This is a genomic window from Treponema pectinovorum (genome assembly GCF_900497595.1).
In the GTDB taxonomy this organism is placed as follows: domain Bacteria; phylum Spirochaetota; class Spirochaetia; order Treponematales; family Treponemataceae; genus Treponema_D; species Treponema_D pectinovorum.
The window spans coordinates 1-230686 of sequence record NZ_UFQO01000004.1; the positions used below are offsets into that span (position 1 = coordinate 1).

Sequence of the window (230686 nt, forward strand, 5' to 3'; positions counted from 1 at the left end):
CACTGTTTAATTTGCTGGTGGCCATAGTGGAGAGGTAATACCCGTTCCCATTCCGAACACGGAAGTCAAGCTCTCTTACGCCGATGATACTGCTCTTCGCGGGAAAGTAGGTAGCTGCCAGCTTTTTCTTTTTAAATGCTTAGTGCAATAGATGATAGTTTTTACTTATACATTAAACACTTTACAAGGGCTTGTAGAAAACTTTCGTCCTTTGTTTTTTTTATAAGGAGTTTTCATTAAAGCCGTTTATGGTTTGTCTTGCAACTTGCACAAGCGATTGGAAGGGCGCGTAGCGGCCACCGCAGCACGGCTTGCGTGCGAGGAGGCTGGAGCGCAAGCGTAACCCTGCAAAGCGCGCTCTTGTGCCTGTGAGCAACGCGAATTGGCTCAAGATGTGCCCTGATTTTAATCTTTTTTAATTTTTCTATTCTGCACTGCAAATTTCATTATTTTCAAACTTCAAATAAAACTTCTTTTTCAATATTGAAACGAGTGGCTATTAAAAGTTAAAATAGGGCATCTATATTTTTAAGAGGAAATTAAATGACTAAACTTGTACTTGTACGCCACGGTGAAAGCGAATGGAATAAACTCAACTTGTTCACTGGCTGGATGGATGTTGAATTGAGCGAAAAAGGCCGCGAAGAGGCGACTGCTGCTGGTAAACTTTTAAAGGCTGAAGGCTATGATTTTGATGTATGCTACACATCTTATCTTAAACGTGCTGTTCACACTTTAAACGGCATCCTCGACGAAATGGACAGAAACTGGCTCCCTGTCATTAAAACCTGGAAATTAAACGAGCGCCACTATGGTGATCTTCAGGGGAAAAACAAAGCCGAAGCTGCAGAAAAATTCGGTGAAAATCAGGTTAAAATCTGGAGACGCTCTTTTGATGTAAAACCTCCAGTTCTCCCTGATGATGATGAGCGTTCTGCAAAAAAACAGGCAATGTATCGCGATGTTGACACTTCTTTCCTTCCTCAAAACGAATCTTTGGAAACTACGATTGCTCGCGTTATTCCTTACTATCTTGAAGAGATAAAGCCTGCGATGAAAGCTGGAAAGCGTGTTGTTGTTGCTGCTCACGGAAATTCTCTGCGTGCTCTCGTTTATTATCTGGATAAAATGTCGCCAGAAGAAATCCTTGGTGTTAACATTCCAACTGCAACTCCACTTGTTTACGAGTTTGACGACGACTTTAACGTTATTAAGCACTATTATTTGGGCGATCAGGATGCAATTTCTGCTAAGATGAACGCTGTTGCAAATCAAGGAAAAGCTGCAAAATAGTTAAAGAATTTGGGCGGCTTTTTGCTCCACTGCGTTCTGCAAAAAACACGCTTTGCGGGGTTGCGCTTACGCTCCATTGGCGTTCCGCCAACGCTATGCGCCCCTTCAATCGTTGCCGCACAGGAAGTGCGCTCCACAAGCAGTACTGAAAGTTTTGCAAAAAAAATAAGCACGGAACTTTGTTGTTTTTCAAAGTTGTCGTGCTTTTTTTTGCGTGTTAAATATTGTATATCGCATTTATTTTTTATCTTTTTGCTTATTGATGAATCAGCGTTCTTGTGTCTACGATTCTCTTCATGTCTGCTATGTTATTTACTATGATATAAGAATCCATAACATCAATTTTATGGGCGCTTATAAATCTGCTTATTTCATCCCTTGTCTGATCGTATGTAAGCCCTGCCCAATGCGCAACTTCTTGTATTGTAACATTGAATCTTCTGTGCCTATCGTTTGGATTTACTGGAGGCGTCATTTCGTCGAGCATACAAAATACGTCTGCTATTCTTGCCTGTAAATCTTGAATAACGAGAATTTTGAACCTTCTCTTTTGGTCATAAATTCGCTTGCAAAACAGTTTTAATATGTTCAACGCTATTTGTGGATTTCCAGTTATTAAAATTTCAAAATTTGCTCTATTGAATTCCAGACATTGAACTGCACTTTCTGCTAAACAAGTTGCTGAACGCGGAGAATTATCCAATATCGCCATCTCGCCAAAAAACTCGCCAGGCTTTAAGATGTCCAGATTTTTATTTTGACCGTTTACGCATTTTACTAATTGAACTGTTCCTGTCTGAATGAGATAAAAACTGTCTCCAGGTTCGAATTCTGTTATTATCACCTGACCTTTTTCGTATTTTTTTGCAAATCTGTTGAATGCTGGAAGTTCAAAAATTTTTAGAGCACTGTCTGTTGTTGTACTTGAAGTAGAGGTGTCTTCGTCTTGAGGTTTTGCCAATTTTTGCGCACGTGCATTTGCTGTGGTATACATCTTTGCAACAGCTTCTTTGTTTGCCGCTGTAGGATAGCGTTTTAAATAATTCAAGCAGACATCTGCGGCACTTCTCCAATTTTCGTCGTCGTAAAAGGCTTGTGCTACGCTTAGCATTCCTGACTGCTGATTTATCGTTAAATCCTTGTTTAAAATTTCTTCTGTTTTTTTGTGAATTTGGCGCAGTTGGTTTGAAAATACGCGTAGCATTTTCATTATCAAAGCTTTGTTTGAAGAAAAAATAGATTCAAATTCCTGTACTGTAAGCGAAAGGCAGGTGGAATCCGTTAAAACGGTTGCTGTTTCTTCGCGCGGAAAATGTCCCAAAGCCGATTTTACACCAAAAAACTCGCCTGTTTTTATCTGTTCTGTAACTGGAAGATTGGTTTCGATGTCTGTTGATGTGATTACGACACAACCTTTTTGCAGGATGAAAACTCTCTCATCCCTGTCACCAGCAAAGTAGATTATAGAACCTTTGGTGTATGACATCACTTTAGGCATTGTTGACCTCTTTCTATTTTAATCCAGCATTTTCTAATATACATAACGATACCATAAAATTTTCAAATATGCTATATTTTTGTTATGATTGATTTGCACAGCCACTCTACAGCATCTGACGGAATTCTTTCGCCTCGCGAATCTGCTTTATATGCTTTTGAAAAACACCTTACAACTTGGGCTTTAACCGATCACGATACGGTTGACGGTTTAAAAGAAGCGGCAAAAACCTGCCTTGAATGTGGAATCAATTTTATTCCAGGAATTGAAATCAACATCGCCTGGCCGACTGGCGAGTTTCATCTTTTGGGGCTTGGTTTAAGAACATACAGCGAAGATTTAAAAAACGTAATTGATTATTTGACCCAGGACCGACATCAGCGAAACCTTACAATCGTAGAAAAGATGAATGCAGACGGTTACAACTGGACTCTTGAAGAAATAGAATCCAATTTTGTTGCAAGCCAGATTGGTCGTCCGCATTTTGCAGATTTTTTGGTAAAAAAAGGAATTGTAAAGAACAGGCAGGATGCTTTTAATCGTTTTTTTGGAAGAGGTAAAAAATGGTATGCTTCTCATTGTGGAGAAGATTTAGAAACTGCGGTTCAGGCGATTAAAAGTTCTGGTGGAGTTCCTGTTTTGGCTCATCCTATGTCGCTGTATGTGAGTTGGGGTAAGATTGAAGGAGTTTTAAAGGATATTCGCGGTAAAGGTGTTGAGGGCCTTGAAGCGTTTCATCCCGGAGCGAGAAATTCTGAATGTTTTAGGCTTGAAGAATTGGCTAGAAAATTGGGATTTTTCGTTACTGCTGGTAGCGATTTTCATGGGAAAGGTGTGCGTGCAGATAGGCACCTTGGTAAAACTGCTGGTGGCAGAAAAATTGATAAAAGATTTTGGGAAGATGAATTAAACCCTGCTCTTGGCGGTGATTTTGATTTTAAACTTACTGACTGGGTTAATTGATTTTGACTTTTAAAATATACTCATTTTTTTGATGTTCTTACGCCAGATGCGAAGTGCGTAAGTTGCGTGCGTTTTTGTTTTTGGCACGCAATGAGCACTAGCGAACACGTAGCAGCTGGTTGATTGTAGGCTCTTCGTTCTAAAAAAATTAAAAATTATATTTTCTTTTTTGTTGGATTTTTGTTTTGAACTCAAATATAAAGTTGAGGTAACGAATGAAAATCTTTTCTTTTTCGCCTTTTGGTTATGAAGGTGCGCTTGTTGCTGTTGAGGTTGACCTGCGTCGTGGTATTCCTTGTGTTGATGTGGTGGGACTTGCTGACGGTGCGGTTAAGGAAAGTCGGGAGAGAATGCGTTCTGCGATAAGGAATTCTGGTTTTGAATTCCCGCTTGAGAGGGTTTTGATTAGTCTTTCGCCTGCTGATTTGAAAAAAGAAGGCGCTGGTTTTGATCTTGCACTCGCGCTTGCTGTCTTGGACGCTCAAAAAAAGGAACAAGGCTCTTATTCTGAGGATGAAAGAAAGGTTTTGGTCATGGGGGAACTTGAACTTTCGGGTTTGGTGAGACCTGTTAGGGGTGTGAATGCTGCCGCTTGTAGCGCTGTTGCACTGGGAATTTGTGAATGTATTGTCTGTTCGGAAAATGCCAGAGAAGCACAGGAAGTTGATGGAATGCGTGTCTTTGCTGCTGAAAATCTGGCTGAAGCGTTTGACTCTTTGTATAAGAGCGAATGTTTTACAAAATTTTGTAGGGCGGAAAATGATTTTGATTCTTTATGCGATTGTGTAGATGTTGACGGTATTATGTTTCCTAAGGTTTTAGATGAGCTTGAGTTTAAATATGTTAAGGGGCAAAAAAAATTACTTCGTGGTTTGCAGATTGCTGCCGCTGGTGGTCATAACCTTTTAGCATACGGGCCTCCTGGTTGTGGTAAGACTTTGGCCTTGCAGAGATTTTCTTCGTTACTTCCTCTTCTTTCGGTTGAAGAAGCTCAATCTGTTACTAGAATCCACTCGCTTGCGGGACTTTTGCCGTTTGAAACCGCTTTAATGCGAACCCCCGATTTTAGGATGCCACATCAGACTGCAAGCATTGAAGGCATTTGCGGTGGTGGAATAAATTGTCGCCCTGGTGAGATTTCTCTTGCACATAACGGTGTTTTGTTTTTGGACGAAGCGGCAGAATTTAAGAGCAGTGTACTTCAGATGTTGCGTGTTCCGCTTGAAAGTGGATGCATAACTTTGAGCAGGGCTGGAAGAAACACGGTTTATCCTGCCGATTTTCAGCTTTTAATGGCGTCTAATCCGTGCCCTTGCGGCAATTATGGTGTTCCTGGAAAAATTTGTCTTTGTAGCGCTCGTTCGATTGAAATGTATTGGAAGAAATTTAGCGGTCCTTTGCTTGACCGAATTGAACTTCGTGTTTTTGTTTGTGGTGAAGATGATAAAAATTATAAGGAAGAGGAAATTTCGACACAGTCGCTTAGAGTTGATATTGCGAAGGCCGTGAAAATTCAACGAAAGAGAGGAAAAAAGAATGCTAAACTTTTGCCAGAAGAGATGGATTTGTATTGCACATTGGGAGATGAAGAATCTGCTTATTTTGAAAATGAAGTTGGAATCAATGGATTTTCGAGAAGGGCTGGTGCTGCTTGCTTAAAACTTGCCAGAACTATATGTGATATGGAAGGTAGGGATAAAATTGCAATAAAAGATTTACAAGAGGCTTTTAGTTTTAGAAGTTTTTCTGAATCTTTGGAAGATTTTTCAGATTGATTTGTGGTGATATTTTGTTCTTTTATAGGTTTGTATTTTTATATTTGGTGCAGAGAAGTGTCTAGAATCGTTTTGTGAAGAAAAATTGAATTGTGCAAAAAAAAGGAACCTGCTTTAACAGATTCCTTAATACCGGAGAAGAGACTTGAACTCTTACACAGTTGCCTGCAAAAGATTTTGAGTCTTTCGTGTCTACCATTCCACCACTCCGGCGAACTTTGAACATATTAACAAAAAACACTGCTGTTGTGCAAGGGATTGAACGATTTTTTTATAGTGGGGTTTTAGTTTTAAGTGTCGAGGTTGAAAAATCAGTGGGGATGGAACGGAATATGTTTTTTTATTGACAGGAGTTTTCTATCAGAATATGTGAGAAGACAAGGGGTTGAAACAGAAACAGACTTTTCGTCTCATTTGCGGAGCGTTTTTTTTCACAGAGATGGAAAAATTCAGGCGGAAACTTCATTTTTTTAATGTCTCTATATTTTTATTTTCTTATGTTGAAAAATAGTTTTGCGATTCTCAGAATGCCGCTTTTCATCTGCCGCCATTCTTTCTTGCTTTAGAAGAGGAGTAGCCTTTTTCTTAAACGAGTGCTCATGTGGCTGTTATCGTTATTTTTTTGCTAAAAGTTGAAGAAAAACGAAAATAAACCTATCATTCAGTTTTGTATATGCTAAAAGATTACACTGGTGCAAAACCTGAAAAAGTGCTTAAAGAAGTTTTTGGCTATTCGTCCTTTAAGTTGCTTCAAAAGGAAATCATAAATAATGTTCTCAATAAAAAAGATACCCTCGCCATAATGCCAACTGGTGGCGGAAAATCATTATGCTATCAGATTCCTGCTTTAATTTTTGAGGGGCTTACAGTTGTGGTTTCTCCGCTTATTTCACTTATGCAGGATCAAGTTGATACTTTGCTTGGTGTCGGTTTTAATGCTGTTTTTTTGAACAGCAGTTTGGATTGGGAAAATTATCTTGAATCGATGAACGCAATCAGACGAGGTGAGATAAAGATTTTATATGTTTCGCCAGAAGGTTTGTCGTCTTCAAAGATACGAGAACTCTTGCACGAGGTAAAAGTAAGTTGCATTACGATTGATGAAGCACACTGCGTTTCTGAGTGGGGACATGATTTTCGCCCTGAATTTCTTGAAATAGCTTCTGTTCGACGTCAGTTTCCATCGGCTGTTTGCCTTGCGTTGACAGCAACCGCTACAGATGATGTTAGAAACGATATAATAAAAAATCTCGCTTTAAAAGAACCTTCTATCTTGATTTCCAGTTTTAACAGGGAAAATATATATCTGGAAGTTAAGCAAAAAAAGGATGGACTTGCACAATGCGTTGAGTGTATAAGGGAATTTCCCGGCGAAAGTGGAATTATCTATTGCTTTAGTCGAAAACAGGTTGATAATCTTACTGAAAATCTTTTAAAGCTTGGATATTCAGTTTTAAACTATCACGCGGGGCTTTCGGATGACGAGAGAAAAATGCATCAAAATATGTTTATTCGTGATCAGGTGCAAATTATGGTTGCAACCCTCGCTTTTGGAATGGGAATCGATAAGCCAAACGTAAGATTTGTAATTCATTATGATCTTCCAAAATCTCTTGAGCAGTACTATCAGGAAATTGGCAGGGCAGGACGAGATGGTCTAAAATCGAAAGCTCTGCTCTTATATTCTTCTTCGGATATTTTTAAGATTCGCCATTTTTTTGACGAAAGTACAGACTCTCAAAAATCTGAAAATCTTTTGAATTCTATGGTCAATTTTGCGACTTCAAGATTTTGCAGGAGAAAACTCTTGCTTTCATATTTTGGAGAACACTACGATAAAACGCGAAATATAGAAGATTCAACTTTTGGAGGAGATTTTTGTTGCGACGTGTGCAGTTTTGGAGATAAAGAGGATGTTGATATGACGATTCCGTGCCAAAAACTGATGAGCTGCATAATAAGGACAGATTCCCGTTTTGGCAGTGTTTACATTGTAGATGTTCTTTTGGGAAGCCGAAACAAGAGAATCTTAGAAAATTCGCACAATATGATTTCGACATGGGGAATCGGAACGGAATTGAATAAAGAAGGCTGGTTTGAGCTTATCTCTTTGTTGCTTCAGAAAAAATATATAGTAAAATCCGGCGAATATGGAGTTTTAAAACTCACGCGAGAAGGGTTTAATATTCTAAAAAACCGCGACAGGATTAAACTTCCTTTTGACTTAGAGAGTTTTAAAAATCGCAGCGACACTGTCCGAAAAGAAAAATCTAACGGAAGCGAAGAAAGTCAAAAATCTCTCTACGCAACCGAAAATTTTATTCCTAAAAAACGTGCGAGCGCCGGGGCAAATGGTTCAGTTTTGTTTCCGAAGCCCAGTCGCACATCAAAAAAAAGTTCTGTTAAAAAGATTGTTATGAATTTTAGCCTTTCGGATGAAGAAAAATCCTGCATAAATCTATTAAAAAAATGGCGGAAAAAGAAAGCCCAAGAGATGAATGTTCCACCTTATGTAATTTTTGGCGACAAAACTTTAAACGAGATTGTTACAAAACGACCAAAGACGATAGACGAGTTGATGGACTGCTATGGAATTGGCGAAAACAAAGCCCAGAATTTTGGTGCGCAAATTATTTCCGTTTTGGAAGAATCGTGAATTTTAAGATAGAAGACTAAAAAAGCCTGCGCGATTCTACATAAAATCTCTTTTCGCTTGCTTCGCCCATGCTAAACGATTTTCTTGGAAGAGGCCCGTTTTCGTTTATTGTTAAAAAGAAAGAATCTTTTTCTATTGGAGGCAAAAGGATTGCGATATTTTTGTCGATTTTTCCAAGGTTTACAGTTTCTTTTGTTCCGTGTATGTAGTCAATTTGAGTTTTGTCCGCACCTTTTTTTGTCATATATTCATCTAAAATTGGTTGCAATGCAGAAATCGCCAGCGCTTTTATCGAAGTTTGAAGCATTTTAAAAGATGTTTTATCATTTTTTGTGAATATAAAACCGTATCTTGCACCTTCTGTATTTTTTTCGGCAACAGAATCTTCGAGGCTCTGCTCATCTTGTTTTTCGATTATTTTTCCGTCTAACTTTTTTGCAATGTAATCCAAAACTTCATCACTTTCCAAATCAAAAAGGACGCGATGAATTGGCTCAAAAGTGAGTCCCGTGTCGTAGATGTTTACAACTTCAACGAGTGCATATCGAACTGGCGAATCTTTTGGAAGATTTTGTTTGTTTTCTTCCCAGACCGCTTTTGCAGTTGCAAGAGAGTGATTTCCGTCGCCCACTGCAAACAAAAATGTGTTTCCGTCTTTGTCGGTTCCGCTTTGTGCGAGCGAAGAGATTGCGTCTTCAAGCAGAGATTCTGCTTCTTTTCCTTTTAATGCCCAGCCTGTTATGCTTCCAGAGTCTTGCATCAGAGATCCGTCGTAAACTGGCGATGTTTTTTTTGCAAGTTTTTCCGCTCCGCCTATGAGCAAATCGTCTTTGTCGTTTGCAAGCAGCATTATGTGTGGTAGCTCAAGTGCCGCATTGTTTCTTATCTTCATTCTTGGGGGGATTCGCTCTGGGACGGTTGCTTCTGTCGCGCGAATAGGTGCTTTTGAAAAAGGTTTCCATTCGTATTTATCCAAATCCACGCAGAGTACAAGCCCACGCCTGGTGCGACCATAGGCAGTCTTGCGTTCAAGATATATGCATTCGCTCTGCTCTTCTTCAAAAACACCATCTTTTATGTAAGCATGCATTTTTTCTTTTATGTTTTTTATTCGCTCTTCGCCATCGCCAGATGAGAGATAAACTTCTGGAAAAATCAAATTCAAGGTTGAAGGCTTGCCCTTTGTTAGTTCTTCGGTCTTTTTCCAATAATCAAAATCTTGCGTGCACTGATCGCAGGCGATTACAGACCAAGTTTTTAAGTCGATATTTTTTGGTAAAAGGATTTTTGGAATTGAAATTCCGTATTTTTCAAGTGTTTTCATATTTTTATATTAGCGGAAAAAAAAACATCTGTATATCAAAATGATTGCATCGCAAAATTGAAAATTCAATATCAACTAATTTTTTTCATTTAAGGTATAATCAAAAATATGGCAAATGTTCCGACTTTTTCTCTTTTGCAAAGGACTTCTCAAAATCAATCTCAAAAACAACTTCAAAGTCAGAAATTGAGTCAAAAGCAGTTGATGGCATTAAAATTCCTTTCGCTTTCTTCTGTAGATTTACGGCGAGAAATTTATGATACCGTTGCAAAAAATCCTGCACTGATAATTACTAAAGATTTTAACGAAGAAGGTGTTAATGATGCTCGTGTTTCTTTTGCAGGCGACAATCTTAGAGTTTCTTCTGTAAGTAAAAGTGGAATCGAAGCAAGCGATAATTTTCAGTCTGCACTGGAGTCTTCCCCTGACGAAAGGCAAACCTTGAGCGAGCATCTTTTACACCAATTTTTGTCTGTAGAACACAGCCCTTCTCAAGAAAAATTGGGAGTTGCGTTGATTCACAATTTGGATAAAAACGGTTTTCATATTTTGGAGCCTCTCTCTCTGCTCGATAAAAACGATAAAAATCAAACTCCAAAACTTTTAGAAAAAACGATTGATTATATTCAAAGGCTCGATCCAGAAGGATGTTGCTGCCGCAATTTTGAAGAAAGTCTCTTTGTTCAGGCGAGTATAAGAGAGGATGCTCCGGAAGCTGCACTTTTTATTTTGAACGGGCATTTTGATTTGTTACAACCTCCACAGCCAGTAAAGATTTTAAAAAAGATAAGCGAATTAAAAAAAGATTTTCCAAATAAAACTGGCGATATTTCGTTTTCGCTTGAAGATATTGAAAACGCTCTTTCTTATATTAAAAAACTCGAGCCATTTCCTGCTTCTCAATTTTCGCCGTCGGATAATGCATATATTCAACCAGATGTTTATGTTGAAAAAAATGAACAAACAGGCGCTTATTCCGTGCGTGCAAATGATGAACTTCTGCCCGTTGTTGGACTTTCCCCTGATTTTTATGAACTTTCGCTCGAGCGTTCTAGAGTTACAAAATCTACAGAAAAATCAGAAAAAAAACGCTCTGAGCACAGATTTATAATGGAAAGCGTTCGTTCTGCAAAAGATTTTATGGAAAGCCTGCAATTCCGAAAAAAAACGCTTCTTCTAGCGTGTCAGCAAATTGTTATTGCTCAAAAGGATTTTTTTGAAAAAGGACCTTCATTCTTAAAGCCTCTGCGTCAAAAAGATATTGCCAGTTTGATTGGCGTTCACGAAGCGACGATAAGCCGAATGGCAAACGAAAAATATCTTCGCTGTGACAGAGGACTTTTTAGAATTGACTTCTTTTTTACAAATGCTGTTGGAACAAATGATAGCGGAACTGAGCAAAAGGAAACCTCTTCAAAAACCGCTGTTATGTATGAACTTGAGCAAATTCTAAAAGAGCACAAAGGCGATGAAAAACCTTTGAGCGACCAAAAAATCTCCGACTTGCTTTTGGAAAAAGGAATTAAAATTGCAAGGCGAACTGTTGCAAAATATCGTTCCCAGTTGAATATCGATTCTTCTTATACGAGGCTGTGATTTTTTAATTTGTTTTATCTGCTCATTCATATTATACTAATCACTGCTGGGGGATAAAATGATTTTATTCGCTTGCGTTTTTATACATCATAAGGGGGAATCAATATGACAAAAAATGTATCAGCAAGTTTTGAGCTTGAAAAAAAACAGTCGGAACTCATTGAAAAAAAACTTGAAAGAATAAAATATGCAGACGACTTAATCGTTGATCTTAGCGTTCGCGTAAAACGAGAAAAAGAGTATATATTTGAAGCAACTGCAAATTTTCGTTGGGGTGCACAGGCTCATGTTAGTGGCAAAGATTTTGATTTTGCAGCGGCACTCAACAAGATGATGGATGTTTTAGATGTAAAGATAAAAAAAGAAAAAGATAAAATTCAAGAAAAGTGATAGAGCACTTAGAACACAGCGCAAAATGCTGTGTTTTTTTTATTTTATCACTTGTTTTATGCCCTTATTTTCTGTATAGTGTATTTTATATGATAGCTAAACCTTTTACAGTTTTAACTCTCTTAGATATGGAGTTAAAGGGGCACAATTCTTTAAATCTTCATTGCATTGCGGGGCGCAAAGGCTTAACTCGGGTTATAACTGTTCCAAATATAAATCGTCCGGGATTGGAACTTTCTGGTTTTTTTGACGCTTTTACGAGTGAGTGCGTTCAAATTTTTGGTAGAGGCGAAACCGCTTTTATCGAAAAGCTATACAAAGAGAATAAAGTTGACACTGTTGAAAAATTGTTTTCTTACAAAATTCCCTGTGCTGTTTTTACACATAACCTTTTGCCAAATTCTCAATTTTTAGAAGTTGCAGAAAGAAGTGGTTGCGCGGTTTTACAAACAGATCTTGAATCTTCTGAATTTGCAATCAGGCTGTTAAGAGCTTTTTCTAATATGTTTGCTCCAAAAAAAACTCTTCACGGAGTTTTGGTTGAAGTCTATGGAATTGGTATCCTTTTGACAGGTCATTCTGGAATCGGTAAATCAGAATGTGCTTTGGAACTTATTGAAAGAGGGCATCGTCTTGTTGCTGACGATATTGTGGAAATCCGTTGTGTAAACGGAAATACAATTTTGGGGCAAGGTGCAAATAATTTTATAAGTCATCACATGGAAATTCGAGGACTTGGAATAATCAATGTAACTCAACTCTACGGTGTGGGCTCAATCAGAGAACAAAAAGAAGTGCAAATCATAATAAAACTTGAAGAATGGGACCAAAATAAAATCTACGACAGGGTTGGTACAAATCTTTCTACTACAGAATTTTTAGGTGTGAAAATTCCTACGATTGAAATTCCTGTTCGACCAGGAAGAAATCTTCCAATAATAATCGAGGCGGCTGCAATGAATGAAAGATTGAAGTACATGGGGTATAATTCCGCTCGAGATTTTAATCAAAATATTTTAAAATGGATTGAATCTACAGATGCCCAAAACTCATATTACGGTTTTGACGACTCTTATTAGAGATAAACATACTAGAATATACTGACAGAGAGGCTTTTATGACAGAAAAAATTTTGACAGTACGCAATAGAGCAGGAATCCATGCTCGCCCAGCGGCGCTAATAGCGCAGACTGCAAACAAATTTGAGTGTGAAGTTGTGCTTATAAAAGACGATGCGGAAGTCAATGCAAAGTCAATAATGGGCGTAATAACGATGGCGGCAGGTTACAACTCGAATATAATTTTGCATACAGACGGCGAAGACGAAGTTCAGTGTGCGGATGCCCTTGTTCAGTTGTTTGAAAGCCGATTTGAAGAAGAATAGGAAAATCTATGAAACAAATAACAGACAGGCAACAGGAAGTTTTGTCGTTTATTTCTGCCTTTACAAAAGATAATTCATTTCCTCCAACTGTGCGCGAAATAAGCGAGCATTTTTCCATTTCTCTTAGAGCGGTTCAAGATCACATTGCGGCACTGCAAAAAAAAGGTTTTATTTCCATTAAACCAAAAAGTTCTCGTTCGATAAGAGTTTTACAGGAAGATGAACCAGAAAGAGAAACTTTTGTAGGGCGAGTTCCTGTTTTGGGAACTGTTGCAGCAGGCAAGCCTCTTTTAAGCGAAGAAAATTTAGATGGATACATAAATTTGACAGAGCCTTTTGTTCGGCCAGGAAAAAATTATTTTGCGCTTAGAGTTCGTGGAACAAGCATGATAAATGCAGGAATTTTAGAAGGAGACCTTGCAATCGTTGAACAGTGTTCAACTGCTGTAGACGGACAGATTGTAGTTGCAGTTCTCGATGATGCAATCACTTTAAAACGATATTACAAAGAATCGGACAGGATAAGATTGCAACCAGAAAATCCTGATTTTCAGCCCATTTATTGCAGCGATTTGAGAGTTGTTGGAATCCTTTCTAACATAGTTCGTACTTATTAAAAAATGTCAGCACCTATATATCTTTACACTGGACCAGAACTCGGAGAAAAAAACGAGCAGATACTTTCTCTAAAAGATAACTTAAAGAAAAAATACGGTTCTAGTGATGATTTTGTGTACTATGGAATGGATTTGGATATGGGGGAAGTCCTGTCTCAGCTTATGACAGAATCACTTTTTACTCCAGCAACTTTTGTCACAATTCGAAATGCTGAACTTGTAAAAGATAAAAAAGATATAGAAATGCTTCAAAACTGGATTTTATCCGCATCTAAAAAAACAGAAGATTCTACGGTTTTGGTTTTGGTTTCTGATGAGATGAAAGTTGATTCAAAACTTGAAAAACTTGTTCCTTCAGAAAACAAAAAGATTTTTTGGGAGATGTTTGAAAATCGCAAGGAACAGTGGCTGCATTCATTTTTTAAGAAAAACGGTTATTCTCTAGAAAGCGAGGCTGCTCAATCGATTTTAGAAATGATAGAAAACAATACGGAAGCTCTAAAAACTGAATGCTCGCAATTTTTTTTCTGCTTTCCTGCTGGACACACCGTAACCAGTGCCGATGTTGAAAAAGTCCTTTCCCACAACAGAGAAGAATCTGCGTTTTCGCTTTTTGACGCTATGTCAGAAAATTTTCCTGCTCAAAAACGCTTGGAAAATTGCCTTTCTATCTTGCAAAAAATAAGGCTTTCTAAAAAAGACAGCACACCAGTTGTAATCACCGCAGGACTCTCTTATTGTTTTAGAAAACTTTCACTTTGGCAGTCGCTTCATTCGACGTCTTCTCCATCTGATTTGGATTTAAAGAAAAATGGTTTTAATTCAAAACAGGCTCAAAAACAATACGCCAGGGCTGGTTCTGTTTGGACGGCTGGTCAAGTTGCTGCAATACTTTCCCTCATCTCCAAAACTGATGTTGAAATCCGCAGCCTAGGTACTTCTTTTCAGGATACAAAGCTTTCTATGATGCTCTACGAAATAATAATAAAAAACGGTGCTTACTGCTGTGCGTACGAGAGCGATATTTTTTCATAATCATCGCGTAAATTTTTCTAAAAAAATCGCGAATCCTAAAAAACAGGATAAATCATTTTATTTCGATTTTGTTTAGGAGTTCTTTTAAAGCGATTACTTCCTGAGCAGTTAAAGAAATTCCTTTCCCCATTTTTTGGTGATCTGGAGCCCAAGGCCTTATATCGTATTTTTCAGGTCTTCCACCCCAGCTGACTTTATTCAATTCCGTAGTCCAGCCAGACTTCGAGGTTGAAAAAACACCTAATTTTTCGGTAATTTCATAAGAAAAATCATCTGCCATAAAATTTTCTCCTATTTTCTATTTATTTTATGTGGAGTAATTGAAGATATTATAACCTTGAAATTTAAAGGAATCATTAAAAATCCTATTTTTGTTTTTTGCCAGTTGCTCTATGCTATTTTCTTAATTATAATCATTATATATAAATCCATTAAAAATGGGGGATAACGTGAAAAAAATAATTTCTGCACTTTTGTGTGCAATGGCAGTTTTTTTTATTATTTCCTGTAAATCAACTCCTAAAGAAGAACCTCAGACGGAAACACAGGATGTTGTTACAGATGTAAAAGAAGAGGTTGCACAGACTGTTGACTATTCGGCTGCAAACCAATCTTTGTGGGCTTTGACAGAAGCTGCACGACAGGATGCAATCGCTTCTGGTGCAAAAAAGTATTATGCAGAAGGATTTGAAGCAACCGAGTCAATCTATTCAACCGTAAAAAATGATTTAGAATCATCGCCTAGCGTAGATCATTCTGAAAAGATTAAGGATTTGACTTCTCGCTATAAATCTTTGTCTGCGGCAAGTCAGGCTCGTGTTCTAAAAGAAAAAGCCGACACACTTTCTCTTTCTGGCGAAGATAAGGCTTCTTACGAGGCTGGAGAAAAAGCACTTGCCGAATATCTTGCATTGGGAACTTCTGCTTCTGGAGACGCTTTACTTGCAAAAGCAAACGAAGCTCTAAATGCTTATAACGATGTTGTAAATAAAGGTCTCAAAGCTAATGCCGCTCGCGAAAGGCAGGCTTCTCTTGAAGCAAAGAGAAAGGCAGACAGTGTAAAAGCAGGTGTTGCAAAGAAAGATGAATATTTAAAGGCCGCAGAAACGTTTAAAAAAGCAGATTCTTCATATGTTACAGGCGATATAGAAGGTGCTTTTAAAGGATATAGAAGTTCTAAAGAAGTATTCGTTTCTCTTTTTGAAACAATTCAAGAAAAAAGGATGGCTGCGCAGGCTTTGATTGATGCAGCAAAACAGAGAGTTTCTAATGCGGAAAATTATGCAGTAGAGGCGGATTCTATCGCTCCACTTTCTGGTGAAGTTGCAGGAATTGAAAAAGAAGACGCTGTTCTTTTGGAAGAAGACAAATTTGAAAATCCTGAAAAAGCAGTTATAGATGTTGAAGGCGGAGTTACAGCCAAGACTGCAGAAAAAGTTGCTGAAACTGCTATTTCTGCTGAAGAAAAGGCTGATTCTGTTAAGAACAATGCTGCAACTCAGATAAAAGATGCAACATCGGAGGCAAAATAATGAAAAAACTCATTCTTATCGTAATTTCTATTGTTTCGGCTTCTGTTTTGTTTGCTGTAAGTTATAAAAATAACACTTATCAGAAGCTTGCTAACGAGTATACAAAAAAAGCGCAGGTTGCACTTGACGCTGGCGATTATATGCTTGCAGAAGACTATGCAAATAAGGCGGCAGAAAATGCGGCTCTTTCAGAAGCATATATAAAGAAGATGCTTTTAAAGTCGGACGCAGATTCTTCAATGAAAGCGGCATCAAAGCGCCTTGATTATGCAAAATCTATCAATGCTGACAGAAACTTTCCAATGGCATTCTCTGCGGCTCAAAAATCTTATGCCAGTGCAGAAGACGCATATAAATCAGAAGATTTTACAACCGCTGTTGCGTATGCGAATCAGGTTTTGTCTGCACTTGCAGATATAAAGGAAATCACTCCACTTCCAAAGTTTTACATCGTTCGCCCTTGGGCAGAAACAAAAGACTGCTACTGGAATATTTCTGGTCGTTCTTATGTTTACAACAATCCGTTGCTTTGGGAAAATCTCTATCAGGCAAACAAATCGAATATGCCAAAACAGGATGACCCTAACTTGATTCTTCCAGGAATGAAGATGGAAATTCCAAGTTTGACAGGCGAATATCGCGAAGGAGTTTATTCACCGGCTAAAAAATACGATGGATATTCTGCAAATAAATAATCTTTATGATTAGTTTTATAAAAAGCTGGTTTTCATAATTTTTTGAAAACTGGCTTTTTTTTTATCCTTTTTTTCTTTTAAAATTTATTAAAATCTTCCGCTTGTTTATAAAGTAAAAGTGCAGTTGCCATCAAAGCGTGCGACATCTGTAGCGAACCAATTTCTTTATAAACATCGCCTTTTTTCATAGAAAAATAATTTAAGAATTCATCTTTGTCTAAATTTTGTACCCCTGTTTCTTGCAAATCAAAGGCCGCAAAAAAATGAACGTGGTTTGCCATAAATGCAGGATTTGGATTCATCTTTCCAAGGTAAACTAGTTTTTTAGATTCGCACCCCGTTTCTTCTTTTAATTCTCGTCTTGCACTTTCTGCTGGAGATTCTCCATCTTCTACAACTCCACCAGGGAATTCCACAGTTAAACATTTTTCTCCATGTCGCCACTGCTTTACCATTATGAAATTTTCATCTTTGACAGGAAGTACAATCACCCAATCCCTTGAGTCTATTGTTATGTAGCGATTCTCCAGACCTTCGCTTGATTTTGAAAGTGTTTGGCAAACCGTGGCAATCGGTGTTTTTAATAGAATTTCTTTTGATTCTTCATTCCATTCCATATCTTTGTCGCTAAATTGAGATTCCATTTATTCCTCCGTAAAAGTGGGTGGGACTTTCTGTTTTAATTTTTTGGCTTTTGACTTAGATTTGATTTCACTTTAATATTAGTATATAAAATTTTTATGAAATTTAAATGTCTTTAGTTTAGGTGGAGGAAGTTTTGCATGGCTATTGTTACTTTTTCAAGGCAATTAGCATCGTTTGGTGATGAAGTCAGCAGGATCGTCGCGGAAAAACTTGGATACGACTATGTTAGTCGCGATGATTTAGAAAGGAAAATAGTTGAATTAGGCTTCCCTTTTGAAAAACTCCACAAATATGACGAAAAGACTCCTGGATTTTTTGCTTCTCTTACAAAAGACCGGGACGAATATCTTGATTATCTGCAAACCGCAATTTTGGAAACTGCGAGCAAAAATAATTGCGTAATTGTGGGGCGTGGTTCTTCTGTAATTTTAAGCGACCTTGAAAACCATCTTTCGTTTAGAATAATCGCTTCTGAAAACGACAGGATAAGAAGAGCGATGGATTTTTTGCAAGCCGATGAAAAACAGGCTAAAAAACGACTTGCCGCTGCGGATAAACAAAAATTAGGTTTTTATAAGAGTTTTTTTGATGTTCAGATTGACGACCCATCGTTGCACCATGCGATACTTAACACCACATTGCTGGATTTTCATTCTGCTGCGGATATGATTTGTGCTGCCGTAAATTCTGTAATAACGGCAAAAAAAGAGGCATCTGCAAAGGTTAGAATAGAAGAGCTTTTGATATGCCAACGCATTGTGAATATGCTCATTTTGGAATACGGCTTAAATATCAATTTTTTAAGGGCAACTGCTCGAGGCGGAAAGGTAACATTGCACGGAGTCGCGGATTCTTCTGCGATTGTGGAAAGAGCGTTGATGATTACTCAGGCGGAACTTCCAGAATACAAAGTTGAGTCTGCGGTAAATGTTGTTCAAGATTTTAAGGCTTATCAGCAATGAAATTTTTCGCCACTTTAATTTTTTTTATTTTCTTTCTGACTTTTGGAGGAATTTTTGGTGTAATATTTTGCTTTTTAAAAGACTTTTTAATAAAGCGAAAATCTTTTAAATCGTATTTTTTTCTGCTGTGTATACTTTTGAGCGTTTTAATTGCCTTTGCGACAGTCGGCTTTATTTTTATAGATGATATATCTGCAAAACTTTCTTATATCGAACAAAATCCTGCTTTTTTTATTTTTGCTGCAATCTGTGGATTTTTGTGCACTTCATTTTGGAAAATATTTCTTCCATTAACTGTTCTATCTTACATTTTGATTTCGGTCTTTACAGGAAGTCACCTATATAAAAGATTTGGCGCAATGCCGAATTTTATTCCGATTACCGTAAATCAATCGAGCGTAAATTGTGATGGGTTTGATTTTTTTATCGATAGTCCGCAAAAAAAGAGTCTGGTTGTAGAGGTTTATACTTTGCCTTCAATATTGATAATTCCGCTTCCACGCCTTTGGTATTCTGTAATTGGCGTTGTCGATAGCGATTATGTCGATGACGGTAGCGATATAAGAGAAAAATCTGTATTTTCAGGAAAGGATTTGAATGCAGGCGAAGACAAAGCAATCAAAGTCTTTTCCTTTGCCAAAAAAAACTTTGACACATATTTCAAATGGATTTTTTCTAATCGTAAATACATTTTGGTTCCGCTTCCTAATGAAGAAAATTTGCCTTCAGTTTACAAGTTGAATTTTAAAGAAAGCGATGAAATTTTGTATTGCGGCCTTTCTAAAAGCCTTTAGATTTACCTCTTGCCTTGACTTTTTAGGGTTGAATTAAGATAATTTACAATCATGAAAGTTTCGAATAAGTTTACTTTTGCCCGACTTGTCTTTGCGCCAGTGTTTTTTGTTTTATATAATCTGCCAATTTGGATCAATAGTAAAACTTTGGCTTTTGTGTCAGGCTGCATAATGATTCCATTACTGGTTATTTTTGAACTTACGGATTATTGGGACGGTCATTATGCTAGAAAGTGTAACGAAGTAAGCGATTTGGGAAAACTTTTTGATCCTTTTGCAGACGTTATGCTCAACCTTACAGTTTTTGTCTGCGCAATGACTTCTTTTGATTCAAAAATGGGCTCTTATATGCCTTTCATCGTTTTTATCTTGATAATGTATAGAGAATTTTCCCAAAATTTTTTAAGAATGCTTGCTATAAGGCAGGGCGTTGCAATCGCTGCAAGAAAAGGCGGAAAAGTTAAGACAGTCTTTTACATTGTTTCAGGATTTTTTATGTTAACAGCAGAATCATTTATAAGGCTTGGCCTTGTGGAATTGGTAAACAGCAATTTTGGTGTTGATATAAAATCTTTTTATCCGCAAGCAAAAATCGTTATTCAATCTCTTTTTGTAATCTGCCTTGTTTTAAGTTATACGTCGTTTATAGATTACATTAAAAATTTCGGTTCTGTGTTCAAGGACATGTAAATTTCCAAAGATATGTAAAAATCGACGAGTTTTTAATTCATCTGTCCTGATTTTTAATTTTTATTCAATGCGCTCATTTTATATGAGCGTTTTTTTTATCTCTTTTATAGACATTATAAAATCAAAAAAGGGCGTACCCCTTTGCTTTTGCAAAGGGTCGGGCTTTCCGAGGTTCCGCTATCGCTGCATCGTCCTCGTCGCTTTGCTCCTGCGGTCGACGGCTCCGCCGCCCCTCCAATCCCTTACGCATTGTCGCACAGGAGGTGCGACCTGCAATCAATGTTGCCAGTTTTGAAAAAACTGGCGGTCAACTAAAAACACGGATGGTTTTAGTTGACAACAATCCCTTACGCTGTAAGCTCGCAGGCGAGTAGCGGGGCTACAAGTAGACCCTTACGCATTGTCGCACAGGAGGTGCGACCTGCAATCAATGTTGCTAGTTTTGAAAAAACTGGCAGTCAACTAAAAACACGGATGTTTTTTCAAACTTTTGCGAGCAAACTTTATAAGCCGATAAAAAAACTGGCTACCCGACTGGAGTTTTAATCCTTTGAATAGCCAGTTTTTTATTGTGTTAGTAAACTTTCGCTTTTTACATTACATAGAAGCGTGGCAAGTACGAGAAATTACATCGTCCTGCTGTTCTTTTGTAAGGTTGATAAAGCGAACTGCGTATCCAGAAACGCGAACTGTAAAGTTTGCATATTCTGGTTTTTCTGGATGAGCTTGACAGTCCTTGAGTTTTTCAACGCCAAACACGTTTACGTTCAAGTGATGAGCACCAGTGTGTCCAGAATCTGGTCCTATGTCAAAGTATCCGTCCAAAACTGTTACAAGGTTTTCAATGCGTTCATTTTCATTGTGACCAAGTGCACTTGGGTTGATTGTCTGAGTATTTGAAATACCGTCCAGTGCATATTCGTAAGGGAGTTTTGCAACAGAGTTCAAAGACTTGATAAGACCCTTTGTTTCTGCACCGTAAGAAGGGTTTGCTCCTGGTGAGAATGGTTCATGTGCTTTGCGTCCGTCTGGGAGAGCACCTGTAGCCTTTCCGTATACAACGTTTGAAGTAATTGTAAGGATTGAAGTTGTAGGTTCTGCATCGCGGTAAGTTTTGTGTCTTCTTATCATTGTCATGAAATTTTTAAGAAGAGTTACTGCGATTTCATCTGCTCTGTCATCATCCTGTCCATAGCGAGGGAAGTCGCCTTCTACGATAAAGTCTTTTGCCAAGTTTTTTACAACCTGTTTTACTTGACCAGTCTTTTTGTCTTTTATTTCTACGTCGCCACGAATAACTTTAACCTTTGCATATTTAATTGCAGAAAGCGAGTCTACAACATGGCTAAATCCTGCAATTCCTGTTGCAAATGTGCGTTTGATGTTTGTGTCTTCAAGCGCAAGTTCTGCTGCTTCATAGTAATATTTGTCGTGCATATAGTGGATAGCATTCAATGAGTTAACATAGATTCCTGCCAACCATTCAAGCATTGCATTGTACTTTCTTAATACTTCGTCGTAGTTTGAAGCGTCAAGAACATCTGCTGTTATAGGTGAATATTCTGGCCCAATCTGCTCTCCAGGTACGAGTCCGTCTGGTTCGTCTTTACCACCGTTAATTGCGTAAAGAAGTGCTTTTGCAAGGTTTGCACGAGCGCCAAAGAACTGCATTTCTTTTCCTGTCTGAGTTGCAGATACACAGCAACAAATTGAATAATCATCACCCCAAACTGGACGCATTACATCGTCGTTTTCGTACTGGATTGATGAAGTGTCGATAGAAATCTTTGCAGCATAGCGTCGGAAATTTTCTGGCAAGCGCTTTGAGTACAAAACTGTCATGTTTGGTTCTGGAGCAGGTCCCATGTTTTCCAAAGTATGGAGGAAGCGGAAGTCTGTCTTTGTTACCAATGAACGACCATCCTGTCCAAGACCTGCTACTTCGAGTGTTGCCCAAATTGGATCTCCAGAAAAGAGATTGTTGTATGCTTCAATACGAGCAAAGCGAACCATGCGTGCTTTCATTACAAAATGGTCAATTAACTCTTGTGCTTCTTTTTCTGTGATGAGTCCTGCTTCAAGGTCGCGGTTTATGTAAATGTCGAGGAATGTTGAAACACGTCCGATAGACATTGCAGCACCATTTTGAGTTTTGATAGCAGCCAAGTATCCAAAATAAAGCCACTGTACAGCTTCTTTTGCTGTTGTTGCAGGATTAGAAATATCAAAGCCGTACAAAGCAGCCATTTCTTTCATACCCTTGAGTGCTTTAATCTGCTCTGCAACTTCTTCTTTGTGGCGGATTACATCTTCTGTCATGGTTCCATCGCCGATGTTTTCTTTATCTGCCATCTTTGCTTTTACAAGAGCATCGATACCGTAAAGAGCAACTCTGCGGTAGTCTCCTACGATACGTCCGCGTCCGTAGGTGTCAGGCAATCCAGTAAGGATGTGCGATTTGCGTACTCTGCGAATCTCTGGTGTGTAAACATCAAATACAGCGTCTGAGTGTGTTTTGTGGTAAACTGTAAAAATCTTATGTAGTTCTGGATCTGGAGTGTATCCGTACTGTTTGCACGAATCTTCTGCCATTTTTATTCCACCAAATGGCATAAATGCTCTTTTAAGAGGTTTGTCTGTCTGCAAACCTACAACCTTTTCCAAATCTTTGAGAGAAGGGTCAATATATCCTGCTGGATGAGCAGTAAGACCTGTTACAACAGAAGTATCCATATCAAGAACACCAGATCTTACTTTTCCGTCTTCACCGGTTCTCTTGCTGTTGTATTCTGCCTTTTGGAGTTCCTGCAACTTAGCAAAGAGTTTGTTTGTTGCTTCTGTTGGTCCTTCTAGGAAGCTTTCGTTTCCATCATAAGACGTATAATTGTTTTGAATAAAGTCTCTAACGTTAACTTCTTCTTTCCAAAGTCGTCCTTTGAAACCGTTCCAAGCGTCTGCCATAAAAATCTCCTTGTGCTTTGCGAATAGGAGACCTGAAATTGATGCTTGAATACACCGAAATTAACCTACGGATATACAATATGAGAGGTGTGGTACGCCAGATATGACGAGATTGCCAAAACTGGCTTTAATTAAGTGTGTTTCCAAAACAGCAGTTTTTACAGGGCTCGTATTTATGCAAGCAATTTTGTATATACTTCGTTAGTTTGTTACGACTAACGACTGTTTCAGTGGCTTTATAATAATGCAAAAAACTTTTATGTGCAATAGTAATAGTGTTTTTTTTGCATTATTTTAACTTTTTACACAATATTTAGTGTACTTTGGGTAAAATTCTGCCAAAGCTCCATATAATTTCAAAAGAACTTTGTCGCTTTTGTTGTTAAAACCTTAAAAAACTAGCCATTGGGTAATTTAAGGACAGTTTATAAAAGCACAGAATTTTTATTCTTGCTTTTTTAGGCGGCTTTTTTGCTCCACTTCGTTTTGCAAAAAAACAGGCTTTTCAGGGTTCGCCGTCTTGCGCGGCTCATTCGACACAACTGCTAAACGCAGTTGCTTACGAACTGGCGCTCTTGCGCCAGCCCTTACAATCCTTGCCGCACTTGTCTATTTTTCTTGCAAGTGCGATATAAAGGTTTGCAAGATTTTTAGTTAAAAAAACACGGACTTTTAACTTGCTCGTGTCTTTATTTTATTTAAACATTGCTACAAGAGTTTCTTTTGGAACAAGTCCAACAGAAGTTTTTACCGCTTGTCCACCTTTAAAAAGGATTACAGTTGGAATGCTTACGATTCCATACTTGCTTGCAAGTTCTTCCTGTTCATCAACGTTTACTTTGCCAACTTTTACAACTCCCTGATTTTCTTCTGCAATCTGTGCAACGATAGGGCCAAGCATTTTGCAAGGTCCACACCAAGAAGCCCAAAAGTCTACTAAAACAGGCAAATCCGATTTTAGTACTTCATTTTCAAAGTTATCTTTTGTAACAGTTATTTCCATAGTTTACCTCCATATTTTTTTACAAGACCGCTAAGGAAATTTTCTGTATTCCGCAGCAGTTACTGTATGCTAATAAGATAGTTATAAAATCATGTAAAAGAAAATGAAAAAGCTGTTATGTGAGAAGTAATTTGGTTAAATTTGCAGATGTGTATTTTTTTATCTGCAACTAAAGTTTTGTAGAACTTTTATTTTTAATAAAAGTTTATTGCCGTTTTTTTACTTGAACTGCTTTACAACATATCGAAAAAACTTAGCCCGGGGTGTAAAGGCGGCAAAGCCGGCCACCGCAGCGAGCCAAAGCGAGCGAGGAGGCTGGAGCGCTAGCGAAACCTTGAAACACCGGTTAAACAAAAAAACACCTTCCGCTTGCGTGCAGAAAGTGTTCTCGCAGAAAAAAATCTTGCTTCTAAATCTTAATAAAAATATTTTAAGCAAAAATTGGACGAACTTTTATTACCGCCTGACAGTTTTCCAATGCGGTGAGAGTTTCGTCTTCGACTTTTCCGTCAACATCGATAAGCGCATAAGCTATGTCTCCACGGCTCTGGTCAACTATTCCTGCAATATTGAGTTTTGCATCGCCAAGGATTGTCGTAAATTTTGCTATCATTCCCGGCACATTTTTATGTGCTATGCAAAGCCTTGTTCCTTTTTCTGGGATTGGAGTCTCGATTGTCGCTCTTGGGAAATTTACAGAATTTACGATTGCACCTGTTTCCAAAAATGCCCTCAATTCTTTTACGGCCATTATTGCGCAGTTGTCTTCTGCTTCTGGAGTTGAAGCGCCCAAATGTGGCATACAGATTACTTTGTCGCACTTTATTAGTTCTTCGTCAGCAAAATCTGTTACATGAGAAGCAACCTTGCCCGATTCCAACGCTTTTAGCATATCTGCATTGTTTACAAGTCCGCCGCGTGCAAGGTTTATAATGCGCACTCCATTTTTCATCAGTTTTATAGAAGAAGAATTTATCATTCCTTTGGTTTCGTCCGTCTGCGGAACGTGAACCGTTATATAATCCGCTTTTTTGTAGAGGCTGTCCAAAGTTTCAGAAATTTTTACATTGTGGTCGAGCGAAAGTGCGGCCTTTACAGAAAGGAAGGGGTCGTATCCTACTACATTCATTCCAAGTGCAATTGCGATGTTTGCAACCTGAGCACCTATTGCGCCTAACCCGATAACGCCAAGAGTTTTGCCTTTTACTTCTGGTCCTACGAAATTTGATTTTCCCTTTTCTGCAAGGGCAGCAATTTCGTCTCCTTTACCTTTTAGTTCTGTGTTTACCCATCTGTTTGCCTGCACAACTGGACGGCTAGAAAGCAAAATAGAAAGGATAACGAGTTCTTTTACCGCGTTTGAATTTGCTCCTGGAGTATTGAATACAACAACTCCTTTTTCTGCTAATTCCTGGCATGGAATATTGTTAGTTCCAGCACCTGCCCTTGAAACTGCTTTTGTATTTGCAGAAAGGCTCATTTCGTGCATATCAGCAGAGCGGACAAGAATTGCGTCCGGGTTATTTATTTCTGTTGCAACTTCGTAACTGTCGCGAGGAAAGTCGTTTAAGCCAACTGAACTTATCTTATTTAGCGTTTGAATTTTAAACATTGTTTTCTCCTTGATAAAAAATCAAAATTTAATTAGAGGAGGGGAGAGCGCTCCCCTGCGGCCGCACTGCGTTGCGTCCTACCCCTTCACCTAAGGGCAAAGCCTTGTCTGTGCGCCCTTAAAAACCCGCAGTCTTTAGTTTTCTTCTGCAAATTTCTTCATAAAGGCTACTAAAGCCTTTACACCGTCCATCGTCATTGCGTTATAAATGGAAGCACGCATACCGCCGACCAATCTGTGTCCCTTTAAGTTTATAAGACCTTGTGCTTCCGCCTGTTTTACAAATTTAGAATTTATTTCTTTTTCTTTTGCAAGAGATGCTTCGTCTTGCGCTCCATTTGAGTATTTTGTAAGGAACGGAACGTTCATAAGAGAGCGGCTGCCTTTTTCTGCTGTCGCATGGTAAAAGTCGGAAGTGTCAAGAAAGTTGTAGAGATAGTCTGCTTTTTCCTTGTTCAATTTTAACATTCCTTGTGCGCCACCATTTTTTTCTATCCAATGCAAAACCTTGTTTAAAACGTAGATTATGTAGCAAGGAGGAGTGTTGTACATAGATTCATTTTCCGAATGTGTTTTGTAGCAAAGCATTGTTGGAGTTCCTGGCAGGCAGTTTTCTGGCTCTGGTATTAAATCTTCGCGGATTATAACAAGGGTAACTCCTGCTGGAGCAAGATTTTTTTGTGCGCCTGCAAAAACAAGCCCAAATTTTGAAACATCGAGTGGTTCAGAAAGAACACAAGAAGAAATATCTGCTACAAGAGGAATGTTTCCTGTTTCTGGAATATATTCGTAATGAGTTCCCATTATGGTGTTGTTAAAACAGATGTAAGCGTAGTCGTAGTTGCCTTCGATTTTTTCTACACGCGGAATGTACGAATAGTTTTTATCCTTTGAAGAAGCGATTATATCAACTTCGACTCCGAGTTTTTTTGCTTCCGCAGCGGCTTTTTTTGCCCAAACCCCAGTTTCAATGTAAGCGGCTTTTTTGTTTTTTATTCCAAGATTCTGTGCAACCATTGCAAATTGAGTTGAACCACCGCCCTGTAAAAAAAGAACTTTGTAGTTTGAAGGCACATTCATCAGTTTGCGAACCATCGCTTCTGCTTCTTGAATTATAGGCTCAAAAGCATTTGAACGGTGGCTCATTTCCATAACAGACTGACCTGTTCCCTTGTAATTGAGCATTTCTGCTGCACATTCTTTTAAAACTTCTTCTGGAAGGCATGAAGGTCCTGCGCTAAAGTTATACACTCTTTCCATATAAATTAACTCCTAGTGATAACGGTAAGTGTTCCGAATTTTTATTTTGCAAGTATAGGGAATTTAGACAGGGCAGGGCAAGGAAAAATCATATTTTTGCGGTTTTATTGTGAAAAAAATCACAAAGATGTATTTAAAGAAGATTTGAAGGGAAAAAAGATGAAATGATGAAAGTTAAAAATGGAAGTCTGAAAGAGATAAATGGCAAAACTCAAAATGCAATTTTAGAAAGCAATGCACTCGGCGAAGCGTTTGTAAGTTTTATGTTTTTTGGAAGAGAAAGAACTGTGTTCGTGTAATTTATTATCGCTTTTATGCCATAGTTTACGAGGCGCTCTGCCATAAACTGTGCTTTTTCATCGGCAACTGCAAGCAGAGCAAAGTTTATGTTTAACTGTCGAATTTTTGTTTCTAAATCCAAAGTTGGAAACAGAGGAATTTTCGTTTTTATCAGGTCGAGGCGGTTTTGATTCGTATCGAACCCTGCAACAAGGCTAAAGGGAGTTTTTTCAAAAAAAATCGGATTAAGCAGCGCCTGCCCAATTTCAGAAAGCCCTACGATGCAGACATTTTGCTTTATTAAAGGCAGGTTAAAACCTAGCGCAGAATCAATACCTTGTTTTAAAGATTTTACATCGTAGCCGTTACTCACTCCAAAGTGTAGCCCCAAAAGCGAGAGGTCTTTTCGTATTGTAGTGTCGCTCCAGCCTGTGAGTTCTGCGATTTTTAGCGAAGTGAGCCTCGTTTGAGTTTGCTGGCTTAAAAGGCGCGAGAGAATTAAAAGTCTTTTTTTTGAATTTTCTGATATTTCTTTCATGTTTTCAATTTTGCGTTTGTTTAGAGTTTTATCGTTCCGATTACGGTTGCATCATCTTCTGAGTAAGATTTATTTTTTTTCTTGGATTGAGTTTTGTTTCTTGGGGAATTTTCATCAATTTCTTTTAATCGATTTTCGCGTTCCTGTTCGCTTAAATTTTCTTTAGATTCGATTTTTTTTGTTGCTTTTGAAGAATGAACGAATGCAAATACAGAACCGCAAAGCCCGCCTATTATATGTGCAATGGTTGAAACATTTTGTTCAGATGGCGAAATCAGTTCCCTTGCAATGTAAACGCCGATTATCATTATAAAAGAAAACGGAATCGTGTGCTGTTTTAAAGTGCTCAAAGAAGCAAGTACAATCAGCATAAAGCCGATTCCGCTTGAACCTGCCAAAAAAGTGGTTAAAAATAAAGCATTTATAAGACCTGTTATAAAAGCTGTTAAAATCATCATAAAAGCGAGTCGTAAAGAACCGTATCGCTCTTCCATTAGAGGTCCGAGCAACAATATAAAAGAAAGATTCCCCAGAAGATGATTTATATCCGCGTGTCCAAAAACATGGATAAAGAGTTTTATATAGCAAAAGGTGTTTGTCCAGTCAAAAGGAACATGCGAATTTTTGTTTCCCGGAACTGCAAAGAACATGCGGACGATTTTTCCATGAGTAAGATACTGGTCTAATACGACGATGAAGATGCAACAAATCGAAAAAGTGAGCGTTACAGGCGCGTTGTACGAAAGTCTAAAACCTTTTTTCATAGAGATATTATCGGATAAAATTTTAGTGCAGTTGAGACGGGGCTTTTGAAAATGACGATTAGGATTGAATTGAAATTGAATATTGCATTAAAATACATAATTATGAACGCAATTATAACAGTCGTTGGAAAAGACAAAGTCGGAATAATAGCAAAAGTCAGTGCGATTCTTGCAGAACACGATGTTAATGTGGCAGATATAACGCAGACAATCCTTTCTGGTAATTTTGTAATGATGATGATGGTCAGCATGGAAGGAGCAAAATTGTCCGTCGACGGTTTGCGCACGGTTTTAAACGAAGCGAGTTCTAAAATGAATGTCGAAATAAATGTGATGGCGGAAAAAGTTTTTTCTTCGATGAATCGCATTTAATTTTTGCGACACAGTTTTTTTGCTCTTGAGATTTTTGCAAATTTAGTGAAAGAGATTTTTTGATTTTTTTGTAGTTTTCAAAGTTGTTTTGTCGAAATGTTGAATTTTGTGTAACGAAATTATTTTCGCTGGCGTGTCTTTGTTTATTTTTTTGCAACAATTACCATCGTTCGTGCTTTTTCATTGTAGGGGCTAAAGTCAAAATCGCCGTAAACTTCAACAGAAGTAAAACCTATTCCGCTTAAAATTCTTTTTAATTCAACAGCGGAATAAAGCCTCTGTACAAATTCGTGCTCAATTCGCTGTCCTGTTTCCTTGTCTATTAAAATCCATTTTGAGCGCAAACCTTCCCAAGCACCTTCAACTTTAAACTCTGTTAAGACTGTTTTTCCTGCCCTGTCGAACCATTCGCCTTCCGTAAAATAGAGGATTGCAGTTTCTCTGCTTGTGCATTCAAAGATGAACCAGCCGCCGTCTTTTATGCTGTCAAAAATGTTTTTAAGAATTTTTACATCTTCTTCTATGCTTTCGCAGTAGCCAAAAGAAGTGTAGAGATTTATTGCACAATCGAATTTTTTTTCGGAAACGAAGTTTCGTAAGTCTGCTTTTATAAGTTCAATTTTCAATTCCTCGTCGTCTGCGCTCTCTTTTGCTGCGTCCAATTCGCTTTGAATCAAATCCACACCAGTTACATCCATTCCAAGCCTTGCAAGTTCCAAACTTATTCTTCCAGGACCGCAACCTGCATCTAGGATTGAACTGCCTTTTTTTAGACCTGCAATTTTGCAGACATCTTCTGCGACAGCTGGCGCTTCTGCCCAATGTTGTACATCGAACATTATAGGACCGTAATTGTTCCAGAATGATTCTTCTTCAAACCACTGCTTCTTTGATTTTTTTGCCATTGAACTGCTTCGTCTCCTCATAACTTTTTGTTGTTGATAAGATTGTAGCACAGATTGGAGCTTTGTTAAGCGACTTAATTTTCTGCAACTTTTAAATCTAAGGCATCAAGAGCAAGCCTTGCTGCATAAGATGCATTTTTATCTTCGCTGTCTTGCGTTTTTTCTAGTTTTGTGTCTAAGACGAGTTTTTCGCTTTCTTTTCGTTTGCTGCGCTGATTTTCGAGGAGTTTTGCGCTTTCTAAAATTTCGTTTGCGTTTCCTTCATTTAAGTTCAGGATTTTAGAAAGTTCTTTTGCAGAAGATTTTGCCAGTTCTTCCAAAGTTGTAAATTTTTGGAGCAAAATTTTTTCTCTCTTTTCTGCAACATGCGGAAGTTCCAAAAAAATGCTCTTTGTGTTTTCTTTTGTACGCAGATTTTGATTTCTGCTTGTTGCAAAGCGGTGAGTTTCATCTCTAACTCGTTGTAAAAGCCGTAAAGCATCGCTTCGTTTCGGGAGGCAAATCGGTTTTGATGAATGTGGACGCCAGATTTCTTCATCGCGCTTTGCAAGACCCGCGATAGGAATTTCTAAATCTAGTGCTTTTAAAATTGAATCCACAGCATTTACCTGACCGATTCCTCCATCGATCAAAATCAAATCTGGAAAATCCTTTTCTTCATTCTTTAACCTTGAATAACGGCGGGTTGCGGCTTCTTTCATTGAAGCAAAATCATCTATGATGCCATTTGTTGTTTTGAGCCTAAAATATCTGTAATTTTTTTTGTCGGGATTTCCTTTCCAAAAACTTATTAAAGACGCAACCGGGAATTTTCCGCCGATGTGCGCAATGTCAAAGCCTTCAATTCTGTTTGGAATATTTGGGAGAGCGAGCAAAGTTTTTAATTCTTCAAGTGCAGGAGTGTCGCCTCGTTCTCTAAGCCGCCTTATTATGTCTTCGTGCGCATTTGTTTTTGCCATGTTTAAGGTTGCAGCGTGGCGGCGATTTTCTGGAGTCAGCCTTTTGTCGTCTTCTTTCGCACTTATCTTTATGATTTTCGTCGTCTGAGTTTTTTTGTTTTCATCGTTTTGGTTTAGCCACTCGCTTAAAAATTCCTTATTGTCTTCGTCTGTAACGTAAATTGTAGGTGGCAAATCTTTTTTGTCTGCATAATAGGCAACTGCAAATTCTTCGAGCAATTCTTCGTCTTCTGCAAGGCTTTCTACTCTAAAATTGTCGCGTCCTAAGAGCTTGCCGCCTCGAATTTTTAAAACTGTAAAACTTACCAGTTCGCCTTCTCGCCAATGTGCAATGTAATCGCGGTCTTCAAAGGTGTCGAATCCTTCTACCAGATTCTGATTCTGCATTATCGTAAGCGCCTTTATGCCATCTCTAAGCCTAGCCGCTTTTTCAAAATTCAGATTTGCGGCTGCTTCTTTCATCTGCGCCTTGAGTTTTACAAGTGTTTCATCGCCTTTTCCCTCAAGTAAGGACTTTATTTCTTCGATATATTCTGTATAGGACTCTCTGGTGATTTTTGAACAGCAGGGCGCTTTGCACCGTCCGATGTGATAATACATGCAGGGATTTGCTCTTTTTTTTAAGGTTCTGCAATGGCGCACTGGATACAACTTGTAAAGAGCTTCTATGAAAGTATCCAATGCGCCAGCGTCTGGGTAAGGCCCAAAATAAGTTGAACCGTCTTTTTTTAAAAGGCGGGTTTTGTAAAAGCGTGGAAATTCTTCGTTCGTTATTTTTAGCGATGGATAAGATTTTCCGTCTTTTAGTTGAATATTGTAGCGAGGTTCATATTTTTTTATGAGGTTGTTTTCCAAAAGAAACGCTTCGTATTCGTTGGACGTTGTTATGTATTCGATTGATTTTGCATTGGAAACCAGCATCTGCACTTTGATGTGGCGTTCTCCTGAAAAGTAGGATGAGAGTCTGCTTTTTAGATTTTTGGCTTTGCCTACATATATGACGGTTCCTTCGTTGTTCCGCCAAAGATATACACCGCTTGAGGAGGGCGCTTTTAGTGCGGTTTCGTGAAGTTTTTCATAAGCCGGATTGATGGTCGTATTCATTTTTATGAAGAAATTTTCTTTTGCTCGTATTCTAGCATATTTTGCACTCTGTTTTTCAACTACTTTTTTTGTCTATGCTCAGGAAAAAACAATAATTTTGGGCGGTCAAAATGGCTGGAAAAATATTTCATCGTTTTCTGGAGTTACAACAGGAAAGGGACAGTTTGGTTTTGAAAGTCTGCAACTCGAAAGTAAAATGGCTGGAATCGACGAAAATACAGATTTGCTTTTGAGTTTTGATTCTGGTGTTATAAAGGAAGATACAGGCCGCTACGATATACTCGAAAATCACCTTGTTTTAACTGACAAGTCTATAAAGGGTAAAGGAGCAGCTTTGAGCCGAGGTGTTTCTAAAGGGATAACCTTGCAAGGCAACAAAAATTCCGTTTTTGGTTCGGCAGGGCTTGCAAGCTCGTTCATTGTTGAATTCTACCTTGCGCCTTCTCTTTCTGAAAATGGCGAAAAAATATACTCGTGGCGGAGTTCTATGAATTATTCCAATTATTCAGAATTTCAGAACATCACGGCGGTTTTCAATAATAACAAACTTGAATGGAAATTTAAGAATGTGTTTCCTTCTTACAAGAAAAGCGAAGTTATTTTAAAAGGCTATAATGCGGTAGTTCCAGGCGAGTGGAAGAGGCACACTATAAGTTTTGACGAAGAAACAGGATGCCTTGAATATTTAGTCGACGGAAAAACAGAAGACATAAAATACATAACTTCAACAGGGCACGAAGGCGGTGCGGTTTGTATGCCAGTCCTGGGCGCACATTCAGTTTTAGAAATTTGTCCAGCCTACACAGGCCGCATAGACCACATAAGGATAGTTAGAAGTTCATACGAAAAAAACGGCGAGGATATTTTTGAAAATGGAAACGCGCATTTTAAAACTTCTGGCGGTCGTTTTGTAAGCGAACCACTTTTTCTTGAGCGCACTTCCACTTTAAAAAGCATAGATTCAATCATGAGTGTTCCTTCAGAAACTGATGTAAAATTCTATGTTCGCGCTGGCGATAACTGTTACTGTTGGACGGAAGATGAACCTAAGTGGCAGGAAGTTACTATTGGAGAAAAAATTGAAGGCGTAACAGGTTCGTATTTTCAAATTGCAGGCGAACTTTTCCCAGACGGCAACGGTTTAAAAACACCTTCCATCACAGAATTGACTTTAACTTACACTCAACTCGAATTACCGCTCCCACCTTTTTATGTAGATGCTCAAGCAGGCGACAGAAGTGTAACTTTAACTTGGAATTATTCGGTAGATGACAGCGCAGGCGGATATTATGTCTACTACGGAAACCGTCCAGGCGAATATTTGGGCAGAGTTGCCACACAAGGTTTATCTCCTATAAATGCAGGAAACACAACATCTTTAACTTTGACAGGACTTGAAAACGATAAAATCTATTATTTTGCAATCGTTTCGTATTCGCGTTTTGACGAACGTTTACGGGGCGAATTTTCAAAAGAAGTTTTTGCTAGGCCTTCAAAGCGGTAGGTGAAAATAAACAAAAATTTTACAACGGTAAATTTTGGGTATAAATTGATATAGGATAGGGTGTATGGCACAAGATCAACTTTTGCTTTCTAGGGCGCAGGCGACGGTTTTAGCCAGAGATTTTTCGATGGCGGTAAGGCTTTACAAACAACTTCTCAAAGACGATAAAGACAATGTTTTTCTTTTAGGACAACTTGGTAATCTCTATATGAAAAGTGGGCAAGACGAAAAAGCTCTTGAGGTTTTTAAGAGAATAGCAAAGTTAGGCGACGGAAAAAGTGAAGCGCTCATAACGATGGGTGGCATATACCGCCGTTTAAAAATGTACGAAAAATCTATTGAAGTTTTAGAGCAGGCACTCTCTTTGGACGGCAAAAATCCTCAAATCTCATACAATCTTGGGTTTACATATAAATACATGGGCAAGCTTGAAAATGCGATAAATTGTTTTGAAGATGCCATAGAGATGAATCCAAACGATGTTTTGGCGTACAATCATTTGGGTGCAATATATGCCTCTCGTGGCGAGCATGAAAAAGCCGTTCAATCATACAGAAAAGGACTGAACATAGATGCAAATCATCCCATTTTGCTTTTAAATATTGCAAAAAGTTACGAAGCGTTGGGCGAGTACGAAAAAGCCTGTTCTTCATATTCAGGAGCGCTGCGTTCGCGTCCTCTTTGGGTGGAAGCGATTGATTCTTACGCGAGGCTCTTGATTGCTTTGCAGCGAACAAACGAAGCCTACGAGCTTGTTCACAGTGCATTGAGCGTAAATCCAGAAGATGCAAATTTAAAAGAAGCGTTGGAAAATGTAAAAAAATACATGGACAAAGAGTCTCTTTTGAGCATAGAAAATGCAAATAAAAAAGATGAAATTCCTTCACTGTTTCCTTCCGTGCAGAAAATCGACGACGATGATATAGATCCTGTAAATACAGAAATTCCTTTAGATGAGGAGGAATTTTCTTCGGAAGATGAACAGATAACTGAAGAGGGAGAAAATTCTGCCGAACAAAAAAAAGACGAAGAACAAATTCCTTTTACAGGCGAAAATACAGACGAGAATGAAAATTCACTGCTGGGCGATGACGAAGAAAGTAAAAATCCTGCAAACGACGAGAATTCTCTTGAAGATGAAAAATCAACTGAAGATGAGAACGACGATTTTGATTTTGAATCTTTGGGCATGGACGATTTAGCAGACGATTCTATTGAGCCACTGTTGCTTGCAAATGATGATAAATCGCTTGAAAATCAAAAAGAGAATTTGGATAGCCTCATAAAAAATGATGAAATTCCTTTGGATAGTGGGGAAAAGTCGGATACTGCCAATGAAATATTTGACGGTTTTGAAGATGACCGCCTTTTTGAAAGCGATGAGCAAAAGGATGGAGTTGCAAAACCATTGGCAGACGGTTTTGAGCCTTTTAATAACAAAGATGAAAAATCTCCATATTCTGTGGATAAAAATCCTTCAAAAGAAAATCAGAAAAAAAATAGCAATCCGAGCGACAACAACATAAATCCTCAAGGCAATGCAAATAGCCTTGCACAAAAAGAATTGGAAGTTGCGCTTAAAACTTTAGAAAATGCGGAAAAAATCGAAGATTCCAGTCGCAAATTTTTAGGCGATGCTTCCAAAATTGCAGAAAACCTAAAGCCAAAATCGAGTTCAGCAAATGATGACGATAAAAACTCTGCGGCAGAAGATGAAGTTGGAAATGAGATTGAGCAAAACGAAGCGTTGCCTGCTCTTGAAGAAGCAGACGGAAGTTCCAACAATGAAATTGAAAAAAACGAGGAAGATTCAGATACAGAAGATTTGGAAGAGCTTTCGAATGATGTCAATCAATATGATGAAGATGAAGACGACGGTGAAGATATTTTTTCTTTTCCGAACGAAAATGATTGGAATGACGAAAATGCAGAAGACATAGAAGATGTTTTTTCTCTCCCGAATGAAAATAACGACAATATTGAAACTGTAGAAACAGAAGACTTTGCGGATGTCGTTCCCAAAAATGCTATCGATATAGACCCCAAAGCAGAAAGTTCAGAACTTGCTCTATTTTTAAAACTTAAAGACCTTCTCGCTTTTCTTCCGGATAACAAAAAACAAGAATTTGAAAGCAGCAGAAATAGAATTTTATTGGATTACATAATTTCTAAACTTTCTGGCAAAAAAGGCCTTTTTAAAAAAGCAGACCAACTTGCAAATGACGAACCCACAAAAGAACAAATGCAAGAACCTCAAACTCAGGAAAATATTCTTTTGGACGGAATATGCGTGATAAAATCGCTTTCAAAATATCTTCCCGATGAAAAATTAAAACTTGCAATAGAAGAAGAACTTTCGCGCATCTGCTAGCAAAAACAAAATTCTAAAAAATCTTGTAAAATCGGCACATTTGGCAGAAATTTGTCTATAATATCAAATCGCTATTTTTCTACGCTTTTATAAAGCATCATAAAAAATCAAAAAAAGGAGATAAAAGTGTCTTTAAATATCGTTTTATCGGTTTTGCTTGCACTTGCAATTATTGGAATCGTTTTTCAAATCGTTCTTTTATTAAAATTTAAAGGTTCAAATCAGAATGTGCTAAATGACAAACTTGTCGATTACGAAAAAAAACTCGAAGTTTACGAGCGCAATCTTAAAGATGAATTTGAACGAAACCGCAAAGAAACATCAGAAAGCGAGCGCAATTCAAGAAGAGAAAGCCAAGAAACGCTGATGAATTTTCAAAATTCGATAAATGCAAAACTCGACAACCTTACCAAAACTTCTACCGACACTTTGACTTTTAGCATAACAAAATTTATGGGAACGATAACGACAAGTTTCGATTCACTTTCAAAATCGACTCAAGATGCCTTGAACAATCAAAAGCAAACCGTGCAGTCAAGCCTAAAAGAAATGCAGGATAGCAACGAAAAAAAACTTGAACAAATGCGGCTCACCGTTGACGAAAAACTGCAAAGCACTCTAGAAAAACGTCTTAATTCATCTTTTGAGCTCGTGAGTAAACAACTCGAAGCAGTTCAAAAAGGGCTTGGCGAAATGCAAACCCTTGCAAGCGATGTTGGTGGTTTAAAAAGGGCGCTTACAAATGTAAAAAGTGCAGGAGGAATGGGCGAAGTTCAACTCGAAGCGCTTTTGAACGATTGCCTTTCTCCAGACCAGTTTGAAAAAAACGCGCATCCAAATCCGAACAATGCTCGCAGCGTTGTAGAATTTGCGGTAAAACTTCCATCAAAAAACACAGAAAGGGAATTTATCTATCTTCCTATCGATTCAAAATACCCTGCTACAGTTTGGGACAAGCTTACGCTTGCGTATGAGGCGGGCGATAAAGCAGAGATAGATTCTCAGAGGAAGGCTTTAATAAAAGATATTCGCGATTTTGCAAAAGATATAAAAGAAAAGTACATTCAAGAACCCTTTACAACAAATTTTGGACTTATGTTCTTGCCGTTTGAGGGACTTTATTCAGAAGTTACAAGGATTCCTGGGTTGTTTCAGGAATTGCAGGATGATTTTAAAGTTTCGGTTGCGGGTCCTACAACTCTAAACGCTTTCTTGAACAGTTTGCAGATGGGATTTAGAACTTTGGCTATCGAAAAAGAAACTTCAAAAGTTTGGGAACTGTTAGGTTCGGTAAAGACAGAATTCGGCAAATTTGGCGATGTGCTTGCAGCAACAAAGAAAAAATTGGAATCCGCAACGACAGAAATTGAAAAAGCAGAAACCAGAACAAGAGTTATCGAAAAAAAACTTGAAAAAGTGGAAACCCTGCCAGAAACCGCTTCCGATAATCTTCTTGAATATGACAGCGAATAGTAAACGATTGCGCTAGGATTAGAAATGCGAGAAAAAGGAGGGGAAAGCCTTCCCCTCGCTACCAAGTCCTCGTCGCTTTGCTCCTGTGGTCTTGTCCGCTACCCCTTCTGCGGGCTCAAACGCCGCCCGCAACGCCTGCTCTAGTTTTTTATTTTCCCAATTTACAGTTCTATTATCCTTGAGTGCGAAATTACTTCGTTTCCTGTTTCTGTTATCAATATATCGTTTTCTAGGCGAACTCCACCAACCTCGTTTTCGTAAAGGCCAGGTTCTAAGGTTACTATCATTCCTGGTTTAAAAACTAAATCATCGCTCTGCTTTGCGCTCACCCTTGGAAACTCGTGTATATAAAGTCCTATTCCGTGCCCCAGAGTGTGTGGCATCACTTTTTTTGCTTTTTTAAATACATCGTCTGCAACAATAGCCGCCATTTTTATCTTTTCGTCTGCTTTATAATAGGGCAGGGCTTTTTCTGCGGCGGTTTTTACAAGTTCTACGAGTTTTTTTTGTTCTTTTGTTGCGTTTTTTACGACTGTAAGCGTTGTGTCGCTCGTATAACCTTCAAACACAACTCCAAAATCAAGAATCGAAAGTCCGTCTCCTGGCCACGCTGTACCAGTGTAGTTAGGGAAGGCGTGTATCGCAAAGCTCCTCGAAGGTCCTGCTGCTAAGGTTTCAAAGCCAGTTTTTTCGCAGCCATTTAAGCGCAGTTCTGTTTCTATAAGCAGGGCAACCTCGGCTTCTGTTTTTATAGAATCTTCCCTTAATTTTTGTTCAATTTTATCTATTATTAAATCTCCAACCCTAGCCGCTTCTTTTGTGCATTCAATTTCGTATTCATCTTTTATTGCACGCAGTTCTTTTACAAAATCGTGAACTGAATTTTCTCTGCATAGAACATCCCAGCCAGCAAGGGCGTCTACATATTTTAAAAATTGCGGATACGGCGTTAGAGGCGAAAGTTCAACTTTTAGGCGTGGTTCTGCAATTTTAAAAGATTTTAAAACTTCCCTTACGCATTCCACGTTTTTTCTTTCGTATTTGTTGTACGGAATTATCTTTACATCAACAGCTTGTTTTTCTGCAAGATTTTCATCCCAAGGAATAAGTGCATTTTTGCCGTTGCAATCGCAAATCCAGAGTGCGTCCGAAGGATGCCCTGTAAAATATCTTACTGAGCTATCCCTCCTTTCTTCGCAATCTTCAAAAACTGCCGCTGTGATTTTATTTTTTTTCATATAATCAAAAAGTTTTTCGCGCCTTGCTTTATAAAAAGATTTTATCTGTGATTCTGTATATTTTTTCATCTTATTCCTCCATTAAATACCGTTCATAACAGTCAAACTTATGCGTTTTAAGTTTAGCGTTTTAATTTTTTCTTTATCATCTTTAATAGTGCGTCCAGCATTTTATCTTTTGTAAGCGCAAGTATCAAAATAAAACAAAGCCCAAAACACGAAGCTGTTATCACTAAAACTCCTCCAAAAGAAAGCAACCTTCCAAAATTTTCAAAAAAAGGAAGAATTAAGCGCCTTAAAAATAAAACAGGAATGCTTGCCACAAAAGAATATACTAAAATTTTTAGAGAATACAAAACTGTTCCGCGCACAACAGATTTCACATCAATATCGCTATTTTTTTTAAGAAAGATAAAAAGCAGAATTGAATTTGCAAGGCTTCCAAGGCTCAGTGCAAGTGCGATTCCTCCGCCACTCATCGCTTTTATAAGGGCAAGTGCAAAAATCATATTTATGACCAGCCCTAAAATTCCAGCCAAGGCCGGCGATTTTGTGTTTCCTTGTGCGTAGAATGCTGGCGAAACAACTCTGTTCATCGCTATAAAAAAAAGACCTGCAATGTGGAATTTAAATGCATTCATCGTAAGGCGAACGGAATTATCGTCAAAACTTTTGGATTTATAGACAATCGAGATTATCTCTTTTCCGCAGACCAAAGAATACAAGGTTACAGGAATAGAAATCAAAGCGATTATCTTTATCGCTTTTGAAAGTAACAGGTTAAATTCCTGCCATTTTTTAGAATTTGCAAGTGCGCTCAAATCCGGAAGAATAACAGTTCCTATCGAAACCGCAAAAATTCCCAGAATCAGTTCCTGCAACCTCAGCGAATATTGCAGAGAAGAAACTATTCCAACTCCAGCCTTGCCAGCCAGTGCGGTCGAAACAACATCGTTCAACTGGTAAGCCGCCATTCCAACGACCGTTGGTCCTATCAGTTTTAAAACTTTTTTTGTTCCCGGATTTTTAAATGCTTTTTTTAGCGTTGTAAAATGGCAAACCCAGCCAGTTTTTATTACAAACGGAAGTTGAAAAATCGCCTGAATAAAACCACCGCTCATAACGCCAATAGCCATTGCCCTTGCTGCCATTTGTGCTTTTTCCTGCGTATTGGAAATGTCCTTGGTCAATATTGGAGTCAAAATATATGTGCAGGCGATTACCACAGAATTAAAAAGCACAGGAGTAAACCCCGAGGGGCTAAAAATCTTTACCCCATTTAAAATTCCCTGGAAAAAAGCCGCAATCGAAATTACAAAAAGATACGGAAACATTATTCGCGTTAAAAGAGTCGCTTCTTTTAACAAAAACGAATCTTCGCTGTCCAAAAATAAAGGCACAATAAAAGGCGAGAGCGCGATTCCCAAAATAACAGTGCAGGTTGTAAAAAAACTTATCAAAGTTAAAGTCGCGTTCAAAAATTCCTTTGTTGAACTAACAGAATTTTCGCCTTCCAGATTATTTTGTTCAAGGTAGGCGCGAAAAGTTGGAATAAAGGCGACCGAAATTGAATTTTCTGCGAAAAGTCTGCGCAAAAGGTTTGGAATCATAAACGCAACGCCAAAAGCATCGGCAAATCTCGAAGTTCCCAAAAAAGCGGCTTTAGTCATTTCGCGTACAAGCCCTAAAATCCGTGAGCACAGCGTAAAAAACGAAAGCGAAAGTCCAGAAGCGAGCAGTGAAGTTTTTTTCGATGTTTTTTGTTGTGCGCTATTGCGTTCAAAATTTTCCATTTTGTAAGAATATATTTTTATCAACTCGTTTGCAATTAAATTGGCAATTAAGAAATCTTGCACTTTAAGAAGTCATAAAGTCGTAAAGTCGATTTTTATTTTTATGGGCGGCTTTTTGCTGCACTTGCGTTGTGCAAAAAACGGGCTTTGCGTGGTTCGCTAACGCTCATCGTCCTCGTCGCTTTGCTCCTGCGGTCGACGGCTGTACACACGGATGTGTACCTACAATCAATGTTGACAGTTTTCCTAAGAAAACTGTCCGTTTCAAAAAAATACGGAAGTTTTTTTGAAACGACAATCCCTGCCGCTGTAAGCTCGCAGGCGAGTAACGGGGCTACAAGTAGACCCTGCCGCATCGTCGCACCAAGTGCGGAAAAGTTAAAACAAACAATTATGCATTATTAAAGGTATTTTTTTGTTTTTTTTATAATTTAAATTAAATTCTTTATGGTGTATTTTCGAGCTTTTAAATCTCCAAAATATGCAAAAAAACTTTTTCAATCTTTTGCAAAAAGGATATAATGCTTGTTTTTCTTGACTTTTAAGAATTAACTCAAGATAAACTTTAGTTCTGCCGATACTGTAAGTGGAAAAGTTTATACATTTTGTTATAATAGGAGAAAACAGCTGTTTTTGGAATTGTATGAGCCTTATTTATAAGAATTTTAACTTTAAGAAAATCTCTACATTCTCTGTGCTTGCGGTTTTACTTGTTTGCCTTGTAATTTTTTTTGCTATTTGGAACAGCAAAACTAGGCTCAAAGTTTTATTTATCGACATTCCAGAGCCTGTTCAGAATTCTTTAACCGCTCAAGTTTCGCAATTATCAAAAAGAAAACCTGTTTTTAAAACTTTTAAAGGCGATTTAACCAGTTTAAAAAAGTCTGTAAAAAAATCGGATATAGTTTTTTCTTATAATGGGAATGCAGCAGAAGAAGTTGGCAATTTTGCAAAAGAGATTCCAGATTCAATTTTACAAACTGTGCCAGAAAACTTTTTAAACGGCAAAAGGAATTCGTATCCAATTCTTTTAGATCATTACGGGATTTTCTATTACGACAAGGTTCGGCAAGCGGCAGGTATTCAATATGCTACAGGTTTTAGCGAATTTGAATCTTATCTAAAAAAAGTAAAAACTTATGCAGAAATTCCGCTTTTTGTGCCAGGCGGAAGCGACTCAAATCTTTTGGCATTTGTTGGTGCGGTTATAGAAGGCGTGTTTGGCAGCGACTCTTATTTGACTTTTGTTGATTCTCTAAAAAATTACAAAAATATGGAAGATTTTTTAAAGATTGAACTTTCTTCTGGAAAAACTGTAAAGGACGCCTTTGATATAATTTTGGATTTTGAAAGGAAGGGCTATCTTCATTCGGCTTGGCTTGGAGCAATGCCAGAAGAATTAAAAAATTACACTTTGGATTCGAGGTTTGCAATCGCCTTTACTTCGTTATTGAATTTTCGCACTTTAGGTTCTGTTTTAGGACAAGGATTTTCTATGGATAGAATGCCAGTTCTTCATACAAATTTAAATCACGGACTTATAGCCCCTGCGATTCAAATATTTTGTACATCGGATAAAAAAATTGCTTGGCAGACAGTTTTTGCTTTTTCAGGAATTGATGTACAAAACAACATTTCGGACACGACTATGCTCGCTTTAGCATCTGCTTTTGCTGCAAGTTACGATAAACAGGCGGACGATGTAAGATTTCTTGCAGCGTCTTGTTCTGCAGGGCCTCTTTGTGAGCCTTTGGTTGCCGCTTTTGAGCTGGACGAAAAACGTGGCAAATCTTTTTGCAAAGACCTTAGGTCTTATTTTAAAAATTTTTATTAAAAAAAGTGAATAAAAAATTGTACCTTTAGTTTTCCATAGTTTATGGATTTTACTATTTTATTTGGGATACAAACTTGAATATGCTTTTATTTTTTTGGAGGCGTTATATGAAAAAGTTTTCTAGTTTTTTTGGGGGATTAACTTTTTTAATATTTGCGTTGATGACATTTTCTTGTGAGGTTGGACTTGGTTCTACTATAGATATAAATCCGCCAAAAGTTGAAATTTCTAGTCCAAAGGACAGTGCTGTAATAAGGGGTGCTTTTGCTTTATTTGGCACTTGGACTGACGACGGTCAACTCGGTAGGGTAGAAGTTCTTTTGCGTTCAACTTCTGATTCTTCTTTAACATACAGTTTTACAGGCGAATTTACAGGAAACTCCACGGTTGAACAAAAAACATGGGCATGCAAAATCAATCCGCTTGACTCTACAAAAACGATAAAAGATGGCGAATACAAGGCAACTGTTTCTGTGTTCGACAAAGCAGGGCGAGAAACAAAGGTTACAAAGACTTTTACAGTAGATAATACTCCTCCAGTAATCGTCTTGCAAAGACCAGGAACAAGATTTGATGATGCAAATGCCGATTCTTACGGACAAACTTTTACCCTTGAAGGACAGGGCGCAGATTCAAGTAATATAGATCATATCGATATTCGCATTTACGATGACCAAAATTGTATAAATCATCTTAAAACAGTTACTTTGAACAACGTTCCTCTAAACATAAAATTGGATGTTGCAACCTTTGGAAGCGATGCTTACACTGCAATTTACGGTAGTACAGAAAAAAATGGCGAAAAGAAACTTTACTGCAAAATTGACGCCTACGACAGTGCCCAAAAATATCCAGACGAAATAGGAAAAAATCAAAATGCAGAAGATACAATAGGAAACAAAACATCTATCTATTATCTGTACGACAATTTGCAGGACATCCTTTCTAAATATAACATTGCTCGTCTCTACGAGATGATGAACGGCACCTTTAAACTTTCTGAAAGCGACAGACAGCTTCATTCTGATTCTGCTGAAGAAATTATGGCAAATGTAAAAGCGGCTTTATCGAACAGAACCATAGGTGTTGGAAGTTTTTCGCTCAATCCAGAAAACAATCCAAAATTCTCTGTAAACGGCAAAGATGCGCTCCGCTCTGAAAATTTGAATATTGCAGACGAAAATCAAGGCTATCGCATTACAAATGGTAGTGATGTAACTATAGAAGTAACTCCAGGTCTCGATGGAACTTCTGTTTTAGATACAACAGCAAAACCGCTCAAAGTTTATGTAATTGAATGCAATGCACAGGGAAACATTTTGTCGGGAGCGAAAAAAATATATCCGAATGTCGTAAAAGCTGCTCAAAAATCAGGCTCCACACACAAACTTTTTATCAATTTAAACATAGAAAATTCAACTCCAACTGACCCTTCCTACACCTTAAGGGTCGGCGGAATGTATCGCTTTGGGGTTGAAGGCGAAGATGCAAATGGAAACGAAATAATCGCTTCCGCAAGTACAGGCTATGGTTTTTATCTTGAATCTTCTGGACGCGCACCAGAGTTAAAAATCACTTCTCCTACAGACGTAACTTCGTACTTAAAGGCAGGGCAAGGTTTTGATATAGCAGGTTACACAACAGCAAGCGAAGGTTTGCCTACCGTAAAAATTTTTGTGGGCGATTCAACAACTCCTGTTTGGCAAAAAACATTTACTAGCGCAGAGGGAACTACAGAAAACGGAAAACAAAAGTATACATTTACAGCAACAGTTCCAAGTACTGCGTTCGACCAGTCAAATGAAAAAGATTATTCTATCGATATTTCTGCAAGTATTGGCGATAAGGCTGCAACAGTTACAAAAACTGTATTCTATGATTTACACGAGCCAGAAATAGACTTTACAAACATTTCTCCTTTAATCGAAAATTACGAATTTGCAAATGTTGCAGATAAAACTGCCGCAAATGACAACATAAATGGAGATGGAACATTTAAGCGCCCCTTCATAAACGGTAAAATTCGTTTTAGAGGAATGGTGCAGGATTCTCTTACAAAGATTAAAACTGTCAAATGGATTGTTATTCAAGATGACAATACAATCGTTGGTCTTGGCGGAACTATTGGAACAAATTTCAATTTTGAATTCGACACAAGCGATGGAAGAATCCAAGACAATAAAAACATCACGATTTCTTTTATTGCAGAAGACTCTGCTGGCAACGAGAAAAAAACAAACCTTAATTACTTTGTTTGCCAAAATACAGATAAACCAACAGCAGAATCGAATATTCCAAATGCTTGGACGGCGGAAGCACAACAACCAAAACAAATTAAGGATGGAATTTTTGGAGCGCATACGAATAAACTTTCAGCAGGAAGTGCTATATATGCAAAGGTAAAAGATGACGACGGAATAAAACAAGTTGAATTTAACGTACAAAAACTCACATACGACTTAAATTATGAAAATAGTCAAGTCGATCCAGATCAGTCTTCAGTTCCTACAGATGTAAAGACGGAAATTCTTACAAACTTAGGTTCACCTGTAGAAACAATTGTAAGTCATGCAATGCCGAGCTTTAGTGGTTATTTTAAGGTTACAATTACTGTTAAGGACTTGAATGATGTTCCTAGCAGTCAGAGTTTTGTTATTCAGATGACAGGACTTGCACCAGATGTAACTGTTACTAATAAAACAGACTATATAAATATAAATAAGGGAGAAAAAGTTAAGCTCGAAGTTAAAATGGCTGGAGAAGCTCCATTTACTATTGTAATTTTACAAAACGATGGAACACCAAATTGGCATGAAAGTTCTCCTATAATAGAAAATGGCAATATTAAACTAATAGATGTAACTCCTATAACAAGTCCTCTTGATAGGAAGATAAAAGTTAAAGTAACAGACAATTCAAGTGGAGTTACTACAAAAGAAGTTGACTACAATGTAGATAATACCGTACCAGAATCTCCTCTAATTGAATCTCCTGCAGTTGGTGCAATAGGAAACAACTCTATTACTGGAGCATCGTTCATATTTAGCGGTAAGGCAAACGATGCATCTGCCCCATCCGGAGAAACTTCTTCTGGAATTAAAAAACTCTATTACGCTTTTATGACGACCGATACAACTCCTACTACTTGGAATTCTCAAACTGCAAGCAATGGAACATGGAACATAAACGCAACTTTACAAACTGGCACAGGAACTCCATCGGGTACTACTTTATATGAAGGTAAATATTGGCTTTATATAAAAAGCGAGGACGGTGCTGGAAACCAATCTTCTTTTGTAAAACGAGAATTTACTGTCGACCAGGCAGCTCCTGCAATTACAGAAGTAAAGCTCGACGGAACACACGCGCTTACGGCAGGAACTGTAAAATACTTTAATACAGCATCTGGAAATTTTACAATAAGCGGAAAAGTAAACGACTCTAATGGCACTCCAACTCTTACCGTAAATGGCAATAGTGTAACTCCTGGTGCCCCTGATATAAATGGCGATAGAAGTTGGTCTCACACAATAAACAGAGTAGAAAACGCTCTTGTAAATATTTCTGTAGTTGCAACAGATAATGCAGGAAGAACTACAACACTTACATATTCAATTTTCTGCGATACTGCAAAGCCAGTTTTGAGCATTACAAATCCTGACACAGATTTAATCGGCGAAACTTCTCTTTCTTCGTCAAAATACACCTTCCGTGGTTCTGTAAACGATTCGGGTTCTGGTGTTGATACATTCAAATATAGGATTTCGCAGACTGAATTGACTTCGGATACTGCGATTGAAAGTTCAGCACAAACAGGAACAGACTGGCAGACAGTTGCAGGCTCTTCATTCGGTATTGAAAAAGATTTGATAGAAGGAATAACACCTCAAGCTCAAAAAATCCATGAAGGAAAGTGGCATTTGTACCTTTATGCAAAAGATAGAACTGGAGCAACTTCTGTAAAAAAACGCATATTTTGGGTAGACAAAAAATCTCCAACGCTCACACTCCAAGACATTCCTTCTACGACAAACCAGAATATCGTTGTAAAGGGAACTACAAGCGATGCAAATGGAATTAGCAATGTATCTGTAAAAGTAACTCCAAAACCAAACACTTGGGCAACTGATACAGAAACTTTAGACGCGACTACTTTCTTCTCTACTGGTAAAACTCTAACTGTTGGCTCTACAAACAATTTACCAGACGGTACATATACAATTGAAGTTACAGCAACCGACAATGCAGGAAAAACTGCAACTCAAACGCGAACGGTCCTTGTGGACACTTTGGCTCCTAATGGTATTGTTTCTATAGATAGTTCAAATCCTCCTATCCAAATAAGTGGAAAAGATTGGGTTAAAAAGGATTCTTTAAAAATAAAATTCGTTCAACAGGTGCCTGATTTAGGTTCAGAAATTGAAGAAGTAAAAGCAAAATTTATAGAGGACGGTGGAACAGATTACTCTGGTTTGCAAGACCTTACTAGAAAAACAAGTGGCGGCAATGTTTGGTGGGAAGGCACTTTAACTACCATAGGTCAAGGAAAGAATTGCATTCATCTCGTTGTAAAGGATAAAGCAGGTAATGAGCGCACAAAAGATGCAGCACAAAATATTTTTGTATATGTAGACACAGAAGTGCCTGATGACTGCATTGTATATAATTATGTTAATGACAGCACAAACTATTCTGCCGAGACAGAGATTACAGGTTCTGTCACAATAAATGGAAAATTTGATAAAACTTTTGTAGTAAAAGCTCAAGATAACGATAACTCAGGCACTGGCACATATTCTGGAATGAAAACTGTTTACTACAAATATGGCACAAACGATTTTGATAAAATTACAGCGACAGTTTTAAGTGTGTCGGATAACACATTTAAAATTACGATTCCTGCGAATAACGCTTCTACGACATATCAAAAAACAGGAACTGTAAAATTCTCTCTTGAAGACAAAGTTGGAAATGTCAGCCAGTCGGCAACATTCAGTTTTGTACTTGATGATTCCGCTCCAACTGTACATGTTAATCCTGTTACGGACGCATGGACTCAAGAAAACGGAGATTCAACTTCAAATATAGACGTAAACGGAATTTTAAACCTTTCTGGAACAGCAATCGATGGCTATAAAGTTCAAAGTGTTTCTCTCAAATATTTTGTTGGAAACAGCGAACCTACAGACTGGACTTCAATAACAACAACTTCTACCGTAAATGGAACTACAAGCTGGACTTCTTCTATAAACACGACGACCTTGGATGACACGAAAAATCTCTACCTAAAAGCATTCGCAAAAGATGAAGCTGGAAACGTTGGCTCATCCACCACAATGAAGGTTTATATAAATCAAGATTCTGACCGCCCAGTAATAACATTCTCTAATCTCGACCTTTCTGAAACTACAGTTTGGCTCAAGGGAATTAAAAATGCATACGGTTCAATATTTGACGATGACGGAATAACTTCGCTTGAGTTCAAAAACGGCTCTGGTGGAACATATCAGAATATTGCTGTTACAAACGGTTCTTGGAATCAAGATATGCAGGATGGGCAAAATGAAATTTACTTTAGAGTAAAAGATTCCAAAAATAAGGTTTTTGAAACTTCAACTCTTGTTCAACCTAAGCTTAAGAGCATAAAAGCAGGTGTTTCAACGATTAAGGACGGAATTCTTACAATAAAAGTAGATACGACTTCTCCTAGATACACAAATCTTGAATTTGCTTCAAAAAAGACAGACGGAACAACTTCTTCATACACAACTACCATAACGGATCTTACTTTTGGTGGAGACTATGCAAAACTTCTTGCAAAACTTAAGGCTTCCGATGAAAATGGTGTTGCTTCTGTAGAATTAAGACTTGGAAGTCAAACTTATGCTGCAACTATTGAGGGTGCAAATCCTATAGTTCAAAATGCAAACAAAAACGATTCCAATCCTCATGAATGGGATTTTGGCGAAATAGCGATTCCTAATACCCTTACAGGTCCTACAACGATGCGTCTTGTAATTACCGACCAGGCAGGTACAACTCGCGAAGACAACATCAATTTTGAAATCGACAACACAAAACCTGTTTTAAGTTTTACAAGCCATAGCGATGGAGCAACAGTGTTTGCAACAGCGGATGTTACAGTGCGTGGAAGTGTAGATTCTAATGATTTGACAGAATGGTATTACGCACTTACAAACACCACCGCACAGCCTCCAGTGGGAAATGCAACATACAAGCCTCTCGCAAATGCTTCTACAAGTTTTACGCTTGTCTTTGACGATGGTGCGTCAACAACGACAGAAACCCATACACAAAGGCTTTTCAAGCAGATTTGCACTTTGGAAGGTATAGCAGAATCTGTATTACAAGGTAATGACACTATAAGAGATCTCTATATTCACATTTACGGTAAAGATAAAGCAGGAAATATCTCCGACATAAAAACTCTTCATATAAGGGCAATTCCAAACGGCGATAAACCTACTGTTTCATTCTCTTATCCTGCGGCAGTCGGAGCGTCACTTGGAGGAACAATACGTGTTACAGGTTCTTCTGAAATTCAGCAAAGCGAAGTAGATGCGGTTTATATTCAGATTGAACCAGATCCAAATCTTACATGGGAAAAATCTGCGAATGGAACTTATTATTTGAACGGCTCTGTTTACACAAAATATACAGGCAGTCGTTACAAACTGGAAAACAGTTCCTATATAGAAGTGCTAAACGGAGATTATGTTAAGATAGGTTCTGTTTACTCTCTTGCAGCAGATACTCTCTATCGTGTAAGCAATGCAACGTTTACAAGTAATTGGAGCGCAAACCTTGCAACTGCTGCTGGAAGCCACAATAACCAATATCCAAGGGTAACGGTAGGAAGTGAGCAGGCAATAAAAACTGGCGGAAGTGTTTCCAGTTGGAATATTACTTTAAATGCTTACGATGAACTCAATGCGTCTAAAGCGGTTGCACTTAAAGTGTTTGCAGTTAGCAAGACAGGAAAAAAGAGCGATACACAGACAATTTGGTTTAGAATGGATCCAGATGCTCCTCAAATTGGAAGCACGATTCCGCTTGAACTTGTTCAATATAAGGACGACGACATAACAAAACCGATTGTTGCTCGCCGAAGCTATGAGTCTAACATGTGGATTAAGGGTAAATGGTATCTTAAAGGTTCTGTTACCGACGACAGCGGAATTAAAAACATAAGATTAAAGGTTGGAAACACAGATCCTGTTGACCTTGTTACAATAACTGACCCTGTAAATAATATTGGTCAAATAACTACAGATTTAGTTTATAAAAATTATGTAAAAAAAGGTGATCAGAAAGGCGCGAACTTTAACTATGAATTAAATGTTCCTGTAGGTTCTACAGAAAGCGATAAATTTGGAGTTCTCTCTTATGAAATTTCTGCAACAGAAGGTGCTCCTCAAAGTCTTGGAACAAAACAGGCAATCTCGTTGAATTTTGACAACAAAGCTCCTCAATTTGCTGCAACTACATCAGAGGTTTTGAATAAGTCAACTTGGGCAGAAAAACTAACAACAGAATTGACTTCGAGCAACCTAATTCAAAATAGTGGTGGAACTTACGGATTCTATGGAATTGTAAACGAAGAAAGCGATGCTACAGGAAACCAAAGTGGCTTGAGCAGGGTTGCAATGTACTTTACAAGAGCAAGATCGGACGGCAACACATACGTAATCGATCCAATGCGTAAAGGTGGTGCGACCGGTCTTGCAAACTTCATAGAAAGTTCTGCAAATTTTGAGAACTATACATCTGTACAAAACCACGGCGACGGATTGTATTGGCTTAAAGAGCGCCAGTTTACAGTAACCGGAAACAATATTTTGACCGCTACAACTACAAATGCCTTGCATTCAAGTATTCGTAGGGGTGGACTCGTAAAAGTAAATGGTGCGATGTATGTAATTAACACTGTGGACACAACAAACAGGCAAATTACTATAAAAGGTTCAATGCAAAATGGAACTGTCAAAGCTTACTTTGCTGTGTGCCAAGTTGTAGACAATTTTACTCAAGAAAACGGCACAACAAAAGCTTACGATTGGTCAAATCCTCTTCTTCCAAGCACAAATGATGACGGCGATCAGATGATAGAAGGCATTATAGAAAGTGGAACAATGGCTACATGGAAAGCATTTATCGACTCAAAACTGATTTTGGACGGAGATGTGAAACTGCACTTTGTAGCATTCGATAAGGCAGGTAACGCAACAGAAAAAATATACGATGCAATCGTAAAGAATAATTCACCTCGACTTTACGGAGTTAAATATGGAACAGATGTAAACGGCAACGGAACTATTGAAGAAAACGAATACATAAAAACTTATCACGACAAATATTCAGTTCTTGTTGGAACTACAACCTATTATGGTTATAAAGGAAACCTTGATACGCCTGTTGCCAATATTACAGCGACAGAACGCCTTACTGTAAAGGATTCTTTAAGAGTTGTACCTCGCGTTGTTGGTGGAAACTTAGGGCTTGGCTACACATATACTTATAAGTCAAATCCAGCATTGACTACAACAAACACAACTGCTTTTTCTTCATACTCAGGAGTAGGGCATTACGATTCTGATACAACCGCTTTAAGACCAGACACTCTTGGAATAGAAATTTCACAGAGATTCTTTATTGGCAACATAAACGACGGTGACCAAGCAATAACATTCAACTTGTGGGATAAGACAGACGGTACAGTCGAAGGTTCTACAAGCAATAAGGCAGAGATAGTTATCCCTGTAAAAGTTGCAGTTCAAGATACAGACGCTCCAACAGCCACTCTAAAACCGTTCAAATGGATAAGTGCAAGCGACAACAGTTTGTATGCAAATTCAAAGAAAAACGGACATATAGAATTAGAAGCAGATTTACCTTCTTTATCATTTACAGAAGGAGGTTCAGGAGTTAACGACAGAGATCCAAAAATTTCTGGAATTGTAACATTTGAGGGAAGCGTAAAAGACAATGTTGTTGTAAAAGAAATCAAAATAAGAATTCCAAATTACAACAGCGGAAGTGAATTTACAATCGCAACAAGAAATGCTGCTGGAGAATTGATTTCTACAAATATGTTGACGCTCAGCAGCGTTGCGCCAATAAAAACTTACGCTGACTACAGTTTTGCAAGTAAAGACTGGTATTTTGAAAAGGTAAAAGATGAATACGCAGATGACGGTTCAAATACTGTAGAATTCAAATTCCATTTCAATACACAAAAGATAACTGGAGTCGCACAGACAAACGTTGGCATTGAACTTACAGCAAGCGACAGAGGAAAGGCGAGCCTTTCTGGTAGCAATATAGTTTATGCAGCAAATAATTCAATTCCAGGAACAGTGCAGACCACGTCGACAACTAACACAGGCTACTATAAGGTTGACGTTGTGCCGTATATTACGGGAGTAAAGACAGCGTTGAGCAAAGCATATTCTTCTGAGCCATCTGCATTTAATCGTTCTGCAACAGGAGCTTATTCTGTAAGACAGGGAGAAACAATACAAATAGAAGGCTTTAACCTTGGAACAAATTTTGCGAAAGTTACAATTCAAGGAATGTCAGCAAATACGACTCTTTCAAATGGTTCTGTTGGAGGAGTAACTGTTCCTAATACAATTACATTGGCGAATGCAAAATCTGGTGACTTAAGTTTGACTGCAAACGGTGTTGAAGCGCTAAATAATAGGAATGCAGAACCTACATTTGAGCTTAAAGATGACAAGTATTCTGTAAAGACGATTGAATACAATGCCGAAAGCAATAATTTGAACAATAATAAGCTTACAGACAACAGAAAACTTTTTGTATGGAAGTTTACAAATGTTGTAACAGATACTGGTGTAAGGTATCCTACAATGCGTGTTGGCAAAGATAGTGCACAGACAGTTGGTTTTGCTTATGACAGCGGAGCGCGAGCCTATAAGATGTATATTTCTCCGACACTTGCAACGGGAGTTGAATTTACTTCTGATTTTTCGTTTACACAGTGGTACGATACCGCGGTTGCTGTAGATAAAAACGGTAGGATTTATGGTACATCGCAAAACGGTGACTCAGGAGGAAGAGGGGAACAAATATCTCAGAATGGGAACTATTCAAATAGTTATTTTTATGCATGGAATACAGAAAGTTCTCCAGGCGACGTCCATATTTATAACGGTTATTCTTATAGTTGGAAAAGACCAACAGGGGAAGCTTATTCAGCTTATTCAACTGGTAGAAAGAAAAAAGCTATTGAGAATACACATAATGGGAGCGACTTTAACGGACAACGTGTAAGAAATCCTAAAATTGTAACAGGAGATAACGGTGATGCTTACCTTGTTTACTATGACAGTTCAAACGACCAGATACGCTTTAGGTATGGAAATGTTAGTGGTAACTCAAGTACTCCAAATTTTACAGGGGCGTTGATTAATCATAATGGTAGTAACTATGGTTCAGCAACGGACTATCAAGTTATAGCGGGGGGAACTTCTCTATCTTCTCCTACAGAACCAACTGGAAATTCGACTTCGCTTGGTGGTACTAATGCAACTCGCTCTGGAGAGTACAGTGCTGTTGGTTTAAGTACAAAAACAGGTGCAGGTTATGAATCGGGAACTGCTGTTGTAGCATGGTACGATGCATCTAACCAAAGACTTTTGTTTAGCTATAACACAGAACCTAAACTAACAACAAGTTCAAACCAGTGGGGACAAAACACGATATCTATTGATGAAGACTTTGCAGGTTGGTATGTGGATATGATAGTAGACGGAAATGGCGGTATACACATTGCTTATTACGGGGCTTCCTCAGGAGATTTAAAGTATGCATACCTTAGCGATTACAAAGATACCGAGCCGGACATCGTAACTGTAGATTCGTATCTTTCTGTAGGTTCAAATATCTCTATAGACGTTTTGGAAAACACTGTCGGGGCTGAAAAGAAATACATCCCTTATATTTCATACTTTATGAGTGCATTTACAAAGACCAGTTCTTCTGTAAGAGTGGCTTGGCTTAACACGTCAGATTATTCAAAATTGGACGGTGCAAAGAACGATCAATTTACAGGAGACTGGGAAATAATGACAGTTCCTACCAGTCAGGTACCGCTTGATTATACAATAGGTATAGGGATAAAGAAAAATAGTTCTAATAATAACTCCGCTTTGCTTGGTTATGGAACAAAGAAAGGTTTACAAACCGCTTCATTGGAATAAGTAAAAGTAAGAAAAATAAAATCATCGCCCTCATGCAAGTTCTGTATGGGGGTGTTTTTTTGTTATGTGTGACTGTGCGTAAGGGATTGATGTCAACTAAAAACGTCCGTGTTTTTAGTTGACTGACAGTTTTTTCAAAACTGTCGATATTTGGTTATAGGTCGCACATCCTTGTGCGACTGTGCGTAAGGGATTGTAGGGGCGGCACAGCCGTCGACCGCAGGAGCGCAAGTGACGAGGACGATGTAGCGAAAGCGGAACCCCGAAAAGCCCGACCCTTTGTGTAAGCAAAGGGGTACGCCCTGAATTTTATAATGTCTATAAATATGTACAAAATGCGTGATAATGTATATAATTATTGATGTTATGGGTAGAAATTCTGTTGTTTTGTTGCCAGCGGTTCAGAATGTGCTCGCGGAATTTGGTGAAAATATTAAGCTGGCGCGTTTAAGACGTGGGCTTTCCTGCGAACTTGTTGCGGAACGAGCGGGAATAAGCCGAGCGACTCTTGTAAATGTCGAAAAAGGTCTTCCGTCTGTCGCGATGGGGATATACATATCCGTTCTGAATGCTCTGGGTCTTGAAAAAGATATGCTTCTTGTTGCTAAGGATGATGAATTGGGTCGAAAACTTCAGGACTTGCAGCTTGTAACAAGAAAAAGGGCACCTAAGGGAAACTGAAATCTTGTTTCTGAAAAAGCTCTTGGGAAGCGGTAAATTGGGAGAGTGTTTTGATGTTCATCTTAGACGCTGATTTTTATAGGAAAATAAATGGGTAAAAATATTTTTGTTTATGCTGATTGGGAATCTTTTTCCACCCCAGCGCTTATTGGTGTTCTTAATGCAGATTTGCTTAGGGGAAAGGAAATATTTTCGTTTGAGTATGATTCTCAATGGCTTAAGAGTCAACGATTTTTTTTGGATCCTGATTTAATGTTTTATAAGGGGCGTCAATATACCCCACAGGATAAAAGCTTATTTGGAATATTTACCGATTCCTGCCCAGACAGATGGGGAAGACTTTTAATGACTCGTCGTGAAGCGATTTTGGCAAGGGAAGAAAAGCGTACTCCCAAAAAATTAGTTGAAAGCGATTTTTTACTTGGAATACAAGATTCAGCCAGAATGGGTGCGTTGAGATTTAAAACTGATTTGGATGCTGCTTTTTTAGCGGAAGGTTCAAAAGATTCGATTCCTGTCTGGACTTCGATTAGAGAACTTGAACAGGCATCTTATATTTTTGAAAAAGAAGATTCATCATTAGAAGATGAAAAAAAATGGTTAAAAATATTGTTACAGCCGGGTTCTTCTTTGGGTGGTGCGCGTCCGAAGGCAACTGTTCAGGATTTTGATGGCAATTTATGGATAGCAAAGTTTCCCTCAAAGCATGATGAATATGATATGGGTGCGTGGGAAATGGTTACCCATGAACTTGCTCTTATTTGTGGATTAAATGTCCCTGAAGCAAAGTGCGAAAGTTTTTCAAAAAATGGCAGTACCTTCCTTGTGAAGCGATTTGATCGCACCGTTGAAAAAAAACGCATTCATTTTGTCTCGGCGATGACTGTTCTTGGAAAAACTGACGGAAACGATGCCCAGGACGGGACAAGTTATCTTGATATTGCGCAGTGCATACAGCAGCAAGGCTCCAAGCCTAAAGAAGATTTAACGGAACTGTGGAAGAGAATTGTCTTCAGCATTGCCGTAACAAATACTGATGATCATTTAAGAAATCACGGTTTTTTATTTGACGGAAAAGGATTGCGATTGTCGCCGATGTATGATGTGAATCCGAACCCCGACGGCGTTGGACTTTCTTTAAATATTGATGAAATGAATAATTCTCTTGATTTCGAACTTGCGATCGAAGCGTCAAAATATTTTGGCATAAAAAAAGATGACGCTGCAAAAATCGCTACAAACATTCAAAATGAGATACGGCAATGGAAAAATATTGCGGAACACCTGAATCTTTCAAAGATGAGTATTCTGCGTATGGAAGGGTGTTTTAGGATATAGTGCGACTGTGCGTAAGGAGCTCTACTTGTAGCCCCGAAGCCCTCCTGCGAGCTTACAGCGTAAGGGATTGTAGGGGCGGCACAGCCGTCGACCGCAGGAGCGCACAGCGACGAGGACGATGTAGCGTTAGCGGAACCCCGAAAAGCCCGACCCTTTGTGTAAGCAAAGGGGTACGCCCTGCTTTTTTATATATATTCTGAAAATCTATTAAGGTTGGTTAAATGACTCAAGTGTTTTTTTTGTGTATAGTAATGGCATGGTAAAAGAAGAAATTACTGATAAAGAATTGCTTTCTCATTTGGATAAAATTCACAAAGACGAGATGACTATTTTTGTTATGGCGGACGGTCTTATTCGTGGAGCGTTTTTTAATGCGACTCATCTTGTTAATCAGATGAGGGCGAATCATCATCTTGGTATTCTTGAAACTCTTGTGCTTGGACAGGCTGAAATTTGCGCTGCATTGATGATTCCCACTATGAAAGGGCGGGAACATCTTACTTTTAGATACGAGTGCCAAGGTCCTGCGGTTGGTTTTTCTGTAGAAGCGGACAGCACTGGTTATGTTCGCGGTCATCTTTTGCAAAATCCGATTCCGCTTGAAAAACCTCTTGAAAACTGGGATTTGTCTTCTTTTTTTGGTGAGGGAACTGTAACTGTTACTCGCATGGGCGAAGGCATGAAAACTCCGCAAGTTGGAATTACTCCTATTGTTTACAAAAATATTGCTCAGGACTTGACTTATTATTTTGCTCAAAGCGAGCAGATTCATTCCGCTTTTAATACTAGCATTCAATTTGACGAAAAAGGCAGGGTTGTCGGTGCCGGCGGAATGTTTTTGCAGGTTATGCCAAAGGCTGGCGGTAAATCCGCTTTAAAAACTGAGCAGGTTGAAAACGATATTGAAAAAGAAAATGCGGAAAAAGAAAAACTTCTGGCACGTGTCGAAAATGCTTTTTCTGCAATGCCATCTATTGGTAAGTGGTTTGCCGAAGGCGGCGATATGGAAGACGTTATTTATGGTCTTTTTAGGGAATTTAATCCTTGTGCAGTTTTAAGCCGGGATATAATTTTTGATTGTCCTTGCAGCAAAGAATATTATGCAAAGCAAATTAAAAATCTTCCAAAATCGGAACTTGCGGATATAATAGCAAACGATTCTGAACCGCTTAAGATTATCTGCCACAACTGTGGTTCTACTTATGATATTATGAAGTCGGATTTGGTTTAATTTTTTGCATTTAACTTTTATTTTGCGGTTGGCGTTGCCACTTATGAATGTAAAGTTTTTTGCCGATATTTTATTATAAAAATGTTCTTGTCGTTTTGACAGGTTGACGAGGTTTTTATGTTTAAAGCTCAAAGACGTATTTTTCTTGTTGTGATTTATATTTTTGTCGCTTTGATTTTCCTTTCGCTCGCTGTTTATCTTGTTCCACAGATAAAGATTAATGACTACTCTGGTTATAAAAGTACGTTCCCAACCATTGTAACTGCGATTTTGTTTTGTATTTTGATTTTGGCTGCAAGTACTATCTATAAAATGTTACGAATCTATCTTGAAAATAAGGCTATGAGAACTGGAAGTACCGCATTTTTGACAGAATTCACAGAAAAATTGAAGATGTGCTATTCTTCTGAAGATTTCTACAATCTTATTGGAAAAATTCTAGAAGAAAAGGCGGATTGTTCTGTTATCTATGTGAACAAGGCTACAAACTACGTTCTATATAATTCACCAAACAGAATTTCTAGCAACCAAGAATTTATAGATCAGCTTGCAAGAAATTATCCTATAGAATGGGAAGATGGAATTTTTTTCCTTGGCGAAAATTTTGGTATTGTTTCTACGCATAAGGTTGCACGAGGTTTTTTTATGGCGTGCAATTCGCATCACTTTTATGTGTTTTGCCGCTATACAGAAAGGTTTGACTTTGAAATTTTCCCTAAACTTTTTGAAGAACTTCAAAGATTCCAACTGCGTTCACAAACTATCTCTTCACTCTCTGAAATTTCTGAACTTTCTAACGAATGGGAACAACTTGCAGAAACTCAACGTTCATTTTTGCCACATAAAATGCCAAACACAGACCGCCTCTCTATTGCAGCGTATTTTAGACCGCTCATAAATGTTTCTGGCGACTACTATTCTGTTCTAAAAATTGATGAGCATAAAACTCTCGTAATGCTGGGAGATGTTTCTGGTAAAGGTCTTGCCGCTGCGCTTGTCATGGGGTTGGTTATGAACACCGTAAAAATCAAGGAAAATAAAGAAGATTTGCCTAGCATGATTTATGCAATCGATAAATCCATTAAAGAAATGCATCTGCAAGATAAATATACGGTTCTTTTTTTAGGTATAATAGATACTCAAAAGATGACGATTCGCTATGTAAATGCTTCTATGTCCGACCCTATAATAGTAACTCGCTCTCCAGATGGCTACAGAATTAAAGCACTCACATCAAACTGTTCTATTTTAGGGATTATTCCTGTTGAAGATATACAAGTTAACGAGCAGAGACTCTTTTCTGGAGATTTGATAATGATGGCAAGCGATGGCGTTTCTGAAGTTATGGATGAAAACAAGATTGAACTTGGCGAAACGGAACTTTTTACAAACACTATAAAAAAGAGTGCTTCAAAATCTCCATCAGAATTCATTGACGATATTGTAAAACTTGTTTTTAGCTACAATAGTGATTCAAAACTTCACGACGACTTAACTATGCTTGTTGCAAAAATTCAAGGGTAGGGAGAAAAAGATGATTTACGTAGTTCTTAATCTTGTAATGGCAGTCTATGCTATAGGACTTGCCTTTTATGTAGACAGACAATCCAAGGAAAAAGTTGCAAATCCTCTTATAATTATGAGCGTATATCTTGCTATAACCTTTGCTTTTGTTGCTCTCACCTTGCTTGTAAATTCTTTTTTCCCAGACAGACTTCCATTAATGTTTTTTAGAGTATCTTTAATATGCTCTTCAATTTTTGAAATTGAGTTTTGCACATACTGTATCTTATTTCCATCTTATAGACGCTCTTCGGTTGTTAAGTTTATAAAATGGATCGCGATTCTTTTTGCAGTTTGGTTTTGCTTTACAAAAATTTCTGACTTGAACATAACTCAATTTCTTGGATTAAGCGTTGGTTCTACGCCTCTTTTTAAAGGAAAACTCACAAACTATTTTCCTGTAAGCTGGTACGATTTTTATAGAACTCTTATGAGGTTTATACTTCCTGCTTTAGCAGTTTTGATTATGATTTTGCGTGCAGAAAATCGTGAAGACAGATTGAATATGCAAAAAGCTATAATGAATACGATTGCATTAATTGCCGGCTGGTTTGGTATCTACGTTATAACGCAGGCACGTGCTCTTGTTCCTATGTTTGACACCCTTATTCTTGCAGGGCTCGGTGTAACTCACGTTATACTTTCTTATAGCTTTAATCAAAATTCGCTTTATGATTTTAAATATGTGATTGGAGGTATAATAACCTTTACTGTAAGTTATCTTTTACCAGCTTTTATAATAGGCTTTTTCTTTTCATTTTTGTGGCCAGTTTTTTTCAACTCGAAATTACTATTTTTTACTTATATTGCACTTGTCATAATAATTTGTATAACGATTTCTTATCAAGTTTCAAAGTTTTTGGAAAAAAAACAGTATTTCCGCTCGTTCTTGTATGCTCAAACTTTTGAAGATCAACTTTCAAAATTGGACTATTCGATAGAACCAGAAGAAATTGTACGCAACGTTAAAAATATATTCGTTCATAATCTTGGACTTTCAAAGATGACGATTTTAATTGAATCAGAAAACCTTTTAAAACCCGTATACGAAGAAGAACCTAGTGGAATCGTCTTGGATTTAAAAGATAGAATTATCGATTCCCTTTTAAATCAGGGAAGGACAATTATTTTAAAAAGTGATATTGAAAATTCGCATGTTTACCAAAGCGAAAAACAAGAAATCCTTGAGCTTTTTAATAAAACTTCATCGCAAGCTATAATCTTGCTTGCAGAAGGTAGACGTTTGATAGGTGCTTTGTGTCTTGGCGAAAAAGCAGGCGGTAACATTTACGCTACATACGACTTTAATACTTTTTCTAAATTGTATTCATATCTTTTTGTATTTGGATATTACTTAAAAAACATTGCAAACCAAGCGATTGTTGGAACTGTAAACCGTGAAATTAAGATGTCTAATCAGATAATTGCGTCCATCCAAGAGAATATGGATCACATCCAAAATTTGAAATTTGACACCGGCTACATAATGGAACACGCGCATAATATTGGAGGTGAATTTATCGACTTAATTCGCCTTTCGGAAAAACGACATATTTTTGTGTTGGGAGATTTGAGTGGAAAAGGAATTTCTGCATCAATGGGTATGGTAATCACAAAATCTATCATACGTACTTATCTTGAAGAAACAAGAGATTTTAAACTGCTCATAGAAAAGGTCAACAATTTTATTCACTCTAATCTACCAAAGGGAACTTTCTTTGAAGGAGTTTTTGGTCTCATAGATTTTGCAGATGACACAATGTACTATATCAACTGTGGAGTTCCAGCATTATTTTTGTACACCCAATCGTATAACAACGTAATTGAAATTCAGGGTGCAGGTCGCGTTCTTGGATTTGTAAAAGATATTGGTAAGTTCATAAAAGTAAAAAAAGTAACGCTTAATCCTGGTGATATTGTTGTAACTTGTACGGACGGTCTTATAGATTCAAAATCTTTGAGAGGCGAACAATACGGCAAAGAGCGAATTCAGAAGTCTATTACAGAAAGCACTGCTTTTTCTGCACATAGTATGGCTTATTCGATTTATCAGACAGCGACAGATTTTCTTTCTAAAGAATTGGACGATGACGTTTCAATCCTTGTTATAAAACGGCTCGAAAATATTTAGAGTTTTTGTATTGGTTTCTTTTAATTTTGTAGGAGATTTTTGATTTATGGATAGTTTAAAACTGACAGAAAAATTTGGTTCAAATTATATCCTTTATGAAGTTTCTGGTGTTATAAACTCTTATACTTTGGATGAGCTAAAGACAAAAATTTATTCAACTGTTGTTAGTTCAAATCTTGTTTTAGATCTTTCTATGACAGAAGCGATTGATTCGGCAGGAGTTGGTATTATAATGGCAGGATTTAACGATGCACAAGAGTTTTCTCATAAGCTTTATATAATGAACCCTTCACCAGCTGTTCGTAAAGCGTTAGATGACACAGGTTTTTCTGATACTTTTTATTTTATACACTCTGTAACAGATGTAACTGACTAAAATGAAAAAAATAATTTTTATTGTACCTTTAGTTTTTTATCTTTTTGGATGTACAAAACTTTTAACTGCGAATGGAATTAAAAATCAAAGTGGAACGATTCATTCATTTTTAGAAAAAAAATCTGAAAAAACTTCTGTCGACTTAAAAGAAAATTTAAAAAGCGATGCCCAGATAGAAAAATTGCGGCTTGTCCTTTCTAAAATGAGCGAGCGCTGTAAAAATGCAATTCCAAATGGAGACGCAAACGAATTTTTGGCAGATTTGGATGAAGTTTTAAAAAGCGAAGCGGAATTTAACAGCGATGATTTAAGTCCATTTTTCTTAATCGACAAACAGCATCTTGCTCCCGAAAATTACGAGCCAAAAAATCTCATTCATCTCGAAAAAAATCCAGTTTATAACATAAATAAAAATAATCTTTATCTTCGCCAGGAAGCCTTTAATGCACTAAAAGAGCTTGCGCAAGCTGCAAAAGAAGATGGAGTTATCTTAACGGTGAGCTCAACATATCGCTCATACGAGTATCAGGTAAATCTTTTTAATTATTGGGTAAAGGTTGACGGTTTAGAAGAGGCGGAGCGTTCGAGTTCTCGTGCAGGAACGAGCCAGCATCAACTTGGGCTTGTCATTGATTTTGCCCCAGTTTCTGATGCGTTTGACCAGACTCCAGCAGGGCAGTGGGTTTTTAAAAATGCTTCAAAGTATGGCTGGAGCCTCAGTTTTCCAAAAGGCTACGAAGATGTTACTGGCTATAAATGGGAAAGCTGGCATTTTAGATATGTAGGAAAAAAAGCTTGTAAATTTCAGCAAAAGTGGTTTTCTAACGTGCAGCAGTTTATGATTGAATTTTTAAGCGAATGGAAGAATTGCGACCCAGCTTAAAATATCGCGGATAGAATGAAATAAACATTTTATTGAAGATTAAAACTGCTATTGCTTTTAATTTTTAACATAAACAAAAAATCCTACAAAATAAAAAAATCCTGCAAATAAAAACACTTGCAGGATTTTTTATGCTTGTAAAACTATTTTACAACGATGTTCACGAGTTTTTCTGGAACAACGATTATCTTGACAATCGTTTTACCGTCGCAGAATTTTTTAAATCCTTCGGTCTGTTTTGCAAGTTTTTCAAGTTCGTCTTTTGACGCTCCCACTGCGACTTTAAATTTATCGCGGACTTTGCCATTTACGCTTACGACTATTTCTTTTGTATCTTCGACACAGAATTTTGAATCAAATTCTGGCCATTTTTCTTTGGATGTGCTTTGGTTGTGCCCCAATTTTTGCCACAATTCTTCACATAAGTGTGGTGCATAAGGAGAAAGTAAAAGGACAAAACCTTCCCACATAGCTTTTGGAAGCGAATCAAATTTTGACGCTTCATTTATAAAAATCATCATTTGACTTATTGCAACGTTAAAATCCAAATTAGCTGTATCATCTGTAACTTTTTGAACTGTCTTTGCATAAGTTTTTCTTAAATCGGCAAGGTTGTCGTCAAGTTTTCCTGTTATGTCGATTTGTGTCATTGGTTTTTCAGAAAGCGTCCAAATTTTATCCAGAAATCTGTTTATTCCGACCAAGCCCTGTGTGTTCCACGGTTTAGAAACTGTAAGCGGTCCCATAAACATCTCGTACATTCTTACGCTGTCTGCACCATAGTTTTTTATCATCTCGTCTGGATTTACGACATTTTTAAGCGATTTAGACATCTTTGCGATAACCCTTTCGAGTTCTTCACCATCGTCTTTCGCATAATACTTGCCATCTTTTTCTATAACAGCGTCAACAGCAACAAGCGACTTGGATTTTCTCTGGAATGCAAAAGATGTTATCATTCCTTGGTTTATGAGACGCTTAAAAGGTTCTTTTGTGGAAACCAATCCGCAGTCGTACAAAACCTTGTGCCAAAATCTTGCATACAAAAGATGAAGAACAGCGTGTTCTGCTCCACCAACATACAAGTCTACAGGCATCCAGTAAGATTCTTTTTTAGGATCGCAAAATGATTTTTCCTGATTTGGATCTATATAGCGAAGATAATACCAGCAGCTTCCAGCCCATTGTGGCATCGTATTAGTTTCGCGCTTTGCAGGCTTTTTACATTTCGGACAAGTGCAATTTACCCAAGAGTCAATTCCTGCAAGAGGAGACTCGCCGGTTCCCGTTGGCTGATACGTTTTTACGGCAGGCAATTCAAGCGGAAGTTCATCTTCTGGAACAGGAACAGTACCGCAGTTCTCGCAGTGAATCAGAGGAATTGGTTCGCCCCAATATCGCTGCCTGCTGAATACCCAGTCGCGCAATTTATAATTTATTGCTTTTTTGCCAATCTTTTTTTCTTCCAAAAAATCGAGCATTTTTTCGATTGCGTCTTTTTTATTCAATCCGTTTAAAAATTCAGAATTTACATGAATTCCGTCTTCTGTCCACGGCTGTTCTTGAACGTCAACTTCGCTTTTTAAAACTTCGATTATCGGAAGGTCAAATTTCTTTGCAAATTCCCAGTCGCGACTGTCGTGTGCAGGAACCGCCATAATTGCACCAGTTCCATAAGAGATTAAAACATAGTCAGCAACCCAAATTGGAATGAGTTTATTGTTTACAGGATTTATCGCATAAGTTCCAGAAAAAACACCAGTTTTGGTTTTTGCCAAATCAGTGCGTTCAAGGTCTGACTTTTTTGCCGCTTCTTCTATGTATGCTTCAACCTTTTCTTTTTGTTCAGAAGAAGTAAGTTTTTCAATCATGGGGTGCTCTGGAGAAATTACCATGTATGTAGCACCAAAGAGCGTGTCGCATCTCGTCGTGTATACGGTTAATTTGTCGCCAGTTGGTTTGCCATCTTTTCCTGCAACTGCAAAATCAACCTCTGCACCTGTAGATTTACCAATCCAGTTTCTCTGCATCGCTTTTACGCTTTCGGGCCAATCAAGTTCATCTAAATCTTCGAGCAGACGCTCAGCATAAGCGGTTATCTTTAAAATCCACTGCCTTATAACCTTGTGCGTAACTTGCGAGCCGCATCGATCGCAGTGACCTTCTTTTACTTCTTCGTTAGCAAGTCCTGTCATACAAGAAGGACACCAGTTTATAGGAGTCTGAGCTTCGTACGCCAAGCCTTTTTTATATAGTTGCAAAAATATCCACTGTGTCCATCTGTAGTAGTCTGGAGTACAGGTTTTAATTTCTCTGTCCCAGTCGTACGAAAAACCCAAAGCCTTAATCTGCTTAGAAAAATTTTCTATATTCTTAAAAGTGGTTTCCGCAGGGTGAGTTCCTGTTTTAATCGCATAATTTTCTGCTGGAAGCCCAAAAGCGTCGTACCCCATAGGATGCAAAACATTGTAGCCGTTCATCCTCAAAAATCTTGAATAGATGTCAGTCGCAGTGTAGCCTTCGGGGTGGCCAACATGCAGCCCCGCTCCGCTTGGATAAGGAAACATATCAAGAACATAGCGCCTTTTTTCTTTAGGAAACGCAGGGTCTTCAAAAGTTTTAAAAGTCTTGTTTTCTTCCCAGTATTTTTGCCATTTAGTTTCAATATTCTCAAACGGATACATGTAAAACACCTCTTTTAGCAGACTTTAAAATAAAAATCCGCAAGTAAAATAACAAAGCGATTGTACCATTTTCGCAAATTCTTGAAAATACGGGGCTTCCGGCGAGAACGCCGTCGTGCTGTCCGCAGTTCGCCGTCTTACGCGGCTCATCCCTCGCTTCGCTCGGGACTATGCTGCTACCATCACTAAGCCAAAGTCAATATAATGTTAAAAAGGATGAACTTTTCAAAAAAATATCACAAAATACTTTGCAAAGAATTTCCTGCTTGGCTCAATGAATATTTAAATCTTAAAATTTTACAGAGGTTAAAAGGCATTGGACTTTTGTGCGGAACCGACTGGACAAAACTTTATTCAAACTGCTTTTTTTACAGCCGTTTCGATCATAGCCTAGGAACTGCACTTATAACCTGGAATTTTACAAAGGACAAAGTTCAGACTTTAGCAAGCCTTTTTCACGACATAGCAACCGCGGCTTTTAGCCACGTAAACGATTTTAGAAACGGCGACGCATTAAAGCAGGAATTTAGCGAGGGTAAAACTCAACAAATACTCCAACAAGACATCGAGTTAAATCGCCTTCTGGAAAGAGATGGAATCCCTTTAGAAAAGATTGCAAATTATCATGACTATCCAGTCTGCGACAACGAAATTCCTCGCCTTTCGTCCGACCGTCTGGAATATATGTTTCCAAGCAATATGTCTCTTTCAAAACGAATAAAAGGAAAAGTTTGGACTTTAAAAGAAGCTAAAAAAATCTATTCTGCCATTTGCATTTTAAAAAACGAAGATGCACAGGATGAATTAGGTTTTACCGATATTCATCTGGCAGAACTTTACACAAAAGGCTTTTGCGATTGCGCTTTGATTCTTCAAAAAAACGAAAATAAAATCGCTCTAAACATGCTCGGCAAAATCGTAAACACTGCAATTCAAACTGGCGTTTTAAGCGAGGACGAGTGTTTTTATGAGACGGAAAAAATCTTGATAAAACGCCTGAATCTTTATGCAAAAAAAAATCCACAGACGGAACTTTCTGTCTTAATAAAAACCTGGCGCACGATGAAAAAAATTGAACGATTTAAAACCGCTCCATCAGATGATTTTTACTTTGTAAATTTGCAAGTAAAAAAACGCTACATCGATCCGCTCGTTATAGTTAAAGGTCAAAATGCCGTACGCCTTTCTTCAATAAGCAGAGTTGCACAGCATGAAATTCAAAAAGTTTTAACATATAACGACGCGCCGTTTGCTGGTGTAAAACTTTTGCGCAAAAATCAAAGTTAATTCTATTAAAAATAATTGCCGATAATAAAACTATGAAAAAATCAACAAAAATCTTAATGCTTTTTCTTATACATTTTTTTATCGCTTTTTCTTGTTTTGCAAAACCAAATATAAAATTTGGTATTGGCTCTGGCTATGTTTTTTATGGCGATAAAGATTTAAAGAGCAAACTCGACTCTTTTAACCGCTCTGCACAGATGATTCTCTGCTCAGACGCTGTTTTTTTTATTCCTCTTGCCCAAAATATTTCTTTAACTTTTGGGGCAGACACCGTAATCGATGCAAGATGGAAAGGAAGTAATCACATTTATCTTTGGGATTATTGCGGAACTTTTGGTTTTAGATTTTATCCTGGATTTGCAGGATTGAACGCAGATGTTCAGTATTGCCTTGGCAGGCGTACTGATTTTTTTGGACTTTCAGATCAAGATGAATACATACATTCGAGCGACTTTGGAAACGGTTTTGCATTTTCTTTAGCGTACGATTTTGGCTGGCAGAAAAAAGGCTTTGATCCAGAAATTTGTGCTTCTTGGCGGCACATGCCACGTGGCGGTTCTTCCGACAATATAATCGAAATAAAATTTAGATTTTAGTTCTATCCAAAATACTTAAATCATTCATTAAAATTCGCTTAAAATTTTTGCTCGTTTTAATTGCGCTCATTTGCAGATAAATAAAACATACAGTAAACTAAAAAACAGCGAGAGATTTCATTTTTTAGGATTTAAAAATGCGGATTCAAACCGATGGTCTTATACCAGAAATTCCTGAATCTTTGGATGAAGATGTTTCAACCCTTGCAGAAGTAGGAATCGCTGTTGACGTTGGAACTACAACTGTTGCGGTAAATGTCTGGTCGCTGGCAACCCGAAAACTTTTAGCAACTGTGGCAGAAAAAAATTCTCAAATGCGCTACGGTTTTGATGTCATAAAACGCATAACCTTTGCAACTCGCCCTCCGCTTACAGGCTCTTCTCGAGTTGTGGAATCCGGACCTTCAGCATTGCACTACGCAATAGTTGCACAATTAGAAAAAATGTTTTCTCAAGCTATGGTGCAGGCTTCAAAAAAAGCACCCCGGGGAATTCGTCTAGAAGTTTCTAAAATCGTGATAACAGGCAACACTACTATGTTAAGTTTTGTCTGTGCTTTTCCTGTAGATTCCCTTGCAGTTGCACCTTTTACACCTCCGTCGCATTTTGGCTTTGTTTCTAGTTGGCACGAAATAAGAACAGGGCAGGTAAACGAAAAATGCAGCCCTTTAGATTTGCCCACGCCAGAAATTTTACATCTATTTTCTTCTAGCGTAATAAATAAAAATACTTCGGTTTATTTTCCGCCGTGCATAGGCGCTTTTATTGGTGCGGATACCGTTTGCGCAATGCTTTCCGCAGGATTTTCTGCTTTAGATGGCGAAAAACACACCGCTTTTGAATATCCTTTAGATGTTCCTCTTTTGCTTACAGATATTGGAACAAATACAGAAATTGCTCTCTATATTCCTTCTACAGATTCTAAAAAGAGTAAAATTTTATGCACTTCGGCTGCGGCAGGTCCTGCATTTGAAGCGGCAAATATAAGTTGCGGAATGAGTTCTGTAGACGGTGCAATCGATAAAGTTTTTTACAATGGAAATTTGGAATGCAGTGTCATAGGTGGCGGTTGTGCAAAGGGAATTTGTGGCTCTGGTCTTATAAGTGCGGGCGCTGTTTTGTATAAGAACAATTTTATAGACAGTTCTGGAGTTATTCAAAAATCAATTTCAAAACTCGGCGACGGGACAAATTGCATTCAGCTCACTCCAGCAGTTTATCTTTCGCAATCGGACATAAGAAATATGCAGCTTGCAAAATCCGCAGTTTTTATAGGGCTTTCGTATATGATAGAACGCTCTCCATCGCTTCCTGTTTTGTGCTTGGCTGGAAGTTTTGGTTCTAATCTGGACATGCAAGAAGCGAGCGCTATCGGTTTGATTCCGTCTTCGCTTGAAAAACGCTGCGTAAGTTTAGGAAATGCTGCTCTGGCAGGTGCTTCGGTCTTGCTTTTTTCAAAAACTTTGCGAAATAAGGCACTCGCACTTGCAAAAAATTCTATTCAAATAAATCTTGCCGCAGTGCCAGATTTTCAGCACCGATATTTAAGTTCAATAGATTTTAAATCGCATTAAAAAAATATATTTATAAAAATTTAAGAGGAAAAATTCCATGAAAAATCAATTAAAACGGTCTTTTTTGCTCGCTATAATTGTTTTAATACTTACTGGCTGTTCAAAAAAACAGGTTTCAGTTCCAGAAATAAATTTAAAGGTTTGCGATATTCATTCGGAAGGGTATCCCACAGTTGTCGGTCTTCATGAATTTTCTCGCCTTGTAAAAGAAAGATCTCGTGGCCGCATAAATATAGAAGTCATTGCAGACGGCATAGAAGGTGGAGAAGAAGAAACCTTGGAAATGGTAAAATTCGGCAAAATCGATTTTACAAGAACATCGTGCGCGTTGCTTCCTGTAATAGAGCCAGATTTTGAACTTCTTTTTGTGCCAGGTCAGTACAGAGATGCGATTCACTTTTGGAAAGTCATAGATGGAGAAATCGGTTCAAGGATGTTAAAAAAGATGGAGCAGCATTCGCTTTATGGGCTTTGCTATTACGACTCAGGAGCGAGAAGTTTTTATTCAAACGACAAAATTTCAAGTTTTAGCGATTTAAAAGGTTTAAAAATAAGAACACAAGCTTCAGTTCCAATGCTGGAATTCATAAATGCACTGGAAGCAAAACCTGTTCCAATGGACTTGCGCGAAGTTGAATCCGCATTCCGTTCCCATAAAATCGATGCTGCAGAAAATAACATTCCTTCATACGAAGCCACAGGGCAGTATAAAGTTGCAAAGTACTATTTTAAAGATGAACATTCAAGAATTCCCGATATTTTGGTTGGCTCAAAAAAATCACTCGCTGCACTCACTCAAAGCGATATAAATTTGATTTTCGAGGCAGCGCAAGATTCTGGAGCGGTGCAAAAAATGGCCTGGCTTGAATACGAAAAAACTGCGCTCGAAAAAGTTGTTGCCGAAGGTTCAATTATAACAACTCCAAAATTGGACGACAGGCTAAAAACTCTCCAAAAAATTCGCCCTTTAATTTACAAGCATTTTACAGAACGCCAGTTAGAAATTTTAAACGAAATTCAAAATACAAATTAGCTTATGTGCGGCTTTTTGCTGCACTTGCGTTGTGCAAAAAACGGGCTTTGCGTGGTTCGCTAACGCTCATCGTCCTCGTCGCTTTGCTCCTGCGGTCGACGGCTTCGCCGCCACTTCAATCCCTGCCGCTTGTCGCACAGGAGGTGCGACCTGCAATATATGTTGACAGTTTTGCAAAAAACTGTCGCTTTAAGAAAAACACGGAAGTTTTTCTTAAAGCACAATCCCTTGCCGTTGGAAGCTCGCAGGCGGGTAGCGGGGCTACAAGTAGACCCTGCCGCTTGTCGCACACGGCGGTGCGACCAAGAATTAAATGCTGACAGTTTTGCAAAAAAAAACTTTACAAGCACAAACCCCTGTGCTAATAACATATTTTTTTTCGTTTGACATCAATAACTTCTTACTATAGAATATATTCGGTATTTTGGGGGCGGTTTTTTGAAAATCGACGCTTTGCGTTTTATTTTTGCAAAAATCCAACTCCTTAATAAATGCAAAGGAGAATATTGTGAATATTTTATTATTCGTAATTCTTCCTGTTGCTGGTATAGTTCTTGGATGGATTATTCGTTGGTTGTATGCCAAATTTCAATTATCTTCGGCGGAGCAGAAAGCTGAACGTGTTAAGCAGGACGCAATAAAAGAAGCGGAAGCCCAGAAAAAAGAATATTTGCTTGAAGTAAAAGATCAACTCCTCAAAGAACGTCAACAACAGGAACGTGAAAACCGTGAACGTCGTAAAGAAATTCAGGTTTATGAATCAAGGGTTGCAAAAAAAGAAGAACTTGTAGACAAACGCAGCAATGAACTCGATAAAAAAGAGCAGGATTTTGTTGAACGAGAATCTTCCATGCAAAAGCGTGAAAATCAAATTGCTGTTCAAGAAGAGACTTATCGTCGCGAGCTTGAAAGAATTTCTGGTCTTTCTGCGCAAGAAGCAAAAGATTTAATCATTAAAAATCTTGAAAACGAAGCTCGCCACGATGCACAGGCGCTTTTAAACAAGATTGAACAGGAATCGCAACTTACTGCCGACAAAAAAGCGCAGCAAATCTTAGTCGAAACTATACAGCGCCTTGCTACCGAAGTTACCAGCGATATAACAGTTGCAACTGTTTCTCTTCCTGGCGACGAGATGAAAGGTAGAATAATTGGTCGTGAAGGTCGCAATATTCGTGCTTTGGAAACTTTAACTGGCGTTGATATAATAATCGACGACACTCCAGAAGCGGTTGTAATAAGTTGTTTTGATCCTGTGCGCAAAGAAATTGCGAAGCAGTCTTTGGAGCGCCTTGTAACTGACGGGAGAATTCATCCTGCAAGGATTGAAGAAATCGTGCAGAAAGTTACCCGCGAAATTCAGCAAAAGATTTATGAGGAAGGCGAAAAAGTTCTGTTTGACCTCGGAATCCACAATATGAGTCAGGATGGGGTTCGTGCTTTGGGACGTCTTTACTTCCGCACAAGTTACGGTCAGAACGTTCTTACTCATTCTAAAGAAGTTGCAGAAATTGCAAGTTTAATCGCTTCGGAAATTGGCGCAAATAAGGAACTTGCAAAGCGTGCAGCCCTTTTGCACGACATTGGCAAGGGTGCAGAAAGCGACAGCGATAAAAACCACGCAGAAGTTGGTGCAGAAATGGCAAGAAAGATGGGAGAAGACCCTCGTGTAATAAATGCGATTGCGGCTCACCATCAGGATTGCGCGCCTACAACAATAGAAGCGGTTATCGTTCAGATTGCAGATGCTATTTCGGCTGCAAGACCTGGCGCAAGAAAAGAAACTGCTGACAATTATGTAAAGCGTCTTGAAAATCTTGAAGAAATTGCGGAAAAGTTTACCGGTGTAGAAAAAGCCTATGCGATTCAAGCGGGAAGAGAACTTAGAATTCTTGTTAATAACGAGAAAATTCCAGATGGAGAAGTTAAGGAACTTGCCCAAAAAATTGCAAAGCAGATTGAAACTGATTTGCGATACCCGGGGCGCATAAAACTGACTATGATTCGAGAAACAAGAATTGTAGAATACGCAAGATAAATTTTTTGAACCGCCTTTTTATAAGGCGGTTTTTTTATGGGGCGGGGTTTGGGGCAGAGCCCCAGGAGAAGGGGTAGGGAGCAACGAAGTGCGACCGCAGGGGAAGGCTTTCCCCTCATTAATTTATAAAGAATGATTTTACATACGGAAATTTTCGCCCAGGTAAATTTCACGGGCAAGCGGACTTTCGATTATATCCTTCTGATTTCCTTGAATTAAAATCTGCCCAGTCGAAATTATTATCGCACGGTCTGTTATTTCCAATGTGTCGCGAACATTGTGATCTGTTATTAGAATGCCGATTCCACGCTTAGCAAGGAGTTTAATCATCGTTTTTATGTCGGCAACAGCGATTGGGTCAATGCCAGCAAAGGGTTCGTCTAGCAGTAAAAACTTTGGCTCTATCGCAAGCGAGCGTGCAATTTCTGTTCTGCGCCGTTCACCACCAGAAAGCGTGAATGCCGGCTGTTTTCTTATGCGTCCGATTGAAAATTCTTCTATCAATTCTTCGAGGTGCTGCAATTTTTCCTGATGAGTGAGGTCCACGCGAGTTTCGAGAATTGACCAGATGTTTTCTTCGACGGTTAATTTTCTAAAAACAGAAGGCTCTTGTGGCAGGTACGAAATACCAAGCCTTGCACGCTTGTACATCGGGAGATCTGTTATCCGTAAATCGTCTAAAAAAATTTCTCCGTTTGTAGGCTTGTAAAAACCGACTATCATATAAAACGAGGTAGTTTTTCCTGCACCGTTTGGACCTAAAAGACCGAGCACTTCTCCTGTTTGCATCTGAAAATCAACGCCCTGAACAACTTTTTTTCTTCCAAAAGATTTGTAGAGCGAAGAAACCCGTAGCGTATGAGTTGTAGATTGGGATTGTTGTTCTTGAGAAGCGACTGGTTGTGGAGCGACTGGTAGCGGAGCGACCAGTTGTGAGTCGGAAGTCTGTAGCGATTGTGGAATGGCTTCTTGTTCGGGTTTGGGAGAGTCTGTTTGTGGAACGACTGGTTGTTCAACTTGAGAAGCATTTGAGAAGTTTGTGGAAGATTGTTCTTGTTGAAAAGTTGCTGGCTGTTCGGGTTTGGAAGCTCCAAATTGTGCAAATTGAGAAGATTGTTGCGGTTGTGAAGAGGGCGACTGCTCTACTGAATTTTGCAATTTTTGTGTTTTTTTTGTTGATGAGTTCGACAGCGCGAAGTCTTTTTGTGTGCCTGTTTTTTCTTGTGGGTCTTTTTTAATTTCGCTTTTCATCGTTTACCGCCTTCGTTTGACTTTTCACCCCTGTCATTTTGCTCTCTTGCTGTGGCCTTATCATTTTTTTCTGACTTATCAGTTCTTTCGGATTTTGTCGTTTCGTCTGCAACTATGTTTTTATTTTCTTCTGGTGGAATTCGTTCTTCTCGCTTTGAATCTGCTGAATTAGAATCTGCTATATCTGTTGAATCTTCACTTTCCGCCTGATTCTCTTGATTTTGCGTTGCAGCTTTTTTTTCTTCTTTTTTAGAATCTGTAACAGAGCCTTTTACGCGACCGTCCAAAGTGATTTCTTGAGTTTTTAGATTTAGCATAATTTCTTGCGCGCTAAAGGAATCTTGCCCCTGCACGATTTTTGGATTTCCGCTCATTTCTAAAAGCTGTTTTGCTTTTCTGTAAATTGCAAAGGCGGAAGTGCAGGTGTTATTTTTTTGTTTTAACGATATTGAAATTTGCATTATCGCAGTTTCTCGATTTTGGTCGTATTCTATAAATTGCGCGTCTGCCGTTACATCGTTTTCGTTGTCGACCAGATGCACAGAATCTTCTAGTTTTGCGATTTTTGTTTTTCTGTCGTACCTAAGTTTTCCGCAGGTAAAATCCATTTTGCTTTCGTAAATTGAACCTTCAACTTGGCCTTCTGCTGTTATATATCTAAAGTCGTCTCCAGAAAGTTCTATTGAATCTGCTTTTATTTGCATTGTAGAAGTTTTTACGAAAGCATTTCCCGATAAAATGGTTTTGTCTGTTTTGCTTCCTGCAATTCCAGACATGGAATCCGAAGAAAAATTGATTTCTTCACTTGCGGCAAAAAAAATTGACGCAAAAATAAAAGGAACAAAGAGAAATTTTTTCATCAATTTATTTCTCCGCCTTTGATTTTGCTATTTTCTTGTTCAGAGTGCAGATTGGAATTTTCGTTTGACGTGTCGTATACGATTCCCGATACATCGCTTAAAAATTTAAAATTCTTGCTTACGCCGCTTGCAGAAAAACCTTTTCCCTTTAGAACTGTACCTTTTCGTTTTATTTGAACAATTTGGTCAAGTCCGCCAGTAAGCTGTTCTGAATTTGCATCAAAATGAAGAGCTTGTGCGGTTATTGTAAGTTCTTCTGATTCCACATTTATTTTTATTTCATCAAAGAGGGAATATTTTTTGTCTGTTATGTTTAATGCAAGCAAAGAGCAACTTCCTTCTGTATCATGAGAGCCGTCTTCTTTAAAAGTTTTGAATTTTGCATTTTTTGCATAAGCTGAACCGTCGCTTTTGTACTGTTCAAGTTTTTGTACTTCTAAATCCATCCTCAATGAATTGTCTGCGTATCTTTTAAAAACTGCATCTTCGAAAGTAAATTCTGGAACAATGCTTTCAAAATCTTTTTCATTGCCATAGTTTAAAGAGCAGGCAACAAAAAAAAATGAAATTGACCAAAGCAAAAGGACTTTTTTCAATATGAACATTAAAACGATTTTCCAATAAACATCTTCATTTGTCAACGCAGAGTGAAAACCTTGTACTTAATGACTGCTAAGTTAAAATCACCTTGGAAACCTAACTTTCTGTTAAAAATATCAATTCGATTTACAATTCAAATTTCACGGATTATAATGATACAAATGACGGATTTACTTACTGATGCCGAATTTGAGATGTTTAGAAAGATTATCTATGATAAAAGTGGTATAACTTTTTCTGCCACCAATAGATCTATTCTTGACTCTCGTTTAAAGGAAATTTTGAGAGAAAAAAAACTCTCATCGATTACGGAATATTATAGTTTAATTACCTCGAATGAGTCAGAGATGAATTCTATGCTTGACTCTGTAACGACGAATTTGACGAGATTCTTCCGAAACCAACCACATTTTGATGCCTTTATCAATTATGTAATTCCACATGTCTTGGAGGAGAAGAAAAAAACTGGGGACAAGACGATAAAGATTTGGAGTGCTGGTTGTTCAACTGGAGAAGAACCTTATACGATTGCGATGATTTTAAAAGAGATTCTTCCACCTGGTTATAAGTTTATGATAACTGCTTCTGATATTTCTTTAAAATCGCTTATGGTAGGACAGCAAGGATTTTATCCTGAATCAAGGATTCAAGGTGTGCCAGAGAATTACCTTTCGAAATATTTTGAAAAGAGAGATGGCGGATATCAGGTTGTGCAAGATTTGGTTTCTTCAATAAAATTTGACTATCATAACCTTAGAAACGATTCTGGAATGCGAAATTTGGATGTTATATTTTGCCGCAACGTTTTGATTTATTTTGATGATGCTGCTCAAAAGGCCTGTATAGACAGGTTTTGGGATGCACTAGGAAATAAATCTTATCTTTTTATAGGACATTCTGAATCGCTTTTTGGAATGGATACAAAATTTGAATTTTTAAAAACAGATTGGGCTTGTATCTATCAAAAGAATATCTAATTTTTTGGTAGTTGGGAGTTTAAAGTAATTATGGACGATATTTCGGTTTTAGTTTGCGATGATTCTGCTTTGATGAGAAACGTAATTTCGAGGGTTATAGATAGCACCCCTGGAATGAAAGTTGTCGAAAAAGCGATGAACGGACAATTTCTTATAGAAAAATTAAAAATTACAAAGCCAGATGTAATCATCTTGGATATAGAAATGCCTGTGATGACGGGAATAGAATATTTGCGATACAGAAAGCAAAATGATGGCGATATTCCTGTTATAATTCTTTCTTCAATAGCAGAAAAAGGCGCTGCTGTTACTATGGAAGCGCTTGAACTTGGAGCGTCGGATTTTATAACTAAGCCAAATGGTTCTGTTTCATTGGATATAAATTCCGTTGCAGACAAACTTGTAGAGATGATAGCGTCTTATGGTGGTTCTTATGCTCGACGCCACGGAAAATCAATCTATCCTACAGATTATTATTCAAAACTTGCTTCTGAGCGTGCAATACAAAGAAAACTTTCTGAAACTTTAGGTTCAAAAGCTCCTGAAATTTCTACAAAAACGATGCCTCCTGTTTCAGAATTTGAATCTCCAAAAACAGCAAAAACACCTGCTACGATAACCGCAATAAGAGAACCTGGCAAAATTGAGGTGATTGCGATTGGTATTTCTACAGGTGGACCAAATGCTTTGAGAGAAGTTTTTAAAAATATATCTCCAGAAGTAAAACAGCCAATTCTCGTAGTTCAGCATATGCCTGCTGGTTTTACAAAGGAATTTGCTTCAAGTTTGGATAGAATTTGCCCTCTTTCTGTAAAAGAAGCTGAAGATAGAGATGTCCTTGAAGAAGGGAAGATTTATATTGCACCTGGCAATTATCACATAGTAGTTGAAAGAGCTGCAAACGGAAAATTCTGTATAAGAACAAATCAAGAGCCACAGAGAAATGGGCATAGACCTTCTGCCGATGTTCTATTTGAGTCTGTCGCAAAACTTTTTGGGAATAAAGCCTTGGGCGTTATAATGACTGGAATGGGAAAAGACGGAGCGGTTGAACTTGCAGAAATGCGAAAACAAGGTGCATGGACTTTGGGGCAAGATGAAAATTCTTCAATCGTTTACGGAATGCCAAAAGTTGCCTATGAATTGGGTGGAGTTCAAAAGCAGGTAAAGCTGGAAGATATGGCTGGCGAAATAAGTCGCCTTGCGCTTGAAAATTATTGATCTATAAAATTTGTGTAATTTCGGGCGAAACGAAGTCTATATTGACACGGCTAAAAAGGAAAACTAAAAGTTCTGCAAATAGTAAAAAAAAGGCGGAAAATGCAAATCTCAGCAATTCCGTCGTTTGCAAATTTATTATGTTATAAAAAATTGGACTTAAAAAATACCCAAGAATTGCAACTCCTATTGGGAAAAACAAGGCTGCAATTCCTGTTGAGATTTTAAAGAATAGAGGAAGTTCTATTTTTACAATATCGCCTTCTGATAGTTTTAGGTCTTTTTTGTTTGTCGCCTCTATAACTTTTAAATTTTTTGAGCATTTTAGAGTTGAAAGACAATTTATACATGCAGAAGAAAAGAGTGGCAAAACCGTTGCTGTTTTTGTTTCATCTTTTATTTTTATCACTCTTGCAAGGTTACGCATCTATCATTCCATCAGTTTTTATTGATTTCATCTGTTCGACGCATTGAGCATATCCTGTAGTATTTCCAAGTTCTTCGTAAGTGTCTCTTAGGTTGTAGAGCGCATCATAATAATACGGATTTATAGTTATCGCTTTTTCAAATGAAAAACACGCTCTTGTGTAGTTTTTATTATTGAAAAGTATTACGCCAAAGGTGTTCCAAAGGCGCGCATTTGCTTCGTTTTTTAATATTCCTTCTTCGCACAGTTCTAATGCCTCTTCTGTAAAACCTAAATTGTAGTTAAGCATTGCGAGCGATTCTATCACTTCGTCATCGTATTCTTCTATTTCGTACGCTTTTTCTAATGCTTCTTTTGCTCTTATTAAATCTCCTGCATCTCGGTATGTAACTCCCAAATTGAACCAAAGAAGATAGTTGTTTCTTTCGATAGAGAGCGCTTTTTGAAAACAGGCAATCGCTTCTTTAAAATCTCCTTTGGATGCAAATTCTATCGCTTGAGTGTTTAATTGTGATGCATTTTCTTTTGTTGCTGGCATATTGCCTCCATTAAAACTAATTGCAAAGCATAGAAGCAAACAATTCTAAAATCAACTCTCCATATTTTGTTTTTTGAGCAAAAAGGTTAGAAAGTTCTCTGGTTTTTTCTTGAACAAGAGCATTACCCTTTTTGCGTGCTTGTTCAATGGCTTCGCTTTTTGTTAAAAGTTCTATCGCTTTTTCTACAGCAGTTGATGAAATTCCTTCTTTTTTTGATTGAGCAAAATATTTGCAAAGAAGCTGTTTATCGGACGGATTTTTAGTTATGTGCATGAGGACAGGAAGCGATTTTTTACCTTCGACTATATCATCACCGCGTTTTTTTCCAGGATTTCCTGTTGTTAGATTTTTTACATCATCTATTATCTGGAATCCCACTCCAATGTCTTGTGCTATTGCTCCAGCTTTTTCAATTTCGTCTTCTGTTCCGCCACCTGCTAAAATACCAATTTTTACGGCAAGGCGAGCAAGCGTTCCTGTCTTATTCCTGACCATCGCAGTATATTCATCTATCGTAGGAATTAAATCTGGAGTTTTGTGCCATTTTATATCCATCGCCTGTCCCAAATGCAAAAGCCTCAATTCGTTCAAAAAAAGTTCATAAAGGCGAAGTTTTTCTTTTTCGTCTGTGTTGATTTTTTTTATTGCACAAGTGCTTTCAAAGTAGAGCCAGCTGGCTGCATTTATTGCAACATCTGTTCCGTATGTTATATACGAGCATGGAAATCCACGTCTTTCGTCTGCCCCGTCTTCTATGTCGTCATGGATAAGGCTTGCCGTATGTGCAAATTCAACCAGAGGCGTAAGCGAATATGCTTTTTCGATGTCGTTTTTTTTGTTTTTAACTTCTGCCGTCATCTGCGCACATAAAACGAGCAAAAGCGGTCGCCATCGTTTGCCACCAAGGTTTAGCAGCTGATTGCACGGTTTTAAAAGAGTTGATATGTGGCTGTCGTTTATGCAGGTGTCGATTTTTCCAAAAGAATCTTCTTGCCAGGTTTTATTTGTAGATTCTGGCAAGGAAGTTTTTAATGTATTTTCTATTTTTTCAAGAATGATTTTAAATTCGCTATTCATAATTTGCACCAATTATAAATAATTTTCTTGTGTAAGACAAACTTTATATACAAAATATTAAAAATTTGCTTAAATTCGACCGATAATCTTATATGGCATCGAATAGTTATGAAAAACCAGATTTTTGGTCTCAAAAAGCGTTTTCTGAAGGCTATCCCGCGCGTTCGGTTTATAAGCTAAAAGAAATAGATGAGAAATTTCATATTTTAAAAAAGAATTTTACAGTTCTCGATTTAGGTGCCGCACCTGGAAGTTGGACGACTTTTTTGCTTCGGTTTCTTGGCGAAACTGGAAAGGTTGTTTCGTGCGATTTGAATCTGCTTGCAAAAGATGTAAAAGCCGATAATCTTGTTTTTATTCAGGGAGATCTTACCGATAACGCAATTCGCGCTGCAATCAAAAATGAAGGTCCTTTTGACCTTGTAGTTTGCGATGCAGCACCAAAAACAACTGGCAACAGGATTGTCGACACTGCGCGTTCTCAGGCTCTTGTAAAAATGGCAATCTATTATGCTCAGACTATGTTAAAACCTGGTGGCAATTTTATTGTTAAGGTTTTTCAAAATGGCGACCAGCAAAGTCTTTTAAAATCTATGAAAGAGATTTTTGAAAGTGCAAGAGGATTTAAACCTGTAGCTTGCCGTGCCGAAAGTTTTGAAACTTACTTGATTGGATTAAACAAAAAAAATTAGATATATTTTTACGGTAAAAAAATGAAGATTAAAGACATCAAAAGTAAAATAAAGATTTCTTCAAGTTTTTTGATAAAAAAGTTCTTTAGTTTTAAGACGCTTGAATGCGTCTGTGTGTTTGCAGCGACATTAAGCGTTGTTCTTGCCTTTGGTCTGATTTTTCAAAATAAAAAAACTATCGAAAATGGGCAGGGAGGATTTGAAACTCCCGGTCTTCCTGCTGTTACAGAAAAAGATGTAAATGCCAGTGCAGAAGAAGATTTTGAAGTTTTAAATGAAATATCATATCAATCGTATCGTGTTAAAAAAGGTGATATGATTAGTGTAATTGCCGCAGATTTTGGAGTTACCGAGGACACTATAATTTCTGTAAACAATATTCGCTCTTCAAGGCTTTTGCAGATTGGCACCTATCTAAAAATCCCTTCAATACCTGGAATTTTATACACTGTTAGAAAAGATGGAGAAACTGTAGAGTCGATTTGCAAAAAATACAAGATAGAAAGTTCAAAATTTTGTGCTGTGAATGGAAATGGTTCGGATTCAATTTTTTCTGCCGGAAATATGCTTTTTCTTCCTGATGCAAAATTGGATTGGGTTACAAGGCAAGAAATAAACGGCGACCTTTTTAAAAAACCGATTCACAGCCGCTGGTATCTTTCATCTCCATTTGGCTGGCGCTCTTCTCCTTTTACAGGTGCAAGAACTTATCACAGTGGAGTAGATATGGCCTGCCCTCACGGAACTAGAATTTACGCCGCAATGAGCGGAGTTGTATCTTCAACAGGATTTAACAATACTTACGGAAATTATGTGATAATCGCTCACCATTCAGGATATAAAACTTTGTACGGACACATGAGTGCAATAAGAGCGGTTCGCGGACAAGCTGTTACTCAAGATAGCGTAATAGGTTATGTGGGAAGCACAGGCTTGAGCACAGGCTCACATCTTCATTTTACAGTTTTTAAAAACGGAAAGCAGGTAAATCCTCAAAACCTCTGGAATTAAAAAATTACGATTTTTAAACTTTACAAAAATTGATAATCGACAAAGTATAGTTTTTGAATTTTTTGCAGAACCAAAATCGAATTGATGCGCTTGAGCAATTCTTGATTTATTTTATCTTCGCCTTTTGCCGCTAGTTCATCTTTTGTAAACGAAGAAAAATATTCACTTATCAGATTTTTTATTTTAAAAATATTCTTATCCAATTCCTCGTAAAAATCTATGTCATCATCTTTATATTCAAGATAAGCATTCAAAACTATTACGGCTTTATTGCCAGACTTGTCAGGTTTTGAAGAAGCCCTTATTTGCCCCAAAGATGTGAGCGTATTTTTCGTTGTTGTCTTTGCAGGAAAAAATATCGCTTGGTCTTGCGTGGTGTTTTTCGTTTCACTTACAAGATTTTTGCCAGGTTCTGCCTGCTTTGAAATTATCAGATACGCAGTCAGAGAAAAAATAAAGATTAAAATTGCGATGAGTATTTTAAAAAGTATTCGATTCAGGCTCATTAAATTTAGTCTATCAGATACGGCTTTAAAAGGACAAGCAGACGGTTTGTTTTTTGTTTTTCATCTTCAAGCCCTAGGTGCGCTTTTATTTTGATTTTATCTTCCAGCCAGTCTTCACTTAAAATAACGCCGTTTTTTCTTATATCTTCTATGAGAAATCTTTTTTCTATAGGGAGTTCAAGTTGCCTTTCTCTGCCCAAAAGGCTGTCGCAAATTTTTTGTTTTAAATCTTCAAAACCAGTCTTCTTTAAGGCACTTATTCTTATGGCACTCTCAAATTCTGTATTGATTTTTATTGCATGCAAACTCGAAAAATCTACAGAATCAATTTTGTTTAACACTATAATTTGTTTTACATCATTTGCTCCAATTTGGGTGAGAACTTCTATTACGGTTTTATATTGTTCAAATATGTTTGGGTCGCTTGCATCCAAAACCAAAATCTGCAAATCCGCATCCGCTGCTTCTTCCAAAGTCGATTTAAATGCACTTACAAGCGAGTGCGGAAGGTTTGAAATAAAACCAACTGTGTCTGTTAAGAGAATTGAAGAACCTTCCTTTAAGTTCATTCGCCGTGTCGTAGGATCTAAAGTTGCAAAAAGTTTATCTTCCGCAAAAACATTACCCCTTGTAAGTGCATTGAGCAAGGTTGATTTTCCCGCATTTGTGTAACCGATTATTGCACAACTTGGACAGGGCGTTTTTTTTTCTTCGCTTTTTTTGAGTTTTTCTTTCGAGTGCAACTTGCTTTATTTCCTTTTTTAAAAAAGCGATTTTATTTCGGATTTGCCTTCTGTCAAGTTCAAGTTGAGTTTCGCCACTTCCTTTTGAACCGTAATTACCACCGCGTTGCCTTGAAAATTCACCATACATGTGTGCAAGTCTCGGAAGTGAATATTCAAGATTTGCGAGTTGAACTTGTAGATTGGCTTCTTTTGTCTTTGCCCGTTTAGAAAAAATTTTGAGGATAACTTCTTGCCTGTCAAAGACTAGAAGATTGCAAAGTTTTTCCCAGTTGCGCTGTTTTCTTGGTTCAAGGATAAAATCAAAGATGATGCAATCCGCTTGCAGTACTTTTGCAAGTTCGGCAAGCTCCTGTGCTTTTCCGCTTCCGATTCCGTATGTAGCAGATTGTTCAAATTTGGATAAGTTTAACGATTTTGCAACTTCAATTTCTAAAGTTTTGCAAAGCCCCTCTAATTCATAAAGGTCTACTTCAGGAAGCCCAACCAGGAGAGCTTTTTGTTTTTGATTTTCTTCTTTTTGGACTTCAATCATCTTTTATGTGGCTAAGGATAAATTATTTTTCAAAAAAAGTGAATTGTGAAAGTCAAAATGCCGAAAATCTATAGAACAGGGTGCATAATCTCTTAAAATTTTTTAATATTGATAAAAAATTAGAGATAAAAATTCATCCTCGATTTTTAATTTGTTTGGAGAAACCGTGACTTCAAGTCATAAATTTTCTTTAAGTCTTTTAATTTCTGTAATCGCCTTTGCAGTGTTTTCTGTTCTGGTGCTTTCTGGAAGATTTGGCTTTATTGAAGCAAAATTTTACCAGCCAGCCGTTATGCGCCCGATTGAACAGAGATTGAATGAACTTGGAGAACAGGAAAAACATTATAAAAGCATTCTCATTCAACGATTTTCGTCTTTTGTCGCAAAGGATAGCATTTTTTCGTTTACAAAAGCACAGGCTACAGACGAGCAGGTGCGTTCACGCGAAAGCGAATGTGCAAGGCTTTTTTCTAGTTGCCCATATTTGCTTGGAATCAGGATAATCGACTCTAACGGAAAACGCCTGCATTACAGCACTTTTGAATCGGATATAAAAAAACGCGATTTAAAAAAAGTGATTTACGAAGATTATTCAAATGTGGTAAATGACGCGGATGAAATTCCTTTTGATAAAATTTTTCCGACCGATATTCAAAAATATAAAATATTTAATGACACCTCTCGCAATCGCATCGTGTATTCATTTTCGCTGTTTGGGAAAGACAACCTTGAACTAAACACAGAACGCGCTGTTGCGGTTTTTTATTGCAATCCAGACGATTTTATTCGCTATCTTTTTTCTATGAACGCTTTGACTTTAAGCGAAAGGGAAAGTGCGGAATATATTTCGCTTGGCGAGAATTTTGCAGGATACATTTTTGGACTTCCCTATAGAAATTTTGCTCTTTCAAAATCTGGCCTTGATTTTTTAAAAGAAGAAGCAAAGAAAAAAATTTCTGATGCGATGAGCAAAAATCGAATTGAAAAAATCTCCGAAGAAAAAATTGTTTTTACAGGCGAATACTTTCTTTTGGATAAAACGAATTCTTCCTATCAAAATATCGACGAAATAGAAGAAAATAGCGAATATTCAACGGGAAATCAAAAAAATCTTCAGGAAAGGCTGGCCAGCAAATTTGATTTTACGCTCTTTACAAAAATTGCAGAGCCTTTAGAAGATAACTCAACTTTTGTTTGCCTTTTATACGATTCACAAATTTTTGAAATAAGCACAGGAATTCGAATTTTACTGCTTACGATTTTGTTCATCACTTTGTTTTTGATAATTTTCCTGGTTTTCAATTTAAAACAGGATGATATTTTTGTTATAAAAGAAAAAATAAATTCGTTCCAAAAAGAATTCTTAAAAGAATATGTAAATTCAAAACTTGATGACGAAAAAAAGATTGAAGATTTTTCATCACGGAAAAATGAACTAAATGATGAAATTATACGAAGTCTTGGGCGCAGAGGCAAAAAGCATAAAAAAGAAGTTGAATCCCTTTTGGAAAAAAACTGGACGCAAATAAATTTAGCGCTGGGGAGCACAATTCAGGCAACTTCCGAGACCAAAGCGATTGTTGATAGCGTCGAATTAAAAAATATACTCGAAGAAATTCTTGGCAGTGAAAAACTAAAACTTTCGTTGCAAGAAAAATCTGCTCCGCAAGAAAAGACCTTGCAGTCAATTCCTGAAAAATCGGAAAATGCAGACAGCACAAAATCTGTCGAAGAAATAGAAAATGTTGAAGATGCAGAACCAGTCGACGAAGTAGATGACATCGCAGATGCAGAACCCGTTGAAGAAATTGAAAGCATTGAAGAAATAGAGCCACTAGAAGAAGCCGAAAGCGTAGACGAAGCAGAGCCACTTGACGATGCAGAGAATATTGAAGAAGTAAAAAGTGTAGATGACGCCGAACCACTCGAAGAAGTCGAAAACGCAGACGATGTAGAAACACTAGAAGAACTTGAAGATACAGACACCGTTGAAGAAGTTGATAATGTCGAGCCACTTGAAGATATTGAACCAGTAGAAGAGATTGAAAATGTAGACGAAATTGAACCAGCAGACAAAGTAGAAAATGTAGACGATGTTGAACCACTTGACGAAATTGAAAGTGTAGAAGACGCAGAGCCACTTGATGACGCAGAGGATATTGAAGAAGTAGAAAGTGTAGATGACGCCGAACCGTTCGAAAAAGTTGAAGATACAGACGATGACGAGGCGCTCGAAGAAGTTGAAGATACAAAAACATCACAGCCACCTAAGGAAGTCCCTTCTGGCAAAAACTTTGAAGAAATTTCTCTTGATGACTTTGGCGATTTTACTGATGAAAAAAACAGTACGACAGAAGAAAAAACAAAAACTGCCAACGATACACTTCTTGAAAATAGAGTTTTACAAACTCAGGACGATGACTTTGCATATCATGAAGAAGTGGGATTCAGTTCCCCTTCTAATGTGAATGTTGAAAAAACAGAAAATGAAAATTTTGCCGACAATTTTAAAGTAAGTGCGATTGATTTTTCATTTTTGGATGAAGAAAAAAATCATAATGACGAAATTTTTACTCACGAATTTGAAGAACAACCAGCACATCCAAATGAGACAGAAAAATCAGAAAAAATAGAGCCGCCTGTAGAGTTGCAAAATCAGACAGCAAAAACAGAAACGCCTGCACTTGCAAAGCAAACAGAGCAGGAGTCAGTTCTTGAAGAATTAGAAACTTCAGAGATTGTAGAAAATCTTTCAAATCCAAATGAAGGTCGTCCTTTCTTGTTCACGCTATTTGCTGCAAAAAATAATCAGATAACAGATTTGCAGGAAGATAATCCTGATGTGATAGTTGAAAACCCAGACGGAACTTACAGCATCACAAAAAATTCTGAAAACTATAAAGAAAAACTCGATACAGATTTAAAAAAGCTTGTAGATTCAGTTTTGAAGTAAAAAAATCTTTAACAAATCTTTAAAAAATCTCTGTTGTGGACTTTTGTGATTTTTTAGTATAATCCTTTTTCAGATAAGGAAAATTATGGTTATAGAATTAAAAAATCTAAAAAAAACATACAAAAGCGAAGGCAATATAAAAGTTCGCGCAATTGACGACGTAAGCTTAAGAATTCCTTCAAACGAAATTTTTGGAATAATCGGAAAATCTGGAGCCGGAAAGTCAACTCTTGTTCGTCTCATAAGCCTTCTTGAAAAATGCGATTTTGGTGAAGTCTGGTACGATGGAGTTCGAGTTGATAATTTGGAAGGAAAAGAATTGATTGAACGCCGCAGAAAAATTGGAATGATTTTTCAGAATTTCAATCTTTTTTCGAGCCGAAATGCAGAGCAAAACATCGCTTATCCGCTTGAGATTTGTGGCGTTCCAAAAAATGAAATAAAAAAAAGAACGGCAGAGCTTTTGGAACTCGTAGGTTTAGCCGATAGGGCAAAATCTCCTGTAAGTCAACTTTCTGGTGGGCAAAAACAGCGTATCGCCATTGCTCGTGCGCTTGCAAACAATCCAGATATTCTTTTTTGCGATGAAGCGACCAGCGCTTTAGATCCAAAAACAACGCAATCGATTTTGAATTTAATCCGCGAAATTCAAAAGAAGATGAATTTGACCGTTGTCATGATAACTCACCAGATGGAAGTTGTTCGCGACGCCTGCTCTCAAGTTGCTGTTGTTAGCGAAGGTAAAATCGTTGAACTCGGCAAAGTCGAAGAGATTTTTCTTCATCCCAAAACAGAAATTACAAAGGATTTTTTGGCACACATTTCAAATATGGCTCAGCAAGAAAGCAAAAACGGTTTTGTGCGTTGGAGTGGAAACGGCGGAAAGTACACTCTTCATTTTAATAACGAAAAAACTGATGAGCCAATTTTAAGTCAGATGGCAAAGAAATTTGATATTGAATACAACGTTAGAGCAGGCGGAGTTCAATCTTTGCAAGGAAAAAAAGTTGGAACTATGCTCATAGATTTTATTGGTGACGAAAAAGAAATATCAAAAGCGATCGCTTTTTTAAATGAAAACGATGTAGAGGTTGAAAAAGATGGAAATGATAATTGAACTTGTTGGAGTTTCGGCGCTCCAAACTCTCCTGATGGTATTTTTTTCTACTGTTTTTGCAGTTTTAATCGGTTTCCCGCTTGGAATTCTTCTCTTTATAACAAGTCCAACAGGAATAACTTCAAAGCCTGTATTCAATACGGTTTTAAGTCGGATAATCGATGTTTTGCGCTCGTTTCCATTTGTAATTTTGATGATTGTTATGCTTCCTTTAACGAGACTTTTGCTTGGAACTGCGATTGGAACTACCGCAACGATAATTCCTTTGAGCGTTGCCGCTTCGCCTTTTGTGGCTCGCGTAATAGAATCTTCCATGTTGGAAATAGACCCAGGCGTTATAACAGCGGCTCGTGCTATGGGGTCTACAAATACGCAAATCGTGTACAAGGTTTTGATTCCAGAAGTTTTGCCTTCTGTTGTTAGCGGAATAACTTTAACGATAATAAATTTGATTTCTTATTCTGCAATGGCAGGAACTTTAGGTGGCGGTGGTTTAGGAGACCTTGCGATTCGCTATGGCTATCAAAGATTTAGAACAGATATAATGATTGCGTCTGTAATAGTCATAATAATTATGGTTGCTCTTATTCAATTTGCCGGAACAAAAATCGCTGAAAGAATTTTACGAAAACGATAAATCGAGGGTGAAATTCTTTCTGTAAAATTGAAAAAATGTGAATTTCTGATTTTCTGCTTGTTTAGCTATGCTAAAAATTCCTGCATAAGTTGGGCAAGCAGATACATTTTCTTATACACTTCTATTCCAAGTTCATCTATTGGGTGTTCTGCAAAACGCTCCAATTCTTTCCAGTTTGTAAGAATTTCTGGTTTTTGCTTTTTGTGGTCTTCTATCAAAACTTTTAGAGTCTTCGCAAAACCGATTATAGCTTTTGTGGTTTCCACCAAATATTCGCGTGCAAGCGAATTTGTATCTTTTAAAATGGTTTTTATTATGTTTCTAGCTTCTCTGTCGCGGTCAGCACGTGGCAAAAGCGTCTTTAATTTTGTGCCGACTTCTTTGTCCTCTGCAAGTTTGTCATCAAAAGCTGTTATTTTATCAGAAGCGTCAAACATCGCATGATAATTGTTGCTCATTTCTGCGGAAAGAGGAGCCATTGCCCATTTTCCACGGATTAAAACCAAATCCGCATATTCGCGCACATCACGCTTTACAAATTCGTTCAAAAACGCTTTTAAGTAGTTTAGAGGTTTTGCATAAGTAAAATCGCCCAAATCCTTTTTTTCAAAAGCCGCACTTCCACCTTCTGTGTAGTGGTGCAAAATCACTACGGAATTTGTGTTAAAAATCTGAGTAAGGATGCTGTCTATCTTTGAATTTTTTTGTTCTCGCTCCAATTTTTTTAGGGTATTTTCGGTTTGTTGGCGCATATTTTCTATATACGATTCAATTACCTGTTCCGATTTTGCTGTAACATCTGTTGCGTATGAAGGGTCTTTTGTTATCAGCTGTATCATCATGTCAAAAACGCGATTGTCTCGTAAAGAACGCAATCTTTGCACAATTTTGTTCCACTGATTAGGTTTTATCGGCTCGGAACCTCGTGAAGACTTGAACATATTCATAAGATCGCTCCAATCCTGATCAAGAGGAAGCGAATATAGAATTGACGCAAAATCTTTTAAATCTTCTGCGACATAAGCGCCTTCGATAGATTCCATTTTTGGCGAACGATTGAATTCGCCTTCTCTTATGGAAGAATCGAATTTTTTGAGCATAAAATAGTAATCGTAGGTACAAAAAGCTTTAAATGCGAGCAATTTTAAGTATAATCCGTCGATTTGCGCTATCTTTTCCATGTCGAATTCCGCTGCAAACGATTCAAAATCTTGTTTTAACTTTGCCTTTAATTTGTCAAAAGGCATATTTTTTGCAAGCGTTAAAATTGACTCTTCTGTAAGGTTTTCTGAAAGTTCGAGTTGATTTTTCGACAGCGAAAATTCAATCGCCATATTTTTGTAAAAATTCGGATTTGGATGTCCGTTAAAAAAAACTTGTGCTGGCGAAATCGCTTTATATACTTCATAAAAAAATTTACCAAAGGCTGGTAAAATTTGATCCGAACCTGCTTTATAAAATTTATAACCAGAGCGAGAAAGATCTTTTGCAATTTTTTTTAACATTCGTTTTTTATCTGCTTCTGGATCGTTCGAACCAAATAAAGAAGAAAAAAGTTTTTTAAAAATAGACATCTTTGGTGATTTTGCCATGATTTAAATATGAAGAATTAAAGCTTATCTGTCAAGTTAAGGCATTAGACGATTTTGTACTGCAACAAAAGAAGTCTGAGCATTTCCCGATTTTTTACTCCAAAAAATTTGTATAAATCTTGCATATCTTTTTTTACTGTGGATTCGCTGGTTACGAGTTTTTCTGCAATCATTTTGTAACTAAAAGATGTGTTAAGAGTGTAATGAATGCAAGAAATTTGCCTTTGTGTAAGCCCAAAGTTTTTTAAATTGAGATTTGAGCCTTTTTCTGGCAATTTTAAACTGGATTTTAAATCGGGAACTGCAATTTCCTTAAACAAAAAATTCAATTTATCGTAGAGCATGTAATATAGAATTGTGTAGCAGCTTATCATAAAAATTGCCATCGCAAGATAATAGAAAAAATCATAAAAACCTGAAGAATATATTATGTTTGAAAGCAGGAGTATTAGAATTCCGCCAAAAATGCTCGCTTTGATTTTAAAATGGCGTTTTGCATAACCAGAAGCGCTTAGAATCGCAAAAAAATTGATATAGATTATGATTCCAACCGTTTCAAATCCTGTGGACATAAGATGCACGGCTTCAATCATAAAAAGTGCAAAGATTATCCATATCTGCGACGGAAATAAAAGATACACAATAGCCATAACAAAGCAGAATATGTTTACGGCAGGAACTATAAAATTTGTATGCGGATAAAGTATGCTCGATGTAAAAGGTGCATGATCAACGCCGTCAAAAAAATTATTTATAATAGCGATTGCAAGGAATAAAGCACCTAGGATATCCAGTATCTTAAAAAGCCTTAATTCTTTTTTTGTGTGTTTTATCATACGGCGGCTCGCAATAAAAATCCAAAATCTCTAATTACAAATATATTTACATTAACTCCAGATAAAATTCTAGTATCTTTGGATAAATATCGGTTTATTTAGTTTTAAAAGTTGAAAATAAACTTAAATCGTGTATAATTTCAATCAGGAGATAGATTTATTAAATCTATTAAAAATTTCGGCAGGCATTGTCGGAAGAGAGTTTTAAGATTGGACTTTTCTTTTCATAGTTAATTCCAATCTGAAAGAAGGTTTCTGTTATGGAAACCTTCTTTTTTTTGCCTGTTTTATTAGAAGAAAATCTACAATTTGAATTTGCTGTTAATTTTTTTCAGGTTGATTTTTTTATATCTCTAATATCTCAAAATTATTTTTCATAAAACACAATTTTTTTGTTTTTCGCTTCTGTTCTGCTTTGCTCTTAACCTTTTTTGATATAAATGGGATATTATTAGCCATAAAAAATAATCACTGGGGGTTTTATTTAATGATGAAAAAAATAATTGTAGCGGCGGTCTTCTCTGTTTCTGCATATTTGTTTGCATATAATCCGCCGGCAGGAGGACAAAATTTGCTTAGGATATCCTCGCCAGAACTTTTGACAGAAGCGAGTTCTGCTGCGGGAGGAGCATTCTACAATGTAAGTTCCGAGTCTTCGGTCAACAATCCTGCGATTAGCGCTTATGGGCAAAGAATAGTTTTAAATCTTGCTGGAACCATGCTTTTTGATGGCAAAGATGATTCTGGAAAAAACTTGGGCAGCGCTTTTGAAGCCGGGCTTTTGCTTCCTTCAAGATGGTGCGTTTCTTCATTTTTGTTGCAAGGCGTTTTTGTTCCATTTTATGACATGCACTTAGGAAATTCTTTTACTTTTACAGCAAACGTCGCTAAGGATATTACGGATTTTCTTGCTGTTGGGCTTAGTGCGGATATGGGCGTTTTTTACGGATATAATTCTGACTGGACTGGTGGCATAAATCTTGGTGCGCTTTACAGATATGGCGATTTATATTTTATGAAGGATTTGCGTTTTGGAGCATCCGTTTTGAATCTCGGCAAAACTCTTAAAAATACAGATATTCTTGGAATAAAAAGCGATTCTTCTGTAAGTTACGCATCTGACTGGCCAGCTTTGGCAACTTTTAAGTTAGGTGCGGCAGCAACCATTTTTGATTCTTCAAATTTTGACATAGGCGCAAGTTTAGATTTTTCTTTTCCATCATTTAAGAATTTTGTGTTTGATGCAGGAATTCAATTTATGTTCTTTGATTTTGTAAGATTGAGTTCTTCCTGGGAATACGATGTTCAAGAATTTTCAAATGGAAAAAAGAATCTCATGCCTTCTTTTGGCTTGAGCTGTAAATTCATATTTAATTCAAAAGATGGCTCTGTGCTTGCAAACAAAGGCTGGGCTCAAAGCGAAATGACAGTTAGCACAGCATATAAGAATCTTTACAAAAATGTAAACGCCGTTAGTGCAGGTGCAAAACTTAACCTTGGATTAAAAGATACTCAGGCTCCTGAGATAATTCTTTGGGGAGAATAATGATGATGAAAAAAATATATTTTGTGCCAGCAATTTTTTTATTGGCGGCATCAATTTTTGCAGAAAAGGAAACCGTTTACATCTCTCCTAACAATGATGGAGTTAAAGATGTTTTAGAAGTTCCTATCAAGATAAAAGAAAGACGTTACGTAAGCGAATGGAGTTTCGTAGTAACTGATGAAAAAGGCGAAATTGTAAGAACTATTGGCAACAAAGAAAAGCGGCCAGAAAAAATCGGCTTAAAAAATTTCTTTAAACAACTGATAACTCCAAAAACAGGAGTTACTGTTCCAGAAACTGTTATCTGGAATGGAGTTATGGAAAACGGTATGACCGCTCCAGATGGAACCTATTATTATTATTTTAAGGCAACCGACGACAACGGGAATTCTGCTTCAACAAGTCCTCTTTCTGTAATAGTTGACAATACAGCACCAGAGATTGAATTGGTGCAACCTTCATCGGATGCTAAGATTTTTGGCGAGGGCGCAAAATCACTTCTTGCAATAAAACAATCTGGTTCGATAGAAGATTTGTGGACAGGAATATTTTCAGATTCTGTGGGCAACGCTGTTAGAACTTACAAGTGGACCCAAAGTGAACCATTAAAATTTGATTGGTCGGGAACAGACGACAACGGGAACTTCGTAAAGGACGGAATCTATTCATACAAAGTCAGTGCAACCGACAGAGCGGGCAATGTTTCAAATCCTGCTGTAATTTCTAACATAATCTATTCTGCCGAAAAACCTGCGACAAACATAACTCTAAACGGAAGCCGCTATTTTTCTCCAAATGGCGATGGCGTAAATGATACAGTTTTGTTTGATGTTAAAATTCCAGCTCCAGATAGGGCAAAAACTGGAAATGCTCTTGTTTTTTGGTCTGTAATGATAGAAGACAAAAATGGCTCTGCTGTTCGAACCTATTCTGGAAACGAAAATCCGCCTGCAAGCGTTGAATTTGACGGAAAAAATGATTCTGGAAAACTCGTTGCAGAAGGCAATTATTCGGCAAAGGTTGTTGCAAAATACTTAAATGGTTTTGAAACTTCCCCAATCAATTCTCCTGTATTTATGCTCGATGTAACGCCGCCTGTTGCAAGGGTTAATGCAGAAAATCAGACTTTTTCTCCAGATGGCGACGGAAATTTGGATTATCTTTCTATAACTCAAGTTACAACGGCGGATTCTGGAAGTCCTGTTGAAAATTGGAAAGGAACAATCTACGGTTCTGATGGAAAAATCGTAAAAGTTTTTGAGTTTGGCTCATTCCTTCCAGAAAAAATCACTTGGGACGGACTTGATTCTTCAAATGTGCTTGCAAAAGATGGTTTTTATACTTACGTTTTGGAAGCAAGCGATTTAGCTGGAAACTCTGCAAAAATTTCTTCTCAAAAAGTTGCGCTCGACACCAGCAAGACAGAACTTTTGCTTACAGTAAGCCCTGCAGCATTTAATCCTGCAAATTCGGCTATAAAATTTACACCTGTTGTAAAATCTGGTAGCACAGTTTCTAAATATTCCTTGAGCGTAAGGGATGAAAAAGGCACAGTTGTCTGGTCTGCTGCTGCTCAAAAAGCTTTGCCTGCTCAAATTTCTTGGAATGGACTTTCTTCTTCTGGAAGCAGACTTTCTGACGGACTTTACAGCGCAATTCTGGAAACGGAATCTACAAACGGTTCTAAGGCTTCGGCTGTAAGCCAGATTTTTGAAATGGATTCTGTTGCGCCTCAAATCAAAGTTTCTGTTCCATATACTTTATTTTCTCCTGATGGCGACGGAAACAAGGACACTTTGCCTGTAAAGGTGCAATCTTCTAACGAGGAAAAATGGACTGCAACTTTAGCAAATTCAAAAAACAAAATCGTAAAGACTTTTGCATGGAAAGGACAAATTCCTTCTTTTGAGTGGGACGGAACGGACGAAAGCGGGAACAAGGTTGCAGACGGAAGTTATAAACTTTCTTTTGCAAGCATCGATGCGGCGGGTAACAAGGCTTCAGCAGAAATTGATGAAATAAAAGTTGATAGCAGAGAAACAAAAGCGTATGTTACAACTGATTTGGATGCATTCTCTCCTAATGGGGATGGAAATTTTGATATTCAAAAATTTACAATCAGAACAAGTCTTGCAGAAGGCATTTCTGAATGGAAGTTCAGCATTGTAAGTGCAGAAGGCAAAGTTGTTCGCCAGTGGACAAATGCGGATTCAAAAGACCTACCTGCAATAATAAATTGGGACGGAACAGATTCTTCTGGAAAGATAAGCGAAGGTGCGTTTACAGGTAACCTTTCTTTGCAATACGAAAAAGGAAATACACTCGACGCGGTTTCTTCAGCATTCATCTGCACAGTTACTCCACCAATCGCAAGGGTAGACACTTATCCTCGCTATTTTTCTCCTGATAACGACGGCGAAGATGATGACCTTTATATAAAACTCACGGGAAACAGTGCAGTTCCGCTAAAAAATTGGTCATTCCAAATAAACGACCCTCAAAACGGAAAAACATTCTGGTCTGTAAGCGGCAAATCTACCATAACAGAGCGAATCGTTTGGGATGGACGCGGAAACAATGGCGAACTGGTTCAATCTGCAATGGACTATCCTTACGTATTTGTAGTTACAGACACACTTGGAATGACAAGCCGAGTTGAAGGTAAAATCGGCGTGGATGTTTTGGTGATTCGCTTGGGCGACATCTTAAAGATGGCAGTTCCGTCTATAATATTCCGTTCCGATGCAGCAGACTTTAAAACTGAAGGCGAAATTAAGGGCGGAATAACCGCAGCTCAGCGCGATAACAACGAAAGAGTTTTAAAGAGAATTGCAGAAGTCTTGAATAAATTTAAAAACTACACGGTTACAATCGAAGGACATGCAAACAATGTTTCTGGAACAGAAACCGAAGAAAATCAGGATACGACGCAGTACGGAAAAGCTCTAAAACCACTTTCGCAGGAAAGGGCGGATTTTGTAAAAAATGAGCTTAAAAAACACGGAGTTGATTCAAGCCGATTGACAGCTGTTGGGCGCGGAGGAAGTCAGCCTGTAGTTGCAAGGAGCGACAAAGACAACTGGTGGAAAAACCGACGCGTAGAGTTCATCTTAAATAAATAAGTCAAAAACAAAAATAAAAAATTGATTGCTCCATCAGCTTTGCTTTTGGGGCAGTTTTTTTGTTCGCATCTTTTTCTTTCATAATTTTCTCTCATATTTTCTCCTGCAATTTTCGCTTTTATCTGCTTGCCGTTTTTGCTAAAATCGCTCGTATGGAATTAAAAGAACGCTTGATTTTGCTTGCAGACAAATACGAAAATCCTGCATTTTTAGACAAAGACCCTTCAAAGTTTATGCACCGCTATCTTAAAAACTCTGGCGAAAATGAAGATGCACAAATCATTGCATTTATCGCTGCAAACCTTGCATTTGGCAGGCGAGAGCAGATTCTTTCTCATGTAGAAACAATTTTAGATATGATGAAAAAAGCCGAAAAAAAGCCTGTGCAGTGGATTTTAGACGGCGATTTTGAAATTCATTTTCCTAAAACAGCAAATTCTTTTTACAGAATGTACACCTTTAATGATATGAATGTGTTTTTTAAAAGCCTTCAAAAAATTCTAAGAGAAAATACGAATCTCGGTTCTTATTTTGAAAAAAAATGGCAAAAATCTTGTACTCAAAAAAATGAAACGATTTTTCTTCATCAAGTCTTAAGTGCAGAGTTTACAGAAAAATGTTCGCTCATAAGCGTTTCTAAAGGAGCGGCTGCAAAAAAATTGAACATGTTTTTGCGCTGGATGGTGCGGACTTCTTCTCCAGTGGATTTGGGACTTTGGACCTGGTACGATAAATCAAAACTTTTGCTCCCCTTAGACACACATGTGATGCAGGAAGCGGTAAGATTTGGATTTTTGCAGCAAACTCCTTCTGGAAAAATTCCTGGCGCAAATTTAAAAACTGCAATATCTCTTACCAATGTTATGGAAAAATATTTTCCAGGCGACCCTACACGAGCGGATTTTGCGCTTTTTGGTCTTGGCGTTGACGAAGAGCGTAACAAAACCGAGAATTAAAAATAATCCTCAATGTAAAATCCTCAACATATATGCAACAGCTCAAGGCTCTTATTTTCTTAAAAAATGATTTGTGCTACAATCCTACACATCATTGATTTTTACGGTAGGTAAATTATGGCTAAAGACGAAAAGGTTGCTGTTGACGTTCATGCATGCACATTGGACAAAATTATCTCACTTTGCAAAAGAAGAGGCTTTGTATATCAAGCTTCCGAGATTTACGGTGGACAAGCAGGTGCGTGGGATTACGGTCCATTGGGAGTCGATTTTAAAAGAAATATTCAAAACGCATGGTGGAAAGAAATGACTCAACTCCACGATGATGTTGTCGGTTTGGATTCTGCAATTTTTCAACATCACACAACATGGAAAGCGTCTGGACACGTCGACCATTTTTCAGACCCAATGGTAGACTGCCTTGAATGCAATGCTCGCCATCGTGCCGACAAATTGATTGAAGACTTTATCGCAGCAAATCCAGACAAGGCTACAGAAAAACCTGTGGACACAATGAGCCACGAAGAAATGAAGGCATTTATCGATGCAAATATCAACTGTCCAACCTGCGGTTCAAAAAATCGTAAATACACAGCAGTTCGCGAATTCAACTTGATGTTCAAAACATATCAAGGGCCAATTGCAGACGACTCTCATTTAATCTATCTTCGTCCAGAAACCTGTCAGGGAATTTTTACAGATTTTAAGAACATCGTCCAATCAAATAGGATGAAAATTCCTTTTGGAGTTGCACAAGTTGGAAAATCGTTCCGCAACGAAATCATATTTAAAAATTTCATCTTCCGCACCTGCGAATTTGAGCAGATGGAAATGGAATATTTTTGCAAGCCAGGAACAGAAGATGAAACTTTTGAACGCTGGAGAAACGACCGCTGGGCATTCTATTTAAAATACGGCATTGCAGAAGACCACTTAAAATGGCACAGGCACGACAAACTCGCCCACTATGCAAAAGACGCTTACGATGTAACATATAAATTTCCAATCGGCTTTGAAGAAGTCGAAGGAATTCATTCGCGCACGGATTTTGACCTTTCTCAACATCAAGAATATTCAAAAAAAGATATGTCGTATATCGACCAGGACGACGGAAACAAAAAATATATTCCTTATGTAATAGAAACTTCTGCTGGCTTAAACCGCAATTTCCTTATGTTCTTGTGCGAAGCATACGAAGAAGAAAATGTTGGCAAAGACGGACAGGAAGATTACAGAACCGTTTTGCATTTAGATCCACGCCTTGCGCCAGTTACAGTTGCAGTTCTCCCACTCATGAAAAAAGACGGACTTGCAGAAAAAGCAAAAGAGATTCAGCATCTTTTAAAAGAAGATTTTGTTACAGATTTTGATGTTTCAGGCACAGTTGGAAAACGCTATCGCAGACAGGACGAAATTGGAACACCATTTTGTGTAACCGTTGACTACGAAACAATCAACGAAAAAAATGATGACGGCTCAGAAAATCCAAATTACAACAGTGTAACCGTTCGCTTTAGAGATTCAATGGAGCAGGAACGGGTAAAACTTCAGGATTTGCATACTTTCCTTTTTAACGCAATAAAAAATTACAAGCCGGTTGTGCGCAAATAAAAAATTGAATTTTTAGAAAGGGGTGAGGGGGGAAGCCTTCCCCCTGGTTCGCACTTCGTTGCTCACACACCCCCTTCTCCTAGGGGCGCAGTAAAAGTCAGCTCGCCCCTAAAACCCCAAAGAGAAAATCGCTATGGATTATGTACTTTTAGGCAAGTCAAATCTTCTCGTAAGCCGCACGGCGCTTGGTGCAATGGCACTCGAAAATATTGCAGATGACGAGTCTGCAACAAAGATGATAGAGCAGGCTTATGAGGCGGGAATCAATTTTTTTGATACAGCGCGCATGAGCGAAGAAAGCGAGCGACGCCTTGGGAGCGCTTTGCACGGTTCAATAAGAAAAGACATCTATGTTGCAACAAAAACAAAATCGCTTACAGCACAAGCAATAGCAAAAGATGTAGAGTTAAGCCTTGCAGCGTTGAAGACAGATTATATCGACTTATATCAACTTGATGTTTCCAGCTGTTTACCAAAACAAGGCATAGATGATAAAGTTTTTGACTTGCTTCAAAAATTAAAAACCAACGGCATAATACATCATTTAGGGATTTGTACCGAAAATTTTGAAATTGCACGCGAACTTATAAACAGCGATGGTCCTTGGGAGACCTTGCAATATCCTTTTAATATGCTTTGCCCCGAAGAAGTTCAGGAACTGGTATTTGACTGTAAAGAACGAAATCTTGGTTTTATTGCTATGCAGCCCTTGTGTGGAGGCGTAATACAGGATATTCCGCTTGCACTGGGATTTTTTTGCCAGTTCGATTATGCAGTTCCCGTTTGGGGAGCCCACAGCAGCGAAGAATTGAGACAGATTCTGTACTTTGCAGAAAATCCTCCAAACATAGATTCCAAATTTTTGGAAGAAATAGAAAAAGCCAGAAACTTTTTTAATTAGTAAAGTTATTTTTTATTTTTAAGCCACACCTCCTGTGTGGCAGGGATTGGAGTGGCGGCAAAGCCGTTGGCGTAGCCAATGGAGCGGGAGCGAAACCACGCAAAGCCCGATTTTTGCTTTAGCAAAAAGCCACCCATAAAATATACAAAATCAATTTTTTTATTTAGCTATTTACTCAAATTGAACTGCTGCAGAATATCGGCCGATTCTTTTTTGTTTAAAACACGAACGATTTTGTTTGTGCCGTTGTCGCTTTGTACGGTTAGTGTTCTGCCGAAAGAATCGGATTCTCCCAATATCGAAACCAGCGGATTGCCCGGAGAGTTAGGATTTACATCTGTAACTTGACCGATTTTTCCGTTAGAAAGATAAACATATGCACCAATGGGAAAGAGAGAAAGAGAATAGAGAAGCGCTTTTATGACTGTGTCGTCAAATTGTTTGCCTTCGTTTTTAAGGATTTCTATCATTGCGTCGTAACTTGAACGAGCTTGTTTAAAATGTCGTGGGGCGGTAATCGCTTCGAATGAGCAGGCAACGCCGATAATTTTTGCAAAAATGTCTATCTGGTTGCCAGAGAGTTTTCTTGGATAACCAGTGCCGTTTTCCCTTTCGTGGTGCTCTAAAATTCCCATTTGGATTTGACCTGGAAAATTGTTTTCTTTTGCAATGTTAAAACCTAGAACTGCGTGCGTTGCAAGTTTTGCTTTTTCTGCTGGAGAAAGGATTCTGTCTGTCATGTAGAGTTGTGGAGGAAGTCTGATTTGCCCGATTTCGTGCAGGATGCAAGTTATTCCGAGGTCTACGAGTTTGGAAAGTGGCATAGAAAGTTGCAATCCAATTACAATCGCTATAACTGTTGAACGCATGCTGTGGCTTATAAGATAGTTTTTTGAAATTTTATCTTGAGTTGGACTTATTCTAAGAACATAGCGTCTGTTTTCTTTTATAAAAACGCAGAGCTCTTTTACGGTTTCGCATAAATCTTCATAGTTTAAGGTCTTATGCGTAGCATATTTTGTATAAACCGCTGTTATGTAGTTCATATATTCGTTATAGATGGTTTGGACTACAGCCATTCTGGATTTTTCATTATTCGCCAAAGCCGAGTGTGCTTTTTCTATAACTTTTTTTACAGAACTGCCCATTTCTTCAGTTTTATTTTCTTTTTCTTGTGGTCCAACGTTGTCAATATCCACATTTTCAAAATCTGTAGAAACTGGGGCAGATGTTGCTTGAATACCTTGCGAACCTTCTGAATATACGAGTTTAAAGTCCCATTCCAAAAGTGCTTTTCTTAAGGAATTTGTGAAAGGACAACTTGAGTTTAGAAGAATAAACTGGTTATCTAAGACTAAATCTTGTGAAAAAAAAGAATTATCCTGTAATGATGCTACTGAAAACGAGTTCATAAACCTCTCCACTTAGATTATCGTCCAAAATCTCCAATTTGTTAAGTTTAAATTAAAGATAAAAAAAGAGAAGAAAACTTACACTTTTCTTCTCTTCTTAACATGGAGAGCCGTTTTATGAATATGCGGCGATTTGTCTTTTTCAGGGCGACTGGATGTTTGGGTAAAAATTTACCCTACGCCCTGATTTTTCTAAAGACATTTAAATTATCGACAAGGCAGATTTTTTCTTTAGATGATTTTACAGATATTTTTGATATTCGCTTATCGATTTTTTTAAAAGTTCATAGATTATTTTTGACTGGAAAAATGCGGATTTTGTTTTTTCGCCAGGTTTATCGTTAGGAAATGTTTGTTTTTCTAAAATTTCGTTCAGTTTTTTTTCTGTTGGAAAGACTAAGCTTGCTACCTCTTTAAAAGTTGAATTCATAATTTTTGAATCGATTTTTTGCAGTTCTTTTTGCGCTTGAACTTGTTCGTTTTCTGTTACATTTTTCAAGGACAATACTTTTTCGCAAATTTCAATTCCTTTTTGAGCAAGGCTGTAAAGTTCTTTAAACCCATTTTTAAGAGAAGATAAAGTATTTTCAAACAGTTCTTTTTTTTGCGAGATTTTGTCGGTTATTTTTTCACAGTTAAAAAATTCTTTTTTTAAATCGAGTTTTTCTTCTTTTTTTAAAAGTTCATCAATCGTGCAAAACTTAAATCCTGGAATTTTTAGAGAATTTGAAGCAAGCGAATATGAATGAATTTCTGGATATTTTTGAGTTTGGCTTTCAAACCACCAGGCAAACATCTTCATTTTATCGTCTGTAAAAACTTCGTTTCCGTCGTAATCTTTTGCCGTTTGAGTGTTTGCAGCTAAAAGATATGAGCAAAGTTTTGTTTCTGCATTATTTAATCGCGTGCTTTTTTTGTGAGTTTCTTCTTCGAACAAAGAACCTTTTATATGCGTTTCAAGCTGAGGATAACTTAAATCGAGACCTGCACAGTATATGTTTTTTGCACCTATAAATCTTGCAAAATCCCAGGCACTTGTGGAAACTGAACCACCGGCTCCTAATTCTCCTTTTTTCCCCAATTTGCTTTCAAAATATTTTCCAAGTGGCAAAAGCGAAGAACAAAGGACTTTTTTTCTGCATAAAAATCTGTATGCAGGCGGATATGCTGCGGATTCAAGTATTAAGACGCTGGATGCGCTCTTTAAACCTGCTATGTGCCTGAATGCATAATATTGCGGGTCGATTAAAAGTATAAAATCTGGTTCTACGCCAGCATTTAGGCAAGCTCTTAATGCTGTATCAACAGCAATCAACAAAAATCGCTTTTTTAATTCTTTTAGATGAGGAAGCACTTTTGAAAGCGAAGGTCCTGCGCTTATGATTATCGCATCGAGCGATTTTGGACAGAGGTTTTCATATATGTTTATCCCTTCAAAAAGTGAAAAATCCTTTATGTTTTTACAACTATTTTTAAGCCATAGTTTTGAAAATTTTTCTAACGTTGAATTATTCAACTCAACTTTTTTTTTGTTTCTTTGGATTAAGTTTTTTAAGGCTGTAAAATAATCCTTTGCATGCAAAGATTGCGCAGTGTTTTCGATTATTGCTGTATGGGAAAAACCTTCTGTGTTTTCTATGATGGAATTTGCTTCTTCTATGCCTGCTTGAATCAAAAGTATGAGTTTTTTGTGTTTAAATAATTCTGTCAAGTCTGTGTATTTGAATGCTAAGAAAAAGTGTCTGGCGGAAGGTTCAACGATTATTATCGCATCCTCTGGAAAGTTTTTTGCCCATTCTAATGGCGAGTATCCCAGCCCCATCGAAAAAAAAGCAACTGCTCTTATATTTTCACTTTTTGCTTCGTTTACTACGCCTTGAGCTTCTCTTTGAGGATCGTAAAAAGAATGAAGGAGTTTTCCGTCCTCTTTTGCAGTTGGAATTCCTTTTTTTGAAGGTAAAATTTCTAAAAAACTGAAATAGTCGTCGTCTGGTTCGTTTTCGATTGAAAAGCGTTTTGCAAGGGCTGAAAATCTTTCAAAAAAAAATTCTATGTTTTTATTCCAAAAAGAGTTCAATTTCCATACCTTCAACAAACGGCTCTCCTGCCTGTGGCACCTGTGATTTTACCCAACCGTTTCCGCTTATCTTTACTTTTATATCATTCCTGTTTAAAAGTTGCAGCAAACTTCGTTTTGGAAGTCCTGTAAAATCTGGAATGGTTTTTCCGATTTTAATTTCTTTGTCATTTTCGATTTTTATAAGTCCCGAATGCAAAAGGCTTGTTGCTCCGCCTCTGCTTAAGCCAAGGTGGTCTATTATCACGCTTGCGGCTTCTGCAATAACAGGGGCAACGATTCTTCCTGCATAGGTTTCTCCCTTTGCTTTTTCAATTACGATGTAGAGAATTATTTCTGGGTTTTCTACTGGAAAAATCGCTATACAGTTTGAAATAAAATCCGTTTTTGAATAACCACCGTTTACGGTGTCAGCCATCTGTGCTGTTCCTGTTTTTACACCGATTGAAATATCTTTTAAATTTGCCCTTGAACCTGTTCCGCTTTCTGCAACGGTTTGCATGCAATCCAAAATATACCTTGCAGTTTTTTCGCTGAATACGCGCTCTTGTGGTGTAGAGGTATGAACATATTCTTCAACGCCTTCGGGACTAGTTATTTTTTTTATTAAGGTGAGTTGAACAGGATATCCACCGTTCGCGATTGCTGTTGAAGCGTGAACCATCTGCAAGGCGCTTACAGAAATTTCTTGTCCTATTGCAATCGTTGGCTTTGAACGCGCAGACCAAAATCTGTCGCTAGTGCTACGAACAGATCCTGCGGTTTCTCCGGGTAACTCTATTCCAGTTTTTGAGCCAAAACCCAATCGCCTTATGCGAGCCAAAAATTGTTCGCTTTCAATTTTTTCCGACATCTGTGCAAGTGCATCATTGCAGGAATATTTTAGGGCATCTCTTGCGTTTATATCGCCGTGGTGGCCAAGACAGGTTATACGTATTCGCTCGCCGCTTTGAGTTCTTCTTTCGTAAACACCATCGCAATGGAAAAGTTCATCTGCCCTTATAGCACCGCTGTCAAAAAACGATGCGATAGAAAATATTTTAAAAACAGAACCAGGTTCAAAACTTTCTGTCGCAGGTCTGTCCTTCATCTCTTGTGTGGTTGCGGTTGTGTATTCGTTTAGGTTTGCAGAAGGCAAAGATATGTATGAAAGAATTTCGCCAGTTTTTGCTTCTGCAGCTACAAGCATTAAACTCTGCGCTTGAGTTGTTTCCATCGCATTTTTTGCAATTTTTTCAAGTTTAAATTGAAGATTCGCATCGATAGTCAGGTAAACATTTTTTCCAGAAGTTACAGGTTTTGAATCCGCCTTTGCAGGTGGAGAAAGGAGATTTTGCTGTGTGTATTCAATTCCCGAAAGTCCAACTCCGTCGTTACCCATGTAACCAATCGCTTGACTTGCGAGACTGTTTTCTGGATATATTCGCCCTTGAATTTTATCAAAACGAACACTGGATATTAGAGAGTTTTTGTCGGTAATCTCTTTTAAAATTTCGTAAGTGCTTTGGTCAATTTTTTTCTTTATATAGATGAATTGAGAATTTTTTGAATTTGTAATGGTTGCAGCAAGTTCGTTTTTGTCAATCTGCAAAACTGGAGCAAAAAGGTCAACAAAAGAATTTAAATCTTTTATAGAAGCAGGCGTAAGACCTACGTGGTAGAAATTTGTTGGAACTGCAAGGGGCTTTCCATTTTTGTCTAAAATTGAGCCTCTTTGGACGCTTTGCGTGGAAGGGGCAATTTCTTTTGATTTTGAAAACGCCAAAACTGCATAGTTATAGAATACGTAAAGGACAAAAATCGCTAAGAGGATATAAAGTACAAAAATTCGTCTTTTTTTTAAATATCCGTTCATTTGCATAAAACTTTGCCCAGCACATTTTTTACTGAAACAAAACCGTAATCTCTTGAATCCATAGATTCTTCATAGTTGTCGCCAATCGCAAGCACATAGCCTTCTGGAACTTTTTGAATATCTTTGAATGTTTTGTATTGATTTTCTGTAAGTGGAACGATTTTTTCACCAGCTTTTAAAGTATATAATGGTTCATCTGAATATTCCAGTAATTGACCTTCTGTCGATAAAACTCTTTTTACAACTATTTTGTTGTTGTAAAGATAGATTACAACATCATCAACTTTTGGCTTTTTCCATTGAATAAGCAGATGATTTGACCACGGTTTTATTATTCCGTAAGACAATTTATTTACTACAAGCATTGAAGAATCGTGAATTGCAGGTTCCATAGATCTGCCAGAAACGCGAAAAAAATCTATTACAAAGAGTTTTAATATAAAACCAGCAAAAATACCACAACAGATTATAAAAATAGAAGATTTAGTTGAATTTGAAAGTTCTCTGCGTAACATCTTTTTCTAATATAACGAAATTTTCGCTCCGATAATAGAGTTATGCAGGTTATAAGTTATGTAGGTTCGCAAACTCGATATAGAAATTCATATAGACCAAAAAATCTCTTTTTAAAATTAAAATCGCAATCGTATTTTTCAAAATCATATTGTTTGGAAAATCGAACAAAGTTTTTTGGCGATTTGAACCTCAAAAAAATTTTATATCTTGTGTCCGCCGTGTCAATTTTATTTTTTGTTCCCATAACTTTATACAAGGTTATTTCTCATTTTAGGAATTTTACAGGTCCAGTAAAGATTGACACAAATTTTGAAACAGAAACAGAAAACTTAAAAATGGCGATGGCAAATTTTGCCGTAGAAGGAATTTTTGAAAACGTTGATGAAAACGGCAACCTGCTTAACGAAGATGGAAGTATACTCACTGTCGATTCACTTGGAATTATAAAGGCGGTTTCTTTTACAGACTACAAGATAAAATCTGGGGAAACTATAAGTTCTATCGCTGTAAAATTTGGACTTACAAATATTTCGACTTTGATTGCGGTTAACAATATAGAAAATGTACGTTCAATTCGCTCTGGACAAACGATAAAAATTCCAAATCAGGACGGTCTTAATCACATAGTAAAAAAAGGCGACAGCATAAATTCTATTTCTGTAAAATATCATGTAAGTGTAGAAGATATTTTGGATGCAAATGAGCTTTCTGATGAGAGGCTTTTTATTGGACAAAAAATTTTTATTCCTGGTGCAAGGCTTGATTCTTCATCTTTAAAAAAAGCTTTGGGGGAACTTTTTTCTAATCCTATAAAATCTCGCTATAAAATTTCAAGTTACTTTGGAAAGAGAGCAGATCCTTTTACAGGTGTTGCTTCGTTTCATACAGGAATTGATTTGGCTTGTCCTGCTGGAACTCCTGTAAATGCAACTATGGGCGGAAAAATTGTTTATGTTGGCTGGAGCAATATTTTTGGAAACTATGTTATAATCAATCACGGAAACGGCTATCAAAGTCTTTATGGGCACTTGCTCAAAGTCTTGTGCCGTTCTAACCAGAATGTAAGTCAGGGCGAAAAGATTGGTTTAGTAGGTTCTACAGGCTATTCTACAGGACCGCATCTGCATTTTACCGTCTATAAAAACGGAAAACTTGTTGACCCACTGACTTTGCTAAAAAAATAAGGGATAAAATGATGAATGTTTGCGTTTGTGGTGGTTGCGGTAGAACGATAGAAAAGGAATTTTTATATTGTCCTTGGTGCGGACAGGCTAAAATGCACAACGATAAAGATGCTTTGGAAGCGGTTTTTAGAAATCTTGAACAAAAACAGGCAGAAAATAGAGAAAAAAGGCTTAAAAAACTCGAAAAACAACTTGACGACCTTGAACAAGACCTTTCAATTTTGGCTTTGAGCGCGGAGATGGCAAAATGATTAAAGCTCATCCTTTTAAGTTCAGGGCGATTTTTGCATTTATTTTTTTTTATTCAGTTTGTTTTCTCCGTGCAGAAATTTCTTTTGAAAATCCGAGCGTAAATTCAAGCGATAAGATTTTATTTTCGGTAAAAAATTCTAATTCACATTCCTATTCTTATTCGACGGCGTTTATGGGCGATGCTAAATCCCTTTCCGACACAAAAATTTTAACCTGCTATCCTGAAAAAATGGATATGCTTTTAAAAGGCGAAGTGCTTCAAATTAGAAATCGTTGGGGACTTGCACGCTGGTCTGTTGCTGATAATAATCTTTCATGGCTTTTTAAACCTTCTTCTATTCCAGAAAATTCTCAACGTCAAGTAGAATATAGCACGAGTCCAGATGGAAGATGGTATTGCTACATAAAAAAAACTTCGTCTTCGCATGGTCAGTTGATTTTGAAAAATTCTTCAACTTTGCAGGAATTTGTCCTAAATGGAAAGACAGAATTGAGTTATGACAGCGTCCCAGTTTTGTGGAATCCTGATTCGACGAGTTTTTTGTACGAAAAAAATGGGAATGTATATTTTTGCGAGGCAAAAGCTTCTTTCCAAAAATTGCAAATTTCAGAAAATTTCAGAAAAATTGGAAGTGGAACCATAAACTGTTTTTTTTGGGCAGATTCAAAATCGCTTTATTATGTAGACAGAGATTTAATTTACAAGATAAACGCAAACGAACTTTACACGAGAGCGCTTTATTCTGATGTTGTTGGAACTGGAGTTGTTGTAGGAAGACTCCCTGTTATTTTTGATGAAAAAAGGGATTCGTTTTCTGTAGATAAGAGTTCGTCGTATTTTCTTTTGGTTCAAGGGAAAAAATCATTTTCGTTTTTCAAAATTGAAGGCGAAACTTTTGAATATCTTTCTCCAATTTATTCTAAAATTATGACTTCTCCTAAAGGCAACATAATCGGAATAAAAGAATTTTGGCTTACAAACGACAAATGCTTGCTGTGGACAGATTATCTTTCGTTTGAAGCGAGCGATTTTTTTTCAGAACTCTTTGTATTTTCGTTTTCAAATTCTTCGTTCAAATCTGTAAAAACCGTAAAAAATGCAGGAAAACCAATTTTAAGTCCAGATTCAACAAAATTGTGCTATTGCGAAGGCGAAAATCTCTATGTTTACAATCTTTCAGATTTAAAACTTTTAGATGTTTTACAAGGCGAAAAGATAATCTCTTATGTTTGGGGAAATAACGACACCATCTATGCTGGCGGCGAATCGACTGTAAGGCAATGGAAACTTAATAAAAACAAAGAAGTAGGGCAGGCAGCTTTAAACGATGAAAAATCTTCTGACTCAAAAGTTCTTTTTCTTTCTGCCTGCAAAAATGTATTTTGGTCATCGCAAACTGCAATCTGCGGTGAAGACGTTGTAAAAAAAGACGTTTTTTATGATTTTGATGAAGTGAACGGTTCTTGGGCAAAACGAGAACAGCCACACGTTCAAAACGAAGGTTCTATTCAAAATGGCAAATATCGTGTTTTTTTGGGCGAAACACTCAATAAAAAATATTCCAACAGCCTTTATGTAAGAACTGTTTCTGGCAAAGCGGTTACCAGAGCGTATTTCCCTGAAACTGCAATAAAGGGCGGAAATTCAAAACAAATTTCAATTTTAATAGATGCTTTGGACGATTCTTCTGGTTTGAGCGAGATAATTTTAATCTTAAAAAAATACGATATAAAGGCGACTTTTTTTATAAATGGCGAATTTATCCGTCGCTATCCAAAAGAAACATCTCAGATTGCAAAAAGCGGATACGACTGCGCTTCTATGTTTTTTACAAATGCGGATTTAACGGCTAAAGGCTTTGTAGTTGATGAAGACTTCATAAGGCGCGGACTTGCAAGAAATGAAGATGAATTTTTTGTTTCCACAGGAAGTGAATTAAACCTCTTATGGCATGCTCCTTTTTATAAATCAAACGAAAAGATAAAATTTGCTGGAAAAAAAAGTGGCTATAGATATGTGGAAGCCGGAAGATTTTGTTTAGACACAATCACTTTGGAAGAATCTTCATTAGGAAAATCTGGTTACCTAAGCGCAGCGGATTTGGTTGAGTTTTATGCGGAAAATGCGACAGAAGGGGCTGTAATTCCTGTAAGCACTGGAATTTCAAAAGGAAGCCGCACAGACTATCTTTACGAAAAGCTCGACCTTTTAATAGAAGCCTTGATTCAACAAGGCTTTGAAATAGTCGATTTAAAAAAGATTTAGTTTTTTAAAATCTTAAGGCGACGAGTTTTCCTAAAAGTTTTTTTAAAGCATTCGCCTTTGTTACAGAGCGATCTGCAACCAGAGGAACTGTCTCTAAAACGGTATCGCCAAGTTTATATGAAATCTGTCCAAATACTTGTCCAACTTGAACGTCTTTGTCTATGTATTTTGGAATTTGCACTTGGGCAACTATGGAAGCGGCATCTTCTTGTACGGTTTGTGCTTTTATATGCGGAACTGTTATGCTGTTGTTCCACGCTGGAAGCAGATTTATGAATTTTTCTTTTGAACCTAAGCAGGCAACTGTATATGTTTGTGCTGTGTTTTTTTGCGGAAAATAATCTGCAAAAGAGGAAAATGCCCATTCCATCAGTTTTGTGCCATCTTGAACTCTGTAAAAATTGCCTTCTATTGAGTTTGTTCCTGGTCCTCTCATCGTTACAGATAAGAATCTAGTTTCTTCTCTGCTTGCTGTAAGCGCCAAATTATAACCACTTTCGTAGATAAAACCAGTTTTTAAACCGTCGCAACCTTTCAATCGATTTAAAAGAGGATTTGTGTTTTTTTGAGTTATTGCAAGGCTGTCGCCTTTTTCTGTTTGCCATGATGGAAGATTTTTTTGCAGAGGATAGGATATTTCATTTAATGAATGAAAATCTTTTAAACTTTGGGGATAGCGATTTATGTATATCCTGCAAAATTCTGCAAGTTCGCGTGCAGTGGTCAAATTATTTTCTGAATATCCGCTTGGCTCCTCAAAATGAGTCTTTTCTAGTCCCAAAGCCTTTGCTTCGTAATTCATTCTCTTTATAAAATCTTTTGTGTTTCCGGATATTCTATAAGCAAGTGCGAGTGCGGCATCGTTTCCAGAAGCGACTGCCAGACCTTTTAAAAGTTCATTTACGCTAACTTTCTGCCCCTGTCCCAAGAACATGAGGCTTGAGTCTCTCGGCAAGTTTACAGCCCAACTTATTTCTGGAGGTTCAACCAATTCATCCAGAGAAAGATTTCCTGCTTCAATCTCTTTAAACGCTATGTACATTACAAAAAGTTTTGTGATGCTCGCCGGCGGGATTATTTGGTCAGCATTTTTTTCAAAAAGGATGCAACCGTTACTCGTGTCTATTAGGATTGCAGAACCGCTTGCAAGATTCATTTTTGCTTCGACAGTCGGGTAGGGAAGCGGTTTTAACCCTTGTCCGCGTTGTTCAGAATATGTGCGATTTAAAAACGAAGTTAAAGTTGCACTCTGTTCTAAAGAAAGCGGTTTTACATTTTTTGGATTTAGATAAGTTGAAGACCACAAAAAAAACGAAAGGAAAAGTATGCAGAATAAGGCAACAACGCTCGATATGGCTACAACTTTTTTTTGAGAGGGATTCAAGTTTTTAATTTTTTGTGGGAGTTGATTTTTCATTCTTTTTATCTTAATGAAAATTAAAAAAAAAAGCAGGCTCCAAAGAACCTGCTCAAGTATTTTAATATTTTTTATTTTGCAAGGCTATCGATAACTTTTTGCTCGTAGGAAGCCCAATATTTGTCGTAGCACTGCATTTTGCCATTCTGATCAACTGTGAACATCAATTTGCCGTCGTTATTTTCGCCCATTGCATTTTTTGGCGGAACTATGGAAGCTGCAAGTCCTGGAATGTTCTTTTTTATTTCTTTTGCAAATTCTCCTGCAACAATAAATCCTCCAAGTTTGTTGTTGTGTGTTGAATCTCCTGCAAACATCAATTCGCGCGCTTCTTTATTGCTACCGCAGTCTGCATATGCTTTTTCGTACAATGCTTTTGTAATTTCAAAACCATCGATTAAAAGGATTTTCTTTTCTTTTGCAAGTTGCCTTACCGCTTCTACATAAGCGTTTTTGTGAGATATCTGCGTTTTTGTCGAGGTTTCTTTTGAATCGTGATGAGGAGTTATTTTGCCTTTGCCATCAAAGTACATTCGACTTACAGGTGTTACGAGCACAGGGGTTGCTCCAGCTTCTAAGGCAACATTTACATATTGCATCAAATACCACTTGTAAGTGCCTCCGCTGTTGTATGAATAGAAAGTTGTTCCGTACCTGTCTACATAACTGTCTGGAGTGCGAACTTTTTTTCCTTCGCTTATAGGATAGATTCCTTCTTTATTTGGTTCGCCAAGTGGCACATAACGATCTTCAAGATAGCCAGAACCGTTTGAGCTGTCGTTGTGCCCAAATTGAATAAAAAGAAAGTCGCCCTTTGAAATTTGCTGTCTTATTTTTTCTAAAGAACCTTCGTTTATGAAGTTGCGGCTTGAACGCCCTCCGTTTGCATAATTTTGAACGCTCACCGCTCCATTAAAAAAGCACTGCAAAAATTCTCCCCAACCGCCTTCATTTCTTGTTTGTCCTGCACTCCACATTCCTAAAGCAGAATAATCTTTACACGTTGAATCCGAAGCTAAAAATACATTCACTTTGCCTTCCGCTCGTGGTCTAATAGAAGTTGCCTTTGATGGAATTGAATATCCTTCGTTTATCTTTTTGTCTAAACTTACGATTATAGGTTTTGCAGTTGCACCGCCGCGCGACATTGGACTTATAACCGCTTTGATGTAAAATCCTGAATCTTCTTTTGAAATGAGATAGGTTTTATTTGCGTAACCAGTGCTCTGTTTTACCAAAGTTTCATTTTTATCCTTAGTGCGATACCATTGAATTAAAGAAACATCGTCATCTTTTCCTAAATATTCGTAGTGTAGTGTTATTGTGTGCCCTGGATATGGCGTGTTGATGTCGTCGTCGGTTGTAAAGCTTGCTTTTTTTATCTTTACTTCGCCACCTTTTGGCTCGCTGTAATATACAGGAGTCCAGTCGGCAAAGTAGTTTTTTGGAGAATAAGCAGATGAATCTGCAATAAGTTTTCCTCCGTTGCGATTAGAAGTGTCAACAGTTTTTGAATTCCACATAGTGTTGTATTCAAAAAAGTTTGCGTTTTCAGCTTTGTTGCCACTCATTTCTGTCCAGCCAGCAGGACTTATTATTCCGTCATAACCGAGTATCGTGTTTACAAAGGCAACAGAGGCATTTGCACCCCACGGTCTTCCAAATACGCAAGGGGCTTGCATATTGTTGGTGTCGGCACTTACGGTGCAGTTGTAAAAAAGATAGCCTTTTAAATTTGCGGTTCGAGCGGCTGTTATGTATCCACCATTTTTTGAATCTGAATATCCTGCTATACAGATTTCAGAATTTTCAAAAACTACATCTCCATCACCAAAGATGAAATCCGTATTGCCTTCGATATAGCAGTTTTTAAAATATCCGCGGATTCCAGCTCCTGTGTACAAAGTATCTTGAGAGCCAAGGAATTTGCACTTTAAGAATTCGCTCCGGTCTGCTTCTACACAGATTGCTGCAGAGCGTTCTGTTGCTTTTTTAGACTGAACATCTGAATTCAATTTGCGTTTAAAGTTTATAGTCGCTCCATCGCATTCAACTCCGTCCTGTAGTTCTTCCGCAGTTACATATTTGTTAAAGGAAGTTTCAAAGGTAATCCCTTCTGCACGAAAGTACAAAGCATCTTTTTTTATGTAGGTTGCAACTCCCCATCTTGCAACGCTTTTTTTGTCAAATTTGTCGTATGCACGCTCTTCATCGTAATATCCGCTTAAATCCGCTGAATAATATGAATAGCCGATTCCGTAGTACCAGGTGAGTTTTACTTCCTTGTTTGGATTTGCATTTTTTAAAGTGATGTAAGGAGTGTCGATTATAAGTTGTGCCCTGTAAACTCCGGGAGCAATGATGATTGTAATTCTGTCTGCTTCGGATTTTGGAGCCATAGCGTGTGCTGCCTGGAGGGCAAGTTTTACAGAATCGTAGTCAGGCTTTTTTCCGCCTACATAGATTTCTTTTTTGAGCGGAATCTGTCGCACAGTCTTATCTTTAGTTGCCATTAAAATGTCTTTTGTAACATTTGCACCGTTTACGACGATGTGATTAGAAGTCTTTGCTACTGTTGTTTCACAGATTACTTCGTATTTCCCATCTCTAAGTTTTGCCTCATAGATTCCGTTTGCTATTGCACCGTTATATGTGTAGCCATCTTCAATATTTTTAAAAGAAATTGAAGAAGGTATTTCGCTTACATTCCCAAAGAATTTTCCATTTATGTCGTATACTTTTTTTGATTGAACATTTATGTTTTTTGTAAAGGCTTGTGTTCCCTCAAATGCGATTTCGCCACTGATTTGGTAGTCGTTTGCACCGCTCAACGAAGTGCTGTACAAAACGGCAGGTTCAAGTTCTGCTTTAAAAGAAACTTCGTCGTCTGTAAAAATCACATCTGCTTCAATATTTTGATACATAGAATTTTCCGGCGGTGCAAATACGATTTTTACAGGATTTGAAGGTTTAAAATCTTTTGCAAAGCCCAAAACTTTTCCGTCGGCTACAAAGGTTTTCATCTGCGCTACAGAAAGGTTTTTGTTAAAAGTTAAAGGATTTTCTTTTTCTATAGAAAATTGTTTAGTGTCGCTAGAAATTCCAAAGCCTTTTACACCCTGAAGTATTGCGGTAAAAGAAAAACCTGCTGGCAGAGTTACTGTATATGAAGAGCCAGAAATTTTTGCAGAAATTTCCTGTTTTGTCTGTCCAACCAGAAATTTAAGTTCGCCCTTTGAATTAAGACCTGCAATGTTGCCGCTCACTTTTACAGCAGGCGTTCGGCTTACGCGGTAGTAGACAGGTTTTGCAGAAGTTGCTTCTGTGTATATTTTGTATGAACCGCTAGTTGTTGCTATGTAAGAAAATCTCTTTGCAATTGCGTTTAACCATGCAGATTCATCTTGCGCACCAGTTTTTTCTCCGTTTTCGTTTACCGAAGCAAAGTGAATTAAATCTTCGCTTGAATTAGAAGCGCGTGCATAAAAAGTTACAACATCGCCAGCGTTTACATTTTTTAAAAGAATGTATCGTCGTTGCTCCCCAGCTTTTCCGTTGCAATAATACATTCCGTCAGAAATGTATCCGTCTTCAAATTTTGCAGTAGCATAGCCTTGGCTTCCGTAATTTTTAGCGCCATTGTAATAGGCTCTATCGTTGTTTTCCGCCTTTAAGGTAAGGTCACCAAAAACATATTCACCTGCACTAAATTTACCGTCAGCGGCAAGAGAATCCAGATTATCTATATCCGCAATCTTTATGTGATTGTTCGCGCCAGAATCTTCAACTCCGCCAAAATCCCAAATGTCTGCTTTTCGCTGTTGTGCAGAAACAGACATCACAGCAAGCAGAGCAAAAATTTTTGCAGCAAGCGTAAAAACTTTTTTCATACCAAAATCTCCCATAAAAATCAAAGAAAATAAAATTCTAAAATTTATTTCTAAGATTTAAAAATCGTTTGTGTTTTGAAAAATTATAACAGCGCCTTTATAATAAAACAGTGGAAGATTAGGGAATAAATTTGGACAGAATTGACAGAAGATTAGGGCGACTTTTTGCGAGCCTAGCGGCTTGCAAAAAACACGCTTTGCGGGGTTCCGCTAACGCTACATTGCGACAAGTCGCAACGCTATGCGCCCCTACAATCGTTGTCGCAGGACAGTTGTGTACGAGCGGCGCGACTTAAAAGGAGCATTGACAGTTTTGTAAAAATAAATCGCAAAGTGATATTGCTGTCATCGCTTCTATTACAGGAACAATCCTTGGACAAAGACAGACATCGTGCCTGCCTTCAATCTGCAAATCTGTGTCAAAAAAGTTTTTTTCGCTGTCAACACAAACTGTCTTCTGGCTTTGATATATCGACGGAACTGGTTTTATCGCTGCTCTAAAAAATATTTCGTTTCCGTTTGAAATTCCTCCCAAAACTCCACCAGAATTATTTGACTGGAACCTCACGGATTTTTTATCTTCACAAGCGCGCATTACGTCGTTATTTGTTTTTCCTGTAAAATCCACACACGCAAAACCTTCTCCAAATTCTATTCCTTTTACAGCACCAATGCTCATTATTGAGTGTGATAGAACTGCATCTAATTTATCAAACACAGGCTCGCCAATTCCTGCTGGAAATCCTCTTACGCAACAAGCAACTATTCCACCTGCGGAATCGCCATTTCTTCTGATTTCTTCAATCTTTTCGTTCATCTTTGCAGCGGCTTCGTTATCCGGAGCACGAAGTGGATTTTGTTCAATCTGGCTAAAATCCACTTTTGAAATTGAAATTCCTGCGGCGCGCTGGGTGTAGGCGGTTATCGTTAAATTGGGAATAAAATGTGTCAAAACCTGTCTTGCAATTTCGCCAGCAACAACGCGAGAGGCGGTTTCTCTGCCGCTGCTCCTGCCGCCACCTCTGTAATCTCTAAATCCGTATTTTAAAAAGTATGTTAAATCTGCGTGTCCAGGACGAAAAGTGTTTTCTAGGTTTTTGTAATCTTTTGAATGCTGGCTTTCGTTTTTGATTGTGTAACCGATTGAAGTTCCTTCGGATTTTCCTTCAAAAATTCCGCTTAAAATTTCTACAGAGTCGCTTTCGCTTCGTGCAGTTACGGAGGCGTTTTTCTTTTCTCCAATGCTCTGTCCTGGCCGTCTTCTATTCAATGCTCCCTGAATCTTTTGAATATCGATATTGATTCGGCTTGGAACTCCGTCTACAACACCGCCAAGAGAGTTTCCGTGGCTTTCGCCAAAGGTGGTAACTTTAAAAATTTTCCCAAATGTATTTCCGCTCATAAAAACTCCAATTATTTTTCTAGATCAGAAGATTAACACGAAAAGCAGTGGCGAGTAAATTAAGGGAATTTTGATATTACAGGGACTTGATGGAAAGAAGAGGGGATTAAAATTAAACTGATTAAATGGATAAATCGTCTAGTAAAACTATATTTGCAGCAGTAATTTTATATTTTCTTTTAATTGAAACATTGTATAGTCTTTTAAGTTCAAGATTTTATTTAACAGTCTGGTTTTATCGATTGTCGTTATTTGTGGTACAACAGCGATTGAATCTTTTGGAAAGAGAGTTTCATCTGTGCTTAGTTGCAGGTTTCCAGGAAATTCTGCTCTCACCTGTATGTTTGAATTCGTCAAATGCGTTTGGATTTTTTTTGAAAAATTTATATATGCGCTGTTCAACCTATATTGCATCTGAATTTGAATTGCATATTGAAATCAGATACCCCACATAATGTTCAACTTCTTTTTGTGCATTTTCTGGAAGCGAGCGAATTTGTTTTTCTAATATTTCGAATGACATATCGCCTCATTCAAAAATAAGAAATCTCAACCGTTAAATTATTTTATCAAACTATTTACTTTTGGACCAATTTCTTCTCTCCTTTGCATTCAACTTTACTTTCATTACAAAAATTTAGTCGTACTTTTCAATATTTGCTAAATTCTGTAAACTGTGCCTTGATTTTTTTCATTAAAAATCAATAGAGGTAAATTATGTTGAAATTACAGGGTGCGTTAACCGCTATGATTACGCCTATGAAAAGCGACGGTTCGGTTGACTATGAAGGTTTTAGGACGACTGTAAAATTCCAACTTGAACAGGGCATTGACGGTCTTGTTCCGCTTGGTACTACGGCAGAAACACCTACTCTAGACGAAACTCCGGGGCAGGAAGAAGATAAGATTATCTCCATAATAATGGAAGAAGTTAAGGCCTTCGAAAAATCAACTGGCAAACACATTCCTGTAATTCTTGGCGCTGGCAGCAACAACACTAAAGACGCTGTTTTATATTGCGAGCGCGCAAAAAGAGTTGGTGCGGACGCTGCCCTTGTTGTAACTCCTTATTACAACAAACCTTCACAGGAAGGCATTTACCGCCATTTTGAAATGGTAAGCAAGGTTGGCGTTCCAATCGTTGTATACAACATTGCAGGAAGAACTGGTGTAAACATTGCAACAGAAACTTTAGAGCGCATTGCATCTTTGCCGAATATTGTTGGCGTAAAAGAGGCCAGCGGTAATATAAATCAGATGATGGATGTGATACTTTCTATTAAAGAAAAAAATCCAGATTTTGCAGTTTTGAGTGGTGATGATGCTCTTACGCTTCCGCTTATGTGTATGGGAGGCGACGGCGTTGTATCTGTTGTTTCAAATTTGATTCCTAAGCAAATTGTTGAGTTGACTCACAAGGCATTAAATGGAGAATTCGCAGAAGCTCGAAAAATTCATTATAGGCTTTTGCCATTTTTTAAAGCGGCGTTTGTGGATGGCAATCCTTCTTCTATTAAGTATGCTATGAAGTTAAAAGGTTTGCCTTCTGGTTCTTGCAGGCTTCCACTTGTTGAAGTTTGCGATAGTGCAAAAAAGGTGATTGAAAAAGCGATAAAAGATTGCAATATCTAGTTTTTTATAAAAGGATGAAAGTGGCAAGGATAGTAGCGGCGGCGCAGCCGTTCATAAGCGAAGCGTTGAATGCAGGCGAAAGCCGGAACCGCGGATAGCCTGATTTTTGCGGATGCAAAAAGCCACCCAAATCGTTTATCGAAGATTTTACGGAGTAAATATATGGAAAAAATAAATGTTGGTGTTTTGGGCGCAACTGGAATGGTTGGGCAGCGTTATATAAAACTTTTGGAAGACCATCCTTGGTTTAAAGTTACTTTTGTTGCTGCTTCTCCTCGCTCTGCAGGCAAACTCTACAAAGAGGCTGTCGAAAATCGCTGGCTTATTGGAACTGATATTCCAGAAGATGTAAAAAATCTTACTGTTCAAGACGCAAACAAGCCTGAAGCCGCATTAGGAAAGTGCCGTTTTGTCTTTTCTGCACTTGAAATGAGCAAAGATGAAATTAAAGCGCTCGAAAGTGCGTATGCGGCAGAAGGAATTCCTGTTGTTTCTAACGCTTCTGCAAACCGGTGGACAGAAGATGTTCCAATGCTGATTCCAGAAATAAACTCTGCACACCTTGATGTAATTGCTGAACAAAAAAAACATCACGGTTGGGACAAGGGCTTTATCGCTGTAAAACCTAATTGTTCTCTACAAACATATATGATGCCGATTTTTGCCCTACAGCAGGCAGGCTATCCTATAAAGCGCATGGTTGTAACAACTTTGCAGGCGGTTTCCGGGGCGGGTTATCCTGGAGTTGCTTCGTTTGATATGATTGACAACATCGTTCCGTTTATTGGCGGTGAAGAAGAAAAAACTGAAAAGGAATGTCTGAAGATTTTGGGCAAAGTTAATGGTGACATTATAGAAAATGCTCAAAAACCTCTGGTTTCTGCAACCTGCACGAGAGTTCCTGTTATAGACGGACACACTGCATCTGTAAATCTGGAATTTGACCTTCCCGATGAAAAAAAACCGACTTTGGAAGAGATTCTAAGAGTTTGGGAGAATTTTAGTTCTGTTCCCCAAGAGTTGAAATTGCCTTCTGCGCCAGAAAAACCAATCGTTTACAGAACAGAAGAAAATCGCCCTCAGCCTTGTCGTGATAGGGAAACTCAAAAAGGTATGGCATGTGTTATTGGCAGGCTTAGAAAATGCAGCGTTTTTGACATAAAATTTGTCGCTTTGAGCCACAACACAAAACGTGGTGCTGCAATGGGTGGCATTTTAAATGCAGAACTTTTAAAAGCGAAAGGCTTTTTTGGCTGATACATTTCTTTGTGTGGTAAAAAAGTAAAAATATGAAAAAGACATTTCCATTAAACCATGAACAATTAAAATCTCTCGTAGAAAAATATCCGACTCCGTTTTACATCTATGATGAAAAAGCGATTCGCGAAAATATGAGGCGCTTTACAAAGGCATTTTCAATTTTCCCAAAATTTAGAGAGCACTTTGCGGTAAAAGCGTGTCCTAATCCATATCTTCTAAAGATATTGGCACAGGAAGGTTGCGGGGCAGATTGTTCAAGCTTGCCAGAACTCATGCTTTGCGAAATTGCTGGCATAAAGAAAGACAAGGTTATTTTTACTTCAAACGAAACTCCTGCGAACGAGTTTAAATATGCATATGCAAATTCAAATATAATAAATTTGGACGATTTTACTCATATCGATTTTTTGGAGAAAACTCTCGGTCACCTGCCAAAAACTTTGTGTTTTAGATACAATCCTGGTTCTGCAAAACATGGTTGTAATTCAATAATTGGTAAACCCGAAGAAGCAAAATACGGTCTTACCCGCGAGCAGATGATAGAAGCGTATAGAATTGCAAAAGAAAAAGGCGTAGAACATTTTGGTTTACACACGATGGTCGCTTCCAATGAGTTAAATGTAGATTTTTTTGTCGATACAGCAAAACTTGTATTTGAACTTGCGGTGGAAGTAAAAGAGAAGACTGGAGTTAGAATCGAATTTGCAGACTTGGGCGGAGGAATAGGGATTCCTTATAAGCCAGAGCAAAAAGCAGTTGATTACGAAGAGCTTGCAAAAAAGATAAGGGCAGAATACGACAAAATAATAGTTCCTGCAGGCTTAGACCCAATTGGTGTATATTGGGAGTGTGGAAGACCCATAACAGGTCCTTACGGCTGGCTTGTTTCAACGGCGATTCACGAAAAACATATCTACCGCGAATACATAGCGTTAGATAGCTGCATGGCAGACTTGATGAGGCCTGGAATGTACGGAGCGTATCACGAAATAACAGTTTCTGGAAAAGAAGACGCCGCAAAGGATAACGTTTACGATGTTGTAGGTTCGCTCTGCGAAAACTGCGACAAATTTGCAATACAAAGACAGCTTCCAAAAATTGATATGGGAGACCTTGTTATAATTCACGATGCTGGTGCACACGGAAGGGCGATGGGCTACAATTACAACGGCAAATTACGTTGCGGAGAACTCTTATTGCGCGAAGACGGAACAGTTGTAGAAATAAGGCGAAAAGAAACAATAAACGACTTGTTTTTAACCTTAGACTTAGACGGAGTCGAAAAGTTTAAGGCATAAAAAATCTGCATCTGGAAGCATTCTGTATAAAGCGTAGGATAAATCCGACAGCTGTATAAGGTGTCAGATTTTTACAAAACGGCAGTTTATCAAACCAATTTTGATTTTATCAAATCATAAGATTTTTCCAAAACGAATTTCTGGAATTTGCTAAAAACTGCGATTGCCAACAGTTTGTTAAAACGGTGCTTTGCTCACAAAATGCATTCTCTCGTTTGTTTTAGGATGAATAAAATTCAATTCGCTTGAATGCAGCATCAGTCGCTCTCCTTTTTTGCAAGAGCCATACAAGCTGTCGCCAATTATTGCAAGAGCAAAACCGTGGCTGTCTGCGCTCAAAAGCCTAAGCTGGTGCGTTCGCCCCGTAAGCGGAACAAAACAAATCCTAGTTACATTTTTACGCGTTCCGTCCGGGCAAGTATACCTTTCTACGCCCAAAACCTGCCATCGAGTTACAGCACTTTTTCCGTTTACGCTGTCCCAAATTTGATGCGGCCGATTTTCAACATCAAGCCTAAAAAAAAGCTCCATCTGCCCAGATTCCGCAAAACCTTTTTTTGCAAGAACGCCGTCCAGCAAAGCGATGTATTTTTTTTCAACCTGCTTTAATTCAAATTGCCTGTTCAAGTTTCTGTGTGCTTCTTTAGTAAAAGCCAAAACCATAAGCCCACTCGTTTCCATATCAAGCCTGTGCACCGCCGGCTGTTCAATGCAATCTGGAAAAAGCGCTCTAACCCTGCTCGTAACGCAGTCTTTTTTGTCCTCTGTGCGACCGGGAACGCTCAAAAGTCCGCTTTCTTTATTTATAACGATAATTTCGTCGTCTCTATAAACTATTTCCAGTCCAAGAATTTTTGGCAAAATCAAACCACATCGCAAATCGCAAGGATTTTCAAGTTTTAATTTATTTAGGGCGTTCGGTGCGTTATCCGCACCGTCGGGCTTTTCAGGGTTCCGCTTTCGCTCCATTGGCGTCAAGACGCCAACGGCTTCGCCGCCCTTACAATCCCTAACGCATTCATCTTTGATTTTAAAATTGATTTTTGTCTGTGCCATGCTCAACGGTATCAAATTATTTTTAAAAGCATAATTTAATAGTTTAGGCTCACAACAGTCGCCGGTTCCAGTTGGTGGAAGTTTTGTTTTTTCTCCCAAGGAAAAAGAATCGTTTATAATGTCTAAAAGTTTTCTTTTTTTGCCGTCTGCACAATAAAACTCGTATTGTTCAAATACTTTAAGCAAAGATTCATCGCAAAGTTTACTGCGAATATCTTTTAATTCCGCGAGATTTTTTTTTAAGTCTTTAAGAATTTCTTTGTCATTTTCGCTTTTGTTTTTAATGCGCGCTTCAATAAGATTTATCTCGTTTGTGAGCTCGTGAATCTCTTTGTCGTTTTTTTCTAAGGCAGTTTGAATTTCTTTTGCACTTACAATATTTTCAACAAAAACTCCAGGCAGAAAACCTTCGAGCTTAAAGCTTATCCCAGAAACTGTTATCAAATTTACAATTTTCGATGCATCATTTTTTTCTCTGCAAAGCATAGCGCCAAGCATTAACGAAGAAATTTTCCTCTCATCCGAAAGTCTGGCTTGTCTAATCAAACGCACTTTGCCTTCATTTAAAAGTTCAACCAAAGTAGAAAGCACTAAACAAGCCGCATTTTCGTCAAACGGAGGAAACATATTTTTTTACTTTTTTAACAGTGCTGCAAAAGGATTGTAAGTTTCGCCCTCATCTTCATTTTGGTGCGACATAAAATTTTCTGCTTGTTCATCCTGCTCTACAGAAGTTGCAGGAGAAAGTGAAATTCTCTTTTCCTTTGCGCCAATTTTTTGAACAACAACATCAAAATCCTGGCCAACTTTAAACTTTTTGCTCAAATTTGTGTTTGCACCAACATCTTTAAGTTCGCTTATGTGAACAAGTCCATCTATTCCTGGCAAAAGATTTACAAACAGTCCAAACGCTTGAATTCTTGCGATTTTTCCTGTAATTTTCTGCCCAATTTTTAAAGAGTCGCCGGCAGTTTGCCAAGGGTCTTTTTCCAAAGCCTTTATGCTCAGGCTTACTTTTGAGCGGTCAGGATGCGCTGTATTCCAGTCTGCGCTTATCACTTTCGCTTCAATTTCTTGTCCTACGCTTAAAAATTCGCTTACATCGTTTACACGAGTGTGGCTTATTTCGCTTACAGGTAAAAGCGCCTGGAAACCGTCCAAATCTACAAAGGCTCCATAAGACTGAATCGATTTTATCTTACCTTTTACGATTTTTCCTACAGTTAGTTTTCCAGAGAGCGAATTTACTTTTTCATTTTCTGCCTTTTCTTCAAGCTTTCGGTTGGAAACGATTATGTTTTTTCCTTCGTTTTTAAATTCTGTAATCAAAAATGGAATGCTTCGACCAATGTATTCTTCTGGTTCTAGTCTATTTTTATATCCCATCTGGCTAAAAGGGCAGAATGCACGCGTGTTGCCAATTTTTATTTCAAATCCGCCTTTTATCTGCTTTTCTACAAGCCCCTCCACTGGAATTTCGCCTTTAAATGCGCTTTCTAAAATTTCTGTTCCCGCGTTTTCGCCTTTGAGTTTTGTCGTAAAATGCAGTTCATCGCGTTTGTTGCCGGTAAAATATACTTTTATCTTGTCGCCTTCTTTTACAGTGCAATTTCCGTTTTCGTCAACAAACTCTGCTTTATCAACAAAACCTTCGCTTTTAAGCCCCAAATCTATAAAAACAGTATCTCCAGAAATTAAAACAACTGTGGTTTCAATTTCGTCGCCAGCGTTAAATTTGTTCATCATTTCTCCTGTAAAACTTTTGTCAGTTTTTTAACTTTTAACATAAATAAGTTTTAGCGTGAATTTTTATTTTCAGTTAAGATACAACAAATTCATTGTTTATAAAAGGAAGGCACAAAAAAATCGATTTTCGTTTGTAGGAGCAAGTGGATTTTGGTCAATTTTTTTTATCGTAATTTTTTAAAATATCGAATGAATAAGATTATATGCAACAGACCCTTCTGGCGGAGTTGGCGGCAAGTCTTGCAGGCTAAACCAGTTTGCGTCAGTTAGTTCTTCTTCTTGAATTTTTATTTCGCCGCTTTCCCATTCGCAGGTAAACGCTAACATAAGCTGGTCTGGATAAGGCCAAGCCTGACTTGCAACATAGCGGATATTTTTTACATTTAAGGAAGTTTCTTCTTTTACTTCCCTTGCAACTGTCTGCTCTATTGTTTCACCGATTTCCACAAAGCCTGCAATGCAAGTGTAAAAATTCGTCGCGCGATTTTTGTGCTTTGCAAGGAGAATTTTATCATCTTTTTTTACAAGTATTATTACAGCAGGTTCAATTTGAGGAAAATATTGCCTTCCGCATTGAACGCAAACTTTTGCTACAAAACATTCGTCGTCTTTTAAAGCTCCACCACAAAAACTACAGTAGCGATTGTCCCTTCTAAAATTTAAAAGTCCCTTTGCCCTTGCGGCTTTTTTTACGGAAAAAGGCTCATTTTTTGCATCCCAAAAGTATTTTCGTAAAGGAATTTCTTCGCAACCTGCTGGCGTTGGGCAGTTTTTTTCGAGTTCAACTGCAGAAAGATCGTATTCTTCGTCGTTAAACCAATCAGAAGCGACGTTCAAATCAAAACATCGTTTTAATGTTTTTTCTTCTGGGAGTTTTCCGTTTTGCAAGATTATGTTATTTCCGCAAAAGAGAAATTTATCTTTCATAAAGCGTTCAAGTTTTTTAGAAATAAGAGCCATATAAAAAGAATATCATGAAAAACTTTTGACGATGCTTAAAATATTGTTTTTGAAAATCTTTGCAGAATCAAATTTTTAAACTCTTTTTCTGTATGAAAGCGGAGTGCAGCCGTAGTTTTTAAAGAAGAGCCTGTTGAAGTAGCTTTGATCTGTAAAACCGCAATTCAAAGAAATTTCTGCAATGCTGTTCGTAGTTGAGCGCAAAAAATCGCAGCTTACTTCAAGCCTGTGTCTATTTAAAAAAGCTATTGGAGAAATTGAAGCATAATGTCTGAATAATTTTGTGCATTGACTTCTGCTTACGCATCCTGAACTTGCTATATTGTTCAAAGTTAAAGGCTTTGAATAATTTAAATATATGTATTCTGCCATTTTTTGTTGAGTTAAGGCATTGTTGTCAAAAACAAGATTTTGCGATGAACTTTTGTATGCAATGTAAAGGTGCTTGCAGATTTTATATATTTCCGACATCGCCTCAAATTCGTAGCCTATTTCCTTTTCTGCGAGCAATTTTTGAATGTGATTTATTGAGATTGTAAAATTTATCGCAGAAATCGTATCGCTATCAAATTTTGCATGCGAAAAAAGAGGGTCTTCCAAAATCTGCTGCATATGTTTTTCGTAGATAAAAGAATTTTGTGATATTAAACTTGTTCCCAAAATAAAAACTGTCTGCAAAGTATTTTTATCTTTTGTGTATATAAGATGAAGTTGCTTCCTGTTTATAAAGCAGACATCACCTTTTTTTAGAGTGAACTCAAGTCCAGAAGTCTTGCAGACAAGGCTTCCTTCTATAACGCAGACCATTTCTATATTTTCATGCCAATGCGACATTGCGCTGTGCTCGGTTTGTTTTTCAAAACTCTCTGTTTTGCAGTAAAGAGGAAATTGATTGTTTTCAAAGTGAAGTGTTTCCATAATCTTTAGTCCGATTGTAAATTAAAAATCAAAGAAAAACAATAAAAATCCAATTTATAGCCGATTATCCTAAAAATATATCATTTTATACTATATTTGTGAGTTTTTGTAGAATATTATCTAAATCGAAAGGCAGACAGATGATGTCTTATAAAATTAAGGAGGTTTTTTTATGGAAGAAACAAAAAACACAATGCCTTTGATTGGTGAATATGCACCAGCTTTTAAGGCTGTAACAACTCAGGGACCTATAAATTTTCCTGAAGATTATAAGGGAAAATGGGTAATTCTTTTTTCGCATCCGGCAGATTTTACGCCAGTTTGCACAACCGAATTTATGACTTTTGGTTCGATGATTGACGAGTTTAAATCTATGAACACAGAACTGATTGGTCTTTCTGTGGATTCTTTGTATTCTCATATCGCTTGGCTCAGAAAAATTCAGGAACTTGAGTGGAAAGATAAAAAGCACATCAACGTAACTTTCCCTCTTATAGAAGATATCCGAATGGAAGTTGCAAATAAGTACGGAATGATTCAGCCGGGAGCTTCAAATACTCAGGCTGTTAGGGCGGTTTTTATAATCGATCCAAAAGCAAAAATCCGAACGATTTTGTATTATCCTTTGAGCACTGGACGCAATTTTGACGAAATAAAACGCATAATACAGGCTTTGCAAAAAGCAGATTCAGAAAATTGTGCAACTCCTGCTGATTGGCGCCCTGGAGATGATGTTATTGTTCCAACTGCTGGAAGTTGTGGTACTGCTAAAGAGCGGATGGAAAGCAAAGACGACGACCAATATTGTCTTGACTGGTTTATGTGTTTTAGAAGAGAAAAAAAATAATTTCCATTAAGCATTGAATTTTTTAAGCACCTATAAAATTGTGGGTTTCCATTTTTTTTAAGGTGCTTTTTTTATTTTAAATCTTTATGGCTACAGTCTTGATTTTTCTGTAAGATATAACGCGAGGTGATTTTTATGAAAGTTGCAATTTTTTTTGGCTCAAAATCCGATTCTGAAGTTATGAAAAAGTCGGCAGATATTCTTAGTGAATTTGGTGTTGAGTACAAAGCTTTTATAATTTCTGCACACAGAGCAGGTGCTCTCTTGCACGAAACTGTAAAAAAAGTTGAGCGTGAAGGTTTTGAAGTTATTATTGCAGGCGCAGGTCTTGCGGCTGCTCTTCCTGGTGTTATTGCTGGCATTACAACTTTGCCTGTAATTGGAGTTCCGCTTGAATGTGTTACTCCGGGTAAGTCAAATGGGCTTGGGGGGATGGATGCACTTTTGTCCATTGTACAAATGCCTCCGCAAATTCCAGTTGCAACGGTTGGAATAAACTCTTCGAAAAATGCGGCTTATCTTGCTGTACAAATTCTTGCGATAAAATATCCAATTTTAAGAGAAAAACTTATTGATTTTAGAAAAAAACTTGCTGAAGAAGCAGCTAAATGTGGTCTTGAAGTAAGCCTATAATGACAGGCGAGACACAATTTTATATAATCTGAACAATATTTTTAGCCCGCATTGGAGCAATCAAGGCTTTGCCTTGAGTCCGAAAGGACCGAGGGCACCGAGTTGCGCAAAGGCGGTCGAGTAAAAAGACTCGCTTCTAAAATTTTTGGAGAAAAAAAATGGCAACGATTGATTACAAAGATTCTGGTGTTGATGTTGAAGAAGGATATAGATCCGTAAACGAATACAAAGTTCATGCTAAGCGCACTCGTATTCCAGGCTTGCTTACAGATTTGGGAAGTTTTAACGGTATGTTTGAAATTCCGCGCAAATTAAAACATCCTGTTGCAGTTTCTGGAACAGACGGCGTTGGAACAAAACTCGACATCGCTTTTTCTATGAAAAAATACGACACTGTAGGGATTGACTGCGTTGCTATGAGCGTTAACGATATTTTATGCTCTGGCGTTCAGACCTCTTTTTTCTTGGATTACGTTGCCTGTGGTAAACTCGACGCGGATGTTGCCGGCCAAATTGTAAAAGGTGTTGCCGACGGCTGTGTTGATGCTGGCTGTGCTTTGCTTGGTGGTGAAACTGCGGAAATGCCTGGATTTTACGATGAAGGAAAATACGACCTTGCAGGTTTTGGCGTTGGCTTTGGCGAAAAAAATGAACTTTTAACTGGCGAAAAAATTGAAGCAGGCGACGTTTTGATTGGGCTTTCTTCTACGGGTTGTCATTCAAATGGATATTCTTTGGTTCGTAAACTTGTTACCGATTTTAACGAAGATTTTAACGGTAAACCTATTGGCGAAACTTTATTAACTCCAACCAGAATCTATGTGCGTCCTGTTATGGATGTGCTTGCAAAATTTGGAAAATCTGTGCATGCAATGGTTCACATAACTGGCGGCGGTTTTTACGAGAATGTTCCTAGAATGTATCCAAAAGGCTCTAATCTTGTGAGCGTTATAAAAAAGGACAGTTGGGAAAAACCTGCAATCTTTGCAGAGCTTGAAAGACGAGGTGCTAATCCTGAAGGAATGTGGGGAACTTTTAATATGGGCATTGGTCTGATTCTTGCTGTTAGGGCAAAGGATGCAGATAAGATTGTTGAGCGATTTAACGAAAAGGCTGGCGATTTTGCAACTGATGTTCATAAAAAACTTGGAATCGACAACATGAAAGCGTATAAGATTGGCTATGTAAAAGCTGGAAATGTCAATTTTGAGGAAGATGTTAAAGGCAGCCACGAAGCGACTATTTTGGAATAGGGCAGAAAAATGAGCATTAAAATTGCTGTTTTGGTTTCTGGAGGCGGGACAAACCTTCAGGCCTTAATAGATTACGAAAAATCAAATCCAGCTTGTCCGTATCACATTCAGGCTGTAATTGCCGACACAAAAAAAGCTTATGCATTGCAACGTGCTGCGGCTGCTGGAATTAAAACTTTTGTAGTTTCGCCTTTTGCTGTTCTTGGAGAAGAAAAAGCAAAATCATCTTCCAAAGAAGAAAAAAGGCTTGCAGTTTCTGATGCGGCACTAAAAGTTGCTCTGGAAAAGGAATGCGATGCAATTGTTCTTGCAGGATGGCTCACTGTTTTATCTGGCGAAATAATAGAAAAGTATTCTGGAAAAATTGTAAATTTGCATCCCGCACTCTTACCAAAATTTGGTGGAGTGGGAATGTGGGGACATAATGTTCACAAAGCGGTAATTGACTCTGGAGAAAAAGAATCTGGTTGTACTGTGCATCTGGTCGACTCCGGCTGCGACACTGGGAAAATCTTGGTTCAAAAAAAAGTGCCTGTTTTGCCTTTAGACACTCCAGAATCTTTATACGAGAGAATTGCACCAGAAGAACACAAAGCGATTGTGGAAGGCGTGTGTCTCTTGGCAAAATCTCTTGGTGCTTAAACTCTTAAAAATTGCGATTTTTAATTTCTTTGTATTTTTTAGTTTCTTTGTATGCTTTAGTTTCTTTGTATGTAGGTTGCCTTTGGACGAGCGGTTATCACTACGCGGCGGTTTAGAGCTCTTCCTTCGTCTGTTGCATTGCTTGCAATAGGTTGTGTTCCACCGTAGCCTCTGTAACTGAACAGATTTTTGTCTAAGCCGTTTTTTACGAGTTCTCCGATTATCGTTTGTGTACGCTGAATGCTAAGCCTCATCTGTCCTTCTGGTTTTTGCACATCTGCAGTGTGCCCTTCAACTAAAATCGTGTATGCGTTATCTATATTTATCTTTTTTAGACTTTCTGCAAGCTTTTGCAATTTTGGCAGCTCGCTTTGCAGGAGTTCAGGGCTGTCTGCCACAAATTTTAACTCGTAGAGAATTTGAATTCCTCGGATTGTATCTTCGATTTGTGGTTCATCTTCTTCGTTTGTAAAAAGGTATTGCTTTAATTCTCTTATTGCAGCGTAATATTCTGCATTTTTTTCTGGTGCGGAAACCTTTGTTATGAGATTTTCTTTATCTAAAAGGATTACGACTTTGCCCTGTCTTAAAAGTTCAAGGTTTGCAGGAACGCTCAATATTTTTAAAGCGTCTTTTCTTGAAATTACAGGATCTGTTCTAAATCTGCCGTAAACTTTTCGCGCGCTTATGTGCAAGGGATCAATTCCAATCCTGTCTTTGTAGCGATTTTCGTCTTCCGACCAGTCGTAGTGAACAAAGCCCTGCTCAGATTCTATTTTTGGATCTCCCATGTTTCGCTCGTAGATTAAGTTCATATCTTCATCCCAAATTTCTGGGAAAAAACAAGGTTTTACGACATCTTTTGTAAATTCGCCGTGTACACTTAAAGAACCGCGAGCATCGATTATTATTCCTGTGTAAGGACGGCTCGGGACTGTTTCTATCGGTTTTGAATTTTTATATGGAGTTTTGTGTTTTATTAAAATTGAAGAAAGGCGCAGAGTGTCGAGGTTGTGTATCACCTGCAAAACGGAACTTGAGTTTATAAAAATTCCTGGAGTTTTTTTAGAAGTGTTTACGATTGTTCTTAAATCTTCAAGCGTTATATCGTCACAAAGAACCAAATCTGCAAGTTGTGTATTTGAATTTACATAAGTGGTAAGCAGAGGGTCTTTTATGAGCTGTGTCAGCTGAGTGTTTATTAAGTCCACCGCAGTCAACTTCCCAGAAGGCATTTGAATGTTTGCCTTGTCTAAATCTATTTTTACAGATGATGAGAATATATTTTTTGTCCAGTCGATTACACTTTCGCAAGTGATTGAACCGTCTTGGCAAAATATTTGTGCCAGTGTAAAAAGAGCAAAAAAGGAAATCAATAAATTTTTTTTCAAATTAGTCTCCGTTTTTATAATTTGATTGTGCGTTTTTTTTTAGCAGAGTCCTTTTTGATTTTCGGCGATTTTAGCTTTTGATATAAAGAATTTTTCCTATGCTTAAAACTTCGTTGTCTCTTATTTTATTTGCATCTTTTAATTCTTGCACGCTAACTCCGTACTTTTTTGAAATTGACCAAAGCGTTTCACCTTTTTGAACTGTATGCATTATAAATGCCTTTTGCGGTAAATGATTTGATTTTCCTGTTATCTCTTCTATTGCGATTTCTGCACTGCGTTTCATTCCGCTTGGTAAGCGCAAAGAATATATGCTCGCTGGCGGAGTAAAGCCTTTTAAAAGCGCGGAATTTAGATTTTGCAAAATTTCGCTTTCCATCTTTAATTCAGAGGCGAGCCTTTCGAGAGAAATTTTTTCTTTCGTCGTTATGTAGTCAAATTCCGCATATCGTGTCGATTTTGTTATTTCTGGAAGTTGTATTTCGTATTTTTTTCCGTCTGTAGCAAGTGCGCAGATTGCAAGCATTTTTGGAACATATTGTACGCTTTCATCTCTTAAAAGAGAATGTTCCGCCAAATACCAAAATGATTTTACCTTTGCGTTTTTTAACGCGCGTTTCATTGCACCTTTCCCGCAGTTATATGCTGCTATGGCAAGAGCCCAATCTTTAAATTCTGCGTAATTTTCTTGCAATTTTGAAAGCGCCGCATCTGTGCTTTTCCAAGGGTCGTAGCGATCGTCTACGTATTGGCTTTTTTTTAAAAATCCATCCAAAGAGTTGTCCATAAACTGCCAAAGTCCGCGAGCCCCACTTTTGCTTACCGCCATTGGTTTGTATTCGCTTTCTACAACAGGAAGATATTCGATTGCTGGTGGCATTCTGCGTTTTTTTAATTCTTGGCGCACATATAATCTGTAAATTTCAGCTCTGTCTAAAATTTCAAAAAGATTTTTTCGTGCAAAGGAAGTTGTGTATTTTTTTATATATGAATTGATTGAATTTTGTGAGTAAGGTGAAGGGGGGATTTTTATTCCGCCAATATCTTTTAAAATGTCAGGATTTGCAAAGGTGCTTGATTCAATTTTTTGTGTGGATTTTTTTTGAGAGGGTTCTCCATTTGAAGAAGCATTTTTTGTTTGAGTTAAAGCTGGAATGATGCAAAAAAAACAGGCAAAGAGGATAGCCCCTTTACATTTTTTCGCCATAGTAAATGCCTGCCCATTCCCAGCGACCGTGAATTTCTGGGTCTACAGGAAAGTTTACCTTTCTAAAGTAGAGATACCAGACCGGCATATAAGGGCTCCATCCAGTTGAGCGAAGATAGGCTTCGTTTGGATTTGAAGTTTCGTCGAGCTTCTCGTTGTAGCGAATTCTTTGCCCAACCATAAAACCTCGCATCGAAAAATTTTCCAAGGCGTTTGCATCGGTTTCATTAGACTTCCAACTCATTGCAAAAAAATTGACTTTAGAACGGTATTTGTCTAAAGACCGCCAGTCGTATTGCTTTATCGCTTTTTTTACAGAATCTTCAAGCGATGCAAGCGAGTCGAAAGTCCAGTCCTTTGAAGAATTTGAAAAATTGACCATTTTTTTTGCTGTGGAATACGCGTCTTGAATTCCCGCAATTTGAATTGTGGAAGCGTCTGGTTGATTTAAAAACATTGAATACGCTTTTAAAGCTTGATTGTATTCGCCTTCTTTTTCGTATTCCATCGCAAGTCGTACGTACATCTCTGTAATGCTTACAAGTGAAGGAAATCGGCTTACAAGCTGATTAAAATATGAAATTCTATTTGCAGAATTTTTGCTTATCTTTATAAGATTTTGAAGGCAAATAAAATGAACAGATTTTCCTTGAACCAATAAATCAGGGTAGTTTTTTAAAATGCGGTCAAAATAGTAGCCTGCTACCGGTTCGGCTCCGTTTTCTAGGTAATTTGACGCAACGAGCAAAAGCCAGTAAGCGTTATATATATCTTCTGGATGCTTTTCGACCCAATCGGTTAAAAACAAAGTCATTTCGCTTGAATTGTTTGATGTGTAAAGTGAATTTGCAATCCTGTTTATTACAGCGTATCTAGATTGTGCAGAAAGGCTTTCGTCTTTTAAAAGTGCTTGAAGCTGTGTCATAACATAAGAATTTTTTGAAGCACCGCAGGAAAAAAAACAAAGCAAACAAAAGCAAAAAACAATAAAAGTTTTTATCTTTAACTTCATATTTAAAGATTAACAAAGTGCTTTGTTATTGGCAAGGGGGCTATTCTTATTGTATTCTATACTTTGAATTCGCTTATAGTTTTAAAGGTTTAGGGAATGAAAAAATTAACGGCAGCTACTTTAAATATGGTTTTAGCATTGGGAGTTATCTGCATACTCACTGGAATTCTTTTTTTTGTGCGAGTGTCGTCAAAATTGAATGCACAAATAGAAACTTGGACTGTATTCGTAACTGTAATTGGAGCGTTTGTCTTTTACCTTTCACTCATAAAATTTAACTATGCTCTGGTATTTTTTTCTGGACTTTTTTCTGTCTTGGCGGGTTTTTTCTTTATGATATTGAGCTCTGGGGTTATTGGTGCTGGTGTTTCTAGCCTGTGGCCTTTTGTAATTGTTCTGGCAGGAATTTCTTTGATGTTCACAGGTATTGCAAAAGACAGGCGAATTCGCGTTTCTTATTTTTTCCCTTCGATGATGCTTGTTTTCTTGGGTTTGTTTTTCATGCTTTTTTCGCTTGATATAATCGATATGTCGTTTAGAAAATGGATTTCTATTTTTTGGCCACTTTTCCCATTCCTTTTGGGGCTCTCTTTGGTGGTGCTGTTTTTGATTCAGCAAAATCCAGCTTCTCATTTTCCTTATGACACGAGCGAAAGCGAAGACGAAATGGTTGCTAGGGAATGAGGCGTTTTTTAGACTTTATAAAAGTCGCTTCGCTTCCAATAATATTTTTCTCCTGCGCATCTTCTCCAAAAGCAGTTTTGCAACCAAAAGATCACATAGAATCGACTTACGAGGCAGATGCTTCAGAAGCCATCGCTCTGGCAGTTCCTCCTGCAAAAGAAAAAAATTTTTTTTCTGGAGTTTCAAAAGAAGCGGTGCAAGCGGTAGAAAACGGCTCTCCAGAATCGATAACCAAAGCTTATTCTCTTTTAAGAAAAGATTCTTCTTTGTATTCAAATAACGAAAAAATCCTTTTAAATGTGGCAACTTCGCTCATGAGCATACTTTGGAAAAGCGAAAATGTTTCGGTTGGGCTTTTTGATTCCTTACCACCGAATCCTTACAGCGGTGCGATAGATTCTGCAAGGCAAGGAATTTATGATGAAAGCACTGGAAATTCAGATTTTTTAACTTTGGTGTTGCCTTCTTTGGTTTTAGTAACCTCAGAAACTCGAAGCGATTATTATGAAAAATCCTTTGACTCTTTGACCGCTGCCTTAAAAATAAATGAAAATAGTGTTTTGGCAAATTATCTGATGGGTTCGCTTTTTAAACGCCAAAAAAAATACAAGGAAGCGTATCCGTACTTTCAAAAAGCAAGGGAATATTCCAAAACTTGTGTAGAAACAAATCTCGCCTTTGCAGACATAAATTATAGAATTTCAGACTACAATTCTGCGCTTTCAATTTCAAAATCGATATTGGAAGAAAATCCTGTTTACGTTCCGGCTTTAAAACTTTGCTCTTTATCCTGTTTCGATCTGGGAGATTTGGATGAAAGTGAACTTTATGTTGCAAAAGTTTTACAGCAGGAGCCAGAAAATTCTTCGTATCTGCTTTTTAGGGCCAAAATTCTCGTAGAAAAAAAAGATTATATCCGCGCTGCTTCGCTTTTGGATGTTTATGCAAGGGCGGATTCTAAAAACCGTGAATATTTGGTTTTGCGCACAAAAGTTCAGAAAGACTGGAATAAGAATATGAGTGCGGCTTCTGCAACTATAGAAAAAGCATTGCTTTTGTATCCTGATGATGAAGAAATAATACTGACCGCCGCTTTTTTGGCAGCAGAAACGGGAATGAAGATAAATCAAAAGAGTGCAGGAGAACTTGCTTCTTTAATACTTCAAAAAGATGAAAAAAATGTAGATGCCTTGCAGATAAAGATTGCTGATTTGATACAGCAAAAAAAGTGGGGCGAAGCGTATTCGGTTTCTTCTTCATTGATAAGATTAAAAAATTCTCCAAAGGATGCGATTTTTACGCATATTTCAATCTGTCTTTCTAGCGGTAAAAAAGATGAAGCTTGGAATTTAATTGCTTCATTATACGAGCACGACCCAAAAGACGAAGAAGTTCTTCAAACTTTTATAAAGGTTTTAATTTCGACCGACCGCAATGCTCGCGCTTTAAAGATTATTGAACAAACTCTTCCGTCTGCAAATTCAAGGCTAAAAAGTTTTTTGTATTATCAAAAGAGTTTTATTTCGACTACAGAAGATGCGATTCTCCTGGATTTGCGTTCAAGTCTTACAGCAAATCCTCGAAATAAAGATGCTTTGTTTAGGTTATATCAAATCTATTTCAACAAAAAAGAATACAGAAAAGCACAATATTATTTAAAGCAGGTTGTTTCTCTTTCACCAGCAGATGAAAGCCTTCTAAAATTAAATTCGGAACTTGAAATCTTTCTATCCAAGTAATCATCATCCTTCTTAACTTGACCACTCGACTATCAAAATGTTATCTTCTTATCGCTATAAATTTAAATTTAGTAAGGAAGGAAAAAATGTCTTTTGTACCTTTATTGATGGCCGCTCCACAGGCTGGCCAACCACAAAATCAGAGCATTCTTATGTCTATTTTGCCGTTTGCGCTAATTATCGCAATCTTCTATTTCTTTATAATTCGCCCTCAAAATAAGAAACAGAAAGAAACAGAAAAAATGTTGAGCGCTATAAAAAAGGGCGATAAAGTAGTAACTATCGGTGGAATTCACGGCGTTGTAAGTTCCACAAAAGAAAAAACTGTAGTTGTAAAAGTTGATACAGACACGACTTTAGAATTCAATCGCTCTGCAATCGCTACTGTTATATCAGATAAAGTTGCTGAAAAACCTGCAAAAAAATCAAAAAAAGACGAGAAAAAAGTTGAAGAAGTTTCTAAGGCTGAAGATTCTGCAAAGACAGAAGAAAAACCTGCTGAAAATTCTACAACTGATGTTGAGTCGGAAAGCAAATAGGTTTTTCGGGGTGGAATTAAAAAAATGAACAAACGAAGTCGTTTTATTCTAATTCTGGTTGTCTTGGCAGTTTGTGCTTTGTTTTTAAGACCGTCAATCTGCTGGTACTTTTGTACTCCAAACGATGTTCAAGCTATCGCGTTGAGCTCTTTGGAAAAAATCAAAGATGAATCAGAAAAAAAGGCGAGAGAAGAAGTTGCTTCTCTCAGGACAAAAGCAAACCAAAATTCTTCTGCAACTTTGGATAAATCTTATTCTTATGTTGTAAAAGCTGCAAAAAAAGCATATAAAGCTGCAAAAAAACAAGTTCCAGCACAGATGGATATTGCAGCAATTCTTTCTGCTTTTTCTAGCGCAGGTGAACTTCAGAATGTCTTTGAAGATTACTACAGAAATGAATATTTAAAAGCAAAGAATTTCTATACGAATTCTGTAAAACTCGGTCTTGATTTGAGCGGTGGTATGAACATCATCGTAAAGGCTGACTTAGACGCTGCTCTTGCAAAGCAGAGAGAAACTTCAGAAGTTGATAATCCTGACGCTTTTAAAACTCAAGCGATGACACAGGCCTTGGAAACTTTAACTGCCTCAATCGACAAATTCGGTCTTTCTTCTCCTGTTATACGTCAACAAGGCGAAGATAGAATCTATATCGAAATTCCAGGCTCTGCTGATGGAGAAAGCGTTAATTCAATCGTTCAGGGAAAAGGAATTTTGAACTTCCGCTTGGTAGATGAAAATGCGACAAATGCTTTTTCTGCTTATTATGCTTCTGTTGGACCTGACGCTTTTAACGAAGACGGCTCTTTGGCTAATCCTTCTATAATTCCTGAAGATACAGAAGTTTTTGGATATTACACAAAAGATGCTTACGGACTTGACCAGAGAATTGGTTATATCGCAGTAAAAAAAGAAGTTTCCCTCGACGGAAACCATGTAAAATCTGCACAGGTAAGCCGCGACCAGACAACTGGTCAAACAGAAGTAAACTTTTCGCTTGATTCTGAAGGTGCTACGATTTTTGCTGAATTTACAGGTGCACATGTAGGCGAACGCCTTGCAATCGTAAACGACAACAAAGTAAAGTCAGCTGCAACAATTCGTCAGGCAATTACTGGCGGAAACGTAAGCCTTTCTGGTGGTTTTTCTGTTGAAGAAGCGCAAAATATTCAAAAAGTTCTTCAAACTTCTTATTTGGAAGTTCCTCTAAAAGTTGAAAGCCAGCAAATTGTTGGTGCATCTTTAGGAAAAGAAGCGATTCATCAAGGTATGATGGCATTGGCTTTGGGTCTTGGACTTGTTTTGATATTCATGCTTGTATACTATCTTGGCGCAGGTTTTTATGCGGTTATCGCACAGATTTTGAACATGTACATAATGTTCTCTGTACTTTCGGCATTCAACTTGACGCTCACTCTCTCTTCTATTGCAGGTATGATTTTAACTGTAGGTATGTCTGTAGACGCAAACGTAATCATATTCGAGCGCATAAAAGAAGAACTTGCTGTTGGTAAAAGCCGTGCGGCTGCAATCGCTTCTGGTTTTGACAACGCATTTTGGGCGATTATGGACTCTAACATTACAACCTTTATTGCGGCTTTGTTCCTTTCTCAGCTTGGAACTGGCTCAATTCAGGGATTTGCGGTTTCGCTTGCAATAGGTGTTTGTTCATCTGTATTTACCGCTCTTGTTATTTCTCGATTGATGTTCGACTTTAACACAGATGTTATAGGACAAAAGAAAATCAGTATCGGCTGGGGAGTAAAACAATAATGAAAAAAACAATTCAATTTAGTAAATTTTCTCTTGTAGCCGTTGTATTAAGTTCAATCTTAATTATAGCAGGAATTGTAAGTCTTTTTGTTCGCGGTATGAATTGGGGACTTGAGTTTAAACCAGGACAGAACGTTCAAGTTGAAGTCGTTTATAACGATGTAAATGCCGACAAGATTACGCAGGTGCTTGCTGCACAGGGAATAAACGCTTCTGTAAAAGCGGCAGGAAATCAAAATACCTATCAGATAAGAACTGCTGCGGACGAAGGTGCAGAATCTGCAATCCGTTCGGTTCTTGTAAAAGAATATGGAAAGCAAAATGTTGTAGTAGAGCAGAGCCAAAGCATAAGCGCACAATTCTCTTCAAGTTTGATTCGAGGTTCAATACTTTTGGTTTTAGCAACCTTGGTATTGATTTTTGTTTACACTTTGATTCGCTTTAAGTGGGATTTTGCACTTGCTGCGGTTATTGCAGTAATACACGATGCTTTGATAATGATTTCTTTTCTATCTTTTTCTCAGCTTGAATTTACCACGACTTCAATCGCTGCGATTCTTACAATAATTGGTTATTCAATTAATGCGACCGTCGTAATCCTTGATCGCGTTCGTTCTGACGAAAAAATTGTAGAGGCAAAAACATTCAGTCAAATTATGGATAGCGCTCTTAATTCAACAATGAGCCGCTCTATAATTACAACTCTTACGACTTTATTCGCTGTTTTTGCTTTGGTTATCTATACTTCTGGCGACATAAAAAACTTTGCAATCGCTCTTGTTGTTGGCTTGATTTCAGGTTGTTATTCTTCAATCTTTATATCAGGTGCTTTCATCAATTTTGTAAGACGAAATTGGAAGCCGGGTGCGGTTTTGCCTAAAGCAAATGTTGTTCGTTTTGAAAGCGAGCAGTAATTAAAACTTTGTTTACTTTTTTAAGGGAGAAGAGAATTGTGAAAAACGCAGTTTTCTCTCCCTTATTTTTTTGTTAAAATCGCTCTATGAAGATTATCCGTGCGGAAAAGATGGGGTTTTGTGCTGGCGTTCGTCGTGCGGTTATGACTGCAAACAATGCGCTAAGCGAAAAAGGAAATGGCAAAGTTTATACTTTTGGTCCGTTGATTCACAATCCTGTTGCTTTAAAAAAGTTTGAAGAAAACGGTCTTGAAATTTTATCCGAAGAAAATATTTCGATATTAAAAAAAGGCGATACTGTTGTTATAAGGGCGCATGGAATCTCTCCAGAAATTCAAGATTTGCTTGAAAAAACAGGAGCAAAAATCTTAAATGGAACCTGTCCAATCGTTCAAAAAAATCAAAAAAAATGCTGCGAATACGCAAAAAACGGCTATGTGATTTTTTTTACCGGCGATAAAAATCATGGCGAAGTTGTTGGCATTGAAGGTGCTGCAAAAAAAGGCGCGTTTCAAAAAAAACTTCCACTAAATTTTATCCTGATAAAATCCGTAGAAGAAGCACTCGAAAAACTTGGCGAATTGGAGAAAAACTTTAAAATTGAAAAATCTGTTTTGATAAGCCAAACGACTTTCAGCGTAAAGGTTTTTGAAGAAATTGCCGCTTCTCTAAAAACTCATCTTTCTGATATAGAAATTGTAAAATCAATCTGCCCTGCAACTTACGACAGGCAGGACAGTTTAGACGAACTTTGCAGCAAAGTTGAAGGCGTTTTGGTAATCGGTGGAAAATCCAGCGCAAATACAAACAGGCTTTACGACAAAGCGTTAAAACTTTGCAATATGGCAGCATTGATAGAAGATGCCTCTGAAATTCCTGAAGTTTTTTTTAAACTTAAAGTTGTGGGACTTACAGCAGGTGCAAGCACTCCAGACGACGTTATAGACGAGGTTGAAAAAGCATTGCAGCATTAAGATAATCTTATGTTAAAACTTTCTGTAATATTTTACTTTTATTAGTTACCTCTGTATAATTTCGTTTAAGTTAGAATTAAGATATGGTCTTCGTTGTAGTGTTTGTTTTTTATAAGCATTTTTTTGTATTTATAGCGAATAGATGTCTTATATCTGCTCCTTCTCGGGATTTATATCTTTTATTTCTTAACAATTTTAAATTTTTTAATTATAGAAGTTTTTGCTTATAAAAACTGAGTGAAAATTCTTTGTAATTTTAAGTTTTAAAATTTGTTTTTAGGAGATAGTGATATGTCACAACCAAAAAAAATTTTTTCATTAAAATATAAAATTTTAATAATTTTAAATATTTTACTTTTGTCTTCGACAGGAATGTTCCTTTTCTTTGCTATACGGTTTAGTTCTAATTCTGTAAAAGAAAACGTTCGTACTCAAATTTTGGAAAAAGCTAAGGATACTTCTCTCTTAATTGATAGCAGAATTGAGTCCATTTGGAATTATTTGGATGGTATTGCAAGAAGTGATGAATTTAAAAATAATTCTCTTTCTCTTCTTCAGAAACTTCAACTTTTAAAAAAAGATTTAACTTTTAATTCCAATGTATTTTTTTTTGGAATTACAGATTTAAATGGTTTAAGGCATACAACAGGTCTTGAAGTAACACAGGTTGATGACAGAGACTGGTTTCAAGCTTCTAAAGGTGGCAAAAAATTTGTTGCACCACCACGCATAAGTCGCGTGACTGGCAAACTTACTATGGTATTCAGCGTGCCTATTTTAGATGATAGCGGAACAGTTGTTGCCGTTTTGGATGCAGGATTTGATGGTTATTGGCTTTCTATGCAAGTTGATGACATTATGGTTGGAAAAACTGGAAGTGCCTATATCATAGATGCAGAAGCAAATGTTGTAGGACATAAAAATAGAAAACTTGTTGAAACCTTGTTCAATTCTATCAAAGAAGCGGAATCTAATCCTGCCTATGAAGAAATTGCAGGTTTTACTAAACTCGCATTAAGTAGCAAAGAAGCAGGAACTGGAAGTTATTTTTGGGACGGAAAGGACAGACTGTCGGCACATTCAAAAATCAAGTACAACAATTGGCTTGTCTGTGTAAGTGCTCCTACAGATGAATTCCTTAAAGGAATTGTAACTTTGCGTCGCATTCTTTTGCTTAGTATTTTGTCGGTTGTCTTTGTTGTTGAAATTTTCTTTTTATTCTTGGTTACAAAATTTTTGCAGCCTATAAATAAAGTTGTAAGCGCATTAAAAGGAATTTCTGAAGGTGAAGGCGATTTAACAAAACGCATCCCACTTTCTGGTAATGATGAAATAACGGAACTTTCAAGATTCTTCAATAATACTATGGAAAAAATACGCGATTCTATAAATTCTGTTGGAGAAAATTCCGTTTCTATGAAAGAAACTGGAGATGAACTTGCCAATAATATGGCTCAATCTGCTAGTGCCTTAAACGAAATAAGTGCAAATATCGAAAGCATAAAAAAGCAGTCGCAAACTCAATCTTCAAGCGTTACAGAAACCACTGCAACTATAGAAGAAATAATAAGAACGATAGAAAATCTCAATGCAGGAATTGAACATCAAGTTGCTTCTGTCGCTCAATCTTCTGCCTCTGTAGAAGAAATGGTTTCTAATATAGATTCTATAACTCACTCTTTGGAAAAAACCGACTCTGCAGTAAAGGCTCTCGCTGCTGCTACTTCTGAAGGAAAAAGCACCTTGGTTGCATCTAATACCGTTACACAAAGAATTGCAGAAGAATCTGGCGGACTTATAGAAGCGAGCGATGTTATTCAAAATATTGCAAGCCAGACAAACCTTCTTGCAATGAACGCAGCAATAGAAGCGGCACACGCAGGCGAAGCTGGAAAAGGTTTTGCGGTTGTTGCCGATGAAATACGAAAATTGGCAGAAGAATCAAGCGTACAAGGAAAGTTGATTACAGAGACTCTCAATAATTTGAGTGAAGAAATCGAAAGCCTTTCTAAAAATGCGGAAATCGTAGAAGAAAAATTCAATGTGATATTCGAACTTTCCGAGAACGTTCAAAATATGAGTTCTGAAATAACAAATGCGATGCGCGAACAAAAAACAGGAAGCCATGAAGTTCTTTCTGCAATAAAAGTGATAAGCGATGTTACTTCCGAAGTAAAAAATGGTTCTGACGAAATGCTCATTGGTGGACGCGGTATGGCAGAGGAAATGGAAAAATTGGATGGAATAACCAAACTATTCTCAGAAGCGATAAAAGAGATGGCAATTGGAATTTCGCAGATAAATGTTTCTATGCAAGATATAAATAGTATTACACAGCAAAACAGAGAAAATATTGAAAACCTGCGAGACGAAGTGGGAAAATTCAAGGTCTAAAATGTTCATTTTATGGGCAAGAGAAATTTAATCTCTTGCCTTTTTTGTTTGAAATATCTGAAAATTCTTCGATAATTGCGATACAACTTCTATTGTGATATAATTGCTTCTCATGAGTACACATTGTTTTGCGATATGCAAAAGAAGTTCTAGTCTGAAAAGATAAGTCTTTGCTCTGTTTTTATCACCTTAAATAAGGTTTATAGAGGTCTAAAATGAAATTCAAGAAAGTTGGTGTCATCGGTGCAGGTGCGTGGGGTACGGGACTTGCCCAGGCGATTGCTCGTGGTGGACATAAGGTTCAAATGTGGGCTAGAGAACAGGATGTAGTTGACGGAATCAATAAAAATCACGAAAACAAACGCTATCTTCCTGGCTATCCGCTTTCAGAAAATATGAGTGCTTCTTCTGAAATAAAAGAAGTTGCAAGCGATAAAGATTTTTTGATTTTAGCTTCGCCATCTTTGTATCTTGCATCTTGCGCAAAACAACTTTTGGAAGTTGAAGATGTTGCAGAGGGAAAAACAACTATTGGCGTAATAACAAAGGGATTTATCACTTCTGTACAAGGCCCAAAACTCGTGCTGGAAACTTTAGAAGGAGTGCTCCCTGAATGTTATAAAAAATCTCTCGTTTACATTTCTGGCCCTTCTCATGCAGAAGAAGTTGCAATGGGAAAACTTACTGGACTTATCGCTGCATCTGAAAATCCAAAAAACTCAATACGCTTTAGAGAATTGATGACAGTTCCTGGTCTTATGGTTTACTCTTCTTTAGATGTGATTGGAGTTCAGATTTGTGCAGCGGCAAAAAACGTAATTGCAATCGTTTACGGCGCTTTGGACGCAATAGCAGAACATTCCGACAAATTTGGCGACAATGCAGAATCCTTGCTTTTGGCAGCAGGTCTTAACGAAATTCAAACGCTTGGAATGGCGATGGGCGCAACTCATCCAGAAACCTTTACTTCGATTGCAGGTGTTGGTGACCTTGAAGTTACTTGCCGTTCAAAATATGGGCGGAATCGTCGTTTTGGTCAGGATATGATAAGAACCGATATGCTTGATAAATTTTCAGATTTGGACGATTTAATTGAGCGCATTGGCGAAATCGGTTATCTTTCGGAAGGTGCGGTTGCCTGCAAATATGTTCACGAAATCGCACAAAAACTGGGAATAAAACTTTTGATTTGTGAAGGTCTTTACAGGATTTTAAACAAAGAAATAAAACCTACCGAGCTTATAAATCGTCTTTTGACTAGCGGAAAAATCGATTAAAAATATTAAATTCTCATAAAGGAAATTTGCTCTGTTTTAATTTTTATAAAGTTCAGGGCGGTGGAGCAAACAATGCTTGAAAAAATTACAAATACATTTGCCGGTATAGTACGCACGATTGGCGGAAAATCTACAATCACAGAAAAAAATATCGAGGAAACTGTTGAACAGATAAAGATGGCTCTTCTCGAAGCAGATGTTAATCTCAGAGTTGTTCGTCGCTTTGTCAATTCAACAATAGAAGAAGCCAAAGGCGAAAAAGTTCTTAAAGCGGTAGACCCTGGGCAGCAGTTTGTAAAAATTATCTACGATCGCCTTGTTAAAATGCTCGGCGATCAAAAAGTTGACCTTTCATTAAAAGGTCCAGACACTCAATCTGTAATCCTACTTTTAGGGCTTCAGGGTGCAGGAAAAACTACAGCTGCTCATAAACTTGCATTTAGACTTTTAAAAGAAAACAGAAAGCCTCTTTTGGTTGCCTGCGATTTGGTTAGGCCTGCCGCAGTAGAGCAGTTAAAGATTTTGGGCGAAAAGATAAATGTTCCTGTTTACTTTGAAGCCGGTGCAAGAGATGCTGTTAAAGTTTGCAAAAATGCTCTTACTTATGCAAAGAAAAACGCTCTTGATACTGTAATTGTGGATACTGCAGGGCGACTTCAAATTGATGAAGATATGATGGAAGAATTGATTGCTATAAAAAAAGCACTCAATCCACAGGAGACACTCCTCGTCGCAGATTCTATGACAGGCCAAAGCGCTGTTGATATTGCAAAAGCGTTCGATGAGCAGCTTTCTCTTTCTGGCGTTATCCTTACAAAATTCGATTCTGATGCAAGAGGTGGTGCAGCCCTTTCTCTAAAAACCATCACGGAAAAACCGATTTTGTTCATTGGTACGGGCGAAAAGACAGAGGATTTTGAGCCTTTCCATCCAGAGCGCATTGCCAGCAGAATTTTGGGCATGGGCGATATCGTAAGCCTTGTAGAAAAAGCTCAGCAGACAGTTGATGAAGAAGAAGCAAAAAAAATGCAGGAAAAGATGGCTCGCAACGAGTTCACCTTGGACGATATGCTTTTGCAGTTTGAAAGTGTAAATAAAATGGGCAGCGTTTCTTCAATTTTGGATATGATTCCAGGTTTGTCTGGACAGATAGACGAAAGTAAACTCGACCTTTCTGGAATGAAAAGACAAAAGGCGATAATTCAAGCGATGACCGCGAAGGAAAGACGCAATTATCTTATAATAGGTCCAAGCCGCAGAAAACGAATTGCAAAAGGAAGCGGAACCAGCGTTTCTGAAGTGAATAAACTTTTAAAACAGTTTGAAAAGACAAGACTCACAATGAAAAAATTGACAAAGAATAAAGGAATGCAGGCAAAACTCATGCAGGGAATGGCAGGTCTTTCTGGTGGTGGGATGGGCGGATTCCCTGGCAATTTTTCAGGTTTTGGACGATGATTTTTTTTGAGCAGGATTTATTTTCGTTTTAATTTACGGTAATCTTGCTCGCTATATTTCCATCTTTTGTATAGGCTTTTTCGGGATTAGTTTCGTCTATAAAACGCGTTAAACCTGTGTAATATGCGTAGTAGTAAGTTCCGCTTGGAAGAGGAAGCGTAATTTCGTAAGTTCCGGGTTGAACTTCCTGCATCTCATAAATCCAACTGTCCCAATTTGTAAAAGTTCCTGCAAGTCTAATTCTTTGACCAGAACTGCTTTTGCATACAAACTTTGTAAACCCCTCATTTACGGTTTGTGTTATCATTTCGTCAATTTTTGGAAGTTCAAGATACGAAAGCTGAATTCCATTTTGGCTGTCGTAAATTGTGTTTTTATTTGTGGGATCCGCTGTCCACAATCCGTCTATTATCAATTTGTAGGAAATCGATTCGATTTTTTTTGGCAATTCTAATATAAAAAAATACCACGAACGAGTTTCTTTTCCTTCGTAGTCGTAAATTTTTCTGAGTTTATATGAGTGAATTTTTGAATAATTTTCAAAATCAAAGGCTATGCCAACATTTCTTGCATTGTTTTCTGCCGTAAAAACCGCATATCCGTCTATTACCAACGGCTGTGTTACATCATTTATAGAGCGCACTATGCTGTCGTAGTCGTAAGTATCTTTTTTTTCTGCAACATTTTTTGCAAGAACAGGAGTTAACAAAAATGCAAAAAAAATTGATGCGATAAAAATGCTTTTCATAATCAAATTTTCGGAAAAAAAACAAAAAGGTTTAATATTTGATAAAGATATTTTACTTCTAAAGAGGTGTTTTAAATATACCGAAAATCCAAAGAGAAAGGACTAAAAATATAGTTGCTTGTTCCAATTTTGTATCTGGAGTAAAATTAAAGACAAATGCCGGGATTAAATCAGCTTAAAAAATTTACCAATGACATAAAAAAAGTCGGTGATGAAGAAAAAATTCGCGCACAGCGTGGAGAAAAACCGGCAATAGTTCCTCTCCCAGAAGGCATCTCCGAAGAAGACGACTCTAAAGATTTTATTCTTGGAATGCCAGAAGATTCAAATCAAAAACAAGAAGAAGTTTTGGAAGCGACGAGCGAACAGGATTTTCAAAGTGCAGATTCCGCTCAAGAAGAAAATGCTGATGCTCAAGAAAGCGGTGGTGCACCAGATTTACAAGCATTGTTGAATCCTGTTGGACTTACAGATTCGAGTGGAATTCCCGATTTAAGCGAATTTGAAGATGAAAAAGAGCCTGCAAAAGAAGAGATTCCTCTAGAAGATATGGATTTGACGAGTTTGCTCAATCCCCCTCAGCCAGAAGAACCTGCCAAAAACGAAATAAAAGACGATTTTCCTGCAAATGAGCAAAGTGAAGAGCCAGCACAAGAAAACGATGAACACGATTTTGGAATTGGCGGTCTTGACTTACTAAACGATGAAGATGATTTTGCGATAGGCGAACTAGATTCTTCAAATGGCGATGATGATTTTGCTTCAACTTCTGCTGCCTTGCAAAATGCTACAGAGGATTTGGCAAATGTTGCTAATCTAAAAAACACTCAAGCAGATTCCTCTAAAAATGTCGATGAAGTTTCAGCCGATAAAGTTGGTTTTTCTCAAAATGAAAATGAGACTCCACAAAGCGAGAATGATTTTTCGTTAGATTCTTTTGATTTACCAAAATTAGATGATGATTTTGATATAGATGGACTAGGTTCTCCAAAAACCGACGATGGTTTTGCAGCCACAGGGCTTGATTCTCCAAAAAACGAAGAGGATTTTGTAAGCACTCCAGTCGATAACGCAGCTTCAAAACAAACAGCGAATACGATTTCCGTCGATAAAAATGCTTCTGCTAAAAATGATGAAGACGATGATTTTGCATATTCGGGGGAAGAAATAAATTTAAATGATGACATCCCTGATGAAATTGCTTATGAAGATGGCGATATGCCAAAGGATTCTTCGTCAGAAAGCAAAACTCCATCAGAAAATGTAGACGATACTGGTGGGGATTCTGCGCAGAAAAAACCGAATGAATCTCAAATTTCAGTTGATTCACTCTCAGACGAAAATGACTTTGCGCAAATTGATTCATCCTCGCCTGACCAAGATTTACAAAACTCCACTGACGACAATTTAGATTTTGACTTGCCAGATTTTGATCTTGAATCTTCTTCTAATTTAGACACGCCTTCAACTCCTGATTCTGCGACTTCCACAGCTCCAGTGGCAAATCCTCTGGACGCAAGTTCTGATGAACCTTCTGCTACAGATTTTTCCAGCGAAGTTCCACCTTCAGAAGATTTTTCTAGTGCACTTGATGGAATGGCTGGGGCAGGCGATATAGACTTTGGCGGAGATTCAAAGCCTGCTCCGTCGCCTCTGGGAGCAGATGAATTTCCTGTTACAGTTCCAAAAGTTCCAGAAGATGACTTTTTATTTGACGAAAATAGTTTTGAAATTCCAGGTTTTTCAGATACGGATACTGTTGCTTTTGATAAAAAAGGTCGTCCTGCTGTTGATATTGCAGATTTTTCAAAATCTGGTGGAAAACCAAAAAATTCTTTGACCGATGAAGAATATAAAATTTTCAGAAAAAATTTTGCTGAATATCCTCTTAATCTTCGTCTTGCGATAGAAGATTTAGTCGTAAAAAATGAATTTACAGACGAAGCGGTTTTTGAGGTTTTAGAAAAAGTCTTAAAAAAAGTGCCTGCAAGACAACTTGCCACTCATCTCGAAAAAATGCTCGATATTACCATCGATGTTCCACGGGATTATGAGAGGCGTTCTTTTGCACAATATGAAGCATACAAGCAGTCGTTTCAGTATCAGCTTAAAAACAGGATAATCCCAGGTGGAATTTTTGCTACAGTTGTTGCGCTCCTTTGTTATCTGCTTTTTCAAGCTGGAGTTATGTTTATCTATAAACCAACGATGGCGCGTATTCTCTACAGTCAAGGCTACACCTTGCTCGAAAACAACGAATATAAGCAGTCGGAATCTGTCTTTGCGGATGCTGTAAAATATAAACCGATAAAAAAATGGTTTTTTAAATATGCAGAAGGATATAGAGACCATAATCAGTACGAAAGAGCGGCTCAAATGTACAAAAATATCCTGGGTATTTTTAATCATGACAAAAAAGCAGGTCTAGATTGGGCTCAGATGGAACTTTACGACAGGGCAAATTATGAAAAAGCGGAACAAATCGTACGCAGAGAAATTTTAGACTTTCATATAAATGATTCTTCGGCTCTTTTGTTGCTTGGCGATGTATTTTTGGAATGGGGCGAAGTTGAACCCTCAAAATATGAAGATGCGCGCTCGCAATATTCAGACTTGATTCAACTTTATGGAGCAAACGACCTCTATCTTTCTAGGATGCTTCGTTACTTTATTCGAACTGATAAATTAAAAAATGTGCTTGAGTTAAAAAATCGTTTTTATCCTAGAGAAAAATCTTTGGGAAAAGATGATTGGGTTGAACTTTCTGGCTACGCTCTTGAAAAACTCTATGGACCTCTTCCGCGTTCAGAAGAGTACCTGCGTTCAAAGATTGAAGATGTTCGGGCAATGCTCGAAATCGCTTTAAAAAAAGCGCCAGAAAATCCTACAGCACACTACAATATGGCAAAATATTTTAACGAAAATAGCAATTTTGACTTAGCAAAACGAGAATTGACTTTTTCTCTCGATTGTTTTGACGCCCTAAAAAAACGAACCAAGAAGAATGTTTACCAAGAAATTGATGCTTGCAGACTTTTGGGAAATCTCTATGCCGACACTCGCGAATATTTAAAAGCTCAAGAAATCTATGCCAGAGGAATAAATTTGTTCCAAAATGAGAATGAACGGACAGGTTTAGAAGGAGATAAAAACACAGGACTTTTGTATGCATCTATGGGCGACATCGAATATTTTGTATCTGGCGATATGAATGCTGCCTTAAATGATTATGAGCAGGCGATATTGAATAAAAACGATACAGCAAGCATAAATTTTAGAATTGGTGCGATAAGATACAATAACTATGAATACGATAAAGCACTAAATTCTTTTTTAAAGGCAAACGAAACAGAAGATGTTGATGTTAACCTCTTGCTTGCACTTGCAAATGTGCTTTCGCTCAGGGGCGATAATTTTGCCGCAGAAGGATATTATTCAAGGCTTTTAAGCCTTTTGAATACAGAAAAAAACAGACATCTGATGCTCTTTCCTCAAGATAAAGAAGACGATAATCGTCTCGTCGAAATGTTCTTAAAGGTCAACAACAATCTTGGAGTAACGCTTTATAAAATTGCAAAACAAACTGGCGACAGCAAAAAAAATGCAGAAAGCTTGGTAAGACTTTCTGATTCAATACGCGCGTGGGATGCTTTGACTAGAAATCCAAAAACTATGGTAAGGCTTGGTGGAAGCAATCTCGCCTTGCAGAATTCAAAATACATCACTAATTCGCGCTCTGATTATGAGCCTGCAATATATACGGATATTCCAAAGACTCTTACGGCAGAAAAAATCCTTGATTAGATTTTGATTTTTGAAGCTTGTGTGCTAGTTGAAGGTCAACTTTTATGCAAAAATTGTTTTTGATTTTCAAAAAGTATCTTTATAATAAGATGATTGTTTACTTCGAGGATAAACGATGATTTGCTCAAGAGTTGGAATCGACATAAAAAAACACATTATCTCACTCAAAAAAGAAGTCTTCAGAAAATCAATCCACGTCTGTACCGCTTTTGTTCCAGTTTTACTGCATTTTTATAGAATTCCTACAATAATTTTGCTTTCAGCTTTGCTTTTATTTTATATTGTAAGTGAATTTTTGCGATTAAAAGGAAAAAGCATCCCTCTTGTAAGTACAATAACAGAAGCCGCTGCAAGAAAAAGAGACGAAAATCATTTTGTATATGGCCCTGTAACCTTGGTTGTTGGAATAATTTTTTCCGCAGTTTTTTTTCAAGAAAAATTTGCTACAGTAGGAATTCTTTCCCTTGCATTTGGCGATGGGCTTGCAAGTTTGGCAGGAAAGACCTTTGGCAAGATAGAAGTTCCTTTAACTGGAGGGAAAACAGCAGCAGGTAGCCTTACTTGTTTTAATGCAATTTTTTTTACATCGTTTTTTATATTGAATGATACCCTTTTTAGTCTTTTACTTGCCTTTGTAGGAACAATAATAGAAGGTCTGCCTTTAAAAGACTTCGACAACATATTTATTCCTATAAGCATAAGTTTTTTGGCCCAAATTTTATCGCCACATATATAGAGAATGCAAAGTTCGTAAATATTTGTTGCTTCCCCAAACTATAAGAGGGAGTCCTAAGATGATAAAAAAATAGTTGTCTGCTGTTACTAAAAACGCATGACCCGTCAGCAAAATAAGCATATAGATTGATATTTTTTTGTATTCGGGGGCGTTTTGTCTTATAGCGATTACCCAAAAAGAAAAAAACGCTATCATCACAAAAACAATTCTAGAAATAAAAATGAGTTTTGGATATCCCCAAGTTACTGCTCCAGAAGAACTTATGCGAGCGGTGTTTATAGGGACAATCAGAGCAAAAACAACGCAGATTGTTATTAGAATCATTATGTTTCGTTCAATATCTTGCCTTTGTTCTACAGAACTTGCAATCGCTGCAAAAACGAAACTCAAAGGGCATAAAATTCTTCCAATAAATGTTATTCTTCCGCAAAAAAATAGCAAAGTTGAAAAAGTTGACCAAAGTCCAAATAGCGGAGTTAAAAAACGAACTCCTTCGCAAAGACAACCTGCCAAAAATCCGATAAAAAAAATCACTTCTGAACTTTGAGTGTTTTCAAAAAGTTTTACAACATGAAAAGTCATCAAAGGGGCAAAAATCGTTATCAAAGAAATAGCCACCATCGTTGCAACAAAGCTGTATTTTAAAAAAGGAATTTTCCCCAGAAAAAAAGGGATTCTTAAATTTGGTGGTGGAACTATCGCCTTGTAAAAAAGCGCTGCAAGAAAAAAACATAGAGCAACTGCCATGCAAAAAATTGATGTAAAAAAAAATAATTGCATAATGCGGTTACGAACTTTTAAGGTCATGGGAAGATATTAAAAGCAAAATAAAATTAAGTAAAGACTTTAATAGAAAAAACCGAAGATAGAATAAGACTAGAAATGGTCAGGGGGAAAAATGAAAAAGCAGCTTTTTATTTGTTTGACAATTTTTGTAGCAATTTCGTTGTCATTTGCAGGCGATGCTGCGGCTTTTGTTGATTTTGGATTATCTTCCGACGGGAAAACCTATGTTTTTGCAGAATACGGAAAGACTGATAAAACATTTCAAGGATATGCAGGAATTTATTGCGTTGATATCGAAAAAAATGACTGGATTTCTGGGGAAGTCTTTAGAACTACTCCATCGGTTGCAACTGCAAAAAAAAGTGGAAAACAAGTTTATGAAGAACTCCTAAAAAAAGCGGAATGGACTCTAAAAAAATACAATATAAAAAAATCTTCGCCAGATAATCTTCTTTTTACGAGGGAAAATTCTTCATCCAATGGCGAAATAGTATTTAAAGATTTTGAAGGCTCAACGGTAGAAAAAAGCGTATTCTATCACATAAAACTTGAAAAAAATGTTGAAGGAAAAGGTTCTTCTTGTCGCTCTTCATTTTTTATTGTGCTTGAAAAGCAGGATGAACTTGGCAATGTCATAAGCCGAAATATTGTCGGCAATCCTGATATAAGAAGAAAAGGCGTTACAAACTATACGATAAACCGAATTTTTTCCGACAAGAGCGGGCGAAATTTAGTTTTTGTAATTGAAAAACAGATTGAAGATGAAACAGGAACCTGCATTCGTTATATGGTCGAAACCATACGAATATAAAAGCGAATTGTTTTAATGCAAAGCGGAAGTCAAGGCAAAAATCTTGCTCCGCTTTTTTTATTTTTATTAAAAAAATGTCAAATTTGCACTTTCGACGCAATATATCTTGTGTCCAGTTTTTGCTGGAAGGAGGAAGTGTGAATATAAAAAAATATGTGCGTCTTTTTGCACTAACTTTTGGTTTAACTGCAACAGTTGTTTTTGCGGTTTCTTTTCCTGTAAGTTGCAGGCTTAGCGATGAAGGAATTGAAATTTTAAAAGACGATTTAACATCGCCCAAAATCGTTTCTTTTTCTGTTCAAGATAAATCTAACCTTGTTTTAGCCTGCTCAAAACAGATAATCGTTTCTGGTACAAAAGTAAAATCTTCGGAAGGAACTTGCATAGAAGAAGATTTAAAAACTACTTATAGCACAGATGGAACAAAAGTAAATTTTAATTTAAAAAATCCGACGGAAATTGGAAAATCTTATGAACTTAGCGGAACTATAAAAGATCAAGGCGGAAATACTTTGACTTTTAGCCTTCCGTTTGAGGGTTTTAACGAAAATCCTGCAAGGCTTTTGTTGAGCGAAGTAAGGTCAAAACACCTTGCAAGTTCTGGAGAAATAAAGAGGGCTGAATTTGTTGAACTTTATGTTTTAAAAGCTGGAAATCTGGCAGGTCTTGCATTAGAAAGCGGAAGCGACGGTGCAGAAAAAAAATATGAATTCCCATGTATTCAAGTAAAACAAGGTGAATATATAATTGTGCATTTTAGAACTGTAACAGGTGGTGATTGCATTGATGAAATGGGAGATGATTTGAGCCTTTCTACAGCAAGCGATAGCCACAACAGTGCCAGAGATTTATGGATAAAAAATACTGAAAGTCGAATAAGCGATAGCGATATCATAGTTTTAAGAAATTCCTGCAAATCTTCTATTGAAGATGCTGTTTTATTCAGTGGAAGCGGTAAAAATTCCTGGCACTATGAAAGCTCAAAAAAACTTGCCAAAGACGCTTCTGAAAGTGGGATTTGGACTTTTGGCGAAGAAATTGAAAATGCAGCATGTTCTGACGGAGTAACGGTTGCAAGAACACTTTGCAGGAACAATATCAAAGATTTAAATTCTAAATTTTCGAAAGGTGAATTAAATGATAAATCGTTGATAACTGCAACAAAAGACGATTGGTTTGTAGCAAAATCTTGTACACCTGGCGAAGAAAATTCATCTGTCGCGTATACAAAATAATTTACCCCAGGCATTAGGGGCGTAAGTCCTGCGCTTGTCGCAGGATGAGCGGATAGCGAACCCCGATTGACTGGCTAGACGATAATATGTGGTTCTGCTATTTGGAATCAACTGACAAACCTTGCTAAATTGTGCTAGTATTTAGCCATGTCAGAATTATTAGCACCGGCAGGTAATATTGAAGCGCTTGATGCCGCTATCGGCGAAGGGGCTGATGCCGTATATCTTGGGCTCAAGAGTTTTAATGCCAGACTGCGTTCGTCTAACTTTGCATGGAATCAATTTGAAGCAGCAGTTGAATCTTTGCACCGTCAGAATAAAAAAATTTATGTAACTGTTAATACCGTTAGCGAAGAAAGCGAAACAGAACGGCTTTACAGGTTTTTAAGTTATCTCAATAAGATTGGTCCAGATGGTCTTATAGTGCAGGACTATGGAGTTTTAAGGATGTGCAGGGAGTTTTTCCCGAACCTTGAACTTCATGGTTCTACACAAATTAACGTAGAAAGTGCTGCTGGAGTAAAGCTTTTGCAAAATGCTGGCTTAAAAAGAGTTGTTGTCGCCAGAGAACTTGGGCTTGAAGAAATAAGAAGCATAAAGCAATCGACAGACTGCGAAATAGAGATGTTTGTGCATGGAGCTCTTTGCGTGAGTGAAAGCGGCTTGTGTTTGTTTTCCAGTTTTTTGGGGGGGAAGTCTGCAAATAGAGGAATGTGTACTCAGGCGTGCCGAAGATTTTATACAGCAGATTGCGATTCTGGGCAAAAGCAGGGATATTATTTTAGTCCGAGCGATTTGCAATTAATTGAGCAGATCCCCGATTTGCTGGATATGGGAGTTGAGTCTTTTAAAATTGAAGGGCGCATGAAAAGTGCAGAATACGTAGGTGCAGTTACGGCAGCTTATCGTTACCTTATGGATCACTATAAAGAAGACAAAAAAGGTTCAATCGCTGCTGCAAAGAGAATGTTGAGTACTGATTTTGCGCGTTCCAAGACAACTTATTGGTATAATTTTAAAACAAATGACGATGGCGTGAATAATGCAGGGGAGGCAATTTTAAATCCTAATCAAGCAGGTGGAACGGGAATTTATCTTGGAAGGATTTTTAAAACAAAGCCTGCAACTCAAAAAGCCCTGGAAAATTCTAAACTTGCTTTGAGTTCAGGAGTGGATGAAAAAGATATTTCAATAGCGATGGCAACACTTTCTGGTGGAAGTTATGAGCCAGACCCGGGGGATTCAATTCGTTTGCACAGAAAAGATGATTCTGGGCGAGAAAGTTACAAAGTTCGCACTGTAGAGGTTGACGATGACGGAGTTAGATGGATTGATATTCCAAAATCGTTTACAAGAGATGATGAAGTTTATCTTTTGCAGACAAAATCTATGTCAAAACGCTATCCTCGCGTTCTTCCGCAGGATATTGGAAAATATCGCCAGCAGCCAGGAGATGAAATTCTTCCTGTAATGGATCTTACGCCTGTTGCCAGAAATGAACTTTCGTATTTTCCCGAAGGAATGTATGTGCAGGTTAGTACCATTGCAGATTTGTTCCAGATACAGTCGATGAATCCTGTTCGAGTGATTCTTGAATTGAATTTTGAAACAGAAGAAGACTTGGTCTTGCACAAGACAGTGCTTCCTTTTTCTAAAAAACAGGTGATAATTTCTCTTCCACCTTATGTTCCAGAGGCAACTAGTGATAAACTTGCAAAAATTCTTGAATTTCTTGTTGAAGACGGTTTTAAAACTTTTGTAGTTAATAATCTTGCAGAAGTTTACATGCTCAAAGATAAAAATGTTAATATGATTGCAGGTTCGTATCTTTATACTTTTAATCGCTGGGCCGTAAGCTGGCTTGAAAATCAAAATTTTGGTGCTTTTATAACACCTTTGGAAAATAATCGTCAAAACATTATCGAAACTTTTGATAAGGATGTTAGAGAGCGTCTGCTTGTTACAGTCTATGCATATCCTGCACTTTTTAGGATGCGATTTAGATTGCCAGAAAGTTACAATTTTATGTATTTTTGGGATAAAGAAGAAATTACTTTTAAAGTACTTTCAAATAAAGACGGCTCTGTTGTAATGCCTGAAAAACCATTTAGCATCACAGAAAAATATTCTCAACTTCAAAAAGATGGAATAAAAAGAATTTTGATTGATTTTAGTAGGACAAAAGTTACGCGTGCGGAAGTAAAGACTGTTCTAACAAGCCTTATAAAAGGGCAGGTTATTCCAGAGACAAGTCGCTTTAACTGGAAAGACGGTTTTTATAATCCTGAAAAAATGGAAGCGTACAAGGCCGCAGCAGAACGGAATATGGAGCGAAAAGCCGAATACGAGTCTTTAAAAGCTGGAAAAGGTGGTTCAAGAGGTAAAAATCGGCTTGAAAAAAAATTTTCAAATGATTTTGGAAACTCAAATAGAAACTCCCACTCAAAAGCAAAAGGAAGAGCATATAACAAAGATTCGTTTTCTAATTTCAACGGTAAGAAACAATAAGTTTTTTCAAAATGCGGATGGGAGGCTGGTTTTTCAAAGCAACCTCCCCCTTTTTACTAGAAGACAGTTTCTTCGTCCGCAAGACCTTGGGCTGCAACAGCAAGATTTTCTTCTTCTGCTATTTCTTCGCAGGTTTTAGAATTAAATTGCTGAGATTCCTTTTTCATCGGTTTGAATTCAACATGTTCGGCTACAATAAAAACTTTGGAGTGATTTTTACCATTTTCGTCTTTCCAACGACTTTGTTTTAAACGTCCAACGACTCTCACACCTCGACCTTGAAGAGCATATTTTGAAACGTGTTCAGTAAATTTTTCTCCCCAAGTTTCAACATCGTAAAAACCTACTTCGTCAACATCTTTCCCATTGTTATCTCTGTAAAAGTGATTAACAGCGATTGGAAGCACACTAACTTTTGTACCCTTTTGAGTTTCTTTTACAGTAGGTGTGCGCACGACGTTCCCTTCAATGATGATTTGATTCAATGCGTTCATAAGAAAAGTCTCCTTTATAAAAAGAGCGGATTGGCCAATCCAAATAAATTATGCCCTCTAACGAGGGCATCTTATATATTGCTCTGAGAAAACATTTCTACACATTTTTGTAAAAAGAAGTTTTGCCTTTCTTTGAAAGTTTTTATTTTTTCGTTTACATAGGAATATTTTTTACGAGTTTTATAATATAAAGTTGAATATACATAAAAAGTGCATCATTTTCGCCAATTTTTTGAAGAGCCGGCGTTTTTACTAGAGATTCTGCAAGGTTTTCAATCCTTTCTTTGCTGAAATTTTCAGATTTCATATAGCGAAGGACTTTTCTAAGATAATCTCGAATAAGTGAATTTACATCTTCTGTTAAATTGTTGTGAGTAACTTTTCCAATCAATTTATTCCATTGATGTTCATAAGAAGTGAGCTCTCTGTCCAAAGTTGAAGAAGAAGGCACTATTTCGTTTTCTAAATTCCTGGCCGCTTCTCTAAGTGCAACTTTTTTAGAAACTAATGGATTTCCTGTGATTGCCGCCTCTTCTTCATCGGCTTTGCTATTTTGAGTCTCTTTTTCGTGATATATCTGCGCTTGGGTTTTATGGGATTTTTCTTTTTTTGACTTAGGAGGGCGCATAATCATTTTTATAACCCAAGAAACAACAGGAATCGTATACCAAAATGGAAGCTTTATCTTTGCATCGCTTAACAATTCGGCGCGTTCCATAAAAAGAATTTCTGAATAAGGAATTAAATGGCCACTTTCAAAAAGATTTATTCTTCCTCCAGAAAGAGTTGAACCGTCTGGTGCTGTATTTACTTCATAATTTATGAGAGGAAGAAAAGATGAAATCAACAAGGCATATAAAATCGGCGACTGAATTGAAACTTCTTTTTCAAGACGACGTTCAAAACTCTTTTGTTCTTTCATCTCTGGTAAGTCATCAAAATTTTTAAGAATAGAAAACCAGTTCTTTTTTATAGTTTCTCGAATCGTAACCCTTGCATCTGAACAAAGCCTTAAAATCAGAGGCATAACTTTGCTTTTTAAAATAAAATAAGGTTGACTTGAAGAATCTGTTTTAAATACGAGAAGTTCTGGTAAATCGTTTGCAGAACTTTCTGTTGATTTTTTGTGAAGATAATTTTTTAGCTCGTCTTCGCTGTATTGTCCTAAAAGTGGCACACCGCTGTTGCTCGTAAATTTTGTTATTGCATCAAAGGTAAAATAATACGGCGGTTTTGCAAGTTGCTGTTCAAGGCTTTTAAATGCCGCTTCTTTTTTGCTGTTTTCTTGAGCGCGCATTTTGTAAAAATTGGCAACGATTTCCAATATGTAAACCGATTGCAGAACGCCAAGGTCTTCTTGTGTAAAGTCTTTTACTTTTTCGTAGTCTTGTTTTATAAAAAAAAGCAGTTGGGTCAAAAAATAAAATGAATCTTCAGGATTTTTAAACATTTGCACAGCGACATCTGCGGTTTGAACAAAGCGATTAAAAATATTTTTTGCAGTCATCTCTTTGCCTGGATTTGCAACGGTAAGCTTTTTCATAAAATAATCGTGATGTTCATCTTTTGTGAGCATCGTTCGTATTTTTAATACTGCACATTCAATTAGTGTTTGGACAGAAACGATTGAAGGCAGAAGAATTGTAGGAGAATCGTGAGGAAGTACAAGACCGTACAAAAATTTATCTGTAAGAGTTTCGGTTTTTAAAAGTTGCTCAATTAAATCTGAAGCTTGATGGCGAGTTAGAATTTCGCTTGGAATTTTTTTTGGCAGATAGCTTTCTTGAGGAAACGGCGTCTGCGGCGTTGCAAGAATTTCTTTGTATCTTTTGGCGAATTTTTCTACTAAGATGGGAATTACGATTATTGTTTTTTTATCGGTTCCAGATTCCTGCAAGAGAATATCGCGCGATTCGACTAAATCCGCCAATTCTTTGTTGACAATGCTAGCTGTATCTGAAAGATATGTTATGAGCGATGGCTGTTCTTCAAGGTGATGTTCAGAATAACGCTTTAAATAGTCGACGAATTCGTTAAAGTCGATAGTTGCGCTGTTTTGTTTGCCTGCAAAAAATTTTAGCAGGACTATGATTGAAGTTGTAATCGCCATATCAATATTTTATCAATAATCTTTTTATTGCTCAATCCAATTTTGATACTGTAGGTAGAATTGTAGGTCGCACGCCCTGTGTGATGATGTGGCAGGGGCTACTTGTAGTCTCGATGCCTGCGTGCGAGTTTCCTGTGGCAAGGGATTAGAGTTTCAAGAAAGCTTCCACGTATCCATGAAACGAACAGTTTTTTGCAAAACCGTCGATATTTTGTTGCAGGTACACATCCCTGTGTACAGCAATCTACCGTAGGAGCGTAGCGACAAGGATGATGCAGCGATAGCGGGACCCCACAAAGCCTGATTTTGCGGAACGCAGGTGGAGCAAAAAGCCACCCAGATGAATTTAAATTTTTTTGGAAAAATTGAACGGATTGCAACAAAAAGTCATTGTTTATAAAATCAATAAACAGTTTTTCTGGTTTGGAGTAAAAATTGATTTCGCAGAGAATGAAAAATCTTCACCCTTATGTTCCTGGTGAACAGCCAAAAGAAAGACCTTACATAAAGTTGAACGCGAACGAAAATCCGTATCCGCCAAGTCCGCTAGTTACAAAGGCTGTTGCCCGGCTTGCAAAAAAACAGGCACAAAAAATGGCTTTGTATCCCGACCCCGACTCGCTGGAATTAAAAAAAGCGATTGCGGATATGCTCAATAAGACTGGTGGCGTTCTTGCAAGGGCAAATTTAAAAGGTGGCAAAAAAAACGGCAGCGCTTCAAAAGTTTTTGCTTCTGATTCGGATAAAATTCCTTTTATTGTAACGCCTCAAATGATTTATGCAGGAAACGGCTCTGACGAAGTTTTGAGTTTTATTTTTTATGCTTTTTTTGACGGCGACCGTGAACTTGTTTTGCCTGAGCACACTTATTCATTTTATCCAGTTTATGCTGGTTTTTATGGAATTGAGATAGACAAGGTTCCGCTAAAAGATGACTGGACTTTGGACAAAGAAAAGATGATTTTAGATGCGAACAAAAGGGATTCTAGCATAATATTTGCAAATCCAAACGCACCAACTTCTTTGGGGATGACGAGGGAAGAGATTAAAGAGATGATAAAATCTACTCCAAAAAACAGGGTTTTTGTTGTAGACGAAGCCTATGTCGATTTTGGAGGCGAAAGTTGCATTCCTCTTTTGGCAGAGTTTGAAAATCTTTTGATAGTTCGTACTTTTTCAAAATCGCTTTGTGCTGCTGGAATGAGACTTGGATATGCGGTTGCAAATCCGACTCTTATAGAGCAGTTAACGACCGTAAAAAATTCTGTAAATCATTTTCCGATTGATTTTATTGCACAGCAAGCAGGAATTGCTGCTTGTAATGATGCAGGATATTACGCCGAATGCGCGCGAAGCGTCGCTTTTGAACGTGATGAGTTTATTGATTTTTTAAGAAATATCGGCTGGCAAGTTTTGGACAGCCAAACGAATTTTGTATTTTGCAAAAAAGACGGCAGGAGTGGGGAAGAAACTTACAAAAAAATCAAAGATGAAGGAATTCTCGTCCGCCATTTTAACACACCTGGAATAGAAGATTATTTGAGGATAACGATTGGCACAAAAGTTCAGATGGATAAATTAAAAACGGTGATGAAAAATCTTTAGTTTTTTTTAACGGACAGTTTCCTTACGAAAACTGTCAACATTTATTGTAGGTCGCACATCCGTGTGCGACGATGTGGCAGGGTCTACTTGTAGCCCCTGAACTTGCGTGCGAACTTCCTGTGGCAGGGATTGGAGTTTCAAGAAAACTTCCGTGTTTTCTTGAAACGGACAGTTTCCTTACAAAAACTGTCGACATTTATTGTAGGTCGCACATCCGTGTGCAACGATGTGGCAGGGATTGGAGTGGCGGCACAGCCGTTGGCGCAAGCCAATGTAGCGATAGCGGAACCACGCAAAGCCCGATTTTTGCGGAACTCAAGTGAAGCAAAAAGCCACCCATATTTTTTTACGCATTTTTTTTCACTCGTCTTGCAAAATCTGAATAATCCTGTATAATTTTGCTATGACGATTAACGAAAACAGATACTTTTTAAAAACATATTTTTCTGAGCTGGATGGAATTAAGACCGATGCCTCAAAGGCACTTGCAAAACCGCCTGCGGAAAAAGTTTTTACGACTGGAACAACAGCAATAAAACTTCCAAAACCGTGCAAAGATGTTTTAAAATCTGCAAACATTTTTGATGTTATTCAAAATCGCCGAAGTTTTAGAAGATATAGCGACAAAAAACTTTCGCTGGAAGAACTTTCTTACCTTTTGTGGGCTTCGTACGGAAGGTCGAACTTTGATGATGAAAAAGATTCAAAGAGGACTGTTCCGTCTGGTGGAGCGTGCTACACGATAGAAACTTATATAATCGCGATGAATGTGGAAAATCTTGAAGCAGGCATTTATCACTATAGCCCGAGCGAACACAGCATTTTGTTTATAAAAAGCATAGAAAGCATGCACGAAACTATAGAAAGTTTTATGCTCGACTCCAAACAGCCGTTTCTACCAGGATTTGCAGAAAAGTCGGGAGTGCTTTTTATCTGGTCGACTGTTCCTTATCGCGGCGAATATAAATTCAATGTACTGGCTCATAAAAAAGTGCTTATAGATGCAGGACATGTATGTCAAAACTTGTATCTTGCGTCACAATCCATAGATGCAGGTGCTTGTGCAATAGGAATTTACGATCAGGATAAAATCGACAGATTGCTGGATTTAGACGGAAAAGATGAGTTTGTAATTTATCTTGCTGCGGTAGGCAAAAAATAAGGGTATCTTTTGCTCCAATTCGTTTTGTCGCAGCACGCCTACATACCAGATTTTGCAGCATTGTAAACTTCTTTCCACGCATCAATCAATTTTTCAAGCGACCAGGCAGCATTTGCAGGGCTTGTCGAAGGCAAAAGTTTTGCTTCTATATTTAAAAGCATTTTTTGATATTTGTTAAAATAAGTCCAAGCGGTTTTACCGTTGCAAAAAATATGCGAAATTCTTGAATTTTGTACGAGCGGCAAAAGATTTGTAGGTTCCGCATTTTTTATGAGTGAATCGCTGGAGCCCACTATATCGCAACTGTAAATCGTGTCCCAAAGCGCCAGTCGGTTTTTCAAAATCAAATATTTTTTCGCTTCGATTGTAACTGGAACTTCCTCTCCAAAAATTGCAGAAATCACCTTCCAAAAACGATTTTGCGAATTGCCATAATAAAATTTTTTCTCCCTCGACTTTACCGAAGGCAAACTTCCCAAAATCAAAACTTGCGATGCTTCATCATAAACAGGCAAAAAAGGATGAATTACATGCTGATATTCCATATCGTAAAAAAGTCTCCTATAAAGCACATCTGTTTTTGAATATGGGCGTATCCCTTTGCTAACGCAAAGGGTCGCTACGTTACGAGCTTCGCTAAGCGCTCACCGTCCTCGCTTTGCTGCGGTCGGCTGCTTCGCAGGCTCTTCACATCGCTTACGCGGTTTTAGCTTACATCGTAAAAAGTTCAATGGGAATCGTTTCATCCTTATCGATTAAAACTTTATGCTTTTTAAAATTTCCTGGAACCGATTTTCCATTGTAATTGCTAAAGCCAAACGGTTCTTTTGGAATTCCCATAAAACCAGAATTTAAAACACCGTCGCTGTTCAAATCCTGGAACACACAAAAAGCGTATTCTCCGTCTGTCAATTCAACATCAGTTTCAATTTCGGTTGCACTCGGAATTAACTCCAGCTTCATAAAAGGATTTTTTGTTTTAAAACTTTCTTCACTGTTGTGAATGCTCACAACAATCTTGCCTTTTCCAACTACAACAGAACTTATTTTTAATTTTATATTGTGCGTAAACCCGAAAGACAAAATAAAAAACGACAAAAATAATATTGTAATTTTCTTTTTCATAAAATTCTCCCATAAAACTCCACATTTGTGGTAGTGCAGAAGGTTTTGTATTTTTTCAATAATTTTTAAAAAAGCACTGCTCAATCACTTGTTTACCGATAATCGTCAGAGCTTTTTGCGGACAAGAATTTACGCAGCGATAACAGATTGTACAGTTATTTCCAGTCAAAATCGCTTTGCCATTTACAATAGAAATCGACTGGGTTGGGCACTGTTTGGCGCACAAAGTGCAGCCTGTGCATTTTGTAATATCAACTTTTAAGCCTTTGCGATGTTTTTTTGCCTCATGTAAAAACCACAAACGCTGGCCAAAAAGACCTGCAATGTGATTATAAAAATGAAGTCCTTCGTGCGGATATTTTTTTGAATTTAATAAAGCAGAGAATCTTTTAATTTTTTTATCTGTCTTTTCTATTATATCTTTATTTTCTTGAGGTGTTTTTTTTAGCATTCCAACATCGCCAATAGCATCTGGCATTCTCAAATGTACTCCGCCCAAAATTTCAGCCCCATATTTTTTAAGAAGGCGAGCGGCGCATCCAGTTCCATCTCCGCTAAAAAGTCCCATAGTCGCAATAAGAAAAATCTTTTTTCCTCTAAAAATCTTAGAATTCCTTTTTATAAAATCGCTTACTATAAACGGAATATTGCTAAAATGCACAGGATATGCAAATCCAAACTCTTCGACTTTTGCCATCGCTTTTATAGCATTATCATCTTCAATCGAAAAAGCCTCGCCATTTCCTGTCCGTTTTGAAAATTCTTGAGCGCAGTGCTTTGTATTTCCATTGCCGCTAAAATAAATTATTTTCATTATTTTTCTCCATTTAACTCCTTGCATTCATAGAGCGCGATAAAATTGCAGATTTTTTCTTTCCAATCTTCGTCGTAAGTTATGTTTTTCATAGTTGCCAACGACGTTAAACCGTGGATATAAGCCCAAAGCGAAATGACAATATCGTTCTGCTTTTTTTTAGGGCATTGATTCTTATTTAATATTTTCAAAACGAGATTTCTAAATATTTCGTACGGTCTATAATTTTTTTCAGAAGCCGATTCTGCCCTTAAATCGAGAGAAATATTTGCGTGCCCAAAAAGAAAACTATAATAATTAGGATTGTCAACAAAAAAATTAAAATAAGTTTCGCCAAGTTTTCCTAAAAGGTTTTTAGAATCGCAATTTTCTTTGAGCGTTTTTTCAAGCGTGGCCGAAAACAATTCCGTAATATAGCTCTGCATCGCTTTTAAAAGCTCTTCCTTATTTTTAAAATGGCTGTAAGGCGCCCCATGCGAAACCTTGCATTCCGCTGCAACTTTTCGTAGCGAACAAGACTGAATTCCGTCGCGTGCAACCAGCGAAATTCCAGCTTCTAATAATTCACTTCTCAAATCTTCGTGATGATAATTGTCCATATAAAACTTGCTCCCAAATGTTTTAATCTTTACACTGTAAAGTTACACTTACAACTAGACATTGTCAAGTTTAAATTTTGTTTTTGAATATGGGCGTATCCCTTTGCTAACGCAAAGGGTCGCTACGTTACGAGCTTCGCTAAGCGCTCACCGTCCTCGCTTTGCTGCGGTCGGCTGCTTCGCAGGCTCTTCACATCGCTTACGCATTTTTGTTCTGTGGCAGTTTTTGCAAAATTGCTGTATCATAAAAAAAGTTAAGTCTTTGAGTTGGAGAAACTATGAAATTACTTTTATTGAGCGACATTCACGGCAATACAGAAAATCTCGAAAAACTTGCAACAGAATTTGCAAATGCTGATATAGTTCTTTTTGGTGGTGACTTCGCTAAGTTTTCTCATCCAGAAACTGCAAAACCTGTTCTTGAGGCGCTTACAAAAAGTCATGAATGCGTTTTTGCTGTTATTGGAAATTGCGACGAGTTAGATTTTTTGGCTCAGGTCGAAAAAGCAGATATAAGCGTCGAAGCGAGCATGGTTTTTCATGAAGGGCTTGTGATTGCCGGTAGCGGTGGTGGTTCAAAATTTTCTGGCGACACACCATTTGAGCGCACAGACGAAGAACTCGTTTCAGATTTCAATATCGTAGAAGATTCTATTTCTCAAATAGGCGACAAAGACGGTCATTGCAACAATTTGATTTTGATAATGCACAATCCTCCTAAAGATACTGCTTGCGATTTAATTCCTGGCAATATACATGTTGGAAGCGAAAAACTGCGTGCTTTTATCGAAAAAACTCAACCACTTTTGGTTTTAACAGGACATATTCACGAGAGTGCTGGAATCGACAAGGTTGGCGAATCTACAATAGTAAATCCTGGTGCACTTTTAGAAGGCAAATACGCTCGTGCAGAACTAGGATTTACAGACGGAAAGTGGTCTGTAGAAAAAATTGAACTTTGCACTCTGTAGTTTTTATTGCCTTGTCTGTGCAAATCTAAATCCAAAGTAATCGTAGACTTCGTTGGGGTCAAAACTGTAGCGGTCGCCTGCATAGCAAAATGGCGTGTAAACCGAAAAACTTCCGCCGCGGCTTACTCGTTGCTTTGCTATTTGTGGTCCTGTTGCTCTTGTGCCTGGTTCTACTGGTTTGTAATTAGCCATCCAGTCCCAAACAAACTCCAATACATTGCCGCTCATATCAAAAAGTCCTGCGCCGTTTGGATTTCCGCTGCAACTTTTTGGTGGAGCTTTTGGTTCAAAAGGAGTGCCTGCTGTTCCCACTGCATGAGTAAAATTTGTATTGTTTGCAGTCCAGCTCACTTCATCTTCTGGAATCGAAGAATCTGAATTTCCGTTTTCATCAACTTGTCCGCTCATCAAAGAGCCGTCTTGAAAGCCTGATTTTGTTTTTCTTGCAGCGTATTCCCATTCTTCTTCAGAAGGCAGTCTATAGCCGTCTGCGTTCCAATCGCAATTTGCAAGGTCTAGTTTTGCAGTTTCTGATGAATCTTTCAAAACTTCGCCGTTATACGTATAGCACGGTTTTAAAGATGAAATTTCAGAAAAAGCATTGCACCAGACTACCGTGTCGTACCAGCTTATCATTGTTACGGGCTGCTCGCTTGAATAGTGCAGTGGTTTTTCGCCTCGCTTTCCCATCGAGCCTTCCTGCCCGGGATTTACAAATTTGTAACCTAAGTTTTGTGCTTGCGTTAAAACTGAATACCAAAGCGTATATGGTGTTTCTGTGCGATTTATTGCGAATGGTGTTATCCAGCGTTTTTCTGTAAAGGACTGGCTTCCATCTCCTATTATATATACATCGTATTTTTGATCTTCTTTTGGACCGAGCAAAACTAAATCTGGAGAAGTCTGCGCAAAAAAAGGAAGTTGAACGCATGCAAAAAGAACAACAGATAAAGGTTTAAAAAAGGACTTTGCTATTTTTATGGGATTTAATTCTTTCATAGAGTTCTCCAGTTTTATTAAAAATTCATCTAAAAAAAATTATCGTAAAAGATTGCTGTAAAATTTTGTTCGAAAAATTTTATCGCTTTTTATTTTTTAGCTGTTTGAGTTTTTTTTGAATGTCGGTCATAAAAGTCATCAACAAAAATGAACCGATAGAAAGAACTGCACAGCTTATGCTTATTATTATAAAACCAGTCCAGCTCTGGTTATTTCCCCACGGCAGCCTTATATTCATTCCCCAAAAACTCGTTATAAACGAGATGAGCATTAACGCAATGGAAAATACTGTTAATTGCTTCATCACCATGTTCATATTGTTTGAAATTACAGATGCAAAGGCATCCATAGTTCCTGTAATCGTAAGAGAATAGGTGCTTGCCATTTCCATAGCCTGTCTGTTATCAACTTCAACGTCGTCAAGCCAATCCTGGTCTTCTGCATCAAATTTTATTATTCTGGTTTTGCGTATTTTTTCCAAAAGTAACTGATTGCTCTTTAGCGAACTCGTAAAATACATAAGCGATTTTTCTAAGTTGAAAAGCTGAATCAATTCGTGATTTTCAATCGTTTCCTGCAATTCCTGCTGAATGGAATTTGTTCTTCGGTTTATATCCTTTAGATAGCGCAAAAACATCGTGTCGGCACGGCTTAAAATCTGCGTTATAAATGCCGGAAAATCGTTTATATTCAAATCTTTTATTCTGTTTGCACTCATATCGTGCAAAACTTCGCAATCTGTCCAGCACAAAGTGATTATCGTATTTGGAAAAATCATCGCACCAAGAGGAACCGTGTTATATCGCACTTCTGAATTTGGAAAGTATACGGGAAGCCTCATTATTGTAAGCACATAGCCTTCGCCCTGTTCAATTCTGGAAAGTTCATCTGGGTCTAAAGAATCCAGCACATGGTCATGCTCAAGCGCATAGTCTTTTTCCAGAATTGAGATTTCTTTAGATGTTACATTGCGGGCATCAACCCAAAGCCGTTCTTTTGGATCTATTTCGTCTTTATTTTTTTTTACAAACAGCCCGTCTTCTTGCTGCCAATAGGTTATCATCGCTTTTAAACAAAGTTTAGCATGAAAAGCATTTTTGGAGCAACTTTGTATTTTTTTTATTTTTTGTCATAAAGCGATTATAAAAGCAATATTTTATATTGAGTTTTTTTGATGATAAAAGTTGCAAGTGCTATTAAATCATTTTTACAAGGAGGTAGGATGGAGCAGTTGATACGACCAGCGTGTATTGAAATTGCAGATTTGATTTTCCAGAGAGTTTATCAAAAAAATGGCAAAGTTTCGTATTTTTTATGGAAAGATAAATCCTGCATTTTTGGAATTGAAGATTGCTTGCCAGAAGAAATTGCTTTTGACAAAGCTTGCTCAATTTCGTGTTCTACGAGTTTTGCTTTTTTTTATCTGGGATTTGAGGTTGCAGACAAAAAAGTCGAAAATAATTTTTTTTCAGGCGAGACGAGCGAAGTTTATTCGAGTTTAACAAGAGCTTTTTTTGAATGTGGAAGTCGCATTGTGCATTCAGTTTTTGGAAGCGACTTGATTGAATTTAGAGTTTTTATTCCAAGCGAAAATTTTTGCCCTGCAATAAAAAACTGTTTAAAAATTTTAAATGAAAATTTTTGGCACGAAAATGAAGTTTGCATCAAAGTTACAGATACGGCAATTTTTGTTGCAATAAATTTTTCATCTGGTGCTTTATTTGGAGAGAGTGTTTTAGAAGAAATTTGTTCATATTCAACCTTGTTCGACATTAAAGAAAAATCTTGTGAAGGCAGTTTTTCTAAGAAAAAAATCTTATTTCCCAAGCGGCAAAATCATCTAGAAAATTTTATCTATTCAACAAAATAATTTTAAGAAATGAGGAGTTTTATGTTAAAGAAAATTTTATTTTTTTCAGTCATTGCTTTTTATTTTTTGATGCAGATTGAAGCGAAATCTCCATACGAAATAAAAAATTTTTCGCTAAAGAGTAGAATAGAAAAAATTAGTCAGAATTTTATTGAAATTGAACTTGAGAACACTTCAAAAAAAGATATTGCAGGATTTGAACTTGATTTTGAACTTGCCTTTTGCGATGAAGGAAGTGACTTTGAAGATGAAAATCATTTTTTGATAAAAGTTGATTGTTCTTTGCTTCCAAATTCATCAGAAATTTTTGCAGTGCAATTTGAAATACCTGCTTCTTTTGAAGATAAAACCGATTTTTTTGTAAAAAGTATATTTTTAAGGCAGGTTTTCTTTTCAGGCGGAACAAGATGGAAAGATTTTTTTGGAATGTATAGCCTGTAAAGTTATTGTAACAAGTAAACATTTATAACGATTGTACTTATCTTACTTTGATAGGTACAATCGCCTTTTAAAAGTCTGTTTGAAGTCTATAAAATTTATTATTTTAGACCAAATAATTTCAAATCATCCTCAACTGTTGTAATGCCTCCAATGCCAAATTTTTCTACAAGAAAATTTGCTATTGTTGGAGAAAGAAACGCTGGAAGAGTAGGCCCCAGATGAATATTTTTAACACCAAGAGACAAAAGTGCAAGCAAAACGATGACTGCTTTTTGCTCATACCAAGCAATATTGTAAACAATCGGGAGTTCATTTATATCCTTGAGATTAAAAACTTCTTTTAGTTTGAGAGCAATAAGAGCAAGGGAGTAGCTGTCGTTACATTGCCCTGCATCCAATACTCGAGGGATTCCTCCAATATCGCCAAGGTTTAGTTTGTTATATTTGTATTTTGCACATCCAGCGGTAAGAATTACAGTATCTTTGGGAAGAGCTTCTGCAAAATTCGTGTAATAATTACGAGCTGCCGCACGACCGTCGCAACCTCCCATTACGATGAAGCGCTTAATTGCTCCATTTTTTATTGCATCGATAATTTTATCTGCAAGCATAAACACTTGGTTGTGTGCAAATCCTCCAATTATAGAACCTGTTTCGATTTCTGTTGGTGACTGACACTGCTTTGCAAGTTCAATAATCTTGGAAAAATCCTTTTTTTCATTTTCATCTGCCTGAATGTGTACACAGCCTGGAAATCCAACATCATTTGTTGTAAAAACGCGATACTTGTATTCGTTTGTAGGCGGAATAAGACAATTTGTCGTAAGCAAAATAGGGCCATTAAAAGAAGCAAATTCTTTCTTTTGAAGCCACCATGCATTTCCATAATTACCTACAAAATTTTCGTATTTTTTGAAAGCAGGGTAGTAGTGAGCAGGTAACATTTCTCCATGTGTATAAACATCAACTCCAGTGCCTTGTGTCTGTTCCAACAACATTTCAAGATCTTTTAAGTCGTGCCCAGAAATAAGGATTGCAGGATTTTTTCTAACACCAATATTAACTGTTGTAATTTCAGGGTTTCCATAAGTTTGAGTATTTGCTTTGTCTAAGAGTGCCATTCCCTGTACACCGAAGTTTCCTGTTTCCAATGTAAGTGCAACATAATCATCAATGTTAAGGTTTTTGTCTAAAAGTTTAGCAAGCGCAATAAGCATAAAAGAATTGATTTTTTCATCTTTGTAACCAAGAACGTATGCATGCTTCAGATATGCTGCAAGACCTTTTAGTCCGTAAGTAATCAGTTCTCGTAAACTTCGTATATTTTCATCTTCTGTGGCAAGCACACCAGGTTTGATTTCTGAAAGAAAATTTTCCTCTCCTGTAAACTTGACTGTTAAAGCTTCTGTCTCTGCAATCGCCTCTTCAAGAACATCATTATCAAAGTTTGCATTTGTGATTGTCTTAAAAAGATTGTCTATTGCAAGGATGGATGCAATTTTTACATCTTCAGGATTCAATCCCCGTTGAATAACTGAAACTGCAAGTTTTTTTGTTGCAAGGATGAGTTTATCCTGAGCAAACGCCGTATCAGAAGTTTTTCCACAAACTCCGATTTTTGTACATCCTTTGCATCCTGCCGTTTCCTGACATTGATAGCAAAACATTTCCTGTTCCATAAAGTACCTCTTTTATTAGAATTTATGCGTAGTCTACTCATGAACAGAAAATTAAGGTGTTGCATAGGCAACATCTTCTAAAATAAATGTCAAATCTAACTGTACAGCCTGTAACGTTATTGTAACAAGTTGATTTAGAATTTATAGTGCACTCATAACTTTATTTTTTTTGAAAAAATAGAATTTTGTCGTTATAATTTTAAGCGTGTTTTAAAAAACTAAAGGAAGAGTTATGTGGCTCATTGCATTTTTAGGACTGGGAATTTTTCTGCTATCCATTTTTCTCATAAAAAAAGTCATAAAATTTTGCAATAAATATTCGCTTTACGATTCTGTAAGTGCAAGAAAAATCCATTCTGGAAATATTCCTCGGCTTGGGGGAATTGCAATCTTTGTTTCCTTTATATCTGGCTGTGTCGTTTATTTTTTGATAACAGATTCGGCAATTCTATTCACAAAAATTCCGCTTTTAATAAGCTGTTCTATAATCTTTGCAGTTGGCATTTTAGATGACCTTTTTGATTTAAAAGCATACACAAAACTTCTTGCACAATTAGTTGCAACAGGAATTGTCGTATTTTTTGGATACAGATTTCAGTCAATTTTTGGAGTTTCGCTAAATACTTCTATTTTTGGCAGGATTTTTTCCAGTATTTTCACGTATCTTTGGGTTGTCGGAATAATAAACTCCTACAACTTGATTGACGGATTGGATGGTCTCTGTTCAACTTTAGCTTTGTCTGTTCTTATAACTGTTGCACTCATTTATTCCCAGATAAACACGACAGAAGCGATACTATGCATATTCTTGTGTGCTGGCATTTTGGGATTTTTGGTATTCAATTTCCCTCCGGCAAAAATTTTTATGGGCGATAACGGAAGTCAGTTTCTTGGATTTATGATTGCAATCCTTCCGCTCTATGTAACTCAGGTTAAAAACACGAGTTTTGAATTCAATAAGGTTTTGGTCTGCATTGTTTTATCTGCAATTCCAATGACGGATACTATCGCTTCTATTTGGCGAAGAATACGAGATAAAAGACCGATAATGAGTCCAGACAAAGCGCATCTTCATCATAAACTTTTAAATATTGGACTTTCTAAAAATCAAGTTTTGCTGGTTGTTGACCTTGTGCAGATTGTGATATGCGTAACGGTGCTTTTTGCTGTTCGGTTGAATAGAAATTTTGCAACTATCGTTTTGGCTGTTTTGTATCTTATTTTGGCTTCGCTTTTTGCATTTATTCATTTTAAAAACAGAAGCGTTTTAAAATTTAAAAAACAAAGTTTAACTGATAATCAGTAAACTTCGCAGCTAAAAATTTTTATCATTTAACTTCTGCAATTTTTTTCGTATTTTCTCTCAGATATTTTTTTAGTAAAAAATAATTTGCAACTTAGTTGCAAAAATATTGACAGTTTTTTTTCTCTTCTGTATTATTCAAATCTCAAATTGCAACATGGTTGCATAAATATCGTTTTCCGTTTGGCCAACAAAATCACAGATTTTCGGAAAATTTTTGTATCTTTTGGAGAAAAAAAATGACTTATGTAAAAAAAATTTTTGCAGGATTTATGATTATCGCTTTTGCATCGATTTGTGTTTTTGCCGGGAGCAAATCTGCAAGGTTAAAAAAAGAAATAATCGTTGCAAGTTATGGCACTTCCTACAATCCAAGCAGAACAATCACCATTGGTGGAATTGAAAGCGCCTTTGCCGAGCGATTCCCAGATTATACGATTCAACGAGTTTTTACTTCTGATATGATAAGCGAGTCTTTGGAAAGGAGTGAAGGGATAAAAACTCTTAACATACAAGAAGCGTTGGAACAGGCGATTTATGATGGAATAAAAGAAGTTGTGATTCAGCCAACTTTTGTTCTTAACGGAAAAGAGCTTAGAGATTTTTTTAAAATTGCAAAATCTTACGAGAAAAAATTTAAAAAAATGACTTTTTCATCGCCTCTTATAAATGATGAAGACGATATGAAAAAAGTTGCGGATATTTTTGTTCAGAGAACGAAAGAATTTGACGACGGAAAAACTGCAATCTGCATTATGGGGCACGGCAATTCTTCTAAATCAAATAAGATGTACAAGCAGATGGAAGATTTTCTTCAGGATTCTGGAAAAAGCGCTTATTTTGTTGGAACCGTTCACGATGAACAAAGCACTCAAAGGATAATCAGCATTCTAAAGAAAAACGAAAAATATACAAACGTTGTTTTAATCCCAATGATGATTACCGCAGGCGAGCATATCATTGGCGATATGGCAGGCGACGGCGACGATTCCTGGAAGTCTATATTTTCAAAAGCAGGGTATGGCGTTACTTGTATCTTCGAAGGCATGGGACAGTATTATGAAATTCAACAGATGTTTATAGAACATGCAAAAGATGCAATCTTTTCTTCTGCTAGCGAAATTACATTGCAAATGTAATTAAAAGGATTAAAGCGATGAATAAAAAAATCTGCAGTATTATTTTTCTAATACTTTCCTTTTGTGCATTCAGCGGTTTTTCGCAACTCTACAGCCAGGAAGATGTGATTGTTGTAAGTGGTTCAAAAATTGAACAAAAAATAGAGTCCGCTTCTGAAAAAGTAAGCGTAGTTTCGGGCGAAGACCTTGAAAAACAAGGGGCAAAAACTGTTAGCGAAGCTTTATGCTCAATTCCTGGAGTTAGCGTAACAAGAGCGGCTTTAAAAAACGGTTCGGCTTCGGTTATGATGCAGGGTTTTGAAGGTCAGTATGTAAAAGTCTTAATCGACGGAGTTGCACTTTCTGGCGAAAAAGGTGGCTCAGTTTATCTTGAAAGGCTTCCACTTGAAAGCGTTGACCACATAGAAGTTGTGCAAGGCTCGTCGTCTGCTCTTTTTGGAAGCGATGCGATGGGCGGTGTCATAAACATAATCACAAAAAAGCAAAAAACTTCTGAAAAAAAACTCAAACTGGGCGGTCATTTATCTCAGGATTTTGCAAGTTCACTCCAAAGCAAAACAGGTCTTGGGTTTAATGTTGCAGCAGGAAATTTCTACGCTTGTGTAAATGGCTCTTTTGATTTTGCAAAAGGAAAAACTGAAAAAACTAAGGTCGGAAGTTTTGGCTATGTGGACGAAACAAAAACACCACGCTCCCATCTTGGATTTGCAGATTTTAGGCTTGGTTGGACAGACTCTACATGGAAAATTGCCTTTGACGGTTTTTTTAGCGACTACGAAAGAAAAACTACAATTACAGGCATTTCAAGAGGAAATGCATTTGCTTCAAATAACGATTATTCAGAACGAAGAATGCAGGGCACTTTGAGTGGCGAAAAAGATTTTTTTGATAGCCTTTCGATGAAAGGATTTTTTAGTGCAAAGCGCTATAATGCCAGTTTGGATGAAGAAAAAATCTTTAGTTCAACTCCTGCTTCAAATGCAAATACTTTAGCAAATGAATTTGAAAGTGAAATTCAGCTTTCATGGCTTACAAATTCATTTAATACTGCAATTTTAGGGGCATCTGGAAAATTTGAAACAGAAGAGAGCATTTCTTTTAAAGGAACTAAAATGCAGGCGTTACTTAGCGTTTTTGCGCAGGATTCATTTGATTTTTCTGCTGGAGATGAAAAATTAGTTTTTGTTGTTGGCGGACGCATTGACATTCAGCCAGCAATTAAAGATTCGAGTTCACTCTTTCAGTTTACGCCAAAGGCAAGCATAAAATTTTCGCCATTCGATTCAACTACGCTTAGATTTTCGTACGGAATGGGATACAAAATCCCGACTCTAAGTCAAAAATACTATGTAAAATATCATTCTCATGGAAGTTCGCATTTTTATATTTTTGGAAACAAAGATTTAAAGCCTGAAACTTCGCACGGTTTTAATATGACGCTTGATCAAAAAATCGGCTCTAATTTAAAGCTTAGCGCAGGGGGATTTTTCAATATTCACAAAGATATGATTGACACTCACAAGGTTGGAGCAAACTACACTTATGAAAATCTTGACAAGGCGATAACCTATGGTGGAACTTTCGCTTTTGCTGGAAAATTTGACAGGTTTGATTTTAACGCTGGTTATGCGTATACAAAAGCAAAAATTTGGGATTCGGATTCTTATAAAAATCTGGCACTTAGAACTCCGCATCGAATTTATTCAAATGCGTATTATTTAATTCCGTTTGTAGAAACGAGGTTTGGACTTGAAGGCGAGTGGAATGCCCCAGAGTTTACCTCGAATAAATCTGATGAATTATCTCCAGACTTGCTGATTTTAAATGCATCGGTTGCGAAATTTTTTAATGATAAAAAAATTGAACTTTATGTTCGTGCAGAAAACTTTTTGAACAACGCTCACTTTTTAAAAGGAAGCGATGGTAAAAATCAAAAAGAATACTACAAACTTCATGATGGTTTTGTATTAAGATTTGGGGCAAAGTTGATTTTTTAGCAATTTTCTATTTGTTGAATTTTATTAAAAAAAAGGCGGACATTTATTTTTTTGTCCGCCGTTTTTTGTTTATGTTTATGCCTTTTTTAGATGCATCTTACAGAGGAATATTTCCGTGTTTTTTGCAAACCCTGTCGGAAGTTGTTTTTCCTTCCAAAAGTGCAAGGCTTTCTACAATGCGCTTTCTTGTTTCATTAGGTTCAATAACCGCACTTATGTAGTCTCGCTGTGCTGCAATTTTTGGAGTCATAAAGGTTTGTCTGTATTCAAGCCCTTTTTGCTCTACCAAAGAGTTGTTTGCAGGATCTTTCATCTCTTTTGCGTACAAAATTCCGATTGCACCTTCTGCACCCATTACCGCAATTTCAGCCTTTGGCCAAGCATATACAAAATCTGCACCCAAATGTTTTGAACACATTGCGATGTATGCACCGCCGTATGCTTTTCTTGTAATTATTGTAACTTTAGGAACGCTTGCCTCTGAATATGCGTACAAAATTTTTGCTCCGTGGCGGATTATTCCCTTTTGTTCTTCTTGTGGACCTGGAATGAAGCCTGGAACATCAACAAAGTTTACAAGCGGAATATCGTATGCATCGCAATAACGAACATGACGAGCAATCTTATCCGAAGCGTCGCAGTTTAAAACCCCACCAAAATTGCTTGGATTATTTGCAATAATTCCAACTGTCTTGCCTTCTATTTTTGCAAAACCAACTACTGCGTTGCCTGCAAATTCCGCCATAGATTCAAAGAAACTTCCGTCATCTACAACTCTGTTTATAACTTCGCGGATATCGTATCCCTTTGTGTTTGATTCTGGAAGAATGGAAAGTAACTCATCTGATTTTTTTGCTGTGTATTTGAAATCAACTTTTGTACCAAATAAAGCTTTCTTTTCTTTTGAATAAAAAGGTGTAGAGTCTCCGTAGTGATGAGGAATGTAGTCGAGCAATTTTCTAACTTTTTCGATACAGTCGGCTTCTGTTTCACAACGGTAATGTGCAACTCCAGATTTTTGTGAGTGAATCGCTGCTCCTCCCAAATCTTCTGAAGTTATATCCATGAACATAACCTGTTTTACAACTTTTGGTCCTGTTATATACATTTCTGAAATTTTATCTACTGTAAAGATAAAATCTGTAAGTCCTGGTGAATAAACTGCACCGCCTGCACAAGGTCCTGCAATTACAGAAATTTGAGGAATCACACCACTTACTCTTACGTTCTGATAAAAGATGTCGCCGTATCCGCAAAGTGCATCAACACCTTCTTGAATTCTTGCTCCACCAGAATCGTTTAGACCGATTACAGGGCAACGAACTTCAATAGCCTTTGCTATGAGTTCTGCAATTTTTTGTCCGTGATCTTTACCCAAAGACCCGCCCTGTACAGTAAAATCTTGAGCATAAACCGCCACTTTTCTTCCGTTGATTTTTCCAAATCCTGTGATTACGCCATCGTAAGGAATAGTTTTTTTGTCCATTCCAAAATTTGTACACTGATGCTGAGCGTCCGCATAGATTTCCATAAAACTGTCTTTATCGCAAAGGAGATTTATTCTTTCGATTGCATGAAATTTTCCTTTTGCGTGTTGCTTTTCAATATTGTATTCAAAAGCCATCTTTTTGCCTCACTGATTTGTTTGTTGAGATTGAGAATAGGCATTTTATGGCAAAGTGTCAATATGACAAAAAACAAAAAAATGTCATTCAAAAAAATTATTCGTTTAAAAAATCCTTTGCGGCGCTGTTATTGTAATTTTTTATCATCGCTTGTGCGCCGCTTTTTAGTTCATCTTCACGAGGAACAAACGAATATTTGTCTTTTAATACAACTGTAGCTTTTTTTATGTTTCCACCGTTTTCTTCAAGCAGTTGGATATAATCTTCTTTGTATTTTTTTGCACTGTAAGAAAGATTTTTTGAACTTCCTTTTATAGAACGCACAATCCATCTATTTCCATTCCATTTTAGAGTTACATTTTCCACTGCCGAATTTACTGCTATAACCGCTTGTCCGTCGTTATGCACGAGATTGTATTCAACTTTATGTACGATTTCGTCGCCTTTTTTTAACAGTTTCCCATTTTCTTGTGTTATTGGAAGGGCTTTGTCCATTCTGCGTGGAGGATCAAAATTTGGAGTGTATTCTATTCCATCGATTTTTAAATCTGTAACACCATACTGCCAAAAATCTGTTTTTCCTTTAAAAAATAGCCACTCGGCAGGTGTTAAAGTTCCATCTTTTTCGTTCATAATAAGGCGCTGTCTGTTTGTAACAAAAAATCCTGCAACGTTTTGAATTAGGGATTTTGCCTCTTTTCCTTTTGCGATTTCCTTAATTATCGTAACATCTGCTTTATTGATTCCTGTAAAAAGGGTTTGCACAGTTTGAATCGAATTAAGCCCTGTGCTTGTTACTAGCATTCGGTTTGTTTTTGCAAAACTAAAAATTGCATACGAAGCGACCATTATTGCAATCGCCGTCGCTTTTATCTTCGTGGAATTTCGTGAATAAAATCGTTTTATACAAAGAGTGTTTTTTTGTTTTTTTAAGAACTTTTGTCGTAACAGCAAAAATTCTTTTTTTGGAATTTTATTTTTATCGCTTTGATTGTAAAAATAATCTTCGATTTTTTCTATGTCGAAATCTTGGGCGGCTTTTAAAAGCAAAGTTCTTTGTAATTCTTCTTTTTTGTTAATGAATCGCTTTTCACCTAGTGGGATTCGTCTTTTGTATTTTAAAGAAAGCGCTGCGTTTACAAAGGCTGCAATATTTTTGTCTATGCCGTTCGTTTCGTATTCCAGCGGAACAAAATTGCCGTCCGTAAAATCCGCCTGCCTTTTTTCTAGATTCTCTTGCGTAAATGGATATTTTCCAGAAATCGCCTTGTAAGCGATAACGCCTCGAGTAAAAAGTGCAGATTCAAAGTTTTCCAGCGCTTTGTTTTTAAAAATTCCTTGGAGTCGAGGATAATCAGAAGAAAATTGGGTGCATCTGTCAAAAAGATTTCCCGGGAGGACGAGTATTTTAAAACTTTTGTCGTTTTGTATTTTTGAAACAAAAATGCCAGCCGCTCCAGGAATATTTGTGTTTTTTTCTGGGGAAGCATCATCAAAAATCCCATTTTTTATCAGGTGCGATAAAACTTTTAGTACATTTACCAAAATATACGAAAAATCATCAGTCGAAAAATCAGCTTTTTTGTTTTCTAAAATATCCGATAAGGAAGTTGAAGCAAAACCATTTCCTTCAAAAAAAACAATTCCATTGTTAAAAACCTTTGTGCCGTCAAATTTCCAATCTTCATATTCTATGCTTGAATCGACATTTACGTTTGCGATTAAGCCTTTTTCGCTCATTATCCTTATGAAATCTGTTTTAGCGAATGAATTTTCATTTAAAAAACTGGAAAGAAAAATTTTCCCATCATTTATAACAGCATATCCGTTTTCCATTCCCATAATTTATTTACAAAAAAAAATAAAAACAAGAAAAATCATTGTATAATTTTAAGTTATGAAAGTTTTAACAAAGAAAATCCTTCAAAGTCTTGTTTTCAAAATCGTCTTTTTTGCCTTCGTTCTTTGCGCTTTAGGAAGCGGCTCATACATCTTAAAGAAAAAATTGACCGCAATTTCAATTCACAGCAATCGTTCATTGATTTCTGGCGAACTAAAAAATTGTCAGGAACTTTCTACTTTAAAATACGGGTATTCAGAAATCGTAAGCATAAAAAAGACTCGCATCGCAGGTCTTGCAAAATCGTTTAGCATAGTTCGTTATAGCGCAGTTATAAGGGTTGGAATAATAGATTTTGGCAAAGCGACTATAGAAGTTAGCGCTACAAAGAAAAAAGTTTATGTAAAGCTTCCCGTTTGCGAAATTTTAAGCAACGAAATTACAGATATGGAAGTTTTTGACGAAGCTAGGAGCGTCTTTGTTCCCATCGCAACTCAAGAAATATTTGACCTCATAAAAGAAAGCCAAGCAGAAAAACAGCAGTCTCTAATAGAAGCGGGGATAATAAAAGAAGCGCAGGAAAGGAGTGTAAACCTTACAAAAAGCATCCTCTCTGCGCTTGGTTTTTCAGATATTCGCGTTGAATGATATTTTATTTTGTTGAATTGTTTGCAAAATACTTTTCGTAAGCTTCTGCCATCTTTTGCTCTGTGTAAGCTGCAGAAGAAGTCCTATTAAAAGAATTTGCTTTTTTTGTAAGTTCTGTTACAAAAGTGCTCTTTGGAAGATACATCAAAACATAAATTGTCTTATCATTTGCTTTGAACATATCAACCTGTTCAGAACCGTTCAAAATCGCTTCTGTAGTTAAAGCCGCATTTTCAGAAAGTGCAGCAAGTGCCTGTCTGTCATCGTCTGCACCTTGGTCATCAATCAAAGTTTGAGTAATTCCCTTTACCTGAACTTCTACAGATTGTGCAAGTTCAAGGCGAGCCTGAGCTTTTGCCATTTTTTGCGAATTGATGTCGTTAGAAAGTTTTCCTGCGCCAACCGCATATATTCCAGTAGAATCTTTTTTTCCTTCGTAAACCCAAGTTGGAATTCCCTCTTTTTCTGCCTGAGTTGCAGCCGCAGTAGGTTTTGAACCGCAACTAAAAAATGCAAACAAGGCAAAAACAGAAAGCGTTGCCATTAAAATCTTTTTCATAAAATCCTCCGTACTAATTTCAGATTTATTTGTTGCGATTATAGCACTTGTGTAAATGTTTGTCAGATAAAAAGTTTTTGTTTCGTTTTTTACTTTTAAGAATTCGGGCGACTTTTGCTTACGCAAAACCAGGCTATCCGCACTTGCGCTTTCGCTCCATTCGACGCAACCGCTAAAGCGTCTGCTTACGAACGCCTGCGGCGGTGCTCCTATCCTTGTCGCTCGTCGCACAAGGATGTGCGACTTAAAAACAATGTTAGTATTTTTGAAAAAAATGTCCGTTTAATAAATACCCAGAGATTTTTATTAAAATCAATAATAACAAAAAATAATTTGTTATCTCTAATAAACCCACTTATACTCGAAATGGATACAAATCTTGGGTTTGCACCAAAAAAAGGAGGCTTTTTATGAAAAAAATACTCGGCATCGTAGGTTCGTTATTGATTCTTACAACGCTTTTTTCATGCAGCAAAAAAAATCAAAATGCTGGAGAGTTGGTTGTTTACGGTTCTTGCGAAGAAGAATATCTTGCAGCCGCTTGTGCAAAGTTTGAACAGCTCACAGGAGTAAAAACTTCTTATCAAAGGCTTTCCACTGGAGAAGTTTTAACCAAAATTGGCGAAGAAAACGGCAAACCTTCTGCAGACGTATGGTTTGGTGGAACTACAGACCCGTATAACGAAGCGGCAAGCAAAGGCTTATTTTTAAAGTATGCTGCAAAAAATGCAAAGCACCTTGTTGGCAGTCAATTCAAAGACCCAGACAATAACTGGTACGGAATATATCGTGGAATTTTGGGATTTTTCTGGAACAAAGAAGAAATGTCGCGTTTAAATCTTGAACCACCTCGCGACTGGGACGATTTAACAAATCCTAAATACAAGGGACTCATATCTTTTGCAAATCCTAATACTGCTGGAACTGGCAAACTTATTGTAAACACGATGGTTCAGATGAAAGGCGAAAAACCTGCTATGGAATATTTTGCAAAGGTTGATAAAAACATCGCTCAGTACACAAAATCAGGTTCAGGACCTTCTAAACTTGTTCCAAAGGGAGAAGTTGTAATTGGAATCGGATTTTTGCACGATGTTGTATACCAAATTGTAGACAACGGTTACAACAACATAGAGATGACCGCTCCTGCTTCTGGCACTTCTTACGAAATTGGAGCAACAGCAATCTTTAAAGGTGCAAAGAACGAAGAAAATGCAAAAAAATGGATTGAATTCGCTCTTTCTCCAGACTGTGTAGACTTGGCACAAGAAAACGGCTCTTATCAGTTTCTCGTAATAGACAATGCAAAACCTGTTGAAATTGCAGTAAAGGCTGGTTTAGATAAGATTGAAACTATAAATTACAACTTTACAGATGCAAAAACCAACGGTCCAAAATACTATGCAGAATTCTTTGAAGTTATTGCAAACGATGACCGCGTAAAAACAAAGTAAATTGTATTAAATAAATTTTGTGTCTGGCATTCATCATTGGTGAATGTCGGACATATCATTTTTCATCCTGAAGCGAACAAGGAAAGAGTTAGAAAATTTATGCTTCTTGGAGAATCCTAAATGACAAATCAGGGAAAATATTTAGATAGAAAAAAACTTTTGGCGGATCCAATAATGGTTGTGGCAATCGTAGGAATTTTTGTGTTCCTGATGTTGTTTATACTTTATCCGCTTGCAATTCTTTTAACCGACAGCGTAGTTGTAGAAGTTGAAAACGAAAAAGTTATTGGAATTGGAAATTTTATAAGAATTTTCAAGATGACGGCTTTTAGAAAGGCGATTTCCAACACGCTTTGGCTTGGACTTGTTTCTGGAATCGGTGCAACAACTATAGGATTTTTGTTTGCATACGTAGATTCTTACGTCAATACGGGCTCAAAACTCGTAACAAAACTCTTTAAAATAGTTTCAATTCTGCCTGTTGTTTCTCCGCCTTTTGTGCTTTCGCTTTCTGCAATTTTTTTGTTTGGAAGAACAGGTTTAGTAACCCGCAACATTTTAAATTTGAATGAAAGCCATCTTTACGGCTGGCGAGGAATTGCACTCGTTCAGATTTTGACCTTTTTTCCTGTCTGCTACCTCATGCTAAAAGGGCTTTTAAAAAATGTTGATCCGTCGCTGGAAGAAGCCGCTCGCAATATGGGCGCAAGCAGATTAAAGGTTTTTACGAGCGTAACTCTGCCGCTTTTGCTTCCGGGGCTTGGAAACGCATTTTTGGTTTCTTTTATTGAATCTGTTGCAGATTTTGCAAATCCTATGATTATAGGTGGAAACTTTGACACCTTAGCCACATCTATCTACCTTCAACTTACAGGTGCTTACGACAAATCTGGAGCAACCGCAATGGCAGTTGTTCTGCTTTTTATCTCGATGGGACTCTTTATTGTAGAAAAATATTGGCTCGAAAGAAAATCCGTTGCAACGCTAACAGGAAAAGCGAGCAGAGTCCGCGAATTGATGACAGACCGCAGCGTAAGGTTGCCACTTGTAACAATTTGTTCATTGATTGCAATTTTTGTTCTTATAATGTACGCGCTTGTTCCGCTTGGCTCTCTTTTTAAACTTTGGGGCAGAGACTACAGCCTTTCTTTAAAATGGTACGAATATGTATTTAAAAACCGTGGATATAGGGTTTTTACGGATTCCATGTTTTTGTCATTTATTGCATCTCCTATAACCGCTTTTCTTTCTATGATGATTGCATATCTTGTTGTAAAGCGAAAATTTGCAGGTAAAGCGATTATGGAATTTGTTGCGATGCTTGCAATGGCAGTTCCTGGAACTGTTTTGGGGGTCGGTTTTATACGCGGTTTTAATTCTGGACTTTTTCATACAGGGCTTATGCAAGGTCTTTATGGAACGGGAACAATTCTCGTAATCGTTTTTATCGTGCGTTCGCTACCGATTGGAACTCGCTCTGGAATTGCAGCGCTAAGGCAAATTGACCGCTCTATAGAAGAAGCCGCCTACGATATGGGGGCAGATTCTGCTAGAGTTTTTGCAACCGTAACATTGCCGCTCATAAAAGAATCTTTTATTTCTGGACTTGTAACAACTTTTGTGCGCTCCATTACTGCGATTTCTGCAATAATTTTATTGGTAACTCCAAGGTATCTTTTAATAACCGTGCGTATAAACGAATTTGCAGAAAAAGGCGGATACGGAGTTGCCTGTGCCTATGCGACAATTTTGATAATAATAACCTATGGTGCAATAACTATTATGAATTTTCTTCTATCGAGAGTTGCTGATAATAGAATGTCAAAAAAAGAAAACTAAAAAAGGAAATTTACTTATGGAAAACAAAAACTCAAAAGGCGTTCGCCTTCAAAACATAACAAAAATCTATCAGGATCCAAAAACAAAAAAGGATTTTAACGCTGTAGACGATGTAACTCTGGATATAAAACCAGGAAGTTTTGTAACTTTGCTTGGACCTTCTGGCTGCGGAAAGACCACCACTTTGCGCATGATAGCAGGTTTTGAAAGTCCAGACCGAGGCGAAATTTTCCTTGGAGAAAAATCTATAAATGCGCTTGCACCCAACAAACGCGATACAGCGATGGTTTTTCAAAGTTATGCGCTTTTGCCACATTACAACGTGTTTGACAACATTGCCTACGGCCTAAAAATAAGAAAACTTCCAAAGGACGAAATTAAAAAACGAGTTTCGGATATGATAAATCTAGTTGAATTGGAAGGCAAAGAAGAGAGAATGAGCAACCAGCTTTCTGGGGGACAACAGCAGAGAGTTGCCCTTGCACGTGCCTTGGTTATGCAGCCAGGTGTTTTGCTTTTTGACGAGCCGCTTTCCAACCTCGATGCAAAACTTAGAGTTATGATGCGAACCGAAATCCGAAAGATTCAGCAAAAATTGGGAATAACTGCAATCTATGTAACTCATGACCAAAGCGAAGCGATGAGCCTTTCCGACGAAATAATCCTTATGAATAAAGGAAAAATCGCACAAAAGGGAACGCCACAAGAAATATACTATAAGCCAGAAAGCCGTTTTGTTGCGGATTTTATTGGCGAAGTAAATTTTTTAACCTGCAAGGTTTTAAATTGTAAGGGCGAAGATGTAGATGTAGAAATTGCAGGCAAAACTTTAAAAGCTAGCAGCAACGGAAAACTTGCTGTAGGAAGCAACTGTAACATCGTTTTACGACCAGAAAACGCAAAACTTTGCGAAAGCGGGTTGTTTGAATGTCGCGTTGTGATGAGCGTTTTTATGGGAGCGTACCAGTATTATGAAGTTGAGTTTGAAGGCGAAATTTTAAAAATTCACGATTATAACCCACGAGGACACAAAATATTCAACGCTGGCGACAAGGCTTTTTTGGATTTTGAAGGTTCAAGCTTACACACATTGTAAGCGGTGCGGTAATACTCTTATTGACAAAAATGCTTAGCCCCGATCGCACGGAAAGACCGCAGCCACAATCTGTGGCGAGGACTTGCAGTAAGAGCGGGTGATGTGCGGTGTTGCGCTCCTGTTTTTTTTGTGAATTGAATATCGATTTTTTTTTCATTATAATATTCGCTCGTATTTAACTTGTATTTTGAGGAATAAAAATGAAAGCGATTGAACTTGAAAAGGCTTACAACCCTAAAGATTTTGAAGATAGAATTTACTCTGAATGGAATGAAAAGGGCTATTTTAAGCCAACTAGCGACGAAGATTCTCCTGTTCATTCAAGGAAGATGTTGAATATCAAGTATACGGTCGTTATTCCTCCTCCAAATGTTACTGGCGTTTTGCACATGGGGCACGGTCTTAACAATACTTTGCAAGATGTTGTTGTTCGCTACCACAGGATGAAGGGTGATGATACTCTTTGGGTTCCAGGAACGGATCACGCAGGAATTGCAACTCAAAATGTTGTTGAAAAACAGTTAAAAGCGGAAGGCAAATCCAGAAATGATTTGGGACGCGATGCATTTATTGAACGCACCTGGCAAGTAACACGCAATCACCACGATATCATCGTAAATCAGCAGAAAAAACTTGGAAACTCTGTTGACTGGAGTCGTGAACGCTTTACTTATGACGAAGGACTTTCTGAAGCGGTTAAAGATGTTTTTGTAACCTTGTATGAGCGCGGTCTTATGTACAAGGGGCAGTATCTTGTAAACTGGTGCCCTAGATGCGGAACTGCTCTGGCAGATGATGAAGTTGAACACGAAGATTCGCCTGGTGCTATGTATCATATTTTTTATGAATATGCAGATGGCTCTGGTAAGATTGAAGTTGCAACTACGCGCCCAGAAACTTTTTTTGGTGATACCGCAGTTGCCGTAAATCCAGAAGATGAGAGATACAAATCTTTAATTGGTAAAAAACTGAAGCTTCCTATAATCGAAAAAGAAATTCCTATCATTGCAGATTCTTATGTAGACAAAGAATTTGGAACCGGTATGGTAAAAATTACTCCAGCGCACGACCCTAACGACTGGGATGTAGGAAAACGGCACAACCTTGAAGTTATAAATCTTTTAAATCCTAACGGAACTCTAAACGAAAACGTGCCAGAAAAATATCGTGGACTTAAACCTGAACAAGCTCGAAAACTCGTTGTTGAAGATCTTATTCAGATTGGTGCTTTTAATGGCGAAGAAAAGATAACCCATTCCGTTGGGCATTGCTATCGCTGTAAGGCGATTGTCGAACCGTATCTTTCGTATCAGTGGTTTGTAAAGATGAAGCCTTTGGCAGAAAAAGCGTTAAAGGCTTGGCGAGACGGAGAAATTGTTTTCTTTCCTAAAAAATGGGAAAACACATATACGCACTGGCTTGAAAATATCCGCGACTGGTGTGTTAGCCGCCAAATTTGGTGGGGACACAGAATTCCAGTTTGGTATTGCGATTGTGGCGAAACTATTGTAAGCAGGACGACTCCTCAAAAATGCTCAAAATGTGGCTGCGATGCTTCGCATTTAAAACAAGACCCTGATGTTTTAGACACTTGGTTTTCTTCATGGCTTTGGCCGTTTTCTACTTTAGGCTGGCCAAAAGATACGCAGGATTTTAAGAGATTTTATCCTACAACCGCTTTGGTTACCGCTTACGATATAATATTTTTCTGGGTTTCTAGGATGATAATGGCAGGACTTGAGTTTACAGGCGAAGTTCCGTTCCATGACATTTACATTCACGGTCTGGTGCGCGACAAGCAGGGCAGAAAGATGTCCAAGTCGCTTGGCAACGGTATTGACCCTCTTGAAATTATAGACCAGTACGGTGCAGACGCTCTTAAATTTACTTTGACTTATCTTTGCGCACAAGGACAGGATATTTTAATCGACAGCGATTCTTTTAAATTTGGTTCAAAATTTTGCAACAAGGTTTGGAATGCAAGCCGATATATTCTTGGAAATTTGGAAGGAAGAAATTTGGTCAGCGTAAAGGACGAAGATTTATCTGAACTTGATTGCTGGATTTTTACAAGGTTAAACAATGCAACAAAAATCGTGCGCGAAGCTCTCGATTCCTACAGATATAACGATGCTGCAAGTGCGGTTTATGAATACTTTTGGAACAATTTCTGCGACTGGTATGTTGAAGCGACAAAACTCGTATTCTGGCACGGAAGCGATGAGGCAAAAGACAGACAGGTTTCTATAATGCTTTCTGTATTGGAAGAGTCATTAAGGCTCTTGCATCCTTTTATTCCGTTTGTTACAGAAGAGATTTATCAGAAACTTCCTCTTAACGAGATTGTAAAAAACAGGCAGGCAGCAGGAAATCAAAAAATCCTTTCAAATTCAGCATATTCTTCTATGCTCATAACCGCTCCGTATCTTGATTTTGTTGAAGAAAGGGAAAATTCAAAAATCTCTTTGCGCTTTGAAACTTTGCAGGATTTGATAAGAAATGTGCGTGGTCTTAGAAACGAATGTGGCGTAAATCCTGCGGACAAAATAAATCTTGCAATCTTAGTTGAAAAAGGAAGTTCCGCGGAAGTGTGCCGCGAAAAAGTTGAAGAAATCTGTCTTTTAGCTGGACTTTCTAAGGTTGAATTTATTGAAGAAAAACCACAAAAAGCGATTGGAACAGTTGGCAGTGGCTACGAGGCTTTTATCCTTTTGGATGAAAATATAAACAAGGAACAACTTTTAAAGCACTTTAACAAAGACTTGCAAAAGGAAAAAGCGGATGCTCAAAAAATTGAGTTTAAGTTGAACGGAAAGTTTGCTCAGCATGCACCTCAAGATGTTGTTCAATCAGAACGCGATAATTTAGAAGCGATAAAACGAAAAATAGAAAAACTTGCTTCTTATATTGCATCTTTAGATTAAAGCCGATAATAGAACAAGACTCTTTTAGGAGGGCAGAATATGGCAAGCAGATACGCGATGAAAACCGAAAAACCTGAAAAAATGGGCAATAAAGAGGCTCAGCAATTAAAAAATATCGTGCTGGCGCCTTATATGCAGTTGGCAACAGGTCTTATAGGAAAAGCTCGACATGCTGGCGGAAATATGTTTCGACACCAGATGGACACGCTTGCCATCTTGATTGACTACGGTTATATCGATTCTGTTCTTTTAAAAGCGAGCGTAGTACATGATACAGTAGAAGATATTCCCGACTTTGACAAAAATCTTATCATAAAAGCAGATGAAGAAGGAAATGAGGTTTTGACTTTGGTCTTAGAAGTTACAAGGCGCGAGGATGAAACAAAAAAGCAGTTTCTTCAGCGAATCTTAGATAACGGAAGTCAAAAGGCAAAAATTTTAAAATGTGCAGATAGAATTTCCAATATGATTTCGTTGGGATATGTTACAGATCCAAATTTTATAGAACGATATTGCGATGAAACTGAATTTTTTCTTTTGCCAATGGCCTTGGAAATCGATTTTAACATGTACCACGAGTTGATAAATCTTATAATGACACGACGCAGATACCTTGAAGACGGCGGATATTTTGACAATCGTCACAAGGCTACGAGCAGTCCAGACTCTACAAAATAACTTTTTCGGAAATTGGCATTCTTTAGCATTTAATAATTTTTTTTTGCTCTAGTTAATTTTTCATGTTAGAATTGGAAAATATTTTAAAGGAAAGTTTATGCCACATTACACTTTTGTTAATCTCCCAAAAAATTTACCGTTGTTGATAAAACTCCGGTCAGAAGAAGTTCCACAAATTACGTTGCAGGCGTCTAAAAATGCGGATGGAATTTTTGAATACTTTTCTTATTCTTCTGTCTATAGCGATGTTTTATCCCTTGCCTGGCAGTTTAAAAAACTCGGAATAAAAAAAGGTGAAAATGTTGCCTTCATATCCGACAACTGCCGTGAATGGCTTTTAACGGATTATGCACTTTTGAGTCTTGGTGCTGTAGATGTTCCACGAGGCTGCGATTCAATGGGAAATGAAATTCGCTTTATAATTTCGTTTGCCGATTGCAAATTTGGTGTTTTTGAAAACCAAGCACAAGTTGAAAAAGTATTGCAAAAAATCGAAGAAGTTCCTCTTTTAAAGACAGTAATCGTGTTTAGAAAGATGAATGAAAAAGTCGAAGAACTTGTAAAAGATGCAGGTTTAAAACTTATTTATTTTGATCAACTACTAGAGACAGCTCGCAACGAATTTAATGGCGAAAAAGAAAAAATCACAAAAGAAATAGAAGATGGAATGCAAAACATTCAAAGCGACGATAACGCGACAATAATCTTTACTTCCGGAACAACAGGAACGCCAAAAGGTGTTATGCTCACTCACGGTAATTATATGAGCCAGCTTTCTGTAATTCACAACTTTTTGCCTGCTCGTGCAGGAGATATGTGGCTTTCGGTTCTTCCTGTATGGCACAGTTTTGAGCGTCTTATTCAATATGTTGCACCTGTGCTAAAAAATGGACTTGCTTATTCAAAACCTGTTGGTCAGATTTTGCTTTCAGATATGGCAGTTATAAAACCTACTTGGATGTGCGGAGTTCCTAGACTTTGGGAAGCGCTTGCAAAAGGCGTAAAAAAAGCAGTTCAAAAAAAAGGTGGACTTTCTCTAAAACTGTTTAACTTTTTTGTTAAAATCGGCGGACTTTACGCAGATCAAAAAGACAAGGTTTTGGGACACGTTTGCAGGATAAAAAAACGCAATAAGGCTTTTGACTTTGTCTGCGGTCTTATTCCTTTTTGCCTTTTGTTTCCTCTAAAAAAACTTGGCGATGTTTTGGTATTTTCAAAACTCAGGCAGAAATTTGGAGGAAAACTTTCTGTCGCTATAAGCGGCGGCGGAGCTTTGCAAAAGGATATCGATGACTTTTATAGGGCTGTTGGCTTAAACCTCTTGGAAGGCTACGGTCTTACAGAAACTTGCCCTGTAATATCGTTTAGAAATCCAAAGGAGCCTCGTCCTGGCTGTGTTGGTGCGATATTTCCAACGATGGAAGTAAAAATTCTAAAAGAAGAGCACGGTGTTGTAATTGATGAAAAGCCACTTCTTCCTGGGGAGTGTGGATTGATTTTTGTCCGCTCAAAACAGGTGATGAAAGGTTATTACAAGCGACCTGATTTAACGGAAAAAGTGATAGATAAAAACGGTTGGTTTAACACAGGCGATTTGGGAATTCGCACTTGGGATGAAGAATTAAAGATAACTGGTAGAGCAAAGGATACGATTGTATTGCTCGATGGTGAAAATATTGAACCTGCCGTTATAGAAGCAGAGCTTTTGACCAGCGATTTTATTGAAAGCGTAATGGTTACGGGGCAGGATAAAAAGTATCTTGGTGCTTTAATCGTTCCTTATAAAGATGCAGTTGAAAATTTTGCAAAAGAAGAGAGGATAGAATGCCCATCTTATGAGGCTCTTCTAAAAAATCCTAAAATTACAAAACTGTTTGAAGAAATTGTCAGCAATTCTATAAGTCATTCGCGAGGTTTTAGAATTTGCGAGAAGATTTATAAGATTGCTCTTTTGCCAAAGAGTTTTGAAGTTGGAATTGAATTGAGCGCAAAACAGGAAATGATGCGCTACAAGATTGAAGAAATCTATGCTGATATAATAAAAGGGCTTTTTGAATAATATTTTTTTTATAGACTATTTATAAAAAACTCATTATTTTAATGGTAGTAATTTTTTATTTTATATAGGAGAAATAAAACATGGCAGTAAAAGTTGCTATTAACGGTTTTGGTCGCATCGGACGTCTTGCATTCCGTCAGATGTTTTCTGCAGATGGTTATGAAGTAGTTGCAATCAACGATTTGACAAAACCTTCTATGCTTGCTCACCTTCTTAAGTATGATACAGCACAGGGTGGATATGCAGGAAAATTTGGTGAAAATCTTCACACAGTTTCTGCTGATGATGAAAAAGGAACAATCACAGTTGATGGAAAAGTTCTTAAAATTTATGCAGAAAAAGATGCAGCAAATTGTCCTTGGAAAGAACTCAAAGTTGACGTTGTACTCGAATGTACTGGTTTTTATACTTCAAAAGAAAAGTCTCAGGCTCATATAAATGCTGGTGCTCGCAAAGTTGTAATTTCTGCACCTGCTGGAAATGACCTTCCAACTATCGTTTATAATGTAAACCACAAGACCCTTACAAAAAATGATAACATCATTTCTGCTGCTTCTTGTACAACAAACTGTCTTGCTCCTATGGCAAAAGCATTGAACGATTTTGCTCCAATTCAGAGTGGAATTATGTCTACAATCCATGCTTACACTGGCGACCAGATGATTTTGGACGGTCCACACCGTAAGGGAGATTTGCGCCGTGCTCGTGCAGGTGCTGCAAACATCGTTCCTAACTCAACAGGAGCTGCAAAGGCTATTGGTCTTGTAATTCCAGAATTGAACGGAAAACTTATTGGTTCTGCTCAGCGTGTCCCAACACCAACTGGCTCTACAACAATGTTGTTTGCTGTAATTAAGACAAACAAAGAAGTTACAAAAGATGCAATCAATGCAGCAATGAAAGCTCAGGTTACAGAATCTTTTGGATATACAGAAGATGAAATCGTTTCTTCTGATGTAATCGGAATGCGCTTTGGTTCTCTCTTTGACGCAACTCAGACAATGGTTTCTAAGATAGGCGATGACCTCTATCAAGTTGAAGTTGTTTCTTGGTACGACAATGAAAACTCATACACTTCGCAGATGGTACGCACTATAAAATACTTCTCTGAAAACTGCTAAGGTTAGTTTTAAGACAAAAGGCTTTCATCAATAAAGGTGAAAGCCTTTTTTTTATACGTTTTCATTTTATAAGTTGTATTTTGCACCTGCGTTTTTGATTAATATGATAGGGTATAGTTGTTTTAGAAAACTTTCGATGTCTTTTTATAAGTCGCACTTCCGTATGCGACAAGAAACAGGGTCTACTTGTAGCCCCGCATCTTGCCTGCGAGCTTACAGCGACAGGGATAGTGGTTAAAGAAAAACCTCCGTGTTTTTCTTTAACAGACAGTTTTTGCAAAACTGTCGACATTGCTTGTAGGTCGCACTTCCGTGTGCGACACGCGACAGGGATAGGAGAGGCGCGGAGCGTTGGCGTAGCCAATGGAGCGGTAGCGGAACCTCGGATAGCCCGGTTTTTGCAGAACGAAGTGGAGCAAAAAGTCGCCCTTATAAATCAGCAAAAATTATAAAGTTATTTTGTTTATACGCTTTCTTCTTTTTCGTTTAGCTGATACCAGTCGATTTTTCTTGTGATGAACATCAGCAACACTGTAACGATGAACAAACCTATGCTTCCGATTAAAAGCGCATAGTCTTCAGCCTGCAAGGTTCCGTACAAAAATATGTAAGACACTAATTGGATTCCGCTTAAGAGCGCGCCCCATTTGATGTTCTTGAAAATCGCACTTGCGTAAAATAAGGTTGCTAAGCACACGCTTACGGAGCAAATTAAATATGCAAGGTCGAAAAGTATGTGTTCGGAAATTGAAAGCAGCAAAAGATAGAATATGACATCCGCCAAACCGATTAAGCAATATTGCACTGGATGAATTTTTTTGTTTGAGAAAATTTCAGATATCAAGAGTGCTATAAATGGAATTATCAAAAACAAGAGCGAATATTTTACGCTCCGCTCTGTTTTTTTATACGCATCAACTGGCGTAATAAAAGAAACATTTATCGCTTCTGGGGAAAATTCTGTTTCTGACTTCCAACTTTTTGAATAGACTGTGCTTAAACCTGCAATATTCCACAAGGCAGAAAATCCGTTTTCCGAAAGTTGTCTTTGGTTTGGGAGCCACCCTCCAGAAAAGCTTGGAGAAGGCCAGTTAGATTTTATGTTTATCGTGTTATCGGAAGCGATTGGTGTGATTTTTAGATTTTCGCCACCTTGAAAATCTATTATACCTGTAAGATTTACTTTTGACGATAAAACATCTTCTGCAAGGTTGTAATAAACGGAATTTGTAAACGGAGAAATTGAATCGTATTTTATAGGCGAAATTTTCAATTCAGATTTTGCGATGTTCAATTTTGGCTGCGAAGTTAGGGTCTTTGTGTTTGATAATCCAAAAATCAAAACAGATTCGTTTTTTAGAATACTTTTTGCAGGGATATCAAAATACGAAAAGTCAAAATCTGCAAATTCTGCTTTAAGATTTAACTGTCCATTAAATACGGGAACTTTAAAAATTCCGCGCGTTAAATAATACGGATTAACTTGGATGTCGAGATTGTAAGTATCTGGCGCAAAGATGATGTATTTTGTTTCGCTTTCTGTGCGCTTAATTCCGTTTGAGTCTGTCGTTTCGTGATAACTTTTGTAAGGAACGGCAATGACAACGCCTTCAATCTGCGATTCGCCACCAAGAGGTTCTGTAATAGAGTCGACTGCTTCGTCTTGATAGGTTTTTCTGTCGTAAATTAAATTTTTGATGAGCGAAATTGGAACTAAAAATAGCAATACCAAAACAAAAATCAACATAATTTTGAGCGATGATTTTGAAACTTGTAATTTTTTCATTTTGTCTCCTAAAAAATTAAGTAAAAGAAGCGGACAATAAAAGGCGGTTCTTTTTACTGTGTTTTGTAACGCAGAAAAACAGCCTTACACAAGAAAGTTTGCAATAAAAAAGGCAAAATTTCAACTTGGATTTTGCATGGGGGATTGTTTGAAATTTTCAGTTGGCTTTAACATTTGTTTTGGATAGCAGGCAAACTGCAACGAGTAGGGGATAACAAAATCGTTTTTTTATTTTTATGATATGGGCGGCTTTTTGTTGCATTTCACTTCGTTTCATTTCACAAAAACCGTGCTTTCCGGAGTTGCGCTGTCGCTCCATTGGCTACGCCAACGCCTTTGGCGCTCCTGCAATCACTGCCGCAATGTTTGTAAGTCGCACGTCCATGTGCGACAAAAGCGACAAGGATTAGTTTCAAGAAAAACGTCCGTGTTTTTCTTGAATAGACAGTTTTTTGCAAAACTGTCTGCAATGGTTCTAGGTCGCACGTCCATGTACGACAACGATTGGAGGGGCGGCGAAGCCGTCGACCGCAGGAGCAACGCGACGAGGACGATGAGCGTTAGCGAACCCCGCAAAGCGTGTTTTTTGCACAACGCAAGTGGAGCAAAAAGTCGCCCTGATAAAAAAAATTAGTTTTTTTTATCAGTTGACATCTGTTTTTTTATATAGAAAATATTGGCGAGGTATGCATTAAAATGAGACGAAAAGAGCGCGAAGTTACTGATATCGCTGAGATTAAGGATGTCTTGGACAGGTGTTTTGCTGTTCATCTTGGTATTGTAGATGAGAAAAGAGTTTATGTTGTTCCCGTCAATTTTGGGTATGAAGAAATTGAAGGTAAGTATGTTTTTTATTTTCATGGAGCGAAGGCGGGGCGGAAATATGAACTTTTAAAAAATGGGGCGAATATCGGTTTTGAAAGCTGTGTTGATGAAAAACTTATGACGGCAGATTCTGCCTGTGGTTATTCCGCTTTTTATTCGAGCGTTATTGGCGAAGGTTATGCGAGTGAAATTTTGCAGACTGAAGAAAAAAAGAAAGCGCTGAATAAGATTATGTTTAAGTCTACTGGCAATGACGACTGGAACTTTCCTTCTATTATGCTTTTAAAAGTTGCGGTTTTTAAAATTGAGGTTTCGTCTCTTTCGTGTAAAAAGCACAGGCAATAAAAAATCCCAGCGTGGTAATTTTAACCGTGCTAGGATTTTTCATTCTGTTAAATTATAAAATGTAAAAAACGATAGAAAGGACTACAGTGCAAAACGATATGTTGCGCCCAAACTGAACATAAATACAGATTTATTCAATTTGAGTGAAGAATATTCTTCTTCAAAATATTTTGCGTACATTCCGCCAACTGTTATTTTTAAATCGTCGATAGGTGTAACTTCAACTCCTAAGCCTACGTTTACGCAGTTTAAAACTGGAGAGAAAGGATTGTTTGCTTTGTCGTTGTGTCCCTGTTTGCTGTACATAACGCCGGTAGAAGCGAGAACTGTTTTTGTGATTGTGTAATCTACGCCACCGCCCCATTCCCAAGTGTTGTTGTAGTCTGAATTTGTAGTTGAAAGTGCACTTCCAATGTTTGCCTGTTTATTAAAGTAATAGTTGAATGAAGTATTGATATACAAGGGTTTTGAAATTAGATAGCCAACGCCAGCGTTGATTTCTGCTGGCATGTCGCTGTCGAATTTCTTACCTTCTGTAATTCCAAGACCTGTAATCAAGTTTCCATCTGTGGAGTTAATCTTAACTTTCATCTTTGTTATTGTTTTATATTGAAGAGCAACATCTAGACCTTCGATTGGTTTTGCATGAACTCCAAATACTCCTCCAATTCCAAAACCAGAAGCTTTGTAGCCAGTTTCTCCAGAGGAGCCGTTTACAGTAGACCACGCTGCTGCCGAAGAAGAAAGCGACATTCTCTGGTTTGCCTGCAAAAGTCTTACTGCCGCAGAAAAAGCAAACATGTCGTTTAATTTGTAAGACGCACCAATGTTTTCTCCGTAAGTTACTGAGTAAACTTTAAGGTCATGAGCATTTGCAATTGATGCTGCTATTGCGTTTGCTGTTGCTGCCGGTTGACCTGCTGCAATCAATTTTGCTGAGATTCCGCTATAAAGCAAAGGTTTTGTTACTGCTGTTCCGTCTTTATATTCAAGGGACCCGCCACCGCCTGCAACTTGGAATGTTGCAAAAAAGCCGAATGGACCGTGTTTGTAAACTGCTTCCACATTTGGATAGAGAAATACATTTTCTTTGTCTTCAAATTTAGCACCGTTAGCAATAAGAGGAGTTGTACCACCGTTGTAATTATGCCAGTAATTTTTAAATACAAACTGGTTTCCAACTTCGAGGTAAAGTCCGTCTGTCATAAAACCAGTTCCTGCTATGTTGTAAAGTGCAGCTTCTGGTCTTACAGATTCTGTATTGCGGCTAGGATTTCTTAAATATCCTGAACTAAGGTTTGTTTTGCTGTCTATACCTCCAGCAAAAACAATTCCTGCAAAAACTGCAGAGAAAATTGCGGATGCAAAAATCTTTTTCATAATTTGTTCTCCTAACAAAGTTTGAAACTAAAACTTCCAAAATCGACGATGGTCTTTTTTTTTAAGTTCTTAATTTTTTATCAAACTTGTTTAAAATATTAAAATGACATTATTATAAAAAGTGTCATTTTGTAAAGCAATTTTATTGAATTTTTGCTCAGGTTGTCTAGTGTGGGAAAAATTTATAATTGATTATTTGTTGTTTTTTATTTTGATTGTAAATCGCACAAAAAATCGCAAAAGGTGCAGATGTCGTCGGTGCGTTTTTTGTCTGGCAAGAGAATTCCGTTTTTTTCGAATCGTTTTGCAGACTTTAATAAACCTTCGTCATAACAAAAGTGAATCATTCTATTTTCTTTTGATTTTTTCATTATGTCACAAAAACTGTCCGTTGCTATGTTTCCTATAAAAAGGGCTGGGTTTTCGTTTGCAAAACCGCAGCAGGGAGCAACGTTTCCGTCTGCATGAATGAATAAAATCTGTCCAGGTCCTTCGCAAAAGTCGTCGTGGAACCATTTTTTGCTCTGCCAACCGCGCAAATCTTTTCCTCTAAAAGATTGAGGAAGAATGTAAACTTCTGCACAAAAATCTTCTGCAAGGATATCGAGCTCTTTTTCAAGCTGTGCGGATTTTTCTTCTTTCAAAGTTGAATCTGCAACCGCCTGCACATTAAGCGATTCTTCTCCGAAAATCGAATTTACATGTTTTGCAAAAATTTTTATCCGTTCAAAATCTTGATTGTGAAACGAGTCGTAGCTCAAACCAATTTTTCCGTCGTAGCCAGAGTCGTATATTCGCTTTAATTTTGAATAGAGTTCTTCTTCTGTCTTCCACCAGTCGCCGTTCGTCATTATTTGGTCAAAGCAAAATTCCTCTTTAACTGCTTTTTGTATGAGTTTTAATAAAAAATCCTCATATAAAAATGGCTCTCCACCAGAAAAACCGATTTTATATATAGAAGTATTTTTGCAGGAATCCAAAAATTTGCTTGCAGTTTCTATATTCAATCTCTTGGGCGAGCGTTTTACAAAGCAGTGTGGGCAGTTGAGATTGCATTCTTGCGTTGTTGCAAAAATGATTTGCGTCGGTTCAAACATAAAAAGAATATAACATTAAACGACTTTTAATTCGAGATATGCGGGTTTTATCCAGAAGTTTACAAAGATGAACGATAAAAATCCGTCACAACTTTGCCTTCAAAAAATGAATCGTGCAAAACCAGACGATTGAATTTGTATTCATTTATTATTATGATTTTTAAAGTCTGTTGTGTTTGGCTATCAAAATGTCAAATCGACAGAACGGCTTAAAATCAATTTTTATATTGATTTTTCTATTAGACTTTTTTTATTGGAGAAAAAAATGATAAAGACAGTAAAAGATGTAGATTTAAAAGGTAAACGCATAATAATGCGCGTTGATTTTAACGTTCCTATGAAAGACGGCGTTGTTCAGGACGACACTCGCATAATGGCTGCTCTGCCAACAATAAAATACATCCTTGAACAAGAGCCTCGCTCGCTTGTTTTGATGAGCCACTTGGGCGACCCAAAAAAAGATGTAAAAAAAGCACAGGAAAAGGCAGAAAAGGCAGGAAAAACCTGGACAGATGCCGACACTCAAAAATTCATTGACGGCAAAAACCGCATGAAACCTGTTGTAGACTATTTTGCTTCAAAACTTGGAAAAGAAGTTGTATTTCTTAGCGACGCACTTGGCCAAAAACAGGCAATAGATTCACTTCCAAATGGAGCAGTTGCGATGCTCGAGAATGTGCGCTTTCACAAAGAAGAAACTTCTAAAGACGACAGCGAGCGCGAAGCAATGGCAAAAGAACTCGCTTCTTACGGCGACATCTTTGTAAACGACGCCTTTGGAACAGCACATCGCGATCAGGCTTCCACAGCAACAATCGCAAAGTTTATGAAAACTCAGCCTGTTGGTGGATTTTTAATGGAAAAAGAAGTTAAGTACATAGAGCCAATGGTAAAAAATCCTCCAAAACCACAAGTTGCAATAATCGGCGGTGCAAAGGTTTCTTCTAAAATTGCAGTCCTTGAATCCCTCTTAAAAAATGCTTCTGCTTTGATAATTGGCGGAGGAATGGCATACACATTCTTAAAAGCACAGGGGCATTCGGTTGGTAAATCTCTCGTAGAAGATGACTTTATCGATACTGCAAAAAAACTTCTTGCAGATGCAAAAGCAAAGGACGTAAAAATTGTCCTTCCAGTAGACCACGTTGCTGCTACAGAGTTCTCTCCAGATGCAAAACCTGTTGCCGTTGATTCAATCGATATACCAGCAGACCTTATGGCAATGGATGTTGGTCCAAAAACTGTTGAAGAATACAAGAAAGTTCTTTCCACTGCAAAATCAATCGTATGGAACGGACCTGTTGGCGTTTTTGAATTTGACGCATTCGCAAAGGGAACTCAAGAAGTTGCACAGCTCGTCGCAGAAGCAACTGGCAGAGGTGCAATGACCGTAGTAGGCGGAGGAGATTCTGTCGCTGCTGTAAACAAATTCAATCTTGCAGACAAAATGAGCCATGTTTCTACAGGTGGCGGTGCTTCACTTGAATTTTTGGAAGGCAAAACTCTTCCAGGAATCGCAATTCTCGCGACAAAATAATTCAAGCCTGCAAAAAATGCTCCTAAAAAAACGCAATTTTAGAAGCATAAAATTTAAAGCCTGATTTTTTATTTGGGCGGCTTTTTGCTTGCGCAAAAATCAGGCTTTGCAGGGTTCCGCTATCGCCGCACAGGACGTGCGACCTACAAAAGTTGCAGACAGTTTTGCAAAAAACTGTCTGTTAAAGAAAAACACGGAAGTTTTTCTTTAACCCAATCCTTGCCGCACAAGATGTGCGACCTACAAAAGTTGCAGACAGTTTTGTAAGAACTGTCCGTTCAAGAAAAACACGGAGGTTTTTCTTTAAACCCAATCCTTGCCGCTAAGGTCTGACGCAAGGTGCGATTTCCTTTCATAACATAACTCGCCAGTTTCAAAATTTACATTCAAAAGTTAAAACTTATGTGACTCAAAGCGTATACAATCGCTCGCTTTTTTTTGACATTACATCTTTTTAATATTAAAATTACGTACTTCTATCGTGTTATTGATTGAATTTTGGAGGAAAAAATGCGCTCAACTTATATCGCCGGCAACTGGAAAATGAACATGGAAAAGCAAAGTTCTATAAATCTCGTAAAGGAACTTGTTTCCAGTTTGGGCGATTGCAAAAATAAAGTTATGATTGCTCCTCCTTTTGTCTATTTAGATGCAATTTCTTCTTTAGTAAAAGGTACAAATATTTTACTTGGTGCTCAAAATTGTGCTGCAACAGATAATGGAGCGCACACAGGCGAAATCTCCGTAAACATGCTCAAAGATTTAGGCGTTCAGGTTGTAATCCTTGGGCATTCAGAGCGCAGATATGAATTTGGCGAATGTGATGAACTTATAAATATGAAAGTTTTGCGAGCGTTGGCTTCTGGCTTAGACGTTATAATCTGCATTGGAGAGTTGCTTGCACAAAGGGAAGTCGGCAGGGCGGAAAAAGTCTGCGAGCGTCAGTTAAATTCTGCCTTGCTCGGTGTTTCTAAAGAACAGCTTTCTCATGTTACAATCGCATACGAGCCAGTATGGGCTATTGGAACAGGAAAAACTGCAACTCCAAACGATGCACAGCAGATTCACAATTATGCACGCAAAGTTATTGCAAAAATGTATGATAAAGAAGCAAGCGAAAACATAATCATTCAATATGGCGGTTCAATGAATGTAAAAAATTACAAAGATTTGCTTGCTCAAGAAGATGTTGACGGTGGATTGATAGGTGGAGCAGCGTTAAAAGCCGAAACTTTTATTCCAATCTGCAACGGCTGAGTTTTCATTTTTCTAATCGTATTGATTAAATCATTTTAAAAGAATAAAATACTTTCCATTCTGCATTGGTGTTTTTATGCCCTGTGGATAATTTTCTCATCAATTTTAGGACTTGCTAGCAAGCCCTTGGAGGATAAAGTGGTCAAAATAAGACTCAAGAAATTCGGTACAAAAAAGCGTCCAGCGTACCGCATCGTAGTGCAGGATTCACGCAAACCTCGTGACGGCACAACAATAGAAGAGATTGGAACTTACGATCCAATTTCTGCTGGCGAACAGTTTACTGTAAATGAAGAACGCGCAAAGTACTGGGTTAGCGTAGGAGCTCAACCTACTGACATGGTTCGCAAACTTTTCAGTACAAAAGGTCTTAACAAATAATCAAACGGGAGTAACGAGGAATGGAAAAAGACCTGATTGAATACATTGCAAAATCATTGGTCGATGATCCTAGTGCAGTCTCGGTAACAGAAACCGAGGGTGAACGTGGTTCTGTATTGGAACTCCGTGTTGCCCAGGGCGATATTGGTAAGGTGATTGGCAAATACGGTCGTATTGCAAAAGCATTGAGGACTGTTTTAAGCGCTTCTTCTTCAAAAGATGGAAGACGCTGTAGTCTGGAAATTTTGGATTAGTTTTCATGACAGAACAGTTTATTGTTGGTTTTATTCGTGGCTCGCATGGAGTTTCGGGTAATATGAAAATTGAAAGTGCTTCTGGCGAATATGAGCATTTCTATTCAATGAAAGAAGTTACTTTGAGGGACGGCAAAACAGGAGATTCAAAGGTTTTTAAAGTTGAATCTTTAAAGGTCGGTGCTGACACCTTGTATTTAAAACTTGTAGGTATAGATTCCTCCGAAGATGTTCGTAAGCTCAACGGATGGCAGATTGTTGTACCTCGAAAATATGCCAAAAAACTCGGCAAAAACGAGTGGTATGTTGAAGACCTAAAAAATTGTGCCTTGGATTTTTATCCTGAACAGGCAAAAGACGGATTGGCAGTTTGGACTGCGCCTGCTGTCGGTAAGGCTGTAACAGTGGGAACAATCACAGACGTAATAGAAGGCGGTTCTGGAAATCTCTTAGAGATTTTGCTGGCCGAGAATTGTGATTTGCTTGAAAAAAGCGTTGAATCTTCTACAAAAAAAGGAAAGAGGCGAACGGTTTATGTTCCGTTTAATCCAAACTTTGTAAGAAATGTCGATGTAAAAAACAAGCACATTCAGTTGATGCACCTCTGGATTCTAGAGTAATTCTATGAAATTTACCGTGCTGACCTTATTTCCTGAGATTCCGCGCGCTTTTTTTGAAACCTCAATCATGGCGAAGGCGGTTGAAAAGGGACTCATTGCTTACGATTTAGTGAATATCAGGGATTTTGCCTTTGATAAGCACAAGACTTGTGATGACAAACCGTACGGAGGCGGAGCTGGACAGTTGATGCTGGCAGAACCTCTTGGGCGCGCTTTAGACAGCGTAAAGGCTTATAAGAAACACGTAATTTATGTTACACCATCTGGAAAGTCTTTTACACAGGCAAAGGCGCAAGAATTGAGCCAAAAGGACGAAATTGTCCTTATATGCGGAAGATACGAAGGTATTGACCAGCGTATAATAGACGAGTACGTTGATGACGAAATTTCGATTGGAGATTACGTTATGTCCAGCGGTGAAGTTGCAACAACCGTTATAATCGATTCTGTTTACAGATTGGTTGACGGAGTTATAACACACGAATCGCTGGAAGAGGAAAGTTATTCTGGCGGACTTTTAGAATATCCTCAGTACACTCGCCCAAAAGTGTATAAAGGCATGGAAGTTCCAGATATTTTAACTGGAGGAAACCATGAACATATTCGAAAGTGGCGTTTGCAAAAGCAACTCCAAAAGACCCTTGCAAATAGACCAGATTTGGTTGCACAGGCAAGGTTAAAAGGACAGCTCACTGCAGAAGCCGAAAAAATGATTGAGGAACTGATGGGAATGCAGTTAAAAAAGCATGAACACAGAAAGCACCGTGGCAGAAAGTCAACGGTTAATCAGGAGAATGACAATGGATCTTATTAAGACTATTGAAGAACGACAGAAAAAAGAAAATACCTTGCTTTATAAAGTTGGCGATACAGTTGTTGTACACTTTGAAATCATCGAAGGTAAAGTAAAGCGTATTCAGAAATATGAAGGCATTGTAATTTCTATAAAGGGTTCAGGTGTTCGAAAGACATTTACAGTGCGCAAGAATTCTTACGGAGTAGGCGTAGAGCGCGTATTCCCTGTAAACAGTCCTCGCGTAATAAAAGTTGAACTTGTAAAAACAGGCAAAGTTAGGCAGTCAAAACTTTACTATTTGCGCGATAAAATCGGTAAAGATGCAAGAATTAAAGAATTGCTTGGACCAAAAGCAAATGCTCGCATTGCAGCTTCTCGTGCTGCAAACAAAGCTGCTGATGTTGCAGAAGAAGCAATCAATGCAGAAGCAAAGGCAGCAAATGCAACTTCTGAACCTGCTAAATAATATCGTTTAATCGGTTAGTTAGAACCTGGAACATGATATAATGTTTCAGGTTTTTTTTATGTCTTCCAATGTTCGCATAGTAAATGAGAGCCTTTCATCTCTACAAAAATCCAATTCTCATTTGGTAAATGGTAGCATTGTAAATGGACGTGTTATTTCTGCAAAGGGAGATGATTCTTACGTACTAAGCCTTTGTGGAAAAAAAATTGAAGTTCAGTCAAATATTTTATTAAAGGAAGGAACGCCTTTTCGAGCTCGCCTTGAAGTAAGACAAAACACAGTTTTTATAAAATTGATTTCGGATTTTAAAGATAAAAATTCGCAGTCCGCTCAAATTCTTAAATTCAATTCAAACGAAAAAAATTATTCGTCGCTTTTGCAAGATTTGGGACTTCCTCTCGTGCCAGAAAGTTTTAAACTCGTTCAATTTGCGCTTTCTATGGGAATAAAACTGGAAAGTCCAAAATTAAGAAAAGCACTGCTTGCAGGAGATGACGGAAACGAAAAATCTTTAGAAAAATCTCAAACTGCACTTTTGCTTACTGAAAAAGGAATCGATTTTTCGGACAAAACGGTGGAAAAAATTCAGCAAAGTTTTTATGGACAGAAAAAAGATGATGAAAAAGACCAGAAGACTCTCGAAAATAAAAAAACAAAAATCAAAAAAACAGGAAAGGAGGACATAAAAAATTATTTAGAGCAGGCAGATGATGCTTCAAAAAATGCTCAAATTGGACTTTTAACGCTTTTTAATTCGATAAAAGCAAAGGATACAGACAAACTGCACTGGATTGTTTTGCCTTTTGAGTGGGACTATAGAAAATTTAGTGGAGTAATTAGAGTTTTATATTCGGAAGATGAAAAAAATTTTAAAAAACTAGTTGTAAATTGTGACAATTCCGTTAAATTCTATTCTTTTGTGTTATATTTTGAAAAAGGAAGGGTAAGTCGCGTAAAAGTTGCAGCAAAAGATGACTTTTCGCAAACTTCCAAAGAATTCTTACATGCAAAATTTGAAGAACTTTTTGGGGAAGCAGATTTTGAAGTTGTAGAATTTGAAAAACTTGAAGGGTTTACAACTGACGAGAATATTTTTACCTTTTTTAGAGGAGAAGCCTAGTGTTCAAAGATAAAAAGGCTGTTTCCTTACGATATCCGTCGACTGCTCAAGCACCTTTCATAACTGCTACAGGAAAGAATCTTGTTGCAGAAAAAATACTCAAAATTGCAAAAGAAAATGGCATCGCTATTGTAGAAAACAAAGAATTAACCGATGTGCTTTTTTTGGAATCTCCTGGAAACCTAATTCCAGAAAGTGTCTACGAAGCGGTTGCAAAGGTTTTCTGTTTTATACAAGCGATTGAAGAAAAGGAGCAAAACTATGATTAACACATTGTCAAAAACTCAAAAAAGCTTCACTAAAATAAATTCTTCTGACGTAGTTCTTGGAAGGCGATATTCTGCTCCTGTTTTTTTTGATGACGGTTCAAATATGTTTTTGGCAGAAGGTAAAACTGTAAAAAAATATCATCTCGATGCGTTAAAGCGATGGTCAATTCCTTTTCTTTTGACTTATGGACACGTAATAGCCGATGAAGACATCGTTGTGAATAACGATTATATTGAAGAATTGGAAGAAGTAGAAGAACTTGAAGAATTAGAAGAAATCGTTTGATAAAGCCAGTTAATAAATGAATTATCCCGATGAAAGACTTTCGAAAAAAAATATTGGGGACAAAGGCGAAGAAAAAGCTGTAAATTTTTTGATTTTAAATGGTTATGATGTAATCGCGCGAAATTGGCGGACAAGGCGTGGCGAAATTGATATAATAGCCAAAAAAGATGATATTATCGTTTTTGTCGAAGTAAAAACTCTGCCTAGCGGTGGATTAGAAACTTTATGTCATGAGTTAAATCTTAGAAAGCAAAAAAGAATTATCGAAACTGCTAAATTCTTTCTTGAAAAATATCGACAATATAATAACAGCCGAATCCGTTTTGACGTACTCGTCATAGATATGCCAGGATTTGAAGCTGTTTATCATATTCCTAATGCTTTCTCGGAGTGATAGTATGACAGCAATTTCTACAACATCTAAAAAAATGTATTCTGACAGTCGTGTGCTGGAGTTAAAGCGAAAAATTCACGATTCAGAATATTTGGACTATGCTGTTCAAAGGATTGCTCAGGTTTTGAGTCAAAAACTGGTTGAAGACAACGAACGACTATACACTGGGAGAAGACATGAGCAGAGATAATTTTAGGCGTGGAAATAAAAATCGCAATAATTGGAATTCTAAAAACAGCCACAGCGGTAAAAATTTTCAAAACAAACAAGCAAAAAATAATGAAAATCCTCAATCTTCTCTAAATTCATCTTTTAAATCTTCAAATTTTCAAAATAAAAAATCTATAACGCCAGAAATGCAAAAGCAGATTGAAGAAAATGAAAACGCAATCAAAGAATTTAAATCGAATGTGGTTTTGTGCGAACTTTGCGGAGAGCCTGTTTTGGAACTTGCAAGTGCGTTAAAGAATAAAACGACAGGAAATCCTGTCCATTTTGACTGCGTTCTTAAAAAAATTGCCGAAAAAGAGAATTTGTCGCCACAAGAAAAAGTAACCTACATTGGAAACGGAAAATTTGCAATTCTTCATTTCGAAAACGTTCACGATATGCGACATTTCTCTATTGTAAAAGAAATTGAATGGGAAGAAAGGGATTCCAAGCGTGGAGAATGGAGAGATGAAATGTCCACTCTTTTCAGCCAGATAAAATAAAACCTGTCACCGTAATAATCTTAAATATAAAAAAGTTCACAGATTAAAGAGAGTTTTTATATTTTGCTCAACGGTTTGGCTTAAAACTTTTGCGTCTGTATTTCTCGCTTGTGCAATAAAATCATAACAGTAGTCTATTAAAAGTGGAGTATTTGTTTGCCCTCTAAACGGCACCGGAGCAAGATACGGCGAATCCGTTTCTAGTAAGATTCTGTCATCCGGAACATACTGCAAAAGTTTTTTCATATCGTCGATCTTTGATTTTTTTGTGTATGTTGTTCCGCCACCAAACGCAAGATACCAGCCTAAATCCAAAAATGCTTTTGCCTGTTCAAGATTGTAACTAAAGCAGTGGATAATTCCCTTGTGCCAGCCGACATTTTTTATGCATTCCAAAGTAGCTTCAAAAGCGTCTCGTGAATGAACAATCGTTGGAAGATTCATTTCTTTTGATAAAAGCAGTTGGCTTTCAAAAAGTTCCCGCTCGCCATCGTATATTTTAATGTCAAATTCTTCTTTATTCCTTGAGTCTGTGCCGGAAGGATTCCAGTGATGGTCAATTCCTCCTTCTCCTATTGCTATGAGTTTTTTCGGCGAAATTTCATTAAACGATAAAATCTCTTCTTTTAATGTTTTCATCACTTCTGTTCTATTTTTTATCGACTCGACATCTGGCCATATTCCTGCACTGTAAAAAAACATATCTTTTGCTTTTGAGCGAATTTCCAATGGCAATTTTTCAAGCGATTTTTCTACTATTTCGCGCCGTTTTAATAAATCGTCGCAGCGAGTTCCTATATCTAATACGAAGGAAGTATTTTTTTCGACAAGTTTTTCCAAAAGAACAGAGCCGTCAACCGAACATTCTGTAACGAGATTATAAAGATGAAAATGAGTATCGCTGAACATATTTATGATTTTATCAGAATAAAAAATATAACATCAATCTAGTTTAAGCCTAAATTAACGTTTATAAAAAAATGTTTGATAAAAAGCTAAGGTTTGACCATGAAATATTTAGACAATAAAATCGGTTTCGAGGTAAAAATATGAAAATTAAAAATAAGAAAAAAAGCTTGGTGTCAAAAATCCTTTCGAGCATATTTATTTCAATATTGCTCTTTAATGTCGTCCAAATTTTTTTGATTGGAAAAATTACAGCAGATGCACAGAAAAAAGACGATACTTTTGACTACGACCAGATGGTTGAAGCGTATTCGCGCGCTATAGAAAGCAAATTTGAGTCGTATTTTAAGGCTCTGGATTTTTATGTAAAAAGTGATGTTGTAAGGTTTGGAACCGAAGCACAAATTGCATCTTGGCTAAAGAGCACAAGCGAGTTTCGGGATGAAATTTTTAACTATGTCCTTTTTTGCAATAAAGACGGACTTTGTTATACAGATTTAGGCACGACAGAAATTGCTTCGCGTTCATATTATAAAGCGATTTTTAATGAAAGAAAAATACAGTATGCAAGCGATCCCTCTCTTTCGACTTCTACAAAAAGACCTGTAATTCAAATAGCAAAACCCGTAATCGTCGATTCTGAGATAATAGGTTTAATCTGCGGCAGCATCGATATTGAAGATGTAATAGAACTTATAAACAGGATAAAAATCGGCAAAACAGGTTATGCGTGGCTTTTAAGCAGTACAGGACTTGTAATCGCTCATCCTATGGAAGAGTTTGTGATGAAGAAAAGTTTTATAACAGGCCTTTCCGAAGATTATAAAGATTTGAGCGCAGTTGCATCGGAAATTTCTAAAGGATATGTTGGCTCTGCTTGGGCAAAGGGATTTAACGGTGGCAAGGATTATATAACATATCACGGAATTATAGGCTCTCCATGGGGACTTGCAATTTCTGTTCCTCAACAAGAGATTTACGATGTTGTAAGTCTTGTTATGAAGCAAATGCTAGTTTCTTCATCCGTAATAGTTGTATTTTTGCTTTTGATTTCTGGATTTTTCTTATACAAAAACATAAAACCTTTAAAAGATGTAGAAAAAGCGATAACAAACATCGCTTCTGGAAATGCAGATCTTACAAAACGGATAGAATTTAATTCCAACAACGAAATTGGCAATGTTGTAAAAGGCTTTAATGCTTTTGCAGGCAAATTGCAGTCGATAATAGGCGATATAAAAAATTTAAAAGAAGAACTTTCGATTCACGGCGAAGATCTTTCGTGTAGAGCAAGAGATACTGCAAATGCAATATCACAGATAATAGCAAATATCAATGGAATTCGTTTGCAGATTGAAAACCAAAGCAAGAGCGTACAAGGAACTGCCGGGGCTGTAAATCAGATAGCGTCAAATATCGAATCTTTGGATAAAATGATAGAAAATCAGTTTGCTGGCGTTGAACAAGCGTCTGCGGCTGTTGAACAGATGATGGGAAATATTTCTTCTATAAATATTTCTGTTGATAAAATGGCTTCATCATTTAAAACTTTGCAAACAGACTCTCAAGAAGGTTTTTCAAAACAGGAGCTTGTAAATGAGAAAATTGAGCAGATAGAAAAGCAATCTGCGATGTTGCAGGAAGCAAATGAGGTCATATCTTCTATCGCATCGCAAACAAACCTTTTGGCAATGAACGCTGCAATAGAAGCCGCACACGCAGGGGATGCTGGAAAGGGATTTTCTGTAGTTGCAGACGAAATTCGTAAGCTTTCGGAAACTTCAACAATTCAATCAAAAACAATAGGCGACCAGCTCGAACTTATTCAAACTTCAATCGAATCAGTTGTTAAATCTTCTACACAATCAAGCGAGTCCTTTAGGAGCGTTTCTAAACAGCTAACAATTACGGATCAACTTGTAATGCAGATAAAAGCTGCCCTTGAAGAGCAAAACGAAGGTTCTCAGCAGATAAAAGAAGCGTTGCATGCAGTAAACGAAAGTTCAAGCGAAGTAAAAAATTCTTCTTCTGAAATGTCTGCTGGAAACAAAGCGATTTTGGATGAAATAAAAACTCTTCAGGATGTAACTTTTTCTATGAAAGAAAGCATGGAAAATATGTCGAATGGCGCTAAAAAGATAAACGAAACTGGGGGTTCTTTGAATACGATTTCTTCAAAAGTAAAATCTACTATAGATAAGGTGGGAGAACAGGTTGATAAGTTTACTGTTTAAACTATAACAAGACTCTAATAAATTATTTTTTGACTTATAAAACTAAGTCGTTTATGATTTAAAATAGATTATTAAAAATAAGTCATAAGGAGGCTTTTAAAAAATGAAAAAAATTCTTGTTGTTGCCCTTTCGATCGTAGTTGCACTTGGAATTACAAGTTGTGGAAAAGGTAAAAAAGCAGATTATCCAAAAAAGGGTGTTACAATGATTTGCCCTTGGGGTGCTGGTGGTGGAACGGATGCTATTCTTAGAGCAGTTTGTTCTTCTGCAGAAAAATATTTAGGAACTACAATCACCGTAGAAAATAAGACAGGTGGTGCAGGTTCAATCGGTTACCGCGCTATAAAAGATGCTAAGCCAGATGGATACACAATAGGAATGATAACATTCGAATTGAGTTCAAATCCTTGGCAGGGCTTGCAGGATTTTACATACGAAGCATACGATCCACTTTTAATGGTTAATACAGATGCTGCTACAATCACTGTAAAGGGCGATGCTCCTTACAATACTCTTGCAGAATTTGTTGACTACTGCAAAAAAAATCCAGGGAAAGTAAACATCGGAAACTCTGCTCCAGGTTCAGTATGGCACATTGCTGCAGGTCTTTTTGCTTCACAGGCTGGAATTGATGTAAAACACGTTCCTTTTGAAGGTGCTGCTGGTGCTGTAACTGCTGTTGCAGGTGGACACATCGAAGCAGTTTCAGTTTCTCTTGCAGAAGTAAAATCTCAACTTGATGCTGGAAACGTAAAAGTTCTCGCTATAATGGATTCAAAGCGCCCTGTAGCATATCCTAACATCCCTACAATGAAAGAATTGGGATACGATATTGAATATGGAACTTGGCGTGGAATTGGACTTCCTAAAGGAATTTCAAAAGACATAAAAGATAAACTTTTTGACGTATTTACAAAGGCTATGAATGATCCTGACTTTATTGCGGCAGCAAAGAAGTTGAATCAGAACATTACTTACATGGATAGCGAAGTATTTGCAGCCTTCTTAAAGACCAATTATGAAGGTACAGGTGCAACAATGAAAAAACTCGGTCTTGTAAAATAAGTTATTTAAATACATGCAGAACCAGTTCAAATACGGACTGGTTCATTTTTTTAGTTCAAAATATAGGAAGTAATATGAAAATAGCCAATATAGTTTCTGCAATAATAGGAATGCTTTATTCTTTGACTGCATTTCTAATGACCTTTACATTTAAAGAATTTACAAATGTCCCTGTTGGCCCAGAATTTTTCCCAAGAATTTTGGCAGTGGCGCTTTTTGTATGTTGTTTTATATTATTAGTTTCGACTCTGTTAAAAAAAGATGACGGACAAAAAGCCCCTACGATAAGCCCTTTAAATAAAGACATGCAAAAATGTCTTCTTGCTCTCTTAGTTATCATAGTTTATGCAATTTTATGGGAAATTGTAGGTTTTATAATTGCAACTCCTCTTGCACTTTTTGTGATGATGTTGATATTAGGGCAGAGAAAGTATCTTTTTATGGCAGGGATTTCTGTTGCTGCGACCACTGTAATCTTTTTAGCGTTCAAATTCCTCTTGCAGATAGAAATGCCTATGGGATTCTTAGAAGATTTGTTCTAAGCATATCAAAAGTTACTTTTACAAAATTTTAATTGGAGATTTTATACATGGATTTTTCTTTGATTGCATCTAGTTTTGGACAGGTTTTTTCTTTAACTACTTTGCTTTATACATTTTTAGGTGCAGTGGGCGGAATTTTGATAGGCTCTATTCCAGGCTTAACAGCAACTATGGGAATTGCACTGTTAGTTCCGTTTACTTATGGATTGGATTTCGTTTCTGGGGTTGCAATGCTCTTGGGAATTTTCTGCGGCGGTATGTATGGTGGTTCAATATCTGCCATATTGATACATACTCCTGGAACTCCTGCGGCAGCAGCAACGGTTTTGGAAGGCTACCCAATGGGGCAACGAGGCGAAGCAGGAAGAGCGCTCACAATTTCGCTTTTTTCATCGTTTGTCGGTGGAATAATTGGTGCTTTGATAATGACCTTCCTTTCGCCATATATTTCCAACATGGCACTCAAATTTGGACCTGCAGAGTTCTTTGCACTGGCAATTTTTGGCTTGAGCGTAATTGTTTCTATCTCTGGTAAATCTATAATTAAGGGATTGATAAGCGCCTGCTTTGGACTTTTAATTGGTTGTGTTGGAATAGACAAAACCTGCGGATACATAAGATTTTTTACCTTCCCAGGCTTTTATGACGGAATTCCTTTTATTCCTGCATTGATTGGACTTTTTGCGGTGAGCGAAGTTCTTGCAAATTTTGAACATTTGCTTGAAGGAACAGTTCCAGAAAAAGTTCAAAGGACATATAAAACAGGAAATGCGATTGGAAATTATTTAAAATCTGTTGTAAAAAATGTTATTCCAAGCCTTGCGGATTTTAAAGTCATCTGGCCTCACATGATAAAAGGTGGATTGATAGGAACATTCATCGGTGCAATACCAGGAGCTGGTGGCGATATAGCAGCCTTTGTTTCTTATAGCGAAGCAAAACGAACTTCTAAACATCCAGAAAAATTTGGGCACGGCGCACCAGAAGGAGTTGCAGCAGCAGAATCTGCAAACAACGGTTGTTCAGGTGGAGCGATGATTCCTCTTCTTGCGTTGGGAGTTCCGGGAGATTCTAATACTGCGGTTTTGATGGGCGCATTCATAATGCACGGTTTCCAGCCAGGACCTATGATGTATGTGGAACATTTGAACATAGTTTATGCAGTTTTTGGAGCACTTCTTGCGGCAAATCTTGCATTCTTGGTAGTTGGAATGTTGGGTGTAAACCTGTTTTCAAAAGTTATAAATATTCAACGGTACATCTTAATTCCTTGTATTTTGGTTCTTTCTTTGGTGGGTTCTTATGCAATAAACCAAAGCATGTTCGATGTATTTTTTGCAATAGTCATGGGCGTTGTAGGCTATCTATTGCAGAAGTACGGATTCAGCCTTTCACCAATCTTGCTTTCCCTTATTTTAGGACCAATGTCAGAATCAAATCTCAGACGCTATATGCAGATAGTAGACGGTAATTTCTTCAAGATTTTCTCAAGACCAATCTGTCTCTTGTTCTTTACACTTGCGATTCTTTCGCTCATAACTGCTGTATTGAACCAGCGCAAGATTGAAAGGAATGAAAGGCAGGAACTTGAATCTAATAACAAAGTTTGATATACTTTGCGAGTTATCTTGAGAAATCAAGATAATGATGCCGGGATGGTGGAATAGGTAGACACAAGGGACTTAAAATCCCTCGGCAATTCAAACGGCCGTGCCGGTTCGATTCCGGTTTCCGGCAGCATCAAAGACAGGTTTCCATTTGGGAGCCTGTTTTTTTTATTTTAAATGAGCTAAGGGCGACTTTTTGCTTCACCTCGCTCCGCAAAAAACACGCTTTGCGGGGTTCGCTAACGCTCATCCTCCTCGTCGCTTTGCTCCTGCGGTGGACGCTTACGCGCCCCTCCAATCGTTGTCGCACGGGACGTGCGATCTACAATTTTTCTGCATAGATTTTTATTAAATGTGTTAAAAAGTTTTCGGCAACAAAAAATATATAACTTTTTTCTTTACAAAAACATTTTTTCAGGTTTAAGATAATTTTAATGCCAGAAGACTTATTTAAATTGGCTTAAAATCTATCATAGATTTTTTAATTTAAAAATAAATATAAAGAGGTTTTAATTAAATGAAAAAACGTTTTTCAATGCGCAACAAATTGTTGCTTGTTTTTGGGCTATTAATAGCATTTGCTACAACTACAGAAGGATTTCTTGCTATACGAACAGCAAGAAAGGCGGTAATAGAAAAAATCGAAACACACCTTATAGACAAGGCAACCGACACTGCAGAAATTATAGATGGTAGGATTGACGCTTTTTGGAAAGTTTTGGAAGGCATCGCTCGAACTCCAACTATGCGCGATGCAAAAGTGTCAAATTTTGAAAAAGCTAGATTTCTCGAAAAAGAAGCAAGCATAAATTCTCAAATTCTCGATTTGTATTTTACAGATACGCAAGGGGCTATATATCTTTCAGACGGCACAACTTCAGATACTTCAAAAGACCCGTATTTTAAAGCGAGCATTGCTGGCAAAAATTTTTTGAGCGAACCTTACGTAGGAAGCATAAGCAAAAAATTCGTCATGGATGTTTCTGTTCCAGTTCGTGATGAATCAAGTAAAATAATAGGAGTTGTAATTGCAACTGTTGATGGTTTAATCCTGTCAGAGCAGATAAAAGATATTGTAGTAGGGCAAACAGGCTATTGTTATGTTCTTGGCTTGACTGGCAATATTGTTGGTCATAAAAACTCCGAATTGGTAAAAAATAAGTGGAACTCAGTGGAAGAATCAAAAAAGGATTCAAGTTTTTTGGATAATGCAAAATTTGAAAAGCACGCAATGGCTACAGACGAAAGTTCTGTTTGGTATTATCATTATTATCAAGTGGACAAGATTGCTTCTTATGCGACGTTGAAATCTACAGATTGGACTCTTATTATTGCTGCCCCCGTAGAAGAATTTATGGGAACTGTTAATGTATTAACTCGAAGCATGTGGGTAACAGGAATTGCAATTCTATTGATAGCACTTGTTATAGTCTTTTTTATTGCCAGAAAAATTCTAAAACCGATAAGTATAGTTGTTGCCGCACTAAAAGATATTGCTCATGGTGAAGGAGATTTAACAGTCAGTTTGCCAGTTACTGGTAACGATGAAATAGCAGATTTATCAACTTATTTTAACGAAATGATAGAAAAGCTTAGAAATTCAGTTAAGCAGGTTGGCGCAAGTTCAATTGATATGCAGGATATTGGCAATGAGCTTGCAAGCAATATGACAGAAACTGCGAGCGCAGTACACGAAATAAGTTCAAATATTGAAGGCATAAAAAAACAGGCAGATATACAGGCAAACAGTGTAAAAGATACCGCTTCTACAATGGAAGAAATCATCCGCACTATTACTCAACTAAACAACAGCATAGAAAATCAAGCAGCTAGCGTTGCACAATCTTCTTCGGCAGTCGAGCAAATGGTTGCAAATATCGCTTCTATAACACAAACCCTTGATAAAACAAATGACTTAATAAAAACATTGGCAGCATCCACCGCAGACGGAAATAAAAGCATCACAGGTGCTACGGTAGTAACTCAAAAAATTGCAGAAGAATCTGGCAGTTTAATTGAAGCAAGCAATGTTATTCAGCATATTGCAAGTCAGACTAATCTTTTGGCAATGAATGCTGCAATAGAAGCCGCCCATGCAGGTGAAGCTGGCAAAGGATTTGCAGTTGTAGCAGATGAAATTAGAAAACTTGCAGAAGAATCGAGCGCGCAGGGTAGAACAATTACAGAAACTCTTAAAACCCTTTCAGGCGAAATTGAAGAACTTTCGAATTCTTCACAAACGGCAGGAGAAAAATTCAATGCCATCTTTAGCCTTTCCGAGCAGGTAAAAGATATGAGTAATAAGCTTATGGGAGCAATGCGCGAACAAGAAAACGGTAGCAAAGAAGTTCTTGAAGCGATAAAAACAATCAACACTGTAACAATGGAAGTAAAAACTGGTTCTGCAGAAATGTTGCGTGGTGGAGAAGGAGTTGCAGAAGAAATGCGCAAACTTGATGATTTAACTTCTGTAATAGTTGGCAGTATGGACGAAATGGCAACAGGAGCCGTTCAAATTAGCAATGCAGTGCAAGATGTAAACGAAATTACTCAAAAAAATAAAGAAAGTATAGGAAATCTTGCGCGAGAGGTGCAAAGGTTCAAGGTATAAATTGATTATATATAATATTTACAATTGGAAAAAAATTTTGTAAAGAAATCGAACTTCTCTAATTAATTTTTATCTACATTTATAAATCCAACAGAGTTTTTCTTTGTTGGATTTTTTGCAAAAAGTTTAAACGCAGGTTAAAATAAAAAAGCCTAAACTTTGAGGTTTATTTCTAATAAAACTTTAATCGTTTTTTATTTGGAATTCGATTTTTATAATTTTTTTAATTTAGGCGGCTTTTTGCTTCGCAAAAACCGTGCTTTTCGGAGTTGCGCTATCGCTCCATTGGCTACGCCAACGCCTTTGGCGCTCCTACAATCACTGCCGCTTTTTAATCGAAATTCATTTTATATAAAACTTATAAGGAGAATATCATGGTAATTCAACGCAGCGAATTAAAGTCCCTTGCAAAAGCACAAATAAAAGGCAATATTGCAACTTTTTTTGGAATAATTGTTATTTATTCTGTTATTTTTGCAGTTGCAGCCTTTATTCCAGTTGCACCAGTAGTATTGCAAGGTCCAATCTATCTTGGTGCTGCCTTATTTATGATGGAAGTTGTTAGAACAAAAAAAGGTCAATTTAACACTGCTTTTTTAGGTTTTAAACAATTTGGAACTTCTTTTGTCGCAAGCCTGCTCATGGATATTTTTACTTTTTTATGGACGCTTCTATTCATAATTCCGGGATTTGTAGCCTGCCTAAAATATTCTATGACTTATTACATAATTGCAGACAATCCTAAACTTTCTGCAATGGAAGCGATTAAAAAATCCAAGATGATGATGCAAGGCCATAAAACTGAACTGTTTGTGCTTCTGTTAAGCTTTTTCTGGTGGTATGTTCTTTGCTTTATAACCTTTGGTATTGCAGGAATTTATGTTGCGCCGTATGTAAATGCAACTGTCGTAAATTTTTACGAAAAATTAAAAGTGGAAGAAAATACTGTGATTTTGAATTAAAAGAATCGACATTTATTTGTAAGTTGCACATCCTGTGCCTGTTAAAGAAAAACGTCCTTGTTTTTCTTTAACGGACAGTTTTTTGCAAAACTGTCGACATTTATTTGTAAGTCGCACATCCTGTGCAACAAAAGCGTTAGGGATTGGAAGGGCGGCGTAGCCGTTGGCGTAAGCCAATGGAGCGTTAGCGGAACCCTGCAAAGCCCGCCGCCACAACATTTGTTGTGGCGAACGCCATATAAAAAGTGCCCTGCTTTAATAACAGGGCATTTAATTTTTTTTATAAATTCATTAGTTCTGCGTAGGCTTTTAGTGCGTCTTTACTCTGCCCAGACAGCACTTTTTTTGCCAGAGTTTTTCCCAATTGTACGCCTTCTTGATCAAAACTGTTTATATTCCACAAAAATCCTTGAAACATCACCTTATTTTCGTAATGCGAAAGGAGTGCACCCAAAGTTTTTGGATTTAATTGCTCACCGTATATCAGCGAGGACGGTTTCTCGCCTGCAAAATTCTTATTTTTGTCGTTATCATCTTTTCCCAGAGCAAAAGCCGCAATCTGTGCTACGACATTTGCATTCAGTTTGCTTTGGCTTGTTGAACCTTCTATTGTAATGTCGGCCTTGCACTGATTTTTCTTAAAGGCGATAAACTGAAGTGGAATCGTGTCTGTTCCCTGATGGAGCAACTGGTAAAACGAATGCTGACCGTTTGTTCCAGGTTCGCCAAAAATGGCAGGTCCTGTTTGATAGTCAATAGGTTCGCCAAATCTGTTTACGCTTTTTCCGTTTGACTCCATATCAAGTTGCTGCAAATGCGCAGGGAATCGGCTGAGTGCTTGACTGTAAGGTAAAATGGCTGTTGCAGGATAGCCTTGAATGTTGCGCTCATAAATTCCAATAAGTGCGTCGAGCAGGGAAGGGTTTTTTAATATGTCTTTATTTTTTGCAAGTTTGTCTTCTTCAGCGGCACCCTGTAAAAAATCGTCAAAAACCTTTGGACCGAATGCGAGCGAAAGCACTGCGCCCCCAACTCCGGAAGTTGAAGAATAGCGGCCACCTATAAAGTCGTCCATGTAGAACGAAGTAAGATATTCAGGATTGTTTGCGAGTGGAGAAGTTTGAGAAGTTACTGCAAGCAAGTGGTTTTTTGGGTTTAATCCTGCATCGGCAAGTGCTTTTTTTACAAAGGATTCGTTTGTAAGCGTTTCCAGCGTTGTGCCAGATTTTGAAACCAAAATAAAAAGCGAGTGTTCAAGGTCTGTTTCCCTTAAAACTGCCTGTGCATCGTCTGGGTCAACATTCGAGATAAACTTTGCCTGCATTTTAAAGCACGAATTTGCCTTTGCCCAGTTTTCCAGCGCAAGATACATCGCTCTAGGGCCTAAATCGCTACCGCCAATTCCAATCTGAACAACTGTCGTAAAGCGTTCGCCCTTTGCGTTCGTGATTTTTCCTTCATGAACTTTTTGTGCAAATTCTGCAATTCTTTTTTGTTCGCTTTTGTAAAAATCCCTCTTGTTAATATTGTCCGCAATCACATCGTTGCCGAGCTGTCCTCGCGTCAAATGATGAAGCACCATTCGATTTTCGCCAGTGTTTACGATTTGCCCATTGTATGTCGCTTCAAATTTTTCAATCAATTCTGCTTCGCTGGCAAGTTCGGCGAGCAGTTTTAAGATTTTTTCATCAACCTGCTTTGCAGCATAGTTAAAGTTAAGCTTTGCACCCATAGGAACACAGCATTCTTTAACCCGTTTTGCACCTTTTTCGCCTTCGAGCACTTTTTTAAGGCTTACAGCACCTTTTAGCGCCTGCAATTTTTTGTAAGCGTCGTTTGTATCAAGATTTTCCCAAGAAATCATCAAAAACCCCTTTAAAATTCTAATGCAATGATTATACCACAGATTTTCTTATAGAAGCACATCTTTACACTCGACCGCGCTTTCGCAGTTGCGTAAACTCCAGTCCGGCGGACCGCCTTTGGCGCTGCTACAGTGCGGGCTAAGTTTTTTTGTTTTAAAAGAAATTTATGTTCTCGCTTTTTAACGCTTGCAATTTTCGTGCTGTACAGAAGCGCTTGCCTTTAATTCCTGTGTTTTTGCAGGTGTCAAAAGCATTTCGTGGAGCGTTCTCCATCCTAACTGTGCACATTTTACCCGGCTTGGCATTTTTGATATGTCTGCAAGAGATGCGGCTTCGTCTAACTGTTCAATATCTTTTTCGTCTGCTGTTCCCAGTATCATCGCCATGAAAATTTCGTAGAGTTTTTTTGCTTGTTCAACGGTTTTCCCAATCACCAAGTCGAGCATCATATCAACGCTTGCCTGGCTTATAGCACACCCTGAACCTGAAAAAGAGCCGTCTGTAATTTTTCCATCAACGGTTTTTAAATATAGAACGATATTATCGCCGCAACTTGGATTTACTCCGTGCAAAGTTAAGGTTGCTTCCTGCATAGTTTTTTTATGTGCGGGATTTACGTTATGTTCGTTCAATATTTCTCTATATAATTCTTTTGTATCCATAAATATTCCTTTTTATTCAGCAATAGTTTTATTTAACCATTATAAAAACATAACTCTTATTGTACAAATGGCGATTCAAAACTTATCACGCAGTTTACATCGCTGTATTGTTTTTTGAGCAGGTCTTTTATTTTTTCATTTAAAATTTTATTTGGAATTTCGCAATTAAAAGGTTTTACGACTTCAAATATCAAATTTGAATGTGTTTTTCCAGGAACTAAGCGCACATCGTGAATATTCAATCCTGAATCGATTTTTGAAATATTTAAAAGCAGAAAATTTTTTATCTCTTTCAGGCGTTTGTTATGTGTGTCGATAGGATCCATGTGTATTACTGCCTGACAGTTAAACTTTTTGTTCAAATCGTTTTCTGTGTTGTCAATTACATCGTGCAGTTCAAAGATGTTTACATCGCCTGGAACTTCTGCATGCAAACTTATTATAAGCCTGCCTGGCCCGTAATTGTGTACTATAAGGTCGTGCATGGAATAAATCGGTTTGTGCTTTAAAACTTCTTCTTCAATCTGTTTTACAAATTCTTTTGTTGGAGGAGTTCCCAAAAGTGGCTGTGCTGTTTCTTTTGCACTTTTGAATCCCTCATAAATTATAAAGAAAGAAACTATAAAACCTGCAATAGAATCCAAAGGAAAATCGGTGAACCTTCCGAAAATTCCAGAAATTATTACTATTGCTGTTGAGAGGCAGTCGCTAAGGCTGTCTTTTGCGGCAGCTTCTAAGGTTAGAGAATCTATTTTTTTTGCTATTCGGTGATTATAAAAATACATGTAAAATTTTACAAATATGGAAGACATTAAAATAAAAAAACTCAAAATTGAAAAATCGATTTTTGCGGGCTTAAAAAAAGATATGACGGAAGATTCTAAAAGTTTAAAACCCATCAAAAGGATAAGAAAACTTATTATCAAGCCAGAAATGTATTCTATCCTTCCGTGTCCAAAAGGATGTTCTTTATCTGCCTTTTTTAAAGAAAGTTTAAATCCTAAAACCTGAACAAAAGAACTTGCCGCATCAGAAAGATTGTTAAAAGCGTCGGCCGTTATCGCAATGCTCTTAGAAAAAATCCCTATCATAATTTTTACAAAGAAAAGCAGGATGTTAAAACCGATTCCTGCGATGCCAGTTAAAATTCCATAAGAATGGCGCACTTTTTTATCTGAATAGTTTTTCCAATCTTTTATAAATAATCTTGAAAGCAAATAAATCATGCTTTAATTTTAATTTATTTGCACGAGATTGAAAAAGGTAATCTTTGCTAGCCTAGTGCAACTAAACGAGTTTGCACCTAAAATAGTTTGCGCCTAAGCTTAATCTTTATAGCCTGACCACTTCCGCAGCATCGAAACTTTCTGAATAAAAAAATCGACTTCTTCTTCTGTGTTGTAAAAGTACAAAGAAGCACGAGCGGTAGAAGGAACTCCAAGATACTCGCCGAGTGGCTGCGCGCAATGGTGGCCTGCTCTTATCGCAATGTTTTCGTCAGAAAGCAGGGTCGCAATGTCGTGAGGATGAACGCCTTCAACTGTAAAGGTTACAATTCCGCATCTTTTTGAACCGTCCTGACTTCCGATTATGTTTACATGCGGAATCTTTTTTAAGCCTTCTACAAGTCGGCAGGCTAGTTTGCTGTCGTGTTCTGCAATTTTTTCAAATCCAATGCTTTGTATATATTTTATGGCGGCGGCCATTCCAACTGCATCGGCAGCGCTGACTGTTCCCGCTTCAAATTTGTGTGGAACTTCTGCCCAAGTCGCAGAAGTTTGACTTACGTATTCAATCATCTCGCCTCCTCGTAAAAAAGGTGGCATTTTTTCTAGCAAATCTAATTTTCCGTAAAGGCAGCCGATTCCCATAGGACCACAGAGTTTATGTGCGCTAAAAGCAAAAAAATCTGCATCCATATCCTGAACGTCAACTTTTATGTGCGCTGCGGATTGTGCGCCGTCTACAACAATAATCGCACCGTTTTCATGAGCAATTTTTGAAATCTCTTTTATAGGATTTTCTGTTCCAAGTACATTAGAAACCTGCGTTATCGCAACAATCTTTGTCTTTGCCGTTATTTTTTGATATTCACTTTCTGGAATTTTGCCAGTTTGCTTGTCGATATCCATGTATTTTAAGGTTGCACCCTTTGTCTGACATACAAACTGCCATGGAAGAATATTCGAGTGGTGTTCCATTATAGAAATGACAATTTCGTCTCCAGGATTTACATTTGCTATTGCGTAAGTGTTTGCAACTAAGTTTAGACTTTCTGTTGCGTTTCTTGTAAAGATGATTTGGCGAGAGTCGCCTGCATTTATAAAATTTGCGGCTGTGCTTCTGGCGTCTTCGTATGCTTTTGTCGCACGCTCGCTTAATGAATAAAGCCCACGCAAAGGATTTGCATTTTGTGTTGAATAAAAATGTTCCATCGCTTCAAGAACTGCATAAGGTCTTTGTGCGGTTGCGGCAGTGTCTAAATAGACGAGGGCAGAATTGTCTTTTGATTTTTTTTCATCAATCGCTTTTAATAAAGGAAAATCCTTTCTGTATTTATTTATCATCGTGTACCTGACTTATCTTTAAATTGAATTTTTATTCTTCGCCAATATATTCAGATATTTTTTGTACGAGATTTTCATCTGGAATGTTTTGTGCAAAAGCCATAACCTTTGCCCGCGTCAGAATAGACTTTGCTTCGCTTTCTGAAATTCCTCTCGAGTTAAAATAAAAAAGTTCCTCGCTTCCAAGCCTGCCCAAAGTAGAGCCATGTGTTCCTGAAATTTCTTCTTCGCCGCACAGTATCATAGGAATCGAGCGATTTGTTGCGTTAGGAGAAAGCAAAAGTGTTTCTTCTTGCTCATCTCCAGTAGAAGAGATGCAGCCTGTTCTAAAATCTATTGTTCCGCGGTAAGTTTTGCTGGCGTTATCCGCAAGGCTTCCTTTTACGTCCATCTTTGTGTCGGTTTTTTTGCCAGTGTGAACGGTGCAATAGTTAAAGTCGAATTCCTGCTCGTTTTTTGCGATATATGCGGTTTCACTTTTAAAATTTGCTGCAAAACCTTCCAGATTTGAAGTTACATTTACAAATGCTTTTTTACTTCCAAGTTCAATCTGTGTTATTTTTATGCTCGCATTTTCTTCTGCAAGAGATTGAGTGTCGTCCAAATGTATTGCGTTTTCGCCCAGTAGTTGAACTTTTATCAAGTGGATTTTTGAGTTTTGTTTTGCGTAGATTTTTGTTTGCAAGGCAAAAAATCCATCTGCGTCTTTGTTTGAAGTGTAGTCAAAAATAATCGTTATGTTCGCATTTTCTTCTGCAACGATGCTCTGCTTTGCACAATATGTTTTTCCGTCTTTTAAATCGAAATTTATGATTAGAGGTGCTTCGCATTCGCCTTGTGCGAGAATTCCCATCTTTTTAGCAGCAAACGAATTTATGATTTTTGTCGTATCTTCGCTAGACTTGTGCTCCATAGTTTTTGGAAGGCAGGATTCAATTTCGTTTAATTTTGAATCTCCATCATAGAAAATTTTAGTGCCCTTTGGAACGTTTTTTACTCTTGCACAATCTGTAATTTCTTCTTCGACTTTTGCTTGCAAACTTGCACGATTTATCTTAATCCAATTCCAAGTAAGGTATGGGATTTCGTTTATGTTGTGATATGAAAGATTTTTTTTCATTTTACATATTTCCTTTCATTTCGAGGCGGATGAGATTATTCATCTCCACAGCGTATTCCAGCGGAAGTTCTTTAGAAACAGGATTTGCAAATCCAGAAACAATCATCGTGCGCGCTTCGTCTTCCGAAAGTCCACGGCTCATAAGATAAAAGATTGCATCGTTAGAAATTCTTCCGATTTTTGCTTCGTGCCCCACATCGCAGTCGTCCGTGTGAATTTCCATTGCTGGCACGGTGTCCGAGCGGCTCTTGCTGTCTAACATCAAACTTTCGCAGCTTACGCTTGCTTTAGCTCCCTTTGCCTCTTTTGCTATATAGATTGCACTGCGGTATATCGAAACTCCGCCGCCTTTGGAAAGCGATTTTGTAGTAATCAAAGATGTTGTATTTGGCGCAAGGTGAATCATCTTTGCACCTGTGTCCAACTGTTGTCCTTCTCCTGCAAAAGTTACACCAGTGAACTCTGCTCTGGCACCTTTTCCAACCAAATCGCTTTCCGGGTAAAGATATGAAATGTGGCTTCCAAAAGATCCCGAAATCCATTCTACAGCGGCACCTTCTTCAACTCTTGCACGCTTGGTGTTCAAGTTGTACATATTTTTTGACCAGTTTTCAACGGTAGAGTAGCGCAGATGAGCGCCTTTTTTTATGTAGAGTTCAACACAGCCTGCGTGCAGATTTGCAACATTGTATTTAGGAGCAGAACAGCCTTCAATAAAGTGAACGTCCGCCCCTTCTTCAACAATTATCAAAGTATGCTCAAATTGGCCAGCACCCTTTGCATTCAGTCTAAAATAACTCTGTAATGGAACTTCGACCTTTACTCCTTTTGGCACATAAACAAAACTGCCACCAGACCAAACCGCTCCGTGCAGAGCTGCAAATTTATGGTCCGTTGGTTTTACTAGTTGCATAAAGTATTCTTTAACCATTTCGGCATATTCGCCTTTTAAAGAACTTTCAAAATCCGTATATATAACGCCCTGCTTTTTTACTTCTTCCTGCAAATTGTGGTAGACAAGTTCAGAATCGTATTGAGCGCCAACGCCAGCAAGAGAGGTTCTTTCTGCCTCAGGAATTCCAAGTTTTTCAAAGGTGTTTTTTATATCTTCTGGAACATCTTCCCACTTAGCCTGCATTTTAGTGTTAGGTCTAACATAGGTTGCAATTTCTTCCATATTCAAGTCAGAAATATCAGGCCCCCATTCAGGCTCTTTTAAACTGTTGTATACTTCAAGCGATTTTAGACGAAATTCTTTCATCCAAAGAGGGTCATCTTTATCTTCAGAAAGTTTTTCAACAATCTCTTTGGTAAGACCTTTTTTATTTCTGTAAAAACCTTTTTCTTCGTATCTAAAGTCATAAGGCGACTGTGAAATTTCCAATATATCTAAATCTTCCGATGTATTATTTTTATTTTGTGTATCCATTTTTAGTCCATAGGGAACGGAAACTTATCCTTCAAAATTATTTTTTTTCAAATGAAGAAAATGCTTCAAAGCCTTTTTCATTTATCTGCTTAACTAAATTTGCATCGCTGTCCTTTACAATTTTACCTTTTACAAGGACATGAGTTCTGTCAACTTTTAAACTTTCCAGAATTTTAGTCGAATGCGTTATTATCAAAAGCGAGCCGTTTTGCGATCTTTTGTATTCCTCAATTCCGTTAGAAACAGTGCGCACTGCGTCAACATCAAGACCAGAATCCGTTTCATCTAAAATTGCAAACTTAGGTTTTAACATCAAAAGTTGAAGAATTTCACTCTTCTTTCTTTCGCCGCCAGAAAAACCAACATTCAAATCGCGCTTTGCATAACTTTCGTCCATGTTCAAAAGAGCCATCTTTTCTTTTAATTCCTTCTGGAACTGAAAAATTTTAACCCTTTGCCCAGTTTGTGCCTGCAATGCATTGCGGATAAAACTTTCTAAAGAAATTCCTGGAACTTCAAGCGGAGTTTGGAAACTCAAAAATATTCCTTTTGCCGCTCTTTTATCTGGAGAAAGAGAAGTTATGTCTTCGCCTTCAAATAAAATGCTTCCACTTGTAACCGAATAAAGCGGATTTCCCAAAATTGCATATCCCAAAGTGGATTTTCCAGCACCATTGGGACCCATAAGAACATGAGTTTCGCCTGCACCAATTTCCAGGTTTACTCCGTTCAAAACTTGATTTTTATCTATTTTTACCGACAAATCTTTAATTTGTAATAAGCTGTTCATAAAAAAAGTATATAAGATTTCTTTTTTTTAGTGAATAAATACAAGAAAAAATGTGCTGTATCAAAAGCTTCGAAAAAAAACAAAGTTTTAGAATTCCGGCGGTCCGGCACTTTGTGCCGTCGTGCTTTTCAGGGTTCGCCGTCTTGCGCGGCTCATTCGACGCTCGCTCTGCTCGCTTACGAACGCTTCGCGCCCTTACAATCACTACCGCAAAATCTCTCTTTAAAAATTTTACTTCTTGTAAATAAACCCATTCGTTTCTATAATATTGCTTCATCATGGGAAAAATATGACTCAATCAAAAACATCACTAAAAGGAATTTTAATACTTCTTCTTACAGCGCTAATCTGGGGCAGTGCATTTATTGCTCAAAGCGAAGGTGCCTCTCATGTGAAGCCTTTTACTTTTAATAGCATAAGAACACTAATTGGGGCTTTTTCACTCCTTCCAGTTATTTTTCTAAAAGAAAGATTTACTTTTGGTTCAAAGACAAAAGAGGCAAGGGAGCAACGCCGCTTAGACGACAAAAAAATCTTTGTGTATGGCACTTTTATGGGGCTTGCGCTTTGTTTTGCGTCTAATTTTCAGCAGTTTGCCTTTGTTGATCCAAATCATTCTTCTGGAAAAATCGCCTTTATAACTGCGGCCTATATGTTTTTGGTTCCAATAATCGGAATTTTCTTAAAAAAAAGGGTTTCTATAGTAACTTGGGTTTGCGTCTTCATAGGTTTTTTGGGGCTTTATTTTTTGTGCATAGACGAAAGAGGACTTGGTTCAATAACACAAAGCGACATACTTGCTTTTATCTGTGCATTTTTTTTCGCAATTCAAATACTCTTAATAGAACGCTTTGCTCCAGGTTTGGATGGCGTAAAATTGAGTTGTGTTCAATTTTTTGTTTCTGGCTTAATAACTTTTGTTTTAATGTTTATCTTCGAAAAGCCAAACTTAACATCTATAAAATCCGCAGGACTTTCAATTTTGTATGCTGGAATTATGAGTTCTGGAGTTGCCTATACATTGCAGGTTATAGGACAGCAATTTTGCGAAGCTACTCTTGCTTCTTTAATAATGTGCATGGAAAGCGTATTTGCGGTTTTAATGGAAGCAGCCTTTGCTGTTTGGTTTTTAGCAGGCGGAAAAATTCTTTCTTTAAGAGAAATTATGGGCTGTTCTATAATGTTCTTTGCGATAATTTTAAGTCAGCTCGCACAGATTTTTGTACAGAAAAAGGCTAGAAATTTTTGAGAGCGAATTTTTTCTTTGCTATAAAAAAATCGTTGAAGCTTTTGGATGTAATTTTTTTTATCATCATCTTTTTTACAGCGTCGTATTTTACGCTTTTAATTTTTAAGGGCAAGCACACTGATTCTGTTTTAATAAAAACTCAGTCAAAAACTTACGAAATTCCACTCACTAAAGAACAAAGAATATACAAAGTACAAGGCGCGTTGGGAATTACAGAAATTCAAATAAAAGATTACAAAGTCAAAGTTTTATCGTCTGCCTGCCCAAACAAAAACTGCATACGAGCAGGCAAAAGCGATTTGATAATCTGTGCTCCAAACAAAGTTATGATTCAAGTTTTAAAAGATAACTCAAAAAAAATAATTCACCGCACAAAAAAGACAAAGGAGCACTTTGATGCCGTTACTCAATAACGAAAAAAGGTCTCTGCTTGCTTTTTTAACTTCAAAAGCATTGGCACTTTCTTATAAAGAACAATTTTTTCCACAGATTTTTCCGTTTTTTAAGATTGGACTTTCAAATGCTGTTATCTTAAAATCCTTTGATTTTTCCTATTCTGTTTTTTTTGCCCTGTGCGTTTTAAAATCTTTTGCTGCCTGCACGATAAGCGGAACTTTGTTTTCTCCTTTTTTTATTGTAAGTTTTGTGCAATCTGTTTTTTCAGGAAGCCTTATGTATGCGGTCAATAAGTTGCATCTCAATTCTGTGTTTGGGCTTTCGGCTTTGGGTGCAGCGTTTAGCGCGGTTGTTCAAATTCTTTTCTGTTCTTTTTATATGAAGCAGGATTTGTCTGTTTTTTTAGGACCAATGCTTTTTTTTAGCCTTTTTAGTTCGGTTTTAAGTGCGAGTGTTGCTTTAAAGTTAAAATTTGATTTTTCATCGATTGATGATTCTGGAGATTCTTCTTGTAAAAAATCTGTAGGAAGCGAACAAAAATCTATTCAAGAAAAGCAGATGAGTAAAACTAAATTTTACATTTTAATCTTTTGCATAACAGGTTTTTCTGTTGCAATTTTTTTTATAAAAAATCTTATACTTTTAACGATTTTTTTAGCAGTGTGCTTGTGCCTTCAATTTTTTGCAAAAAGAAAATTTCGTCTTTTGAATCATCTTTTTTTGTGGGCTTTTATAATTTTAGTTCCTTTTTTATTGAATCAAAACTCCGCTGAACTTTTATTGGATAATGTTCGCCGTGCGCTTAGGCTTTCTTCTTCTATCGCTTTGTCGCAAGCGTGCACAAAGATAAAATTTCCAAAAAATTCTATGATTGCACTCACCTTAAAAAACTTTAACGAAGAAGTGTAAAATCATTTTTTAATCCCTGCGAGCAAAATACACTTCCATCTTTAAAAACGATTAAATATTCAAAATCGCGATGAGCCTTCCAGTAGTTTTCGGCATCGTTTTTTCCTAAAACGAACAAGGCTGTGCTGAGCGAATCCGCATACAAACCGCTTTGAGCAACAACCGTAACGCTTGCAATGTCGTTTTCAACTGGTTTTGCAGTTTTTGAATCAAAAATATGGATAAAGGTGTTTCCTTCGTCATCTGTAAAAAATCTTTCGTATCCTCCACTTGTCACAATCGCTTTATCGTTTGCCGTTATAAAGCCTATCGCAAGATTTTCGTTTTTTTGCGGAAAGAAAGGATTTTTTATCCCGACTTTCCAGTCTTCAATTTTGCCACCTGTTTTTTTTGCACCTAAAAGATTGATGTTTCCTCCTAAATCTATAACCGCAGATTCTATTCCATTCTCTTTTAAAATCTGCTTTGCTCTGTCAGAAGCGTAACCTTTTCCAACAGCACCCAAGTCGCACTGCATTCCGCTTTGCATTGTCAAAAAATGTCCGCTTTCGTGCTTTTGGAGTTTTACTTTTGGAAAATCTATAAATTTTAAGACGGAATCGATTTCATTTTGGGAAGGAACTTTAAAATTTCCCGTTGTAAAGCCCCAGAGTTTAGTTGCAGGATACAAAAACGGATTCAGTGCACCTCCAGTTTGCCGTGCAATTCGTAACGCAAAATCGATTAAAAAATAAGTTTCGCCATCTAATTTGTGCGGAAAATCTTTTGCGTCGTTTAAAAGTTTTATTGTGGAATTTTCTTTTGTTACAGAAATTAAATTTTCAATCCGCTCTATCTCTTCTTTCGCTTTTTGATTTGCCGCTTTTGCGTTTTTTCCATTTGATTTTATCGTTATGAGCGTGTCCATCGCATCAAAAGTCAAAGTGTCGTTCTTTTGTGTGCAGGAAAAAAATGAAAAACAAATCAATGCGAGTGCAATAAATAAAAACTCATTAAATTTCATCTTTGAAAAATCCATATCATAAAAACTCTACTTCAAAAAGTTGTTGTGTGCTAGAATTAAAAAATGAAATTATCCAGAAAATCGGGAATTCTTGTTCATCCCACTTCTTTGCCAAATTCTTATGCAATCGGCACTTTCGGAAAAGCAGCCTTTGATTTTATTGACTATCTTTCACGCTCAAAAATTGGTCTTTGGCAGGTTTTGCCGCTGGGTCCTACGGGCTATGGTGACTCTCCTTATCAGGCATTTTCGGCCTTTGCGTTAAATCCTCTCCTTATAGATTTTGAAAATTTAGTGGAACGGCTTTGGGCAACTCAAGATGAGGTTGAGATTCCGCCACACATAAAAAAAGATGGAAATATAGATTTTGGCTCGACTGTGATTTGGAAAACCGAAGTTCTAAAAAAAATTGCCTTTCGCATTCAAAAAAAAGGATTTTCTGCTGCAAAAGAATTTGAGCAGTTCTGCAAAGAAAACGATTTTTGGCTTAAGGATTACGCTGCTTTTATGAGCATAAAATCGCATTTTGAAGACAAGGGAATTTGGAACAAGGCTTGGTGCGAAGATTTGCGCCATCACGAAAAAAATGCAATAAGGGAGTGGGAAAAATCTCATGCTGAAGAAATTTTTTGCATAAAACTCACTCAATTTTTTGCTTTTACTCAATGGAATGAACTTCACGAATATGCAAAATTGAAAGATGTAGAAATAATAGGCGATATGCCGATTTTCGTGAGTGCGGACAGCGCGGATGTTTGGGCAAATCAAAAGTTTTTTCAACTCGACGAAAATTCGCTTCCAAAATTTGTGGCTGGCGTTCCTCCAGATTATTTTAGTCCTACTGGGCAACTTTGGGGAAATCCTCTTTATAACTGGAAGGCACTCGCACAAGACGGCTATAGTTGGTGGATTTTGCGATTTAAAAAGATGTGCGAACTTTTTGACTACGTGCGGATAGATCATTTTAGAGGCTTTGACTCTTATTGGGCTGTAAAATACGGACAAAAGACCGCGGAAAAAGGACGCTGGTTAAAAGGTCCGGGCTTTGCTTTTTTTGAAAGCGTAAAAAAATCGCTTGGAGATTTACCGCTTTTGGCAGAAGACTTGGGCGAAATAAATGACAGCGTTCGCAATTTGCTTAAAAAGACGAATTTTCCAGGGATGAAAGTTTTGCAGTTTGGCTTTGATACAGCAGAAGCACAAAAAGGAGCTTTAATAAATTCATTTTTGCCGCATACATATACAAATCCAAATTCTGTTGCCTATACAGGAACTCACGATAACGACACGACTCAAGGGAGTCTTAACGCTATGAGCGAAGAATGTTTGTGCCTTGTTGCAAGTTATGTCGAAGGTCGCGAGGTTTTTAAAGAAGAAGCAATTTCAATGCGAAACAGTGGAGAGTTGTGCAGAAAACTGGTTTCGCTCTGTTTTGCTAGTACAGCGGTGTTTGCTATAGTTCCTCTTCAAGACCTTTATAATTTTGGCTCTGATTGCAGAATGAACACTCCAGGAACTAGCTCTCAAAACTGGACTTGGCGAATGAGAAGCGACATGCTCTACGGAGAAATTGCAGAAGAAAAATCTCAATGGTTAAGAACGCTGAATATGCTTTATGCGCGCTGTGCCATAAAAACGGACAAGTAAAAAAAGAAAAAAACGCTTGTAACAAAAGCAGCTTTTGCATTATAAAATTTGGATAAATCTTTTATCTTTTTGAGTTTATGTTTTAAATCAAAAATGAAGACGCATTCGTTAAAAATAGGAAATATTTTATGGAGAAAAAAATCAACATCCTTTGGCAACTTTTTTGTTTGCTTTTTAAAGTTGGGCTTTTTACCTTTGGTGGCGGAATCGCAATGCTTCCAATTCTCGAGAGGGAACTTGTAGAAAAGCGCGGGTGGACAACTTCCAACGAACTTTTGGACTGGTTTGCAATAGGTCAGTCAACTCCGGGAATCATCGCTGTAAATGTTTCTACTTTTATAGGATATAAAAAGGCAGGCGTAGTCGGTGCCTGCGTTGCGACTTTTGCGATGGTTTTGCCTTCGATAATAATAATCACTATTATCGCAATTTTTATAAACAACTTTGCAGAACTCCTGTGGGTTCAAAAAGCGCTTCGCGGAATAAACGTTGCCGTTGCTGCAATATTGACCAATGCTGTATATAAATTTGCAAAAAAATCGGTAAAAGACGCCTTTGGTTTTTTTCTTTTGGTTTTAGCTTTTGTTTTAATCTTTGTGTTTAAAATTCCTACAGTCTGTGTAATTTTTGGAAGTTGTGTTCCAGGACTTGTGATTTTACTTTTTAAAGAAAAAGTTCTAAATCGTAAAGGAAAAAATGAATAAAACTCAAGTTATTTTCTATTTATAAGACTTATTTTTGGAGAAATTATGAGTGAATTTTTAATGAATGAAATACAAAGTCAAACGATTCCGGGGCTTTTTTGTCTTGCAGGGCTATTTTTTTACATTGGACTAATAACTATAGGCGGAGGGCAGGTTGGAATAACGATAATGCAGCAGATGCTTGTTGATAATTTTCCACTTTTGAGCGAAGAAAAATTTTTTAATATGGTTGCAATCTCTGAATCAACACCAGGGCCAATAGGCATAAATATGGCAACCTATGTGGGAACAGAATTGTACGGTGTTTTTGGAGGTGTAATTACAACTTTTGGTCAGGTTTTGCCTTCTCTCATAACTATAATTTTGATTGTGCGTTTTTTCGGTAAATTTTCAGAGAAAAAAGGTGTGCAGGCAGCATTTTCGACCTTGCGTCCAGCGGTTTCTGGAGTTATAGCGGTTGCAGCTGCAAGAGTTTTGATTTTAGCGATGGTTACAATTCTTCCTTCTTTTAATGCTTTTATGATTTCAACCTGGCAAGGCGGAATAACATTAAGCGCTTTAAATGTGGTTTTCTATCTTTTGTGCCTTGTTCTTCTCTTTAAGACAGAATTTCATCCTGTTTTTATAGTTTTAGCAGGCGCGATATACGGAGTTTTCTTTTGTTAAAATTAAAAAAACTTTGATACCTGTGCTACAATAAAACCATGAGTACACATATAAATGCACCACAAGGCGCGATTGCAAAAAATATACTTCTTCCAGGGGATCCTTTAAGGGCAAAGTTTATAGCAGAAAATTTTCTTGAAAATCCAAAACTTTACAATGAAGTTCGTGGAATGTTAGGTTTTACTGGAACATACAAAGGTGTTCCAATAAGCGTGCAGGGAACAGGAATGGGGCAGCCTTCACTTTCTATCTATGTAACAGAGCTTTTTAAAGATTATGGAGTTGAAAACGCTATAAGGGTTGGGACTTGTGGAGCGATTCAGGAAGATCTGGAACTGCGTGATACGATAATAGTAAATTCCGCATGCTCGGATTCTTCCTTGTTAAATCAGAGATTTGAAAATCTTCATTTTGCACCAACTGCAGATTTTTCGCTTGTAAAAACGGCAGACCGAATTGCTCAATATATGAAGATAAGATATTCGGTTGGCTCTGTCGCATCTTCAGACTTTTTTTATGATATAAATTCCAACTGGAAAACCTGGGCAAAATACGGCGTTAAAGGAATCGAGATGGAAAGCGCAGAGCTTTTTACGCTCGCAGCCCAATACAAAAGGCGAGCAATGGCAATAATGACCGTAAGCGATCACATTCTAAAAGGAACTCAAACCACAGCACAAGAAAGGCAAACTTCTTTTACGAACATGATGAGCCTTGCACTCCAGACAATAGTGGAAATAAATCGATAAATTAAATTGATTTTGATGACTGATGTGGCGTTTTTTTATAACAATGTGATTTTGATTATATCGGACACTTTGTTTCATTATTTAATGATTTATCTTTTATTGCTACGGAAAATGATGTCTTTAAGTTCCATGCTGAAGACTTTAAACAGCTTTTCGGTTAAAAACAATGTTATACACAGTCCCAATAATTTGATTAAAAAAAAAGGAGATATAAAAATTTGAAAGAGATTCCCGATTATCAAACATTAATGCTTCCTGTTTTAAAATGTGTTGCAGATGGAAATGAACATAAAATAAAAGATATAATTGAAAAACTTGCTGAAGAATTTTCACTGACGGAAGACGAGTTGGGAATTATGATTCCCAGTGGTACTCAAAGCGTTTTTTATAATCGTGTCGGATGGGCAAGAACATACTTAAAAAAAGCGAATCTTATAAATTCAGAAACAAAAGGTTCTATAAAAATTACTGAAAGAGGAAAACAAATTTTAAAAGAAAATCCTCAAAAGATTGACAATAAATTCCTAAAACAATTTGATGAATTCGTAGAGTTTAGAAACAAAGTAAATCCCAAAAAAGAAAAAATAGACTTTGAAACTGAATATATAAATCAAACTCCAGAAGAATTAATTGATGGTGCATTTCAAGATTTTCAAAAATCATTAGCAGAAGAGTTGCTTGAAAAAATCAGAAAAGTAAATCCATCTTTTTTTGAACGATTAGTTGTCGCTTTACTTGTAAAAATGGGATATGGCGGTTCAATAAAAGATGCGGGAAGAGCAGTTGGAAAATCGGGAGATGAAGGAATAGACGGTATAATAAAAGAAGATAAATTAGGTTTGGATGTAATTTATATCCAGGCAAAAAGATGGAAAGAAAATAATATAATAGGACGTCCCGAAATTCAAAAATTTGTCGGTGCATTGGCTGGGCAAGGTGCGAAGAAAGGAATTTTTATAACAGCTTCATCGTTTTCAAAAGAAGCACAGGAATATAAACCGATGAATGATACGAAAGTCATTTTAATAGATGGAATTGAACTTGCAAATTTAATGATAGAATATAATTTAGGTGTTGCTCCTTTACATAGTTACGAGTTAAAAAGGATCGATAGTGATTATTTTGAGGAAGAATAAATCATGATTCCAGTAAATTTTATGATTCAAAATTATATAAAGAATTAGAAAAAAAAGAACAAATTATTTCTGATATTGAAAATCCTTTTCCGAAAGAATTACTTGATTCAATTATATTAGGCTCGTGTGAAAATATGAATAAAATACCCGATAATTCTTTGCATTTAATGATAACATCTCCTCCCCACAATGTATAAAAAGAATATGATGATGATTTATCATTGGAAGAATATTTGAAACTTCTTGAGAATGCTTTTTCCGAAACATACCGGGTGCTTGTAAATGGAGGGAGGGCATGTATAAATATTGCAAATTTAGGACGCAAACCGTATATTCCATTATCAGATTATCTTTCAAAAATGATTATAGATATAGGTTTTAATATGCGAGGAGAAATTATCTGGAATAAGGCGGCAAGTGCCAGTCCTTCAACAGCATGGGGCAGTTGGCAAAGCGCATCAAACCCTACATTAAGAGATATTATTAGTTTTTTCAAAAGAAAATTATAAACGCCAACAGTTACAAAAAGAAAACATCATACAGCGTGAAGAGTTTATGGAATGGACAAAGTCAATTTGGACAATGAATGCTGAAAGTGCAAAGAGGGTCGGACATCCGGCTCCTTTTCCGATCGAATTACCTTATAGATTGATTCAATTATATTCTTTTAAAAATGATATAGTTTTGGACCCTTTTATGGGCAGCGGAACAACTGCTATAGGAGCTTTAAAATCTCAACGGCATTATATAGGATATGAAATAAATAATGATTATATAAATTTAGCAAATGAAAGGATTTATCCATATAAAATTGATAATTAGTTGTTTGCATAGATTGTAATTACTTTCTTTTCGCCTAACCTTCGCTTAAACCTGACATTGCCTTTACGCAAATCCAGGTTAAGCAAGTGTTAGACGGACGGTTTGCGTGAGGAAATATGATAATTAAGAAAAAAGCATTTTATTCATCTTTACGTTTATACAACGAAATAAAAAACTACAATGTAACTGAATTACAAAATATTACAAGTCATCTGTGTGATTTAGTAATTTATAAATATATAAGTTCAGTATTACTGAACAAAGAACATTGCTCAATGGCAAACTTACGAATGAATCAGTTATTTATTGATTTCTGTCAGTTTGAAAAGGACTATCCATTTTGTAAATCTGTTAAAACAGAAATTGTGGAACATGAAATGAATCTTAACGATTCCGCTGTTTTATCATTTCCATGGAAAAAGGGCAGTGTTCTTTGGATGTTGCAAGAAATCCCAAACTCTGACTTTGTATGGAAAGAAGAGGTTTATCATAGTATAACATTGGTAAAACCTTTTAATTTCTATTTTGTAAATAGTGGTAATCATTCTATAGCAGGTGGTCGAATAGCAAGAAAGGGAACCATAACATGTAATGACGCAATAGATTATACAAACATAATCAGGACTTATGATTATGATGGCAAGTATTTTTATAATGAAATAAATAAACGATTAAATAAACCTTTCCTAAATGAATTTGGAGAACTATTTATTATTGGAAAAGTTTTACTTGAGAAAACCACCTAACACCCGCTTCAACCTGACATTGCGGACTAGCCGCAAATGCAGGTTAAGCGAATGTTATGTGGACACCCCACAGGGGTGCTGTTTTTGTGTTTATATAGAAATTTTAAAAGAAATATTGTATTATGTGCACTATGAATCAGCCAACGCTTTTTGACATAAAAGAAAACCACACTGCAGAAAGTATATCAAATCCAAAAACTTATAAAGGTATTTATGCTTTTCATAAGTATTGGGGTAAGAAACCTATTGAAAGTTTGAATTACTGCATAGAAAATTGTACGAATAAAAATGATATTGTTTTTGATCCGTTTTTAGGCTCCGGATTAATTTCTAAAGAAGCTCATAATTTAGGCAGGCGTTTTTTAGGGATAGATATAAATCCTTTCTCGATTGAGCATACATTATTTTTACTGTCATTGCCAAAAGCAGAAGATTATAAAAAAGCAATAAATTTAATAAAGAAAACTGTATTGCCACAGATTTCAAAAAGTTATTCGTTGGAAAATAATGATGTTGCAACGCATTTTTTATGGTACAAAGATACATTGCAAGAAGTATGGACTAAAAATAATACTTCTCGAAAAAAAATACAGTTAAAACCTACAAAGTTTGATTTAAGTAAAATCAAGAAATTTGAAAGCTATTCTATCAGGAATATTCGAAAAGGAACTTTTTTTGAAAACTCAAGGATAAATTCCTTGGAAAATATGACCGTATACGATTTATTTACAAAACGGGCATTGTATAATATTGATTTAATTCTCGATGAGATTAACAAGTTTTCTGGAGACTTAAAAAGAGCTTTGCAATTAACATTAACATCATCATCTGGACAAATGTCAAACATGGTGTTTGCTATTACAGGTCGCGGAAAAACTAAAAATCAACAATCAGAAAAAATCGAAGTTGGTAGTTGGGTTATTGGATTGTGGAGACCTGACTTACATTTTGAAATAAATGTCTGGAATTCTTTTGAAAACAGGGCTAACAAATTATATAAAGCATTGTTAGAGCAGGAGGCTTCTCCTGTATCATATAAAAATACAGTTTCTGACTTTTATACAAAAAAAGCCGCGATAGGAATTATTCAAGGAAACTCAAAGAATGAATTGAAGAAAATACCATCTGAGTCTATAAAACTTATTATTACAGACCCGCCACATAGTGACAGAATTCCTTATTTGGAGTTATGTGAAATGTGGAACTGCTTGTTGAATAAACAGTCTGATTTTTCAGAAGAGATTGTTGTTTCAAATGCGAAAACTCGTAACAAAAATAAAGATGAATACTTGAATGACATGCGTGAAATTTTAACTGAATCATCGCGTATCCTAGCAAAAGATGGTTATTTATTATTGTATTTTAATGCAAAAGATAAGAATGGCTGGAGCTTTTTTGATAGCATTGAAAAACAAAATTCTCTGGTTTATCTAGGTTCTTTTCCGATGGAATATTCTGCGAACTCTGTTGTGCAAGACAATAGAAAAGGAGCGATGAAATCCGATTATGTATTAGTTTTTAATCATTTAAAAACGGAAAAAACGCTTGGCATATTCAATAAAATAAATGGTTGGACAAGTGATAAACCATTTAAGGATGTGAAAAATGCTTAATAATTTTAACAAATGGAAGTCTGTTTATGATGTGGGAGAGTTGCTTCCCTTTACAGATAACAAAGAAGCACTGCTATGGCTAAAAGTTAAATCTATAGTACGAAAAGAAATTATCAATGAATTTTGTTCTGAAAATCAGATTTTTTTAGAAACAACTTCTTTAATAAAACAGTTTGAAGAACTCTTCAATTTGCTTACCACTAATGTAGATGAATCACATAAGAAACTTGATTCATACATTCTTTTTAAGAATGTACAAATCTTGAAGGAATTGGATCAAGAAAAGCTAGTTTCAGAACTTTATAAATTACAAAATTTTGAATGGGGTGGAGATTATCAGAATTCACTAGACAAATACTTGGTTAGTCATTATGTAAAAATCATTCAATCATTCGATGAATTAACTTCAAAATTTGATAAAGAAATAAAACACGCTGTTCAGGGATATGTTTTAAACAGTTGGTATAATCACTGGTCAAGCATTTTAATTGAACATATTTTCAAATCTCATAAAATTGTATTGCCAACTGTAGGACAAATAAAAAGTGTAGATTTTTTTGTAAATCAAATACCTTTTGATTTGAAAGTCACTTACTTTCCTGCTGAATTCCTGAAAGCTCAAAGGAAATTAAAAGGTTATCCCGTAGAATTAACTTACTTAAAGTCTAAGGCAAAAGAGCTTGGAATTACTTATGATAAGGATGCAAAGATAAATGAAATTCATTATGAAATTTCAGAAAAACTCAAGGATAGAAATTCAAAAGAAAGTTTAGAGGTCTTAAGCACACTTAAACAAGAAAATCTTGGTATTGTAAAAGAATGTATAAAAAATCCTAAATTACTTGCTAAATGGTTATATGAGAATCAAGGAGAAATGAGGTTTGGTTCTGAGAATCGTTTATTTTTGGTTTTAATAGATACAGATGATTTTTCTGCTTCTTGGAAATTAAAAAGAAATTTAGATTTATTAAAGCCGTCAATTTATAATTATTTGAATAATTTTGACAAAAAATCTTTGAATGATATGAAAATTGATTTCACCTTTCAAGGTAAATCTAAAATTTATACAACTTATGCAGATGTAATTTTTGTATTGAAGTAAAAAACACATAACCCCCGCTTCAGCCTGCCATTGCCTTTACGGCAATGCAGGTTAAGCGGTAGTTAAATTACCCCACCTAAAAGCGGGCAAGAGAAAATATTTATTCAGATAATATGCATATTGATGTAATCAAAATTATAAGTATTAGTTTGTAAATATTGTTATTATATCGAGAGGAGTAAAAATATGAACAATGAAGAACAATATCATTTATTAATCAAAGCGAGAAATTTTCATTATGATAATTTCAATAAATGGATGACTTTTTTTTATGTTGCAGTTGGGGCGATTTTTGTTGGATACTACAGCATTGTAGAAAAAACAGAATTAAATTTCGAAAAAATAATAATTCTATCTATCGGATTGCTTGTGTCTATATTCTGGCATTGGTCATGTAAAGGATATTACTATTGGATTACCAATTTCATACAATTAATTCAATTATATGAGGAAAAGATGCCTCCGATGAATCGTGTGTATTTTTGTATGGTAAATAAAGCGAGTAACAATAACTATTGTAACCCAGTATCAGGGGCAAATATTTCAACATCGAAAATAACATTATTATTTTCTTTTATTGTGACATTTTCATGGAGCTTATTATTAACTAATAAAATAATACACATTAATAAACTAAATATAATCTGGGGTAAAATTAGCATTCTATTTTATTGTATTTCTTTTGTTATAACCTATATAATATTAGTATTAATACCTTACTTGTTCTTGCAAAGTGATATATCAAATTATCCAGAATTAAAAAACAGATAACCTAACACCTGCTTCAACCTGACATTGCTATGGAAATTGCTTATGGCGCCTCGCCACTTGCGCAGCTCCGCTTTTTTATGCAAATTTCGCGACAACTTTGCCGCCGGTATGCACGTCGACAAAACCACAAATACAGGTTAAGTGCCTCGTTAGGTTGACAACCAACGCCATTTATAAACAATTATCAAAAGACCTATCTATGGGAATTTGATATTTCAAGCATTCTATTGATTGAAAATGATTCCATAAATAAGTTTCAATATAAAAAATAATATACGGAGAAAAATTCTACTCGTTTTTTCCTTTTTACATTTTATTTAATTCGGCGATATAATTTAACCCGAAAATCTCAATCTCGTCTAATACTTTTTGAAACTGAGTTCCCAATTTACTCAAAGAGTATTCAACATGAGGCGGGACTTCGGCAAAGACTTTGCGGTCG

Annotated in this window: 187 protein-coding genes, 2 tRNA genes, 1 rRNA gene and 1 pseudogene (1 of these 191 cut by a window edge); 122 read left to right on the top strand and 69 right to left on the bottom strand. The window is 37.3% G+C overall.

Annotation, left to right across the window (positions count from 1 at the left end):
• Positions 1–13 precede the first annotated feature (13 nt).
• Both rrf and gpmA read left to right on the top strand, forming a co-directional pair.
• Positions 14–123 (top strand): 5S ribosomal RNA (gene rrf, locus FXX65_RS06825).
• Between the two features lie 420 nt (positions 124–543).
• Positions 544–1293, top strand: coding sequence for a 2,3-diphosphoglycerate-dependent phosphoglycerate mutase (gpmA, locus tag FXX65_RS06830; RefSeq protein ID WP_147615650.1), 750 nt, complete (start codon positions 544–546; stop codon positions 1291–1293).
• A gap of 256 nt (positions 1294–1549) precedes the next feature.
• Here the strand turns inward: gpmA and FXX65_RS06835 are convergent, their stop codons facing one another.
• Entirely contained in the window at positions 1550–2791 is a 1242-nt protein-coding gene (locus FXX65_RS06835) for a Crp/Fnr family transcriptional regulator (protein WP_147615651.1), read from the bottom strand.
• Between the two features lie 84 nt (positions 2792–2875).
• Here FXX65_RS06835 and FXX65_RS06840 point away from each other — a divergent pair, with 84 nt between their 5' ends.
• The gene (locus tag FXX65_RS06840; protein WP_147615652.1) at positions 2876–3754 is read left to right on the top strand and encodes a PHP domain-containing protein; all 879 of its coding nucleotides are present in this window, start codon (positions 2876–2878) and stop codon (positions 3752–3754) included.
• Between the two features lie 215 nt (positions 3755–3969).
• Positions 3970–5529 (top strand): YifB family Mg chelatase-like AAA ATPase, encoded by a 1560-nt coding sequence (locus FXX65_RS06845; protein WP_147615653.1) that lies wholly within the window; start codon positions 3970–3972, stop codon positions 5527–5529.
• A gap of 130 nt (positions 5530–5659) precedes the next feature.
• Here the strand turns inward: FXX65_RS06845 and FXX65_RS06850 are convergent.
• A tRNA-Leu gene (locus FXX65_RS06850) sits at positions 5660–5742 on the bottom strand.
• Positions 5743–6202: 460 nt separating this feature from the next.
• Here FXX65_RS06850 and FXX65_RS06855 point away from each other — a divergent pair.
• Complete coding sequence (locus FXX65_RS06855) at positions 6203–8185, top strand: RecQ family ATP-dependent DNA helicase (RefSeq protein ID WP_147615654.1); 1983 nt, start codon at positions 6203–6205, stop codon at positions 8183–8185.
• A 16-nt stretch (positions 8186–8201) separates the two neighbouring features.
• Here the strand turns inward: FXX65_RS06855 and FXX65_RS06860 are convergent, their stop codons facing one another.
• Positions 8202–9509, bottom strand: coding sequence for a DUF1015 domain-containing protein (locus FXX65_RS06860; RefSeq protein WP_147615655.1), 1308 nt, complete (start codon positions 9507–9509; stop codon positions 8202–8204).
• 108 nt (positions 9510–9617) lie between these two features.
• Between FXX65_RS06860 and rpoN the strand changes: the two genes are divergently transcribed.
• The 6 genes from rpoN to holA all read left to right on the top strand — a co-directional run bounded on the left by rpoN (position 9618) and on the right by holA (position 14531).
• Entirely contained in the window at positions 9618–11105 is a 1488-nt protein-coding gene (gene rpoN / locus FXX65_RS06865) for an RNA polymerase factor sigma-54 (protein ID WP_147615656.1), read from the top strand.
• 105 nt (positions 11106–11210) lie between these two features.
• On the top strand, positions 11211–11495 hold the full coding sequence (locus FXX65_RS06870; protein ID WP_147615657.1) for an HPF/RaiA family ribosome-associated protein: 285 nt from the start codon (positions 11211–11213) through the stop codon (positions 11493–11495).
• Between the two features lie 89 nt (positions 11496–11584).
• Positions 11585–12574: an HPr(Ser) kinase/phosphatase gene (gene hprK / locus FXX65_RS06875; protein ID WP_147613738.1), complete on the top strand. Its 990-nt coding sequence runs from the start codon at positions 11585–11587 to the stop codon at positions 12572–12574.
• Positions 12575–12612: 38 nt separating this feature from the next.
• Positions 12613–12879, top strand: a complete 267-nt coding sequence (locus FXX65_RS06880; protein WP_147613739.1) for an HPr family phosphocarrier protein — start codon at positions 12613–12615, stop codon at positions 12877–12879.
• 8 nt (positions 12880–12887) lie between these two features.
• Positions 12888–13496 (top strand): transcriptional repressor LexA, encoded by a 609-nt coding sequence (lexA, locus tag FXX65_RS06885; protein ID WP_147613740.1) that lies wholly within the window; start codon positions 12888–12890, stop codon positions 13494–13496.
• Between the two features lie 3 nt (positions 13497–13499).
• Positions 13500–14531, top strand: a complete 1032-nt coding sequence (holA, locus tag FXX65_RS06890; RefSeq protein ID WP_147615658.1) for a DNA polymerase III subunit delta — start codon at positions 13500–13502, stop codon at positions 14529–14531.
• A gap of 52 nt (positions 14532–14583) precedes the next feature.
• Here holA and FXX65_RS06895 read toward each other — a convergent pair whose 3' ends face one another.
• Complete coding sequence (locus tag FXX65_RS06895; RefSeq protein WP_147613742.1) at positions 14584–14811, bottom strand: YdbC family protein; 228 nt, start codon at positions 14809–14811, stop codon at positions 14584–14586.
• A 169-nt stretch (positions 14812–14980) separates the two neighbouring features.
• Here FXX65_RS06895 and FXX65_RS06900 point away from each other — a divergent pair, with 169 nt between their 5' ends.
• Positions 14981–16063, top strand: coding sequence for a hypothetical protein (locus FXX65_RS06900; RefSeq protein WP_147615659.1), 1083 nt, complete (start codon positions 14981–14983; stop codon positions 16061–16063).
• Positions 16063–16758 carry a LysM peptidoglycan-binding domain-containing protein gene (locus tag FXX65_RS06905; protein WP_147615660.1) on the top strand — a complete coding sequence of 232 codons (696 nt, stop codon included), beginning with the start codon at positions 16063–16065 and terminating at the stop codon, positions 16756–16758. The genes FXX65_RS06900 and FXX65_RS06905 overlap by 1 nt, the downstream gene beginning before the upstream one ends.
• 77 nt (positions 16759–16835) lie before the next feature.
• On the opposite strand, the gene FXX65_RS06910 is transcribed toward FXX65_RS06905, so the two are convergent.
• Positions 16836–17402, bottom strand: a complete 567-nt coding sequence (locus FXX65_RS06910) for an NUDIX hydrolase (RefSeq protein WP_147613745.1) — start codon at positions 17400–17402, stop codon at positions 16836–16838.
• A gap of 138 nt (positions 17403–17540) precedes the next feature.
• Between FXX65_RS06910 and FXX65_RS06915 the strand changes: the two genes are divergently transcribed.
• The 3 genes from FXX65_RS06915 to FXX65_RS06925 all read left to right on the top strand — a co-directional run bounded on the left by FXX65_RS06915 (position 17541) and on the right by FXX65_RS06925 (position 19849).
• Positions 17541–18365 (top strand): cytidylate kinase-like family protein, encoded by an 825-nt coding sequence (locus FXX65_RS06915; protein WP_147615661.1) that lies wholly within the window; start codon positions 17541–17543, stop codon positions 18363–18365.
• Positions 18366–18502: 137 nt separating this feature from the next.
• On the top strand, positions 18503–19159 hold the full coding sequence (locus FXX65_RS06920) for a hypothetical protein (protein WP_147615662.1): 657 nt from the start codon (positions 18503–18505) through the stop codon (positions 19157–19159).
• Positions 19160–19210: 51 nt separating this feature from the next.
• Entirely contained in the window at positions 19211–19849 is a 639-nt protein-coding gene (locus FXX65_RS06925; RefSeq protein WP_147615663.1) for a CDP-alcohol phosphatidyltransferase family protein, read from the top strand.
• A 597-nt stretch (positions 19850–20446) separates the two neighbouring features.
• On the opposite strand, the gene pflB is transcribed toward FXX65_RS06925, so the two are convergent.
• The 6 genes from pflB to FXX65_RS06955 all read right to left on the bottom strand — a co-directional run bounded on the left by pflB (position 20447) and on the right by FXX65_RS06955 (position 28266).
• Positions 20447–22810, bottom strand: a complete 2364-nt coding sequence (pflB, locus tag FXX65_RS06930) for a formate C-acetyltransferase (protein ID WP_147613749.1) — start codon at positions 22808–22810, stop codon at positions 20447–20449.
• 694 nt (positions 22811–23504) lie between these two features.
• On the bottom strand, positions 23505–23813 hold the full coding sequence (gene trxA, locus FXX65_RS06935; RefSeq protein WP_147615664.1) for a thioredoxin: 309 nt from the start codon (positions 23811–23813) through the stop codon (positions 23505–23507).
• Between the two features lie 430 nt (positions 23814–24243).
• Entirely contained in the window at positions 24244–25425 is a 1182-nt protein-coding gene (locus FXX65_RS06940) for a phosphoglycerate dehydrogenase (RefSeq protein ID WP_147613751.1), read from the bottom strand.
• A gap of 135 nt (positions 25426–25560) precedes the next feature.
• Positions 25561–26685, bottom strand: a complete 1125-nt coding sequence (gene serC, locus FXX65_RS06945; RefSeq protein ID WP_147613752.1) for a 3-phosphoserine/phosphohydroxythreonine transaminase — start codon at positions 26683–26685, stop codon at positions 25561–25563.
• A 211-nt stretch (positions 26686–26896) separates the two neighbouring features.
• The gene (locus tag FXX65_RS06950) at positions 26897–27502 is read right to left on the bottom strand and encodes a redox-sensing transcriptional repressor Rex (protein ID WP_147615665.1); all 606 of its coding nucleotides are present in this window, start codon (positions 27500–27502) and stop codon (positions 26897–26899) included.
• A 20-nt stretch (positions 27503–27522) separates the two neighbouring features.
• A complete protein-coding gene (locus FXX65_RS06955) occupies positions 27523–28266 on the bottom strand; it encodes a rhomboid family intramembrane serine protease (RefSeq protein ID WP_147615666.1) in 744 nt (247 codons plus the stop codon).
• Positions 28267–28368: 102 nt separating this feature from the next.
• Between FXX65_RS06955 and FXX65_RS06960 the strand changes: the two genes are divergently transcribed.
• Positions 28369–28638 carry an ACT domain-containing protein gene (locus FXX65_RS06960; protein WP_147615823.1) on the top strand — a complete coding sequence of 90 codons (270 nt, stop codon included), beginning with the start codon at positions 28369–28371 and terminating at the stop codon, positions 28636–28638.
• 143 nt (positions 28639–28781) lie between these two features.
• On the opposite strand, the gene FXX65_RS06965 is transcribed toward FXX65_RS06960, so the two are convergent.
• Both FXX65_RS06965 and uvrC read right to left on the bottom strand, forming a co-directional pair.
• Complete coding sequence (locus FXX65_RS06965) at positions 28782–29543, bottom strand: class I SAM-dependent methyltransferase (protein WP_147615667.1); 762 nt, start codon at positions 29541–29543, stop codon at positions 28782–28784.
• A gap of 74 nt (positions 29544–29617) precedes the next feature.
• Positions 29618–31606: an excinuclease ABC subunit UvrC gene (uvrC, locus tag FXX65_RS06970; RefSeq protein WP_147615668.1), complete on the bottom strand. Its 1989-nt coding sequence runs from the start codon at positions 31604–31606 to the stop codon at positions 29618–29620.
• A 4-nt stretch (positions 31607–31610) separates the two neighbouring features.
• Between uvrC and FXX65_RS06975 the strand changes: the two genes are divergently transcribed.
• The 3 genes from FXX65_RS06975 to FXX65_RS06985 all read left to right on the top strand — a co-directional run bounded on the left by FXX65_RS06975 (position 31611) and on the right by FXX65_RS06985 (position 36954).
• Entirely contained in the window at positions 31611–33110 is a 1500-nt protein-coding gene (locus FXX65_RS06975) for a fibronectin type III domain-containing protein (RefSeq protein ID WP_246104349.1), read from the top strand.
• A 64-nt stretch (positions 33111–33174) separates the two neighbouring features.
• A complete protein-coding gene (locus FXX65_RS06980) occupies positions 33175–35481 on the top strand; it encodes a tetratricopeptide repeat protein (protein WP_147615670.1) in 2307 nt (768 codons plus the stop codon).
• A gap of 126 nt (positions 35482–35607) precedes the next feature.
• Positions 35608–36954: a DNA recombination protein RmuC gene (locus FXX65_RS06985; protein WP_147615671.1), complete on the top strand. Its 1347-nt coding sequence runs from the start codon at positions 35608–35610 to the stop codon at positions 36952–36954.
• A 161-nt stretch (positions 36955–37115) separates the two neighbouring features.
• On the opposite strand, the gene FXX65_RS06990 is transcribed toward FXX65_RS06985, so the two are convergent.
• Together FXX65_RS06990 and murJ are read right to left on the bottom strand one after the other, a co-directional pair.
• Complete coding sequence (locus FXX65_RS06990; RefSeq protein ID WP_147615672.1) at positions 37116–38261, bottom strand: M24 family metallopeptidase; 1146 nt, start codon at positions 38259–38261, stop codon at positions 37116–37118.
• Between the two features lie 53 nt (positions 38262–38314).
• Positions 38315–39985, bottom strand: coding sequence for a murein biosynthesis integral membrane protein MurJ (gene murJ / locus FXX65_RS06995; protein WP_147615673.1), 1671 nt, complete (start codon positions 39983–39985; stop codon positions 38315–38317).
• Positions 39986–40628: 643 nt separating this feature from the next.
• On the opposite strand from murJ, the gene FXX65_RS07000 reads away from it, so the two are divergent.
• From FXX65_RS07000 to FXX65_RS07040, 9 genes are all read left to right on the top strand, one after another.
• The gene (locus FXX65_RS07000) at positions 40629–41819 is read left to right on the top strand and encodes a hypothetical protein (RefSeq protein ID WP_147615674.1); all 1191 of its coding nucleotides are present in this window, start codon (positions 40629–40631) and stop codon (positions 41817–41819) included.
• Between the two features lie 107 nt (positions 41820–41926).
• Positions 41927–53065, top strand: a complete 11139-nt coding sequence (locus tag FXX65_RS07005) for a hypothetical protein (protein WP_147615675.1) — start codon at positions 41927–41929, stop codon at positions 53063–53065.
• Between the two features lie 345 nt (positions 53066–53410).
• Positions 53411–53746, top strand: a complete 336-nt coding sequence (locus FXX65_RS07010; RefSeq protein ID WP_246104350.1) for a helix-turn-helix domain-containing protein — start codon at positions 53411–53413, stop codon at positions 53744–53746.
• Positions 53747–53836: 90 nt separating this feature from the next.
• The gene (locus FXX65_RS07015) at positions 53837–55084 is read left to right on the top strand and encodes a type II toxin-antitoxin system HipA family toxin (protein WP_147615676.1); all 1248 of its coding nucleotides are present in this window, start codon (positions 53837–53839) and stop codon (positions 55082–55084) included.
• A gap of 256 nt (positions 55085–55340) precedes the next feature.
• Complete coding sequence (locus FXX65_RS07020) at positions 55341–56315, top strand: Hsp33 family molecular chaperone HslO (protein WP_147615677.1); 975 nt, start codon at positions 55341–55343, stop codon at positions 56313–56315.
• A 117-nt stretch (positions 56316–56432) separates the two neighbouring features.
• The gene (locus tag FXX65_RS07025; RefSeq protein WP_147613765.1) at positions 56433–57839 is read left to right on the top strand and encodes a PP2C family protein-serine/threonine phosphatase; all 1407 of its coding nucleotides are present in this window, start codon (positions 56433–56435) and stop codon (positions 57837–57839) included.
• Between the two features lie 10 nt (positions 57840–57849).
• Entirely contained in the window at positions 57850–60009 is a 2160-nt protein-coding gene (locus FXX65_RS07030; RefSeq protein WP_147615678.1) for a PP2C family protein-serine/threonine phosphatase, read from the top strand.
• A gap of 46 nt (positions 60010–60055) precedes the next feature.
• The gene (locus FXX65_RS07035) at positions 60056–60385 is read left to right on the top strand and encodes an STAS domain-containing protein (RefSeq protein ID WP_147615679.1); all 330 of its coding nucleotides are present in this window, start codon (positions 60056–60058) and stop codon (positions 60383–60385) included.
• 1 nt (position 60386) lies between these two features.
• Positions 60387–61268 (top strand): M15 family metallopeptidase, encoded by an 882-nt coding sequence (locus tag FXX65_RS07040; protein ID WP_147615680.1) that lies wholly within the window; start codon positions 60387–60389, stop codon positions 61266–61268.
• Between the two features lie 143 nt (positions 61269–61411).
• Here the strand turns inward: FXX65_RS07040 and leuS are convergent, their stop codons facing one another.
• On the bottom strand, positions 61412–63952 hold the full coding sequence (leuS, locus tag FXX65_RS07045; protein ID WP_147615681.1) for a leucine--tRNA ligase: 2541 nt from the start codon (positions 63950–63952) through the stop codon (positions 61412–61414).
• Between the two features lie 216 nt (positions 63953–64168).
• Here leuS and FXX65_RS07050 point away from each other — a divergent pair, with 216 nt between their 5' ends.
• The 5 genes from FXX65_RS07050 (at position 64169) to rny (ending at position 70480) form a co-directional block, all read left to right on the top strand.
• On the top strand, positions 64169–65239 hold the full coding sequence (locus tag FXX65_RS07050) for an HD domain-containing protein (RefSeq protein WP_147615682.1): 1071 nt from the start codon (positions 64169–64171) through the stop codon (positions 65237–65239).
• A gap of 32 nt (positions 65240–65271) precedes the next feature.
• Positions 65272–65835: a hypothetical protein gene (locus FXX65_RS07055; protein WP_147613771.1), complete on the top strand. Its 564-nt coding sequence runs from the start codon at positions 65272–65274 to the stop codon at positions 65833–65835.
• A gap of 137 nt (positions 65836–65972) precedes the next feature.
• Positions 65973–67409, top strand: coding sequence for an ASKHA domain-containing protein (locus tag FXX65_RS07060; RefSeq protein WP_147615683.1), 1437 nt, complete (start codon positions 65973–65975; stop codon positions 67407–67409).
• Positions 67410–67446: 37 nt separating this feature from the next.
• On the top strand, positions 67447–68442 hold the full coding sequence (dctP, locus tag FXX65_RS07065) for a TRAP transporter substrate-binding protein DctP (RefSeq protein ID WP_147615684.1): 996 nt from the start codon (positions 67447–67449) through the stop codon (positions 68440–68442).
• A gap of 508 nt (positions 68443–68950) precedes the next feature.
• Positions 68951–70480, top strand: a complete 1530-nt coding sequence (gene rny / locus FXX65_RS07070) for a ribonuclease Y (RefSeq protein ID WP_147615685.1) — start codon at positions 68951–68953, stop codon at positions 70478–70480.
• 138 nt (positions 70481–70618) lie between these two features.
• Here rny and lptB read toward each other — a convergent pair whose 3' ends face one another.
• From lptB to lptC, 3 genes are all read right to left on the bottom strand, one after another.
• Positions 70619–71410, bottom strand: a complete 792-nt coding sequence (lptB, locus tag FXX65_RS07075) for an LPS export ABC transporter ATP-binding protein (RefSeq protein ID WP_147615825.1) — start codon at positions 71408–71410, stop codon at positions 70619–70621.
• A gap of 317 nt (positions 71411–71727) precedes the next feature.
• Positions 71728–72591, bottom strand: coding sequence for an LptA/OstA family protein (locus FXX65_RS07080; protein ID WP_147615686.1), 864 nt, complete (start codon positions 72589–72591; stop codon positions 71728–71730).
• Positions 72591–73196, bottom strand: coding sequence for an LPS export ABC transporter periplasmic protein LptC (gene lptC, locus FXX65_RS07085; RefSeq protein ID WP_147615687.1), 606 nt, complete (start codon positions 73194–73196; stop codon positions 72591–72593). Before lptC ends, FXX65_RS07080 begins: the two co-directional genes overlap by 1 nt.
• 156 nt (positions 73197–73352) lie before the next feature.
• Between lptC and FXX65_RS07090 the strand changes: the two genes are divergently transcribed.
• Complete coding sequence (locus tag FXX65_RS07090) at positions 73353–74168, top strand: CheR family methyltransferase (protein WP_147615688.1); 816 nt, start codon at positions 73353–73355, stop codon at positions 74166–74168.
• Between the two features lie 30 nt (positions 74169–74198).
• Positions 74199–75389: a protein-glutamate methylesterase/protein-glutamine glutaminase gene (locus FXX65_RS07095; RefSeq protein WP_147615689.1), complete on the top strand. Its 1191-nt coding sequence runs from the start codon at positions 74199–74201 to the stop codon at positions 75387–75389.
• Between the two features lies 1 nt (position 75390).
• On the opposite strand, the gene FXX65_RS07100 is transcribed toward FXX65_RS07095, so the two are convergent.
• The 3 genes from FXX65_RS07100 to FXX65_RS07110 are packed head-to-tail and all read right to left on the bottom strand — an operon-like array spanning position 75391 to position 77429.
• Complete coding sequence (locus tag FXX65_RS07100; RefSeq protein WP_147615690.1) at positions 75391–75813, bottom strand: SoxR reducing system RseC family protein; 423 nt, start codon at positions 75811–75813, stop codon at positions 75391–75393.
• Positions 75806–76351 carry a tetratricopeptide repeat protein gene (locus FXX65_RS07105; RefSeq protein ID WP_147615691.1) on the bottom strand — a complete coding sequence of 182 codons (546 nt, stop codon included), beginning with the start codon at positions 76349–76351 and terminating at the stop codon, positions 75806–75808. Before FXX65_RS07105 ends, FXX65_RS07100 begins: the two co-directional genes overlap by 8 nt.
• 16 nt (positions 76352–76367) lie before the next feature.
• Entirely contained in the window at positions 76368–77429 is a 1062-nt protein-coding gene (locus FXX65_RS07110) for an FPP/GGPP synthase family protein (protein WP_147615692.1), read from the bottom strand.
• 92 nt (positions 77430–77521) lie between these two features.
• Between FXX65_RS07110 and FXX65_RS07115 the strand changes: the two genes are divergently transcribed.
• Both FXX65_RS07115 and FXX65_RS07120 read left to right on the top strand, forming a co-directional pair.
• Positions 77522–78121, top strand: coding sequence for an SAM-dependent methyltransferase (locus FXX65_RS07115; RefSeq protein ID WP_147615693.1), 600 nt, complete (start codon positions 77522–77524; stop codon positions 78119–78121).
• A gap of 21 nt (positions 78122–78142) precedes the next feature.
• Positions 78143–79132 (top strand): M23 family metallopeptidase, encoded by a 990-nt coding sequence (locus FXX65_RS07120; RefSeq protein ID WP_147615694.1) that lies wholly within the window; start codon positions 78143–78145, stop codon positions 79130–79132.
• 20 nt (positions 79133–79152) lie between these two features.
• Here the strand turns inward: FXX65_RS07120 and FXX65_RS07125 are convergent, their stop codons facing one another.
• From FXX65_RS07125 to FXX65_RS09765, 3 genes are read right to left on the bottom strand one after another with little or no spacing between them, the layout of a single operon-like run.
• Entirely contained in the window at positions 79153–79638 is a 486-nt protein-coding gene (locus FXX65_RS07125) for a flagellar basal body-associated FliL family protein (RefSeq protein WP_147615695.1), read from the bottom strand.
• A 5-nt stretch (positions 79639–79643) separates the two neighbouring features.
• Positions 79644–80285, bottom strand: coding sequence for a GTPase (locus tag FXX65_RS09760; RefSeq protein WP_246104363.1), 642 nt, complete (start codon positions 80283–80285; stop codon positions 79644–79646).
• Entirely contained in the window at positions 80260–80916 is a 657-nt protein-coding gene (locus FXX65_RS09765; RefSeq protein ID WP_246104351.1) for an HflX-like GTP-binding protein, read from the bottom strand. Before FXX65_RS09765 ends, FXX65_RS09760 begins: the two co-directional genes overlap by 26 nt.
• Before the next feature lie 166 nt (positions 80917–81082).
• Here FXX65_RS09765 and FXX65_RS07135 point away from each other — a divergent pair, with 166 nt between their 5' ends.
• From FXX65_RS07135 to FXX65_RS07145, 3 genes are all read left to right on the top strand, one after another.
• Entirely contained in the window at positions 81083–83869 is a 2787-nt protein-coding gene (locus tag FXX65_RS07135) for a DUF4573 domain-containing protein (protein WP_147615696.1), read from the top strand.
• A gap of 85 nt (positions 83870–83954) precedes the next feature.
• Positions 83955–84986, top strand: coding sequence for a methionine ABC transporter ATP-binding protein (locus tag FXX65_RS07140; protein WP_147615697.1), 1032 nt, complete (start codon positions 83955–83957; stop codon positions 84984–84986).
• Positions 84970–85623 (top strand): methionine ABC transporter permease, encoded by a 654-nt coding sequence (locus tag FXX65_RS07145; RefSeq protein WP_147615698.1) that lies wholly within the window; start codon positions 84970–84972, stop codon positions 85621–85623. The genes FXX65_RS07140 and FXX65_RS07145 overlap by 17 nt, the downstream gene beginning before the upstream one ends.
• Before the next feature lie 65 nt (positions 85624–85688).
• On the opposite strand, the gene FXX65_RS07150 is transcribed toward FXX65_RS07145, so the two are convergent.
• A complete protein-coding gene (locus tag FXX65_RS07150; RefSeq protein WP_147615699.1) occupies positions 85689–87215 on the bottom strand; it encodes a DUF5312 family protein in 1527 nt (508 codons plus the stop codon).
• A gap of 44 nt (positions 87216–87259) precedes the next feature.
• A complete protein-coding gene (locus FXX65_RS07155; RefSeq protein ID WP_147613790.1) occupies positions 87260–88051 on the bottom strand; it encodes a helix-turn-helix transcriptional regulator in 792 nt (263 codons plus the stop codon).
• 490 nt (positions 88052–88541) lie between these two features.
• Between FXX65_RS07155 and FXX65_RS07160 the strand changes: the two genes are divergently transcribed.
• From FXX65_RS07160 to FXX65_RS07180, 5 genes are all read left to right on the top strand, one after another.
• On the top strand, positions 88542–89597 hold the full coding sequence (locus FXX65_RS07160) for a hypothetical protein (RefSeq protein WP_147615700.1): 1056 nt from the start codon (positions 88542–88544) through the stop codon (positions 89595–89597).
• A gap of 2 nt (positions 89598–89599) precedes the next feature.
• On the top strand, positions 89600–92719 hold the full coding sequence (locus tag FXX65_RS07165) for a FlgD immunoglobulin-like domain containing protein (RefSeq protein ID WP_246104352.1): 3120 nt from the start codon (positions 89600–89602) through the stop codon (positions 92717–92719).
• A gap of 152 nt (positions 92720–92871) precedes the next feature.
• Complete coding sequence (locus FXX65_RS07170; RefSeq protein WP_147615701.1) at positions 92872–93675, top strand: TIGR02757 family protein; 804 nt, start codon at positions 92872–92874, stop codon at positions 93673–93675.
• 117 nt (positions 93676–93792) lie between these two features.
• On the top strand, positions 93793–95286 hold the full coding sequence (locus FXX65_RS07175) for a glycine--tRNA ligase (RefSeq protein WP_147615702.1): 1494 nt from the start codon (positions 93793–93795) through the stop codon (positions 95284–95286).
• A 133-nt stretch (positions 95287–95419) separates the two neighbouring features.
• Positions 95420–96187, top strand: coding sequence for an aldo/keto reductase (locus tag FXX65_RS07180; protein ID WP_147615703.1), 768 nt, complete (start codon positions 95420–95422; stop codon positions 96185–96187).
• A gap of 167 nt (positions 96188–96354) precedes the next feature.
• Here the strand turns inward: FXX65_RS07180 and FXX65_RS07185 are convergent, their stop codons facing one another.
• The 4 genes from FXX65_RS07185 to lepB all read right to left on the bottom strand — a co-directional run bounded on the left by FXX65_RS07185 (position 96355) and on the right by lepB (position 102046).
• Positions 96355–97599 carry an HD-GYP domain-containing protein gene (locus FXX65_RS07185; protein ID WP_147615704.1) on the bottom strand — a complete coding sequence of 415 codons (1245 nt, stop codon included), beginning with the start codon at positions 97597–97599 and terminating at the stop codon, positions 96355–96357.
• A gap of 241 nt (positions 97600–97840) precedes the next feature.
• The gene (locus FXX65_RS07190; RefSeq protein WP_147615705.1) at positions 97841–99694 is read right to left on the bottom strand and encodes a motility associated factor glycosyltransferase family protein; all 1854 of its coding nucleotides are present in this window, start codon (positions 99692–99694) and stop codon (positions 97841–97843) included.
• Positions 99657–101531, bottom strand: a complete 1875-nt coding sequence (locus FXX65_RS07195) for a penicillin-binding protein (RefSeq protein ID WP_147615706.1) — start codon at positions 101529–101531, stop codon at positions 99657–99659. The genes FXX65_RS07190 and FXX65_RS07195 overlap by 38 nt, the downstream gene beginning before the upstream one ends.
• Positions 101528–102046, bottom strand: a complete 519-nt coding sequence (gene lepB / locus FXX65_RS07200; RefSeq protein WP_147615707.1) for a signal peptidase I — start codon at positions 102044–102046, stop codon at positions 101528–101530. The genes FXX65_RS07195 and lepB overlap by 4 nt, the downstream gene beginning before the upstream one ends.
• A gap of 42 nt (positions 102047–102088) precedes the next feature.
• On the opposite strand from lepB, the gene FXX65_RS07205 reads away from it, so the two are divergent.
• The 3 genes from FXX65_RS07205 to FXX65_RS07215 are packed head-to-tail and all read left to right on the top strand — an operon-like array spanning position 102089 to position 105749.
• Entirely contained in the window at positions 102089–103231 is a 1143-nt protein-coding gene (locus FXX65_RS07205) for a peptidoglycan DD-metalloendopeptidase family protein (protein ID WP_147615708.1), read from the top strand.
• A gap of 8 nt (positions 103232–103239) precedes the next feature.
• On the top strand, positions 103240–103482 hold the full coding sequence (locus FXX65_RS07210) for a zinc ribbon domain-containing protein (RefSeq protein WP_147613801.1): 243 nt from the start codon (positions 103240–103242) through the stop codon (positions 103480–103482).
• Positions 103479–105749, top strand: coding sequence for a polysaccharide deacetylase family protein (locus FXX65_RS07215; protein ID WP_147615709.1), 2271 nt, complete (start codon positions 103479–103481; stop codon positions 105747–105749). The genes FXX65_RS07210 and FXX65_RS07215 overlap by 4 nt, the downstream gene beginning before the upstream one ends.
• Positions 105750–105753: 4 nt before the next feature.
• Here the strand turns inward: FXX65_RS07215 and FXX65_RS07220 are convergent, their stop codons facing one another.
• The 4 genes from FXX65_RS07220 to FXX65_RS07235 all read right to left on the bottom strand — a co-directional run bounded on the left by FXX65_RS07220 (position 105754) and on the right by FXX65_RS07235 (position 112815).
• Complete coding sequence (locus FXX65_RS07220) at positions 105754–107166, bottom strand: D-alanyl-D-alanine carboxypeptidase family protein (protein WP_147615710.1); 1413 nt, start codon at positions 107164–107166, stop codon at positions 105754–105756.
• 71 nt (positions 107167–107237) lie between these two features.
• Positions 107238–111056 (bottom strand): pectinesterase family protein, encoded by a 3819-nt coding sequence (locus FXX65_RS07225; RefSeq protein ID WP_187116241.1) that lies wholly within the window; start codon positions 111054–111056, stop codon positions 107238–107240.
• Positions 111057–111348: 292 nt separating this feature from the next.
• Complete coding sequence (aroC, locus tag FXX65_RS07230; protein WP_147615712.1) at positions 111349–112458, bottom strand: chorismate synthase; 1110 nt, start codon at positions 112456–112458, stop codon at positions 111349–111351.
• 147 nt (positions 112459–112605) lie between these two features.
• Positions 112606–112815 carry a type II toxin-antitoxin system PemK/MazF family toxin gene (locus tag FXX65_RS07235; protein WP_187116242.1) on the bottom strand — a complete coding sequence of 70 codons (210 nt, stop codon included), beginning with the start codon at positions 112813–112815 and terminating at the stop codon, positions 112606–112608.
• A gap of 360 nt (positions 112816–113175) precedes the next feature.
• On the opposite strand from FXX65_RS07235, the gene dapA reads away from it, so the two are divergent.
• From dapA to lysA, 3 genes are all read left to right on the top strand, one after another.
• Complete coding sequence (gene dapA, locus FXX65_RS07245; RefSeq protein ID WP_147615714.1) at positions 113176–114090, top strand: 4-hydroxy-tetrahydrodipicolinate synthase; 915 nt, start codon at positions 113176–113178, stop codon at positions 114088–114090.
• Positions 114091–114252: 162 nt separating this feature from the next.
• The gene (gene asd / locus FXX65_RS07250; protein ID WP_147615715.1) at positions 114253–115347 is read left to right on the top strand and encodes an aspartate-semialdehyde dehydrogenase; all 1095 of its coding nucleotides are present in this window, start codon (positions 114253–114255) and stop codon (positions 115345–115347) included.
• 32 nt (positions 115348–115379) lie between these two features.
• The gene (gene lysA / locus FXX65_RS07255) at positions 115380–116648 is read left to right on the top strand and encodes a diaminopimelate decarboxylase (RefSeq protein ID WP_147615716.1); all 1269 of its coding nucleotides are present in this window, start codon (positions 115380–115382) and stop codon (positions 116646–116648) included.
• A 177-nt stretch (positions 116649–116825) separates the two neighbouring features.
• Here the strand turns inward: lysA and FXX65_RS09770 are convergent, their stop codons facing one another.
• The 4 genes from FXX65_RS09770 to FXX65_RS07275 all read right to left on the bottom strand — a co-directional run bounded on the left by FXX65_RS09770 (position 116826) and on the right by FXX65_RS07275 (position 121328).
• Positions 116826–118331: an RluA family pseudouridine synthase gene (locus FXX65_RS09770; RefSeq protein ID WP_246104353.1), complete on the bottom strand. Its 1506-nt coding sequence runs from the start codon at positions 118329–118331 to the stop codon at positions 116826–116828.
• A gap of 6 nt (positions 118332–118337) precedes the next feature.
• Positions 118338–119447 (bottom strand): 30S ribosomal protein S1, encoded by a 1110-nt coding sequence (locus FXX65_RS07265; protein ID WP_246104354.1) that lies wholly within the window; start codon positions 119445–119447, stop codon positions 118338–118340.
• 180 nt (positions 119448–119627) lie between these two features.
• Complete coding sequence (nudC, locus tag FXX65_RS07270; protein ID WP_246104355.1) at positions 119628–120410, bottom strand: NAD(+) diphosphatase; 783 nt, start codon at positions 120408–120410, stop codon at positions 119628–119630.
• Positions 120411–120485: 75 nt separating this feature from the next.
• The gene (locus tag FXX65_RS07275; protein ID WP_147615718.1) at positions 120486–121328 is read right to left on the bottom strand and encodes an AraC family transcriptional regulator; all 843 of its coding nucleotides are present in this window, start codon (positions 121326–121328) and stop codon (positions 120486–120488) included.
• 172 nt (positions 121329–121500) lie between these two features.
• On the opposite strand from FXX65_RS07275, the gene FXX65_RS07280 reads away from it, so the two are divergent.
• From FXX65_RS07280 to purN, 4 genes are all read left to right on the top strand, one after another.
• Entirely contained in the window at positions 121501–122175 is a 675-nt protein-coding gene (locus FXX65_RS07280; RefSeq protein WP_147615719.1) for a peroxiredoxin, read from the top strand.
• A gap of 135 nt (positions 122176–122310) precedes the next feature.
• Positions 122311–122808: a 5-(carboxyamino)imidazole ribonucleotide mutase gene (gene purE / locus FXX65_RS07285; RefSeq protein WP_147615720.1), complete on the top strand. Its 498-nt coding sequence runs from the start codon at positions 122311–122313 to the stop codon at positions 122806–122808.
• Positions 122809–122966: 158 nt separating this feature from the next.
• Complete coding sequence (gene purM, locus FXX65_RS07290; RefSeq protein ID WP_147615721.1) at positions 122967–124061, top strand: phosphoribosylformylglycinamidine cyclo-ligase; 1095 nt, start codon at positions 122967–122969, stop codon at positions 124059–124061.
• 9 nt (positions 124062–124070) lie between these two features.
• Positions 124071–124703 carry a phosphoribosylglycinamide formyltransferase gene (purN, locus tag FXX65_RS07295; protein ID WP_147615722.1) on the top strand — a complete coding sequence of 211 codons (633 nt, stop codon included), beginning with the start codon at positions 124071–124073 and terminating at the stop codon, positions 124701–124703.
• 56 nt (positions 124704–124759) lie between these two features.
• Here purN and FXX65_RS07300 read toward each other — a convergent pair whose 3' ends face one another.
• The 3 genes from FXX65_RS07300 to FXX65_RS07310 all read right to left on the bottom strand — a co-directional run bounded on the left by FXX65_RS07300 (position 124760) and on the right by FXX65_RS07310 (position 128226).
• Positions 124760–126094 (bottom strand): OmpA family protein, encoded by a 1335-nt coding sequence (locus FXX65_RS07300; RefSeq protein WP_246104356.1) that lies wholly within the window; start codon positions 126092–126094, stop codon positions 124760–124762.
• A 70-nt stretch (positions 126095–126164) separates the two neighbouring features.
• Positions 126165–127301 carry a lytic transglycosylase domain-containing protein gene (locus tag FXX65_RS07305; RefSeq protein ID WP_147615723.1) on the bottom strand — a complete coding sequence of 379 codons (1137 nt, stop codon included), beginning with the start codon at positions 127299–127301 and terminating at the stop codon, positions 126165–126167.
• Positions 127285–128226, bottom strand: a complete 942-nt coding sequence (locus FXX65_RS07310; RefSeq protein WP_187116243.1) for a tetratricopeptide repeat protein — start codon at positions 128224–128226, stop codon at positions 127285–127287. Before FXX65_RS07310 ends, FXX65_RS07305 begins: the two co-directional genes overlap by 17 nt.
• A 183-nt stretch (positions 128227–128409) precedes the next feature.
• Between FXX65_RS07310 and FXX65_RS07315 the strand changes: the two genes are divergently transcribed.
• From FXX65_RS07315 to ffh, 9 genes are all read left to right on the top strand, one after another.
• A complete protein-coding gene (locus tag FXX65_RS07315) occupies positions 128410–128997 on the top strand; it encodes a hypothetical protein (RefSeq protein WP_147615724.1) in 588 nt (195 codons plus the stop codon).
• Positions 128994–130736 carry a tetratricopeptide repeat protein gene (locus FXX65_RS07320; RefSeq protein WP_147615725.1) on the top strand — a complete coding sequence of 581 codons (1743 nt, stop codon included), beginning with the start codon at positions 128994–128996 and terminating at the stop codon, positions 130734–130736. Before FXX65_RS07315 ends, FXX65_RS07320 begins: the two co-directional genes overlap by 4 nt.
• Positions 130737–130822: 86 nt before the next feature.
• Entirely contained in the window at positions 130823–131275 is a 453-nt protein-coding gene (gene yajC, locus FXX65_RS07325) for a preprotein translocase subunit YajC (protein WP_147615726.1), read from the top strand.
• Positions 131276–131299: 24 nt separating this feature from the next.
• Complete coding sequence (gene secD, locus FXX65_RS07330; protein WP_147615727.1) at positions 131300–133048, top strand: protein translocase subunit SecD; 1749 nt, start codon at positions 131300–131302, stop codon at positions 133046–133048.
• Entirely contained in the window at positions 133048–133962 is a 915-nt protein-coding gene (gene secF / locus FXX65_RS07335; protein WP_147613822.1) for a protein translocase subunit SecF, read from the top strand. The genes secD and secF overlap by 1 nt, the downstream gene beginning before the upstream one ends.
• An 86-nt stretch (positions 133963–134048) precedes the next feature.
• Positions 134049–134936: a 4-hydroxy-3-methylbut-2-enyl diphosphate reductase gene (ispH, locus tag FXX65_RS07340; protein ID WP_147615728.1), complete on the top strand. Its 888-nt coding sequence runs from the start codon at positions 134049–134051 to the stop codon at positions 134934–134936.
• Positions 134937–135227: 291 nt separating this feature from the next.
• Complete coding sequence (locus FXX65_RS07345; RefSeq protein WP_147615729.1) at positions 135228–137330, top strand: methyl-accepting chemotaxis protein; 2103 nt, start codon at positions 135228–135230, stop codon at positions 137328–137330.
• A 215-nt stretch (positions 137331–137545) separates the two neighbouring features.
• A complete protein-coding gene (locus FXX65_RS07350) occupies positions 137546–138607 on the top strand; it encodes an NAD(P)H-dependent glycerol-3-phosphate dehydrogenase (protein WP_147613825.1) in 1062 nt (353 codons plus the stop codon).
• A gap of 72 nt (positions 138608–138679) precedes the next feature.
• Positions 138680–140065: a signal recognition particle protein gene (ffh, locus tag FXX65_RS07355; protein ID WP_147615730.1), complete on the top strand. Its 1386-nt coding sequence runs from the start codon at positions 138680–138682 to the stop codon at positions 140063–140065.
• A gap of 28 nt (positions 140066–140093) precedes the next feature.
• Here ffh and FXX65_RS07360 read toward each other — a convergent pair whose 3' ends face one another.
• Entirely contained in the window at positions 140094–140813 is a 720-nt protein-coding gene (locus FXX65_RS07360; RefSeq protein WP_147615731.1) for an isoamylase, read from the bottom strand.
• Between the two features lie 156 nt (positions 140814–140969).
• Here FXX65_RS07360 and flcA point away from each other — a divergent pair, with 156 nt between their 5' ends.
• Positions 140970–144617, top strand: a complete 3648-nt coding sequence (gene flcA, locus FXX65_RS07365; protein ID WP_147615732.1) for a periplasmic flagellar collar protein FlcA — start codon at positions 140970–140972, stop codon at positions 144615–144617.
• A 115-nt stretch (positions 144618–144732) separates the two neighbouring features.
• Positions 144733–145353 (top strand): diacylglycerol/polyprenol kinase family protein, encoded by a 621-nt coding sequence (locus FXX65_RS07370; RefSeq protein ID WP_147613829.1) that lies wholly within the window; start codon positions 144733–144735, stop codon positions 145351–145353.
• Here FXX65_RS07370 and FXX65_RS07375 read toward each other — a convergent pair.
• Positions 145336–146100 carry a hypothetical protein gene (locus tag FXX65_RS07375; protein ID WP_147615733.1) on the bottom strand — a complete coding sequence of 255 codons (765 nt, stop codon included), beginning with the start codon at positions 146098–146100 and terminating at the stop codon, positions 145336–145338. The genes FXX65_RS07370 and FXX65_RS07375 overlap by 18 nt on opposite strands.
• A 151-nt stretch (positions 146101–146251) precedes the next feature.
• Between FXX65_RS07375 and FXX65_RS07380 the strand changes: the two genes are divergently transcribed.
• The 3 genes from FXX65_RS07380 (at position 146252) to FXX65_RS07390 (ending at position 150693) form a co-directional block, all read left to right on the top strand.
• A complete protein-coding gene (locus FXX65_RS07380) occupies positions 146252–146950 on the top strand; it encodes a DUF2259 domain-containing protein (RefSeq protein ID WP_147613831.1) in 699 nt (232 codons plus the stop codon).
• A 137-nt stretch (positions 146951–147087) separates the two neighbouring features.
• The gene (locus tag FXX65_RS07385) at positions 147088–148185 is read left to right on the top strand and encodes a hypothetical protein (RefSeq protein ID WP_147615734.1); all 1098 of its coding nucleotides are present in this window, start codon (positions 147088–147090) and stop codon (positions 148183–148185) included.
• Between the two features lie 147 nt (positions 148186–148332).
• Positions 148333–150693 carry a peptidase U32 family protein gene (locus FXX65_RS07390; protein WP_147615735.1) on the top strand — a complete coding sequence of 787 codons (2361 nt, stop codon included), beginning with the start codon at positions 148333–148335 and terminating at the stop codon, positions 150691–150693.
• A 56-nt stretch (positions 150694–150749) separates the two neighbouring features.
• Here FXX65_RS07390 and FXX65_RS07395 read toward each other — a convergent pair whose 3' ends face one another.
• Both FXX65_RS07395 and FXX65_RS07400 read right to left on the bottom strand, forming a co-directional pair.
• Positions 150750–151187, bottom strand: a complete 438-nt coding sequence (locus FXX65_RS07395) for a single-stranded DNA-binding protein (RefSeq protein ID WP_147615736.1) — start codon at positions 151185–151187, stop codon at positions 150750–150752.
• Between the two features lie 154 nt (positions 151188–151341).
• Positions 151342–153297: a hypothetical protein gene (locus FXX65_RS07400; RefSeq protein ID WP_147615737.1), complete on the bottom strand. Its 1956-nt coding sequence runs from the start codon at positions 153295–153297 to the stop codon at positions 151342–151344.
• 450 nt (positions 153298–153747) lie between these two features.
• Here FXX65_RS07400 and hisC point away from each other — a divergent pair, with 450 nt between their 5' ends.
• The 3 genes from hisC to FXX65_RS07415 all read left to right on the top strand — a co-directional run bounded on the left by hisC (position 153748) and on the right by FXX65_RS07415 (position 156064).
• Entirely contained in the window at positions 153748–154902 is a 1155-nt protein-coding gene (gene hisC, locus FXX65_RS07405) for a histidinol-phosphate transaminase (protein WP_147615738.1), read from the top strand.
• Between the two features lie 71 nt (positions 154903–154973).
• The gene (locus FXX65_RS07410) at positions 154974–155225 is read left to right on the top strand and encodes a hypothetical protein (RefSeq protein WP_147615739.1); all 252 of its coding nucleotides are present in this window, start codon (positions 154974–154976) and stop codon (positions 155223–155225) included.
• Positions 155226–155305: 80 nt separating this feature from the next.
• Positions 155306–156064 carry a SagB/ThcOx family dehydrogenase gene (locus tag FXX65_RS07415; protein WP_147615740.1) on the top strand — a complete coding sequence of 253 codons (759 nt, stop codon included), beginning with the start codon at positions 155306–155308 and terminating at the stop codon, positions 156062–156064.
• A 38-nt stretch (positions 156065–156102) separates the two neighbouring features.
• Here the strand turns inward: FXX65_RS07415 and FXX65_RS07420 are convergent, their stop codons facing one another.
• The 4 genes from FXX65_RS07420 to FXX65_RS07435 all read right to left on the bottom strand — a co-directional run bounded on the left by FXX65_RS07420 (position 156103) and on the right by FXX65_RS07435 (position 158602).
• Positions 156103–156609, bottom strand: a complete 507-nt coding sequence (locus tag FXX65_RS07420) for a DNA-deoxyinosine glycosylase (RefSeq protein WP_147615741.1) — start codon at positions 156607–156609, stop codon at positions 156103–156105.
• Positions 156610–156775: 166 nt separating this feature from the next.
• Positions 156776–157189, bottom strand: coding sequence for a DUF2141 domain-containing protein (locus tag FXX65_RS07425; protein WP_147613873.1), 414 nt, complete (start codon positions 157187–157189; stop codon positions 156776–156778).
• A gap of 55 nt (positions 157190–157244) precedes the next feature.
• Positions 157245–158003 (bottom strand): EFR1 family ferrodoxin, encoded by a 759-nt coding sequence (locus FXX65_RS07430; RefSeq protein ID WP_147615742.1) that lies wholly within the window; start codon positions 158001–158003, stop codon positions 157245–157247.
• The gene (locus tag FXX65_RS07435) at positions 158003–158602 is read right to left on the bottom strand and encodes a TetR/AcrR family transcriptional regulator (protein ID WP_147615743.1); all 600 of its coding nucleotides are present in this window, start codon (positions 158600–158602) and stop codon (positions 158003–158005) included. Before FXX65_RS07435 ends, FXX65_RS07430 begins: the two co-directional genes overlap by 1 nt.
• A gap of 278 nt (positions 158603–158880) precedes the next feature.
• On the opposite strand from FXX65_RS07435, the gene FXX65_RS07440 reads away from it, so the two are divergent.
• Entirely contained in the window at positions 158881–159573 is a 693-nt protein-coding gene (locus FXX65_RS07440) for a metallophosphoesterase (protein WP_147613876.1), read from the top strand.
• A 3-nt stretch (positions 159574–159576) separates the two neighbouring features.
• Here the strand turns inward: FXX65_RS07440 and FXX65_RS07445 are convergent, their stop codons facing one another.
• On the bottom strand, positions 159577–160572 hold the full coding sequence (locus FXX65_RS07445; RefSeq protein ID WP_147615744.1) for a formylglycine-generating enzyme family protein: 996 nt from the start codon (positions 160570–160572) through the stop codon (positions 159577–159579).
• Positions 160573–160651: 79 nt separating this feature from the next.
• A complete protein-coding gene (locus FXX65_RS07450; RefSeq protein WP_147613878.1) occupies positions 160652–161635 on the bottom strand; it encodes a magnesium transporter CorA family protein in 984 nt (327 codons plus the stop codon).
• 159 nt (positions 161636–161794) lie between these two features.
• On the opposite strand from FXX65_RS07450, the gene FXX65_RS07455 reads away from it, so the two are divergent.
• Together FXX65_RS07455 and FXX65_RS07460 are read left to right on the top strand one after the other, a co-directional pair.
• Positions 161795–162442, top strand: a complete 648-nt coding sequence (locus FXX65_RS07455; protein ID WP_147615745.1) for a hypothetical protein — start codon at positions 161795–161797, stop codon at positions 162440–162442.
• Positions 162443–162463: 21 nt separating this feature from the next.
• Entirely contained in the window at positions 162464–162883 is a 420-nt protein-coding gene (locus FXX65_RS07460) for a hypothetical protein (RefSeq protein WP_147615746.1), read from the top strand.
• 98 nt (positions 162884–162981) lie between these two features.
• Here the strand turns inward: FXX65_RS07460 and hcp are convergent, their stop codons facing one another.
• Positions 162982–164562: a hydroxylamine reductase gene (gene hcp / locus FXX65_RS07465; protein ID WP_147615747.1), complete on the bottom strand. Its 1581-nt coding sequence runs from the start codon at positions 164560–164562 to the stop codon at positions 162982–162984.
• A 232-nt stretch (positions 164563–164794) separates the two neighbouring features.
• Between hcp and FXX65_RS07470 the strand changes: the two genes are divergently transcribed.
• The 3 genes from FXX65_RS07470 (at position 164795) to FXX65_RS07480 (ending at position 169001) form a co-directional block, all read left to right on the top strand.
• A complete protein-coding gene (locus tag FXX65_RS07470; RefSeq protein WP_147615748.1) occupies positions 164795–165868 on the top strand; it encodes an MraY family glycosyltransferase in 1074 nt (357 codons plus the stop codon).
• 236 nt (positions 165869–166104) lie between these two features.
• Entirely contained in the window at positions 166105–167004 is a 900-nt protein-coding gene (locus tag FXX65_RS07475; RefSeq protein ID WP_147615749.1) for a sirohydrochlorin cobaltochelatase, read from the top strand.
• Positions 167005–167021: 17 nt separating this feature from the next.
• The gene (locus FXX65_RS07480; protein WP_147615750.1) at positions 167022–169001 is read left to right on the top strand and encodes a TonB-dependent receptor plug domain-containing protein; all 1980 of its coding nucleotides are present in this window, start codon (positions 167022–167024) and stop codon (positions 168999–169001) included.
• 97 nt (positions 169002–169098) lie between these two features.
• On the opposite strand, the gene FXX65_RS07485 is transcribed toward FXX65_RS07480, so the two are convergent.
• On the bottom strand, positions 169099–170625 hold the full coding sequence (locus tag FXX65_RS07485; RefSeq protein ID WP_147615751.1) for an acyl-CoA carboxylase subunit beta: 1527 nt from the start codon (positions 170623–170625) through the stop codon (positions 169099–169101).
• Between the two features lie 97 nt (positions 170626–170722).
• Complete coding sequence (locus FXX65_RS07490; RefSeq protein WP_147615752.1) at positions 170723–172462, bottom strand: hypothetical protein; 1740 nt, start codon at positions 172460–172462, stop codon at positions 170723–170725.
• A 61-nt stretch (positions 172463–172523) separates the two neighbouring features.
• Between FXX65_RS07490 and FXX65_RS07495 the strand changes: the two genes are divergently transcribed.
• Positions 172524–173114 (top strand): DUF4230 domain-containing protein, encoded by a 591-nt coding sequence (locus FXX65_RS07495; protein WP_147615753.1) that lies wholly within the window; start codon positions 172524–172526, stop codon positions 173112–173114.
• A 4-nt stretch (positions 173115–173118) separates the two neighbouring features.
• On the opposite strand, the gene FXX65_RS07500 is transcribed toward FXX65_RS07495, so the two are convergent.
• Positions 173119–173673, bottom strand: a complete 555-nt coding sequence (locus FXX65_RS07500) for an LPP20 family lipoprotein (RefSeq protein WP_147613888.1) — start codon at positions 173671–173673, stop codon at positions 173119–173121.
• 410 nt (positions 173674–174083) lie between these two features.
• On the opposite strand from FXX65_RS07500, the gene FXX65_RS07505 reads away from it, so the two are divergent.
• From FXX65_RS07505 to gap, 7 genes are all read left to right on the top strand, one after another.
• Complete coding sequence (locus FXX65_RS07505; protein WP_147613889.1) at positions 174084–175127, top strand: ABC transporter substrate-binding protein; 1044 nt, start codon at positions 174084–174086, stop codon at positions 175125–175127.
• Between the two features lie 120 nt (positions 175128–175247).
• On the top strand, positions 175248–176966 hold the full coding sequence (locus FXX65_RS07510; RefSeq protein ID WP_147615754.1) for an ABC transporter permease: 1719 nt from the start codon (positions 175248–175250) through the stop codon (positions 176964–176966).
• A 16-nt stretch (positions 176967–176982) separates the two neighbouring features.
• Positions 176983–178062 (top strand): ABC transporter ATP-binding protein, encoded by a 1080-nt coding sequence (locus FXX65_RS07515; RefSeq protein WP_147615755.1) that lies wholly within the window; start codon positions 176983–176985, stop codon positions 178060–178062.
• Between the two features lie 200 nt (positions 178063–178262).
• Entirely contained in the window at positions 178263–180986 is a 2724-nt protein-coding gene (locus FXX65_RS07520; RefSeq protein WP_147615756.1) for a valine--tRNA ligase, read from the top strand.
• A 57-nt stretch (positions 180987–181043) separates the two neighbouring features.
• Entirely contained in the window at positions 181044–181664 is a 621-nt protein-coding gene (locus FXX65_RS07525; protein WP_187107448.1) for a hypothetical protein, read from the top strand.
• 97 nt (positions 181665–181761) lie between these two features.
• Positions 181762–183723, top strand: coding sequence for an AMP-dependent synthetase/ligase (locus tag FXX65_RS07530; protein ID WP_147615757.1), 1962 nt, complete (start codon positions 181762–181764; stop codon positions 183721–183723).
• An 80-nt stretch (positions 183724–183803) separates the two neighbouring features.
• Positions 183804–184844: a type I glyceraldehyde-3-phosphate dehydrogenase gene (gene gap / locus FXX65_RS07535; protein WP_147613895.1), complete on the top strand. Its 1041-nt coding sequence runs from the start codon at positions 183804–183806 to the stop codon at positions 184842–184844.
• Between the two features lie 463 nt (positions 184845–185307).
• On the opposite strand, the gene creD is transcribed toward gap, so the two are convergent.
• On the bottom strand, positions 185308–186630 hold the full coding sequence (creD, locus tag FXX65_RS07540) for a cell envelope integrity protein CreD (protein WP_147615758.1): 1323 nt from the start codon (positions 186628–186630) through the stop codon (positions 185308–185310).
• 696 nt (positions 186631–187326) lie between these two features.
• Between creD and FXX65_RS07545 the strand changes: the two genes are divergently transcribed.
• Complete coding sequence (locus tag FXX65_RS07545) at positions 187327–187800, top strand: pyridoxamine 5'-phosphate oxidase family protein (RefSeq protein WP_147615759.1); 474 nt, start codon at positions 187327–187329, stop codon at positions 187798–187800.
• Between the two features lie 81 nt (positions 187801–187881).
• On the opposite strand, the gene FXX65_RS07550 is transcribed toward FXX65_RS07545, so the two are convergent.
• Together FXX65_RS07550 and FXX65_RS07555 are read right to left on the bottom strand one after the other, a co-directional pair.
• The gene (locus tag FXX65_RS07550; RefSeq protein WP_147615760.1) at positions 187882–189180 is read right to left on the bottom strand and encodes an OmpP1/FadL family transporter; all 1299 of its coding nucleotides are present in this window, start codon (positions 189178–189180) and stop codon (positions 187882–187884) included.
• Between the two features lie 206 nt (positions 189181–189386).
• A complete protein-coding gene (locus FXX65_RS07555; protein WP_147615761.1) occupies positions 189387–190277 on the bottom strand; it encodes a radical SAM protein in 891 nt (296 codons plus the stop codon).
• 265 nt (positions 190278–190542) lie between these two features.
• Between FXX65_RS07555 and FXX65_RS07560 the strand changes: the two genes are divergently transcribed.
• The 13 genes from FXX65_RS07560 to FXX65_RS07620 all read left to right on the top strand — a co-directional run bounded on the left by FXX65_RS07560 (position 190543) and on the right by FXX65_RS07620 (position 198370).
• The gene (locus tag FXX65_RS07560) at positions 190543–191814 is read left to right on the top strand and encodes a phosphoglycerate kinase (protein ID WP_147615762.1); all 1272 of its coding nucleotides are present in this window, start codon (positions 190543–190545) and stop codon (positions 191812–191814) included.
• 510 nt (positions 191815–192324) lie between these two features.
• Complete coding sequence (tpiA, locus tag FXX65_RS07565; protein ID WP_147615763.1) at positions 192325–193071, top strand: triose-phosphate isomerase; 747 nt, start codon at positions 192325–192327, stop codon at positions 193069–193071.
• 138 nt (positions 193072–193209) lie between these two features.
• Positions 193210–193452 carry a 30S ribosomal protein S16 gene (gene rpsP / locus FXX65_RS07570; protein ID WP_147613951.1) on the top strand — a complete coding sequence of 81 codons (243 nt, stop codon included), beginning with the start codon at positions 193210–193212 and terminating at the stop codon, positions 193450–193452.
• 20 nt (positions 193453–193472) lie between these two features.
• Positions 193473–193706 carry a KH domain-containing protein gene (locus FXX65_RS07575; protein ID WP_147615764.1) on the top strand — a complete coding sequence of 78 codons (234 nt, stop codon included), beginning with the start codon at positions 193473–193475 and terminating at the stop codon, positions 193704–193706.
• Between the two features lie 5 nt (positions 193707–193711).
• Complete coding sequence (locus FXX65_RS07580) at positions 193712–194326, top strand: ribosome maturation factor RimM (RefSeq protein ID WP_147613953.1); 615 nt, start codon at positions 193712–193714, stop codon at positions 194324–194326.
• 4 nt (positions 194327–194330) lie between these two features.
• The gene (gene trmD / locus FXX65_RS07585) at positions 194331–195140 is read left to right on the top strand and encodes a tRNA (guanosine(37)-N1)-methyltransferase TrmD (RefSeq protein ID WP_147615765.1); all 810 of its coding nucleotides are present in this window, start codon (positions 194331–194333) and stop codon (positions 195138–195140) included.
• Positions 195127–195588, top strand: coding sequence for a 50S ribosomal protein L19 (gene rplS, locus FXX65_RS07590; protein WP_147613955.1), 462 nt, complete (start codon positions 195127–195129; stop codon positions 195586–195588). The genes trmD and rplS overlap by 14 nt, the downstream gene beginning before the upstream one ends.
• A gap of 40 nt (positions 195589–195628) precedes the next feature.
• On the top strand, positions 195629–196708 hold the full coding sequence (locus FXX65_RS07595; protein ID WP_147615766.1) for a hypothetical protein: 1080 nt from the start codon (positions 195629–195631) through the stop codon (positions 196706–196708).
• Positions 196708–196977: an EscU/YscU/HrcU family type III secretion system export apparatus switch protein gene (locus FXX65_RS07600; RefSeq protein WP_147615767.1), complete on the top strand. Its 270-nt coding sequence runs from the start codon at positions 196708–196710 to the stop codon at positions 196975–196977. The genes FXX65_RS07595 and FXX65_RS07600 overlap by 1 nt, the downstream gene beginning before the upstream one ends.
• Positions 196970–197263 carry a phosphohydrolase gene (locus tag FXX65_RS07605; RefSeq protein ID WP_147613958.1) on the top strand — a complete coding sequence of 98 codons (294 nt, stop codon included), beginning with the start codon at positions 196970–196972 and terminating at the stop codon, positions 197261–197263. Before FXX65_RS07600 ends, FXX65_RS07605 begins: the two co-directional genes overlap by 8 nt.
• Positions 197264–197279: 16 nt before the next feature.
• On the top strand, positions 197280–197657 hold the full coding sequence (locus FXX65_RS07610; protein ID WP_147615768.1) for a YraN family protein: 378 nt from the start codon (positions 197280–197282) through the stop codon (positions 197655–197657).
• 4 nt (positions 197658–197661) lie between these two features.
• Entirely contained in the window at positions 197662–197847 is a 186-nt protein-coding gene (locus tag FXX65_RS07615; RefSeq protein ID WP_147613960.1) for a hypothetical protein, read from the top strand.
• Positions 197834–198370: a hypothetical protein gene (locus tag FXX65_RS07620; RefSeq protein ID WP_147615769.1), complete on the top strand. Its 537-nt coding sequence runs from the start codon at positions 197834–197836 to the stop codon at positions 198368–198370. The genes FXX65_RS07615 and FXX65_RS07620 overlap by 14 nt, the downstream gene beginning before the upstream one ends.
• A gap of 36 nt (positions 198371–198406) precedes the next feature.
• On the opposite strand, the gene FXX65_RS07625 is transcribed toward FXX65_RS07620, so the two are convergent.
• Complete coding sequence (locus FXX65_RS07625; protein ID WP_147615770.1) at positions 198407–199279, bottom strand: TatD family hydrolase; 873 nt, start codon at positions 199277–199279, stop codon at positions 198407–198409.
• 140 nt (positions 199280–199419) lie between these two features.
• Here FXX65_RS07625 and FXX65_RS07630 point away from each other — a divergent pair, with 140 nt between their 5' ends.
• From FXX65_RS07630 to FXX65_RS07660, 7 genes are all read left to right on the top strand, one after another.
• Positions 199420–201510: a methyl-accepting chemotaxis protein gene (locus FXX65_RS07630; protein WP_147615771.1), complete on the top strand. Its 2091-nt coding sequence runs from the start codon at positions 199420–199422 to the stop codon at positions 201508–201510.
• A 103-nt stretch (positions 201511–201613) separates the two neighbouring features.
• The gene (locus tag FXX65_RS07635; protein WP_147615772.1) at positions 201614–202576 is read left to right on the top strand and encodes a Bug family tripartite tricarboxylate transporter substrate binding protein; all 963 of its coding nucleotides are present in this window, start codon (positions 201614–201616) and stop codon (positions 202574–202576) included.
• A 74-nt stretch (positions 202577–202650) separates the two neighbouring features.
• Entirely contained in the window at positions 202651–203118 is a 468-nt protein-coding gene (locus FXX65_RS07640) for a tripartite tricarboxylate transporter TctB family protein (protein WP_147613964.1), read from the top strand.
• 47 nt (positions 203119–203165) lie between these two features.
• Positions 203166–204728 carry a tripartite tricarboxylate transporter permease gene (locus FXX65_RS07645; protein ID WP_147613965.1) on the top strand — a complete coding sequence of 521 codons (1563 nt, stop codon included), beginning with the start codon at positions 203166–203168 and terminating at the stop codon, positions 204726–204728.
• 39 nt (positions 204729–204767) lie between these two features.
• A tRNA-Leu gene (locus FXX65_RS07650) sits at positions 204768–204855 on the top strand.
• A 387-nt stretch (positions 204856–205242) separates the two neighbouring features.
• Complete coding sequence (locus FXX65_RS07655) at positions 205243–207336, top strand: methyl-accepting chemotaxis protein (protein WP_147615773.1); 2094 nt, start codon at positions 205243–205245, stop codon at positions 207334–207336.
• 374 nt (positions 207337–207710) lie between these two features.
• Positions 207711–208298 carry a DUF975 family protein gene (locus tag FXX65_RS07660; protein ID WP_147615774.1) on the top strand — a complete coding sequence of 196 codons (588 nt, stop codon included), beginning with the start codon at positions 207711–207713 and terminating at the stop codon, positions 208296–208298.
• 280 nt (positions 208299–208578) lie between these two features.
• Here the strand turns inward: FXX65_RS07660 and FXX65_RS07665 are convergent, their stop codons facing one another.
• From FXX65_RS07665 to sufC, 7 genes are all read right to left on the bottom strand, one after another.
• Positions 208579–210162 (bottom strand): glucose-6-phosphate isomerase, encoded by a 1584-nt coding sequence (locus FXX65_RS07665; protein ID WP_147615775.1) that lies wholly within the window; start codon positions 210160–210162, stop codon positions 208579–208581.
• Between the two features lie 180 nt (positions 210163–210342).
• The gene (gene sufU, locus FXX65_RS07670) at positions 210343–210825 is read right to left on the bottom strand and encodes a Fe-S cluster assembly sulfur transfer protein SufU (RefSeq protein WP_147615776.1); all 483 of its coding nucleotides are present in this window, start codon (positions 210823–210825) and stop codon (positions 210343–210345) included.
• 56 nt (positions 210826–210881) lie between these two features.
• On the bottom strand, positions 210882–212051 hold the full coding sequence (locus FXX65_RS07675) for a cation diffusion facilitator family transporter (protein WP_147615777.1): 1170 nt from the start codon (positions 212049–212051) through the stop codon (positions 210882–210884).
• 99 nt (positions 212052–212150) lie between these two features.
• On the bottom strand, positions 212151–213392 hold the full coding sequence (locus tag FXX65_RS07680) for an aminotransferase class V-fold PLP-dependent enzyme (protein ID WP_187116245.1): 1242 nt from the start codon (positions 213390–213392) through the stop codon (positions 212151–212153).
• 31 nt (positions 213393–213423) lie between these two features.
• Entirely contained in the window at positions 213424–214512 is a 1089-nt protein-coding gene (locus FXX65_RS07685; protein WP_147615778.1) for a SufB/SufD family protein, read from the bottom strand.
• A 1-nt stretch (position 214513) separates the two neighbouring features.
• On the bottom strand, positions 214514–215941 hold the full coding sequence (gene sufB / locus FXX65_RS07690) for a Fe-S cluster assembly protein SufB (RefSeq protein ID WP_147615779.1): 1428 nt from the start codon (positions 215939–215941) through the stop codon (positions 214514–214516).
• 37 nt (positions 215942–215978) lie between these two features.
• Positions 215979–216731 (bottom strand): Fe-S cluster assembly ATPase SufC, encoded by a 753-nt coding sequence (sufC, locus tag FXX65_RS07695; protein ID WP_147615780.1) that lies wholly within the window; start codon positions 216729–216731, stop codon positions 215979–215981.
• Between the two features lie 289 nt (positions 216732–217020).
• Here sufC and FXX65_RS07700 point away from each other — a divergent pair, with 289 nt between their 5' ends.
• Genes FXX65_RS07700 through FXX65_RS07710 form a run of 3 tightly spaced genes read left to right on the top strand, consistent with a single transcriptional unit; the run spans position 217021 to position 219285 of the window.
• Positions 217021–217980: a DMT family transporter gene (locus FXX65_RS07700; RefSeq protein WP_147615781.1), complete on the top strand. Its 960-nt coding sequence runs from the start codon at positions 217021–217023 to the stop codon at positions 217978–217980.
• Positions 217981–218012: 32 nt separating this feature from the next.
• Positions 218013–218393 (top strand): NusG domain II-containing protein, encoded by a 381-nt coding sequence (locus FXX65_RS07705; protein WP_187116246.1) that lies wholly within the window; start codon positions 218013–218015, stop codon positions 218391–218393.
• Entirely contained in the window at positions 218377–219285 is a 909-nt protein-coding gene (locus FXX65_RS07710; protein WP_147615783.1) for a Gx transporter family protein, read from the top strand. The genes FXX65_RS07705 and FXX65_RS07710 overlap by 17 nt, the downstream gene beginning before the upstream one ends.
• Here the strand turns inward: FXX65_RS07710 and FXX65_RS07715 are convergent.
• Complete coding sequence (locus FXX65_RS07715) at positions 219269–220303, bottom strand: FAD:protein FMN transferase (RefSeq protein ID WP_147615784.1); 1035 nt, start codon at positions 220301–220303, stop codon at positions 219269–219271. The genes FXX65_RS07710 and FXX65_RS07715 overlap by 17 nt on opposite strands.
• A gap of 48 nt (positions 220304–220351) precedes the next feature.
• Here FXX65_RS07715 and malQ point away from each other — a divergent pair, with 48 nt between their 5' ends.
• The 11 genes and pseudogenes from malQ to FXX65_RS07770 all read left to right on the top strand — a co-directional run bounded on the left by malQ (position 220352) and on the right by FXX65_RS07770 (position 230244).
• A complete protein-coding gene (gene malQ / locus FXX65_RS07720) occupies positions 220352–221935 on the top strand; it encodes a 4-alpha-glucanotransferase (protein ID WP_147615785.1) in 1584 nt (527 codons plus the stop codon).
• Positions 221936–222063: 128 nt separating this feature from the next.
• Entirely contained in the window at positions 222064–222639 is a 576-nt protein-coding gene (locus FXX65_RS07725) for a chromate transporter (protein WP_147615786.1), read from the top strand.
• Positions 222640–222684: 45 nt separating this feature from the next.
• Positions 222685–223305 carry a chromate transporter gene (locus FXX65_RS07730; protein ID WP_147615787.1) on the top strand — a complete coding sequence of 207 codons (621 nt, stop codon included), beginning with the start codon at positions 222685–222687 and terminating at the stop codon, positions 223303–223305.
• A 38-nt stretch (positions 223306–223343) separates the two neighbouring features.
• Positions 223344–224054: a purine-nucleoside phosphorylase gene (gene deoD / locus FXX65_RS07735; protein ID WP_147615788.1), complete on the top strand. Its 711-nt coding sequence runs from the start codon at positions 223344–223346 to the stop codon at positions 224052–224054.
• Between the two features lie 218 nt (positions 224055–224272).
• Entirely contained in the window at positions 224273–225190 is a 918-nt protein-coding gene (locus tag FXX65_RS07740; protein ID WP_246104357.1) for a restriction endonuclease, read from the top strand.
• A 212-nt stretch (positions 225191–225402) separates the two neighbouring features.
• A pseudogene (locus tag FXX65_RS09800) lies at positions 225403–225699 on the top strand (DNA methyltransferase); the annotation flags it as partial.
• Positions 225700–225727: 28 nt separating this feature from the next.
• Positions 225728–226012, top strand: coding sequence for a DNA-methyltransferase (locus FXX65_RS09805; protein WP_342781534.1), 285 nt, complete (start codon positions 225728–225730; stop codon positions 226010–226012).
• A 116-nt stretch (positions 226013–226128) separates the two neighbouring features.
• On the top strand, positions 226129–226758 hold the full coding sequence (locus tag FXX65_RS07750) for a DUF6710 family protein (protein WP_147615789.1): 630 nt from the start codon (positions 226129–226131) through the stop codon (positions 226756–226758).
• A 131-nt stretch (positions 226759–226889) separates the two neighbouring features.
• Complete coding sequence (locus FXX65_RS07760) at positions 226890–228371, top strand: DNA methyltransferase (protein WP_246104358.1); 1482 nt, start codon at positions 226890–226892, stop codon at positions 228369–228371.
• Positions 228364–229473, top strand: a complete 1110-nt coding sequence (locus FXX65_RS07765; protein WP_147615792.1) for a hypothetical protein — start codon at positions 228364–228366, stop codon at positions 229471–229473. Before FXX65_RS07760 ends, FXX65_RS07765 begins: the two co-directional genes overlap by 8 nt.
• 186 nt (positions 229474–229659) lie before the next feature.
• Positions 229660–230244, top strand: coding sequence for a RipA family octameric membrane protein (locus tag FXX65_RS07770; protein ID WP_147615793.1), 585 nt, complete (start codon positions 229660–229662; stop codon positions 230242–230244).
• A 306-nt stretch (positions 230245–230550) separates the two neighbouring features.
• Here the strand turns inward: FXX65_RS07770 and FXX65_RS07775 are convergent, their stop codons facing one another.
• A protein-coding gene (locus tag FXX65_RS07775) for a winged helix-turn-helix transcriptional regulator (RefSeq protein WP_246104359.1) crosses the window boundary here: on the bottom strand, positions 230551–230686 show its 3' end. It continues 188 nt past the right edge of the window; only the last 136 of its 324 coding nucleotides appear in the window; its start codon lies off the right edge, out of view; the stop codon is at positions 230551–230553.

Coding starts and splice junctions, on each gene's coding strand:
- sufC (WP_147615780.1), bottom strand. CDS start 216,731: ATGAACAGCTTATTACAAATTAAAGATTTGTCGGTAAAAATAGATAAA.
- FXX65_RS07055 (WP_147613771.1), top strand. CDS start 65,272: ATGAAAAAATCAACAAAAATCTTAATGCTTTTTCTTATACATTTTTTT.
- FXX65_RS07310 (WP_187116243.1), bottom strand. CDS start 128,226: ATGACACAGCTTCAAGCACTTTTAAAAGACGAAAGCCTTTCTGCACAA.
- FXX65_RS07525 (WP_187107448.1), top strand. CDS start 181,044: ATGAAAACCGAAAAACCTGAAAAAATGGGCAATAAAGAGGCTCAGCAA.
- FXX65_RS07360 (WP_147615731.1), bottom strand. CDS start 140,813: ATGAAAAGCATTTTTATCGCATCAATTTTTTTTGCATTTTTGTTAACT.
- FXX65_RS07185 (WP_147615704.1), bottom strand. CDS start 97,599: ATGAACTCGTTTTCAGTAGCATCATTACAGGATAATTCTTTTTTTTCA.
- FXX65_RS07515 (WP_147615755.1), top strand. CDS start 176,983: ATGGAAAACAAAAACTCAAAAGGCGTTCGCCTTCAAAACATAACAAAA.
- FXX65_RS07470 (WP_147615748.1), top strand. CDS start 164,795: ATGTGGCTCATTGCATTTTTAGGACTGGGAATTTTTCTGCTATCCATT.
- FXX65_RS07280 (WP_147615719.1), top strand. CDS start 121,501: ATGGAAGAAACAAAAAACACAATGCCTTTGATTGGTGAATATGCACCA.
- FXX65_RS07655 (WP_147615773.1), top strand. CDS start 205,243: ATGAAAAAACGTTTTTCAATGCGCAACAAATTGTTGCTTGTTTTTGGG.
- FXX65_RS07215 (WP_147615709.1), top strand. CDS start 103,479: ATGATTAAAGCTCATCCTTTTAAGTTCAGGGCGATTTTTGCATTTATT.
- gap (WP_147613895.1), top strand. CDS start 183,804: ATGGCAGTAAAAGTTGCTATTAACGGTTTTGGTCGCATCGGACGTCTT.
- aroC (WP_147615712.1), bottom strand. CDS start 112,458: ATGAGCGGAAATACATTTGGGAAAATTTTTAAAGTTACCACCTTTGGC.
- FXX65_RS07100 (WP_147615690.1), bottom strand. CDS start 75,813: ATGCGTAACCTTGCAAGAGTGATAAAAATAAAAGATGAAACAAAAACA.
- FXX65_RS06915 (WP_147615661.1), top strand. CDS start 17,541: ATGGCTATTGTTACTTTTTCAAGGCAATTAGCATCGTTTGGTGATGAA.
- dctP (WP_147615684.1), top strand. CDS start 67,447: ATGAAAAATCAATTAAAACGGTCTTTTTTGCTCGCTATAATTGTTTTA.
- leuS (WP_147615681.1), bottom strand. CDS start 63,952: ATGTATCCGTTTGAGAATATTGAAACTAAATGGCAAAAATACTGGGAA.
- FXX65_RS07425 (WP_147613873.1), bottom strand. CDS start 157,189: ATGAAAAAGAAAATTACAATATTATTTTTGTCGTTTTTTATTTTGTCT.
- FXX65_RS07350 (WP_147613825.1), top strand. CDS start 137,546: ATGAAATTCAAGAAAGTTGGTGTCATCGGTGCAGGTGCGTGGGGTACG.
- purM (WP_147615721.1), top strand. CDS start 122,967: ATGGCAACGATTGATTACAAAGATTCTGGTGTTGATGTTGAAGAAGGA.
- FXX65_RS07175 (WP_147615702.1), top strand. CDS start 93,793: ATGGCTAAAGACGAAAAGGTTGCTGTTGACGTTCATGCATGCACATTG.
- FXX65_RS07265 (WP_246104354.1), bottom strand. CDS start 119,447: ATGAACAAATTTAACGCTGGCGACGAAATTGAAACCACAGTTGTTTTA.
- FXX65_RS07020 (WP_147615677.1), top strand. CDS start 55,341: ATGGTAAAAGAAGAAATTACTGATAAAGAATTGCTTTCTCATTTGGAT.
- FXX65_RS07640 (WP_147613964.1), top strand. CDS start 202,651: ATGAAAATAGCCAATATAGTTTCTGCAATAATAGGAATGCTTTATTCT.
- FXX65_RS07635 (WP_147615772.1), top strand. CDS start 201,614: ATGAAAAAAATTCTTGTTGTTGCCCTTTCGATCGTAGTTGCACTTGGA.
- FXX65_RS07665 (WP_147615775.1), bottom strand. CDS start 210,162: ATGATTTCTTGGGAAAATCTTGATACAAACGACGCTTACAAAAAATTG.
- FXX65_RS07455 (WP_147615745.1), top strand. CDS start 161,795: ATGGAGCAGTTGATACGACCAGCGTGTATTGAAATTGCAGATTTGATT.
- FXX65_RS07410 (WP_147615739.1), top strand. CDS start 154,974: ATGTGGCAGGGTCTACTTGTAGCCCCTGAACTTGCGTGCGAACTTCCT.
- FXX65_RS06840 (WP_147615652.1), top strand. CDS start 2,876: ATGATTGATTTGCACAGCCACTCTACAGCATCTGACGGAATTCTTTCG.
- FXX65_RS07610 (WP_147615768.1), top strand. CDS start 197,280: ATGAATTATCCCGATGAAAGACTTTCGAAAAAAAATATTGGGGACAAA.
- FXX65_RS07595 (WP_147615766.1), top strand. CDS start 195,629: ATGTTTCAGGTTTTTTTTATGTCTTCCAATGTTCGCATAGTAAATGAG.
- FXX65_RS07375 (WP_147615733.1), bottom strand. CDS start 146,100: ATGGCAGTTGCTCTATGTTTTTTTCTTGCAGCGCTTTTTTACAAGGCG.
- FXX65_RS07770 (WP_147615793.1), top strand. CDS start 229,660: ATGAACAATGAAGAACAATATCATTTATTAATCAAAGCGAGAAATTTT.
- rplS (WP_147613955.1), top strand. CDS start 195,127: ATGGATCTTATTAAGACTATTGAAGAACGACAGAAAAAAGAAAATACC.
- FXX65_RS09765 (WP_246104351.1), bottom strand. CDS start 80,916: ATGATTGAAGTCCAAAAAGAAGAAAATCAAAAACAAAAAGCTCTCCTG.
- FXX65_RS07445 (WP_147615744.1), bottom strand. CDS start 160,572: ATGAAAGAATTAAATCCCATAAAAATAGCAAAGTCCTTTTTTAAACCT.
- FXX65_RS07630 (WP_147615771.1), top strand. CDS start 199,420: ATGAAAATTAAAAATAAGAAAAAAAGCTTGGTGTCAAAAATCCTTTCG.
- rpoN (WP_147615656.1), top strand. CDS start 9,618: ATGGCAAATGTTCCGACTTTTTCTCTTTTGCAAAGGACTTCTCAAAAT.
- hcp (WP_147615747.1), bottom strand. CDS start 164,562: ATGGAACAGGAAATGTTTTGCTATCAATGTCAGGAAACGGCAGGATGC.
- FXX65_RS07460 (WP_147615746.1), top strand. CDS start 162,464: ATGTTAAAGAAAATTTTATTTTTTTCAGTCATTGCTTTTTATTTTTTG.
- FXX65_RS07095 (WP_147615689.1), top strand. CDS start 74,199: ATGGACGATATTTCGGTTTTAGTTTGCGATGATTCTGCTTTGATGAGA.
- FXX65_RS07685 (WP_147615778.1), bottom strand. CDS start 214,512: ATGAAAAAAAATCTTTCATATCACAACATAAACGAAATCCCATACCTT.
- FXX65_RS07480 (WP_147615750.1), top strand. CDS start 167,022: ATGAATAAAAAAATCTGCAGTATTATTTTTCTAATACTTTCCTTTTGT.
- deoD (WP_147615788.1), top strand. CDS start 223,344: ATGAGTACACATATAAATGCACCACAAGGCGCGATTGCAAAAAATATA.
- FXX65_RS07005 (WP_147615675.1), top strand. CDS start 41,927: ATGAAAAAGTTTTCTAGTTTTTTTGGGGGATTAACTTTTTTAATATTT.
- FXX65_RS06955 (WP_147615666.1), bottom strand. CDS start 28,266: ATGAAAAAAGGTTTTAGACTTTCGTACAACGCGCCTGTAACGCTCACT.
- holA (WP_147615658.1), top strand. CDS start 13,500: ATGTCAGCACCTATATATCTTTACACTGGACCAGAACTCGGAGAAAAA.
- FXX65_RS07485 (WP_147615751.1), bottom strand. CDS start 170,625: ATGGCTTTTGAATACAATATTGAAAAGCAACACGCAAAAGGAAAATTT.
- FXX65_RS07125 (WP_147615695.1), bottom strand. CDS start 79,638: ATGAGCCTGAATCGAATACTTTTTAAAATACTCATCGCAATTTTAATC.
- creD (WP_147615758.1), bottom strand. CDS start 186,630: ATGAAAAAATTACAAGTTTCAAAATCATCGCTCAAAATTATGTTGATT.
- FXX65_RS07765 (WP_147615792.1), top strand. CDS start 228,364: ATGCTTAATAATTTTAACAAATGGAAGTCTGTTTATGATGTGGGAGAG.
- hisC (WP_147615738.1), top strand. CDS start 153,748: ATGAAAAATCTTCACCCTTATGTTCCTGGTGAACAGCCAAAAGAAAGA.
- uvrC (WP_147615668.1), bottom strand. CDS start 31,606: ATGAATACGACCATCAATCCGGCTTATGAAAAACTTCACGAAACCGCA.
- FXX65_RS07530 (WP_147615757.1), top strand. CDS start 181,762: ATGCCACATTACACTTTTGTTAATCTCCCAAAAAATTTACCGTTGTTG.
- FXX65_RS07155 (WP_147613790.1), bottom strand. CDS start 88,051: ATGATAAAACACACAAAAAAAGAATTAAGGCTTTTTAAGATACTGGAT.
- FXX65_RS07700 (WP_147615781.1), top strand. CDS start 217,021: ATGACTCAATCAAAAACATCACTAAAAGGAATTTTAATACTTCTTCTT.
- FXX65_RS06910 (WP_147613745.1), bottom strand. CDS start 17,402: ATGGAATCTCAATTTAGCGACAAAGATATGGAATGGAATGAAGAATCA.
- FXX65_RS07495 (WP_147615753.1), top strand. CDS start 172,524: ATGAAAGTTTTAACAAAGAAAATCCTTCAAAGTCTTGTTTTCAAAATC.
- FXX65_RS07580 (WP_147613953.1), top strand. CDS start 193,712: ATGACAGAACAGTTTATTGTTGGTTTTATTCGTGGCTCGCATGGAGTT.
- FXX65_RS07145 (WP_147615698.1), top strand. CDS start 84,970: ATGGAAATGATAATTGAACTTGTTGGAGTTTCGGCGCTCCAAACTCTC.
- secD (WP_147615727.1), top strand. CDS start 131,300: ATGAACAAACGAAGTCGTTTTATTCTAATTCTGGTTGTCTTGGCAGTT.
- FXX65_RS07060 (WP_147615683.1), top strand. CDS start 65,973: ATGCGGATTCAAACCGATGGTCTTATACCAGAAATTCCTGAATCTTTG.
- FXX65_RS07090 (WP_147615688.1), top strand. CDS start 73,353: ATGACGGATTTACTTACTGATGCCGAATTTGAGATGTTTAGAAAGATT.
- FXX65_RS07380 (WP_147613831.1), top strand. CDS start 146,252: ATGAAAAAGCAGCTTTTTATTTGTTTGACAATTTTTGTAGCAATTTCG.
- FXX65_RS07395 (WP_147615736.1), bottom strand. CDS start 151,187: ATGAACGCATTGAATCAAATCATCATTGAAGGGAACGTCGTGCGCACA.
- ffh (WP_147615730.1), top strand. CDS start 138,680: ATGCTTGAAAAAATTACAAATACATTTGCCGGTATAGTACGCACGATT.
- purE (WP_147615720.1), top strand. CDS start 122,311: ATGAAAGTTGCAATTTTTTTTGGCTCAAAATCCGATTCTGAAGTTATG.
- FXX65_RS07450 (WP_147613878.1), bottom strand. CDS start 161,635: ATGATAACCTATTGGCAGCAAGAAGACGGGCTGTTTGTAAAAAAAAAT.
- FXX65_RS06940 (WP_147613751.1), bottom strand. CDS start 25,425: ATGTTTAAAATTCAAACGCTAAATAAGATAAGTTCAGTTGGCTTAAAC.
- FXX65_RS07120 (WP_147615694.1), top strand. CDS start 78,143: ATGAAGATTAAAGACATCAAAAGTAAAATAAAGATTTCTTCAAGTTTT.
- asd (WP_147615715.1), top strand. CDS start 114,253: ATGGAAAAAATAAATGTTGGTGTTTTGGGCGCAACTGGAATGGTTGGG.
- FXX65_RS07025 (WP_147613765.1), top strand. CDS start 56,433: ATGTTTAAAGCTCAAAGACGTATTTTTCTTGTTGTGATTTATATTTTT.
- FXX65_RS07715 (WP_147615784.1), bottom strand. CDS start 220,303: ATGGATTTTTCAAAGATGAAATTTAATGAGTTTTTATTTATTGCACTC.
- FXX65_RS06905 (WP_147615660.1), top strand. CDS start 16,063: ATGAAAAAACTCATTCTTATCGTAATTTCTATTGTTTCGGCTTCTGTT.
- FXX65_RS07645 (WP_147613965.1), top strand. CDS start 203,166: ATGGATTTTTCTTTGATTGCATCTAGTTTTGGACAGGTTTTTTCTTTA.
- lepB (WP_147615707.1), bottom strand. CDS start 102,046: ATGTTACGCAGAGAACTTTCAAATTCAACTAAATCTTCTATTTTTATA.
- serC (WP_147613752.1), bottom strand. CDS start 26,685: ATGGAAAGAGTGTATAACTTTAGCGCAGGACCTTCATGCCTTCCAGAA.
- ispH (WP_147615728.1), top strand. CDS start 134,049: ATGAAGATTATCCGTGCGGAAAAGATGGGGTTTTGTGCTGGCGTTCGT.
- FXX65_RS07625 (WP_147615770.1), bottom strand. CDS start 199,279: ATGTTCAGCGATACTCATTTTCATCTTTATAATCTCGTTACAGAATGT.
- FXX65_RS06845 (WP_147615653.1), top strand. CDS start 3,970: ATGAAAATCTTTTCTTTTTCGCCTTTTGGTTATGAAGGTGCGCTTGTT.
- FXX65_RS07370 (WP_147613829.1), top strand. CDS start 144,733: ATGATTTGCTCAAGAGTTGGAATCGACATAAAAAAACACATTATCTCA.
- lexA (WP_147613740.1), top strand. CDS start 12,888: ATGAAACAAATAACAGACAGGCAACAGGAAGTTTTGTCGTTTATTTCT.
- FXX65_RS07165 (WP_246104352.1), top strand. CDS start 89,600: ATGATGAAAAAAATATATTTTGTGCCAGCAATTTTTTTATTGGCGGCA.
- hprK (WP_147613738.1), top strand. CDS start 11,585: ATGATAGCTAAACCTTTTACAGTTTTAACTCTCTTAGATATGGAGTTA.
- FXX65_RS07555 (WP_147615761.1), bottom strand. CDS start 190,277: ATGTTTGAACCGACGCAAATCATTTTTGCAACAACGCAAGAATGCAAT.
- FXX65_RS06980 (WP_147615670.1), top strand. CDS start 33,175: ATGGCACAAGATCAACTTTTGCTTTCTAGGGCGCAGGCGACGGTTTTA.
- FXX65_RS07345 (WP_147615729.1), top strand. CDS start 135,228: ATGTCACAACCAAAAAAAATTTTTTCATTAAAATATAAAATTTTAATA.
- FXX65_RS07500 (WP_147613888.1), bottom strand. CDS start 173,673: ATGAAAAAGATTTTAATGGCAACGCTTTCTGTTTTTGCCTTGTTTGCA.
- lysA (WP_147615716.1), top strand. CDS start 115,380: ATGAAAAAGACATTTCCATTAAACCATGAACAATTAAAATCTCTCGTA.
- FXX65_RS07225 (WP_187116241.1), bottom strand. CDS start 111,056: ATGAAAAAAGTTTTTACGCTTGCTGCAAAAATTTTTGCTCTGCTTGCT.
- FXX65_RS07140 (WP_147615697.1), top strand. CDS start 83,955: ATGGTTATAGAATTAAAAAATCTAAAAAAAACATACAAAAGCGAAGGC.
- FXX65_RS07550 (WP_147615760.1), bottom strand. CDS start 189,180: ATGAAAAAGATTTTTGCATCCGCAATTTTCTCTGCAGTTTTTGCAGGA.
- FXX65_RS06960 (WP_147615823.1), top strand. CDS start 28,369: ATGAACGCAATTATAACAGTCGTTGGAAAAGACAAAGTCGGAATAATA.
- FXX65_RS07545 (WP_147615759.1), top strand. CDS start 187,327: ATGAGACGAAAAGAGCGCGAAGTTACTGATATCGCTGAGATTAAGGAT.
- FXX65_RS07115 (WP_147615693.1), top strand. CDS start 77,522: ATGGCATCGAATAGTTATGAAAAACCAGATTTTTGGTCTCAAAAAGCG.
- FXX65_RS07435 (WP_147615743.1), bottom strand. CDS start 158,602: ATGGACAATTATCATCACGAAGATTTGAGAAGTGAATTATTAGAAGCT.
- yajC (WP_147615726.1), top strand. CDS start 130,823: ATGTCTTTTGTACCTTTATTGATGGCCGCTCCACAGGCTGGCCAACCA.
- FXX65_RS07150 (WP_147615699.1), bottom strand. CDS start 87,215: ATGGCAAAATCACCAAAGATGTCTATTTTTAAAAAACTTTTTTCTTCT.
- trxA (WP_147615664.1), bottom strand. CDS start 23,813: ATGGAAATAACTGTTACAAAAGATAACTTTGAAAATGAAGTACTAAAA.
- FXX65_RS07010 (WP_246104350.1), top strand. CDS start 53,411: ATGTATATAATTATTGATGTTATGGGTAGAAATTCTGTTGTTTTGTTG.
- FXX65_RS06835 (WP_147615651.1), bottom strand. CDS start 2,791: ATGCCTAAAGTGATGTCATACACCAAAGGTTCTATAATCTACTTTGCT.
- FXX65_RS07675 (WP_147615777.1), bottom strand. CDS start 212,051: ATGATTTATTTGCTTTCAAGATTATTTATAAAAGATTGGAAAAACTAT.
- FXX65_RS07195 (WP_147615706.1), bottom strand. CDS start 101,531: ATGAACGGATATTTAAAAAAAAGACGAATTTTTGTACTTTATATCCTC.
- FXX65_RS07750 (WP_147615789.1), top strand. CDS start 226,129: ATGATAATTAAGAAAAAAGCATTTTATTCATCTTTACGTTTATACAAC.
- FXX65_RS07000 (WP_147615674.1), top strand. CDS start 40,629: ATGAGCCTTATTTATAAGAATTTTAACTTTAAGAAAATCTCTACATTC.
- gpmA (WP_147615650.1), top strand. CDS start 544: ATGACTAAACTTGTACTTGTACGCCACGGTGAAAGCGAATGGAATAAA.
- FXX65_RS07730 (WP_147615787.1), top strand. CDS start 222,685: ATGAGTGAATTTTTAATGAATGAAATACAAAGTCAAACGATTCCGGGG.
- FXX65_RS06895 (WP_147613742.1), bottom strand. CDS start 14,811: ATGGCAGATGATTTTTCTTATGAAATTACCGAAAAATTAGGTGTTTTT.
- FXX65_RS07660 (WP_147615774.1), top strand. CDS start 207,711: ATGGTAATTCAACGCAGCGAATTAAAGTCCCTTGCAAAAGCACAAATA.
- FXX65_RS09770 (WP_246104353.1), bottom strand. CDS start 118,331: ATGTTTCCTCCGTTTGACGAAAATGCGGCTTGTTTAGTGCTTTCTACT.
- FXX65_RS07560 (WP_147615762.1), top strand. CDS start 190,543: ATGATAAAGACAGTAAAAGATGTAGATTTAAAAGGTAAACGCATAATA.
- FXX65_RS07415 (WP_147615740.1), top strand. CDS start 155,306: ATGACGATTAACGAAAACAGATACTTTTTAAAAACATATTTTTCTGAG.
- FXX65_RS06950 (WP_147615665.1), bottom strand. CDS start 27,502: ATGAAAGAAATATCAGAAAATTCAAAAAAAAGACTTTTAATTCTCTCG.
- sufB (WP_147615779.1), bottom strand. CDS start 215,941: ATGGATACACAAAATAAAAATAATACATCGGAAGATTTAGATATATTG.
- FXX65_RS07710 (WP_147615783.1), top strand. CDS start 218,377: ATGCCGTTACTCAATAACGAAAAAAGGTCTCTGCTTGCTTTTTTAACT.
- lptC (WP_147615687.1), bottom strand. CDS start 73,196: ATGTTCATATTGAAAAAAGTCCTTTTGCTTTGGTCAATTTCATTTTTT.
- FXX65_RS07180 (WP_147615703.1), top strand. CDS start 95,420: ATGGATTATGTACTTTTAGGCAAGTCAAATCTTCTCGTAAGCCGCACG.
- flcA (WP_147615732.1), top strand. CDS start 140,970: ATGCCGGGATTAAATCAGCTTAAAAAATTTACCAATGACATAAAAAAA.
- FXX65_RS07475 (WP_147615749.1), top strand. CDS start 166,105: ATGACTTATGTAAAAAAAATTTTTGCAGGATTTATGATTATCGCTTTT.
- FXX65_RS07490 (WP_147615752.1), bottom strand. CDS start 172,462: ATGGAAAACGGATATGCTGTTATAAATGATGGGAAAATTTTTCTTTCC.
- FXX65_RS07615 (WP_147613960.1), top strand. CDS start 197,662: ATGACAGCAATTTCTACAACATCTAAAAAAATGTATTCTGACAGTCGT.
- FXX65_RS06860 (WP_147615655.1), bottom strand. CDS start 9,509: ATGAAAACACTTGAAAAATACGGAATTTCAATTCCAAAAATCCTTTTA.
- FXX65_RS07510 (WP_147615754.1), top strand. CDS start 175,248: ATGACAAATCAGGGAAAATATTTAGATAGAAAAAAACTTTTGGCGGAT.
- FXX65_RS07110 (WP_147615692.1), bottom strand. CDS start 77,429: ATGAATAGCGAATTTAAAATCATTCTTGAAAAAATAGAAAATACATTA.
- FXX65_RS06925 (WP_147615663.1), top strand. CDS start 19,211: ATGAAAGTTTCGAATAAGTTTACTTTTGCCCGACTTGTCTTTGCGCCA.
- tpiA (WP_147615763.1), top strand. CDS start 192,325: ATGCGCTCAACTTATATCGCCGGCAACTGGAAAATGAACATGGAAAAG.
- purN (WP_147615722.1), top strand. CDS start 124,071: ATGAGCATTAAAATTGCTGTTTTGGTTTCTGGAGGCGGGACAAACCTT.
- FXX65_RS06990 (WP_147615672.1), bottom strand. CDS start 38,261: ATGAAAAAATATACAGAATCACAGATAAAATCTTTTTATAAAGCAAGG.
- FXX65_RS07420 (WP_147615741.1), bottom strand. CDS start 156,609: ATGGAATATCAGCATGTAATTCATCCTTTTTTGCCTGTTTATGATGAA.
- nudC (WP_246104355.1), bottom strand. CDS start 120,410: ATGGCTCTTATTTCTAAAAAACTTGAACGCTTTATGAAAGATAAATTT.
- FXX65_RS07505 (WP_147613889.1), top strand. CDS start 174,084: ATGAAAAAAATACTCGGCATCGTAGGTTCGTTATTGATTCTTACAACG.
- dapA (WP_147615714.1), top strand. CDS start 113,176: ATGTTGAAATTACAGGGTGCGTTAACCGCTATGATTACGCCTATGAAA.
- FXX65_RS07320 (WP_147615725.1), top strand. CDS start 128,994: ATGAGGCGTTTTTTAGACTTTATAAAAGTCGCTTCGCTTCCAATAATA.
- FXX65_RS07030 (WP_147615678.1), top strand. CDS start 57,850: ATGATTTACGTAGTTCTTAATCTTGTAATGGCAGTCTATGCTATAGGA.
- FXX65_RS07725 (WP_147615786.1), top strand. CDS start 222,064: ATGGAGAAAAAAATCAACATCCTTTGGCAACTTTTTTGTTTGCTTTTT.
- FXX65_RS07305 (WP_147615723.1), bottom strand. CDS start 127,301: ATGGCGAAAAAATGTAAAGGGGCTATCCTCTTTGCCTGTTTTTTTTGC.
- FXX65_RS07040 (WP_147615680.1), top strand. CDS start 60,387: ATGAAAAAAATAATTTTTATTGTACCTTTAGTTTTTTATCTTTTTGGA.
- FXX65_RS07605 (WP_147613958.1), top strand. CDS start 196,970: ATGATTAACACATTGTCAAAAACTCAAAAAAGCTTCACTAAAATAAAT.
- FXX65_RS07520 (WP_147615756.1), top strand. CDS start 178,263: ATGAAAGCGATTGAACTTGAAAAGGCTTACAACCCTAAAGATTTTGAA.
- FXX65_RS07160 (WP_147615700.1), top strand. CDS start 88,542: ATGAAAAAAATAATTGTAGCGGCGGTCTTCTCTGTTTCTGCATATTTG.
- FXX65_RS06880 (WP_147613739.1), top strand. CDS start 12,613: ATGACAGAAAAAATTTTGACAGTACGCAATAGAGCAGGAATCCATGCT.
- FXX65_RS07680 (WP_187116245.1), bottom strand. CDS start 213,392: ATGATAAATAAATACAGAAAGGATTTTCCTTTATTAAAAGCGATTGAT.
- trmD (WP_147615765.1), top strand. CDS start 194,331: ATGAAATTTACCGTGCTGACCTTATTTCCTGAGATTCCGCGCGCTTTT.
- FXX65_RS07050 (WP_147615682.1), top strand. CDS start 64,169: ATGAACTTTTCAAAAAAATATCACAAAATACTTTGCAAAGAATTTCCT.
- FXX65_RS07390 (WP_147615735.1), top strand. CDS start 148,333: ATGTCAGAATTATTAGCACCGGCAGGTAATATTGAAGCGCTTGATGCC.
- FXX65_RS07105 (WP_147615691.1), bottom strand. CDS start 76,351: ATGCCAGCAACAAAAGAAAATGCATCACAATTAAACACTCAAGCGATA.
- FXX65_RS07170 (WP_147615701.1), top strand. CDS start 92,872: ATGGAATTAAAAGAACGCTTGATTTTGCTTGCAGACAAATACGAAAAT.
- pflB (WP_147613749.1), bottom strand. CDS start 22,810: ATGGCAGACGCTTGGAACGGTTTCAAAGGACGACTTTGGAAAGAAGAA.
- malQ (WP_147615785.1), top strand. CDS start 220,352: ATGAAATTATCCAGAAAATCGGGAATTCTTGTTCATCCCACTTCTTTG.
- FXX65_RS06975 (WP_246104349.1), top strand. CDS start 31,611: ATGAAGAAATTTTCTTTTGCTCGTATTCTAGCATATTTTGCACTCTGT.
- FXX65_RS07440 (WP_147613876.1), top strand. CDS start 158,881: ATGAAATTACTTTTATTGAGCGACATTCACGGCAATACAGAAAATCTC.
- FXX65_RS07080 (WP_147615686.1), bottom strand. CDS start 72,591: ATGAAAAAATTTCTCTTTGTTCCTTTTATTTTTGCGTCAATTTTTTTT.
- FXX65_RS06870 (WP_147615657.1), top strand. CDS start 11,211: ATGACAAAAAATGTATCAGCAAGTTTTGAGCTTGAAAAAAAACAGTCG.
- FXX65_RS07205 (WP_147615708.1), top strand. CDS start 102,089: ATGCAGGTTATAAGTTATGTAGGTTCGCAAACTCGATATAGAAATTCA.
- FXX65_RS07315 (WP_147615724.1), top strand. CDS start 128,410: ATGAAAAAATTAACGGCAGCTACTTTAAATATGGTTTTAGCATTGGGA.
- secF (WP_147613822.1), top strand. CDS start 133,048: ATGAAAAAAACAATTCAATTTAGTAAATTTTCTCTTGTAGCCGTTGTA.
- FXX65_RS07220 (WP_147615710.1), bottom strand. CDS start 107,166: ATGAAAAATCAACTCCCACAAAAAATTAAAAACTTGAATCCCTCTCAA.
- FXX65_RS06855 (WP_147615654.1), top strand. CDS start 6,203: ATGCTAAAAGATTACACTGGTGCAAAACCTGAAAAAGTGCTTAAAGAA.
- murJ (WP_147615673.1), bottom strand. CDS start 39,985: ATGGAAAATTTTGAACGCAATAGCGCACAACAAAAAACATCGAAAAAA.
- sufU (WP_147615776.1), bottom strand. CDS start 210,825: ATGGATACAAAAGAATTATATAGAGAAATATTGAACGAACATAACGTA.
- FXX65_RS07575 (WP_147615764.1), top strand. CDS start 193,473: ATGGAAAAAGACCTGATTGAATACATTGCAAAATCATTGGTCGATGAT.
- FXX65_RS07015 (WP_147615676.1), top strand. CDS start 53,837: ATGGGTAAAAATATTTTTGTTTATGCTGATTGGGAATCTTTTTCCACC.
- FXX65_RS06965 (WP_147615667.1), bottom strand. CDS start 29,543: ATGGCAAAAAAATCAAAGAAGCAGTGGTTTGAAGAAGAATCATTCTGG.
- FXX65_RS07210 (WP_147613801.1), top strand. CDS start 103,240: ATGATGAATGTTTGCGTTTGTGGTGGTTGCGGTAGAACGATAGAAAAG.
- FXX65_RS07400 (WP_147615737.1), bottom strand. CDS start 153,297: ATGGCGATTACAACTTCAATCATAGTCCTGCTAAAATTTTTTGCAGGC.
- FXX65_RS07620 (WP_147615769.1), top strand. CDS start 197,834: ATGAGCAGAGATAATTTTAGGCGTGGAAATAAAAATCGCAATAATTGG.
- FXX65_RS07430 (WP_147615742.1), bottom strand. CDS start 158,003: ATGAAAATAATTTATTTTAGCGGCAATGGAAATACAAAGCACTGCGCT.
- FXX65_RS07275 (WP_147615718.1), bottom strand. CDS start 121,328: ATGGAAACACTTCACTTTGAAAACAATCAATTTCCTCTTTACTGCAAA.
- FXX65_RS07035 (WP_147615679.1), top strand. CDS start 60,056: ATGGATAGTTTAAAACTGACAGAAAAATTTGGTTCAAATTATATCCTT.
- FXX65_RS07760 (WP_246104358.1), top strand. CDS start 226,890: ATGAATCAGCCAACGCTTTTTGACATAAAAGAAAACCACACTGCAGAA.